Source organism: Clostridium omnivorum (assembly GCF_026012015.1).
GTDB lineage: Bacteria > Bacillota > Clostridia > Clostridiales > Clostridiaceae > Clostridium_AX > Clostridium_AX omnivorum.
On record NZ_BRXR01000001.1, the window covers coordinates 2,371,792 to 2,602,477 of the forward strand.

The following is a 230,686-nucleotide window of genomic DNA, read 5'->3' on the forward strand; positions in this document are numbered from 1 at the left end:
TAAAACAAACTTCTCATCAGTTCTTCTATTATGAAGGATGATATACTTTTGCTCTCTCTCTACATCATGGAGAGTTGCAAGAACTTTAAAGTTATCAACCTCACCTGTATTGTCATTATTTAGCCTTAGATTCCAATTGTCGTGAAGGGTAACATTGATTTTATCGTGATCACAATAAGCTATTCTTGAATTAGGTCTGCAGCCTAGGCAGCCATCAAACTTATCGTGATTATGAGCACAGTTTATATATACACAATTCTTACAGTGCTCTAATTGGTTAAAGGTTTCAATATTGTCCTTCTTGTAGGAATTTAAAAGGTCTACAGTATTATCATCCTTAAAGAGGCCTAAAAGGCCTCCCTTTTTAGATGTTTCTCTTTCTGCAGCTTCAAGAAGATCGATATACTTCTTGAGTACGGGTAATTTATTAACATACTTTCTTTGATCTAGCTTATCTTTTTCAATAAAAGGACCAATGTTGTCTATAGCATAAGTTAAATCTACATATATTTTACCGTATTTGTCCTTTTCACTTTTTAAAAACTCTTCTCTATTCATGCTAGGTCACCTTAGTTTTGTTTATACTTTTTAAGTTCTTCGTCTAAATCAAACTCACCAAGCTTTTCGAATTCTTTATCTAAGGAGTTATCCTCTCTTAGGTCTCCAAGACCTTCAGCATAGGATTCCTTCTTTTGAATCTTTCTTTCAATATCATCCATATTTATTCTATTATTTTTAGTATCTACATTAGCTAGAATTTCGTTTACTTTACCTGTAGCTTCAGCATTGTTATATCTAGCAGCAGCTTCATCTCTGTATCTTCTAGTTTGTTCAATTTCATCCTCTAAATCTCTCAGCTTGTTCTTTACTGCATCAGCCTTTTGTTTAGCATCCACGTAACTAGCACTTAAGCTATTATAGGATTTGTCAGCTTCAAGCTTTCTTTCAAGAGCCTTTTTAGCTAATTCTTCATTGCCCTTACTCATAGCAAGTTTAACTTTTTCATCATAATCCTTTGATTCAGCTTTAGCAGCGTCCATCTTCTTTTCAATTTCGTGTGCATTACCAAGTATTTGAGCTGAGGAAAGCTTAGCTGTGTTTAAGCTCTCTTCCATATCTCTTATCTTTTGATCTAACAGCTCAATTGGATTCTCCATTTCGTCTATTGCGTTATTTGCCTTTGCTCTCATAATGTTTGATAATCTGTTGAAAATACCCATTTAATATTTTCCTCCTTAAATTTTAGAATCTTCTTTTTGATTTTTTAATAATGTTGTAAATTACTATTATGATAATTATTAATAGTATTAATTTAAATATGCCTCCTATGAAGCTTGTAGCACCATAAGCTGCTGTACCATACCAGCCGCTGTGAGTTCTTGACCCCCAAGGAATAGGGATTGGTATAGGAACATAGCTGTTTTTCTTACCACTGTTGTAACTGCTGGATGGTGGAGTAGTACTTTGTGAATTTGAACCAGAGGAACTCTTAGGTGTACCAAATATTCCTGACTTAAAACCTCCAGAAGAGGATTTTGAAGAGGAACTACTTCCAGAAGAACTGGAACTAGAACTAGAGCTTCCTGGCATAGATTTTGGAGTACTATAGCTTCCAGACTTAAAGCCTCCAGAGGATGACTTTGAGCTTGAGGAAGACTTTGAACTAGAACTTGATGACTTAAATCCCCCAGAGGATTTAAAGCCACCACTGCTTCCTCCCTTTGGTGCAGCATATACTACACTGCCGGATGGCCTCCCCGTAAGTATATTAATTACATCTGGTGTAAAAATATCTACAGATATAAATAGGAAAGCAAGTATTAAAGTCAATAAAAAGCGTTTTTTACTAATTTCTTTCACCCCCAAAGTTTTAGTGCTTTTATGCACCAAGCAGTTCTTTTTCAAAGTTTTTTAATGTTTAATATCCTAGCCTTCGATAGTTAATATTCATATTTATTAACCAAATCATGTATTTATTATATAGTATGTTATACCATATTACAAATTAAAAATAAACATGTTTATAGTAAAAGTAAACTGTTTAAGTCAAGTAATTCAATCAAACTTCTATTATCTCATTATTTCTTCAAATATCTTTGAATTGAACCACATAAATTTATAAATGTTAACTTATAATATAGTTTATTATAACTTATAATGTGTGAATATATAGGTCTTTAAAATTTAAAAAAATATCATTGCAAAGTGTTTATCAAAAAGGAGCAGCAGTAGCTACCCCTTTCTTCTACCTTAAATAAATGAATACTACAAAGAGCAATTCTTTATCGTCTGAAATCCCATTGTAGCTGTTTATATTAAAATATTAAGTAACCTTAGTTTTGTTTATATTTTTTAAGTTCTTCGTCTAAATCAAATTCTCCAAGTTTTTCAAATTCTTTATCTAAGGAGTTATCCTCTCTTAGGTCTCCAAGACCTTCAGCATAGGACTCCTTCTTTTGAATCTTTCTTTCAATATCGTCCATATTAATTCTATTGTTTTTAGTATCTACATTAGCTAGAATTTCGTTTACTTTACCTGTAGCTTCAGCGTTGTTATATCTAGCAGCAGCTTCATCTCTGTATCTTCTAGTTTGCTCAATTTCCTGCTCTAGATCTCTTAGCTTATTCTTTACAGCATCAGCCTTTTGCTTAGCATCTACATAACTAGCACTTAAGGCGTTATAGGATTTGTCAGCTTCGAGCTTTCTTTCAAGAGCCTTTTTAGCTAATTCTTCATTGCCCTTACTCATAGCAAGTTTAACTTTTTCGTCATAATCCTTTGATTCAGCCTTTGCAGCTTCCATCTTCTTTTCAATTTCGTGTGCATTACCAAGTATTTGAGCTGAGGAAAGCTTAGCTGTGTTTAAGCTCTCTTCCATATCTCTAATTTTTTGATCCAAAAGCTCGATTGGATTCTCCATTTCATCTATTGCGTTATTTGCCTTTGCTCTCATAATGTTTGATAATCTGTTGAAAATACCCATTTAATATTTTCCTCCTTAAAATTGAATTATCTTTTTGGTTTTTTAAATATATTAAAGATTACTATTATTACAATTATAGTTAATATAAATCTCAAAACACCTCGGAAGAAGCCTCCTACAGCATTAGTAGCTGTTCCAGACAAGCTGTTTTGAGTGTGCGAACCCCAAGTAACAGGGGCAGGCACTGATTCATAGCTGTTTTGGTTTCCACTACTAGAATCACTGTAACTGCTAGAGGGATCCGTAGTGCTTTGCGAATCTGAATCCGTACTATAATCTTCCGAGCTGTAGTCTACCGAAGAATTGGAATTAGCGCTAACACTTCCTGGCATAGTTTTCGGTGTGCTATAGCTTCCAGACTTAAAGCCTCCAGAAGCGGCCTTAGATTTTGCAGAACTCCCTGAAGTATTTGAGCGTTCTGAAGAACTAGAGTCTTTAGAAGAACTGGAACTAGAGCTTCCTGAAGAACTAGATCCTTTAGAAGAACTAGAACTTCCTGAAGAACTAGTGTTTTTAGAAGAACTGGAACTAGAACTTCCTGGCATAGTTTTCGGAGTACTGTAGCTTCCAGATTTAAAGCCTCCAGAGGAGGATTTTGAAGCATCAGAACTTCCTGAAGAACTGGAGTTTTTAGAAGAACTGGAACTAGAACTTCCTGGCATAGATTTTGGAGTACTATAACTTCCTGATTTAAAGCCCCCAGATGATGATTTTGAGCTAGAAGAAGGCTTCGATGAGCTAGAAGAAGAACTTGATGAACTATAGCTTCCTGACTTAAAACCACCACTGCTGCTGCCGCCCTTTGGTGCAGCATAGACTACGCTAACGGATGGCCTTTCCGTAAGTATATTAATTACATCTGCCGTAAAAATATCTACAGATATAAATAGGAAAGCAAGTAGTAGTGTCAATAAAAAACGCTTTTTACTAATTTCTTTCACCCCCAAAAGATAAAGTGTTTTTATGCACTAAACAGCAGTTTTAAAGCCATAGAAGGTTTAATAGTTTAGCTTTCAAAAGTCATATTTACTATTAAAAAATAAATCATGTATTTATTATATGGTATCATATACTGTATTACAAGTTGAATTTAATCTCTTTTGGGATTGATATAAACTATGTATAGCTAGTAGAATTATAAATCTTCCATTATCTCACTATTTCTTTAAATATCTTCATAATTTATTGCGAAAATTTATAAAATTAAACTTGTAATGAGGTTAATCATACCTTATAATAATAAGTAAGAACAATGGTATAAAGTAATATAAAACTTAAAAAAATCTAACTTACTGCATATTAGGTACATATTTACAATTTCTTATACTACTATAATAATACAGTTTTTGGAGGTGACACAAGTGGAAAAAAATAATAAGTTTACTATGGATGATATTAAGGACTTGGCAGCCGAAATGTCTAAAAATAGTATTGTGCCTTTTGACGATTTACCCCATTATGATCTTTTTTTATCACAAGTAATAGATTTTTTAAACGATAAATTTGAAGATGAAAAATATACTAGCAATATAGTTCAAAACTATATTAAAGGTGAGGTAATTTCAAAGCCAGATGACGGGAAGAAGCGAGGATATAAAAAGGACCATTTAGCTCAGCTTGTACTGCTTAGTTATATGAGACCAATATTAACTACAGAAGAAATTAAAAAAGTGTTTCATTTAGTTTTCAATGACATTAATAATAGAAACGATGATATTATTTCTTGGGAGAAAGCTTATAAGATATTCTCACATATTCAGGAGGAAGTATTTAAAGACTTTTTATCTGAAGAGCACTTTGATAAAGGTGAATTAAATAGAATAATGAAGGAAAACAACTTGAGCGATGAGAATGAAGAACGTATAACCATGTTTTTAGTAGTTATGACCTTAATTGCTCAAGCAAGTGTTATTAAAAAGTTTGCTAAAAAGATAGTAGATGAATATAATCAAGAATAGCTTAAATTATAAGACAGGTTTAGTGCCTGCCTTTTAATTTTGACTATGATTTACTATGAAATAGAAAGTAAATGGAGATATTGTGTATTATTGGACAATATTTATTCTTCTTTTAGGCTGAAGAATAAATATCAGCTAATAAGTATATTTGAAGCTTTTGACATATACTTATTAGTAGGATAAGCTTATAGTTGTAGAATTATATACTACGGTTTATGTTGTTTGCGGCTTTTTAGCTGTGATATAATAATATTAAAAATGTTTTTAACATAAAGGGGGAAATATTAATGGCTGGTGAGCCGGACAGTATAACGCTTGAGATTATTTTGATTTTAGTTTTGATGGCTATTAACGCATTTTTTGCGGCTTCGGAGATGGCTATTGTATCTCTGAATAAGGCTAAAATCACTCATCTTGCCAATGAAGGAGATAAGAAGTCAATTACCTTATTAAAACTTTTAGAAGAACCAAGTAAGTTCTTAGCTACTATACAGGTTGGAATTACCTTGGCAGGGTTTTTAGCCAGTGCATCTGCTGCTACAAGTTTATCAAAGCCTTTAACTGAGGCTTTAAGCAGAGCAAACATACCTGGTAGTGAAGAAATATCCTTGGTACTTGTAACTATTATTCTTTCTTATATAACTTTAGTATTTGGAGAGTTATTTCCTAAGAGAGTAGCGCTGCATAATGCAGAGGCTGTGGCTAGGTTTGCAGTAAATCCAATTTTAGTTGTTTCCAAAATTGCACTGCCCTTTGTTAAAATTCTTACGTTATCTTCAAATATAATGCTCAGAATTTTTGGAATCAAAGATGATAGTATTGAAGAAAAGGTTTCAGAAGAGGAAATAAGAATGATGATTGACGTAGGCGAAGAAAATGGAGTTCTTAATCAGACTGAAAAAGAGATGATAGACGGTATTTTTGAATTCGATAATACACTAGCTAAAGAGGTCATGACTCCAAGAACCGATGTGTTTGCAATAGATATAGACACTCCAATCGATGAGATAATCAACCAAGTTATAGAAGAGCAGTATTCCAGAGTGCCTGTTTATGAAGAGGACATTGATAATGTAATTGGAATCTTATATATGAAAGATTTATTTATTGAAATGAGAAAAAAGGAATTGACCATAGATAGTATAAGGGCTATGCTAAGACCACCTTATTTTGTGCCTATGACAAAGAATATTGATTCCTTGTTTAGGGAACTTCAAAGTACTAAAAACCATATGGCTGTGCTTATTGATGAGTACGGTGGATTCTCTGGTATAGTAACTATAGAAGACTTAATTGAAGAAATAGTAGGAAATATTTTTGATGAATATGACGATATAAAATCTGAAGATATAAAGTCAATTGATGCCCATACTTTTATAGTTGACGGTATAGTACCAATAAATGATATAAATGAAACACTTCATGTGGAGCTGCCTTCAGAAAATTATGATACTATTGGTGGATTTGTTTTAGATCTTCTTGGAAGTATACCAAAAGAAGATGAGGAACACATAATAGAGTATGAAAATTTAATTTTTAAAATTGAAAAGGTAAATGAAAAGAGAATTGAAAAATTAAAAATATGTGTGAACTAGCAGCAGGGGAATAATCCTCTGCTTTTTTTATGCACTATAAACAGAGTTCTTGGCATCAGAGTGGGTAGTAATCGGATAAAAGTATCAAAAAAAGAAGTTAGGATGATATTACTAAATGGTCTAATCATCCTAACTTCCTTTATGATTTGGGGGAGTCTCTTCTTGCAACTTTTGGCAACACTCCTTTCAAATTAGTTAATAGTTGAAACTGTGAACTGAAATCCTCTGTGTGAAAATAAAGTGGTTTTGATCTATACATAAACCCTTTGCAAAGAGGATACAGATGGGGATTTAGCTTCTTTAACTAATCTTTTGGAATCACCTCTTTCTAAAAAAGTTCTTCTTTTTAAAGTGATTTATTTTATATATTAATAATACAATATTCTGAAAATTATGTCAACAAGTTTTTGCGTATTTTTTGAAATATTTTATCATTTCATGTCAAATATACAACAATTGCTAAAGGTAATTATATATATTTTGCTTTAATGCATATTTATTTATTGAAAGGAGTGATATTGATGGATGCTTTAATAAGTTTAATAGGGAATGTGGGATTTCCAATAGCTGTATCTATCTATTTACTTGTAAGAATAGAGGGAAAGCTGGAGAGTCTTACAAGCAGCATTAACAATTTATCTAGCACCATAAATACTATGGAAAAGTAATAGGGCTTGCTTTACTGAGCTTTTATTAGTAAAATAGCCAATTTATTGTTTAAGTTTTATTTTAAATAATATTCTTATGATAATATTCAAAAAAAGCTCTTTAAAATTATGCAAGTTTATGAATTGCTCGGGTTCACCAATATGTAACCATTGCTTAACAAATTATTAACAAAATTATGATAGTATTATATTAGCAAGCGAGATCCCCCTTAGAGAAAATCCCTTGCCAATGGTGGTGTTGGAAGTGTCTAACACCAATTTTTTTTGTTTATTTTTATTGAGTTTTAATTCAGTATGTATTAGAATAAGTATGTAAAATTAAAAAATCCTTGTGCAGGGGTGCCTTTGGCTGAGAGGACTGTAATCCAACCCTTATAACCTGATCTGGTTAATACCAGCGAAGGGAGCTATGTGCTAATATTACTAGAATAATTTAGTGTGCTGCCTTTAAGCACACTTTTTTTATTTTAAACAAACTTTAAGGTAAATTTTTAGCTAAGCTATTAAATTAAGATGCTAATATTTTTTATATTATAAGGAGTGAGAGTATGAAAAAGGTTTTAACTATTGCTGGTTCTGACAGTTGTGGTGGAGCAGGGATACAAGCAGATATAAAAACCATGAGTGCCCTTGGAGTTTATGGCATGAGTGTAATAACTGCTGTAACTGCACAAAATACTACAGGTGTATATGATGTAGCTGAATTAAGCAGAGAAATGGTGAAGGCTCAAATAGAGTGCATTTTTGAAGATATAGAAGTAGATGCGGTTAAGATAGGAATGGTTTCTAATGCAGAAATCATAAAAATAATAAGAGAAGAGCTTTTAAAATATAAAGCAAAAAATATAGTCGTAGATCCTGTAATGATATCAAAAAGTGGCTACTTTTTATTAAAGCCTGAAGCAGTATCTGAAATTAAAAATCTTATAGCAATTGCGGATGTTGTTACACCTAATATACCTGAGGCTGAAACTTTAGTAGATATGAAAATAGAAAATGAAGAACAAATGGAGAAAGCAGCACAAAAAATAGCTCTTATGGGTGCAAAGCATGTACTTGTTAAGGGAGGACATAGATGTAATGATGCCAAAGATATTTTGCTAAGTGATAATAATTTTGTGGTACTCGAAGGCAGCAGAATAAATACTATAAATACCCACGGAACAGGGTGTACACTATCTTCAGCTATAGCATCCTATTTGGCTCTGGGTTATCGCGTTGAAGAAGCTGCTAAACTATCCAAGGACTATATAACAAAAGCAATAGAAAATTCTTTTTCTATTGGAAAAGGAGTAGGACCTGTAGGTCATTTTGTAGAACTGTATAGAAGGGCAGGAATAGAGAATAGGTAAGAGGTAAGAAGTAAGAGAGAGAAAGGCGGAAATTTTGCGATGCAAAATTTCCGCCTTTTTTAAAAATAAATTAATTTTAACCTATACTTTTTTAGCAGCTGCCAGAACCTCTGCCTGTGGTTATATCAAAACGTGAACCAAAGACACCATTTCTGTGTAATAGTTTTGCATCTTCAAAAAGGAAAGAGATGTCCTTTTCAGCTACAAATTTAATATCTTCTATTACTTTTACCTCATCATCTTGTTTTTGCTCATCCAGAGCAACTCCAAAGGTTGGGCCGCCTCAGCCAAAGCCATCTATCATAAGCCTTACTGCACTTTTATTTCTGCTTTCAAGGGCCTTTTGAAGAGCTTCCTTTGTATTTTCATCAAATGAAATATTCATAAAATCCCTCCTTTACCCCACGGGGGTATGTTGTGATACTATTATTATATTCCCATAAGATTATTATGTCAAATAATTTAAAAAAGCCTCAGGAAAAAAATTTTTTTTGTATATACTTATTCATAAAATGCATATAGTTATGCAATTGTATTAAGAGATGGATTAAAAGTTTTACTTTGGTAAATATAAGATAGAGAAAATTAGCCATATTTAAAATTTTAGTAAAATGTAATATGCGGGAATACTTATGCATTAATGGCTAAAATCAAGTTGTTGACAAGCTTTTACAGCTAAGGTACTATGAAAGTACAAAATTATGAAAATTCGGACTTGTAAACACAAGGACAATATGATATCAGCTTGTTATTGAACCATTGTTGATTGTTAATTGTAGAAAAGGAATACAGGAGGGGTTTTATGAAAATAGTATTAGCATTAGGAGGAAATGCACTTCAAGCTGACCCAAAGGATGCAAGTGCAGAATCACAATTAAGAACTTGCAGGGAAACTGCAAAATCAATTGTAGATTTAATTGAGGAAGGACATACTATTTCTGTAGTTCATGGAAATGGACCACAGGTAGGACAAATTTTGAGTTCTGTTGAAGCTGGACATAAGTCAAACAGTGCTAATGTTTTATTCCCTTTTGACGTATGTGGTGCATTTTCACAAGGATATATAGGATACCATTTGCAAAATGCAATAGCTGAAGAATTAGGAAAAAGAAATATAAATAAAAATGTGGGTACCATAGTTACCCAAGTTATTGTTGATAAAAATGATTCAGGTTTTAAAAATCCTACAAAGCCTATAGGATCTTTCTACAGTAAGGAAGAAGCAGAAGTATTGACTGAAGAAAAAGGTTATGTAATGAAGGAAGATGCAGGAAGAGGCTATAGAAGAGTAGTTGCATCACCAAAGCCAATTGATGTAGTTGAAAAGGATATCATAAAAGGGCTTGTAGATGCTGGAACAGTAGTAATTTCCTGCGGAGGCGGAGGAATTCCAGTAATACTTGAAAATGGTGAGGTTAAAGGAGTTCCAGCAGTTATAGATAAAGATTTTGCTGCTGAAAAGTTAGCTGAAATACTAGATGCAGATGCTCTAGTTGTATTAACAGCAGTTGATAAAGTTTGTGTAAACTTTAATAAGCCAGATCAAAAGGCTATTGATGTGATGAGTCTTGAAGAAGTTGATAAATATATTAATGAAAAACAATTTGCTCCTGGAAGTATGCTCCCTAAAGTAGAGGCCTGCAAGAAGTTTGTTCAGTACAATAAAAATAAGATTGCTATAATAGCTTCACTTTCAGAGGCAAAGGAAGCATTACAAGGTACTTCCGGCACCAGGATTGTTTTTTAGATAGGAGCCTTAAATGGAAACTGATAGAAAAATAAGAGTCTATAATGAAATAGGTAATCTTAAAACTGTACTCCTTCACAGACCAGGAGGGGAAATAGAAAATTTAATTCCAGAGCATTTATCCAGATTATTGTTTGATGATATACCATTTTTGAAGGTTGCAAGAAGTGAACATGATAACTTTGCAAAGGTGCTTTCAGACAATGGAGTAGAAGTACTTTACGTTGAAAATTTAGCGGCTTTAGCTGTTAAGGACAAAGAGGTTAAAGCAAGCTTCTTAAATGAAGTAATAGCAGAATGCTTTGTAGAGGATAAGGAAACAGCAAAGCTATTAAAGGACTTTTTGCTTCAGCTGCCAGAAAAAGAGATGATAGATAAAGTAATAGCTGGTACAAGGAAAAAGGAAATTGGCTTAAGTGAAGATAATGATGATTATCCATTTATTATGGAACCAATGCCAAACCTTTACTTTACAAGAGATCCTTTTGCTTCAATAGGAAGCGGGATAACGTTAAATTCCATGAAGAACAATATTAGAAGAAGAGAAACTATTTTTGCAAAATATATTTTTAAATATCATCCTCAATTTAAAAATTCCAACATCCCACTCTGGTATAATAGAGATGAAGAATTCAGTATAGAGGGTGGAGATGAATTAGTTCTATCTAAGGATGTATTGGCTATTGGGCACAGTGAAAGAACAAGTGTAGAAGCTATTAAAAAAGTAGCTAAAAATCTATTTGAAGCTAATGAAAGCTTTAAGACAGTGCTTATGTTTGATATACCAAAGTCAAGAGCATTCATGCATCTTGATACAGTATTTACAATGATTGATTATGATAAATTTACTGTACATGAAGGTATAGAAGGTAATTTAAAGGTAAGTGCTATAAGCTATGATGCTAAAAATAAGGAATTATTAATAGAAGAACAAGAAGATAGCCTAGAAAGAATTCTTTCAAAATATTTAGAGAAGGATATTACCTTAATCAGATGCGGCGGTGGAGATAGAGTAATATCAAGAAGAGAACAATGGAATGACGGGTCCAACACTCTTGCAATAGCTCCTGGAAAAGTTATAACTTATGAGAGGAATTACATTACTAATGAAATTTTAGATAAACATAATGTAAATGTATTATCCATACCTTCAGGTGAACTTAGCAGAGGAAGAGGCGGCCCAAGATGTATGTCCATGCCACTGCATAGAGAAGAAATATAATATCAATATAATAAGTTAAATTAACAAAAAATAATTTTGTATTGTTTAAATAAGGAGGAACTAAAATGTACAATTTAAGAAACAGAAGCTTTTTAACTCTTTTAGACTACAGCCCAAAGGAAGTAGAATTTCTACTAGACTTATCATCAGAATTAAAAAAGGCAAAATATGCTGGAACTGAACAACAAAAATTAAAGGGAAAGAATATAGTTCTACTATTTGAAAAAGACTCAACTAGAACAAGATGTTCTTTTGAAGTAGCAGCATTAGATCAAGGTGCTCATGTTACATATCTTGGACCATCAGGAAGCCAAATGGGTAAAAAGGAATCTATAGCAGATACAGCTAGAGTACTTGGAAGAATGTATGATGGTATCGAATATAGAGGATTTTCTCAAAAGACAGTTGAAGATTTAGCTAAGTATTCAGGAGTACCAGTATGGAATGGTTTAACAGATGCTGACCATCCAACTCAAGTTCTTGCTGACTTTTTAACTGCTAAAGAACATTTAAATAAGCCATATAACAAAATGGTATTTGTATATTCAGGAGATGGAAGAAATAACGTTGCTAATGCATTAATGATAGGTGCAGCTAAGGTTGGTATGGACTTTAGAATAATTGCTCCAAAGTCATTATTCCCAACTGAAGAGCTGCTTCAAAAGTGCAGAGAAGCCGCTAAGGAAACAGGAGCAAAGATAACTGTAACTGACAATATAGCAGAAGGCGTTAAGGGAGCAGATGTAATTTACACAGACGTTTGGGTATCCATGGGAGAACCAGACGAAGTTTGGGCAGAAAGAATAAAACTATTAAAGCCATATCAAGTTAATATGGAAATGTTAAATATGACTGGAAACCCAAATGTTCTATTTGAGCACTGCTTACCAGCATTCCATGATTTAAAAACAAAAGTAGGTATGGATATCTACGAGAAGTTTGGATTAAAAGAAATGGAAGTTACTGATGAAGTATTTGAAAGCAAGCATTCTGTAGTATTTGATGAAGCTGAAAATAGAATGCATACTATAAAAGCTGTTATGGTAGCAACATTAGGAGCATAATTTAATTTTTTAAAATACCCTTGGATTTTAATCCAAGGGTATTTTTTGCATTTTTTTAGAGGTTTAAGAGAAACTAACTATTGCTAGAGAAAATTTGAGTTAAGAACTACCCCGGACACTTGCCGGTGAGAATTGGCGCCAATAAGTTATCCAGTGTGACCAGTGGAAGGAGAAAAATATGCAGTACCTACTATTGAAGAACTGTATTTTAACAGATACAGATAGCGGGAGAGAAGACAAAAAGGATATTCTAATTGAAGGTAATAAAATTAAGCAGATAAAAGCAAGTATAGATTTTGAAGGTGAAAATTTAAGAGTTGTTGATGTCAGAGAAAATAGAGTTATGCCTGGTCTTATAGATTGTCATACTCATATGGGAATTATTGAAGAAGGTACTGGAAAATTAGGTCTAGATAATAATGAGACCTCTGGGCCCGTGACTCCTCACATAAGAGCACTAGATGCAGTAAACCCCTTGGATATGGCTTTTCCGGATGCAGTAAGATCGGGGGTTACCTGCGTTATGTGTACTCCAGGCAGTAATAACGCTATTGGAGGGCAGAATCTTACTATGAAAACCTATGGAAATATTATTGATAAAATGGTAATTCAAAATCCCTTAGGGATTAAAATTGCCTTTGGAGAAGATCCTATGGGCACCTATGGAACTAAGGATAAATGTCCAGTAACTAGAATGGGAGTTGCAGCTCTTATAAGGGAAACCTTTATGAGAGCTCAAGATTATATGGTGAATAAAGAACAGGGAAAAATTTTGGAAAGGGATATGAAGCTTGAAGCAATTATTCCCGTTTTGAAAGGCCAACTCTATGTGCGAGCTCATGCACATAGAGCAGATGATATTGTGACTGCTATAAGGATAGCAGAGGAATTTAACATACAGAAGCTGGTTATTGAGCATGGTACGGAGGCAAATAAGGTAAGTGAATATCTTGTAGAGAAAAAAGTACCTGTAGCTTTTGGCCCTATGCTAACTCCAAGAATAAAAATGGAGCTCATATCCAGAGATTACAGTGCTGCACTGCATTTAGTTGAGGCTGGAGTAAAAATTGCCTTGATGACGGATCACCCTTATAACTCTATTGATCAGCTTAGGGCAGTAGCTATTCTGGCTGTATCTGAAGGACTTAAATGTACTGATGGTATTAAGGCAATAACAAGCTGGCCCTCAGAAATATTAGGTCTGCAGGATAGGCTGGGGAAAATTAAAGAAGGATATGATGCGGATATAGCTGTATATACTGGAAATCCAATGGATATAATGTCTAGGGTAATATTAACTATTATTGATGGAAATTTAGTTTATATTAATGACAGGCATAAGCATAAAGTGAATATAAGTGAAGAAAAATAATTAAAAAGACCTAACTAATAATATTAATGTTATTAGTTAGGTCTTATTTTGTCGAATAAAGTCATTTACATTGGTATAATATTGAACTTTGTGAATTTTAACTGGAATGTTTTTTCAAAAAATTAGCTGAAATAATAATTGCCATATATTTGTCCTTAAAAATGTCGACTAAAAATGACGAAATATTGCAAATTGCATATAAAGTATTTAAGAAAAATGACGAAATAAAGACAAAGAACTTTATTATGATGAAGGGAAGGATAATAGATGAATAAAAAGATGAAATTGGGAAGTCAGATTATTATAATAATGTTTATAGCTGTACTTATTCCAACATTGGCTATTTCGGGTATAAACTTTTATAGGGAAAAGGGAACCGTGGAGAATACCTTTTCTGTATCGACAGCAGATAATGTTAACAGAGTTTCAGAGGTAATAAAGGGTATAGCTAAAAGTAATATAGAATCTATTGATATGTTATCAAAGGATCCTAATGCTTTAGCAATATTAAATAATCCAGATAGTGAACAGTGGCTTAAAAAGTCCTTCCAATCATTTTTGGATACTCATAAGGATGTAGTTAGTGCATATTATGGTGTAAAAGACGGCAAGATGATGCTAATGCCAGAACAAAAGCTTCCAGATGGGTATGATCCTAGACAGAGGGATTGGTATAAAGAAGCAGTAGATAAAAAAGGACAAGCAATTATTACTGCGCCTTATGAAGATGCTGCAGAAAAAGGAAAGTATATTGTTACTTTTGCTAAGGCAGTGCCAGATGAAAAGAGCGGGGATATCATAGGTGTTGTAGCAATAGACGTAAAGCTTAGTACATTATCAGAGTCCATAGCATCCATGAAGATAGGACAAGACGGCTATGTAGCATTGCTTGATCCAAGTGGTAAGGTTATAGCACATAAGAATAAGGATTTATTAAATAAAGATTCTAAGAGTGAAACATGGATTGATAGTGTTATATCAAACAAAGAGGGCAAAGGAAAAGTTGCTATTGGAAACCAAAATATGATTTATAGTGTAATGCAGGACAAGGCTACTGAATGGAAGATAGTTGGACTTGTTCCAGAAAAAGAGCTTCTTGATCAGGTAGCTCACAGCAGAAATTTATCATTGATGATTGGGCTTATTTCATTAGCATTGGCTGCTCTAACAGGGTATATCTTTTCTAATAGCATTGTGAAGCCATTGAAGAAGATTGTAGTTGTACTTGATAGAATTAAACAGGGTGATTTTACAGTTAAGGTAGCAGAGGATAAGAAAATGAGCCATGAGCTTGCGGTTATTACTGAAGCTACAAATGGCATGATTAATGATATAGTTAACATGATGCAAAGTGTAACAGCCACTTCTTCAAAGATTAGGGAGTCATCACAATCACTAGCAGCTATAACTGAAGAATCTAATGCCATAGGTGATGAAGTATCAAGAGCCGTTCAGGAGATTGCAAATGGTGCTACAAACCAAGCTTCAAGTTTGGAAGATAGTGCTGAGGCTGTAGGCATGCTTGGAGAAGAAGTTAATAAAGCCATGGATGATTCAAAGGATATGGTTAAGGCTTCATTTGAGGTAAAAGAGCATACTGAAAATGGTATGAAGCTAGTTCAGAACTTAACTACTACTTTTGAACAGACTTCTCAGGCTAATTTGGAATTAGCTAAGGAAGTTGAAATACTTTCCCAAAATTCTAATAAGATTAGTTCCATAACAGATACAATAACTGAGATTACTGAACAGACAAACTTACTTGCTCTTAATGCCAGCATAGAAGCTGCAAGAGCAGGAGAGGCAGGCAGAGGCTTTGCTGTAGTTGCTGATGAGGTAAGAAAGCTTGCTGAACAATCTTCAGTTTCTGCTTCAGAAATCAATACAGTGATTATAGAAATTAAAAATAGCATAGCTGCAGTACTTCAAAGGATAGAAATGAATAAGTCCTTAAATGCTAAGACAGTAGAAAGCATGGATGTAACAAGCTCTAGCTTTGAAAGCATTGAAAATGCAATAAAAACACTTGAAGTAAATATAAACAAGGTTAATGGTGCATTAGAACAAATTAATTTAAATAAAAATACTGTTGTTGGAAAGATAGATGAAATTGCTACAGTATCCCAGGAAACAGCAGCATCAACTGAGGAAGTAAGTGCTTCATCTGAAGAGCAACTAGCAGGACTACATGAGGTTACAGCTTCTGCTGAAGCTCTAAGTAACTTGGCTGAAGAATTAGATACACTAGTAAGTAAATTTAAAATATAGTTTTTTACAAAAGATAACCCCTCTAGCAGACTTTTATAGTCTGCTTTTTTGTTTTAAAAAATATTAGACTTAAAAAATTGTACATAAAGCTGTAACTTTTTATTGATAAATTTTTTAAACGATTTGAATATTATAAAAGTAAAGAATATATAGCAATAAGCTATTTACATAATATGGATAATAGTGGCTAATGTGTTATAATAGAATATAAAAGTAATAAATAATAGGGGGGGTTAATAATGGAAAAAAAGAACAAGGAAATAGTTAAGCACGGGGTAACCTTTGGAACATGCCTTGCTATGGTTATATCCTATACTACTTGGAAATCTATAGGTTGGGCTATAATTCACGGATGCCTAAGCTGGATTTATGTAATTTATTTTTTTGCAAAATATTATCATTAAAATTAAAACAAAAGGGTCCATTTTTGTAGTTAATTATATATTGGGGGAATAAATATGAAAGAGAATGATAGAATACATAGAGAAAAAGCAACTATAGAGGAAATGATAACGCTATATTGTAAAGATAAACATTCAGAAGAGGAATTGTGTGAAGACTGCAAAGAGCTTTTGGATTATGCTGATAAGAGACTAAGCAGCTGTAAGTTCGGTATAGACAAACCAGTGTGTGGAAAGTGTACGGTACACTGTTATAAGCCAGCTATGAGAGTAAAAGTTCAAAATGTAATGAAGTATTCTGGGCCTAGAATGATATTCTATCATCCTAAATTAGCTGTAAGGCATTTTATGGATTCATTAGTTAAAAAAAAGGTGACAAATTTATAAAATATGGTATGTTTATATTATAATAACAAATGAAAGATGAGGATTGGTTTATGAAGAAGAAGGAGTTAGGTCTTGGAATTGCTGCTGCATATTGTTTAGCAGCTGCTGGAGTGTATGCATATAAAAAGTATAGTAAGAACAGGAAGAGAAGGTTCTACGTAGAACTAGGAAGAGGTGTAAAGATTAAAAGAGGCACTATTATACCTATTAAGAATAAATTCACCTGGAATGCAGAAACAGATGAAGTAATTTCAACGGAAGAAGTTTAGGCTCTTTTCTCAATATCATAATACCCTCTTAAGGAGTTGTATACTAGTGAATATTCAAATTTTTGGTGTGAGCAAGTGCTTTGATACAAAAAAGGCAGAAAGATATTTTAAAGAGAGAAGAATAAAATATCAATTAATTGATTTGCTGCAAAAGGGAATGAGCAAAGGAGAGCTTCAAAGTGTTAAAAGCGCTGTGGGACTTAAAGATTTAATAAATAGCTCTTCTAAAGAGTACGAAAAACTCAATATAGCACACATAATGAGTGATCAAATAAAAGAAGAGCTGCTTCTAAATAATCCAAAGCTTTTCAAAACTCCTGTAGTGAGGAATGGAAAGCAGGCAACCGTAGGCTATCAGCCGGAAGTTTGGAAGGCTTGGGAGTAAACTGTGCTAAAAATTAATTTAACTAACAAGTAAATTGAACCTTTTTATAAAATCCTCTGTCTTTATTTGAGTCAGAGGATTTATTTTATGGCTATGAATGCATATAAGGGGGCATTGAGTTTTGATTGAGGAAAGTATTATAGAAAAAGCTAAGGAAGGGGATAAACAAGCATTTAGAACTATCTTTCATTATTATGAGCAAAAGGTTTTTAGTACTGCCTATTTCATAATGAAGGATAGACAGCATGCTGAAGATGTAGTTCAAGAGGTTTTTCTAAAAGTATATTTAAAAATACATAAGCTGCAGAATAACAAGGTGTTTGAAATTTGGCTTTATAGAATTACGGTTAATTTATGTTCCTCTTTTTTTAGAAAGCTAAATAAGTTCAGCACTTCATCTATAGATGAAAAGATAATGGTAGAGGACTTTTTAATAAGTGAAAAGTTCAGCCTCCCAGATAATATACTGATTAGAAAAGAGTTTCAGGAAAAGGTAATGGAGGTGGTTTATTCATTGCCTGTTAAACATAGAACTGTAATAACTCTTTATTACTACAACAATATGAGTATAAAAGAAATAAGCAATATTATGGGATGTTCTGAGGGAACCGTAAAATCAAGACTCTTTTACGGTAAAAAAGAATTGAAGAAGGCATTTGATATGGAAGAAGAAGATAAGGAGGATGCCATATATGAATTTTGATGATATTATTAAAAATTCCTTTGAAGCTGAAGCTGCCAGCATGAAATTGCAAGATAGCAGAAGTATGGAAATTTTAAATGCTGTAGAAGCAAGAGCACAGGCAAAAAAAGCAGGAATAAAATATAAAATATCCAAATTGATTTCAAGAATAAGAGTTGTTGAAATGCTAGAAGTAGCAGCCTTTGCAGCCGTTCTTATAGTAGTGCCATCGGTTGTTTCACATTATAAAAACAGTGTTAAATTGGATGCCAAAATAGATAATAATGCTGCTGCTATAAAAAAGGATAATGGTCTTCACCTATCTAAAGATATAACAAATGGCTCTGGAGTTGAGATTACAATAACTCCACGAAAAAATGCCAGCAGCGATAGTATTAAGATAAATAATGAATACATAAAAAAGCTCACAGATGGAGCTATTAGAAGTGAAGTCAAAGCATTTTTCATAAATGATATTCTAGTAACAGAAAAGTCATCCTTTGAGGACTATAGAGCTAAAGGCTATATTTTAGTGGATGGAGCTAAGGTAGCTCTTGATAAGAAAATTACTGTAAAAATAATTGGAAATAAGGAAAAGATTTATAGTTTTTTTGATGATCCAGAAATATTTGGTGCTTTTTCTAAGTGGTGCGAATTTAAAATTTCTAAAGTTGATGCTATTAATATAGGCAGCTTAGATTCGCAAAAGATAGTAGAAAATTATTTTAAATATATGAATGAGAAAAATAAAGAAAAGCTACTGGAGAATTTAACTGAATGGCATAATAATACCATTTGGGGATTTGAAAATCTAGATTATATTAAAATTTTAAATATAGAGGAAGAGACAAACCCAGCTCAGAAAAAAGGTTATTTATATAATGGAAACGGAAAAATAAATGAAACTACAGAAGAGAATTTAAAAGTATATAGGGTGGAGTATGAAGTTAAATATAAAAAGGATGGAGTAGGACCTCAGGACAGTGGAAAATATACCTGGTGGTTTGATGTGATAAGAAAAAACAGCTCTTCACCATGGCTTATTGATGATTTTGGGGTTTAGGTAGAGGGCAAGAAAATTATAGCTATAAGCTTGGACAAGTTTTTTTAAAATAAGCATATAATAGTATTATTAAACTATGAGACTAAGGGTTGGGGATTAGAGAGTTATGAATAATAGAGAAGTAAAACCAATAAAGAGGTCAAAATTTAGATTGATGCTAGGCAAAAATTATTATGTAGGAAAAAGACATTTACAATGGCTATTTGGCAGAGAGAATTATGCAAATACTAAAGACCATAAAGTAATGCCTTATGTTGTTTTTGCTCATAAAACACTCCTTTTACGAAAGTTAAAAGACGTGGATATGCAATTGCAGTATAATAAAATTACCAACCTGAAAATTGCAGTAGGTAGACTTAATAGTGTGGTAATAAAGCCAGGGGAGACTTTTTCTTATTGGAAGCTTATAGGTAAACCAACATATAAAAAGGGTTATTTAGATGGACTTATTTTATGTGCAGATGGCAGTTTTAAGGCTGGAGTTGGAGGTGGGTTGTGTCAGCTTTCAAACCTAATATTTTGGATGACCATTCATAGTCCTCTAACTGTAGTTGAAAGGCATAGACATAGCCATGATGTATTCCCTGATGTGAATAGAACGCAGCCCTTTGGAACCGGCGCTACTTGTTCTTATAATTATTTAGACCTTCAGATATACAATGGAACAAGCAGTGAATTTCAATTGCTGCTTAACGTTGGAAAGGAATACTTAACAGGTGAACTAAGAAGCTCTGAGCCCTGCAGATATAAGTATGAGGTATATGAAAAGGAACATTCAATAACCCCAGGTTTATTTGGGGGATATATGAGAAATAATCTTATATTCAGAAATGTTTATAATAAATTTGATGAATTGATAAAGGATGAATATATAACAGAAAATCATGCATACATGGTTTATGAGCCGTTTTTGAGTGAAGGAAAGTAAAAGTTTTTTAAAGAGAGGTTTTTTATGGGATTACAAAAGATCAATCAATATTTGAGAAGTGTTGAGCTATGCAGAAGCAAAGTGCCTTCCTTTTCACAGTATCCATTTTGCCTTCAGGCAGTTTCAAGTCTCACAACCCTAGAATTTCATCCTAAGGTTACTTTTATTGTTGGTGAAAATGGTACTGGAAAATCTACGATTTTAGAGGCTATTGCTGCAGCCTATGGCTTTAATCCAGAGGGGGGTACAATAAACTTCAACTTTTCTACAAGATCTACTCATTCAGAGTTACATGATTATATAAAACTTGTAAAAGGTGTTTGGAGAGCAGAGGACGGATTTTTTTTAAGAGCAGAGAGTTTTTACAATTTAGCTAGTAATATTGATGATTTGGATGAAGGTGGACTTGGGGCAAGACTTGTTGACTCCTATGGAGGCACATCCCTCCATGAGCAATCCCACGGAGAGGCTTTTTTATCGGTGTTTATAAATAGATTTGGGGGAAGTGGCTTGTACATTCTAGATGAGCCTGAAGCAGCATTATCTCCAATGAGGCAACTGACAATGCTTTCAAGGCTTCATCAGCTAGTACAGGATAACTCTCAGTTTATAATTGCTACACATTCGCCAATTATAATGTCCTATCCCGATTCGGTAATATATGAACTCAAGAATGGGTATACAGAAGTAGCTTATAAGGATACAGAACATTATCAGATTATGAAAAGGTTTATAAATAATAGCGATAAAATGTTAGATTTACTTATGGAAGAATAGCAGCTCCTTTAAAAGCGGAACTTTTGATGAGTATAGTATCTGTAAAAAGGTATATATTATCATTAGGAAAAGTGAAGAAGTTCCTATGGCAAAGGAGGATTTATATGAAAAGATTTTTAAAGACTATAGTAAGTATTGCAATTGTAATAGTTTCAATTACAGCGCAGATAGCTTATGCAATTGAACCTGAAATTACAGATGCTGTTAGTAACAAACCAGCAGATGAGCAAATGAGTATTGATCAGGCAAAGGCTCAAATTGAGTTTTTTCATAAGGCTATTGATGAATTAGGGGCTCTTACTCCTGAACAGGCAGTTAGAATTTGGGCAAAAGCGGAAGTGACAAGAAATGGAGTTTATCATTATGCTGTAGCCTGTGATGACTTGAAAAATGACATTATAAAACAATGGGGAAAGCCTGAGGATAATTTTTGGATAATAGGTACTTCAAGCCCTTGGGTAGATAAATATGACATTGTTTGCAGCAAAAAAATAAATGACTCAACCTATGAAGTAACAATTAAGTACTATTGGGCTACTTCAGCAGGTCCATCAGAACCTACCACTTCTACTCTGCTTATAGTAAAGGATAAAAATAAATGGTGTGTAAAGGAAGTTAAATAACTTATAAAAAACCACTTAATCTATTGTAGATTAAGTGGTTTTTTATATTAGGCTTCTTTTACTATTTCAACCAGCATTTTAGCTGAGTTTATTAAATCTTCTATTCTTATGTATTCTTCAAGGGTGTGCGCCTTTTCCATTCCTACACTTAAAACTACAGCCTTTATACCGTTAGCATTTAAAATATTGGTATCACTGCCTCCGCCAGTAGAAATAACTGAAGGTTCAATATTCATGTTAGTGAAAGCTCTCTTTAATAAGTTTACTATTTCATCATTTTCATCCACAGAAAAAGCACCATACATTCTCTGAGTTTTTATTTCTACCTCAGCGCCAAAATCCTCAGCAGCTTTTTTAAAGGTATCTACCATATGTTTTGTCTGAGTATCCAGCTTTGAGTTACTTAAGCTTCTTGCTTCTGCAAATATTTCAAGTTCTGGCATAACTATATTTGTAGCTATACCGCCCTTTATAATTCCTATATTAGCGGTGGTTTCCTCATCTATACGAAGCAGCTTCATGTTTTCAATAGCTCTAGCAGCAACCATAGCAGCACTTATGCCTTTTTCAGGTTCTACTCCTGCGTGTGCTGGCTTTCCTTTTATTTTAACTTGAATACTGTCCTGTGCAGGAGCCTTAACTATTATTTTGCCTGGAGCACCGCCTCCATCTAATACAAAAGCATATTCAGCATTAATTTTAGAATAATCTAGGTACTTTGCACCAAACAAACCAGCTTCCTCCCATATGGAGAAAACAATCTGGATATCAGCATGAGCTATATTGTTTTCCTTAATTAATCTTATAGCTTCAAGAATAGCAGCAATGCCGCCCTTATCATCTGATCCTAATATGGTAGTTCCATCGCTTTTTATAATGCCATTTACTTCATCAATGATAGGAGTTATTCCCTTACCAGGGCTAACAGTATCCATATGAGAGCTGAATAATACAGCTTTTCCAGGTCTAGTTCCCTTTAAGGTTGCTATGATATTACCAGTTTCGCCACCGGCTTTAACTCCTGCATCATCAACGTAAACTTCTAGACCAAGCTCCTCTAATTTGTTTACTAAAACTTTAGCTACAGAACCTTCTTTAGAAGTTTCACTGTCTATTTTTATCAGCTCAATAAATTCGTCTAGTAATCTTTTTTCATTTACCATATTGCTTACCCCCTAAAAATAGTTATGGATTAAATAATATCTAAATTTAACGCGTTAAAAATTTATTAGTACTTTTGTAAAAAATTATGTTACCATCTATAGTATAAAGAATAATTGTCATAGTTAAAAGTGACAGATTTGCTAAAATAAGAAGGTACAGAGAAGGGGAGAAAGCAATATGGTTTCCTTTACGCCGCTTTTAGATAATACAATGGAAAAGCCCATTTATTATCAGCTATATGAGTATATAAAAAATGAAATAATTAGTGGGAAAATTAAAAGTGATACGAGACTGCCTTCCTTAAGGAAGCTATCTAAGTACCTCAGTTTAAGTAAAAATACCGTAGAAGCGGCCTATCAGCAGCTTTATGCAGAAGGCTATATTGAAAGTGTGCCTAAGATAGGCTACAAAGTTGTTGATATTAAATCTGATCTATATAAAATGCAAAATTCAAGTAGCAGAGGGATTATAAGCTATGAGAAAACTCCTGCTGTAAGGAGCTATAAGTATGATTTTACACCTAAGAACACAGATAAGACTTGCTTTGATATAGCTGTCTGGAAAAAGCTATTCAATTCTGCATTAAATGAAGAAGGTACTAATTTCTTTTCATACGGTGACCCTCAAGGGGATTATGAGCTGCGAGAGGAGATAGCAAAATATATCTATGAAAATAGAGGGGCCAATTGCCATCCAAGTCAAATAGTTTTAGGTGCAGGAACACAGTATTGTTTAAGCTTTCTTTGCCAAATGCTTAGACCTAATTATGATACTGTAGGTATGGAGGACCCAGGCAGTGATAAGTTTAGGTTTATATTTGAAAGACATCAGTTTGAAGTTAAGCCTATTGCTGTCCACGATCAGGGAATTGATATAAAGCAGCTGGAGGAGAGTAAGAGCAAAATAGTATTTGTAACTCCTTCAAATCAATATCCAAAGAGTATTGTGATGTCTGTAAGTAATAGACTTCAGCTTTTAAACTGGGCAGAGTGCAATGATGGAATCATAATAGAGGATGACTACGACAGCGAGATGAGGTTTGCTGGAAAGCCTGTACCATCCTTAAAAAGCCTGGATAGCGGCGATAAAGTTATTTACTTAGGCTCCTTTTCTAAGGTACTCCTTCCTGCTGTTAGAGTAAGCTATATGGTGCTGCCAAAATGGCTATTAGAATTATATTTAGAAAAGTTTAGCTTGTATGAGCAGACAACCTCAATCTTTAATCAAAAGGCCCTTGCTCGTTTTATGAAAGAAGGCCACTTACAGAGCCATGTTCGCAAAATTAGAAGACATTATCAAAACAAATATAATACCATAACAAAAGCAATTCAAACTCACATGGCGGATAATGTAAAGCTTATAAGCACCAGCGCGGGGCTTAGGGTTATTTTAGAGCTCAAAACTGATTTGTCTGAGGCTGAAGTTATTAAAATGGCTAGAGGTGCAGGTATAGATATATGGCCAATTTCAAAATACTATATGGGGCATAATAGCACAGAAGAGAGTGGAAAGGTTGTGGTTATTCTTTCATATAGAGGCATTCCAATAGAACACATAGAAGAGGCTATAATAGCCTTGAAGAAGGCATGGTTTGATAATTTTAATTGAGTTTTTTCAAGGGCAGCTCTTTGTGTAAGCTGCCCTTGAATACTTATAAGTAACTTAGATTTATTTCAAATTCTCAGTTCTTATTATATATTCATCGCTATTGTATAAGAATGTCTTTTCATAAGTGTCTATAGTAAATGTGTTGCAATTCTTGTCTTCTACTTCATATTTAATTTTTGTTAAACCTTCATCTAGGTGATTTTCTTTGTATAAATCTTTAATATTAGGTATTTTTGATGTTAAGTTATTATAAACTTCATCTCTTTTTTCTTGATCCTTAAATTGAATTCTTCCAAAGTTGCCTTCAGATTTGGAAGGAGTATTGAAGGACAAGAGCATGTTTTCAATTGTTCTGTTTTTAGAATCAAATTCAAAGGAATATTCTATTGAGCTCCCTTTATTCTTTGCTGAAACTAGAGTAAATTTATCCCCATTGAACTCATATTCTGCTGGCAGCTTATTTTTATCAATAGTATATTCTTTTTTGCTTCCATTTGAATAAGAGACCTGTGCACCAATAAGCTTTAGGCTTATTTCCTTTGGCTTTTTATAATAAATAGATTTTAATTCAATGCTATTTTCCATAGGAATAGAAGCAAACATATTTCTATTATAGTATTCATCATCCATTTTTATGGAGAATATAGGGTTAAACAATGTAATATTTTTATCTGAAGGAGTGAAAGCATAGTTAACATAGGAATTTAATATTCCTTCCTTAAAAGTTGTAAGCTTTAAAGTGCCTATATCAAGTGATATTTCTTTGTCTAGCTTAAAGGTTCTTATTTTCTGAAGTGGTATTTGAGCTTTTATTGTCCAGTCTACAGCCATATTTTTTTCTTTTATTATTAGGCCTTTAAGCTTTGTAAAAAAGGACTTTTCTTGATTTTGAAGATGGTCAATTTTATTTATGTTTATTATAATAGGGTTATCCTTCATGTATGCAATTACATCCTTAGAGCCAGATATATGAAAAAATCTTTCAGTTTCAGAATCTAGAGTTCCTGGGAGGGAATACCCATAGTCTCCAAGCCAAGAATTATCTTTATCCCTAACATTTATGCTGCTAATATAATAATCGGGATTAGAAACATCGTATATAACCATAATACCGGTCTCGTCTGCTAGAATTTCTTTAAATTTAAATTCCGTATTTTTATACTTAAAGCTTTTATCAATTTTATAAGTATCCTTGTGTTCTCTTGCTAAATCAATTTCTTGCTTGTAAGGTATGCTTTTAACATGGTTGTTATATGCAAGCACGGAGGTTGGCACTATTAATGCAAAGGTTATAGCAAAAGCTATAGAATATATTTTCCTTTTTTTATTCTTCTGCTGAAGGTGTTTTCTAAGCTTTCCTTCAACATTATTCATTAAATCTTCAGGAATCATAGAATCATTAATATTCATTTTCAATCCTCCTATTCTTAATTCTTAAAATGTTAAGGCTTCTATAAATCTTTGTTTTCACGGTGTTGATAGGAATATCCATTATGTATGCTATTTCTTTTAATGAATAATCCTTTAAATATCTAAGTACGATAATTTCCCTATCATCATCTTTAAGTTTGCTTAAAAGATTTTCAATTATAATTTTATCTTCTACTGAAGAATAAGAAAAACTATCCATAAGTTCTTGCATTTCTTCCTCACAGCAGGAGGTGCTTTTAAGCTTATAATTTTTTCTACATACATTCACAAGAATTGAGGTGAACCATGCAAAAAACTTATTTGGTGTATGCAGTTGCTTTATCTTTTCAAATCCTTTAATTGCAGCATCAGAAATGCAATCCTCTGCATCATAGGAATTTTTAGTATAGGCCATAGCTATCCTATAGAATAAATCCTGTTTTTGCTTTAAAAGCTCCATATAAGCAGAGATATCTCCAGCTTTACTTTTTTCAATTAGTGTTTCAATATCCATTAGCATACCTTCTTTCAAATGCTGCAGCATTTTATTTTCATAGGTTAGATAAATAAGCTTAATAAAAAGTTTCAACTATTTTCACTTGATGGAAAATATATTATAAGTATAATATATTTTGGAAGATATTGATATTTAATTGATGCTTACATTGAGAGCGTTATATAAAAATGAATATTTCTATATAATGGAACGTTTACATAAATTTTTAATTTGTAGTTTGTCTTTTATTTAACGTTCAAATGGTTTATAATATGTCTATTAACAATAGAATAGTGGAGGATGCCTTGGAAAAATTAAATAAGTCTAAAACTAAGCTGCCAGATGAAATTATTGAAGCTATTCTTTTAGCAAGGGATAAGACAGACTGGAAGAAGAGAAATGATGCTGTTAAATTACTTAAAAGCTATAAATGCAGTGAAGTAAGGGATTTACTATGGGAAATAGCTTTGAGGGATAAAATATTAGTAGTAAGAAGACAAGCCTATCTAATTCTTAAGGGTTGGGGAGATAGGATATATTTTATTGATACGGGAAAACCTTATACTTGTACGGAAATTAAAAAGACTTTGGAAAAAGTGAGAAAGAGGCTTAAAGATTGTAATATAGATATAGAAGAGTTTAAATGCGCTCTTAAAAAGGTTGACCCAGAAATGTATGACGTTATGCTTTATGAAAAAAAACTAGAGAATCTTTTAAAAAAAATGGAAATTAATAAACAATAAAGAGGTGCAGATTATGCGCCTCTTTTATCTTGAAATGAATACTATGTACATCGTGCACCACGAGTCGGCAATTAACCTACCAGCGCTTCTAATCCAGTTAGCTCAAACCAAGTTTATCCATGGCAAACAAAAGTGTTCACTTACCGCTGCTTCCTTCCGGACCTGACGGAATTCATGAGCTTTTGCTCCAGGGGACTAAGTTCTCAACACTTCTTTGATTAGGCCAACCTGACAAGATAAAGCCTATTCGAGGAATTCGATCCTGCTATAGCGGATTGCAGGTTACAGGGCACCGCTAGCTCCCCATCTAGCACGAAGATAATTTTATTTAGGAACACTGTTCCTTGGCGGAGAGAATGGGATTCGAACCCATGCTACGGGATACCCGTACTAACGGTTTAGCAAACCGTCCTCTTTAGCCACTTGAGTATCTCTCCATAAAAATAATTGAGTATATTAACTCATAGAGCAGGCAGTTAACCAGCTTAAGGTTGTTAGCTTTAAGTAACTGTTTCCCCTGCTGGAATTACATAATATCATACATAACTTAAGCATACAAGTGTAGTGTTTATGGCAATTCATAATGAATGTGGAAAGTATTTTGGAATATTATTAAAGTTTTTAGAAGTAAAAAAGTACACCTCAAAATGCTATAGCGTTAACATTTGGGGTGCACTAAAAAGTATTTTCTTATATTAATGTTTTATAGTCTTAGGATCTATTTGGGTATTGTTAACTGGAACATTCTTAGGTGCTTCCATTTTTCCCTGTACTATCAAATAGTTAAAGATTTCATCAAAGAGATCTTTTGCTGCTGGAGCTGCAGTTTGTCCAGCGTAATATTTTGATTCATCAGGTTCATCTACAGTAATAACCATAGATATTTTAGGGTTGTCCACTGGAGCCATACCTGCGAAGGAAGAGATATACTTACCAGCTGCATAGGTGCCGTTTTCTACATTAACCTTCTGAGCTGTACCAGTTTTACCGCCTATTCTATAGCCTGGTATATAAGCAGGCAGACCAACACCTTTAGTAACAACTTCTTCCAGGTTAAGTTTTAATTGATCTGTTAAGCTCTTATCAACTACAGTTTTCTTTCCGAAGTCTGTAAACTTTCTTTCTACTTTATTGTTGTTATTTTCATCTGTATAGGATATTTCTTTCATAATGTGAGGTCTAATCCAAGTACCACCATTAGCAATGGCATTAAAAGCCGCCATATATTGAACTTGAGTTACAGATATACTTTGTCCAAATGCAAAGGTAGCAAGTTCTACAGGACCTATTTTATCTGGTGATAATACTATACCAGAGGCTTCACCTGGCAAATCAATTCCAGTCTTTTGACCAAAGCCCATCTTTTTTGTAAAGTCTACAAGATTTTGTTTTCCAAGCTTAGCACCTAGTTCCATGAAACCAACATTACAGGAATTATCAAGAATTTGAGCAAAGGTTTCAGTGCCGTGACCGGCTGGTTCCCAGCATCTAATAGGGTTAGTGCCTTTAGCCACCTGCAGACTTCCATTACAAACATATTTATCATTTATACCAATCCCAGTTTCTATAGCAGTAGCAGCAGTTATAACTTTGAATATAGAACCAGGTTCAAAGGTGTTTTGCACTGAATTGTTTTTCCACAGGTTTAATATTTCAGCAGAACTCTTTCCAGCAGGAGAAGGGTCGTTTAAATTATAATCAGGCTTGCTAGTCATAGCTAAAATTTCTCCATTGTTTGGATCCATAACCATGATACTTACAGCTTTTGCTTTATTATCAGTAAGGGCTTTTTGAGCCACTTTTTCTGCATAGTTTTGGATTGTGGAATCAATAGTAAGGACAACATTCTTACCATCCACTGGCTTAGTATACATGGACTCTTCGTAAGGGAGCTGATTGCTCTTGCTATCAGTTTCATATATTTTTCTGCCAGCTATTCCGGTTAGGTCCTTATTGTAATACAGTTCAACTCCTGAAAGTCCTACTCCATCCACATTAGTATGTCCAATTACTTGAGACAAGAAATTATCATTTGGATAAAATCTTTTAGTGTCTGAGGAAATTATAATTCCTCTAAGTTTTAGGGCTTTTATTTTATCAATTTCAGGTTTTTCAACTCTTCGTTTTAATATAGCAGATCCAGCTGGAAGACCACTTTTTAGAGTAGAATTCAAGATTTTTGAAACATCTTCAGTTTTCATGTTAAGTATTTGAGCCAGCTGTGGAGCAAGCTCGTCCATAGTCATAGGACTCTTTTGCTTCTTTTCATTGCTTTTTAAGGTATCTCTCAGAGTATTTAAATCTAAGTCAATTCTATAAACGTCGGCACTTACTGCTAGTTCCATGCCGTTTGTATCTAATATTTTTCCCCTTCTTGCATTTATTTTAATTTCACTAGTTTGCTGTTCAGCAGCTATAGCTTTATATTCTGATGATTTGAATAACATAAGGTACCCTATTCGTAAAAATAAACCTATGAAAAAACAAGAAATAACTAAACATACCGATATAGCCTTAAATTTTTTTGCTGATTTTTTTGTAAGCTTTTTTTTACCCAAGATATTTCTCCTTTCACTGGTCACAAGTGGCAATCTATTCTTGTCGGTTCCCACCGACAGGTGCCCGTAAAAGTCCATTTAGGACTTTTTTCTCTTTTCACTCGAAACACTGGGTAACTTATTCGTGCCGGTTCCACCGGCAAGTTACCCGTAAAAGTCCATTTAGGACTTTTACCTCCTTGTATAGAACATACTGTTCATAAAGATATAAAGCCTTAGCATTATAAAATAATTCATTCTAAAATTTTACACTTAAGTTTTAGTATCATTAAAAAATAAATAATACTATGATTATATATAATACCATTTATTTATAATAATTTCGATAAGCAGATATTATATTTTTAAAATTTATTAGTTTTAATTGCAAATTAATCTATATTAATATATAAGCGAAAATATTTATTTTCTGCATCTCCATTTGACATTTATTGAATTCTCGTGTGGGGAGTATTGTAAAACGATTTTTCTTAACAGAAGCTGTTTTCTTGGTATAATTTATGTAAGATGTAAATAGGGGATGAGAAAATGGACTTACACAAGTTAGATGTTGTTTTAAAAATGGATGAAAAGAGTTATAAAATAGATATAGATTTGCAGAATAGTGTAAGGGATTATATATTAAATAATATTAAACTAATAATAGATGAAAGTTCTAATACTTTGAATATTTCACTATTGAATTGCAGTGAGAAAGAAGCGTGCTTAAATAGCCTTAGTATTCATTTAGCCACATTTAATTTTGACCATAATGCTGCTTGTGTTTTAAACAATGAAGACCCTTCAAAAAAAATAGAGTTTCAACCTTTGGAGGAAAGTAAATCCGCAAAAGAATTTATTTCATACCTGTTTGGAATGATATTGGAGGAAGAGTTCTCAAACAACTACCTCTTTGCTTTTTTATGCAGTCATACTTCCAAAGTATGTATAAAGTACATAATAAAGGGAAATCATGTTAAAGTATATGCTGAATACGTTTTTGGGGTTCATAAGCTGCTTCCAAATGAAAAGTTAAAACTAGATACTCTGTACATAACAGAAGGAAATGATCCGTTTCATTCCTTCAATAAATATATGGATGCTATTGCTGAAAATTATGAACTTAATAAATTGACAAGGCAAAATACTAAAAAAGTAATTGAAGAGGACAATAATGATAAATATAATTTTTTGTTTACAAAAAAACCTTGCAGTTATTCAATAAAAATAAATGGTAAACCCATAAGTATAAAGGTTGATAAGGAAAAGTTGTACCCAATAGATATATCTACTAAGGATGGAAAGCTCATAATCTTTGAAAGGGTGCAGCAGTTAAAGGAAAAGGACAGCAATAATGTTCATATTGAGCATGTTAGTAGTTATTTAGAGGGGCTTTTAGAGTTGAAAATATTAAATTCATATTTTCAGTTAAATAGCTTATTGTTAGAACTTAAAAGTGTGTTTGAAGGGATTACATTTTCCTTTGGCAAATGTCCATTAGGAATGGCTATAGGAAACAATGTAATTTTGCAGCAGGAGCTGGAGCTTAGCAGAAAGCAGGGAATATTTAAAAAGTTTTCAAAAAGAAAAGAAAAGTACTATTTAAATTATAATTTCATAATGAAAATGATGCTTAAAAGGTCCATATTAGATTACAAAACTAAATTTAATATAAAAAATACTAAGGTAAGAGCTTTGCTGGAAACCATAACTGGTGATTTAGCTACCAAAATTGACACAGATAGCCAACTGAGAAGTATAAGTAAGGATATTGATAGCAAGTTCGGGGTAATACCCTATTTTCAAAGCGAGGATATATTTGGATTTGTCACAAAAGGCAAAGAGGCAATATATATGGCTGTTTTTAACCTTTCAGAAAATCCTGTAAAATTTTACTGTGATTTATCCACCAAAATGGATCAAATTGATTTGGACGGAGTAGTTAATGAAGTATTTACGGATACGGACTATCTAGTTTCTAATGGGAAATTATATATTAGAAATTTTCCTGCTATGGACTGCTGCTTATTTAAAAAGTCAATTGTTTAGATAAATTTTAAGTTTGTGGAATTTATTGTATGCATATGATATAATTGTATTTCAAGATTTGTTGTAGGGGGCGAAAACATGATTAGAATTAATATCACCATCATCATTGGAGCATTATTAGCTATAGTTAGTGCTGTTCTGCTTGTAAAAAATGTTCTTATAAGCTATAAGCTAAGTGATAATGGCATAAAGAACTTCGTTTGGGCTGTACTCATTGTGGCCTGCATTTTGTGCAGCGTAACAGGTGTAGTTCAAGGACTAGGGGCGCAGTCCGTATATGAAGATGCTATGAATTCACAGGGCTACTTTAGAGATATGTATTATCGACATATAAATATAGGGACTAGGGCTACTATTTCAGCATGTGTCCTTTTTGTGCTTGAACGTATTTATTTTAATAGAATGAAAGAGTATATGAATATGAAAGTAAAAAATCGTAAGGATGCTTGGAATCTAGATGAGATAACTAATGATATGAAGTAGTATATTGCATGTTAGTATGCTTTGTATTATAATATTGTTAAATTTACAAATAAAGGAGCTTGTTTTATGAGTGAGGTTGTTCTTAACTAACCAATTTAATATTGGAGTCTTAAAATCTTAAAAAGCCTAATGTAATTAGGTCTATTTGTTATGGGGTTTTTAAGACGAAGCTAGGAACACGGATAAGCAAATTCCTTTTATAGTTAGTTAAACATTGCCGTGCTTGTGCACGGCTTTTTATGTCTAAAACTATATACTTTTTGTGGTATAGTTTTTTCATAAAGCTAAGGGGATTAATTAAAGCTGCAGGGAACTTGTGTTCACTGCGGCTTTTTATATTTATGAATGTTTCTAGGTTCTTGACTCCATCAAACTAAGAAATCATGGAGGAGAATAGAAAATGAATAAGGAAACTATTAAAATTCTTGAGTACAATAAAATATTAGAAGCCTTGAAAGGGTATGCATTGTCAGAAATGGCAAAGGAGAGAATTGAGGCATTAGAACCTATGGTAGATATAAATGCAATTGAAAAGCAGCTTAGGGAAACTACAGAGGCTAGGGCTATTATAGATAGAAGTTCAAGTGTACCACTCCATAGTCTTTCAGGAATTAAGAAAATTAAAGAAAAGCTAGGTAAGGGGTCAAATCTTCTTCCAGAGGAGCTTGAAGCAATAAGTACACTTTTAAGGGAAGGCAAAAGGCTTAAAATATTTATGGAAGATAAGGCTTTTGAAGCTCCCATGGTAAGTACCTATGCCCAATCAATATATGAACTTACAGATTTAACTGAGGAGATAGATAGGTGCATTTTTAGGGGAAGAGTAGAGGATAAAGCCAGCGGTGAACTGTGCAAGCTTAGAAAAAAGATTGCTGTACTGGAGGATAGAATAAAGACTAAGCTTGATAGTGTTCTAAGAAATCCAAAGTATAGAGACTACCTTCAAGACAATCTTGTAAGCATGAGAAATGGAAGATATGTAATACCAGTAAAAAGTCAATATAAGCACAATCTTCAAGGAAGTGTCCAGGATATGTCAACCAGCGGTTCTACAGTATTTATAGAGCCTGAACAGGTTAAAAAGGCTCAGGATGAACTTAATATTGCTAGAATTGAGGAGGAAAAAGAAGTATATAAAATTCTTTCTAGCTTAACTGTAATGGTAGAAAGCAGTGAACGAGAATTATCCATCAACATTGAAACTATGGCTAATTATGATTTTATATTTGCTAAAGCAAAGTACAGCAAGACTATAGATGGAAGAGCCGTAAAACTGAATACAAATAAATATATATGCATTAATAGCGGACGACATCCTCTTTTAGGAAGAAGTGCAGTTCCTCTAGATTTTAATATTGGAAATGGTTATAGAAGCTTAGTTATTACAGGCCCGAATACAGGCGGCAAAACCGTAGTGTTAAAAACAGTTGGATTATTAACTATGATGGTTCAATCCGGGCTTCATGTATCAGTAGGAGAAGGTTCTGAATTTGCTATATTTGCAGATATACTAGCAGATATAGGGGATGGTCAGAGTATTGAACAGAGTTTGAGTACCTTTTCCTCGCACATTAAAAATATTATAAGCATAATAAATTGTTCTGATCCTTACACTCTGGTAATTATAGATGAAGTAGGCTCAGGTACTGACCCTGCTGAAGGTATGGGTATTGCAACTGCAGTTTTAGAGGACATTTATAAGAGGGGAGCAACCTTGCTTGCTACTACTCACTATAGCGAGATAAAAGAATTCGCAGAAGCTAGTGAAGGCTTCAAGAATGGATGTATGGAATTTGATATAAATACCTTAAAACCTTTATATAGACTAAAGATAGGAGAGCCAGGGGAGAGTAATGCGCTATATATTGCACTAAGACTCGGCATGGATAAGAATCTAATAGAGAGAGCTCACCAGATTACCTACAAGGAATTTAAGGAATATGATGAGTATAAGCCGCTGGCAGAAGTAGTAGAAACTAAACCTGATTTGCAGCATGAGGAAATGATAAAAAAACTGGAGTCGGCAAGTAAATATGAAGCTTTAGCAAGGGAACAAAAGAAAAAAGGCAGCTTTAATATAGGTGACTGTGTGTATATAAGCACTATGGATAGAACAGGTATTGTATGTGAACTTCAAAATGGCAAAGGTGAAGTAGGGGTTATGGTAATGAAGAAAAAGTTTAAAATTAACCATAAGAGATTGTCCTTATATATAGAAGGAGAAGAACTTTATCCCGAGGACTATGATTTTGATATAGTTTTTGAAAGTGTGGAAAATAGAAAAAAGAACAAAATTATGAATAAAAGGCATGTGGAAGGAATGGAAATAAAAAAAGATTAAAAGAAAGGGTAAATTTTTAAAATACTGCATACCTACTTAGTGTAAGGGCTGAAGATAAAAGTTCAGCACAAAAAGGAGGTATTATTATGGCAGCAAAATCAACCAAAGTCCTAAGTTCCGTAGTGTTAAAAATTAAGACTGGTATCAACGCAAAAGGAGAGAATATCCTTAAGACTGTTAGATACTCAAAGGTAAAGGTAACTGCTTCAGACGAGGATGTTTTAGCAGTAGGAACTGCAATTGGCACACTTCTGGCATATCCGCTTCAAGAAGTTGTCAGAGAAGATCAAAATATTATCATAAATGAATAGGAGTGTGATTTAGATGGCAGATAAGAGTTTAATGATGAGCTTTATGAATGAGCAAGGGAAAAAGGTATCCATAAGAGTAGATGGGGTAAAGGACGGTGTGACTCAAGCTGAAATTTCAGCAGCTATGGATGCAATAATAGCAAAAAACATCTTTGAAACTGCTGGTGGAGATTTGAAAATAAAGGACTCAGCTCAAATAGTTGAGAAAACAGTAGAAAAAATAGCAGTTAAATAATAAAAAAGCAGCTTAATGAAAAGCCTTCAAAGGTTAAATATATTTAATCTTTGGGGGCTTTTCTAAAAAGGTGCTTTATTTATATTTAAATTAATGTGAAAGCAAATATTTTGCTGATATTCCTGGTTCAGTCATTCCTACTGGATCAAGTATTTCGTTAAGATCAGATTCTTTTAATAGACCTTCTTGTATTAATAGCTTTCTAACAGGTTCACCAGTTTTTATAGCAGCTTTAGCTATATTAGCAGCTTTTTTATATCCTACGTGAGGACAAATAGCAGTGATTATTCCAACGCTGTTATCTACTAGTTCTTTGCATCTTTCCTCGTTTGCTGTAATTCCTATGATACAGTTATCCACAAGGGTATTTACTCCGTTAGCTAAAGTCTCTATGGATTGGAATAATTTATAGAATATAACTGGTTCAAAAGCATTTAACTCAAGTTGTCCGGCTTCTGCAGCCATAGTTATTGTCATGTCATTTCCTATAATATTAAATGCAACCTGGCTCATTACTTCAGGTATAACAGGGTTTACTTTTCCTGGCATAATGGAAGAACCATTTTGTTTTGGAGGAAGATTGATTTCTTCAAAGCCTGTTCTTGGCCCTGAGGACATAAGTCTTAAATCGTTGGACATCTTAGATAAGCTTACTGCACAAGTTTTAAGTGCTGAGGATACAGCGACAAAACAATCTACGTTTTGTGTTGCATCAATTAAGTCCTCTGCTTGTCTCAAATCTAAAGCTGTCACACTGTTAAGTGCAGGTACTATTTTATTTAAGTACTCTTCGTCTGCATTAATACCAGTTCCTATAGCAGTACCGCCCATATTTACAACCATTAATTCCTCAGTTACTTTTGTAAGCCTTGCAATATCTCTTTTAACAACAGTGCTGTAAGCTTTGAATTCTTGTCCAAGTCTTATTGGAACTGCATCCTGCATTTGAGTTCTTCCCATTTTTATAACATTGTCATATTCCTTGGCTTTTGCTTCAAGAGCATCATTTAATCTTGAAAGCTGCATTAGTGCCTTTGGTAAAAGCTTCAATGCAGTAATCTTTCCAGCTGTTGGGATAACATCATTTGTAGATTGTCCCATATTTACATGGTCATTAGGATGAACTATATCATAGTTACCCTTTTCTCCTCCAAGGATTTCAATAGCTCTATTTGCAATTACTTCATTTGCATTCATATTGGCAGATGTACCTGCTCCCCCTTGAATAGGGTCTACTATAAATTGATCATGTAAGCTTCCGTCTAATATTTCATCACATGCCTTAACAATAGCAGTTTCTATGTTTCTATCTAAAAGTCCGACTTCTCTATTAGCTATAGCTGATGCTTTTTTTATTTGTGCAAGGCTGTTTACAAACTCCATATGAAGTTTTAAGCCTGTAATATTAAAGTTTTCAGCTGCTCTTAGAGTTTGAACTCCATAATATGCAGTCTTTGGAACTTCTTTAGTTCCTATAGAATCACTTTCTGTTCTAAATCCCATTTGTTTTTCTCCACTGGCTTCTTTTAACATTTTTATACCCCCACCTATTATTATCTTGTCCTCAACAGTTAGTAATTGTTGGGTTCCATGTATTCATTATTTTAACTAATAAATTTTAAATATTAAGCAGACAATTAGTATTGAAATATTTAATTAGTCATGCATAAATATTTCAATAATCTGTTATAAATGCGCATCAATAAACCTTTAATCTGATGATAACTCGCAAATTTATAATAGTAAATAGAACTTAAATAATTCAATATTATTTAAAGTAATAGTGTAATCTTAATTTATAATGTAAAGAAAAGTACTCAATTGACTTTATATTATAAGTATAATAAACTGTGAATTAAAGGTATGATGTAACCGGTTACTAAAATTTTGTGGAAGAGAATAAAAATACAGTAAAATTAATGAAAATATGTAATTAATATCATTGACGGTATGAGGTGGTAATGGGTATGGATAATATTGATTATGAAATTATTGAGCATCTCCAAATGAATGGAAGGGCTTCTGTAAAAAAATTAGCTGAAAAGATATCTTTAACTCCGCCAGCTGTTGCAGAGCGTATTAAGAAGCTGGAGGAAGCAGGGATTATTACAGGGTATAGAGCTATTATTGATCATAAAAAACTTGGATGGAATATTAGTGCTCTAATCAATATTACCTTGAATGCAAACTGCAGAAAAGATTTTCTTGATTTTATAAACGAAGACCAGCATATAGTAGAATGCCATCATGTTACTGGAGAGTTTTCTATGACAGTTAGGGCTATTTTTAAAGAAATGTCAGACCTTGAAGTAATGGTAGGTAAGATCCAGCAGTTTGGAAATACCCAAACTCTTATAATTTTATCAAGTCCTATTGATCATAAAAACATTATTTAGTGTAAAGAGGCTTGTATAACATTGAATTTAAAGGCTTAGTCATTCATCTATAATTAAGATGAGTAACTAAGCCTTTCGTTTTATATCTTATTGTTTATTTTGAAGTGCAAGCAGGGCGTTCAGATTGTCAAAGGAGAAAACTTCTTGGGTATCTTGATTTCCAAAAGCTCCTTTTAATTCTCCCTCTTCTTTAATTTGAAAACTCTTAACTTTGTTTATCATTTTGTTATATAGTTCTTCATCCTTAAGCTCCCTAGCAATAACTGCCCCAATGGAATAGATGGCAGTGGATTCAACATTTGATGCAACTTCTCCACTTTTGATAGTATAGGAAGAATATAATGCTCCATTCTTATTAAACTTTTCCTTTATCCAAGAGACGGAAGTAGAAACATCTTCGCCAGCCAGAAGCTTGTTTTGTATAGTAAGCATAGATAACAACATGTCTGCTGAATCTTCATTTGTATAGGTTCTTTTATCTACTGAATATGATTTTCTGTAGAGAGGCAGTTCGTTCGAGATATAGGCATTACTTAAAAGTTTATCACAATTTGAATAAACTTTTTTCCATCTAAAATCAAGCTCTGATAATAGCATCATGGTTTCTAAATCTAGATAACAAATAGTTGTATTTTTACTTTTTCCATACTGGTCTTTGAAATCAATTAAAAGATTTTCATCTATGGAGTTTTTTAACATGCTTTTGGATAGCTTTACAGCTTGCTTTTTATATTTAAAATCCTTCCATCTGTCATAAGCATAGAACATTGATTTTGTTATTCGTAAATCATCTATAGAAGAAGAGCATTGAGCAATATTTTTCTTATCCTTTTTCCAGCTTACAAGTCCATCTTTTAAGAGCATTTGATTTACAACTATGTTGTAATGCTCATCAAAAAGTGTTTTGTCTCCTTTTTCTACTGCGTAAAGCATAAGAAGTCCTTCTGATTCAGAAAGTACAGCATGCCCCTTTGCTGTATCACCTACTGATTGCACGTCTAAATAGTTAGTATAAATCCCATAATTTTTTTCACTCATGCTATTTGAAATAAAGCTAAATACCGCTGCTTCTTCTGGAGTTTTTGGAACCTGGCTCCACTGTTTATTAATTCTTAGTGGAAGGATATAGCTAATATTTACTACTATAATAATGGCCAAAATAAAAAATATGGTTAATGTAAATAAAATTCTTTTATGCAAAATATTCACCACCTCTCAGTTATTATAAATTAATTTTAAGAGTATTGCTATAAAATTAACCATAATAGGTAATAAATGTTATTCATAGTTTATTAACTTTTTTGAGACATTGCTGTCATATTTGTCAATTAACATTGAAAGTGAAAGAGAACCATAAATTGAATTTTATTCATTCAATTAATATTGAATGAGTAGAAGGGGGTAAAATGGACGTAAGAAGTGTTATTAATAATAAGTATAATAGATATTTAGTAGAACCATTTGATATAATAAAGCTGCAGATTATTCAGCACCTAGATGTGCTTTTATTTTTTGCTTTAGTTATGATGAAGGTTATGTATTATGGAAAGCAAATATCTCCGGATTATTTTAGTGCAGACAGCTTAAGACCTCCGGTGATAGCGTCAATGCTGCCATTTTTAGCAGTGGCATTTTTGTTTAAAGAGAAGAAGAGAACAAACTATTTATATATAATAAATATAATTATAAGTGTTATTTTATTTGCAGATACTGTGTATTTTAGATATTTTAAAGATATAATATCTGTTGCAGCGGTAAGAAACAGTCTTCAGCTTAAGGGGATGGGCTCTACTATAATGAGCTTAATTCAAGGCAAGGATTTTTATTATTTAGCAGATATAGCTGCTTTTGCTCCAATGATTAAAAGTTTCAATAAGCATAAGCAAAATATAATAAATGTTAAGACTCGATTGTTACTTTTTGCTGTAGTTTTATCTTTGGGAATAGGTTTAGATGGTAAATACATCTATGAGCTTTCAAAAGATCAGCCTATGCTTCTTACTACTATGAGCAACAAGGTGTATTTAACTAAGATATTAGGAAATATAAACTTTCATATAATAGATATAAATAATTTTGTAATGAAAGAAATAAACAGCCTTAAACCCTTGCCGAGTGAGAGAAAGAATGAGATAAATTCCTACCTTGACAATAAAAATAACAGTCAAGGAAATAACCTTACTGGTTATGGAAATGGCAAGAACCTAATAATGATTCAAGTAGAAGCGCTTCAGCAGTTTGTGATAAATGCAAAGGTTAATGGTAATGAGATTACGCCTAATTTGAACAGATGGATTAACAAGAGCTTATATTTTGATAATTTCTTTTATCAGGTTGCGGCTGGAAATACTTCTGATGCCGAGTTTATGACAAATAATTCACTATATCCAGCAGCTTCTGGGGCAGCCTACTACATGTATTCAGGTGACCAGCTAAACTCTCTAGCTAAAGTTATGGATCAAAAAGGTTATAATACTACGGCCTTTCATGGCTATGAAGATGGATTTTGGAATAGAAATGTAATGTACAAAACAGAGGGATTCGATAAGTTCAATGGTGAAACAAGCTTTAATTTAGATGAGAAAGTAGGACTTGGATTAAGTGATAAGTCTTTCTTTAACCAATCACTGGATAAGCTTAAGGATATGAAGCAGCCTTTTTATAGTTTTATGGTTACTTTAAGCAGTCACTATCCTTATGATGATGCAAAAGGCTATGGTAATTTTGATATAACAGGTTATGATGGAACACTTTTAGGAGATTATTTAAGAGGAATTCATTATGCTGATGAACAGCTTGGAATGTTCTTAGACAAGCTGGAAAAGGACGGGCTAATGGATAACTCAATTATAGTTCTCTATGGAGATCATAATGCAATACCAAGGGAATATATAGACCAATTATATAAGTTTGAAAATATTAGTAATGCCACAGACCTCCAGTGGTATCAGCTTCAAAAGGTGCCAATGCTTATACATTTTCCTAAGGATCAATACAAAGGAGTAAATCATATTTATACAGGGCAAATGGATGTATATCCTACTATTGCAAATATGTTTAATTTGGATAATAAATACATGCTTGGCAAGGACATAATGAATAGTTCGGAGCAATGGGTTGTTTTCAGAAATGGCTCCTTTACCGATGGAAAGGTATTTTATGTATCTTGGACAAATATTTATTATGATATATCAAGCGGCAGTACTATATTAGAAACTCCTCAGCTTAAGAAGGAAAAGGAAAGGGCTATGAATGAATTAAGCTATTCGGACGATATTTTGAACAGTAATTTGTTAAAAAGCTTTGTGAAATGATACAGCTGTATTATGGAATAAATGAGTTAAAAAATGTTCAAGTTAAATCAATATTTTAGTGAAAAATCCTTTAGATTATTTAATGATCTAAAGGATTTTTTTATGTCTAAATAAATGTAAACGTTTATAATTATGCATAAAGTGACTAGTGTATACGTTATACATTAGAAAAATAGCAATATGAAATTATGAAGCGTATTTAATATCATGTTTCACAAAATATAAACATATGAAATTTTGTATATAAAATCTTTCAAAAAATGTTTGACAACGCATTATTAAAGTGCTAATATCATAAACAAGTGATTTGTAGACATAAAAAACATTCTTATCTTGCATTTGAATATGAAAGAATTGCATATGGAAAATTTCATTATTTATTATAAATATATGGAAATTATAAAATTAAACAATGAATATTTATACATAATCATGTATTTTTAATCATTTTAATGTATTTTTAAACATTTATATTTAAGAATAGGGGGAACTAGGAGTGACAAAGTATATACTAAACAGAATAATTTCTAGTGTTGCCACCATATGGGTGGTAATCACATTAACCTTCTTTTTAATGCATGCAATACCAGGCGGCCCATTTGATGGTGAAAAGAAATTGCCTCCGCAGATTAAAGCTAATCTAGAAGCTAAATTTGGTATGAACAAGCCGTTAATGCAGCAGTATACTACCTACCTAAATAGCTTATTGAAGGGAGATTTAGGTCCTTCAATGACATCAGAAGGAAGAACAGTAAATGAAGTTATTGCATATTCTTTTCCTACTTCTGCAAAACTAGGCGCAGCAGCAATAATATTTGCACTTGTAATTGGAGTTAATATGGGAATCATAGCAGCACTTAAACAAGGTAAATGGCAGGATAACTTAGCTATGGTTATTTCAACCCTTGGTGTAACTGTTCCAAGCTTCGTTATGGCAACCTTCTTCATCTATTTATTTGCAGTTAAGCTTGGCTGGTTTCCGGCAATCGGTTTTGATGGGCCAGAATATTATGTACTTCCAGCTGTAGCACTTGGAGGATATTCAATGGCCTTTATTGCAAGACTTGCAAGGTCAAGCCTTTTAGAAGTAGTAAGACAGGATTACATAAAGGTTGCAAGAGCAAAAGGACTTAGCAGCAGCAAAGTTATATATAAGCATGCACTTAAGAATTCCTTAATACCAATTGTAACCTATATGGGACCTTTGATTGCGGGAGTATTAACAGGCAGCTTCGTTATAGAATCCATGTTTGGAATACCAGGGCTCGGCAGAGAATTTGTACTTAGTATTTCAAATAGAGACTATACTACTATTCTTGGAGTAACAATTTTCTACAGTTCGTTTTTAGTATTTTGTAATCTTGTAGTAGACATATTATACGTGGTAATAGATCCAAGAATAAAGCTGCAGGGATAGGGGTGAACAGAATGGAATTTTCACAGGATTTATTTGATAGAGTAAATGAAGAAGAAAAAAATTCTGAGAATATAGTAAGACCTAGCGAAACCTTCTTTAAAGATGCTTGGAGAAGACTTAAAGAAAATAAGCTGGCAATGTCAGGACTTGCTTTTGTAATATTCATTACGTTAGTTGCAGTATTTGGACCAATGTTTTCAAAATACAATTATTATTCACAGGATTTTAAAATAGCAAATTTAAGTCCAAGTTCAGAGCACTGGTTTGGTACTGATAAATTTGGACGTGATATTTTTATAAGAGTTTTATATGGAGCTAGAATTTCTCTTACAGTAGGATATGCAGCAAGTGTTCTTAATATTGTCATTGGTATTCTTTATGGAGGAATAGCTGGATACTTTGGAGGAAGAGTAGACAATATAATGATGAGAATAGTTGATATTCTCTATGCTATACCTATGATGATTTATGTAATACTGCTAATGGTAGTACTTGGAGCAGGACTTAAAAGTATTATTATAGCACTTGCTATAAGCTATTGGCTTACTATGGCAAGAATAGTAAGAGGGCAGATAATGTCCTTAAAGGAAAATGAATTTGTACTAGCTGCTAAAACCCTAGGAGCGAGGCCAATGAAGATAATTTTAAAACATCTTATTCCTAATAGTATGGGAGCTATAATTGTTACTCTTACTTTAACGGTGCCAGAAGCAATTTTTACAGAATCATTTTTAAGCTTTATTGGCCTTGGAGTAAGCGCACCAAAAGCTTCCTGGGGAACACTAGCTTCTGAAGCGCTAGGAGGAATGCAGCTTTATCCATATCAATTAATATTCCCGGCTTTAGCCATTTGTTTTACCATATTAGCCTTTAACTTTTTAGGCGATGGTTTAAGAGATGCACTAGATCCAAAGATGAGAAAGTAAGGAGGATGGCTATGGAAAAGATACTTGAAATTAAAAATTTACATACCTCCTTTAAAACCCGTGCGGGAGAGGTTAAGGCAGTAAGAGGCGTATCCTTTAATTTAGAAAAAGGACAAGCTCTTGGAATAGTTGGAGAATCCGGAAGCGGCAAGAGTATAACTATGATGTCAGTAATGAAGCTGCTTGCAGAAAACGGACTTATCAAAGATGGGGAGATTCTATTTGAAGGAAAAGATTTAGCAAAGTTTTCAGATAAAGAAATGGAAAAAATAAGAGGAAATGAAATAGGAATGATATTTCAAGATCCTATGACTTCTCTTAACCCTGTATTTACTATAGGAGAACAGCTTGTAGAGCATGTAATAAAACATAAAAAAGTTTCTAAAGCAGAAGCTGATAAAATTGCTTTAGATATGCTTAAACTAGTTGGTATACCTTCTCCAGAGAAGAGAATGAAGCAGTATCCTCATGAATTTTCAGGAGGAATGAGGCAGAGAGCAATGATTGCTATGTCACTAGTTTGCTCACCAAAGCTGCTGATTGCCGACGAACCAACTACTGCACTAGATGTTACTATTCAGGCTCAAATATTAGAGCTTATGAAGGATTTAAAAAATAAGCTTGGTATGGCAATTATACTTATAACTCATGATTTAGGAGTTGTTGCAGATTTATGTACCAGAATTAATGTTATGTACGGAGGAATATTAGTTGAGACAGGCAGTACAAGGGACATTTTCTATAATCCTAAGCACCCTTATACCTGGGGACTTTTAAGAAGTATTCCTAATCCAAAGCTTAAGACAAAAGAAAGGTTAAAGCCTATTGATGGTACACCTCCAGACTTATTAAAACCTCCTGCAGGATGTCCATTTGCACCAAGATGTGAGTATGCAATGAAGATTTGTATGACACAAATGCCTGAAAGCTTTGAAGTTGGACTTAATCATAATGCAGCTTGCTGGCTAAATCATCCAAAGGCGCCAAGGGTAAAGGCTGATACTGGAAGGGGTGACCTTAATGAGTAGTTCAGAAACACTGTTAGAAGTAAGTGATTTAAAAAAGTATTTTAAAGTTAAAAAAGGTCTACTTGGAGGAGCACCAAGCTATGTTAAGGCTGTTGATGGGGTTTCCTTCAGCATAAAAAAAGGTGAAACTTTGGGGCTGGTTGGGGAGAGCGGCTGTGGTAAGACAACTACAGGAAGAACCTTAATAAAACTCTATGAACCAACTTCAGGCTCCATATTATTTAATGGAGTTGACCTCTCAAAGCTTAGCCCAAACCAGATGATGCCCTATAGAAGAAAAATTCAAATGATATTCCAAGACCCTTATGCTTCCTTAGATCCACGTATGACAGTAGGAGATATAGTGGGAGAGGCTATTGATATTCATAAGCTTATGGGAAAAAAGGAAAAAAAGGAAAGAGTTCAATATCTTCTTAATAAGGTTGGACTTAACTCAGAACATGCTGGTAGATACCCTCATGAGTTTTCTGGTGGACAAAGACAGAGAATAGGTATAGCAAGAGCGCTTGCAGTACAGCCAGAATTCATAGTTTGCGATGAGCCTATATCTGCACTTGACGTTTCTATTCAAGCTCAAGTAGTAAATATGCTTGAGGATTTACAAAAGGATTTAGGGCTAACCTATTTATTTATAGCTCACGATCTTTCCATGGTAAAACATATTTCAAATAGAATTGGGGTTATGTATCTTGGGAAAATGGTGGAGATAGGAGAAAGCAATGAATTGTATGATAACCCTATTCACCCATATACAAAAGCTCTATTATCTGCAATTCCAATTCCAGACCCGGATATGTCGGAAGCAAATGAGAGAATCGTGCTTGAAGGAGAAATTCCTTCACCTATTGATACACCTGAAGGCTGCAGCTTTAGAGGACGCTGCAAATATGCAAAGGAGATATGCTCAAAGGTTACTCCAGAGCTGAAGGATATGGGCGGCGGGCACTGTGTAGCTTGCCATTTATACGGCTAATATATAGGTCTATTATACCTATACTGAAATAAAGCAATTTAATAATAAAGGGGGAAATAAAAATGTTAAAAGGAAAAAAAGCAAGATTTTTAACTGTAGCATTAGCAGTTGTGCTTGCAGGCTCTGTACTTGCAGGCTGCAGTAATAAAAGCTCAGCTGGAGGTAAAAAGGTGGAGCAAGTTATAAGATATAACTTGGGCGCAGATCCTAAGACCATTGACCCAGGATTAAACAGCTCAGTAGAAGGTGGTACAGTTATAGCCAATGCATTTGAAGGATTACTTGATACAGACTCAAAGGACCAGCCAGTAGCTGGAGTTGCTGAAAAGTGGGAAATATCCACAGATGGATTAAAATACACCTTCCATCTTAGAAAAGATGCTAAGTGGTCAGATGGTAAAGCTGTTACTGCGGGAGATTTTGAGTACGCTTGGAAGAGAGCTCTTGATCCAAACACTGCTTCAGAATACGCTTATCAACTTTACTATTTAAAGAATGGTGAAGCATTCAATATGAGTGCAGATCCAAAAGCTACAAAGAAAGCAACTGCTGACCAAGTAGGAGTTAAGGCTGTAGATGATGTAACTCTTGAAGTTACTCTAGAAAATCCAACTCCATACTTCTTATCCTTAATGTCTTTCCCAACATACATGCCTCTAAGAAAGGATGTAGTTGATAAGGATCCTAAGGGTTGGGCTACAAAGCCAGAAACTTATGTAAGTAATGGAGCATTCAAGATGAAGGAATGGAAACCAAAGGACAGCATTACTTTTGTTAAGAACGACAACTACTGGGATAAAGGAAAAGTTAAATTAGATACTCTAGTTTACAAGCTTATAGATCAAGAAACAAGCTATATGTCAGCATTTAAATCAGGTCAGCTTGACTTTATAGAAGCTCCACCATCACAAGAAATACCTAACTTAGTTAAAGAAGGTACAGCTACAATAAGCCCTTACCTTGGAACTTACTACTACAGCTTTAATGTTTCAGATAATGCTGAAAAAGTAAACAAGGATGTAGCTAAGGTTCTTAAGGATGTTAAAGTAAGAAAAGCATTAACACTTGCAATAGATAGAAAAGAAATAGTTGAAAGTGTTACCAAAGGTGGACAAAGACCTGCTACTAGCTTTGTTCCAAGAGGAATAGCAGAAGCTGCAGGAAAGGACTTCAAACAAAAGGATTACTATAAAGAAACTGCTGATGTAGAACAAGCTAAGAAGCTTTTAGCTGATGCTGGATATCCAGATGGAAAAGGCTTCCCAACTATTGAAATACTATATAACAATGGACAAGGACACCAAGATATAGCTCAAGCAGTTCAAGATATGCTAAAGAAAAATTTAGGCATAAGTGTTACTTTAAGAAGTGTTGAAAGAAAAGTTCAATTAACAGCAACCAACAGTCATGAATATCAAGTAGCAAGAAATGGATGGATTGCTGACTACGCTGATCCAATGACTTTCCTTGATATGTGGGTAACTGGCGGGGGAAACAATGTAGCTGGCTATAGCAACCCAGAGTATGATAAGCTTATAACTGCTGCAAAATCTGAAACAGATGCAGCAAAGAGAATGACTGAGCTTCACCAAGCAGAAGATCTTTTAATGAATGACATGCCTATAATGCCAATTTATGAATACACTAACGTTGTATGTATTAAAGATTATGTAAAGAATGCAAGAAAATCCTCCCTTGGTTTCGTGTTCTTCAAGGATGCATACATCGAGAAAAAGTAGTTCTCTTTGGGATTCCCCCCAAAATATAAATATTGCCGCAGACCTTATGGTCTGCGGCTTTTTTTGGTGCGGCGCGTGCCACGTGCCACGGGGACGTTTCGCATGGCACATTTGTTCCAAAGGTCACGTCCCCGTGGCATGTTCTAAGACTCACTTTTGTTTTTTATATATTGTGAAGGAGTCAAACCAGTAAGTTTTTTAAAAAGTTTGCTAAAATAGTACGGATCGTCAATACCTACTAAATAACCAACTTCCGAAATTTTTATATTTGTAGTATCGAATAGATCTTTAGCATGATTAATCCGCAAAATGTTTAAATAATTTAGGATAGTAAAACCTGTCATCTTCTGAAAAACCCTATTGAGATAATCATAATTCGATTCAAAGGTTTCCTCTATATCAGCACTTGTTATCTTATTTTGATAGTTAGAATTTAGATATTGTTGTATGTTTCTGCATTTAGTAAAAGCTTTTGAAAAGTGAGGCTGTGAATTTTCAATTTTAGTAGATGTATAGTCTCTACTAATTTTAATTAGTATCTCTAAAAGTTTTATAGAAACTATCTTTTTATAGCCTTCATACCGTTGATAGAAGTCACTATCAGCGTTTACCAGTAGAGATATTAACTCGTTTTCATTTTCATAATGATAATATTTAGGCAAGTAAAATTCAGAACTTGTATCGGAATTATAATTGAGATATTCACTATTAAGAGAAGATTTTCTTTTTACTATAAGTTCTTTTGATATTTCATCATAAGACTTATCAGTTACACGATTAATTTCAGGATGTTTAAAGTGAAAATAATAATAATGGCATACTGCTTCTTTAAAGCCATAATGTTCAATATTGGGCTCCAGGAGCAAAAGATCACCTTTTGCTAAATGATATTCTTTAGCGTTTTCTTTTATATAAAGGTCACCGCTTTTAACAATATATAAAATATATTCATTTATAGTTCGATTAAAGTGTTTCCAAGGCTTAGTATAATCCACATGACCCATAAATCTTACTGTTGGTACTATGCTTGTATCTATCGATAATAAATCCATATTGAACCCCCACTATTATTAAAAGTCGCTATTGTACAAAAAAAGTATGGATACTACATTTAATAATATTGTATTACATATTAAAATAAAATCAATGAAAAACAAACTTTATAAAAAAGGAGGGGACAGAAATAAATAACTTAAGACAGAGAAGCATTGAGATTATAATTACAAATCAGCACTCCTCAGGTTCCTATGTAGCTAGCCCTAATTTTAGTACCTATAATTATTGCTGGTTAAGAGATGGAAGCTTTACTGCATATTCAATGGATTTATATGGTGAATTTAATTCTTCTATTAAATTTTTTAATTGGGCAAACGTTTTAATAGAAAAGCAACAGGATAAATTAAAAAAGATATTGGACATGAAAAAAAGAGGAGATATTTTGCTTAATGATGATTATCTTCCAACCTGGTTTATGCTGGATGGAAACAACTGCGATGAAGAATGGCCAAATTTTCAGCTTGATGGATACGGTGAATGGCTTTGGGCATTATCACAGCATTTAAAGCTGGCAGAAAATGATAATGATATAGCGAAATATAAAAAGAGTATAGATGTAGCAACTGAATATCTATGTTGTTTTTGGAATTATCCTTGTTTTAATTGCTGGCAAGAGGATGGAGAAAAAATTCATACTTCTACCTTAGCAGCTATATATGGAGGGTTAAATTCCATTAATGAATATTTAAACGATTCCTATATAGAAAGCACCTTAAAGGATATTAAACAATATGTTTTAGATAACTGTATTGAAGATAATAGGCTTAAGAAATGCACTGATTTAAACAGTACTGACGCAAATCTTTTATGGGCAGCTACTCCTTTTAAACTTTTTAAAGTAAACGATTTGATAATAAAAAATACGGTTAACATAATTGAGAAGGAATTAGTACATGAAGGTGGTGTTCATCGATATCCAGAAGATACTTATTACGGAGGTGGTGAATGGACTATATTATCAGCTTGGCTTGGTTTATATTACTGTGAAATTAATGAAGTGGAGAAGGCTGGGAAAATGCTTCGGTGGATTGAAAGCAAAGCTAACATAAATGGAGAATTAGCAGAACAAGTTTTAGATAATGTTAACGATGATTACTACATAAATAAGTGGGAAAGTTTATGGGGAGAGGTTGCTTCTCCACTATTATGGTCACATGCAATGTACTTAATACTGCTGAATAGTATCAACAAATTAAGTTTGTTAAGTGTTAATAACACTATAAAATAAAAATATTTCAAGGGGGAACAGAGAATGAAAAATAAAAAAATCATGTCATTGATTTTAACAGGTTTGATGGCATCTGCAATATTTGTAGGCTGTGGCAAGCAGGCGGACCAAACTCAAGGCCAAAGCTCAACTGTTGCAGATGAAACAAAATTGAAGGGCGAAATTGAAATGTGGAGTACTTTCACTGATAACGAAAATAAAGTTCTAAAGGAAAAAATAGTTCCTGCATTTAATAAAAAGTACCCAGATATAACAGTTAAAATCACACCAATGCCTAGTGGAGACGACTATAAAAAGCAAATACTTCAAGCTGCAATGAGTGGAACAACACCTGATCTGGCTAGAACAGATATTACTGATGTTGCTCAATATGCTAAAGAAGATTATTTGGTAGCAGTAGACAGTTTACCTGGTTTTAATGATTTAAAGAAAGAAATATATGAAGGACCTATGAGTACAAATATGTACAATGGACACTATTATGGTATTCCACTTGATACAAATACAAAAGTTGCTATATATAATAAGGCAATGCTGGACAAAGCAGGATTAAAAGAAGCACCTAAGACTATGGCTGAGCTTGAACAATATGCGGATAAGGTAAAAGCTGATAAGGTAGCAGGAATAGGTATTGCTGGAGTAGAGTCTTGGGCTATATCCCCATACTTCTTATCATTAGGAGGTCAATTTACAGATAAAGAGAACACTAAAGCTACTGGGTATTTAAATAGTCCACAAAGTGTTAAAGCACTTGAAAAAATTGTAGAATGGAATGATAAGGGCTATGTAGCTAAGTGCTTACTAGGTGGAGAAGGTTCTTGGGAAGGTTATAATGCAGGGCATTACGGTATGATAGATGATGGTCCATGGTGGTTCCCATCAAACAAGGATCAAAAGTTAGTTAAGGATAATGTAGTATTTGCTCCAATTCCTAAGGGAGATGGCGGAAGTATCTCAGTAGTTGGTGGAGAAGATACAATAATATTTAAAGCATCTAAAAATCAACAACAAGCTTTTGCTTTTGCTAAGTTCTTAGCTTCAGATGAAGCACAAACAATATTTACAACTGAGCTTAATATGATGCCTGTTAATACAAAGACAGCTGAAAAATCAGTGGTTAAAGACAATGCTATGTTAAAAGTATATGTTGATCAATTAAGTTCAACTTGGGCAAGAACTCCAAGTCCTAAATGGGGAGATATTTCAAATGCAATGAAAGATGACTTTGAAGCAGCTATAAGAAAGAAAATGACTCCTCAGCAAGCATTAGATGATGCAGCTAAGAAAGTTGATGCATTACTTCAGCAAAAATAATAACAAAAAAATTTGTATAATTAAGGATTAAGAGTTTTTCTTAATCCTTAATTATAGAACAAGGAGAGTGAAGCAATTGGAAAAGAATATTATAACTGTTTCACAGATTAAACATAAAAATAAAAAACTAAATAGAGAACAAAGAGAAGCACTAGAAGGATGGGCGTTTATAGGTATTGGCTTTTTGCTATTTCTAATTTTTGTAGCATATCCTCTGCTAAAAAACGTAGCTATGGCATTTATGAATTATAGTGTTAATCCCAATAAACCTAGTACGTTTATTGGACTCGCAAACTTTAAAAAGGCATTCATACATAGTGGAACCTTAGATGAAAGTTCAAAGTTCTATCTGTCTTTAAGGAATACACTACTTGCAGTAGTAGTTACAGTTCCAGCTCAGTGGTTTTTGGGAATGATAATTGCAATAGCAATAGAATCTCTTTCAAAGGGAAAGATGCTCTATAGGTTTTTACTATATATTCCGGTTATTTCAGATTGGATAGTTGTTGCTATACTGTTCAAGTATATTTTTCAAGATACCCAAGGTTCTTTAGTAAATTCTATATTGCTTAATTTGCATCTAATAAGTCAGCCGATTTCCTGGCTGCAAAATGAATGGACTGGAAACATAGTAATTTGGGCTCTATGTATTTGGAAGGGAATTGGATGGGTAATGATTATGTATACTGCAGCTATTCAAGACCTGCCAAAGGATATATATGAAGCAGCGGACGTAGATGGAGCTACTAAAAGGCAGCAAATGTGGAAAATTACACTACCACTTCTTGCATCAAGAACTTATTTTATAGTAATTAACTTAATAATAGGTGCATTTAATATATTACTTCAAGTAATGCTCATTACAAATGGAGGACCAATGGGCAAGACAGATGTTCTTCAAAACTACATGTATAATAAAGCCTTCTCAAGTTTCGACTTTGGCTATGCAGCAGCAATTAGCTTGATTATGGCTGTTATTTTAATATTGATTTCTGTTGTACAAAGAAAAATAACTAAGAATACAGAGATAGAATTCTAAAGGAGGTAAAAATATGGTTAAAAGTAAGTTTGGGCAGATATTAATACATTTAGTATTAATAATAGTAGTAATATTTTCACTACTACCATTTTTAAACATGATAAGTACATCATTGATACCTAATACCTATGTTTTGCCTTCAAAGCCTCAGATAATTCCAAAGCAATTTTACTTTGGAAATTACGTCAATGTTTGGGCGGGTGAAAACTTTTCAAGGTATTTTGCAAATAGCCTATTTGTAACTGCTGCTAATACAATATTGACATTGTTTATAGCATCCTTATCAGGTTATGGCTTTGCTAGATTAAAATTTCCGGGTAAAAAAATAATCTTCAACATTTATATATTTTCTTTAATGATGCCTGCGGTGCTTGCTTTAGTTTCACAGTTCACTATTTTGCAAAGGCTGCATTTAGTTGATACTTATACAGGTCTGCTGCTTTTGTATATTAGTGGTGGAATTGCTGGTAATACTTTTTTCTTAAAAGGCTTTTTTGAGACTATTCCAAGAGAATTAGAAGAGTCTATTATTATGGATGGTGGCAACAAATGGACTATATATAGAAAAATTATATTGCCGCTTTCAAAACCTGCTTTGGCTACAATGGCTATAGGTACTTTCTCAGCAACTTGGATGGAGGTATTTACAGCACTTACAGTTTTAAAAACACAGTCCAAGAGAACATTACCAATTGCAGTTAAACTGCTTCAAAATGGAAAGGCAACTCAATGGGGAGTTGTATTCGCTGCTGCGATTATTGTTCTAATTCCTATAATCGCAATATTTATTGTGTTTAATAAGCAATTTATAAAATCAGGTGGAAGCGAAGGTGCGGTAAAAGGCTAGTATATAAGAGGTGTTTTATTTGAAAAAAAAGATTATTCTAGGTGCTGCTATTTTGTTCTGTATTGGTTCAGCCTATATAATTTATAAATTTAGAACTTTTAGTGCAGAAGCAAGCACTAGAGCTATAAATACTGGGAAGCTTATTAGTGATGTGTATACAGATAAGGCCAGATATATTCCCAAAGATAAAGTTAATGTAAAAGTACAATTAAATAATAACCTAAACAAAAATTACAAGGGTTCTTTAGAAATATACTTTAAGCATTTAAATAATGTTGTTCTAAAGAAAGAAGTTAAAGTTTCTTTAGAAAGTAAAGAGAAAAAAACTATTGATATTTCATGGAATGCACCTTTGGAGGACTATGAAGGATATCTTGTAGAAGTTTATGCGGTGCATGGAATTAATGTTGATGATAATAAAAATACTGCTGTAGATATATCATCGGACTGGACTAAGTTTCCAAGATACGGATATATAGCTGAATATCCAGAACAGTCCAAAGAGGAAACTGAAAGTAAGATAGATTGGATAAATAAGTTTCATATAGATGGATTGCAATTTTATGATTGGCAGAACAAGCATCAAAAACCTCTGCCAGGGGACTTGAACAATATAACAAAGTTTTGGAAGGACATAGCAAATAGAGATATATATTTTCAAACGGTGAAGGATTATATTGATTCCGCCCATAGTAAAAATATGAAGGCAGCAAACTATAATCTTATTTATGGAGCTTATACGGACTACGCTCAATATGGTATAAAGCCAGAATGGGCAATATACAAAGATACTAGCCATTCGGTTCAGGATGTGCATTCTCTTCCATCAGGCTGGGCATCTTCTTTAGCTGTATTTAACCCTGCAAATAAGGATTGGCAAAATTATATTTATAATGCTGAAGAGGAGGTAAATAAGGCATTGAAGTTTGATGTGTTTCATATGGATACATTAGGCAACAGAGGACAAACCTTTGATTATTATGGCCGGGATGTTAATTTACCTGATACTTACACAGAATTTATAAATAATGCTAAAAAGGCATTAGGAACTAGCGTTGTATTCAACACTGTAAATAGATACGGATTGGAGCAAGTAGCGAAATCAGATGTAGATTTCCTATATTCAGAGCTTTGGCCAAGTGATTATCCAAGCTATTCCTCTTTTAAAGAAACTATAGATAAGGGCTACGAGCTTACTAATGGAAAGAAAAACACAGTAATAGCAGCATATATGAACTATGGCAGAGCAGGTACACCAGGTGAATTTAACGAGCATAGCGTTAGATTAACAGATGCTGCTATATTTGCTGCAGGTGGTGCACATATAGAGCTTGGTGATACAGGAATGCTTGCAAGGGAGTACTTCCCTAATAAAAATTTAACTATGTCTAAGCCTTTAGTAGATGCAATGAGAAATTATTACGATTTTTTAGTTGCCTACGAGAATTTGTTGAGAGATGGACTCACTGATAATAAAAATAAAATTGAGATTAATGGAATTAATACAAGTAATAATGGTAAGCAGGATACAGTTTGGACTTACTCAAAGGAAAAAAAGGGCTTTGAAGTTATTCAAATGATAAATTTGTTAGGTATGAGGCGACCGGCATGGAGAGATGACGGAGCAAATTATGATGCTCCATCTGCACAAAAAGATTTAAAGCTTAACTATACTGTTAAGCAAGGAAAGATTAAAGATGTGTATTTAGCTTCACCAGACTTCAATGGAGGAAAATCTGTAAAGCTAAAGTATACTACTAAAAGCGGAGGGGATGGAACTCAGCTTCAAATAAATATACCAAAGCTTCAATATTGGGACATGGTATACATTGAAAAAGAATAGCAATGGGAGGTACTAGCATTGATAATTAAAGAAATATATCCAGCAAGAGCTCAGTTTAGAAAGGGCGAAAAAATAAAAGTAATTGTAGAGATTGAAGGTCACAACACATCAAGCAAACTTAGGTGTAATGTATATAGACTTCATGATAATATTCTCTCATTAGATAAGTATGTGTCTAGTTCAGAAAATCACGTTGTATTTGAATTTGATATAAATAGTGACGAATTTATGTCAGGTTATGGGGTGGAAGTTGAACTATACGAAAATAATAAAAAAGTACAGACTTTAAATACAGCTTTTGATATTTTAAGTTCTTGGAAGTATGCGCCAAGGTATGGGTTTTTATCAGATTTTTCACCAAATGATCTAGAAGATAAAGACGATTTAAAAGAAATGAATAAATATCATTTAAATGTAGTTCAGTACTATGATTGGATGTACAGACATCATGATTTAATACCGAAATCAGATATATTTATAGACCCTTTGCAGAGGAAACTTAGCTTGCATACTATAAAGAGCAAAATTGAATTAGCTCATAAATATGGTATGGAGGCTATAGCATATGGTGCTGTTTATGCTTCAGCGCCAGAATACTATAAGGAACATAAAGATTTAGCTATATATAAGAATAATGGAGAAGTATTTGGATTTGGTGACTTCCTTTATATGATGGACATATCAAGAGAAAGCAAGTGGCATGATCATATAATAGAGGAATTTTATAAAGCTATTAAACTTGGCTTTGACGGAATTCACATGGACCAGTATGGTTACCCTAAAGAAGCCATGAGTAATGCAAATGGTGTATGGGCTATTAGAAAGCTTAGGGAAGACTTTCCTAACTTAATTAATGATACTAGAAGCTATATAGAAGAAAAAGGTGAACAGGTTAGTCTAATATTTAATGCTGTAAATAACTGGCCAGTTGAGACTGTAGCAGCGGCGCAGCAGGATGCCGTTTATATTGAAGTATGGCCACCTAATGATACTTACCAGGACTTATATAATCTTATATCAAATGCAAAGAGATATGCTTCAGAAAAACAAGTTATTTTAGCTGCTTACATGAAACCATTTTTAGAAGAACTTAATATCCCAGTAGAGCAAGCTGAAAATGCTGCACTTTTTACTATGGCTACTATTTTTGCAAGTGGAGGCTTTCATCTGCTGCTAGGTGAAAATAAAGGGGTGCTTGATGACCCTTATTATCCTAAATATAGAACTATAGAAAGTGAGGAATTTAATGAGAAGCTAAGAAATTACTATGATTTCATAGTTAAATATGAAGAACTGCTCTATGACTTTAATATAATTGATACTACTATGGTTAACACTGGTGGAATAAATGAAGAGTACGCTTTCAAAGGGGTAAATACTTCACCAAAAGCAGAGGCAAATAGCATTTGGACCTTAATAAAAGAGAAGCCAGGATATAAAATTATAAGTCTAATTAACTTTAATGATATAGAAGATATGAACTGGAATGTTCCTAAAGAAAAATTATCTTCTGAGGTGAAAAATATAGAGGTTTCAGTACTTACTTGTAATGAAATAAAAGGTGTATATGCAGCTTCGCCTGATTTTAATGAAGGTAAAGCCTTAAAACTGGATTTTCAGTATGTAAAGGGAGAGCAGGGCAATAAAGTTAAATTTACAGTTCCAGAGCTTAAAGTTTGGAATTTAATTTATATAGTGTGTTGACAATGATTTTAGTATTTGGTTTAGCTTATTGAATTTATCTATCACAACAGGCTAATGCTGAAATTAAACTAGGAGCTGGAGGTAAAGCATGAATAAAAAATGGTGGAAAGAAGGAGTAGTATATCAAATATATCCTAGGAGTTTTAAGGATTCTAATGGAGATGGAATAGGCGATATAAGAGGAATAATAGAAAAGCTGGATTATATCAAAAAATTAGGAGCTAATATAATTTGGCTATGTCCAATTTACAAATCTCCTAATGACGATAATGGCTATGATATAAGCAACTATAGAAGCATTATGGATGAGTTTGGTACCTTGGATGACTTTAATGAACTCTTGGTAGAAATGCATAAAAGGGATATTAAGCTTGTTATGGATTTAGTAGTTAACCATACTTCAGATGAACATAAATGGTTTGTAGAAAGCAGAAAATCAAAGGACAATCCATATAGAGACTATTATATATGGAGAAAAGGAAAGGACGGAAATCCTCCAAACAATTGGGGGTCTTTCTTCAGCGGTTCTGCATGGCAATACGATGAAAATACAGACGAGTATTACCTTCATCTTTTCTCAAAAAAGCAGCCAGATTTAAATTGGGAGAATGAAAAGCTTAAAAGTGAAGTCTATAATATGATGAAGTTCTGGTTTGATAAAGGCATAGACGGTTTTAGAATGGATGTAATAAATCTTATATCAAAGGTTCAAGGGCTTCCAGATGGGCATAAAGGAGATAACGACCTTTATGGAAATGGATTTCCTCTATTTGCTAATGGACCTAGAGTACATGAATACCTTCAAGAGATGAATAAGAAAGTACTTAGTAAATATGACATAATGACTGTTGGGGAAACCCCCGGAGTTAATCCTGAAACCGCAAGGCTTTATGTAAATGAAGATAGAAAAGAATTGAATATGCTGTTCCAATTTGAACTTATGGATATAGATTCAGGTAGTGAAAAGTGGGACTTAAAGCCATGGAAGCTGACAACCTTTAAGAATATCATGTATAAATGGTATGAAGCCTTAAAAGAGCAAGGTTGGAATTCATTATTCCTAAATAACCACGATCAGCCTAGAATGGTATCTAGATTCGGAAATGATAAAAAATATAGATTAGAATCTGCTAAAATGTTAGCAACTCTCCTTCATACTTGGCAGGGAACTCCTTATATATATCAAGGTGAAGAAATAGGAATGACAAATGTGGAGTTTGATATAACAGAGTATAAAGATATAGAAATTATTAACATGTTTAATGAAAAAATAGCACAAGGCATGAAAAAAGAAGATTTAATGAAATCTATATATGCTAAGGGCAGGGACAATGCAAGAACTCCAGTGCAGTGGGATGAGTCGGAAAATGCAGGCTTTACTACAGGAGAGCCTTGGATTAAAGTAAATCCAAATTATAAAGAGATAAATATAAAAAGTGCCTTAGAAGATAAGAACTCCATATTTCATTACTATCAAAATTTAATCAAGTTAAGAAAAGAGTACGATGTAATAGTTTATGGCGACATAAATTTATTATATAAGAATGATGAAAATATATTTGCCTATACAAGAAATCTTAATGATGAAAGTATATTAGTAATACTGAATTTTTTTGAAAAAGAAGTTGAGTTCAAACTTCCAAAGGAAATTGAATTTAAACATTATGAACTGCTTTTATCAAACTATAAAGTTCAAGATTGTGGTATAAATAACATAAGTTTAAAGCCTTATGAAGCAAGAGTATATAAGCTGCAAAATAGTTAGAATAGAAAAAGCATTCTTCGGTTAAATATTAACTTAGAGGGATGCTTTTGTATTTAGAGAACAAACATTTGCATATGTTTTGTGAAAAATATATAATAAATTTATAAATATATATAGTAAAAAAGAGGGTAAATATGAATTTTGTACAGGGTTCTTTATTTGAAAATAAGTCTAGCGATTTGCCTCTAGCGCATAGAGTGAGACCGAGAAACTTAAATGAATATGTTGGTCAAGAGCATCTTCTTGGAAAGGGAAAGATGCTTAGGCATCTTATTGAATCAGACAGTATAGCATCTATGATACTCTGGGGTCCCCCTGGAGTTGGAAAGACTACCTTGGCTACCATTATTGCAGCTATGACTAATTCCAATTTTATAACCTTTAGTGCTGTGACTTCAGGTATAAAGGAGATTAAGGAGGTAATGACAAAGGCTGAGGAGAGTAGGCTTAAGGGCATAAGAACTATTCTTTTTGTAGATGAGATACACCGCTTTAATAAGGCTCAACAGGATGCTTTTTTACCGCACGTAGAAAAAGGGAATATAGTTCTAATAGGCGCAACCACAGAAAATCCTTCCTTTGAAATTAATTCAGCGCTGCTTTCAAGGTGTCAGGTGTTTGTTCTTAAATCACTAACCACTGGGGAGATAGTGACTCTATTAAAAAATGCCTTGAAGGATGAGAGAGGCTATGGAAGCATAAAAATTGAAATATCAGAAGACCTTCTTGAAAATATAGCTATATACTCAAATGGAGATGCTAGAAACGCACTAAATACTCTAGAAATTGCTGTTATGAATGCTTCAAGAGAAGGTGAGATTCTTAAAATTACTAAAAAGGTTCTTGCGGAATGTACCCAAAAGAAGCTTTTAATGTACGATAAAAAAGGTGAGGAGCACTATAATATAATCTCTGCTCTGCACAAATCCATGAGAAACAGTGATTGCGATGCAGCTGTTTATTGGCTAGCTAGGATGCTGGAGGCAGGTGAAGATCCGCTTTATGTAGCTAGAAGGCTTATAAGATTTGCCTCTGAGGATATAGGACTTGCTGATCCAAAAGCACTTCAGATAGCTTTAGCCAGCTATGATGCTACACATTATATCGGCATGCCGGAATGTACTGTGAATTTGACTCAAGCTGTAGTTTATCTTGCCGTAGCGCCAAAATCCAATTCTCTTTATAAGGCTTATGAAAGAGCAAAGGAAGATGCTATAAACACTATATCTGAAGGAGTGCCACTGCACCTTAGAAATGCTGTAACAAATCTTATGAGTAATGTTGGCTATGGCAAAGGCTATGAGTATGCCCATGATAATAAAAATAAGATTTCAGATATGGAATGTTTACCTGATAATCTTATTGGCAGAAAATATTATGAACCTACAAATAGCGGTATAGAAAAGAATATTCAGGAGAGATTGGAATATTTAAAAAAGCTTAAGAAGAAGTAAAAGAATATAGAATTACTTTTAATGGATAGGGGTGGAAGTTATGAAAAATCCAATTATAGGGCTTTCAGGTGGTCTTCTTATTATAGAGGGGGAAACCTTTCTTGGACGTGAAAGGGCATATGTAAATAATGACTACATAGAATCAGTTGTTAGAGCTGGTGGTTCCCCAGTTGTTTTGCCAGTTATTTTAAATGAAGAGTTAATCAAAAGGCAAGTAGAAGCTGTAGATGGAGTAATAATTACAGGTGGATACGATGTAAATCCATTGGTATATGGAGAAGAACCTTCACAGAGTCAAGGATTTACATATCCAGAGATGGATGAATATGATCTAATGCTTATTAAAATTGCCTGTGAGTTAAAGAAGCCCATACTAGGCATATGCAGAGGACTACAAATTTTAAATGTTGCTTTTGGGGGTACATTGTATCAGGATTTAGCACAGATTGAAGGGTGCTATATTAAGCATGTACAGAGTTCTAAGGGTGATTTTGCTGGACACAGTATAGAAGTTAAGAAGGATACACTTCTTTATAATATATTTGGAGAGGCGGCTTTAGTTAACAGCTTTCACCATCAGGCAATAAAAAAATTAGCACCAGGCTTCACTGTTAGTGCTAATTCTAAGGACGGTGTTATTGAAGCTATTGAAAAAAATGAGGATAACTTTATAGTTGGGGTTCAATGGCATCCTGAAATGATGACCGGCAACAATGTTAAGATGCTTGATATATTTAAAAAGTTAGTAGAAAAAGCAGGTAAGTAAGCATATTAATGAAATTTAGAAGAAAGTATTTCTTCAGCTACTATTTTGCTTGAGTTTAATACTAAGGATATTCCAGGGCCTGGATGAACTGAATTTCCTACAAAATATAAATTGTCTGCACTGCTTAATCTATAATGAGGTCTAAAGTAATTAGTTTGTGTTAAGGTAGGGCTGAGACCAAAAGCTGTACCGGCATAAGCGTTAAATTTACTTTCCATATCAAGTGGAGAAACATAATTTTTGTATAGGATATTTTCTTCAATATCTTCTAGGCATGGAATATTTTCTAATTCTTTTAGTATTTTATTTGTTAGTAATTCCATATCAGTATTGTTCCAACTTATTTCTTTAAATAGAAGATTTGGAACACGAAGCATGAGATTTAAACATTCGCCTCCGTTCTTAACCATGCTTCTATCAATTCTGCTGGGGCAATAGATATATAAAGAAGGATTTTCTGGCACAGCTCCTGTAAAGGCAGCCTCAATTCCTTCTTTGAATTTTTTGCCTAGATATATATTATGTACGGCTAGTTCCGGTATTTCTTTTTTTAGACCCAAATTCATAGTAAAAGTAGAGCAGGTATATTTCATTTTAGCTAACTTTTCATCAGTATACTCATCTTTATAATATTTATCTTTTATTAAGTTCTTAACTGCATATGGAAAATCAGCATTGCACACAACTAAATCTGATTTTTCAATACCAGTGGAGGTTTTTACTCCAATAGCTTTATTATTTAAAAAAAATGCTATTATTTTTAATTCAGTATCTTGCAATATACAGTACTGAGTGATATAGTATAATTATAGAGTGTAAAAGAAAGGAAGAAAGTACAATATATGAATACTCAGCTAAAAAAAGGTGTCTTGGAATTATGTGTTCTATCTATGCTTTCTGAAAAAGAACGTTATGGCTATGAGCTAGTAAGTGATATTTCTAAAAATATTGCCATTTCGGATGGAACAATTTATCCGGTTTTAAGAAGATTAAACAACGAGGGATACCTTGAGTCCTATTTACAGGAGTCCCAGGAGGGCCCGCCAAGAAAATATTATAGATTAACTGAGCTTGGTATAAATACAAAAGATGAATTGTTATCTGAATGGGTAAGCTTTGCAAATGGTGTTAATAATATCATAAAGGGGATTTAGAAAATGAATAAAGATGAATTCTTAAGAGAGATTGAAAAGTCATTGGACAAAATTTCGGAAAAAGAACGTACGGAAATACTATATGATTATGAAGAACATTTTATGATAGGAAAAGAAAACGGAAAATCTGAAGAAGAAATTTGCTTAGAACTAGGAAGTCCGAAGGAAATTGCTAATAACTATTTATTAAATCGTACAGAGGACAGCTTTGAAGGGGATAAAAAGGAAGAACCAAAAGAGAATTATGAACCAAAGTTGAATAATGATAGACGAAATTTATATATTGGTTCAGGTATAATTGTAGCAGTTATAGCATTTTTTCTTCTAGGTTATTCACCAGTAATAAGATATAACCATACTGGAAATCATATCAATGGAAATACAGTTGAAACTGGAGGCATTAGAATTGATGAGACAGGTATACATGGCAATGGAATAAGCATAGATAGTAATGGTGTTAAGGTGCCTGGCGTAAGGGTAGACAGCAATGGAATTAAAGTACCTGGAGTACGTGTTGACAGTAATGGAGTTAAAGTTCCAGGGGTCAATATCGATGATAATGGTGTAAATATTGATTTACAAGATGTAAAGATAGATATTAAGAACTAGTTTTATGACCAGCAAAACAAAAGGAATGGAACATCCTTAGGGATACTTCATTCCTTTTGTTATATGGTTATTTTATTTAGGGAAGGTAGTTATGAGTAATATATAAGGTTTTTGGGGTATCTTATAGTTAAACTGACTATGTTATATATCTAAAGCATTGCTATTATTCAAATTCTGTGTATTAGAATCACTAGAGCTATCATTTTGCAGCATAGACTCCATCATATAATTAAGCATTTGTGACATATTGTCACCATTGTTTGAAACATTAAAAATGCTTGAATCTGAATCACTAGAATCATCAACGCTTCCAATGCTAGCTGCTGACGAGGTCATGGTTTGCATAGACATGAGCTGCATCATTAGTGCTAGCTTATCAGGATGAATTGTAAGGCTGTCAAGGCCGCTAGCTGAAGCTGCAGTGTTATTTGCAGCTGAAGCAGCTCCAGTACCAAGGCTAGAAGAATTATCAGAGCTACTTTTAAGTATAGACTCTAGTATATTTGAAAAATTTAAATTAGTACTAGAGCTTGAAGCATTAGTATTATATGCACTAGACAGACCTTGTAGTTCATTAAGCTGCTGTAATCTGGCTGCATTATTAATATCCAATAAAATCCCTCCTTTTGCAACGTATATTATTACTAATTAGAAAATTATTAACAACTACATATAACTAGGTAGTTTTGTTGCCGCCATTTGAATTGTTCTGGTTGTTTTGGTTATTTTGCTTGTTTGTGTTATTTTGATTACGGGTGAAGTTTCCTCTAATCTTTTGCATTACAGCATCAGCCTGTGCTTGAGTTATTACTCCATCAGTTACCAATTTGTTTAAGGCATTGTTTCCTTGTCTGTTTTGCCCATTATTATTTTGGTTATCTTGTCCATTATTTTCACCGTTATTTTTCTGACCATTTTGTTTGTTTCTTTGTCCATTTCCTCCAAAGCCTTGTGGATTTGAAGTAAGAGCCTCAATAATTTTATCTGCTTGGCTTTGATTTATGGTTCCATCAGCCACAAGAGAATTTATGTTTTCTTCCATTCTCTTTTTCATATCCTCTGCATTGAATTGCCTGTTTTTATTCTGACCTTTATTAGTTCCTTGTTTTGCAGAGGCTGTATTTTTGTTCTGGCAGCCTGCCAGTATACCCATACTTATCACTGCTGATAGTGATAAAATAAATATTTTATTAAATAGCATGTGTTTTTTCATACTTTCCATCAGTCTCCTCTAAAAATTAATTCATATGTATTATAAAACAGCTTTATGTCAATTCTGTGACACCTTTGTTAAATATTTTTTTTCATAAATGAAAACCACAGGCATTATAATACCTGTGATCTTAATAATTTAAAATATTTATTAGTTTCTGTTATGAGATATTAAATAGGATATGGCATCTTCATCAGGCAGAGGCCTAGACAATAAATATCCTTGTAGAAAATCACATTGAGATGCTTTAAGGTATTCTAGCTGATCCTCTTTTTCTATGCCTTCTGCAACTATTTTCAAGCCTATTTTATGACCTAGCAGTATTATGGAGCTGACTACATACTCTGTGACGCTATCAATAAGAACATCGTCCATAAAGGACTTATCAATTTTTAGGGTAGAAATAGGCAGTGACTTTAAATAATTTAAGGAAGAATAACCTTTTCCGAAGTCATCAAGTGCCACTGTCACACCGATAGCTTTTAATCTCCTAAGTTTTTCAGTGTTTGATTCTATGTTTTCCATAAGTACGGTTTCTGTTATCTCCAGTTCTAAAAATTCAGGATGTAGTCCTGATTCCTTAAGTATTCTCAGAACTATATCTGGAAAGTTTGGCTGAATAAGCTGAATTATTGAGATATTAACAGATACAGTTAAATGATTAAAACCTAAATTATGCAGCTTAACAAGAAATTCACAGGCAGTTTTTAGTACCCATTCTCCTATAGGAATAATTAATCCCATTTCTTCGGCAGCTGGTATGAATTTATCTGGAGGAATTTTACCAAGCTTTGGATTATTCCACCTTAAGAGTGCCTCTAGACCTACAATTTTTGAACTCTGCACATCCAGCTGAGGCTGATAGTTTAATGTGAATTCATTATTTTCTAGTGCAGTTTTAAGATTATTTTCAAGATTTATTTTATCCATTAAATTTTCACTCATGGACTTATTGTAAAAAGTAAAGTTGTTTCTACCAGAGGTTTTTGTCTTATACATAGCAGTGTCTGCATTTTTAAGCAGAATTTCAAGATTTTCTCCATCTTGAGGAAACATGCAAATACCAATACTCAAGGTTGAGTTTACAACTAACTCTTCAATATTAAAAGGTTCGTTAAAAGCATCAAGTATATTCCTTACAAGCAGTTCAACACTATAGGCTGATTCTACCTTAGGCAGTATAATAATAAATTCATCTCCACCAAGTCTTATTATATTGTTTTTTCCAGGGCATATTAAGGTGAACCTTTCCGCAATTTCCTCAAGCAGCACATCGCCAGTACTATGACCAAAGTTGTCGTTTATAAGCTTGAAATTATCTACATCAATGAATATAAAGGCTCCATTATGCTTGGCATCCATTGTTCTTTTTATTATTGGGCTTACATACTCGTATAAATAGAGTCTATTTGGAAGACCTGTTAAGGTATCATAAAAAGCACTGTAGTGAAGTCTCTGCTGATACATCTTTAAGTCATCAATATCAGTAAGGGTGCCTAATTTTTTATATACCTTTCCATTCTTATCCTTTAGGGCTTTAGATTTTGTCAAAAACCATTTATATATCCCAGTATTTGTTTTCATTCTGCACTCATATTGAAGAGCCTCAGAGGAATCTATGGCATCAAGTTCTTTAATCTTTTGTAATGCATTAGCTCTATCTTCTGGGTGGAATATTTGATTCAATATATCCAGTAAGTTATTGTTATAGGATTGTTCTTCCAGGCAAAGCATATCAGCATATCTTTTTGAAATGAACAATCTATTAGTGTTAATATCAAATTCCCATATTCCATCATTGGTAGAATCTAAGATTGTTCTATATCTATTTTCACTCTCCTCCAGCAGCTGCTGGCTTGTAGAAAGCTCATCGTACTGAGCTCTTAATTCTTCTTCAGTTGCAGTAAGCTCCTCATAGGTAGCTTCCAGCTCAAAGTATTGCTGCTTAAGCTTGTCTTCATATTGCATTCTTTCAGTGTATATTTTTTTCTTAAGATAACTTATGTAAAATTGCAAAAGTATATGGACAATAATTAGGAGAGCTGCTACAATTCCAACTGCTACAATATATGTTTTCTTTTGCTGTTTATTGTAATAATCTGAATGGGAAAAAAAGTAGTTTTGATATAGCTCTTCGTATACTCCGGATTTTTGAAGCTGTGCAAGCCTTTTATTTATATATTGTACTAGCTCTGGATTGGATTTTTTTACTCCATAAGCAATTGTTTGAGGATATAAATTTGAGACTTGTGCAGCTATAGTTCCCTTAAGGCCTTTGGCTATAATATAGTGGTTAACCACTTCTTGATTTTCAAATAATACATCTATTTCCCCACTAGCAAGCGCATCTACTGCCTTTTCTACATCTATATATTCTTTGCAATTGGATATATTAAGATTATTTTTTAAAATATACTCTGGGTATTGCGCCTTTCCTACTCCAACTGAATATTTATCTAAATCATTCATGGTTATTTTTTTAAAATCGCTTCTAGTATAAAGGGCAATATGAGAATTAATGACGGGATTAGAGAAAAGAACGTCTTTTTTTCTTTCATCATTTACTACTATAAATCCACAGGTATCTATGTCTCCACTTTTTAGCCTTTCGTATATTTTATCCCAATTGCCTGTAGTAATTGATAGATTATAATCTTCATTTTTAAATATTAGATTTGTAAGTTCGATATCAAACCCAGAAAGATGACCATTATTCATGTATTTATAAGGTGGGTAATTAATTTCAGCCTGATAAGTTATATTTTTTACAGCTGCTTTAACAGGAATTGCGGGCATAAAGAAAAATAAAAGTAAAACAATAATTATGTATCTTTTTGAACCTTTCACCTAATGCTCACCCCAATCAAAATATGCATTATATATAAAAGTAAATTCTCAATTTTCAGATAATATAATGGTTTACTTTATTATATAACAATAGACATAAATTTACAATATATGAGTTATTAATTAAGCTTTGTTGAGTATAAAGGAAAAATGTCGTTTAATTTTTGAAAATAAAAAAGAGCACTAGGGCTCTTTGAAAAAGGATTTGCGTTTATTTACACTATTTATCATCTATGCTGACTACATTACTTAGGTATAAACATACCACGTCATTTTCTGGTATGTGATCTCTTGTGTTTACAGTATGGTGGTCATAAGTTCCTTTGATAGATCTAAAAAGACCATTGTCCATATACATTAGGTTTATTTCTTTGCCTATTTCTAAAGCATTGATTAGCTCTTTAGCATTTTCTTTTTCTTGTTCAATAATTAAGTTTCCATTATCATTATTAAAAAATTTAATTTTCATATAATCACACTCCCTTATTTTAGAATATTAAGGGACTGCTTATTTTATTCGAAAAAATAAAAAAATGCAGCTGGAAGGGGGAGCAACCAACTGCTTTGAAAGGGGTTATATATTATTTATATTTATTTATAACTATTACCATTTCTTTAATCTAATTATATAATCATATTGTTAAATAACAATATATAATTTAATAACAATTTGTGAATTATGTCACAATATAATTATTTAAATCGAAGCTATTGCTGATAAACAGGTATATCGAATATCAATACTGCATTTTTACATTTATCAGTGAGCCTTTTAATGTTATAAATTTGATTATATGCCCAAGAAATATCAGTTGCATATTGATGAGTTCCTGGGTTTGAAGGATTCCATCTCATTTTGTAAAGAGTATCTTGCTTGTAGAAGGAATTATTAATATATTGGTTTGATATCCACTTAGCCCCACCTAGAATAGCACTATCTACGCTGGTCCATCCTTGGATATAAGCATATTCAGAACCAAATCTGTTTGGATCTGAATCAAAGGCATAAATTCCAAACATATTGTAAACAACTTTAGGTTCAACGCTTTGGCCATTAACTTGAGTTACATTAATTCCTGTAGCAAGAGCAGATGTTCCATTTCCAGTTTCTAATAATGCATGTGATACAAGGTAAACTGGACTTATATTATTATCCTGAGCCGCTTTCAAAAATACACTGCCTTTACCTTGGAGAACCCCCTTACCAATAAGAATACTATCTAAATCCGCTGCAGTAATACCATAAGTATAATTCAGCTTAAGGAATTGATATTTACCGTAATCATCTGAAAAGTTTTGTGGATTCAAGTAATAAGCTATTTGATCCTTGCTTGCACTAACCCAGGGGTACTGCTTTGTGCTGTCATAGTATACTGAAGAATTAGTTCTATATTGTATATCGGAAACCTGGCTTATTGTTCCGGTATAATTTGTGTAAACCGTGTCGTTATTCATTACTTTAATACTTTTACTTTTTGAAACGCTGCTTCCGTCTACTCCATAACTAACTACTTTTAAAGTATGGCTTCCATTTTTAATCTTTGTAGAATCAAAAGTGAAATTGTAGCCACAGGTTATCCCATTTAAATAACCTGAATATACAGCATCAACATCTGGTCTGGATAATCCAGGAGTTGCATCGCCAACAAGAATATCATCCACATATACATGTATTTGTGATATACCTGAATCGTTAAGAGCCCAACCACTTAATGTTACAGTTTTGATGATTAATGAACCATCTGCACCAGGGTATTCTATGTCCATTTTTGGCTGAGGTTTTACTACAGTTATGCTTGATGATCTTTCTGTTACTGAGTTATCATTACCTATTGCTTTAATTGTAATTGTATGAGTTCCCGTTATAAGCTTTGTAATATCTAAATCATAATCATATCCGCAATTTGGACCACTACTATAGCCGGAATAGACAGCGGTAACGTCAGGTCTGCTTATTCCTAAAGAAGCATGTCCATTAAGGGTACCATCTACATATACATCAATTTGTTTAATTGATGAATCATTAAGTGCCCAGCCACTTATCTTATAACTTCTTGAGGATACTGTAGTATTTTGTAGAGGACTCTCAATATCTGCTCTTGGCTGAAGTTTATCAATATTTATGCTTACAGTTTTTTCTGATACTGCACCATCATTTCCAACAGCCGTTACTTTAAGAGCATGATTTCCTTTAGATATATTAGCTAAATCTAAATCATAGTTATATCCGCAGTTAGAACCTGTTCCATATGTTGAGTAAACGGCAGTAACGTCTGCCCTTGGTAATCCATAGTTAGCTTGACCGATACGGATATTATCTAAATACACATCTACTTGTTTTATGGACGAAGAATTCAATGCCCAGCCACTTATTTTGTAGCTTTTACCAGTTAATGTAAGGGAAGAGCTAGGTGATTCTATATCCATCCTCGGCATTGGAACGTTTGAATTAATGTATACATCTACAGATTTTTCTGAAACAGAGGTATCATTACCAATAGATTTTACTGTTAATGTGTGGTTTCCAGTTCCAACCTTAGATAGATCAAGGTCATAGTCATACCCTACGTTTGATCCACCGTTGTATCCAGAGTAAACAGCAGTAACATCAGCTCTTGGCTTTCCGTAGTTGGCTTGTCCTACAAGCTTATTGTCTAAAAATACATTCACTTGTTTAACTACAGAGTCATTAAGAGCCCAACCGCTTATTTTATAACTCTTTCCGGAAAATGTTAGACTATTCCGTGGATTTTCAATATCCATCCTAGGTATTGGTTTAACGATATTAATAGATACACTCTTTTCAATAGTAGAGTTATCATTTCCTACTGCTGTAACTTTAAGAGTATGGCTGCCAATACTTAATTTTGAAGTATCAATTGTATATTCATAGCCACAGTTTGAACCACCATTATAACCAGAGTAGACAGCAGTAACATCGGGTCTTGGAAGACCTATAGTAGCTTGTCCTACTAAAGTGTTGTCTATATATACATTAATTTGCTTTACAATAGAGTCATTAAGAGCCCAACCACTTACTTTATAACTTTTGCTTCTAATGTCAATGGTAGTTCTGGGATTCTCTATGTCCATTTTAGGTGACTTATAAGTGTTTACTGCATACAATTTGTTACTATCATAATTAAATGACTTAGCCTGATTTTCAATAGTATCTGCTAATACGATATCGGATTTATTATAAATAGGTTCTACACTAATTGCTAACGCAGAAGCTATTAGACAAGATATGAACTTTTTATGCAAAAAAATACACCTCCACTACACCAAAAGATACATACTCTTATTTTCGTTAAAAAATATCATATGTTTATACATCAATTTTATCATTAAATGTATTATTGTGACAACATTTTGTACCTAATTAGTGCTATTATTATCCTTTGAAAGTGATCTGTTTTATGGCATAATAATATGTATATGATTTTTAAAATACACAAAAGGAGAAGATGGGGATGAACAAAAAGGATATAAGTTCACTAAAGAAAGAGTTTAGTTTGGATAGCTATAAATTGAAGCTTAAAGAGATATATTCTGTTTATATCAAGAAGGATAATAGAGCAATAATACATAGTGAAGGCAAGTATTTTGATATGCTGGATGCAGAGACCCAAGAGCTGTATCTTGATAACTTTAAGAAGATACTTTCTGGAAGTTTAGATACTAAGCTTTTTCAGCTTGATTTTAATAACCTAGAAGCAGAGGACAGTACTCAAAAGATGCTTTATAGTGCTCTTTCAGAGGATGATATTGAAGGCTTTCAAATGCAGATGAACAAGGTTATTGATAAGGTTATAGCTTATTATAATTATGATATGGATATAGTAATGAGCTTTATAAGAGCTGATTATTACAAGGGTGTAAGTGAGAAAATAGACGATTATAATAGGGGAGAGGATGACAGCTCCGAAGGTTATCAGTTCATCATGGCAACTGTAAACAAGGTAGAAATACCTAAAAAGACCTTGATGTTTGATGTGGCAAATCTTCAGCTTAGGGCAAATTCCAGCTTGGATATAACCATCAATTTGGCAAATCCTATAGAGGGCTTTACTTTCCCTATAATTGATAATGGTTACTCAAATGTAAGTAAAGTACTGTATTATACTTCAAAGACTAAGGAAAGGGATACAACTTTCCTAGAAGGAGTATTAGGCTGTGAATTTACCCTTACTGCAGAAGAAGAAAAGGACTCCTTTAATGCAATTATTTCTACAGTTACAGCAGGAAAGCTGACTCCAACTATGATTCAGGATATTTATGAGGAAATATATGAAAGAGCTCAGGATGTAGAGGAAGGAGAAATTCCTACTATAGGAGCAAAGGACATTAAGAGCATATTAGAATGCAGGGATATAGAAGTAGCTGTGGATGTGGAACAAGCTTATGAAGAGGTTCTAGCTACTAAGGAAAAGGAACTTAAGGTAGAAAATGTGCTTCCTAAATTAAAAGGAAAATCCATTAAAATTTCTAATGAGGATACAAACATAACTATTTCACCTAAAAATTTAAGCACTGTTAAGCAAGTAAGGGATAAGAATGGAAATAAGTGCTTATTAATTCAATTAACTGAAGATGTTGTATTAGATGGGCTTCCAATTGATGTAGAGGAAGAATTTTAGTGCAGAACTTGCCATAAAAGTTGGTACTAACTTTAGCAAGTATACAGATAATTAAATATTAATGAATTTGAAAGGTATATGTGATGAGTTTATTCAGCTTTTATAATGTTCACATATACCTTTCCGTTACTTATGCCTGTTTTAATTTGTATTGCATAACTTTTTGTGTTTTTAAATTTAAAATCATAATATCCGTAGCTTACAGTAGCATCCTTACCTTTTCCTACATAGCATACAGCTTTACTATGATGATGCCTTTCTATGATTTTCATACCAGATTTTTCAGCAGCATTGTATAGGGTAGTGCTCAATTGGCATATACCTCCACCTATGTCTTCAGCAGGTTCGCCCTTTACTAGAATTTTTGCTTTTTTATAGCCTTTTTCTGGTGTTCTTTTTCCTACTGTGTTATTGAACGAAAAGGTTTCACCAGGTTTAAGGGTATAATTATTTATTTTCTTTGCAGCTAAGGTTATATTGTTTACTCTAGTGCTGCTGCTGTCCATCAATGGAGTTTCATAACTAGATAAAATTGTTGGTTTCTTAGTGCTTGCTTGTTTTTGAGGAGCTTCTGGAGCTTTTTCCTGAGGCTTTGGAGGCTCAGGTGGCTTTTGTTCTTCTATTCCGGTACTGTGACCTATGGATGGGCTTTGCTCTACAGGTTTTGAAGACTCAGGTACTACAGGAGTAGGCCTTTCTTTATTTGTACAGCCAATTAAATTAATGGAAAATAATAATAGAATAAGAGCAAGTCTTCTATTCTTATCCATTTCAGCACCTCCGTCAAGAATAGCATGAAATTTGAGGAATACTATTATCTTTATTAATATATTATTAGCTTTTTTATAGTAGTTATAAGTGGAATTTTATAGGTCAGGGGAGCTGAAAGCTTAGCTTTCTTGTGATAAGTTAAAGTAGGTTTAAATACCTACTTATTTTTTTCAAAAAAATAATATAGTGGAATACCTTTTAAAGGCTGTGAATATACAATAATTAAAGCTGATAAATATAAAAAAGGGGATGAATTTTATGCTTGAGGAACACAGGTTAAATCATTTTGACAGTGAGGGAAAGGCTATTATGGTTGACGTAAGCCATAAGGAGGACACCTTAAGGATTGCTGCTGCTAGGGGCAAGGTTAAAATGAAAATGGAAACTATAGAACTAATTGAGAGCGGGAAGATGGGAAAGGGGGATGTACTTGGGGTAGCTAGAGTAGCTGGAATTATGGCAGTAAAGAGAACCTCTGAGCTTATTCCTATGTGCCATCCACTTTTTATTACGGGAAGTGAAGTAAGCTTTAATATAGACAAAGAAAGGTCATGTATTCATATAAAGGCTGTGGTTAGAACTACAGGAAAGACTGGAGTTGAGATGGAAGCGCTAACGGCTGTGTCAATAGCTGCACTTACAATATACGATATGTGCAAAGCTGTAGATAAGGCCATGGTTATAGAAGATATTTATCTCTATAAAAAAGAGGGAGGAAAGAGTGGGATTTTTATAAATGAAAGATAAAGTAGGGAGAGAAATAGAGTATTTAAGAATATCAATTACAGATAGATGCAACTTAAGGTGTGCATATTGCATGCCTGAAAGTGGCATAAAGCTTATGGATAGTTCAGAACTTATGACCTTTGAGGAAATTGAAAAGGTAGTTAAAGCTTGTGCAGCACTAGGGGTATCTAAAATAAGAATTACCGGTGGAGAGCCTCTTGTACGAAAAAATGCATCAGCTTTAGTTTCTAAAATAAAGGCTGTAGAGGGCATTGAAGAGGTTAGCATGACTACTAATGGAATACTTCTTAATGAACAGCTTAGTGAATTAATAGCTGCTGGGCTTGACAGGGTAAATATAAGCCTAGATACTCTGCATAGTGATAGATACTATGAAATTACCAGAGGCGGGGAATTGAGTAAAGTACTAAGTGCTGTAGATCAAAGTATTAAGGCAGGATTAATTACTAAGCTAAATACAGTAATAATAAGAGATTTTAATTACGATGAGCTAATGGATTTTGTAAAGCTTGCAGAAGATTTGCCGGTTAGTGTGAGGTTTATAGAGTTAATGCCTATAGGACAAGGCAAGGATTATAAGTCCGTAACTACGGAGGAAATAAGGAAGACCATTTTAAAAGAGAGGCAATTAGAACCATTCAGCCAGGTAACAGGAAATGGTCCAGCTGTTTACTATAAAACCGAAAGCAGTAAGGGGAGTATTGGATTTATAAGTCCATTGAGTCATGAATTTTGTGATAGTTGTAACAGAATAAGGTTTACAGCAGAAGGATTTTTGAAGCTTTGTCTACACTGGAACTTAGGGATAAATTTAAAAGCAGCATTAAGGCGGGGATGTTCTCTGATGGAGCTTAGTAAGATAATTGAAAAGGCTGTGAGAGAGAAGCCAAACCATCATGAATTTATGATGAGTATGGATAACAAAGTAGATTATGATACAAGAAAAATGGTTCAAATAGGGGGGTAACTATATGGGAAAGGTACTAGCTGTGTGTGTAAGTGAAATAAGGGGAATACAAAAAAAGGATATAAGTAAGGTAGAACTAATTGAAAATTATGGGCTTAAGAATGATGCCCACGCAGGAACTTGGCACAGGCAGGTAAGTCTCTTAGCTATAGAAAAAATAGAGGAATTTGAAAAACGCGGTATAGAGCTTGAACACGGCGCCTTTGGAGAAAACTTTGTGGTTTCAGGCATTGATCTTGTTAAGCTTCCAATAGGTACAAGGCTAAAAATAGGAGAAGCTGAAATTGAAGTTACTCAAATAGGAAAGCGGTGTCATTCCAGATGCCATATTTATGATACTGTTGGTGACTGCATAATGCCTAGGGAGGGCATTTTTGCAAAGGTGATAAAGGGCGGAATGGTAAAAGTAGATGATGAGGTAGAAGTTATCTAAAAAACAAATACAATATTTGGTTCCTTAGTGTATTATTAAAATATGCTAAGGAATTTTTTTATTTTTTTGAACCAATTATTATACATTTACATCATTTAGTATGTGATTAGAATTTAACGGAGGTAAAAGCCCTAAATGAGCTTTTACGGGTAACTTGCCGATGGAAATCGGCATGAATAAGTTACCACGTGTTCCGGGTGAAAGGAGGATGATTACTTGATTGAGATTGATTATATTACCAAAGCTCAAAGGGGAGATAAACAGGCCTTTAAATTTATCTTCACAAGCTACAGACAAAAAGTGTACAGGACTGCCTTTTTGGTGCTTAAAGACTATCAGTACGCAGAGGATGTTGTGCAGGAAACATTTATGCAAGTATATTTAAAGCTTGATAAACTTTCAAATCCTGTGGCCTTTGATAAATGGCTTTACAGAATAACTATGAATTTATGTATAGAAGTCATTAGAAAGCATAAGAAAATTTCCTTAGAAGCTTCTAAGGAAGATTTAGATGTAGATAGAGAAAATTTAGTTATCGATATGAATGCGCCTGAGAGCAAATTAATTGAAAAGGAACAGCAGAAGAGTATATTGAAATGTATTTCGGAGCTTCCCGTTAAGCATAGGGCTGTTTTAATTTTATACTATTATAATGACTTTGATGTAAAAGAAATTGCTGAAATTTTAGGATCAATGGAGGGAACAGTTAAATCAAGATTATTTTATGGAAGAAGACTCCTCAAAGAAGCCTTAAAGGCAGAGGGACTGGATATGCCAGAAAACACTGATGGAGGTGTTATGTATGGGAATTGATAACATTATAAGAAAAAGTTTAGAGGATAGTGTGGACAATTTAGACTTGCCTGTGGAAAAGTATGAAGAAATGTTTGAACATATTACTAGTCAGGAGAGAGCTATAAAACGGAGTTTTATTAAAAGTTTATTACAGAGAGTAAATATATTATTTAGGAGAATTAATTATAAAGAAGCTATAGGAGTTGCAGCTTTTGTGATGGTGCTTATTTTAGTACCAACTGTTGTTAAGTATAGTAGAAGCAAGGATATTAATGCAGCTATAGATAAAGATAAGGCTATTAGCAGCGAAAAAAGTGTAAAAGGCTATGATTTTTCAAGGCAGTTAGAGCTGTTAGTGTCTGATATTATTCCTAGGAATAGAGAAATAATTAAAGATGAAAATCAAATAAAAGAGAAGGTGCCATTTCCTATAGAATATCCTAAGTTTATACCGGAAGGTTACAAGTTAGCTAACACAGATATGGAAATTAACGAGGATTATATAGGGAAAATATATAGTGTAGGGCTTGTGTACAAAACAGCATCAAATAATACCTTTATGATAATGCAGATTACTGAAACAGGTAAGCCTGGTGATATTGATAAGTACGAAAAAATAAGTATTAATGGAGTGGATGCATATCTGTATGATCCGAAAATAAAAAACGGAAATATGCAGCTAATGCTTTGGAAGAATGGAAAGTATTACAATGTGATCTCTGATAGTATAGGAAAGGATAATATTATAAATATAGCTAAGTCTTTAGATTTTAATCTTCAGGGAGACACTAGAAAAAGTTATCGAAATGGAACATTTGAGTACTTTGAATATAATGATAGTACGAAAAAGATGGTGCCCTTTACAGTTGATTATCCTAAATATACTCCAAATGGCTTTAAGATACATAATACACAGATAATGCAGCTGAAAAAAGAAGACAAAGTACTCACTATCGCAAGGGAAAATTACAACAATGGAACGGGGAGCATGATAACTATAAGCGAAACTGATGATAAGAGTAAGTTTCAAAATATTACTGGAAAATTCAAAAAGGAAACTATTGATGGAATAGATGGCTGGTACCGTGAAGATATAGAGGACAAGAATAAAATCATACAAATAATATTTTGGGAAAATGAAAAACTCTACTGTGTAAAAGGAAGTAATGTTACAAAGGAAGAGCTAATAAAAGTGGCTAAGTCATTGTAATAAACCCTTGAATATAGACAAATGGCAATAAGAGGATGCTTCAAAACTACATTAAAGTAGTTTTGAAGCATCTCCTTTTTTACACCTTTCAAATTCAGACTTAATCTCCATTAATTTATCTCCATCAGTTAATAGCTTAAGTCCTGTTAGAGCTAGAGCCTTTGCAGCAAGAATTAAGGCATCATCAGCTTCAGTGGATTTTGCTGCAGCACAGAACTCCTTAGTATGCCCTACTAAATTACTTGGACCAATCCTTATATATGGGTGAATTGTTGGAACTACCTGGCTTATGTTGCCTGCGTCTGTAGAGCCTAAGCCCTTAGAGGTTTTACTAGGTACTTCTATCCCAAGTGTTTTCATACTATCTACAAAAACTTCATCGAATTTAGTATTAATCAGCAAGTCATCTACCTTATTTTGAAAGGATATTATATTAACCTTTGCCCCGGTGGCTAAAGCAGCGCCGCTGGCAATATTTTTAACCTTTTCAGTTACTTCGTCACAACCTTTTCTTGTAGAAGCCCTTATGAAGAATCTTGCTTTAGAGTATTCAGGTACTATATTGGGTGCATCTCCCCCGTGGGTAATAATACCGTGAATTCGTACATCGCTAGGTAGGTGCTGTCTTAATGCATTTATTCCGTTAAATAGAGAAATCACTGCATCTAAGGCGTTAATACCTTCTTCAGGACAAGCAGCCGCATGAGCTGGCCTTCCAATAAACTCAAAGTCTAATGGATCTACAGCAAGGGAGGTTCCAGTTACTGAAGTTTGATTTGAAGGGTGAATCATCATACAGGCATCGATGCCTTGAAGCAGGTTATGCTTTACAAAGCTTCCTTTTGCGCTGCCGTTTTCTCCTCCTTCTTCAGCTGGTGTGCCTAAAACAACTATTTCTCCACCGATTTCATCAATAACTTTGGACAGAGCTATAGCAGAGGCTATACTGGTAGTGCCTATTATATTATGACCACAAGCATGACCCAGATTTGGAAGAGCATCATATTCTGCCAAATAACCTATAACAGGTCCAGTGATTTTTGAAGACTTTTTTCGAGCAATAAAAGCAGTAGCATGGCCAGCCACAGCTCTTTCAATGGCAAAGCCATAGCTTTCTAAGGTGTCTGAAAGCAGCTTAGAAGCAAAAAACTCCTGATTTCCTATTTCAGGTCTCTCATGTATTTGATGACTTATCGCTAGGTATTCTTCTTTTTCATCTTCTATGGATGATATAATTCTATCCTTCAGGTTTTCAAAATGATTCATGTTAATTCCTCCTCAATAAAAAAACCTCTTCACATAAAGAAGAGGTCCTTATCAACAAGGATAGTTCCTCTTCTTATCTCTCAAGAATAATCTTGTTGGACTTGGCACAGTATTCTTAAAAGAACCCGCTGCCGAGGTTTCAAAGGGCCATTCCCTCCACCTCTCTTGATAAGAAGGGTTTATTCAGTTATTTAAAAACTATAATAAAACCTGAAAGAGGTATTGTCAATAGATTTTTTTCATATAATTATATATAAAAATTTTTCCTTTTTTTATGTTGACAATAATAAAAATACCTCGTATAATGAATTTCAAGCAATCCGGAATTGCAAAAAAACGAAAATTTAATAAAAATCCTTATCAAGAGAAGCTGAGGGACTGGCCCGAAGAAGCTTCAGCAACCACATGTTTCATTCGCATGCAAGGTGCTAAATCCAGCAGAATTAAGTTCTGAAAGATGAGGGAAGGTGCAAGTTTTGAATCAAACCCTTCCATGGGTTTTTTTTATGCACTAAACCCCTTCTTTCTGAAGGGTTTTTTTATTTCAAGGATGGTATTTTTAGAATACTTGGTATACTGTTATGAACTAATAAGAAGGGGGTATGGTTATGATTTGGCTTAAGGACATCAGCAAGGTTTATTCAAGTAGAGAGCAGAGGGTAGAAGCACTTAAGAATGTTAATTTACATATTGAAAAAGGGAAAATATATGGGATTATTGGATTTAGCGGGGCTGGGAAAAGTACTCTTATTCGCTGTATAAACTTGCTAGAAAAGCCAACTAAGGGTCAGGTTACGGTAAATGGTAAAGAACTTACAAGCCTTACCCCGAGAGAGCTTAGGAAAACAAGGGAAAAGATAGGAATGATATTTCAGCACTTCAACCTAATGAAATCAAGGACTGTTTATCAAAACATTGCTTATCCGTTAAAGAGAAAAAAGCTTGAAAAGTCTGTAGAAAGAGAAAAGGTAATGAAGCTGCTTGAACTTGTTGGGCTTACCGATAAGGTTAATGCTTATCCGTCACAGCTCAGCGGGGGTCAAAAGCAGAGAGTGGCTATAGCGAGAGCATTGGCTAATGAGCCTGAGGTGCTTTTATGTGATGAAGCAACTTCAGCACTAGATCCTCAGACCACTCAATCTATTCTTAGACTTTTGAAGGAAATCAATAAAAAACTAAATTTAACCATAGTAATTATTACTCATCAAATGGAGGTAGTTAAAGAAATCTGCCACAAGATAGCTGTTATGGATTCAGGAAAAGTGGTAGAAGAAGGGGATATTATTCAGATCTTTTCTAGTCCAAAAGCTGAAATAACTAAAGAGTTTGTTTCTACAGTATTCCATTATGATAAAATTTATGAGTTTTTGGGGCAAAAAGAATTCGTTGATGTAATAACTGAAGGGGAGGCTATATTAAAGATTTCTTTTATAGGTGAAAAAACTGGTCAGGCATTTATATCGAAAATATCAAGAAAATATAATGTAGATGCCAGCATCTTGTTTGGAAATATTGAAATAGTACAGGATGTACCTATTGGAAATCTTATAGTTAAATTTAGCGGCAGCAAGGAAGGAATAGTAAAGTCAATTGCTTATCTAGAAGAAAATAATATTCATGCGGAGGTGATTAGAAATGCTACACCATCTTTATACCTTTATGCCCAATGTGGTAGAACTCTTTCCTGATATGATAAAAGCTACTTTAGAAACGCTGCTTATGGTATTTATAGCAGGTAGCATTTCTACCTTGATTGGTATTCCTATTGGAGTAACATTAGTAGTTACAAGGCCAGGACATATACTTGAAAATAAGATTATCTATAATTTAGTTGGTAAGATAATTAATGTATTCAGATCTATTCCTTTTGTGATTCTACTTGCAGCAATAATTCCTTTAACCAGATTAATTGTTGGAACTACTATCGGGATGAAGGGGGCATTAGTTCCACTTGTTTTTGGTTCAACACCTTTTGTAGCGAGACAAATTGAATCGGCATTATTAGATATTGATAGGGGAGTGATTGAAGCAGCACAGGCTATGGGCTCCAGTCCCTTTGAAATAATTTACAGAGTACTGCTAAGAGAAGGGCTTCCAGGGATAATATACGCTTTAACAATTACAACTGTAAGCCTTATAGGCTTTTCAGCTATGGCAGGAACTGTTGGAGGAGGAGGTCTTGGAGACTTTGCAATTAGGTACGGCTACCAGTATTTCAAGACTGATGTTATGGTAGCAACAATTATTATACTTCTAATTATAGTAACGGGAATTCAAAGCATTGGAGAATTTTTATTAAAAAAGTTAAGTCATTAGAAGTAAGGGCGATTAAAGGTATAAATGACCTTTAACGGGTAACTTGTCCATAAGAATCGGCACGAATAGATTACCCCGTGTTTTCGACTGAAAGGAGAAAAAAATTATGAAAATAAAAAGATTAACAACCTTAATTTTAGGAATTCTATTTACAGCTTCAGCTTTAGTTGGCTGTGGAAATACAAAAACAAGCACTATTTCAAGTAATGCTGGTTCAGCAAAAAAGCAAGAAATAAAATTGGGAATAACAGGTGATGACCATAAGATATGGGACAATGTAAAGGAAAGGCTGGCAAAGGAAAATATTGATTTAAAAATAGTAAGCTTTAGTGATTATGTAAGGCCGAATATGGCATTAAATGATGGAGAGATAGATGCAAATGCTTTTCAGACAGTGGCATATTTTGAAAAGTTTAAAGCAGATCATAAGCTGGACCTCACTTCACTAGGATATACTATATTGGCCCCTATGGGCATATATTCTAGCAGCTTAAAGAATATAAAGGACTTAAATGATGGAGCAAAGGTGGCTATACCTAATGATGCAACAAATGGTGGAAGAGCATTACTATTACTTCAGGATGCAGGTTTCATTAAATTAAAGGATGGAGCGGGTATCACACCAACGGTGAAGGATATAGCAGAAAATCCTAAAAATCTTAAGATTGTGGAGCTAGTAGCCACACAAATTCCTAGGTCAATAAAGGATGTGGATGCTGCAGCAATCAATAATGGAGTAGCTGTTGAGGCAGGTTATTCACCACTTAAGGATTCTATATATATAGAAGATGTAAAGAAGGACAGTGCAAAGAATTACTTTAATATAATTGCAGTAAAGACAAAAGATAAAGACAACGCTGCCTTAAAGAAGCTTATCCAGGTTTATCAAAGCGAAGAAACTAAAAAGCTTATTGAAGAAACCTATAAGGGTTCATCAATACCCGCATTTTAATTGAAATAGAGAGCAAAGGGTAACTGCAATATTTAATTGCAAGCTATCTTAGAAAATAAAAATTATTATATATTTTGCTAATAAAGGAATTGGAAAAGTTTTGTAGAAACTACATATAATTATAGTAGGAGTCTGGCAGCTTCTAAAGTATGATTACTTTGCTTAGCTGCTGCCTTCAATAATTATAAGGAGAAATGATATGAGCGGAATAGTAATAATTTTTATGGTGATTGTCTTTATAGCTTTGTTTTCTGGAGCTAAAGGAAATCAGTCCAAACCCAGTAGACCAATGAGAAATACTAGACCAACAAACTTTATCACTTATTATGATTCATTACCAGGTGAATCACAGACGGAATTTTTGAATCAGCTTGATGATCTTCAAAGAATGCAAATGCTGGAAATGCTTCAGCATAGAGAGGAAAATCTCGATATACCACAGGATTTAATTGATAACTTTAATGATTGGACTCAAAGTGAGGAAGATAGAAATATAAGTCCTTATGATTCAAATAGCTTTGAAAATTTTAATTCTAGTGATTCTTATATTGATAATACTTCAAGCTATTCTGACTCTTATAATAGCGATAGTACAAATTATAGCGACTCCTATAGTGAGGGTTCAAGCTGGAGTGACTCTTATAGTGGGGATTCTTCAAGCTTTAGTGACTCATCCAGCAGCTTCACTGATTCATCAAATAGCTTCAGTGATAGTGGAAATTCTAGCGGAAGTGACTTTTAAATAAGAAAAGGTTAGTACAGCATTGCTGATACTAATCTTTTTTTTTGTTTACAATTTGTTAATAAAGTTGATATTAGATTGTCATGTTGAGGTAATAATATTTATTATGTAGTAATTAATATAAATAAATGATAGAAAATATTGATATAAGAGGAGTATTTAAATTGATGAAAAACGGTGTAGAAGTAAAAAAACCATTAATTCAAAATGCTAAGGAAAGAAAAAGAGTTTCAGTAGCTCTAGTGATTTTAGCATTATCTGCAGCAATTATAATATTTTTTATGATTTCAGGAAGTACTATTAATTTTAGGACCATAAGGAAATTAGGAGGGGCTGCTGGCACCTTAGCTGAGATTGGTTTTATATTTGCCATAGCTATGTTTGTTATAAGAAGAATAATTAAAAAGGTTGATTTAAAGTCTTTTAAGCCAATGGTTGTAACTCTTGCAAAGCTTGCAAGAGAGTGGCATGTGCCAGTAGCAATTACAGCCTTTTCAGCTATAATAATCCATGTGTATATTATGCTTTCAAGAGGTTTTATATTTAGTTTAACTTACATTTCAGGAATTTCAGCACTTTTAGTTTTAGCGGTTCTAATGATATCAGGTATATTTAGATATAAGAGAAAAGGTGTTAAGCTTCACATGGTGCTGGGTATATCTTTTATAGTTATGATGATAATACATTTAATAAGCTAATAGTAAAGAGCTTTATCGAAATGAGTAAAAAGTCATTTTGGTATGGCTTTTTTTATTTGATCCGTGTTCACAAAATGTTAATTATATTGCTATAAATCTGTCATATTGTATTAGTAGTATAAAATAATAGTAACAATAATTAAATGTTAATGCTATAGGGGTGAGAAGGTTAAAATGCAAAATATAAATGCGGCAAAACAATCAGAGGAAGTAGCAGACAATATTGTTGATAATATGCGTTTGCAATGGATACAGCATTGGGATGCTCTTTCATTTTTAATTATAGCGGCAGCAAAGGTCTTATACTCTGGAAAGCAAATAGCTCCGAAGATGTTTAATTTAAAAGTGCTTCAGCCTCCTGTTATAGCATCAATTTTACCTATTGTAGCTTTGGCTTACTTCTTTAAAGAAAAACAGAGGATAAAGTATTTTTATATAATGAACCTGATTATTAGTATTATTTTAATAATAGATACCATGTACTATAGAGGTTTTAAAGATATTGTGTCTTTAGGTACTTTAAAATCAAGCTTTCTTATGGGAGGAAGTGTATCTAATTTATTGTCATTTTTAAAACCTAAAGATTTTATTTATATAATAGATCTTATTCTTCTTATACCACTAGTAAATATTATGAAAGGCGTAAGAAGAAAGCAGTACTCCCGCAAATTACGTATATTTATGGTAATAGCTATATTTACTTTTGGAGTGGCTATAGACGGAAATTTTATTTATAAGACCTATAAAAATCAGACAGTAGTAAGCTCTGTTTCAAATAGTAAATTATATTTGTCAAGGAATCTTGGAGGTCTAAATTTTCATGCTTTAGATTTTTATGAATATATTTCCGAAAAATTAAAATAGAAAATAAGGAGAAGGTGGACATGCCGAGAAGTAGAATATTCAAATTGTTTGTATTGACTATGGTTTCAGCAATTATTATTGTTTCTGCCATAGGCACAGGGGTGACTAGCACTATAACAAAAGCTGAAACTGAAGACAAAGAATTTACTTCTACACAAGCACAGGAGTATTATATGCATGAAGATGAAATACAGCAGTATAATGACCAAAAGCTATTAAAATCTAAACAGGATATGTTTTTAAAAACGCAGCAGCTTAAAACCAATGAGCAGAAAAAACAAAAATTAGAAGAGGAAATAAAAGCTTATTTAGCAAGCAATATGGATAATGTAGGATTAAGCTATTATGATATTAACTCTGGTAGTGAAATAACAATAAATGGAGATAAAACATTTTTGGCTGCTAGTACTGTAAAGGTTCAAATGAATATTGTGCTTGCAGATTTGATTAAAGGTGGACAAATTTCTAAAGATGAAGCACTAAAGTATACTGATGCTTTTTATGAAGAAGGAACAGGAATACTTCAAGGACAGGAATTAACTACTCCAATACCTCTAACGCTTTTAAGCAAGTATTCCATTGTATATTCAGATAATATTGCAACTAATATGATTATGGATAGAATAGGTTATGAAAAAATGAGGACTCTTATAGATAGCAAAATTGGACATGCTACAGATCATAGCGATAACTATATTACAGCTAAGGATGAAACAACTCTTTTAAAGCTCTTATATGAAAATAAAGATAATAATTCCCTTTATAATGAGCTAATAGAAAATATGAAAAACACAGAATTCCACGATAGAATGGATTTATATGTACCTCAAAACCTAGTGGCTCATAAGATAGGAAGCTATGATAATTATGTTAATGATGTTGGAATAGTATACGCAAAGAACCCTTATATTTTATCCGTTTATACCAATGAAGTAGAAAATGCGGATGAGGTTATTGCACATATATCACAGTTAATTTATAACTATCAAAACAGTATTTCAGAATAAATTTTATATTAAAGGGGCAATAAAAAATCCCCTTTTTATTTTTGCTCTTTTTTTGATGAACTAGGTTTCTTTTTCCTTTTCTTTTTAACTGCAATTAAAGCATAGAATAGAATAAATAATGGGAGTATTAATTCAAAGGGCAATGAATAATACCTCCAAAGTGTTCCTGTCCAATTAGTAAGTTCAATGATGTTTTTATTGAATATAAAGGAACAATCCATAAGGAGAAGGCACATAGGAACTACTAGGAATCTGTAGTCCTTAATATTAAGCAGCTTTGCTGTGCCTTTTACAGCAGTAAACATACAAATACAAAGCTTCATAAGTCCACCAATTGCAAAAGTAAGACCTGCAATAATCTCAATTCTTTGGATAAACTCTCCAACCCTCACCCTGCTGACAGATGCATAAGAAGGAAAATAGTACTGACTGAATCTTTCTACTCCAAGAGTAAGTATATCAGAGGTTTTAGCTATGAGAACTAGTGAACCTCCAATTAAAATTCCCCACAGGTAGCTTTTTTTTATGTCTTTTGTACTTTCTAAAGATGAAAAAAGTGCAGTAAAAACTATAGTTTCACCAAATGGAAACGAGAATAGGGAGAAGGCTCCTGATAGTATGGGAGTAACACCCTTTTCAAGTACAGGCATAAGGTTCCTACCATCCATTTGTGGAGTTAACAGCATAAAAGCCATTATTATTAAAACAATTAATGAACTAACTATAAGCTCAGCAAAACGCCCTATAACCTCTATGCCATTTTTTAGAGCATAGGCGCACAGTGCTGTTGGAAAAATTAATATTATAAAAATATTCATTTCAGGAAGGGTAACTGTAGTGATAAAGCTGAAGAAGTCTTCAATTATTAATACTGAAATATTAAAGGAAAACCAAATATAGATAATACAAAATATTCTTCCGAAAAAACCTCCAAATAGCGTAATAAGAATATCATATAAATCTTCACCTGGAAACAAGGTTAAAAGTTTGGAATACATTAAAGATACCAGCATTCCAAACAGTATTGAAACTATTATAGCTATCCATATGTCCTTTTGAGCTTCTACACCTGAAGGAAAGATCAAGGTTCCGTTAGTTATAAACAAAATTAACATAGCTACAGCTTGCTTTGAAGTTATTATTTCTTTTTCCATGGAATACTCCTTCTTGTTCTCTTATGATTTCAAGCCCAAAAGATGGGTAATAAAATCTGAAAATGGTCTCAGCGGAGAAGGTATATTAGCCTTCAAAAGCAAAAGTATGCTAAGAAAATAAGAGAACATAAAAAGTATGATATACCAGTTAATATCAACTTGTTTTGTATTTTTTAATGCTGGTCTAAGTTCAATAACTCCTATAAGAATATAGGCTAAGGTTGCAAATATAATTTTCATAAATTAATCACCTTTACGAAGAGGTTTTCCAACAAGAGCACTTCCATTTACAGTTACATGTACATTAGCTTTTACTTCAAGATTCGCAAAGTTCTTGTTCCAATCATTTTTCAGCTTTGACCATTCACTGGGCATATGAGCTTCAATTTCCCTTCCAAAGCCAAATATATCTGTTTCGTATTGTTTTTGTACTAGTGACACTAATGTTTGAATTTCTTCTACTAATTCAGCTTCAAGGCAGCGTTCAAGCTGTTTAACAGTGGCGTTGTTTGTAAAATCTAAATCCTCACTGGATTCTGCTACACCAACATTTGTATTTACATCTACAATTATTGCAACTGAACCATTGGAGTAGGTTGGGATTAACTTTGTTTTACTTTTAAATAATTCAAAGGTTATATTTGAGCCAACCTTTGTTTGGTCTTTTCTAATGTTAAAAAGGGCCCCTTGTATTTTATTCCTTATAAATAGAAGAATTTTACTTTGATCTGGACTTAATTCACCCTTCATTTTATTATCTTCAAAAATAGCAGTGCCACCTATTTTAAGAGTCCCCTTTTCATAAGGGTTCAAACTTATAAGAGCGCCTATAGGTTCAATACCAGGAGTAGACATATCGTATAAAAACTCCCATAGGTCAATTTTGGGAAAGGAGGACACAGCTTCCTGATTAATCATCATATCATGAATCATATTAGATACAATGGTGTTTTCATCCTTTCTAGTTTCTAAAATTTGCTGCGCAGTATTTTTAGTGGTGAACAAGAGCCTCATATCGTCTCTAACTTCCTGATCTCTATTTACCCAGTCTAATACTTCGAAAATGTTATTTTCAGCAAGGCTGCCGCTTATAATTAGAATTTTGGCATGAGACCAGTATAGCTTTTTGCCATAAGTTGTAACCATATTTCTAACTGCATCAAATACACTTTTGCCTCTTCCAGTTATAACCTTGGAGCCAGCACCGGCAGCTACACTTCCCTCACGTCCTTCTACTGTTTCAGCTGAAACAATAAATTGTTTAGATACCATGTCGTAATCCATGCCAACACCTAATATAAATGCTCTGGATTCAATCTCATTATAGTCTCTTGAACAGCTGCAAAAGAGTGTAGAAGTTGTTATAAGTAATATAGTTATTATATATTTGAAGTTTTTCATATAAATCAACTTTCCTTATAAAACATTTATTCTGATTTATTTCTATTTGTTGCAACTTTGCTCCTAAAGTTTACATACCAAATGGGTGGTCTAATATAGGTATCTTTTACAGCGTTTTTATCAATAGCTGTAGTCCTGTAGGTATAGGGAACACCAAAGGACCTTAAAGATACTAGATAAAATAGTACAGCACATACCCCAAATATGTATCCATAAAGCCCCATAATATAGGAGCATAATATAAAAAATAGCCTTAAAGCTATTGTAGAGCTTTTCATTTCTACTATAAGAAAGGTGGTAATTCCAGTAAAAGAAACAATAATAACCATAGGAGAGCTTATAAGTTTTGCTTGAACAGCGGCCTGACCTATAACAAGAGCTCCAGTAATACTTACAGTTTGACCTATTGGAGTAGGAAGCCTTGTACTTGCTTCTCGAATATTTTCAAATATGAATAAAAACACCAGCATTTCTATAATTGTGGGAAAGGGTACACCCTTTCTAGAAGAAGCTATACTAATTGCTAGGGTAGTAGGTATCATTTCCTGATGGTATACAACTATAGCTAGATAAATTGCAGGAGTACTGGTAGTTAAAAAAAATCCAATTATTCTTAGTAGCCTGTTTACAGTTCCAAAAAAATAGTTTAGATTATAGTCTTCAGTAATTCTAAAGTATTCCATAAAAACAAAGGGAACAGTAAGTACAAAGGGTGTACCATTACAGACCACGGCTATTCTTCCGTCTAGAAGCTTTGTTACTACATCATCAGGTCTTTCTGTGGAACCAACAGTTTGAAAAATAGAAAGCTTGTTATCTGTAATATTTTCTGCAATGTTGGCACTTTCTACTACTCCGTCCACTTTAATATCATCTATACGTTTAATAAGTTCTTTAAGAATTTTCTCTGAGGCTATTCCTTCGATATAGCATATACAAACCTGAGTTTTAGTTTTAGAACCTAATCTTTTAAAAATAAACTTCAAGGCTTTATCCGGCAGCCTTTTTCTTATAAGAGTAAGGTTTGTATCTAGAGATTCAGTGAAGGCATCTTTAGGACCTCTTACTGCTTTTTCCGTATCAGGAGTAGTTATGCTTCTATCTTGAAAGCCCTTTGAAGGGATTATTATAGCTTGATTCACACCTGCAATAAAAAGTACTACATTTCCTAAAAGTACTGATTCTGCAATTTGGTTTACGTCAGAGGCTATTTGATTAGTAGGTGAAATCAAAACTCTTCTTATTAAATAATCAATCACTGTATCTTCACTTAGTGAACTAGGCAGCTCATGATTTAAAATTGGTTCAATTATATCTCTGCTTATGAGCTTTAGGTCACTCATATTTTTTTCAAAAACAAGGCAAAATTCTATATTCAATTCCTCAAGGCTCTCAAATTTTCTAAAGATAATGGTATCGTCATTGGTAAAAATATTTTTTATTATAGATATATTATTTTCTAATGAATTTGTAAGTTTTAAGGTGTTCTTTTTATCTTCCATAATATATCACCATACTTTTTCTTAGAACTATAGTATATATATTTTGCATTTATTTTTATATTTAATACATAAATTATTTTTGGTCAAAAGTGCCATATTTATCTTATGCTGCATAAAATAATTGTAAGAATACATTTTGCATAGAGTCAAAATGGATTCTTGCATTTTAAAACTGGTATGAAAGTCATTATAAATATTTTGGAGGTGTCCCTATGAACTTTAAGGACTTAATTGAGAATGACAGAGAGCAGCAGAAAAAAAATAAATTTGAAGGGACCTTACTAGATTACCTTGAAATAGTTAAAACAAATCCCGATATAGCTAAGTTAGCTCATAAAAGAATGTACGATATAATCCTAGAAAGCGGCTACGAAATATTAAGGCCCGAGGAGAACCAAAGAATAAGAAAAATTTATGGCAATGAGGTTATAAAAAAGTATAACTTCTTTAAGGATGACTTTTTTGGAATTGACAAGATATTAATGAAAATTGTGAATTACTTCAATGCGGCTGCTATGAAGGGGGAAGAAGCTAGACAGGTACTGTACTTAGTAGGTCCTGTAGGTGCAGGAAAGTCCTCTTTAGTAGAAATACTTAAGAAGGCATTAGAATCAGCTCCGCCAATATATTCCTTAAAGGGATGTCCTATGGCTGAAGAGCCATTACACCTTATACCAAAACACCTAAGAAAAGATTTTGAGGAATATTTAGGAGTTCAAATCGAGGGTGATTTGTGTCCTATATGTAAGTATAAGTTAAAGAATGAGTATAATGGAGAATATGAAAAGTTTCCAGTAGTTACTTCAACCTTTTCTATTAGATCTAGAAAAGGGATAGGAGTTGTACCACCTGTTGATCCAAATAATCAAGATACCTCTATTCTTACAGGCTCGGTGGATATATCAAAGATGGACTTATATCCAGAGGATGATCCTCGCATTTTTTCTTTAAATGGAGCTTTTAATGTAGGAAATAGAGGAATGGTAGAATTCATAGAAGTGTTTAAAAATGATGTAGAGTATTTGCATACAATAATTACTGCAACTCAAGAAAAGTCTATCCCATCTCCAGGAAAGGGAGCAATGCTTTACTTTGATGGTATTATAGTAGCTCACTCAAATGAGGCAGAATGGAACAGATTTAAATCAGATCACACTAATGAAGCTATTTTAGATAGAATAGTTAAAGTTGAGGTGCCCTATTGTCTAGAATTAAACGAAGAAATGAAGATATATGAAAAGATACTAAAAAAGAGCAATTTTAGCGCACATATATCACCACATACTATTGAAACTGCAGCCATGTTTGCTGTGCTGTCCAGACTTTCACCTTCTGCAAAGGCAGATCCAATGACAAAGCTGAAGATTTATAATGGGGATGAAATAGTTGAAAAGGGTACTACTAAAAAGATTGATATATCTGAGCTAAGAGAAGAAGCAGGAATGCGAGAAGGTATGACTGGTATTTCTACAAGATTCATCATAAAGGCTATAGATAATGCACTTTCGAATTCAGAGCATAACTGTATCAATCCACTAAGTATTATGGAGAGCATAATTAAATCCTTAAAGGAATTAGATATTGCTGAAGAAGATAAAAAGAGGTATATAGCTTTTGTACAAGATAGTATTAGAAAAGAATATAATAAAGTACTTGAAAAGGAAATAACTAAGGCATTTATTCACAGCTTTAGAGAGCAGGCAGAAAGCTTGTTTAATAACTATATAGATAATGCAGAAGCCTTTGTAAATAAGTCTAGACTTAAAGATAAGTCAACGGGAGAGGAACTAAATCCAGATGAAAAGTTTATGCGCTCCATTGAAGAGCAAATAGGCGTTTCTGAAAGTTCATCAAAAGGCTTTAGAACAGACGTAACCTCCTATATGTTCTATGTAGTAAGGAATGGCGGCACCATTGACTATAGCTCCTATGAACCTCTTAGAGAAGCTATAGAAAAGAAACTTATGGCTTCTGTTAGGGACCTTTCTAGAATAATAACTAAGTCTAGAGTTAGAGATAAGGATCAGGAATCCAAATATAATACCATGGTAGAGGAAATGAAGGCTAATGGGTATTGTGAACACTGCTGTGATGTTATTCTAAAGTATGCTGCCAACAACCTGTGGAAGGATTGATAATATGGCAATATTTAAAGAATTTGATTCTGTTGACCACGATAGGTCTGTAGAGGACAGAAGAAGGCATCGACAGCTAGTGGAAAAATCTATTAGAGATAACCTGGGGGATATCCTGTCTGAGGAGAGCATTATAGGAGAAGGAAAGGATAAAAAGATTAAAATTCCAATAAGAGGACTTAAGGAGTACCAATTTATATACGGTAAAAACACTCCTGGAGTAGGAAGCGGTGACGGATCCGAAAAGAGAGGAGATAAAATCGGAAGCGATAAAAGTCAGCAAGGAAAGGGAAAGGGTTCAGGTCAGGCAGGTAGCGAAGAAGGAGAAGATATTTATGAAACTGAAATATCTATTGATGATGTACTGAGCTACTTGATGCAGGATTTGGAGCTTCCTGACCTTGATAAAAAGAAGTTTTCCGAGATACTTTCAGAAAATGCTACAAAAAAGTGCGGCTATCAAAAACATGGTATTAATCCAAGACTAGCTAAAAAGAGAACTGTCATTGAAAAGATAAAGAGGGAACAGGGAAAGAAAAGGGCGCTAAGAGAAGCAGAGCAGGAGGTTAAGATAGATAGATTTCCTTTTAAAGAAGATGATTTAAGGTACTATAGAGTAAAAAAGACCAAGAAAAGGGAGTTTAACGCAGCAATTATTTGTATAATGGATACCTCAGGTTCTATGGATAACACAAAAAAGTACTTGGCTCGTTCCTTTTTCTTTGTACTCTCTAGATTTATTAGAATGAAATATACCAATGTGGAGGTAGCTTTTATTAGCCATTCAACCACTGCCAAGGAAGTAAATGAAAATGAATTTTTTCATAAGGTAGAATCTGGGGGAACCTATATCTCCAGCGGATATGTAAAAGCATTAGAAATTATTGAAGAAAGATATAACCCATCCTTTTGGAATATATATGTGTTTAATGTTAGTGATGGAGATAATTGGGCAGAAGACAATGATAGAGCTGTAAAGGCTTGCCATGAGCTTACGGAAGTGAGCAATATGGTTGGGTATGCAGAGATTCTGCCAAGTTTTTATTCTTCAGGACTTAAGGATAAACTGACAAAGGAAGTTAAGAGTAATAAATTTACTGTTGTTACGGTAAAACAAAAGCAGGACTTATGGAATGCCCTCAAAGGAATATTGAAAAAAGAAGTAAAGGAGGGCTAAGATGGAATATACTGTTAGAGACTTGGAGAAGTGGAATGAAAGAATTGAAGCCTTAGCAGCAGAGTTAGGACTAAACTTTTATGAACAGGAATTTGAATTTATAGGGTACAAAGATATGCTGGCTTATGAGGCTTATGTAGGAATGCCTTCAAGATACCCTCACTGGAGCTTTGGTAAGGCTTATGAGAGAAATAAAACACTTTACAGGTATAACCTTACCGGACTGCCTTATGAGATGGTAATAAATTCAGACCCATGTCTTGCATACCTGATGAAGGAAAATACACTTTTACTTCAAATCTTAACTATTGCTCACGTTTATGGACACAATGACTTTTTTAAGAATAATAGGTTGTTTAAGGAAGGAACTAGAGCAGACTACACTGTTGAAATGTTCAAAAGTCACGCAGATAAAATAAGAAGCTATATCAATGACCCAAGCATTGGCTATGAAAGCGTGGAAAGAGTTCTTAATGCTGCTCATGCCATCAAGCTCCAGATTGATAGGGTAGTTGGAGAAAAGAGAATGGATGCGGATGTTTTAAAGAGGAGAATTCTTGAAGATTATATGAAAAAACTGGAGAATAGAAGTATACTTGAGCCCTATGTAAATACTAATCCTCCAGATGTAAGTAAAATACCGCTTCAGCCCGAAGAAGATATTATATACTTTATAATTAAATACGGAAATCTTGAAGAGTGGGAGAAGAATATATTAGAAATAGTAAGGGAGGAAACACTATATTTTATACCTCAGATTGAAACAAAAATAATGAATGAGGGCTGGGCTAGCTTTTGGCACTATACTATACTAAATGAACTGGATCTTCCTCACTCTCTTCACCTAGAGTTTATAAAGCGGCATAATGATGTAGTAGCACCAATGCTTGGCGGTTTGAATCCATATTATTTAGGGTTTAAAATGTTTCAAGATATAGAAAGACGCTATGGAAGAAAGAAGATCTTTGAAGTACGTGAATTAGAAAGAGATGCTTCCTTCCTTAGAAGATACTTGACTCAGGAAATTTGTGAGGAGATGAACCTTTTTGAGTATGCTAAAAAAGGCTATGACTACTTTATTGAGGAAGTGCCGGATGAGCTAGGCTGGAAGGAAATTAGGAATCTGCTTGCTGCTAGCTGCGGAATGGGAATGGTACCAGTGATAAGGGTACTAGAGATGAGTCCCAAGGATAGGCTTTTAACTTTGGAACAGGTTTTTGATGGAAGGGAGCTCAACTTAGATTATGCTGAGGCAACCTTGAAGCATATACAGGAACTTTGGGGGCACAGTGTGCTATTAATAACAAAAGCAAATGGAAAAGAAGTAAAAATTAGCTGTAATGAAAATAAAGTAATTATGAGAATATAGAGTAAAAGGCCAGTCTATTTGATTCTATCAGCTAAATCAAATAAGCTGGTCTTTTTATTGAAAGGGGTATTAAAGGGGTAGCGCAGTAACTATTAAGGCTATAATGCCTTTCAAAATTTAAACTAATATTTAAAACATATATTCCTTCATATACATTTCATATAAACCTTGAGCTTCTTGAAGTGAAATTTTTCCCTGCATAAGGTTTCTATATAAAAGGTAAAGATAGGTGCTAAGCTCAGGGTGTAAAGGTTTTGTTTCCTTAACTTTTAAATGTATCATTTCTGCAAATTCAGCCTTAGTATTTGAAGTTTCAAGGTCAATATAATCTAAAAGTTTATGTATTTTTTCTTTAATTCTGTAATCGGTACTGATTATTTCTATCTCTTTAAGCTGCAGCTGAACTTTTTCTAATATTTGAATTGCAAATACTTCAGAATTATTATTATTCACAAGGCTCACCTATCTTTCAATTAATTTTTATAAAAACGTATCGAAATCCCGAAACAAAAAATATAAGATGTTAATTATAATTACGAAAAATATGCATTTTTTTAGGGGGTGCTCCTAAGATATTTTTCCATTTATTTTGAGAATTGAAGTAATTACTTACTAATTATGACATGGTAAGTTTATGGTATATAGGAAAATTACCATAATAAATATTATGGTATAGAACATTATAGTGCCAAATTAGGAATAACCGACCCGTATTGCATATTATTGTTTGTTGTGCTCCTTCTATTTAGCCCATATAATTAAGGCAATCTTACATTTCAACTGAAAGGAAAAGATGAATGAATAATATAAAAAAATATAGTGTAGTATTATTGGGTACTGCAATAATAGGAGCAATAATTTCTATACAGGGTTTACATTCAGCTATAAATCCTAAAGTGGAGGAGACAAGCCATACAAAAGCTTTAATTTTAGCTTCAAGTTATCAAAAAAAGCCTGTGATGTTGGTGGAGTATGATGGTGAAGGAAGTGTTATTGTAGCGCCATCAGTTATACAAACAAAGGAAGAAATTGTACAAGCAGCTGAAGTTAAAACTGATAATACATATGCTGTAAAGGAAGAAGTGCCTAAGAATGAGGCAGCACTTTCAAGAGGAGGCAGCGTATCAGATTCTATATCTAAAAAGACTTCTGTAAGCAAAAACATTAGCCAGAGTTCAAAAAGTGGACAAACGGCTAAGGCTGCTAACAGTATTAATTATGACGAAAAAGAATTATTTTATAGATTGGTTAGTGCAGAGGCAGCAGGTGAGCCATTTGAAGGAATGGTGGCAGTGGCTACTGTAATAATGAACAGAGTAAAAAGCCCTAATTATCCTAATACCATCACTGGTGTTATTATGGATAAAAATTGGGGATATCAGTTTACTCCAGTGGCTGACGGTAGAATTAACGAACCTGCTACTGCAGAGGCTAAAAGAGCTGTAGACATGGTTCTTGGTGGCTATAGAAGCTTCGGAGCAGAGGTGCTTTACTACCTAAATCCAAAGAAATCTACAAACAGCTGGATACCAAAGAAGAAAACTTATTATAAGACTATTGGAACTCAAGATTTTTATTATTAAAAAAGGCAGAAAAGCTCTGCCTTAGAGCTGTTCATCCTAATAAAAGGTGAGCAGCTTTTTAATTTATACATTTATCATATTTCCCTATAATGTGGGTAGCGCAGGAAATACAAGGATCAAAGGAACGAACGATTCTGCCAAGCTCCACAGGGTTATCAATATCCTTAATAGCTGTTCCAATTAGAGCTTTTTCCGCAGCTCCATGAAACCCATTTTCATCTAGTGGGGAAAAGTTCCACATAGAGGGAGTTATTATATTATAGTTTTTAATTACTCTATTTTCAATTTGGAGCCAATGACCAAGTGCTCCTCGGATGGTGTCCACAAGACCCATTCCAAAGCCCTTTTCAGGTATATCAAGTATTTTTTGATTGTTTGGCTTCAGCTGAAGTTTATCTGCAATATTCATCATTATTCCAGCTATCTTTTTAGTCTCCATAACTCTAGCTGAATTTCTATCCATGCAGGAGTTCCCTCTGGTGTATTCGCCAGTAAGCATTAGCCTTGCCAGCGGACCAACCTCCATTGGAACACCATCATACCTGGGAGCTTTAATAAAGGTATAGGCTTCAGGTTTTTTTATATCAACTGCTTCATTTTTTTCTGTTCCTGGCTTATAGGTAATTGAATTCTTATCTTTTTCCAGTGCTGAAGGGTTATCATTATCTACAAACCAGGAATATTTTATATTTTCGGTGATGAGGCTGGAGTTTAAGGGCGATTTCTTGTCCTGAAGCAGTACTCCAGGATTTACATAGAATAAATCCTTATCATTATAATAATTGAATAAGCCGTAGCTCATAAAATTATTATATGAGCTTCCCTTCTCAAAATAATCAGGATAGTATTCAGTTAGTATCTTTATATCCTCTGTCATAGCTGAATTTATAAAATTGCTCAGTTCTGACAGAATAGATTTTATTTTTGACAGCTTATAAGAATCAATGTTTACTGTAACTCCACCAGCAAAGATCCCATGATTATGAGGGGCCTTACCACCAAGTACTGCAACGCCTTCATGGGCTAGTCGGCTGAAGTTAATGCTTTCTAAATAATGATTAATAATAATTTGGCTAAAGTTATCAGGTATTCTATAATCTGTGTACTTTTGAGGTGATACTGGGTTTATATCTGGCATTTTTACAAAGTCGGGTATTGTAAAAAGATAGAACTGCCTTAAATGATTGCTTAAAAATTCAAAGCCATGTATTAAGTCTCTAAGATAGGTATCATTTGTGTCCATGGATATATTCAAAGCGACTTGCAAAGCAAGTGAAGAAGCTACTGCATGGGAGGTTGAGCAAATACCGCATATTCTTTGGGTGAAATATATGGCATCTAGAGGGGATCTGCCCTTTAACATCTTTTCAAAGCCCCTAAATAAAAGACCACTTGTCTTAGCATTAGCTACAATATTATCTTCTACTTCAGTAGTTATTTCCATAAAACCACTAATTCTCGTGACAGGATCAATAGTTAAAGTCTTCTTCATAATTTTTCCTTTCACCGGAGCACTAGTGCTCAGCTTTTAATTTAATGAGCAGGTGTTCCTTTTACATATTAAAATCTAACAAAGGGTTCCATTCCATCCGGGAAGTATGGCTGAGCACAGCCTATGCATGGGGTGTTATCACCCACAGGCCAATTCACATAGCCATTCCATTTTCGCCTAGGACAATCTGTTTTTGTAACCGGACCTCTGCAGCCTAGCTTAAACATGCAGCCTTCTTCTCCTAGTTTTTTTGCAAAGATTTTTTTGTCAAAAAAGCCTCTTCTAGTGCAGTTATCGTGTATTGTAAACTCATAAAACATTAGTGGACGATTATCCTCATCTAATTCAGGCAAGCCAAAGGCAGCTAGATGTGCCAAAGTGCCCACAACCCAATCTGGATGACTAGGACAACCTGGAACTTTTATTACAGCTTTGTTTAAAACTTCAGCAACACTTTTACATTGAGAAGGATTTGGCCTTGCAGCAGATATGCCGCCATAGGAAGCACAGGTGCCAGCTGCCACAATATACTTTGCTTTTTCTCCAGCCATTTTTACTGCTTCTAGTGCTGTAATAGGCTTTCCTCTATAGTTTGCAACAATATTGTAAAGGCCATTTTCAGCTGTGGAAATTGCTCCATCCACTATTAAAATAAACTCTGTATTTAGAGTATTCATAAATTGTTCAAAGGCATAGTCTCCTTCAGCGCTCATCATTGTGTTATTATATTTTAAGTCTATTATTTGAGTAAGTGTATAAGATAGGTTAGGATTTTCTCCATTTAGAAAGGATATAATATTTCCTGAACAGCCTGTGGCTTCTAGCCAGATTGCATTGATTCTTTTTACTCTTCCTTCTTTTATGAGCCGCATTGCTTCTTCAGTGAGTATCTTGGCAGTGGTATTTTTTTCATTAATTAAAGGACAGCTATTATCTATCATAGAAAGGCCTCCTTATTTCAGTATTCCTACTTTTGGAAGCTTAGATAGTACGACTTCTTGTTTATGGCAGTTATTAAATTGTTCTGTTAAATCTTTGCCTGCAAGTAGGCCAAAGTGGCTTGCACCCCCCCAGGTTGCTTCGTTACTAACATCGTAGACGATTCCGTTAACTGCTGCATAGGCTGGCTTTCCTTGAGTTCCATCAAATTCAGACAACTCCTTAATAGTAAATGCCTTTGTTTCTCTATTCATTTCTGCTTTTATTGTATCTTCTACAATATCGTTTAGTTCATCAATACAATATAAAACACAATCAATTTCGTGAAGCAGTGCCCTTTCAAGAAGCTGTCTCTTTGCAGGGCAGGAGGTATAAAGTAATTCCATTTCATATCCATTTATTCTTTTGCGGCATTCTTTAAGAAATTTTGTTTTATTGTTTTTCATGCATATCTCCTTATAAATAGTTTTCTACTATTTATATGCATTAAATTGGAGATGCAGAATTGCCAAGTGATCCTAGATAAACTCAATCTGATTCCAAGAACTCTGTTTACAGGAAAGAAAAAGACAGATTGCTCTGTCTTTATAGAAAATATATTTTTTAAGACTACTTTATACTTGGCAGCTCCTCAGCAAATTTATAAAAATCCACATAGCTGCCAATATAATCTGCTGGTATTTCATCATCTGTTCTATGAAGAATGTAATCTTTAATAAGAAAGGTTTTAATGCCAAGCTTTCCAGCTATTAAGTCCTCCTGCACATCATTTCCAACCATCATGCACTCTTCAGGACTTTTGTTAATATCCTTCAGCACTTCTTCATAGTACTGGATTTGAGGTTTACAATAATGATTTTTTTCATAATGAGTTATATAAGAAAAGTCTTCAATATCAAAGCCTGCCCATCTAATTCTATGATGAATAGCTTTTAAAGGAAACAATGGATTTGTTGCTACCACAAGTTTGTAGCCTTTTTTTTGAAGCAGAGCAACACTTTTTTGTATATATGGATTTTCAAACACTGCGCTTTTAGCTTCTAAAAAACGAGTATCATAAAATTTATCAAATTTTTCCTTATATATGTTTAAATCCCCATGAATTCTCTTTGCAAAATCGCTCATAAAAACTTCTTCGTTAGTCTTGTGATCTAGATTTTTTACCATAGTCTCTGTTGATGCCCAGATAGATTTACCTAAAGTTTTAGGATCAATTAAATCCTTAAAATAAATTCCTAATTGTTCAAAGTATATCTTCGTGAAGTTATCCATATCCATTGGCAGTAGAGTACCATCAAGGTCAAATAGTATAGTATTTAAGTTTATCATTTAGTCTTCCTCCATATGTAAAATTCATAAAACAATTCTATCACATTAGTACGCATTTTTAGTTAATATGAAGAAAAATTTACAAGGTTTTAAAATAAATTTTTAAAATAATCACCAAAATTCATAAGTTTCATATTATGAATAAAAGGGGGGATAACCATGTTTATTATGCTGGATTTAAGTAGTGGGAGAAAAAGATTATTTGAGGAAATAGATTCAATATTGCTGCAGTCAAAATTAAGTGGCAAAAGCAGCATTAAAACCTGCGATATAGCTATTGTAGCTGCAGTAGTTTTCTTTAGTGCTGAGCCTGCTAATGCGGCAACTTTGGAGTTATACCGTAAAACCTTTGCTGAAGGATTTATAGAGTTTGGGGAAGCTTTAGTTCTTCCATTTGCAGAAGGTTTTATAAACAGGGATTCTTTGAAAAGAGGAATAAAATATTTAAAATGGAAGAGTACTTATAAATAGGTAAGAAGCAAGAGTGAATAGTGAAAAAGAAGGAATTTTTGCCTTTAAGGCAAAAATTCCTTCTTTACTTATTAGTACTCGTCCCTATTGTTGTTTTTTAGGAGCCAAAATCATAAACATGTTGTTACCTTCAAGTTTAGGAGCTCTTTCAATAGTTGCAATATCGCCTAATTTAGCTAAGAACACTTCAAACACTTTAGCACCCATATTGGTGTAGTTATTTTGTCTTCCTCTAAACCTTATAGAGACTTTAACTTTATCTTCATTCGCTAAAAACTTTTTAGCGTTGTTAGCCTTTATCTCTATATCATGTTCTTCAATAGTAGAACTTAACCTCACTTCTTTGATGTTAACAACCTTTTGATTTTTCTTACTTTCTTTTGCCTTCTTAGACTGTTCAAATAGGTGTTTATTGTAGTCCATTATTCGGCATACTGGAGGATTAGCATTTGGGGAAATCATAACCAAATCTAAATCCTGTTCCTCAGCCATTTTTAAGGCTTCCTTAGTACTGATAATTTTGCTTTCTTCTTCACTTACCAGTCTAATTTCTTTTTCTCTGATCTCTTCATTAATGTTAAAATCTTTACTAATAATATAGCACCTCCCAAGTTTTAAGAAGAAATTTATCTTCTATATTTATATTATACCAAAAAAACACTGTTTTATCTAATGCTAAGTTTTTTTGTTTAAATATCTATTTTATATTAGGTAAAAACTAAGAGTTTTTGAAAAAATTCAACAAAGCTGAATTTTAATAACAACTATTACCTCTTAGTTCTTACTTATTACCTATTTATATACCTTAAATATATGTAAAAATGGCAAGGTTATATTAGATGTATGTATATGAATTCAAAAATATGGCGCATTATGGAATTTTATGTACTAATCTGTATAATTATTTTTCTTTAAAATATTGGAAAATGTCATTAAAATGGAATAGGAGTATTTTTTCAGCCTTAAACGAAAGAGGGGAAGGACATAAATGCAATCAAGTTCAATTGTATTTTTAATTAAGGTATTTTTAACTATTATTATTTTTATCTCATTTTTATACATAGGGACAAACTATTGTTTTGATAGAAAGAAATTCTCAGGTTTATGGACAATAGGGTTAGGGCTTTTTAGTGTGAATTATATTTTATTAACTATTGGCTTCTATGGATACGAGTTTAAAGTACTTCATTTTTTGCAAATGGCTGCATATATGTATGGAAGCTTTTTCATTGTTTATGGAAGTATTCAGCTTTTGGATGTTGAACATAAAAAGACTATGAAGATATCGGCTGTAATTGGTACGGTTATTTTAGTATTATATGTAATTGGCATTGTTAATGTTAAAGTTATATTTTTAGGCTACTTTAGTATGCTATTTTATATTAACTCCTTTGCAGCCTTTAGCTTTTTTAAGGCTCAAAAATCTCCAGCCTATAGTAGAAAGTTCATTGCAGCAATTTTTTTTGCAATGGCTATTATTGATATTAGTAATTATGTGTCTTATATATTTAATAATGCGTTTTTGCTTGATCTTTATGCTAAAGCAATTATTTTAATTATTGCATATCAATATTCTACTTATATTTATATCAGAAGTAAAATAAATTTGGCATATGAAAAGGAAGTGTGCTTTGAGGAAAACTTCAATAATTCAAGTATGGGTATGTGTCTAGTTGATATCAATGGAAGGATAATACATACAAATAGTGCTTTACGTAAAATGTTGGGATATACAGAGAGTGAACTGTTAAGTAAAACATATGTAGATATTACATATCCTGATGATGCTAAAAATAAGTCAATAAGAGAATGTAACAAAATAGATACAATAGGAAGGTCTTTTCAGTTAGAAAGGAGGTATGTACATAAAAATGGAAATATAGTATGGGTTATACTTACTGTATCCATTATAAGAGACAAGCAAGGTAATAAGTTATACTATATTGCTCAGGCTCAAGATATAACCAATTATAAAACTGTTTATAATGAACTTGAAATAAGCAATGAAAAATATGAAACACTGCTTGACTGCTATGACAGCGCCATTGTAGTACTTGATAAGCAATTTAGGTATGTAGTAGCAAATCAATATTATGTAAATAAGATAAATGAATACACTGAAGAAAAATATACTACTGCTAGTATTCTGGGGAAGAGTCTTGAGGAAGTTTATAAAGATAAAGATGAAAACGAATGCTTCAAGGCTTATGAATATACAATGAAAACTAAGAAGCAAATAGAGACTACATTATGCTATAAGACGCCTAAAGGTGAGAGTAGATGGTATGAATTTAATATAAGTCCATATGAAGAAGGAATATTAATTATCATAAAAGATGTTACTGATAAGGTAAAAAATCAAAAAAACGTGGAAGAGAAGGAAGTAAAGTACAAAAGCCTTGTGGAGCAGTCTTTAGATGGAATAGTGCTAGCAAATAAGGATGGTTACATAATAGAATTCAATCGCGAAATGGAGAGAATTTCAGGGATAAGCAAGGAAGAGGCTGTTAATATGCATATAGTGGACATGCATATTAAATTAAGTAATGGAAAAGCTTATCAAGGAATGGATGTGGAAGGTGTTAAGAAAAGCTTTGAAAAAGAGCACATAGATAGTAAAACCTCAAATAAGAGTAGAACATACTATGCGCAAATAACAAATAAGGATGGAGATATTGTTAATGTTGAAGAGTTTTATTATCCTATAATAACTGAAAGTGCTAAAATGGTCTGCTTTACCTTTAGAGATATTACAGAGCTAAAAAAGCTTGAAAAGATAAAAGAAAAGTTAGAGGAAAATGAAAGGCTTACAAAAGAAACAATAGAACTGGATAGGCTTAGATCAGAGTTTTTTGCTAATTTATCTCATGAATTTAGAACTCCACTGAACATAATATTAAGCGCTAACAAAATGATCCAAAATTTAATGGAGAATTATTCGGCAGAAATGGATTATATGGAGGAACACCAGAAGGTGCGCAAATATCTAAATTCATCAAAGCAGAACTGTTATAGACTGCTTAGGCTTATAAATAATATTATTGATATTACTAAAATGGATGCAGGTTTCTTTCACTCAAATTTGAAGTGTTGGAATATAGTTAATGTAGTAGAAGAAATCACGCAATCCATCGCTGACTATGCAAAAAATAAAGGGATACATATTATTTTTGATACGGATATAGAAGAAAAAAATACAATTTGTGATGCAGATGCTATCGAAAGAATAATCTTAAATCTGCTTTCAAATGCAATAAAGTTTACTGGGGAAGGTGGAAATATTAATGTAGTCTTAAAGGACATGAATGATTATATAGAGATTTTAGTGGAAGACAGCGGCATAGGGATACCAGAGGAACAGCTTCCATTAATATTCAATAGATTCAAACAGGTGGATAAATCTCTTGCTAGAAGACATGAGGGAAGCGGTATAGGACTTTCCTTAGTTAAGTCCTTAGTGGAAATGCATGAAGGTAGTATAGATGTGTTTAGTAAAATAGGTGAAGGTACTAAATTTATAGTAAAGCTTCCAACAAAGAGCTGCTGCTATATCGATGAAGTTGCAGCAGCAAAAGAGCTCTATGATAGTAAAGTTGAAAAGGTAAATATTGAGTTTTCGGATATTTATTTTTAAGGCATTAAAGCTTTAAGTAATAATAAATAATTAATAAAAAGCTTCAGAAAATATATAGTTTTTAAATGAAAATCCTATGACAAATAAAATCATAGGACTTTTAATTTTATTAACTTTAGTTACATAGCTACTATATCAAGCTCTTTAAAGCCAGTTTCAGGGCTGAACTCTCTATTAAAGGCTATGCCTTCAATGTGGCCAATTACAATTTCAGCAGTGGTATATATTATACATTCATCAAGAAGATGACCGCCAAAGGCCCTTCCTTCAGAATCTCCTAAAGATATGTGAAGGTGAACAGCATCCAATCCTAGAGTGCCTACAAGAGATAAAATTTCAAACTTTTCATCATAGTCTCTAATTATATTCTCATTGGCAAGCCTTAATTTTGCGTGTCTTAAGCTTCCTACGCAAGTAATTAATACACCTGCACTAACATTATTTTCAATTACAAATTTAGAAATTTCTTTTTTTAGATCCATTCCGGGCAGTAGTCTAAAGGCGTAGTACTTCATACATATTCCTCCTTTAAATAATAATCTATTTTCATTATATAACATATTAATAAGCATATATTTAAAATTTTAATTTATCATGTAACATTTTATTTTTATAATTCATATAAGTGAACTAACATTAATTTTTGGAGTGAAAAGGTTGAACATAGATAATGATTATTTTCAACATCTAGAGAGTTTAGAGGATAAGGAAATAAGGAAGAAGTATAAATTTTTAGGAGAAGGAATCAGCAGAAGGGTTTATGACCTTAATAATGGACTTGTACTAAAACTAGCTAAGGATAGGGAAGGACACTATCAAAATAGGATTGAAAACTATGTATATACTACAGCTAGTGAAGAGCAGAAAAAATATCTATGTCCTATACTATATTACTCACCTAGAATAGTTATAATGAAAAAGGCAAAGCCACTAACCGATACAATTAATAGTAAAACTCTAGACTTAAAAACTGTGAGAAATGAAGATAGAGCTGAAGATGAAATAAATGCTTTAGCAGAGGAATTTTACTTATACTATGATGACGTGATAGCAGTAAACTCCTGGGGTAATTTAGATGGTGTTAATGTGCTTATAGACTATGGCTGTACCAGCGAGACAGGGGATCTTTACTATCACATGCTTTTTTGGCTTTATGAGGTAAATAAATCAGAAAGAAATTAAAAGATTAGGAGCATACTTGGATTTGTATTTACACAAAGCTAAGTATGCTCCCAACTTTATGGGATATATGAATGTAATGCTTTTAAAGCTTACAATATTCTAGCTCCTTCCATGCTGTCCAAATTATATTCGATATCGATATTTTTTCTTGTTAGTGGAATAATCTTAAAATTCCAAGGAAGTATTTCAACAGTGTGTATTGCATTAAGTATATCAGTTTGGATAGATTTAATCTTTTTCATACTACAGAATTTACTATATTTGATTCCAATTATGTACAGAGGAAAGTCTTTTGATAAATTTAATTTTTTTATAGAAATATATGCCTTCTTTATTTCCTTGTGCTTTTCTAGTTCAGCTTTTATCTTGTCTAATGTTCTGGAAGATAAATCATGAAGCATAAATTCATCACTTCTATATAGATTGCTTCTTTCATCCACTACTTCTTCGTTAGTTTTCATAAACTTTACTGCGTATTCATAATAGTTAATTGCTTCAGTTCTATTGTTATTGTATAAATAATAATTATATAGATGAAAGCAGCATTGAGGGATAATCTGTATATCTTCCTCCATAAGGGTTTTAAAGATAGCCACTCCTTCATCATCACCGGTTTGAAGTAGGATTCGAGCTATGTGGAATCTAGCTCCAATACTTTGCTTGTCCGCGTTTTCTGCTTCCTTGAATACTTTAAGCGCGGCATCTAAGCCTTCAAGTTCCTCAACTATAAAACCTTTATCAATCCACTGCTTACTATCTAATCCTGTTTCTTTTTCTGTGGCATCCAGTTTTTCTAGTGAACCATTCAATTCATTTATGTATTTATAATACCCTTCCCAACGTTCCTTGGAAAGCTCTGACCATTTGGCACTCATATTGTTTAATATATTATCTGCTTCATTTTTAAACAAAGTTCTTATTGCACTCTCATAAGTATCTTTAAAAATTGATATTAAATCTCCATTAAATCTTCCGTCAAGTGCAGGTAATGAAGCACCTAAGGCTTCTGCCCTTTCCAAAATAGAAGGGTGAGTACTTCCTGGTAAAGAGTGGCGATTTTTTATTTCTTCTAAAAAGCTTTTATAGACTTCTTCAGAAATTTCTAGATTTCCTTTCATGGCTCTTTCCATCATTATGAAGATATTATCAGGAACTTTTTCTTCCTTTTTATTTAATTCTGTTATGTAGTTCCAAAAGTATCTGCTAAAAATACCATCATAAAAGGACATTTTTATTAATGAATTTATAAGGTTTTGCTTGCTTACAACCTTAGAAGAGATAATATCAGCTTCTAGCTCGTGGTTTTTACTTAGCTGGAAATATAGATTGTTTAATATAATCAGATATCTTTTTGTTAATCTGCCCATAAGAGAAGTGTGTTTTCCCTTGTTTTTTAACTTATCTAAGTGCTTTTTCAATCCATCTATTTTCCATGCAATTCTCTCCGCACTTCTACTGTGGAGCTTACTTAGGTGTCCGCACTCATGAGCTATAACACCTTTGAGTTCTTTTTCGTTTAATAAAAGCAATAGGGGAACACCTATTACTAGATATCTCTTTCTCCATTTTGAAATATAAAATCGTGACCCTTCTTTTATATATGCATTATTACTGTAATCTAGAGCAATTATATGTATTTTAGGACATTTGCACATAGTTCTTATATCATTAATTGTTTCATAAAGCTGAGGGAAATCATTTTTGTTTATAACAAACATATCTGCTTTATCATCTTTTCTAAAGAATATGGAAAACAGTATTTTTGACAGCATATAAAATATAATTATTAAGGGAACTTCAAATAGCGATAGAGTTATTATTGTTACTGCGAGGCCATCTCCACCCTCAAAGCCTAGAGTTAGAAATGCGATTATAAAAATAAACACAAGTAAATACAGCAATAACATTCCTAACGTTAATAATGAATCTAATGTACCTATAACTTTTTCCTTGAATTTAATGCTTTTTTTCATACTACTCAACCCGCCTGTCAGTATAATTTATAATTTCATCAGCTTAAGAATAATGTTATATTTATATAAATTTTAGCATGAAATGACAACTTTGAAAATATTATTTAAATTAATTAAAAAATAAATTGAAAAGATAAAATGTAACAAATTCATAGAAAGAATAAAATAAAATGTAGAAAAAAAGTATTAGCTTTTTTTATAAGCATTATGTTATTACAAAATCTCTAAATTTTTTTGAATTATAAAGGAATTTATAGAAAGATATCGAATTATAAACTCAAATAAATATCAACCTACTATATTTGACAATAAGGAGAGATTATGATGAGAAATGCCGAACTTTTCAAAGGATATTTAGACAAAAATAATTTATATGCTGATACTTGGTCTGAAGGAGAGAAAACATTTTTTCAATTTCAGCAAAAATTAAAGTCAGGACCTGCAGGAAGACTACTTGTGATTTTTGGAGGAGACACTTTAGTTAGTGTTTATGCATTAGATTACGTTTCTCTATCTAATACTGCCCGCAAGGACTATATGTATAGAGTTTTAAATGATTTAAATATGAAATATACATATCATAAATTTTTACTAGATCAAGATAACAACATTATGACATCAAGCTTTATTCCATTTTCAAATAACTTTTCAGAGGAAGTTGTTATGGAATTATTATTTGGTTCTCTAAACGTTATGGAAGAGGAATATGCCACACTTATGAAAGCAATGTGGTCCTAATCGTAAATATAGATAAAACTTAATTTATTAGTAGAAATTATAAAGGCTAAGTTGAATGATATTTCAACTTAGCCTTTATTTGTTATATCTAAAATAGCGCAACCTTACGGATGAAAACCCATGCGCTAATTGATATTGACTAGAGCATGGGTTTTCACCATTGGAGAAAATTGTATAAAAATAGCTGCAAGGTTATTGATTAACTATTGCTTGCACTTTTGAGTTCTAATTCCTTATGCAAATCTTTTTGTAAAAACATCAAAAGGTAACAGGTTATACTTGATATAAAAAGAACTGCATAAGAAGGTTTAGCATCTATTAAAATCATTGCAAAAACGAGAATTATAATATTACCTATAGTTATAGGAAATTTATAAATACTTATAGTTAATGAAGCTTTTATTAGTTCTAAAAGACTAATATGAAATTTGGCTATTAGAGGATAGGCATATAAACCTAACACTGAGATAAGAGCAATAGATATATAGAAAAATGGCATCAACAGATATCCAAAGGCACTGAATTTGAAAAATTGTATATTTAAATGAAGAATTGTAAGCAGTAATAGCTGTAAAGTCCATAACAATAAAGATTGCTTGAAGTTAGTTTTATAGCTAGTAAAAAAGCATTTAGTAATAGATAGATCCTTTTCCTTTACTAGTTTTCCCATTGCATATAACAGTGCAGTAACTGCTGGGCCAAAGGGCAGAGACACTAATAAGAATAATGGCAAGGCAGCTTCTACATTTTTTATGCCTATAAATATGAAAAAAATGCATAGTGGTAAGTTACATATTAGAAAATAAAGATTTCCAATAAAGAACCACATTACATAATTACATATATTCATAAAAACATCTATTCCAGAATTATTTTTCATAATCATTCCTCACCTAAACACCTTAATTTAATACAATTCTAATCTATTATTATTTTTGTTACTACATAGGTTAAGAGATTTCTAGAAATAATACATGAAATATAGAAAAAGTCCACTACTATGAAAAACTACAATATTATAATTTAGAATAAGGAGGTACTTAAATTTGTCCGTTTATAACACTATGATATAATTAATTCACTTAACATGAAAAGGATGGGGGTAAGGATGAAGTTCTTTAGCAATAAAGTTTTTAGAAGAGTTTTTTTATTTTACTCAGCTGTAATCATAGTAGCTATGTCTATACTTTCAATTTTCATTTCTAATAATGTAAAAAAGACAATAACAAGCAATCAAATATATTTTAATAGGAAAATTATTGATGATACCGATGAATATTTCAAGGAGCAGTATGAGAGCTCTAAATTACTCATGAACAGTCTTTATTCAAAACCTCTGGAAATTAGAGATACTGTGAGATTTTTAAGCAGCGATTACCAAGACTATATAAAAAACAGATTGGATAATTATTATAACTATGAAGGATATGTTTATGGGGGTATAAATTCCTACGTTAAAAGCTGTTTCAATTTTAATAGCAATATTGAAAACGTTATTTTTTATAGCTTCTCAAATGATAGGCTGGCTATTTTTGATGAGAATGGCGGTGTAAAGTATATTTATGATATCAGTAAAAAGATTTCAGTGGATGAAAATCAGGAGAAAAACGAAAAGGCATTAGTAAGTTTATTAGAATCAAAGGATGATAAAAATCAAAAACATTTTTACTATACGTTTAGTCAAATAAAGAATCCTGATAAGCTGGATACAGTTGGTACAATGATTATACAGCATAAGCTAGATAGATTAAATTATATATTTAAAAGCTATGAAAAATCTAAAAGCAATGTAATTGTTATAAATAAAAATGGCCAGGTTATTTATGATTCATCTGGAAAATACAACAATACAGCCTATCCTTATAATGATATGCTTAAGACTACTGATAAGCCAGTAATGCTTGATAAATTGAGTTATTTAGATATGGCAACCAGTAGTTTGGATGTTATTGTGCTGGGCATATTGCCAGTGGATGATGTAATGGATGGAAATGCCTTTATTATCAATACAAGCTATATAGTAGCTTTGTTATTAATTATAATAGCGGAGATAATAGTTTTCCTCAAAATAGAGTCTCTCTCAAAAAGGGTTAATAATATAATAATTGCTATGAAGGAGGTTCAAAAAGGAAATTTTAAGGTAAAGATAAGTACGGGTAATGAAGATGATGAGTTTTCTATGATTTCAGAAAGCTTTAATGATATGTGTGAAAAGTTAGATAATTATGTAAACAGGGTATACCTTTCTGAAATTAAGCAAAAGAATGCGGAAATGATGGCTTTACAAAGTCAGATAAATCCTCATTTTTTATATAATTCTTTAGAGTCTATAAGAATGAAGGCAATAAGCAATGGGGATAAGGAAAGTGGGAAAATGCTCTATAATCTTGCTGTACTCTATCGTAACATGGTTAAAGGAAAGACATATATACCTATAAAGCAGGAACTATACCACTGCAAGCTCTATCTAGAACTATTTAAATTTAGGTATCTTGATAAGTTTGATTATTTTATAGAGGTCCCTGAAGAACTAGAGGATAAGGAAATAATTAAATTTTCTCTTCAACCTATAATTGAGAACTTTATTATTCATGGAATAGATATGGACAGGGAGGACAACTATATTTTAATTACTGTAGAGCAGCAGAATGAGGATATAATACTTCATATTGAAGACAACGGCACCGGAATCAGTGAGGAGAAGATTCAGGAACTTAATACTAGAATGGAGAACTTAGAACATAGTGATTCCATTGGCTTATTAAATGTCCATGAAAGAATAAGATATGCTTACGGAGATAAATATGGATTGTTAGTTGAAGGTCGTAATAAAGGGGGTACCATTATCAGCATAACAATTCCAATTAAAGAGATACAAGAGATATAAAAGGTGTCTAACCATTAGCAATTCTTGAGTTCATATGAGGGGAAAAGGATTAATAATCCTTTAGTGCATGGGATGATTATAAGGAGGGTTAAAATGTATAAGGTAATGCTTGTTGATGATGAAGCTTTAATATTAAATGGACTGAAAGCTTTGATAGAATGGGAAGAGTTAGGGCTTAGCATTGAATATACCGCCTTAAATGGAGAAGAAGCTTTACAAAAGTTTAAGGAAAATCCAGTTGAAATAATTGTAACGGATATAACTATGCCTAAAATGAATGGATTAGAGCTAATAAAGAAAATAAAAGAAATTAATAGCAGTACAAAATTTATTATACTTAGCGGTTATGATGAATTTAGTTACGCAAAACAAGCTATAGCTTTAGGAATTGAAAATTACATTTTAAAACCTATAAATGAGGAAGAGTTGGAGGCTACCTTAGAAAATATAATCAATAAGCTTAAGGTTAGCACGGAAGTACCAGTTTTAGAGGGGAAAAAGCTAGAGATACTTAGAGAAAATATATTGTATAGATGGGTGATAAATAGCATAAGTATAAACGAACTTGAGGAAAGAGATTTTATTTTGGGACTTTCACTTAATTTAAATTTCTACACTGCTGCTGTTTTAAAGCTTTATAATGAAATGCTTCAGCCAGGGGATATTTATAGTGTATATAGCTATATAAAATCTGAGACTGAAGAGTGGAAAAGTTGTACTGTTTTTAGAGATTTGCATAATAATATTATTTTTCTTAAAGGGGGCAGTTTGGAGGAGTGTAATTACCTTAAGGAACAAATGGAAGCGCTTGTTGATAAGCTAATGAGAGAAAAACAGATTAATTCATTTGTTACAGTTGGAAGTACTGAGAGAGGAAGCAAAAATGTAAGTATAAGCTATGATTCTGCAGCTATTCTTCAAGATTATGTATTAATTTATGGATATAACAAGGTAGTAACTTACAGTGAATACAATAAAAAGTATCAATCTGATAATGCAAAGGTAGATATAGAAGAATTCAACAAGCTGGTGTTAAGTAAGGACATTAATGCTATAGAAGTTTATATAGATAATATCTTTAATACCATCTGCAGCTATGAAAATGTTACTCCTGACTTTATTCAAAATACTGCAATAAGAATGCTTAATGTATTAAATAGAATAAATAGGGAATTGAAGCTTTCAGATGAAAATGGAGAAGAGGATTTGAAAAAACTTATATTATATATATTTAATTCAAGGTCTACTGATGAGATAAAAAATAAAATAATAGAAAAAAGTATAGAACTCATATCAAAAATGCAGATAACTTCTAATAAGCTCAGTCCTATAATTCAACAGGTGGTTTCTTACGTAAAAAATAATTATAGTGAGGAAATCTCTCTTAAAACTTTAGGCTTTAAATACAATATTAACCCGTCCTATTTAGGTCAGATATTTAATAAGGAAGTGGGCGAGCCTTTCTCTGAGTTTTTAAATAGAATAAGAAATGAAAAAGCTAAGGATCTACTATTGAACACCAATATGAAGATTAATGATATAGCTGATGAAATAGGGTATATTGATGCCAGCTATTTCTACAGGAAATTTAAGGAACACTTTGGAGTATCACCAAACACAATGAGGAGTAGTAAAAATTACCAACTATAATTTGTACATTAAAACTAAATTTTCTCAACTATAATCTAATATTCCACCATGCTATATTATTCTTAAAGGTAACGTTTTCGGAATGAGGAGGATGGGGAATGGCTAAGTTTATAAAGAAATTTAAAGCCAATAGAGAACTTTTATTATTGGCAGCACCAGGAGCTATATGGTTTTTAATTTTTGCCTATATACCTATGTTTGGCGTAATTATAGCTTTTAAAAATTTTAGAGTAACAGGAAGTGGTTTTATTAAAAGTCTTATTGACAGTGAATGGGTAGGACTTAGAAACTTTCAATTTTTGTTTAAATCCGCAGATGCATGGATAATTACAAGGAATACAGTGCTGTACAATCTGGTTTTTATAATACTAGGAATAGTAATACCAGTTTGTATGGCAATTATGCTCAATGAGCTTTTGAATAAAAAAATGGCTAAGTTTTATCAAAGTGCGATGTTCTTGCCTTACTTTTTATCTTGGGTTGTAGTAAGCTACTGTTTATTTGCATTTTTAAGTGTAGATAAGGGATATATAAACCACCTGCTTAGTTTATTTGGACACAAGGGAATAGATTGGTATACGGAAACTAAATATTGGCCTTGGATAATTATATTAATGAGCCAATGGAAGGGTATAGGATATGGAACGGTAGTTTATCTTGCGTCTATAGCAGGTATAGACAAGACCTATTATGAAGCAGCAATGATAGACGGAGCCACTAAGTGGCAGCAAATTAAATTTATAACAATTCCACTACTAAGACCAGTTATAACAATACTTTTCATATTATCAGTAGGAAAGATATTTAATGCAGACTTTGGACTTTTCTATCAGCTCCCAAAGAATTCAGGACCTCTATACCCTGTAACTAATGTTATAGATACTTATGTTTATAGAGGATTAATATCCCTTGGGGAAATAGGAATGAGTTCAGCAGCAGCTCTTTATCAATCTGTTGTAGGGTTTATATTAATTATGCTTTCAAACTATATAGTTAAGAAAATAGATAATGAAAATTCATTATTCTAGGCTGAGAGGTGAAAATAGTAATGTTTAAAAAGAAAGATAAAGTTGATTTTAGTGATAATAACAAATTTATAAGCATATCAAAAAATACCAATGTAGTAATGAATATAATACTAACTATTTTTGCACTGCTTAGTGTAATACCATTTATATTTGTTGCCATAATATCCTTTACCAGCGAAAAAGCTTTAAAGCTGAATGGCTATAGTTTTTTTCCTAAAGAGTTTAGCCTTGCAGCATATGATTATGTAATAAACTCTAGCTCACAGCTGTTAAAGTCCTATGGAGTAACTATAATGATAACAGTTCTTGGAACTATTATAGGACTATTCTTTATTTCTACATACGCTTTTGCAATATCTAGGAGAAGCTTTGCATATAGAGGATTCTTTACCATGGTAGCTTTTATACCAATGCTATTTAGTGGTGGTTTAGTTTCAACCTACCTTGTTATGACAAAGTTTTTACACCTTAAAAATACTATTTGGGCACTTATACTGCCTATGTGTATGAATTCCTGGTATATCATTGTACTGAGAACTTTCTTTAAAACCTCGGTACCGGATGCAGTTATTGAATCAGCAAAGATAGATGGAGCAAGTGAAATGAGACTATTTTTCCAAATAGTACTTCCAATCTCATTGCCAGGTATGGCAACTATAGCTCTATTCTTAACGCTAGGATATTGGAATGATTGGTTTAATGCCATGTTATATATAGATCAGGCATCTTTAACACCGCTTCAATACATGCTTATGAGAATAGAAAACAGTATGGAATTCTTATCACAAAACGCTACTAAGCTTGGAATGGCTCAGATTGAAGCCTCAGCGAAATTACCAAAGGAAACTGCAAAGATGGCTATGGTAGTTTTGTCCACAGCACCAATAATTTTTGCTTATCCATTTTTCCAAAAGTATTTTGTTCAGGGACTTACTATTGGAGCAGTAAAAGAATAAATTTATTTTAAAGGAGAATAACTTATGTATTACGCATTAGAAAGAGTTCAAAAGATATGCAGTGAGTTAAAAAATTATGTATACACAAATAGAATATCTATAAATGATTATAAAATGCTTGAAGGTAACTACCTTGGTATGGAAGGCATAAAAAAAGCTGAAGGACAGTGGAAGGAATTTCATACAGGAGACCTTTGGGGAGGAAGAGACTATCACTGCTGGTTAAAAAGCCAGGTAACTGTACCTGAAGAATTTGCAGGAAAGGTTATAGCATTAAGCTTTAAAACCTTTGATGAAGGCTGGGATGCAATAAACCCTCAGTTTATCCTCTATGTAAATGGAGAGCATATTCAAGGAATAGATATAAACCACAGAGAAGTTATAATTTCTGACTATGCAGAAGCAGGTAAAACCTACGAAATAGATCTGCATGCTTACAGTGGAATGGTAGCAGACAGAAAGTGTACACTCTATGGGGAACTTGTTACAATAGACAAACCTTTAAGAGAACTTTTCTTTAATCTTCAAGTGCCAGTATGGGTATGTGAAAAGCTAGATAAAGAAGACAAGAGAAGGATAGATATGCTTTCAGTTTTAAATGAGGCTATAAATCTTCTTGATTTAAGAAAGCCATTCTCAAAAGAGTTCCATGCAAGTATAGATGAAGCAAACAATTTTATGAGAACAGAATTCTATGAAAAATTATGCGGACATAATGACACTATAGCTACTTGTGTTGGACATACTCACATAGATGTTGCTTGGCACTGGACAGTAGCTCAAACACGAGAAAAGGTAGCAAGGAGCTTTTCCACAGTACTTAAGCTTATGGAGGAGTATCCTGAATATATATTTATGTCCAGTCAGCCTCAGCTATATAAATTCCTAAAGGAAGATCATCCTCATGTTTATGAAAAAGTTAAGGAAAAGGTTAAAGAGGGAGTTTGGGAACCAGAAGGAGCTATGTGGCTTGAAGCAGACTGTAATGTAACCTCTGGGGAATCCTTAATTCGGCAAATACTATTTGGAAAGAGATTTTTTAAGGACGAATTTGGAGTGGACAGTGAAATACTTTGGCTTCCAGACGTATTTGGATACAGTGCAGCACTTCCACAGATATTAAAAAAGTCAGATGTAAACTACTTTATGACTACAAAGATAGCTTGGAATCAATTTAATAAAGTGCCTTATGATACCTTTATGTGGAAGGGAATAGATGGTACGGAAGTATTAACTCATTTTATAACAACTAAAGGTCCATATCAGGAACCAGAATCACACTTTACAACCTATAATGGAGAAATACATCCAGGGGCTATTATAGGGGCTTGGGATAGATATCAGCAAAAGGAAATAAACAATGATGTACTAGTTTCCTATGGCTTTGGTGATGGCGGCGGTGGTGCTACCTATGAAATGCTTGAAGTAGCTAAGAGATTAAATAAAGGTATACTAGGATGTCCAAAGGTGGAAATGGGCACATCAAGGGATTACTTTAAAAAGCTTGAAAAGAAGGTAAAGGGAAATAAGAGACTTCCAAAGTGGTCAGGAGAATTATATCTTGAGTATCATAGAGGAACTTATACCTCCATGGCTAGAAATAAGAGAGACAATAGAATAAGTGAAAATTTATATACAACAGCTGAAAAGATGAACTCCTTTGCAATGCTTTTAGGCAAGAACTATCCACAAGAGAGTTTAAACAAGGGATGGGAAAACATACTTCTAAATCAGTTCCATGATATACTTCCAGGGTCTTCAATAAAGGAAGTTTATGAGGTTACTAAGGAAGAATATAAAGAAATAATAGGCAATGGAAATAAGGCTCTAAAGGAAGCAGTAGATGCAATAGCTTCAAAGGTAAATGTAAAATCAAAATCAGTGATGGTATTTAACTCATTATCCTTTAACAGAAATGACATTGCTGAATTTGAGATTCCAGAGGGAATAACGAACCCAGCTCTTATAGATGAAGTTGGAAGGAAAGTAATCTGCCAGAGAACAGAAGGAAAGAAGGCTATATTCTTTGCAGAAAATGTTCCTGCTAATGGTTACAAGTCTTATATGATTACTGATGCTTCAAAAGCAGCATCGGAAGTTTTAATTAGCAATGAAGCAGCAGAAAATAAATATATAAGACTAGAGTTTGATAATAAAGGACAAATTAAATCCTTCTATGATAAGGTAAACAATAGAGAATTATTAAAGAATGGTGAGCTAGGTAATGTGCTTCAAGCTTTTGAAGACAAGCCTATGAATTTTGATAACTGGGATATAGATATATACTATGATGAAAAGCTTTGGAAGGTAGATGATGTTCAAAGCGTTGAAGTTATAGAAAAGGGACCAGTAAGATCAACTCTTAAGCTTACAAGAAAGTTTTCTGATTCAACTATAATCCAAAGGGTTTGTATATATAATGATATGTCCAGAGTAGACTTTAAAACTTATGTAGATTGGAAAGAGCATCAAGTGCTTTTAAAGGCAGCCTTCCCAATAGACATAAATACAAATAAAGCTACCTATGAAATACAATATGGAAATGTAGAAAGACCTACTCACCAGAATACTTCTTGGGATACAGCAAGATTTGAAGTATGCGGTCAAAAGTGGGCAGACCTTTCTGAGGGAGACTTTGGTGTGAGCCTTCTAAATGACAGCAAATATGGACATGACATTAAAGAAGGAGTTATGAGATTAACTCTTATAAAGAGCGGCATAGAACCAAATCCTACTACAGATCAAGAGGAGCATAACTTCACCTATTCTCTATATCCTCACAGCGGAGACTGGAGACAAGGAAATACCGTACAAATGGCTTATAACCTAAATGTACCTCTATATACAAAGGTAGAAGAAGAACATGCTGGAGAACTTCCTGCTGAAGCTTCCTTTGCTAAGATTAATTCAGATAATGCAATAATTGAGGTTATAAAGAAGGCTGAAGACAGTGGGGATTTAGTAATAAGACTTTATGAATGCTACAACAAGAGAAGCAATGTAACTATAGAATTATTAAAGAATATAGAAGAGGCAGTAGAATGCAATCTTATGGAAAAGGACATGGAGCCTGTAAACTTTGAAGGCAATAAGCTTAGCTTCGAGCTTAAGCCATACGAGATAAAGAGCTTTAAGGTTAAGCTAAAGGCTTAATTTAACTGATATGATTAAAGCTTCAGAAAAATGTGAAGCTGATAAGGGGATGGAGATTATGAATAAAAAAACTATAATAGGTCCATCCCTCCCTAATATACCTTGGGAGGATAGACCGGCAGACTGTAAGGACGTAATATGGAGATACTCTAAAAACCCAATTATACCAAGGAACTTGTTACCTTTTTCAAATAGCATATTCAATAGTGCAGTAGTGCCTTTTGAAGGGAAGTATGCTGGAGTCTTTAGATGTGATGATAAAAGACGTGAAATGAGAATACATGCAGGCTTTAGTGAAGACGGAATAAACTGGAGTATAAACCCTGAACCAATAGTTTTTATTGGAGACAAAGAGGAAGTAGGAGAATTTGAGTATGCCTACGATCCAAGGGTTTGCTTTATAGAGGATAGATATTATGTTACCTGGTGCAATGGCTATCATGGACCAACAATAGGACTAGCCTATACCTTTGATTTTAAGGAATTTCACCAACTGGATAATATAACCCTGCCATACAATAGAAACGGTGTTATGTTCCCAAGAAAAATAAACGGAAAATATGCTATGCTAAGTAGGCCAAGTGATACAGGACATACCTCTTTCGGAGATATCTTTTACAGTGAAAGCCCAGACATGGTTTATTGGGGAAAACATAAACACGTAATGGGAACAAGAGGCTGGTGGCAGAGTACAAAAATAGGAGCAGGTCCAGTGCCAATAGAAACTACAGAAGGCTGGCTGCTGTTTTACCACGGAGTATTAACCTCCTGCAATGGCTATGTATATCATTTTGGTGCAGCGCTTCTAGACCTAGAGCAGCCATGGAAGGTGCTTTACAGAACAGAACCATATCTAATGTCACCACAAATGCTGTACGAATGTGTAGGAGACGTGCCAAACGTAGTATTCCCATGTGCAGCTTTAGCAGACAGTGATACTGGCAGAATTGCAGTATACTACGGAGCTGCTGATACAGTAACAGGTGTGGCATTTGCACAAGTAGATGAGTTAATTGAGTTTATTAAAAATAATTCAAAGCTATAAAAATTAGGATTGCTAAGGGATAGAGCACCTTACTAGCTAACTTTTAGAATAAAATATTGAATAGTGTTAAATGCAAAAGAGCTGCGAAATTTAAATATTTCATAGCTCTTTTATTTTTTGTTCCTAAAGTTGCTTAGCTTTAAGAATTAGCTGTAGAAAATACACTAAAACTATAATTTAGCAAGTAGTAAATTACTAGTATAGTTTGTAAAATTTAACTAAACACAGCAATTTAATTCATCTTGAAAACGTTTAATGATTAAGGGGGAATAACTATGAAACTGAAAAAACGGTTATCAGCATTGGCACTTGGTATTATGGTACTTTTCAATTCAATAAATTTAAATGTATCTGCCATAACAAAAGATGACCAAGCTATGCAGGAAAAGACAGGGCAGCCATTAGCTTCTTACTGGTTTCCTGAGGAACTTTTAAAGTGGAGTCCTAGCACTGATAAAGATGCAAAATTTAACAGAGGGACAGTACCTCTTCAAAAGAGGGTAAAGGGGAATAAATTAAACAGTACTCAAAGTGATAAGGCTAAGGTTGTATCACTGGCTATTGCCAATGAACATACTAGTTCCACTCCTTCTCAAGGTTCAAATAAGTTTGAAAACTACAATTTTACATATTGGCAATACGTGGATACACTAGTTGCCTGGGCAGGCTCTTCAGGAGAAGGAATTATTGTTCCGCCTAGCTCAGACCTTATAGATTCAGCTCATCGTAATGGAGTTGAAATATTAGGGACAGTATTCTTTCCTCCAGAAGCGTATGGTGGGAAAATTCAATGGGTAAAAGCATTTTTGAGTAAGGACTCTAATGGAAACTTCATTATGGCCGATAAGCTTTTAGAAGCTGCCAAATATTATGGCTTTGATGGATGGTTTATCAATCAGGAAACAAATGGCTTAACGGAAGAAGAAGCTGCTACCTTTAAAGAGTTTTTAGTTTATATTCAAAACAAAAAAGATAAAGACATGCAGATAATGTGGTATGATTCCATGATAAAGAATGGAAATGTTAAATGGCAACGACAGTTAAATGATAATAATAAGCAGTTTTTACAGGATGGAAATACTAGAGTTTCAGATGGTATGTTTTTAGATTTTTATTGGTATTACACCATACAGTGGAATAGTGATGGAACTTATACAGCATTGGAACCGAAAAAACTTGAAAATTCAAAGGCTGTTGCTGAACAATTAGGAAGAAGTCCTTATGATTTATATGCAGGCATAGATGTTCAGGCGAATGGTTATGATACTCTATACTCTATGGATGCAGATTTTAATGAACTATATCCAAACAAGGGAACTGGGGCTTTAAGTACACTATTTCCAGAAGGACAGGAGCCTACAACATCCCTTGGACTTTATTGTCCAAGCTGGACTTATTACTCATCTGCAAATTATGATGAGTTCTTGAAAAAAGAAAATAGATTCTGGGTAAGTGAAAGTGGAGATCCAAGAAACACAAATACTCCGCATCCATGGAAGGGGATATCAAATTACTTTGTGGAAAAGTCACCAGTAACAAGTATTCCATTTGTAACTAACTTCAATATGGGAAACGGAAAGTTCTACAATGTAAATGGAAACAAGGCGGGGAATCTGGAATGGAATAATAGAAGCCTTCAAGAGGTGATGCCAACCTATAGATGGGTTATAGATAATAATGGTGGGAATTTACTAAAAGCTTCAGAAGACTATACAGACTCATACTATGGGGGCTCATCAATTAAGCTTCAGGGAGCACTTAATAAAGGTGGAAATTCTTTAATTAAGCTATATAATTCAGATTTAAAAATACAAGAAGATACTATAATATCGCTTACTTATAAGCAAAATGCAAATACGAATCTAAAGCTAGCTTTAAGCTTTGATGGAAGCAATGAAACAAAGTACTTTGATTTAAAGAGTTCAGGGAATGTCTGGAAAAATTCAGAGGTATCTCTCGCAGATTTTTCTGGAAGGAAGCTAGATAATATCTCACTTTATGTATCAGGCAATGAAAGCAAGGATGACTATAAGCTCAACTTAGGAAGGCTTGAAATAAGGAATAATCTTGATAAACTTATTATAGGCAAGCCATCTAATTTAAAAATTGATGACTCAAAAATTAGAGATAGCTATTTTACAACTGCAAGGCTTAGCTGGGATAAGGTGCCTGGAGAAGTGCAGCAGTATGAAATTTATAGAATTAAAGCAGATGGCAGTAGAGAATTTTTAGGGGCAACTCCTAATAATGCTTATTTTGTGCAGGAGATTCAAAGGGATGGAAGGGAAAAGGACTATAAATTTGCAGTCAAGGCTGTAAATAAGTATTTTGAAGCTTCTGAAAGCAATGAAACCATTATTTCAGGGCAGTGGCCTGACTATCCAGCTCCTAAGGCTAGTTTTGAAATAAGTTCCAGTATAGCTGCCCCTGGTGAGGAGATAGTTTTTAAGAGCACATCCTCCGCAGCTACTGAGCAATTGGAATGGACAATAGAAGGTGCTGTTCCTGACAAAAGTACAGATAAAGAGGTAAAGGTTAAGTTTGATAAAGAAGGAATTTATACAGTATCACTAAAGGCTAAGAATGCTGCCGGGGAAGATGTTATGAGGAAAGATAATCTCATAACTATTTCTAAGGATGCAGTTGGCGGAATAAAGAATTTAGCTTTGAACAAGGCTGCTGAGGCAAGTGGATTTACTAATGACAGTGAGGGTCCTTCAAAGGCTGTAGATGGCAGTGTAAAAAATAAGTGGTGTACTACAAATTCAGGAGACAAGTGGCTTATAGTAGACCTAGGAAAGACATCAACTATTACTGATTTTGCTATAAAGCATGCAGCTGCTGGTGGTGAAGGTGGAGCCTTGAATACCAGTGATTTTAAGATACAGCTAAGTGATGACAAAACTAATTGGAATACTGTAGTTGATGTAAAGGATAATGTGGATGGTATAACAAGGCATCCTATTGATTATACAGCTGCAAGGTACGCAAGACTATATATAACCCAGGCTGAAAAAGGTTCTGGCTCAGGAGGAGCTGCAAGAATTTATGAATTTGAGATAAATGGGGTAGAAGCAGCACAACTCACAGTACCAAAGTACTCGGCTCTTAAGAGTGCACTAAGAGATAAGATATATGAAGGTAAAGATACTTTAAATCAATATAATAAACTTACTAAAGCAGTTTTGGCTTTTAAGGAAGAGCTTTCAAATGCTGAGCAGGTTTTAAATAATGATAGCGCAGAAGCGCAAGCTATAATGGATGAAACAGATAGATTGAACACAGCAATTCAAGAATTTATAAAGAGCAGGGATAAAGCTGATTTTTCCAAGCTTCAGGCTGCAGTAGATTATATGCAAAAGCAGTCTAAGAATTTTATTATAGGAAATAATGCTGGACAATATAAACAAGAGGACATGGAAGCATTCAGCAAGGTTTTTAATGAGGCAAACGCTCTACTATTAAATTTTGATGCAACACAGGAAGAAGTAAATTCCATGGTAGGTAAGCTGAGTAGAAGCTTTGAACTATTAAAGGCAAAGGTTATTAAAGAGGACAATAAAGAGCAAGAGCCTTCAAATAATGGAACTATTTCAGGTAATGGTTCAAATAGTGTAAATCAGGATAATTCAGGTACAGCTAGTGGCAATAAAAACACTACCTTAGTGAAAACAGGTTCCACTGTAGATGATTCATTACTAGTTCTCCTTGGCTTCTCGCTGATATTTGGAGGAATAATAATAGGAATTAGAAAGAAAAAGTCTAGCTAATAAAATTGGAGGATTTAATGAAAAATCCCATGAAATATTTATGTAATACAATGTGAAATTTTCACAGTAAATGTGAAAATTGTACACTATAAATAAGAGTTCAAGCTATTTATAATAAAACTGTAAACGTTAAATGCATTTAAAGTACAGGTGTGGAGGGATATTATATGTTAAAGTTTAAAAAACTCTTGGCATTAACTTTGGGGGCTGTAATAGCATCTTCAATGGTTTTAACTGGATGTACTAAGGATAAAGCTACATCAGGCCAAAAGGATTCAAATTCTAAACCAGTAGAACTAGTTTGGTATACTATTGGTACTCCTCAAAAGGATATGGAAAAGGTAAATGAGGAAATTAATAAGTATATTAAGGATAAAATAGGCGCAACCGTTAAGATTAAGCAGGTTGACTGGGGTGATTACAACCAAAAGATGCAGGTGGTTATTAACTCAGGAGAGGAATATGATATAGCGTTTACCTGCTCATGGGCTAATGATTATTTAGCAAATGCTAGAAAAGGTGCTTTTGTAGCACTAAATGATTCAAAAAACAATCTTTTAGAAAAGTATGGTAAGGATACTTACAATACAGTAGATAAAAACTTCTGGGAAGGCGCAAAGCTGGACGGAAAAATCTATGCTGTTCCAACTAATAAGGAACTTGGAGTATCACCAGAGTGGGTATTTACTAAAGAATACGTAGACAAATACAATATTGATATATCAAAGATAAAGACTCTAGAGGACCTAGAGCCATACCTTAAGCTTATAAAGGAAAAGGAACCAGATGTAGTTCCATTCTATATCATTAAGGATTTCACAGTTCCACAAGCTTTTGATAAGATAATAGATCCTGTTGGAGTATCCCTAACAGATAATAGCTTAAAAGTAGCTAATCTTTATGAAACAGATGGAATGAAGAAAACTCTAGAGACTATGAACAAGTACTATAAAGCAGGATATATAAACAAGGATGCTGCTACAGCTAAGGATGATAAGACTGTTAAGAGATTTGTAACAAAGGGTGACGGACAGCCTTATGCAGATGTATTATGGTCAAAAGATTTAGGATACAAAGTAGTAGCAACTCCAATAATGGATACTTATATCACTAATGCTTCAACTACAGGAGCTATGCAAGCTATATCTGTAACATCAAAGCATCCAGATAAAGCTATGCAGTTCTTAAATCTTTTAAATACTGATAAGACCTTAAGAAATCTAGTAAACTATGGTATAGAAGGAGTACACTATCAAAAGGTTGGAGACGGCCAAATAAAGATTACTCCAGAACAAAAGAACTACCAAATGCCTTATTTCGCACTTGGAAACCTATTTATTACTTACACTTTAGATAATGAACCAAAGACTAAGTGGGATGAATTCAAGAAGTTCAATTCTGATTCTAAGAAATCTCCTGCACTAGGTTTCAAATTTGATGCAACTCCAGTAAATACTGAAGTAGCCGCACTTAGAAATATCTTAGATGAATTTGGACCAGTTTTAAATAGCGGAACAGTAGATCCAAATGAATACCTTCCTAAGATGAATGCTAAGCTTAAGGCAGCTGGTATAGATAAAATAGTTGCTGAAATGCAAAAGCAAATGGATCAATGGAAGGCAAGCAGCAAATAGATAGCGATAATCTAAAAATCTCCTTTTAATCAGTATAAAATAAAGAGCCTGTGAAAGCAGGCTCTTTTGCATTACATAAATTCCATATCATTAAACAATCCAACACAGCCAAAGGAGAACAGAGCTGCTGCCACTATACTATAAATTAGGAAGGCAGGATAAATGGCGTAAGAACTTAATGCTGTAAAGGATACTGTAAAAATTACCACCATTATTACAGCTGGTACTGCAATTAATAGCTGGAAGAACATAAAAAACAAACCTTGTGAAAGGGCACCTGTGAAACCTAAAAACGAAGCAATTCTAAACCCGAATAGTCCGCTGTAGGACAGCATGCCTCCTAGGGTAACGTAGCATATTATTGATAGTATTACTTCAATTGGTGATGCTTTAGCAAGTATGCCAAAGGGTAAAAATAAAAGTAAAGAATCGGAGAAAACCTTCACTAAGGAGGAAGAAATACCATAAAAGAGCTTTTTATGCGGACTATCTGGAAGAAGAAAAATGAAGTAATGGGATATTTCTATATAGATTTTTCCTCCAAAGCCAGCGCTAAAGAATAGAAGTACACAGGCTAGTAAAAACACAAGTTTTATGTCCATTCCTTTAGCAAAAATACCCAAAAGTACTGATACACAAAGGAGTGCTAAAGAATAGGTATTAATTAAAAACAAAAAGCTTCTCTTTAAGTATTCATTCATGTGTTTGAAAAATAAAACCTTAGCGCCATAAACTCCATCAAGCTTTAAATTTATTTTTTTAAATGGTTTAGTGAGAAAGGTCTGCTTAGTTTTGCGCTGCGATGATACATCCTTACCTTCTTTTATATTTTTAAGTAAATCATTATTTTCTGCTGAAGCTAGCATGTCTTCATAAAAATCTAATTCCATAGTGTAGGTTATGTAGATTAAGAGGCCGCTTAATGCCAAAAGAAGAAGCAGATATATATAATAGGATAAGGTTATTCCAGTGAAGGTCTGCAGAGCCATTTCTCTCATCCATCCAAACACTGGTATGTATTTTATAAAGGCATCATAAGTAACATGGTTCATAAGAGAGTTTGCGAATTCAAGTGGGCTTCCTTTTAAGAAAAGCAGCACGATGCCGCCTACTGTGGAAACAACTAATACTCTTATAATTATTCTAATTGTATCTCCAAGGCTTTCATGCTTTGTACTCATTGCAAAGATAAAGAGTTTTATTATGTTGCATAGAACAAGCTGAAAAAGAATGTATGCAACAATCAGCAGCAGCTGATTTATACCAGGTATATTAGAATTCCTTAGTATATTGGGAATCTGATATATAAGGTAAAAGGAGGTTAAAAGCTCTAAAGCAATCTTTTTAACTATGCCATAAAGCAGTACAGTTTGAGGTCTAATTGGTGACACAAAAATTAAATTTACATCGCACATATTAAATTTTGAATCTACCTTTTTGGAACCACTATATAAGGAAAATAAAAATACAATTATTATAAAAAGCATAAATAAGCTTACAAAAATATCAGGCTGTATAGAACTTTTGCTATTTGGGTTCTTTGTCATTGGAAGAAACATTATTATAAGCCAAAGTACTACAAACACAGGACCTACTAGCTTTTGAGGCTTTTCTTTAAATCTTTTTATGTAGTTTATCAGTGATCTTTTAATTATATAGACTAGTGCTTTCATAAATTATTCCTCCGTGAATTCGAAGAATATGTCTTCTAGAGTTTTAAATTCGCCATCGAAGTCATGTCTGGACTTAGCTAGCACTGATTCACCATTTTTCATTATGAGTATCTTGTCCCAAAGTTCTTGTGCAGAATCAAGAAGGTGAGTACTTATAACAATAGCAGTACCTTGATTTTTTAATTCCATAAGTAATTCCTTCATATTTCTAATGGCTTTTGGATCAAGACCAATCATAGGCTCGTCCACTAAAAGAAGCTTTGGCTGTGTAATAAGAGCACAGCAGATGCTTACCTTTTGCTGCATTCCTTTGGATAAATCACTGCCATACTTGTCCTTTTTATCCCACAAGTCAAATAGCGTTAATAGTTCCTCAGCTCTGGCTTCATAATCCTTCACCCCAAATGCATGAGCCATCATTGTAATATGTTCGTTAATAGTTAATAGAGGAAATAAGGAAGGCATTTCAGGAATATAGCCTAGAAGGCTTTTTCCTTTTACACTTTTGTTGCTGTGACCACATATAGTTATATTGCCTTCATATTTTAATAAGCCTGCTATGGATTTAATTATTGTAGACTTTCCTGCGCCGTTTGGTCCTGCAAGTACTGCTATTTCCCCAGGTTCTACATTAAAGCTAATATTTTTAACAGCTTCAGTTTTACCATAGTTCTTGCTTAGGTTTGTAATTTGTAACATAATCATGCCCCCTTGTTAAATAATAATCAATTGATTTTATACCATATTATAACATAAAGGAATAGATATGCCAAAAAAGTAAATGGGTATATGCTCTTGACCGAAAATATAAATATTACGGCCATATTGCTAAATAAATGTAGACATAAATAATATATGATTTATATTGAGAACCTTTAATAAAAGAAGAAATGAAAACTATATAGCTTAATTGGAGATGGAGGATATTATGAAAAGTTATAATTGCAGAATAATAGACCACGATATAAACATTGATGGCTTGTTAGATAAAGAGGAATGGAAACAGGGTGAAGCTGTTAAGCTCACTGAAACAGTTACAGGGGAAAGGTCAAGACTAGATACGGAAGTAAAAGTATTATGCAGTAATAGTTATCTCTACTTTTCATTTAACTGCAGTGACGACTATGTAAAGGCATCAATGACAAATTACAATGACAAACTCTATGAAGAGGATGTAGTTGAAGTATTCATTGATGACAACAGTGATTTAAAGACTTATGTAGAAATAGAAGTTAACCCACTTAATGCAGTACTGCATTATTTTATAAATAATAATCTAGCAGGAAAAGTCTATGGCTTTGGAAGAATAGATCAAAAGGTAATAAGTGCAGTTACAATTGATGAAAAAACAAAAAAATGGTGTACAGAAATAGCTGTACCACTATCTGAATTTGTTACTGCAAAAAACAATCCTCCATTACCAGGGGATAGATGGCTTATTAACTTTTATAGAATTGACAGGGGTATGGATGGAAAGGATGAATACTCTTCCTGGGGAAACACGGGAAAAATCAATTTTCATATGCCAGAGAAGTTTGGTGAGTTAGTATTTTCTTAATTAATTAAATATGACACATAAAACATACGGGTAATTAATGTTTTGGATGGAGGGTAAAAAATGAAAAATGTAGTTTGTTTTGATGTAGGCGGAACTTTTATTAAGCATGCAGTAATTAATTCTGATGGAGAAATACTATGTAAGGGAAAGTTTCCGACCCCTGATCATGATTGTAAAGTAACAATACCAGAAAATATGATTAATATTGTAGAGGAGCTTAAGCAAAAGTATGAGCTTCACAGTATTGGAATTAGTACAGCAGGTCTTATTGATAGTAAAAATGGAGTGGTAATTGCAGCTAATAATTTTCCTGGATACAATGGTGCAAGGCTAGCTGAAACTGTAAAGAAGGGAACTGGACTTGACACTTATGTTGAAAATGATGTTAATGCCGCAGCGCTAGGTGAGATGTGGATGGGTGCTGCAAAGGGCAGTGATACTTTTGTATGTATTGCACTAGGAACAGGAGTTGGAGGCGCTATTATAATAGATGGAAAGGTCGTAAAAGGAGTAAGTGGTGCTGCTGGAGAAATTGGCCACATGGTTGTGAATGAGCAGGGTGAACAATGCGGCTGTGGAACTGTTGGCTGTTATGAGCGCTATGCCTCTACTTCAGCTTTCATTAGAAGCTACATAAATAGAGCCAGAGAGCAAGGTATAAAAATTCATGAGAATGCTGTAAATGGTGAAGTGATAATGGAGCTGGTTGATAATGGAGATAAGCTAGCTGCTGAAGTTTATAATGATTTTTTGGAGCATGTAGTAACCGGAATTGTCAGCGTGACACATCTTTTAGATCCAGGGTTAATAGTACTTGGGGGAGGCATTTCAGCTCAGGGACAAAAATTCTTTCATGAGCTTAACAGAAGATTTAGGAAAAGAGCTATGGCAGATTATGCTGAGCATACAAATATTGTACAAGCACAACTTCAAAATGATGCAGGGATATATGGAGCATGTTATATAGCACTTTAAAAAAATACTGAAAATGCTTAGACAGCGAGGATATCTATATTAGATATCCTCGCTATTTTTAACTTTATAGGACAATTTTTTGTATTAGTTTTATTTAGGATTTTGGCAGTTTATTTTAGATATTGACACTACAAATTTAATAGGTGTGGTCTTAAACTTAAGCATATAAAGGATGATAAATTGCAATAATGAAGACGCTGCAATTGATAATTGTTATGCACACAGGAGGGATAATATGCAAAGAATAGAGACTATTAAAAACATAGCTGAAAGCGGAGTAGTTGCAGTTATTAGAGCTGAATCAAAGGAACAGGGAATAAAGATAATAGAAGCAGTGAAAAAAGGCGGAATTAAAGCGCTGGAGATTACTATGACTGTTCCTGGTGCTGTAGATATAATAAAGGAACTATGTGAAAAGTATAAGGACGAGGATGTAATAATAGGAGCTGGAACTGTGCTTGATCCAGAGACTGCAAGAGCATGTATACTTGCTGGAGCTAAGTACATTGTTAGTCCAAGCCTTAATATAGAAACAGTAAAGCTTTGCAATAGATACAGAGTACCAGTGATGCCAGGAGTAATGACTGTAAAGGAAGCTGTTGAAGCACTGGAACTAGGAGCTGAAGTTATTAAAGTATTCCCAGGTAATGCTTTTGGACCATCAATAATAAGTGCCTTTAGAGGCCCTCTTCCACAAGGAAACTTTATGCCTACAGGAGGAGTAAATCTTAATAATGTTAAGGACTGGATAAAAGCTGGAGCAGTTGCAGTAGGCACAGGAGGAGACTTAACTAAGGGAGCTAAAACTGGCGATTACGATTTAATAACAGAAACAGCTGCAAAGTTTATAGAAGAAGTGAAAATGGCTAGAGCAAAATAATTTAACTATATGTATGATTTGGAGGACAATATGGGTAAGATAGTTACTTTTGGTGAAATAATGTTAAGACTCGCACCAGTGGGATTTGAAAGATTTGCACAGGCTAGGGAGTTTGGAGTGGTTTATGGCGGTGGAGAAGCAAATGTTGCTGTTTCACTAGCAAACTACAATAAAGAAGCTTATTTTGTAACAAAGCTTCCAAAGAATGAAATAGGACAATGTGCTGTTAATGAACTTAGAAAGTATGGTGTTAATACAAATTTAATCGTTAGAGGCGGAGACAGAGTCGGCATTTATTACTGTGAAAAGGGAGCTTCACAAAGACCTTCAAAGGTAATATATGATAGATCTCATTCCTCAATAGCTGAGGCTAAAAGAGAGGATTTTAACTGGAAGGAAATATTTAATGGAGCTGAATGGTTCCACTTTACTGGAATTACCCCAGCACTTTCAGATGAGTGTGCAGCTATAACCTTGGAGGCTGTAAAGGCTGCTAAAGAAGCTGGTGTAACTATAAGCGTAGACTTAAATTATAGAAAGAAGCTTTGGAGTACTGAGAAGGCTGGAAAAGTAATGGGCGAAATAGTTAAGTACTGCGATGTAGTTATAGCTAATGAGGAAGATGCCGAAAAGGTATTTGGAATTAAGGCTGATGAAACGGATATTACAGGTGGACATTTAAGCGATGAAGGCTATAAGAATGTAGCAAAACAGCTAGTAGAAAGATTTGATTTAAAATATACAGCTATAACTTTAAGGGAGAGTATATCAGCATCAGACAATGGGTGGTCTGCTATGCTTTATGATGGAAAGGATTTCTTTAAGTCAAGAAGATATGATATGCACATAGTTGATAGAGTAGGAGGAGGAGATTCTTTCGGAGCTGGACTAATATATGGTTTAACTTCAGGCTATAGTAATCAAGCTGCATTAGAATTTGCAGTAGCAGCTTCCTGTCTAAAGCATACAATTGAAGGTGACTTTAACCTTGTATCTATAGAAGAAGTTGAAACATTGGCTAAAGGAGACGCTTCTGGGAGAGTACAAAGATAATTATGGATGTTGTTACTTTTGGAGAATCAATGGTGCTTTTTAATCCAGATTCAAATGGACCAATTAGATATGTTCAAAATTTTAATAAGTCCATAGCAGGAGCAGAATCAAATGTGGCAATAGCTTTAGCAAGACTTGGACATGAAGTTGGTTGGTTTTCAAGACTGGGAAATGATGAGTTTGGAAGATATATCAAGGCTGTCATCCGAGGCGAAGGTGTAGAAGTATCAAGGGCAATAACTGATGAGGAAAAAAGTACAGGGATTTTGTTTAAGGAGAGATTTATTCACTCAAATCCTAATGTGTATTACTATAGAAAAGATTCTGCTGCAAGCAATTTAAAGCCAGAGGATATTGATATAGAGTACATTAAAAAGGCTAAAATACTTCATATTACAGGAATTACTCCTGCACTTTCAAAGAGCTGCAGAGATACAGTGCTTAAAGCTATTGATATTGCTAGGGAAAATGGAGTTAAAGTTTCATTTGATCCTAATATTAGATTAAAGCTTTGGGACATAGATGAAGCTACTTCAGTGTTATTAGAAATTGCTCAAAAGGCAGACATAATATTCCCAGGAATAGATGAAGGTGAAATATTACTTAAGATGAGACACCCTAAGGATATAGCAGATAAGTTTTTAAGCTTAGGCTGCAGTATAGTGGCAGTAAAGCTTGGAAAAGATGGCTGCTACGCTGCAAGCTCTAAAGAAGCTCACTATATTCCAGGGTATTTGGTAGAAAGACCAGAAGATACCGTAGGAGCAGGAGATGGCTTTGCAGCAGGTTTCTTATCTGGATATATAAAGAATTGTGAATTGTTCCAGTGTGCAGAGTACGCTAATGCTATTGGTGCCATGGCAACTATGGTTAAAGGAGATATGGAAGGGTACCCAATATATGATCAGCTAATGCAGTTCATGGGAAAAAATAAGGTTATTGATAGGTAACATTATATAATGTTATGAAAAGAATAAATTAAAGCTGGTGATTAAAATGAATGAAGTTAAAAGGTGGAAGCTTCAATGCGAGGGTAAGGAAATAGTAAGTATACTCAATGCAAAGAAGTACAATGCACTTTATGTTGATAATTTAGAACAGGCAAAAGAAAAAGTACTTGAGCTAATACCTAAGGGTTCTAGCATTGCATTAGGTGGTTCAGTTACCCTTAATGAAATGGATTTAGTAAATACCTTTAGGGAGGGTGACTATAACTTCTACGATAGATATCAGGACTTACCTTTTCCAGAGATAGTTGAAATTATGAGGCAGTCAATGGTTGCAGATTATTTAGTAACAAGCACCAATGCCATTACTAGAAAAGGTGAACTAGTAAATATGGACTGCTCGGGCAACAGGGCAGCAGGTATGATTTTTGGACCTAAAAAGGTTATTGTAATTGCAGGAGCTAACAAGATAGTTGAAAATCTTGAAGAGGCTGAAAAGAGAATTAAAAGAGTGGCAATTATGAATGCAAAGAGAATAAACCACAAGACACCTTGCGTCGAAACAGGCTTTTGCCAAGACTGCAGTGTACCTGGAAGAGTATGCAACTACCTGTCAGTAGTGAATAATGGTGGGAAATTTGAAGGTAGATTTACTGTAATAGTTGTTGGTGATGAAGTTGGCTATTAAAAGCCCGTAGAAATAAATTAATGAAATTTGGAGGGATTAATATGACATATTTTGAAAACGTTGAACAAAAAACTGGATTAAATAAAGTAAAAGAGAATCCATGTAACCTGCTTGATTTTGGTAAGGTAGTACTTAAAAAGGGCGAAAGCTATAAGGGACAATCAGGAGAAAATGAAATACTTATGGTTATCCTTGGAGGTAAAGCTGTAATCAAGGTTGATGGAGTAGATTTTGGAGTAGTTGGAGGAAGACCAAATGTATTTTCAGGAAAACCTCACTCAGTTTATATTCCATGCAACAGTGAGTATGAAATAGTTGCTGAAAGCTTTAATTTTGAAGCAGCAATGGCTATGGCAAAATGTGATGAAAAATATGAGCCATATGTTATAAATCCTGAAGAAGTAGAAACTGGAAAGTGGGGAATATCAAATTTCTCAAGAAACTTCCACGGAATAAATGTTAATCACAAAGGCGCTGTAAAGAGACTTATAGCAGGAGAAACTTATACTCCATCAGGAAACTGGTCCACATATCCAGCACATAAGCATGAAGTGGACAATCTTCCTAATGAAGTATTCATGGAAGAGATGTATTACTTCAAGGTTAACAGCCCAGAAGGCTTTGGACTTGCAAAATATTATACAGATGATTTATCAATAGACGAAGTTTATACAGTTAAAAATGAAACTATACTTATGATGCCAAAGGGATATCATACAGTGGTATCAGCACCAGGCTTTACAACTTACTATCTATGGTTCCTAGCTGGAAACTGTAGAATTCAATGCCCAGTAACAGATCCAAATCAAGCATGGGTAAACAAAGCAGTACCAATGATAAAGAACATAGAAGACAATCTATAAGAGAGAGGGGAATAAATTATGGATTTTTCATTAGATAAATTTTCAATGGACTTTTTCTCACTAAAAGGAAAGGTTGCTATTGTTACAGGTGGAAATACAGGTCTTGGACAAGGATATGTTGTAGCACTTGCTAAAGCAGGAGCAGATATATTTGTTCCAACCTATGATAAAAATTGGGATGAAACTAGAGCGCTAGTTGAAAAAGAAGGCAGAAGAATAGAATTTGTTCAAGTTGACTTGTCAAAAAGAGAAGATGTAACAAAGGTAGTAGAGGAGTGTATGAAGCATTTTGGAAGAATAGATATTCTTGTTAATAATGCAGGTACAATAAGAAGAGCTCCACTGCTTCAGTACAAGGATGAAGACTGGCAAGCAGTTATGGATATAAACCTAAATGCAGTTTACTATTTAAGCAAAGAAGTTGCGAATATTATGGTTAAGCAAAACAGTGGAAAGATAATAAATATAGCTTCTATGCTTGCATTCCAAGGTGGAAAATTTGTACCTCCATACACAGCTTCAAAGCATGGTGTAGCAGGAATAACAAAGGCTTTTGCTAATGAACTTGCAGAATATAATATACAAATAAATGCTATGGCTCCAGGTTATATAGCTACAGCAAATACTGCACCAATAAGAGAAGATGAAAATAGAAACAACGAAATACTTGGAAGAATTCCAGCAGCTAGATGGGGTCATCCATTTGATTTAATGGGAGCAGTAGTGTTCTTATCAAGTAGAGCTTCCGATTATATGAATGGTCATATAATGGCGATAGATGGCGGATGGTTAGTCAGATAATTATTAAATAGTAAAAATAAGAAAAAGTAAGAAAAAATAAGCATACTACAGGAATTTCATAAATTATGTAGCATTGCTTATTTTTTCGCACTGTTTATATTGTCAGATTATTGAATAAATAAGTTTAATTACATTTTAAAAATATTAATATTGTGTTAATATAGTTTTGATGTATTATGTCAAAATTTGCGCGGGGTAAAATAATAGTATTCTAGGGGGAAATATGATCAAATCATTTATAAAATCTAAAATAATCAAAAGAAATAGTATCATGTTTACCTGGGCAGTATCATACATAGTAATACTTTTGCTTCCAATTTTTATTAGTATTATTATGTATGCTAAAGTGGATAGTCTGGTAAAGGATGAGATAAACAGAGCTAATGACTTTTACTTAAGTCAGGTTCAGCAATATATGGATAGTATAGCTGATAATATAAAATTAATGAGTGTGCAACTAGCATATAATGATCGCATTCAAGAGCTAATACCTGTTAAAGCTCCATTTGATGATAATCAATACTATAGTTTTTATGAAGGAGTAAAAGAATTAAGCAATTACAAAATTGCTAATTCAAGCATTAATAACTTTTTTATTTATTTAAATAATAGTGATTTTATTATGAATGATAAAGGAAGCTTTGAAAATAAAGATTATTATGATATATATTCTGGAATGAATAATTATGGCTATGATAAATGGTTAAAGCTAATTAAAGGAGACTACAGGGGCGGAAAGTTTGTTTCCATTCCTAAGGAGGGGAAAAGTAATGAAAAAAGTATATACTATATCATAACGTTTCCATCACTTAGACAAACAGATGTTACAGCTAATTTTATTACGGCCATAGATGAATCACAATTCATTAAGATGACTGATAATGGAGAGTCTTTGAATAAGGGTCAGCTAATGATTATCAATGAAGATAATGATGTTATTGCTGGAGAAGCTAAAAAGGGACAATTACCAGATTGGTTAGATTATAAAAAGCTTGATAAGAGCAGAGGTGTGCTGCTTGGTGACTACAATGGCGAAAAGGTTGTAGTTTCATATGTATCTTCACAAGTTGAAAAGTGTAAATACATTCATATAATGCATGAAAGAGTTTTTTGGGAAAAGCTTGAGTATGCTCGTAGAATCATTTATTTAAGCGTTTTATTTTGCATAATTTTAGGTGGAGGAATGACTTATATTCTACTCAAGCGAAATTATGCACCAATGGAAATATTAATGAGTGAGCTAAAGGGTATGCCTGAGCAATGTCAGGATAATGAAGCTGATGAATATCAGTTTATCAAGAAGACTATAACAAAAGCTGTAAGTGAAAAAGAGGAGTTCAATAAGAAACTTATAAGTCAAAATTCAATATTAAAGCTTAGGTTTATTGAGAGATTACTGAAGGGGAATTTTGGAGACATAACTGTTAACGATTCCTTAGTAACCTATGATATTAATTTTGATTCTAATTATTTTTCTGCAATGCTTTTCTATATTGAGGATTTTAGTGAAGTATTTCTGGAACAAACTAATTACAATAGCCTAGAGGCCTTTAGGATAGCTCAATTTGTTATTATTAATATCCTTGAGGAATTAGCCTATGACAAATGTGGAGTGCTTGTGACAGAAACTGATGGAATGCTTGCTGCTGTAGTTAATCTAAAAAGTGATAAGCTCCAGGGGGCAGAAGAACTAATAAAAGAAATAACAAGAGAATTACAGAATTTCATTAAGAAGTATTATAAAATTGATTTTACAATTGCAGTAAGTTCAATACACGAAGGCATTGAAGGAATAAATGCAGCCTATAATGAAACCTTAGAGGCAATGGAATATAAAGTAGTTATGGGTGTTGGTGGGGTAATTTTTTATGATGATACAAAGGTTAAAATAAATAATGACTATTATTATCCTATTGAAAAGGAACAGCAGATAATAAACTGTGTAAAAACTGGTGATTTTGAAAATGTTAGATTAGTTATAGAAGATGTTTATAAAAGGAACTTTGATGGTAAAGAACTTTCTCCTCAAAATGCAAAATGCCTATTTTTTAATTTAGTAAGCACAATTTTAAAGACCATTAATGATTTAAATACAATATCCTCAGATGAATTTTCAGATGAGCTAAGTAAAATTCAAGAACTAATTAATAATAAAACTGTTAGTAAAGTTAAGGATGAATTTGAGGATATACTTAAGGTAATCTGTGATAAAATAAACTGTAATAAGAAGAATAAAAATTGTGCTATAAAAAATAAAGTGGATGACTATATAATAAGTAACTACAAGGATGAAAACTTAAGTATTTCTGCAATAGCTGATTATTTTGATATGCATCCGTCATATATATCCAAGCTTTATAAGGCACAGTCTGGAGAGGGAATTTTAGATCAAATAAACAAGGTAAGAATTGAAAAGTCAAAACAAATAATGAAGGAGCAAAAGATTAACTTGGATGATGTAGCAAAAGCTACTGGATATTCTAATGTTCGTACTTTTACAAGAGCCTTTATGAAAATAGAAGGAATTACACCAGGTAAATATAAAGAAACAAATCAAATAATGTAATGTGAAAAGGTGCAACTAAAAAATATACTAGCTGCACCTTTTTTAGCTGCAAATTTTAGTTATTGTCAGTACTTTTGATTTTTTTACCCTAGAATTCAGACAGTACAAAATTTAGAATTGAACTATATAAATTGTATATGCAGCACAAAACAATATAAGAAAAGCGGAGGATGTTATGGGAAGATTTGAAGTACTTAATAATTCATTTGTATATGACGGTAAACCAGTAAGAATACTATCAGGTGGAATGCACTACTTTAGAATTATGCCTGAGTATTGGAAGGATAGGCTCTTAAAGCTAAAGGCTTTAGGGTTAAATACTGTAGAAACATATGTACCTTGGAATCTGCACGAGCCTAAAAAAGGACAATTTTACTTTGAAGGGCTTGCAGATATAAGTAAATATATAGAGTTAGCTGGAGAATTAGGCCTTAATGTAATAGTGAGACCAGGTCCATTCATGTGTGGTGAGTGGGAGTTTGGAGGACTACCAGCATGGCTTTTAAATGAAGAAGGGATAAAGCTTAGATGTTATAACAAACCTTATTTAGATAGAGTGGATGCATTTTTTGATGTACTAATAGATAAATTGAAGCCTCTTCTATGTACAAATGGAGGACCTATAATAGCTATGCAGGTAGAAAATGAGTATGGAAGCTATGGCAATGATAAGGAATACCTTGAGTATTTGAAGCTGGGAATGCTTAAAAGAGGTATAGATGTATTGCTATTTACTTCTGATGGCCCTACAGATTTAATGCTTCAAGGTGGTACTCTAGACGGAGTATTGAAGACTTTAAATTTTGGCTCCAAACCTGAGGAGGCATTAAAAAAATTAAGGGAATATCAAAGTACAGGTCCAGCTATGTGTATGGAATTTTGGAATGGATGGTTTGACCACTGGGGAGATTCAGAGCATCATACAAGGGATGCAAAAGATGCAGCAGAGGTTTTAGATGAAATGCTGGAGCTTGGATATTCAGTAAATCTATACATGTTCCATGGGGGCACTAATTTTGGGTTCTACAATGGAGCAAATTATCAAGAGGTGTATGAGCCAACTATTACAAGCTATGACTACGATTCGGTACTTACTGAGGATGGAGAAATTACACCGAAGTACAATGCTTTCAAAAAGGTTATAGCAAAATATAAAAAGCTTGAGCAAGTGGAGCTTTTACCACAGGTAGGTAAAAAGTCTTATGGAAAGGTTGTATTAACACAGCAGCAAGGACTATTTGAGAGTTTGGATAAGTTATCTAAGCCTATAAAATCAGCTTGTCCTCTTACTATGGAAAAGCTTAATCAGAACTTTGGGTTTACTCTTTACAGAACAACTGTAAAGGGAGTCATATCAAGCTGCGAACTTGATATAAGAGGTGTTCACGATAGAGCATTAATTTTTATAAATGGGAAGTTTATAGATATCCTTTATAGACAAGAGGGTAATAAAAAATTAACTGTAGGCTTTGAACAAGATGAAAATCAATTGGATATTTTAGTGGAGAATATGGGCAGGGTAAATTATGGACAGCACATATTTGACCCTAAGGGTATAACTGAAAGTGTAAAAATTGATTATCAATACCAACATAATTGGACTATGTATCCTTTAGAGCTTAACAACATTGAAAATATAGTTTATGAAGGAAAAGTTAATAAAGATCTGCCTGCATTTTATAGGGGAGAATTTGAAATTCATGAATTAAAGGACACTTTTTTATCATTAGAAGGCTGGAACAAGGGAGTTGTATACATTAATGGCTTTAACCTAGGGAGATACTGGAAGGTTGGACCTCAGAAAACTCTCTATGTGCCTTATCCAATTTTAAAGTATGGTAAAAATGAAATCGTAGTTTTTGAACTCCATGGAACTGAAAAACCAGTAGTAGAATTTGTGGATAAGAGTAATTTAGGTTAAGTAATTAATATTAGAAAAAAGTAAGTATAAGTATTTATGAATACAAATACTTACTTTTTTATGGAGAAAAAGCTTTTTAAAATAAGTTTTTACCCTCAATTTTAGAAAATGTCCTATCTATAAAAATAAATTGGTGAGGCTGAAGTCCTAGTTTACATCACAAAAAGCTGATTTTAAAGCATAAATACATTTTTGACTTTCGATTTCAACTATTGGCACTAGGATTTGGTATGAAAATGTTTTAAATTGAAATCAAGCTTCTACAGCAAGAATAAATAAAAATGCTCATGTAATATAGCCGAGCATAGAAAGGGGTCAAAATGCTGAATGTAAGTAAAAAAAATAGCAAGATTAAAAGCAAAGAAACATTAGCAGCAAGATTTTCAAATTTTATAGTTCTGGTTCGCAAAGACTTTAAACTAAATAAAGGTCTTTATTTAATGTTCTTACCAGTATTAGCATTCTATCTAGTATTTCATTACGGGCCAATGTATGGATTGATAATGGCCTTTAAAGATTTCCAACCCACTAAAGGAATATCGGGAAGTGATTGGGTAGGATTTAAAAACTTTATTGATTTCTTTCAGAGCTTTTACTTTTGGAGAGTTCTAAAAAATACATTAGTAATAAGTATAACTAATTTAATATTTGGCTTTCCAGCGCCAATAATATTGGCTTTATTGATAAATGAAATAAGAAATAAGTACTTTAAAAGCGCAGTACAATCTATTTCCTACATGCCTCACTTTATATCTCTTGTAGTTGTATGTGGTATGATAAAGGACTTTACATCAGATACAGGAGTAATAAGCTATATAATAACTCTATTTGGAGGACAAGCAACTACGCTTTTAAATGAAGCTAGAAACTTTGTACCTGTATATGTAATATCAGATATATGGCAGACAGTAGGTTGGGGAACTATTATTTACTTAGCAGCCCTAACAGGAATAGATCAGGAATTATATGAGGCTGCACAAGTGGACGGAGCAGGAAAGTGGAAACAAACACTTCATATAACAATACCAGGAATCATGCCTACAATAATAATCATGCTGGTATTAAGAATGGGAAGCATGCTTAGTGTTGGATTTGAAAAAATAATTTTACTATACAACCCTGCTATATATTCAACTGCAGACGTTATATCTACATTTGTATATCGTAAAGGTTTGCAGGAGTTTGCGTTTAGTTATAGTGCTGCAGTAGGCTTGTTTAACTCAGTAATTAACTTCATCCTGTTGGTAACAGCTAATAAATTAAGCAAGAAATTCAGTGATTCAAGTCTGTGGTAAAGGAGTGTGAATAGGATTATGCTTATTAAAAGAAGCAAGGGCGAAAAGGTTTTTAATGTTTTTAATATAATTTTCATGATAGCGATGATGATAGTCACTGTATATCCATTACTACACGTAGTATTTGCTTCCGTTAGTGATTCTAATGAATTATTAGCGCATAGAGGCTTATTATTAAAACCAATAGGCTTTAACTTTGCAGCCTATAAGATGGTGTTTAAAAATCCAATGATAGTTAGAGGATATATAAATACATTGATAGTTGTTGTGTTTGGAGTAGCATTGAATATTTTGATGACCTCTCTAGCAGCTTATGTACTATCAAGAAAAGATTTTTTATGGAAAAGTACTTTAATGTTTTTCGTAGTGTTTACAATGTTCTTTAGTGGAGGGCTTATTCCATTCTACTTTACTGTAAAAAGCCTCCATATAGATGATAGCTATTTGGCATTAATATTGCCTGTAGCAATTAATACCTTTAATTTAATAATAATGAGAACTTCCTTTGAAGCTATACCAGACAGCTTAGAGGAATCAGCAAAGCTAGATGGAGCAAATCACTTTACAATTCTTTTTAAAATAATACTTCCATTGTCATTGCCAATAGTAGCAGTTATGGTACTTTACTATGCTGTATTCCACTGGAATGCTTGGTTTAATGCAATGATATTTATAAATGATAGAAGTCTATATCCATTACAATTAGTACTTAGAGAAATATTAATACAAAATGATACTTCAGTAATGGCTGCAGGTATTGGAGCGGGAGATCAGGAAGCTATAGGAGAATCAATTAAATATGCAGTTATAGTTGTAGCAACGTTACCAATTTTATGTGTATATCCATTCTTACAAAAGTACTTTGTAAAAGGTGCACTTGTTGGAGCTGTAAAAGGTTAATCTATAAGGAAAATAGGAGGACATATGAAAACTATAGTTGATGAAGGAATAAAGAATAAGCAGAGATATGAGAAGAGGCCAAATGTGGACAAGGCTTTTATAGAAAAAGCTATTAAGCAGGTTTTAGCTAAAATGGATCAAAACCTAGAGACTTTCACTTATAAGTTTCCAAGACCTGCAAGTATAGATGGAGTTTATCCTGCCATAGATAATATTGATTGGACAGCAAGTTTTTGGACAGGAATGTTATGGCTAGCTTATGAAGTAACAGAAGATGAAAAGTACCGAAAAGTAGCTGAAATTCAAGTAGAGAGCTTTAAGCAAAGATTAGATAACAGAATTGAAGTTGACCATCATGACCTTGGATTCTTATATACATTATCCTGTGTAAGTGCATATAAGCTTACTGGCAGTGAAGTTGCTAAGGAAACAGCATTAAAGGCAGCAGATTTATTAATAACTAGATATTATGACAAGGCTGGAATAATACAAGCTTGGGGAGATTTAAATGATCCTGCTCAAAGGGGAAGGATGATAATTGACTGCAATATGAATCTTCCATTATTATATTGGGCTTCAGAAGTAACTGGCGATAAAAAGTACAAGGAAATAGCATACAGCCATGTAAAGCAGGCTGCAAAGTATATAGTAAGAGAGGATTCCTCTACTTACCATACCTTTTACATGGATACAGAAACTGGTGCACCATTAAGAGGTGCCACTCATCAGGGCTATGCAGATAATTCCTGCTGGGCTAGAGGTCAGGCATGGGGAATATATGGTTTTCCTTTAAGCTATAAGTATACTAAGGATTGGGAGCTTATAGAGCTTGCAAAAAAGGTAACTAATTACTTCTTAAATAGACTTCCTAATGATGAAATATGCTATTGGGATTTAATTTTTACAGAAGGTACCAAGGATCAAGAAAGGGATAGTTCTTCCGCAGCTATAGCTGTCTGTGGTATAATGGAGATGCTGAAAGACATGCCGCTTGCAGATGAGTATAGAATGTTTTATGAAAATTCAGCTCTTAGCATGCTGAAATCACTAGCTTTAAACTATACCGTTGAAATAGACAGCAACGAAAATGGCATATTGAAACATGGGGTATATGCAAAACCTCAAGGAAATGGTATAGATGAAAGTTGTATATGGGGAGATTACTATTACTTTGAAGCTCTAGTAAGAGCTCTAAAAGATTGGAATTTATACTGGTAATTAATATGGGTTGTTGGCATAGGTCAGCAACCTATTTGTTTATATAATAAGTGTGAGGATGGTGAGAATATGCCGCCTATCAGTGTTTTAATTAAACCTGCTTCTAGTGGATGTAATCTAAAGTGTAAGTATTGTTTTTATAATGATGTTGCAGAAAATAGACAAGTTAAATCTTATGGGAACATGAGTGAGGATACTCTAGAACAGATTGTAAAAAAAACTCTGGAATTTGCTGATATACAATGCAATTTTGCATTCCAGGGGGGAGAGCCAACTCTTGTAGGGCTTGATTTTTATAAAAAGGTTATAGAGTTTGAAAAAAGATACAATAAAAAGAATGTAAGAATAGTAAACACAATTCAAACTAATGGCATTTCCATTGATGAGAGCTTTGGAAGATTTTTATCTGAAAATAACTTTTTAGTGGGACTTTCAATAGATGGCTATAAAGATTTACATGATAAAAACAGAGTTGACTATGAAAATAGGGGTACTTTCAGCAGAGTTATGAAAGCTGTGGAAATATTTAATCGTTATGGTGTAGAATACAACATATTATATGTGGTAACTTCTGAGTCAGCTAGGCATGCTAATAAAATATATGGGTTTTTTAAGAAAAATAATTTTAGATATATTCAGTTCATTCCTTGTCTAGATCCACTTGAAGAAAAAGGGGGTTATGGGTACTCGCTAAAACCTGAAATCTATGGACAATTTCTAAAAAACACTTTTGATTTATGGTATAAGGACATTTTAAATAATGAAGCAGTGAGTATAAGATATTTTGACAATCTACTAAGAAGAATAATGGGCTACAATACAGAGAGCTGTGGAATGAATGGAATATGCAGCTGTCAGTTTGTAATCGAGGCTAACGGAGGTGTCTATCCTTGTGATTTTTATGTAACTGATCAGTGGTATATGGGAAATATCATAGAGGTTGATATTGAGACACTTTCTAAATCTTCAAAGGCTCTGGAGTTCATTAAGAGTTCTAATTACATATGTGAGGATTGTAGAAAATGTCAGTGGCTTAACTTGTGTAGAGGTGGCTGCAGGAGAGAAAGAGAGCCCTTTTATGACGGAAAACCAGGTCTAAATAAACATTGTAAAGCCTATGATGAGTTTTTCAATTACTCAGTTGAGAGGTTTTATAATGCAGCAAGGTATATAACAAATAGAAGATAATAGTATGATTTTTAGTTTTTGTCCCCGGCAGTAATAATAAGGCGTATATATTACTGGTATATCTACATTATTGTCAACGCATTTTAGAAATTGTCTCTGTTATTATGGCGAAAATTTTATTAAATTAGAAGCATGAAACAAACATAAAAGCAAAATTGTAAACGTTAAAATTTTATAAGGGGGAAAAAGCATGAACAAAAAATTAAAAGGCATGGTTACAGCTGCAGTTGCGTTAACGTTATCTGCTGGACTATTAACTGGCTGTGCCCAAAAAGGAAAATCTGATGCTAGTAAACAAACAAGTGGAAAAACTGGTGAGGTAAGCTACCCTATTAAAACAGATGTATCTTTGAAATATTGGCTTCCTCTTAATGCAAATTTATCTACTTCTAAGAAAAACTTAGGGGAAACAGAATTTGCAAAGGAACTACAAAAAGAAACTGGTATTAAGGTAGAATACATTCATCCAGCTCAAGGACAGGAAAAGGAAAAGTTCAACTTACTATTAGCTTCTGGGGATCTTCCTGATTTAATTGAAAATGACTGGAGTTCCTTCCCAGGTGGACCAGAAAAGGCTATAAAAGATGGAAGTATTCTTAAATTAAACGACTATATTGATAAATATGCTCCAAACTTAAAGAAATTCTTACAGGAGCATCCAGATATAGATAAGGCATGTAAAACAGATTCAGGTTCATATTACATGTTCCCATTCATAAGAAGTGATGATAGTTTAACAGTTTATTACGGACCAACAATGAGAGCAGACTGGCTAAAGGAATTAAACCTACCAGTTCCAACTACAATGGACGAGTGGGAAACAACTCTTAAAGCATTTAAGGAAAAGAAGGGTGCTACTGCTCCGTTAACTTTTGACTTAAAAGAAATATTTGGTGCTTTTGCAGGCGCTTATGGTATTACTTATGGTGCTGGAGTAGGTAATGGATACTATGTAGACAATGGAAAAGTTAAATTTGGACCTATGCAGCCAGGCTTTAAAGACTTCGTAACTACATTTAATAAATGGTATAACGAAGGGCTTCTAGATAAAAATTTTGCTACAGTTGATAAGAAGATAAAAGCTTCCGATATGTTATCTGGTAAATCCGGTGCTACATTAGCTTACTGTGGTGGAGAAATTGGAGTTTGGATGAATGCAATGAAGGATAAGGACCCTAACTATAATCTTGTAGGTGTTCCATATCCATCAGCAGTAAAAGGACAAAAGGCTGCATCTGGACAACTACAAATGAAAGCTACAGGACAAGGTATTGCAGTTAGTGCTAAGACTAAGAATATAGAGCAAGCTATAAGATTCCTAGACTATGGATACAGCAAGGCTGGTATGGATCTTTATAACTTTGGAATAAAAGATGTAAGCTATAAAATAGTTAATGGAAAGCCAGTTTATACTGATTTAATTCTTAAGAACCCAGATAAACTTAGTCAAGCTCAAGCAATGGCGTTATATATGAGAACTTACAGTGGACCATTTATACAACTTAAAGAGTATATAGACAATTATTATCAACTACAAAATCAAAAAGATGCTATAAAAGCATGGGTTAATACTGATGCTCCTAAGACTTTAATTCCTGCTGTAACAGCATTACCAGAGGAATCATCAGAATTATCAAAGATGGAAAATGAAATCACCACATACGTTGATGAAATGTTCTTAAAGTTCGTAATGGGACAAGAGCCAATTTCAAACTATGATAAGTTTACAAGCCAAATTCAAAAGATGAACATAGACAAAGTTCTAAAGATTAAACAAAGTGCTTTAGAAAGATACAACAAGAGATAACAATAAAAGGGAGGACTTAGTTCCTCCTTTTTTAATAGCCATATAGATGAATAAAAGGGGGCAAAATTCACAATGAAATTCAAAAAAAGCATTTCAATGGCTTTAATATTAAGTATGGTTACTACACTTGTACCATTAACATTTAGAGGTACAAGTGCAAAAGCTGCTTCTCAACTTATTGTAAATGGTGGATTTGAAACAACTGGAGGTGGCGGAAACTCCAAGTATTGGTCTAATCCTTCAATAATTGCTCCATCATGGACTGCAAGTACATCGCCTAGCACACCAGCTGCAAATAGTCCAATGATATCTGTTGTAAACGATATCGTACATTCTGGAAATAATGCACTGAAGATAGCACCGCCTAGTGCTTACCCTAGCAATACTACTAGATTGTTTTTAGGACAAGTGGTGAACCTACCTGCAGGAAGTGCTGGGAAAAAGTTTAGGGCCAGTGTATGGATGAAGACAGAAGGTGTAACTGGAAATACAATAGGTTTTAGATTTCAAAAGTATACTGGAAAAGATGCTTCTGGTACACAAATTAAATCATCAGATGTATCAAAATCTGGCACAATGGATTGGACACTAGTAAATAATGATCAGATTATAGATGATACTTGTCAAAGTGTTAAGATATCTGTAATTCATGGTACTTCTGCAGCAGCGCAAGGAACGGCCTGGGTTGATGATATCAATCTTCAAGAAATAATTGATAACATTACTTTACCGGAAGGCTCTATATCTCTAGCAGCAGGAAGTAGTTATACTCTTGCTCCGTCCTATACTCCAGCAGCTGCTACAAAAGATATGATATGGACCTCCTCAGACAGCAGTGTTGCTGAAGTTGATAACAATGGAGTAATTTCAGCATTAAAGGTTGGTACTAGCAGAATTACAGGGACTTCCTCTGTAGACCCTACTAAAACAGTATTTTGTGATGTCAATGTGGTAGGTGTGCCTGTTGAAGGTATTACTCTAGATAAAGATAATGTAAATATTGATATGGGAAGTACAAGTACTATTACTGCCACAATTGCACCAAGTAATGCCAGTGATAAAACTGTGCTATGGAGTTCAGATAATACTTCTGTAGCTTCAGTAGATAACAACGGAGTAATTACTGGACTTAAACCAGGTACAGCAACAGTTACAGCCACATCAAGTTCGGATAGTTCTAAAAAAGCAGCTTGTACAGTTAATGTAAATGGGCTTGTACTAGATAAGAGCTCTGCAGCAGTATCAAATGGTAAAGATGTTTTACTTACAGCTGCAGTAATGCCTAAAACTAATTTAGTATGGGAATCCAGTAATAAAGATATAGCTACAGTTCAAGATGGTTTAGTTAAAACAATAGAACCTGGTAGTGCTGTAATCACAGTAAAAACTGAAGATAATAAATACACTGCAAGCTTTAATCTAACTGTAGAACCTTATACTAGTGATGAATTTGACAGCTTGAGAGTTAAGTATGCAGCATCCTTATTAGGTGGAAGTAATTATGATATAAATGATCCAGCAACGAAAGCTTTAGTAGATAGTATTGCTGCCTCAGCTCAAAGCTTTTGGAGCAGTATGGATCCTACAGGGACCTATTTATGGAGTGATATTCCTGGTATTGTACAAGGTGGAGCTAAAAGAAAGACTTCTGAAGTAACTACAAATTATAATAGACTTTTGACTATGGCAAAAGCTTATTTAATGGAGGGTTCCAGCCTTAAAGGAAATACACAATTACTTAGAGATACCCTTAGAGGTCTTGAATGGATGAATAAAAATCTATATAACAGCAATATAACATTACCTATGTTTGTTGGGGATAATGGTACTGGAGATGGAAATTGGTATGCCTTTGTAATAGGAAGCCCTAAGGTTTTAAACAACCTTGTTTCTATGCTTTACGATTATCTAAGTGATGATCAGGTAAATAGATATGAAATGGCAGTTAGAAATTTTGTATCCGATCCTACTTGGTATATGGATTCTTATGGCAGGCGTGTAACCTCAACAGGAGGAAATCTATCAGATACCTGTAAGGTTGCAGTTGTTAATGGAATAAATACAAAAGATGCGGACTTTATAGCTGCTGGAAGAGATGCTTTAAGCGGTAATTTTAAATTAGTTACTTCTGGAGAAGGAATTTATAGCGATGGTTCTTTTATACAGCATGTATTTGTTCCTTATAATAATACATACGGACAAGTTTTGCTTCAAGGTATAGGAGATATATTATCCATACTTAGTGGAAGTAGTTGGCAGATAAAAGACCCTAGTATAAATAATATATATAATTGGCTTGAGACTGGTATAGCACCATTGATGTATAAGGGCTCTGCTATGGATATGGCCAGTGGAAGAGCTATATCTAGAGGTGGTTATCAGGATCATGATATAGGAGCTTCACTTATAAATGTATTTATTCAATTCTCTCAGTTTACTCCAGAACCATATGCTAGTAAATTTAAGAGCTTGGTGAAATACTGGATTCAGCAGGATACCTACAGAGACTATGTAAGCAACTGTACTGATATTATTCTTAAGTCACAAGTGCTTGATATACTCAATGACCCTTCTATTACACCTGCAAAGGAACTTACAGGACAGTTTAATTATCCGAATATGGATAGGGTTGTTCATAGGGATCCACTATATTCAATAGCTATAAGCATGTACTCTAAACGAGTATCAAATTATGAAACTATGAATGGTGAAAATTTAAAGGGCTGGCATACTAGTGATGGAATGACTTATCTATATAATGGAGACCTAGGTAACTTTGCAAATGACTATTGGGCTACTGTGGACCCATATCGTTTACCTGGAACAACTGTGGATAAATTACCACAGCCTACTGCTGCAAATGATCAAACAGCTAGTAAGATAACTTCACCTCAAAGCTGGGTTGGAGGAACTTCCTTAGGCAGCTATGGAACAGCAGGTATGTTCTTAGATAAATTATATATGAATTCAACAGGTACTATTACTAATAAATTAAATATGAATTTGCAGGCAAAAAAATCTTGGTTTATGTTTGGAAAAGAAGTTGTAGCTCTTGGAGCAGGTATTAATAGTACAGATAATAGAACTATTGAAACTATTGTAGATAATCGTAAAATATCAGATACAGGGGATAATAAGCTTACTGTTGATGGTACTGTAAAGCTTAATAATCTAGGTGATAGTGAAGTTATGTCCAATGTAAAATGGATGCACTTAGCAGGAAGTATGCCTAACTCAGATGTAGGATACTATTTTCCAAGGGGAGAAAATATCAATGCTCTGAGAGAAGCAAGAACAGGAGCTTGGTCTGATATCAATATAAATGGAAGTAAAACACCTATTACAAGAAATTATGTGACCACCTGGCTTGACCATGGAGCTAATCCAAACAATGCAGAGTATTCCTATGTATTGCTTCCAGGTATGTCCCCAAATGAGGTTGAACAATATTCTAAAAATGCTGACGTAACAATACTTTCTAATACTCCAGATGTGCAAGCAGCAAAGAAAAATTCGTTGAATTTACTTGCAGCTAACTTTTGGAATGATGCTGTTCAAACTGTAGATTATATTACAGTAAATAAAAAGGCATCTATTTTATCACAAAAAACTGATGGCTATTTAGACATATCTGTATCAGACCCAACTATGATGAATACCGGAACTATCGAGGTTGATATAAATGAACCAAATTTAGTTCCAGAAAAGATTGATAGCAGAATTGTGGTTACAGCTTCTGGAGATAAAACACATATTTCTGTTGATGTTAATAATGCAGCAGGAAAGGCGATTATCGGAAAGTTTAGAAAGAGCGTTATTGGATTAACTCTAGATAAAACATCTGCAGATATGAATATAGGAGATACTATTTCTCTAAAAGCTTCAATAGTTCCAGCAGATGCTGCAAACCAGTCCGTAGTTTGGACTAGCAGCGATAATAGCGTAGCTGCAGTAGATGCTAACGGGATTGTTAAGGCATTAAAGCAAGGAACTGCAGATATAACTGCTACTTCACAAGATGGAGGTTTTACTGCAGTATGCAGAGTAAATGTTATAAAACCTTATGAATATCAAGGAGAATTGATAGATAATACATTAAATAAGATAGTGGAAGCTATAAAAAATACTTCATTAAAGACGGTATTTGTAGATGCTGCTAAGAATAAAAAGGCTGAAAAAGCATTATTTAATGCAATAAAAAATATTGATAAGTCAATAACCTTTATTCAGGATAAAATTCAATGGACCTTTAATGGTAAGGACATAAATGGTGATATTAAGGATATTGATTTGTCAGTTAACATAGCACCATTAAAAAGTACTAATTCACATAATAAAGCTGCGATTGGAAATAAAGTAAATGGAAGCGAGGCTTTTGTAATTTCCTTTGCTGAAAATGGGAAACTTCCAGGTATAGCAAAAGTTAAAGTAAAGCTTGATAGTAATTGGCTTTCTGGAAAAGATAAGAATAGTTTGTTTGTTTACTACTACAATGAAGCTGAAAACAAGATAGAATTAATAGATAAGAACTTAAAAGTTGATGAAAATGGCTATATTGAATTTTCAATAACTCATAATAGTGATTACTTTGTAGTAGATAAAGAAATACAGACAGTTATAAGCAATACGCCAAATACAGCAACGGATAAAAAATCTGAAACAATAGTAGACAAAAAGTCTGATACTAGCAGTACTCTTCCAAAGGCTGGCTCATTAGTTGATTTTAAACTAACTCAGGCTATTGGAGTAATTTCAATATTAATTGGTTCCCTCTTTATAATTATTGAAAATACAAGAAAGAAGAGCTGCTAAATCTAAACCCTGGAGTAGATTACTCCAGGGCTATTTATTTGTCCTAATTATTTAAGAAATTGTCCTATATAAGCTTAATCTGACACTTCAATTTGATAATGCAGGGGTATTATCATGAAATTATAAACTTATATTATTGCTTAGCTAAAAGAGAGGTAATTGTATGAAAGAAAAAAATATGATAAAGGCAGAGGTAAACTTAAAATTATTACTTCAATTACTTACTACCTTTTTTAAAATAGGACTTTTCTCCTTTGGTGGTGGTTATGCTATGATTCCACTAATTGAAAAGGAAATAGTGGATAAAAGGTCTTGGGTGGATAAAGCTGAAATTGTTGATGTTTTAGCAGTAGCTCAATCTACTCCAGGGGCAGTGGCTGTTAATTCTGCCACAGCTATTGGATATAAAATAGCAGGGAAAAAGGGAGCACTATTTTCAACTATAGGGGTTGCAGTACCATCTTTTCTAATAATCATAACTATAGCATCATTTTTTTCAAAGATAAAGGATTATAAAGTAGTGCAAGATGCTTTTGCAGGAATAGGAGCTGCAGTTGTAGCGCTTATTATAACAGCAGCTGTTAGTGTTTCCAAAAACTCTATAAAGGATAGAATTGATATTTTATTAGCATTAATTACATTTGTATTAGTGGCATTTTTTAAAGTAAATCCTATATTTCTTATAATTGGGGGAGCAATGTATGGAGCAATTATATACTATTCAAGAATTATCAGTATAGATAGCAAACTCAAAGTAAAGAAGGGATTTAAAAATGATATTGATTAAGTTATTTATTACTTTTTTTAAAATTGGAGCCTTCAGTTTTGGTGGAGGTTATGCAATGATTCCCATAATTCAACGGGAAATTGAAAGAAATAATTGGATAAGTACAAAAGAATTTGTAGACATAATAGGAATTGCAGGTATGACTCCTGGACCAATTGCTGTAAATTCAGCCACTTTTGTAGGTTTTAAGGTAAACGATTTATTAGGTGCACTTTCTGCTATGCTAGGAATCATGCTGCCATCTTTTTTATGTGTAATAATTATCTTTAAATCTTTAAACAAGTTTAAAGATCATGAGTTAAATATACTTATTTTTAAGGGAATAAAAGCAGTGGTAGTTGGACTTATAGCTTCTGCTGCTATATCAGTGTCCAAAACTTCTTTACTAATAGGTTATAATGCTAGGGATTTTTGGGTAAGGCTTATGGAGGCACCACTTGAGGCTGTAAATTTAAGTGCTGTTATTATTTTAATTTTATCTTTAGCAGCACTTATAAAATATAAAATTCACCCTATACTTGTAATTTTATCTTCTGCTGTAGTGGGGATTACAGTAGGCAGCTTTTATTAGCCTATACAAGATTGCAAAGTATGTAAAGTGTGCTTGGATAAACTAGCATTTTGGGAGGAATTTATGATAAGTAGTGAATTAGAAATAAAATATAATGCTTTAAGAATAAGATGGAAACAAAATCTGCTTGGAGTAGATGAAAGCAATTTAGAGGACCAAGATATAAAAAACATAGTAGAAGAAACAGCAAAAAAAGCTGAAGTTAATTGGAACACCATGGATAAGTCAAAACATAGAAGTTTTTTGTGGCAGGAGTCTGGCAGTGAAAGTATTTCTGGCCATATTACTGAGTGCTATATTAGGCTAAAGCAGATGGCTGCTGCTTATTGCATGAAAGGCTCATCACTTGAAGGCAATAGAGAATTATTAAAAGATATTATTGATGCACTAGATTGGCTTTATGCAAATAGGTACAATGAAAACTCAAATTATTATGATAACTGGTGGCCCTGGGATATTGGAATACCACTTAGACTTAATGATATAGTTGTTCTTCTCTATGAAGAGTTAAGTGAAAAGCAAATAAACAATTATATGAGAGCAATTGAAAAGTTTGCTTTTGACCCAACGGTGTGCAGACCAGATAAAATCAAAACCACTGGAGCAAATAGGGTGGATATGTGCAAGGTAGCTGCTGTTAGTGGGATTATTTTAAAACGAGGAGACCTAATAAAAGTTGCTAATGAATCCTTGAGAGAAGTGTTTCAGTATGTCACAGAGGATGACGGCTTTTACAGGGATGGATCTTTTGTACAGCATGGAGCAATACCCTACACTTGCAGCTACGGCGCAGTGCTTATTGAAGGTCTATCTGTAATGCTTCAGTTGCTTTCAAATTCACCTTGGGAGCTTAAATATCCGGAAGTAAATAATATTTACAATTGGATATATGATTCTTATGAACCTCTTATTTATAAGGGTGCAGCAATGGATATGACCAGGGGGAGGGCTGTATCTAGATATTTCCTTCAAGACCACGTGATAGGACATGAAATTGTTAGTTCAATCTTAAGGCTTTCTACCTTTGCTCCAGAACCGCATGGTTCTACACTTAAGAGCATGGTTAAGTATTGGATTTTATCAGATACAAGCAACAGCTTTTATAAGGATATGGATGCTGTATCAATAGTTTCAGCAAAAATGTTAATAGAGGATAGCAAGGTATTGCCAAAGGAAGAACTAATAGGTCATTTTCATTTTGCAAATATGGATAGAGTTGTGCACAGAGCGCCAGGTTATGCCTTTGCCATAAGTATGTATTCAAAGCGAATACAAAACTATGAGGACATGAATGATGAAAATAAAAAGGCTTGGTATACTTCAGATGGTATGACTTATCTCTACAATAATGATTTAAATCACTACAGTGAGGATTTTTGGCCTACAGTAAATCCATACAGAATTGCGGGCACAACTGTGGATACCACAGAAAGACAAGTAGTTCTGCAAAAATATGGTTTGGGAGGACAGAGAAAATCAAGTAAGAGCTGGGTAGGAGGGGTAACCCTTGCTGGTTTATATGGTGCAGCAGGAATGGAACTAGAGTCAGGCTTCAGTACTCTTACAGCTAAAAAATCCTGGTTTATGTTTCAAAAGGAAATAGTAGCTTTAGGGGCTGGAATCAGCAGTAGTGATAATAGAAATATAGAAACCATAATAGAAAACAGAAGATTAGAGCATAAGGGTGAAAATAATTTAGTTGTAGATGGTAAATACATGCCCTGCGATTTAAGCTGGACTGAACATTTAGATAATGTAAAGTGGATGCATCTAGAAGGAAGCAATGTTGGAGCTGATATAGGATATTATTTCCCAGGCTCAGTTAATATTGAGGGGCTAAGAGAAAAAAGGTATTGCTGTTGGAAGGATATAAATGCGGATGGAACAAGCAATAGAATAGGTAGAAATTATATAACTCTTTGGGTTAACCATGGCTTAAAGCCTGTGGATGAAGGCTATACTTATGTAGTTCTTCCCAATAAGTCTGCAGAACAGATAAAGTGCTATGCAGAAAAACCAGAAATAATAGTTTTAGAAAATTCAAAGGAGCTTCAGGCTGTAAAGAACACAAGACTAAATATTATTGCTGCTAACCTGTGGGAAGACAAAGAAAGATGCGTAGATTATATAAGCTGTAATAAAAAGGCCTCCTTTATGGCTTTGGAAAAAGACAATAAGCTGGAATTTTCGATTTCAGATCCTACTATGGAGAATCAAGGAACAATTCAGGTTGTCATAAATAGAGCAGTGAAAGGTGTAGAAAGCAAGGATGAGGGGATTGACTTTCAAAGGAAAGGAAACTATTTAAGGCTTATTATAAATGTAAAAGAGGCAAGAGGAAAAACATTTAATATAAAGCTTCTATTATAATATTTAGAGTTTATAAAATTTTTGCGGGACAGTGTCAAAGAAGGTTTTCAATTAGACTTGCGTAGTTAGGAGAATATATTATGAAAAATAAAATTAGACAATTTAACTGTTTGTTTGGCTTTCTTGGCATAACTACCTGCATATACAGCACTTTCATAATGCCATACCTAAAAATGAAAGGTTTTAGTATTACTGAATTAGGTATACTTAGTTCTATAAATATAAGTATGTCTATATTAGGGCAATTTGTTTTTGGGTATTTGTGCGATGCTATGAAAACAATTAAAAAGATATTCATTTTTAATTTATGCTTATTGTTTTTAGTAGCAGTAACTATGATGATAAACACAAAAGCAGCGCTGGTTATAGCATTTGTTGCGGCTTTTGGACTCTTTCAAGGGCCGCTATCAGTGCTTTCTGATAGCTGGGTTTTGAGCAATGAAAAATACGTTAGGGAAGGCTTTGGAAGCATAAGAGCTTGGTCCTCAATAGGGTGGGCTGTATGCTCAGTATTAATGGGGACCATAATTGAAAAGTTTGGATGGGGAGCTTTTTTTATAGGGTATTTGATGATGCTTTTATTAACTTCAGCAATCACTATAAAAATTGATGATATCCATAGAGAAAAAAAGCATAATGACAAAAGTAAAAAAGTTAATCCACTCATATTATTTAAGGACTATAGATATGTATTTATTGTGTTAATCATGCTTCTTTTAACTACAACCCATCAAACTATGGCCTTCCTGTATGTGAAGATTACTAATTTAGGAGGAACCTCAAAGCATATAGGTATTTCTGCCTTTGTTATGGCAGCTTGTGAGCTTCCTGTATTCTTTGGAGCTAAATATATAATAAAAAGATTCAAACTAACCAATCTGCTTATGTTTTCCTCCATTATTTATGTTATAAGAATGCTGCTCCTAGAAAATTCAAGTTCTTACATACAGGTTATTCTACTAGGAAGCTTGCAAATGTTAACTTTTGCAGTTTATGTTTTAGCCTATAAATATTTTATCACTGAGATAGCACCAAATAATCTACAAGTTACTGCTCAATCAGTAGCAGGTTCAATTTGTGCCATTGGCAGTATAGTTTTCTCAAGTGCAGCGGGATATCTTATAGATAGCCGAGGGATAAATACATTGTTTCAAGTAGGGGCCGTAACTAGTGTCACTGCAACAATACTCATTATAATATACAAGGTATTTATTGAAAGGACACAATTAAGAATGGAGTGATATAGACATGAAAAAGCCAAATATATTACTTATAACTAGCGACCAGCAGCATTGGAATACCATAGGTGCATTCAATAGTGAAATATCAACACCTAATCTTGACAGGCTAGTAAAAGAGGGTACAACCTTTTCTAGAGCTTATTGCCCTAATCCTACTTGTACTCCAACTAGGGCGTCTCTAATAACTGGGCAATATCCAAGTCAGCACGGAGCTTGGACATTGGGTACTAAACTTCCGGAGAGTACTGTAACTATAGGTGATGTGCTGCTTGATAATAATTATAGAACAGCCTTGATTGGAAAGGCACACTTTCAGCCTCTAAGAGGGAATGAGGAGTTTCCATCCTTAGAAGCATACCCACTATGTAATGATTTGGAATTTTGGAGAAACTTTGATGAAAAGTTTTATGGCTTTGAGCACAGTGAGCTTGCGAGAAATCATACAACAGAATTCTTAGTAGGTCAGCATTATGCACTTTGGATGGAAGAAAAGGGTTGTAGGGACTGGAAGGATTACTTTATGGCCCCACTAGGAAATTTAGCTCCAGAGGCAAAGAGAAGATGGCCAATACCAGAGGAATACCACTATGATACATGGATAGCTGAAAGAACTAATGCCATGCTTGAGCAATATAAAAATAATGATGAAAGCTTCTTCTTATGGTCAAGCTTCTTAGACCCACATCCACCATACTTTGTACCAGAACCATGGAATACTATGTATGATCCAGATAAGCTTACTATACCAAGCCTCGTTGAAGGTGAGCATCACAATAATCCACCACATTTTAAAATGACCCAGGAAGAAAATCCAGACTTTTCATCTTATATGGATTCAGGCTTTGCTCTTCATGGCTGCCATTCTCATTTGCAGGATAAAAATGAGCTTAAAAAAGATATAGCTGTCTATTATGGGATGATAAGCTTAATGGATAAATATATTGGAAAGATTTTAGATAAGCTTGAAGAATTAGGCCTTGCAGAGAATACTATTGTTGTATTTACTACGGATCATGGTCATTTTTATGGCCATCATGGGTTAATAGCAAAGGGACCTTTCCACTATGAGGATATGATAAAGGTTCCATTAATAGTTTGTTATCCAAACAAGGTACCAGCTGGAAAAATATCAACTTCAATGCAGTCTTTAGTGGATATAGCACCTACCTTCCTTGATATGCTTAATATTACCGTACCAAATTGCATGACAGGAATTGCTCAAAGTGAAGTATGGTATGGGGATAAGGAAAGTGTAAGAGATCACATAATATGTGAAAACCATCATGATCCATACTCAGTACATTTAAAAACCTATGTTAATGAAAGATATAAGCTTACAGTCTACTACAACAGAAGCTATGGAGAACTTTATGATTTAAAAGCAGATCCAATGGAGGTAAACAATCTATGGGATAATGCAAAGTATGCTGCTTTAAAATCAGAGCTTTTACTAAAGTATGTTTGGGCTGAAATGGGAAAAGAACCTATGTGGATGCCTAGGCTGTGGCAGGCTTAAGTTAATTTATCAATATGAATTATATGAAAATGATAAATAGAGGTGATAGAAGTGAGTAATACAAGACCAAATTTAGTTTATATATTTGCTGACCAATGGAGAAGACAAGCTGTAGGTTTTATGAAGGAAGACCCAGTAATAACACCTAATATGGATAAATTTGCTGAAGAGAGCTTAGTTTTTGATAATTGCATAAGCTGTTTTCCACTATGTTCTCCTCATAGAGCATCCCTTCTTACAGGAAAGTATCCTCTTTCCACAGGATTTTTTACAAACTGTAAAATTGGATGTGATGTAAGGCTTAAGGAAGAGGAAATTTGTATTGGGGATGTTACAAAGGCAGCGGGATATGATACTGCTTATATAGGAAAGTGGCATCTTGACTTGCCAGAGATGAATTTAACAGATAATCCTGTTTCTGGTGCAAGAAATTGGGATGCATACACTGAACCAGGACCTAAGAGACATGGTTTTGACTACTGGTATTCCTATGGAACCTTTGATGAGCACTTAACTCCTCATTATTGGATGGATACTCCTGAAATGATAAAGGTTAATCAGTGGTCAGTAGAGCATGAAACAGATATGGCAATAGATTATATGAAAAATCATGATAAGGATAAGCCCTTCACATTGTTTTTATCTTGGAATCCGCCACATTCGCCTTATGATCAAGTGCCTGAAAAGTATAAAAGGCTCTATGAGGGAAGGGATATTCCTCTAAGAGAAAACTTTTCACTTGAAAAGTCAGTTGTTGGAGTTGGAGATCCTTTTGAAGGGGATTATGTTAAGGCATTAGAAAATACTCTGAATTACTATGCAGCGGTAAGCGGAATAGATGAAAACTTTGGAAGAATTTTAGAGGAACTAAAGAGACTTGGACTTGAAGAGAATACTATTGTAATACTTTCTTCAGATCATGGGGATATGATGGTTTCTCATGGACTTACCTCAAAAAATATATGGTATGAGGAGTCTATTGGAGTACCATTTATGGTTCGTATGCCAAATAAAATAAAAGTTGGAAGAACGGATGCGCTTTTTGCTAGTCCTGATATAATGCCTACACTTTTAGGCTTCATGGGATTAGATATTCCAAATACTGTGGAAGGAATGGATCTGTCAGGAATTTTAACTGGGATAAAAGCTGAAGAACAGAACTCCGTATATATATGTTCTTGCCCAGGCAGTAAACCCCTTCTTGAGAAATATAAAAAATTAGGTTACAGCCCAGAACAATATGGTTGGAGAGGTGTAAGAACCAAGAGATTTACTTATGTTGTAAACAAAGGATACATTCCTGAAGAGAATAAACTTGAAAGATATATATATGACAACGAAAAAGACCCTTATCAAAAGAGTCCAATAATGATTAGCAATATAGAAGATAATATTGTTGCTAAAGAATTGGAAGGAGAGTTAAAAGGTTGGCTAGAAAAGTTGAAAGATCCATTTACGATTTAATTGATTTATCTATAGAGGGACTTGAACAAGTAGAAAAGGCTGTCCAAAGTAATATGCTTGATAAGGCAGCAAAGCTTCTTAAAGAGTACTATATCTTTAGAAGAAGCCCAAAGCTTTTCTTAGATGACAGTGAAAAACAGCGTCTAGTAAATTATTCAAAAGAGAATTTTATTGAAGATATAAAGGAAGTTATAAGAGTTTCAGAGGAAGTTTCAAAGAATACTTTTGTTTTTAGATTTCCTTGGGATATGGAAAAAACTAATAAGCCTTTTACCTTTAAAAATAAAATCCTGTGGCATCATATTCCTTTTGAGGATGAAGAATGGGCTTTTATGCTCAATAGACACAGGTATTGGATTTCACTCGGTCAAGCTTATGCTGTAACCGGCAATGAGGAATATGCAAAAACCTTTTGCAAGCAACTGGAAGGTTTTATAGACAGTAATCCTGTAGATGGAAAATGGTCAGCAATAACTTGGAGAAGCATAGAGGCTGGAATTAGGTGCGAAAATTGGATGAAGGCATTTCAATATTTTAAGTATAGTCCGTATTTTACTGAACAGCTTTTAATAAAGATGCTTTTATGTCTTTATGATCACTGTGAATATCTAATGAGTAGATATGATAACTTTAGACATATAAGCAACTGGGGGGTTCTAGAAAATCATGGTTTATTTGAAGCATCCGTATTTCTATCAGAATTTAAAGAGTCTAGGGCATGGAGAGAAGAAAGTTTAAGAAGATTAAAAACTTGTGCTGAACTTCAAGTATTAAATGATGGAGTGCATTGGGAACAATCACCTATGTATCATAATGAGGTACTGCACTGCTTCATGGACGTAATAATTTTGGGTGAAAAGAACAATGTTATTATAGATAAAGCTATAAAGGATGCTGCAAGAAATATGGCTTATGCAGATTTATACATGGCAAAGCCTAATCATCACCAGCCAATGCTAAGTGACAGCGATGATACTGATATAAGGGATATGCTTACTGAGGCAGCTATTATATTCAAAGACGGCACCTTGAAGTTTGGAGCATATAAGAATATAGATTTCAACAGTTTATGGTTATTTGGAACTGAAGGCATAAATAAATTTGAGGAAATACCCATCTCAGTGCCAGAGGTACTTTCCGTCCCTTTGGAAAGCTCAGGTAATTACGTAATGAGAAGCACCTTTGACGAAGATGCAAAATATCTACTATTTGATTGTGGCTCAATAGGTGGAGGACATGGGCATTGCGACATGCTTCATTTTGACATTCATGCCTATGGAAGGGATTTAATAAGCGATATAGGAAGATACACCTACGTCGAGGGTGAGCCACTAAGAGAGTATTTTAAAAGCTGTAAGGCACATAACACAACTATAGTTGATGATATAGATTTTATTAAATGCAAAGGAAGCTGGGGGTATGAAAAGGTAGCTAATGCTATAGAAAAGCTATGGATTAGCAAGGAAAACCTTGATTATGTAGAGGGAAGTCATGATGGATATATAGATTTAGAAGACCCAGTGTATCCATTAAGGAGAATTTTATTTGTAAAACCGTATTATTGGCTTATAATTGACAGCTTTCAGTGTAAAAAGGAGCATAGCTTTTCGCAGTACTTTCATTTTACTCCTGGGGAAGTATACCTAGATAGTAATAAGCAGTGTTATACAAACTTTAGAGCAGGCGGTAATGTGAAAATTGTACCACTAAAAAAGGATGATGTAGAAGCAAGGCTTCAAAATGGTTATTATTCTAAAGAATATAATCATATTGAAGACAATAAAGTACTATGCTATAAAACTGTGCAGAGTGGATTTACTTCATTAATTAATGTTGTATATCCATATAAGGCAGGAGAAGACAATAATATTATTATGGGAAGTATTCAGGTATATGACAATTTGAATAATGCTGTCGAAAAAAATATTGCCGAGGCAATAAAAATAGAACTTCCTTGTAATACTGAAGAACATGTAATATTTATTCGCCACAGCTGTGGAATAGCTGATAATAATGGCACTTACCAAACTATTTATACATTGGACAATACAAAGGTCAGTGGAGAGATAGTGCTTATAAAGAAAAGCAATAGTTCAAAAGAAGTTATTGTGATTAAATAAATGAAAAAAGACTCCAGAAGCAGATTATTCTGCAGTCTGAAGCCTTTTTTCTATGTCATCTAATATGGATCGACTATTATAAACTATGCAGTAGCAAAATATGCTGCTTAAAAATAAAACGCTGTAGGATGTGAAGGAATAAAATATATAGAAGGTTACTAGTAGTGTGAGTAGATTAAACAATGTAACCTTAAAATGAGTAAAGGAATAAGAAAAGGCAATTGCCGTAATTTGTGAGGTCTTAAGGTAAAACCTAGAGATAATTGAAAGAGAAACTAATCCAAGAAGCAGCACAAATACGATTAATATGTAGATTAAATAAGCTAATGGATTTTTAGTTGAAATAAAAAAAGCTGCATCTATGTACAATAATGTAAGAATAGCTGAAATTATGGTCCAAATAATTAATGATTGTTTGAAGCTGTTTTTATAGGACTTAAACAATTCCTTGGTAAGACTTACATCTTTATTTGTTATAAGCTTTCCCATAGCTCCCATTAAAGCTGTTAGAGAAGGCCCAAGAGGTATGCAGCAAAGAGCTATAAACCATACAGCAGGAGATTGTAATATTCCCGTGCCTAATCCTAATATCAAAACTACTAATGGAATATTAAGCAGTAAAAAATAAAGGTTTCCTAAAAAAAACCACCATATATAATATGAAATATTAATTATTAAATTATCTCTTATATCTTTATTATCATCCATAAAAATTCTCCTTTTAGTGAAAACTTAGTCAACATGCAAATTAAAATGATCTACGACTATTTACCATTTTAATTTTAAACTAAGTGGTCTTAAGTAACAACAATTTTAACTACTATGCATTGAAAAGATATTTACTTATTAATTATTCATTGAGGAGAAAAAATAATACTCAATAAAAATATATTGTTATTCGGCAAGGAAATAGGGGTTACTTTAAAAGTATGTGTGGATGGCGATATAAGCATACATAAAACCTTGCCGAATTAACTTATAATAATCAAGTATGGCAAATTATAAGTTAATTTTATAAATTTTTTAAAAAACTTTATGCCTACTTTAGTACTATTGTACTCCTGATGAAGAAGTGTAGCTTTATCCTAATGGCCATATTATTTGCACTTTTGGTCAGCACAGCTTTATACATTACCAGTAAAGGTTAAAAAGAGAAGAATTGCATTTAGTAAAACTATTATTGAGGTTATTAATATTCCAATAACTTTAACCCAAGGTTTATTCACAAACTCTCCCATTAAATCTTTTCTACTAGTAATTATCAGCATAGGAATTATTGCTACTGGTAGGGCAAAGCTGAGGCATACCTGACTTAGTACTAATGCCTTCATTGGATTTATACCAATACAGATGATAATAAGTGCTGGTGCCATAGTTAACAATCTTCTAATTATTACAGGTATTTTAATGTCTACAAACCCATCCATAACTGTTTCTCCAGCCATGGCACCTACTGTAGAAGAAGAGAATCCGGAAGCTAGTAAGGCTATTCCAAAAGCTCCGCTGGATAATGCGCCTAAAAGAGGCTCTAAGGATCGATGTGCCTCTTCAATGGAATTCACAATTAAGCCTTGACTATGGAAAACAGAGGCAGACACTATAACCATTGCTGCATTTACTATAAAGGCTATATTCATAGCAATTGCAACATCTATTTTTTCCATCTTCAAATGTCTTTTTTTATCTTCAAGGCTTGCAGCTTTAAGGTTTCTACTTTGAACTAATTCTGAGTGCAAATAAATAACATGAGGCATTACTGTTGCACCAAGCATTCCAACTGCTATTAGTACGGCTCCCCCATTAGGTAGTGATGGAATTATAGTATGAAGTGCAACAGAGGGCCAGGATGGCTTTGCTAAGAATAATTCGATTCCATAAGATATACTAATTATTGCAACTAAAATAGTAATAATAACCTCTATAACCCTTTGACCGTACTTTTGCATATAGGTTATTAAGAAGGTTATGACTGCAGTAAAAACCCCAGCTATTGGAAGAGGGATTCCAAATAATAAATAAAAGCCTAGTGCTCCACCTAAAAATTCTGCCATAGTAGTAGCCATAGCTGCAAGCTCAGCGATAATCCAAAAGGCCCAATTAAGCTTTTTTGAAAAAACTCTTTTGCACATCTGAGTTAGGTTTGCACCGGTAGCTATGCCTAGTTTAGCAGACATTATCTGTAAAAAAATTGCCATAAGGTTACTCCAAAGTACTACCCATACCAAATTATAATTAAAAGTTGAACCTCCACTAATATTAGTTGCAAAATTGCCGGGATCTATGTAGGCAACGCTAACTATAAAAGCGGGGCCTAAAAACTTTAATAAATTTCTAAATCTAATTCCTAATTTATTAGCTCCAAGGGTTAGCGGTCTCACTGGATATAGTTCGTTAGATTCTATTGCGATTTCATTTTTATTCACTTGTAACACACCTTTCCTTCCATTTGTATTAGCTGAATTTAAATAAGTTACTCAAAGTTAAATATTTTAGTTAAGGCTAAATTGTTGAGTCTAATATAAAATATGAATTTATAGATAAATGTGTTACAAAGTGTAATTATTTTGATTTATTAGGAATATAATTATTACTTCTATATTTATTCTTTGTATTAATAAAATCTCAATATTTACGATATATATAGTAGGATTTTAACTAAGATATCAATAATTTGTATAATAAATTGAAGAAATGTATATTTGATGAAGCACTGTAATTTAAATTATAAACACTTACGGAAGGATTTGGAGAATGTGGAGGCTAATGAGAAGGATAAGTTAGGAAAAGAATTTAAAAGTCTGATGGGAGAAGAAGAATTTGCTAGAATCATAGTAGACAATTCTAATATATTTATCAATGTTTGGACTGTTAATGGAATTCTTATTAAATTTAATAAATACTGTCAAAGAATAACTGGCTTTTCTGAAGAAGAGGTTTTAGGCACCAATTGGAAGGGTAGAATTGTTAGTAATGAAGTATGCCAGGATATAGATGAACTTTTTGATATGTACAAGGAAGGGAGGGTTCCTCCTACTATTGAGGGTGAAATTTTATGTAAGGATGGAAAGCATGTTAAGGTATTGTGGAATAACAGTTTAATTTTTGATAAAAATAATAACCCAAGGTACGGAATATCCCTAGGAATAGACATAACACAAACTAAAGACTTTGAACAAAGGCTGGGAGAGAGCTACAAAGAACTTGAAAAAATCTATAGTGAAAATAAAAAAGCAGAGGAAACCATCTATAAGCTGGCATATTATGATGTGCTAACTAAGCTTCCTAATAAGACCTTAGCTATGAAAGAGCTGGACTACAATATTAATGAAGCTAAAAAGAAAAATACGAAAGTGGGGCTATTGTCAATAGATTTAGATAATTTTAAAGACATAAATGATACCTTAGGGCATAATTTTGGAGACATAATACTAAAGCAGGTAGCAGATTTTATTATAAATTTAATTCCTAAAGATTACACTGTTGCTAGGCTTGGTGGTGATGAATTCCTGATAATAGCACCTAATATAAAAGATGCTTTTGAGTTAGAGCAATGTGCTTTAAGACTTAAGGCTGAATTTGAAAAGTCTTTTAATTTAAATTCAAGAGAAGTCTATATAACCTTTAGTATGGGGATATCCATATTTCCCAAAGATGCAGATGATAGACAAAGCCTTTATAAAATTGCAGATATAGCTATGTATCATGCAAAGAGACTGGGTAAGAATAACTATCAGTTTTATATAAAAGAGTTAAGTGATAATATTAAATATAAACTAGATTTGGAGAGAGATTTAAGGGAGGCTATAAAACGAGAGGAATTTGCAGTGTATTATCAGCCTCAATTTGATATAAAACAGGGAAAAATAACGGGAGTAGAAGCCTTAATTAGATGGAATCATCCTAAGAATGGATTTTTAGCACCTTCAGAGTTTATTCCTATAGCAGAGGCTACTGGACTTATAGTTCCAATTGGAGAATGGGTACTTTACATGGCTTGCCTTCAGCATAAAGAGTGGACTGAAAAGGGATATAAGGATATAAGAATGTCAGTAAATATATCTGCAAGACAGTTTGAACAAAAGAATTTTATAGAAAACCTGAAGGAAATACTAGAGGACACTGAAATGAACCCTTGTTTTTTAGAGGTAGAAATAACTGAGAGCATAGCATTAATGGATGTAGAATATACTATAACGATTTTAAACCAGCTTCAGGATATGGGAATAAAGGTTTCCCTTGATGATTTCGGTACAGGATATTCATCGCTTAATTACCTAAAAAGGCTTCCTATTGATACTATAAAGATAGATAAATCCTTTTTAGAGAATATAGCAATTGAAAAAAATGATACAATTTTGACTAAGACAGTAATAGAACTAGCAAGAAATCTTAAATTATATACTATTGCTGAGGGAGTTGAAACTGTTGATCAGTATAAATTTTTGAGAGATAATAGCTGTGATATGGTCCAAGGATATCTATTCAGCAAGCCTATGCCAAAGGATGAAATAGAAAAACTATTTTTCAGCGATTTCAATATTTAAAAAAGGTCAGTTGACCTTTTTTTATTTTTTTGATAACTATTGTAAAAAGAAATCGTATATAAGGTTAAGAATATATTAACTTAATTGTAAATAAATTTAAGTAATGCATATTAACTAATAAGTAAGAAGTAAGAAGTAAAAGGTAAGGGGGATTTATATGAAAGGTAAGGTAGTTTTAGGTATTGCATTAATGCTTACACTAGCATTTACGGGGTGCGCAAAAAAATCTGATATGGGTGCAACTCAAAGTGCAAATAAGTCGGCAATCACAAGCGAAACGAAAATGAGCAATAGTGGAGCCACAGGTAATGGCAATGCTAATTCTGATGCTGCTAAAAGTCAGTATTCAGTTGTGGAGCAAAAGAAAATAATTCAGCATTGCAATCTATATATTGTTGCAGATGATCTAAAGAAGCTTTCTTCAGAGCTTCATAGTAAATCTCAGCAGCTAGGAGGATATATAGAGAGTGAGGAGCTAATGGAGGAGAGAAGTTCTGCAAAAATTAGGATACCTGCAATTAAATTCGATGAGTTTATTAATTTTACAGAAAGTAGTTATGAGGTGAAAAATAAAAACATAACTACCGAAAATGTTACAGATGCTTATGTGGATAATGATGCAAGGCTTAAGAATTTAAGAGTACAGGAAGAACAGGTTTTAAATATAATGAAAAAGGCTAATACAGTAGATGAGGTATTAAAAATTCAGTCTGAACTTTATAAAATTAGAGGAGAGGCCGAAGCACTAGAAGCAAAAAAGAAGAACTGGGATAAAGAAGTTGATTATGCTACAATAACTATAAATATTGATAAAAAGAACATTGTTGTAGACAATAAAAAGAGTATTATTGGAGGAAAGGACTTTTTTAAAGCCTCTTCAAAGGGATTTAACAATACTTTAATTTCTTTGGTACTATTTATTCAAAAGCTTTTAATCTTTGTAATATCTAATATTATACCGATAGCAATATTAGCAGTTTTAGGTTTCTTTGGATTTAAACAATATAAAAAGTATAATAAGAGTAAATAAGTAATAATTGCGCAGACTTAAAGCTGCGCTTTTTATTTTATTAAATATAGATACTTGAGCTCTAAGACCTAGTGATAGAGTGGTATAAATATAGATAAAACTGGCAAATATACAGATGAGTGTAATTGTATAGTAAAGGAGAGAACTTTATGAAGGACAATAAGGAATATTCGGATTATGAATACAATAGTAGCGGAGATATGGAAATTGGCGAAGAACTTAGTAATCTAAAAGACCAATTGAGTGATATGCAGCAGATGCTTAGCGATCTTCAATCTGGTTCTGAGAGCCGAGGAAGTCAAGGAGGACAGAGAAGTCAAGGTGGCCAAGGTGGTCAAAAAAGTCAAAGCAGCCAGAATTCCTTCGGAGGTTATCAACAGCAAAGTAAGCAAGGCGGGCAGAATGGTCAAAATGGACAAAATGGACAGAGCATGCAGGATGCAGCTAAGCTTTTGCAGCAAATGCAGCAATTTAGAACTCAAGCCCAAGAGCAGCAGCAGCAAGCTGAGAAACAACTTGAGCAATCTATAGAACAGGCTATTGAAATGCTATCACAAGCAAGTCATCAAATTAAATCTAACCAGGCATTAACCCAGATGAATCAGCTTATGGATAGAGCACAGATGCAGTTAAGCCAAATGGCAGAAGGCAGTGAACAAAAGCAAAATTCTCAGAAGAAATCAAATGAAAAAAGTTAAATTAATAAAAAGGTAGTAACAAAACACTACCTTTTTTGTTATAATATACGAGAATTCAAGGATGCTAAAGGTGATAAAATGAGAAAGCTTAAAAGAGATTTTTATGTTAGAGATAGTGTTACTGTGGCAAGGGAACTTTTAGGAAAGTATTTAGTTCATGAAATAGATAACACAAGAATTATATCCAAATTTGTAGAAGTTGAAGCTTATATGGGACCAATGGATAAGGCTGCTCATTCCTATAATAATAGGCGTACAGAAAGAACTGAAGTTATGTTTGGGCCTGGAGGATTTGCTTATGTGTTTATTATCTATGGGATGTATAATTGTATGAATATAGTAACTGCCCACATAGGCCAGCCGCAAGCAGTACTTATCCGGGCGGTTGAACCAATAGAGCAATGTGAAATTATGTCACAATTTAGATATAAAAAACCTTTTAGTGAACTTAATAAAACAGCCGTTAAAGGTCTTACCAATGGCCCTGGCAAGCTATGTGATGCAATGGGCATTACAAGAGCACATAATGGACTGGATCTTTGCGGAAATGAACTTTATATTCTAGAGGACGAAAAGCCAGAAAGGATTGAAATAGTTACTTCTAAAAGGATAAATATAGATTATGCTGAAGAGGCAATAGATTATCCATGGAGATTTTATATTAAAGACAATAAATATGTGTCGAAAAAATAACGTGGAAAACTAAATTGTCATACCTGGAGTCAATTTATTGACAAAATTTTCATTGTGTGTGACAATTAATATGTATTTAGTTTAATGTTTTTTATTTGTAAATGTGTAAGTTTGTCAATATATAAGGAGGGCGGTTAGAGTATGGGATTTATTAAGGAAGTGCTCGATAAGGAAATAACTAAAAAGATACTTGTATTAGTAGCTTTAGGCATAATACTATATGCAACAAAAGGATTGATTAATTTATTCCTTCTAACCTTCTTATTTACATATATTATGTATAGTTTTAATAAATTTATCATTTCAAAGACAGAAAAGTATTTTCACATTAACAATGTAGTTTTAACTATAATAATGTATCTAATCTTTGGTGTGCTTATAACCTTCTTTATATATAAATATATACCTGTGGTAATAAATCAAACTATAGTTATAATAAATCAAATTTCAACCTTTGATTTGAATACAAATTTGCCTATTCAGCAATATTTAATGCCTATATTTGATCAAGTTGATGTTTCTGGATATACAAAAAATGCTGTGAACTATCTTTTTCAGCTAGCAGCTAATATAGGAAAGGGTAGTATAAGTGTATTCATGGCTTTTATGCTTAGCCTATTTTTTATGCTAGAGAAGGATAAAATTGCAGAGTTCTCAAGGAGATTTAGAAAAAGCAGAATTGCAGGCTTCTATTATTATCTAGAAGGCTTTGGTAAAAGCTTCGTAAATTCCTTTGGAAAGGTACTTCAAGCACAAATTTTAATAGCGTTGACTAATACCGTACTTTCTATCATAGCTCTTTCCATTATGCACTTTAGACAGCTTTTAGGGCTCGGACTGATGGTTTTTATTTTAAGTTTGATACCAGTTGCTGGGGTTATAATTTCCCTTATACCACTCTGCATAATTGCTTTTAACATGGGAGGAATACCTAAAGTAGTATATGTTGTTATAATGGTTGTTGTATTACATGGACTTGAAAGCTATGTATTGAATCCTAAATTTATGGCTGATAAAACAGAGCTGCCCGTATTTTTAATTTTCCTTATATTGATAATTTCTGAGTACTTAATGGGAACCTGGGGGTTATTAATAGGAATACCAATGTTTATTTTCATACTAGATTTACTAAATGTAAAAGTAGCTGATAAGTGATGATGAAATAATTGAATTATAAATTTTTGTTATAGCTAAAGGTGTTCAAAATAATTTGAACACCTTTATTTTATTAATATTTACTATTTTAAAAGGCATATACTTTGTGAAGATATTCCTTCGCCCCTGCCTGTAAAACCAAGACCTTCTTCAGTAGTGGCTTTTACATTAATCCTATCTTCTTCAACATTTAAAGCCTCTGCTATGTTTTTAATCATGTTACTAATGTGAGGAGCCATTTTTGGCTTTTGAGCTATTATAGTAGAGTCAATGTTCTCTATTTCATAGCCTTTTTCCTTTATAAGCTTTCCTACCTCTTTTAGAAGCAAAATGCTAGAAATTCCTTTAAATCTTTCATCAGTATCTGGGAAGTGTTTGCCTATATCTCCAAGAGCTGCTGCACCTAAAATGCTATCCATAATTGCGTGCAATAGAACATCTGCGTCAGAGTGTCCAAGTAGTCCTTTTTCATAAGAAATTTCCACACCGCCAATAATAAGTTTTCTTCCTTCAACTAGTTTATGTACATCATATCCCATGCCTATTCTCATATAATTTTTTCCTCCTTATCCCTGGTCACGCTGGGTAAAATATTTAGATAATTTTAACATAAAATAAAAATTAAATAAATACAAGGAATGGAAAATTAAAGGCCTTAGAAGGATTTTACATTTGATTATAGAAGTATTATGTAGATATGAGCATTATTACCGATACTGGTAGGTATATCTGTATTAAATGTTTATAAAGGAGGCAGATTGCCTTATGAATATTAAATTCAAAGCTTTTATTGATGATGAACAAGTTATTGAAGTATTCAGTATAGGGGGACTATTACTTTTAATATTATTGTTATATTTTATGAGTCTTAAAAACTTTAATTTATTTTGTAATGCATCAGAGCTTATAAATATTACTTGTGGAGTTAGTATTTATGCAGTGTCAAAAAATACCTATAAGTTTTCCAAAAGCGGTTATTTTTTGTTCTTAGGAATTAGTTTTCTTTTCATTAGTTCTTTCAATTTGTTTCATATAAGTTATTATGGAGTTTCCATGGGTGGAAATTTTAGAGTTAGCAACCTATTAGAACAAAAAGATACAGTAAGCTCATTTTTACAGGCTGCTGCAGTGATATATTCATTTAGGTATGTTAAAAAACCTTTGAATCCTATGACTACTTTTTTGGCCTATTTATTAATGGCAATATTAATATTTTTTGGTGTCTTTTATTTTAATGCAGTTCCAACATGTTATGGAAGCTATGGACCTACCATATTTAAGAAGGTGGTGGAGGCAATTAACATTGTACTTTTAGCTTCCTCAGGGATCTTTTTAAAATTTAATAAAAGAGAATTTAATAGAGAAACTATGCTATTTTTAATTTTGAGTATTATAAGCATGGTTATATCTCAGGCTTTTTTAATATCTAGTATTAAAAAACCAGGATTTATGTATACTATAGGACATTTAATGAAAGTAGTATCAATTATGTTAATTTATAAGGCAGTAATACAAAGCAACCTAACTAATCCGTATAAGTCCATGTTTTCCAAGCTTAAAGAGGCTAAGGAAAAGCTTGAATATAAGACAAATGAGCTAGTAGAGATTAATGAAAAACTAAACAAAGAGAATGAAGAATTTAAAATAATGCAGCAGGATCTAAAGGAAAGTAAAAAAAATTATCTTCAGCTCATTGACTTTCTACCTTATGCTATAATTACTCATCGAAATGGAAAGATATTATTCTTAAATAATGCGGCATTAACTATGTTTAAGGCTAATGATTATAAGGATATGATAGGCAGAGAAATACTTGATTTTGTACATTCTGAAGAAAGAAAAGTATCAAAAACCAGAATTACAAAGACTTATAATGGTATGGATACTGAGCTTTTAGAGAGAAGAATGATTGATATTAATGGTGAGGTTTTATATGTAGAAACAAAAGCTGTTCCATATGTGCATAAAGGTCTTCCAGCTGCTTTAGTTGTTATTGGTGATGTTTCTGAGCGTAGGAGGGCTGAAGAAAAGGATAAAATGCTGAAAGAAGCAATTGAATACGATAGGATAAAAACAGAGTTCTTCGCTAATATATCTCATGAACTTAGGACACCTTTAAATGTTATTTTTGGAGCAGTACAGCTCGTGGAATTATATGCTGAAAATGATGCAATGGTGGACAATATAGATAAAGTTAAGGGATATATAACAAATATGAAGCAGAATTCTTATAGAATGCTCAGGTTAATAAACAATCTAATAGATATGACTAAAATAGATTCAGGGTATCTAAAAATAAATAAGCAAAACCATAATATTATAAGTATTATAGAGGATATTACACTGTCTGTAGCTCAGTACATTGAAAGTAAGGGGTTAAATATTATTTTTGATACAGATGTGGAAGAAAAGATTGTAGCTTGTGATGCAGATGTAATTGAAAGAGTTATGCTAAATTTATTATCCAATGCTATTAAATTCACTAGTGAGGGTGGACAGATTTTTGTGAATATAGAAGATAGGGGAGGTTATATTGATATATTTGTTAAGGACACTGGAATAGGAATAACTGAGGATAAACTAGCTATTATTTTTGAGAGATTTAGACAAGTAGATAAATCGCTGGCAAGAAATAATGAAGGCAGTGGTATTGGATTAAGTCTTGTAAAATCATTAGTAGAAATACATGGTGGCCAGATTAATGTCTCAAGTGAATATGGCAAAGGTACGGAATTTGTTATAAGCTTGCCTGCATATAATTTAGCAGAGGATGAAGTGGCAGCAGATTATGATTTGCCTCAAGGAAATGTTGAAAGAATAAATATTGAGTTCTCGGATATTTATTCATAATAGGAGGGAAAAACTTGATTGAAATAATGAATTTAAGTAAGAACTTTAAAAACATAAAAGCTGTGGACAATATAAGCTTTAAGGTTAATAATGGTGAAATTGTAGGCCTGCTTGGAGAAAATGGTGCGGGAAAAACTACAACTCTTAGGATGCTTGCTACAATGTTGAAGCCTACTGATGGTACAGCAGTACTAAACGGTCACGATATAATTAAAGATCAAGCAAAGGTAAGAGGAGAAGTAGGAATACTATTTGGAGGAGAAGTTGGGCTATACGATAGGCTTACAGCTAGAGAAAATATAAAGTATTTTGCTCAGCTTAATGGCATGTCCTTGGAACAAACAAATAACAGCATTAGCTATTTAGTTAAAATGCTTAATATGGAAGAATACATAGATAGAAGAGTTGGAAAGTTTTCTAGAGGCATGAAGCAGAAGGTAGCTATTGCTAGGTCTATTGTGCATGAGCCGTCAATTATGCTATTTGATGAGCCTACTATTGGACTGGATGTAACTGCTGCTAAAATTGTGCAGGATTTTATTTTAAACTGCAAGAGTCAAAATAAGGCTATAGTTTTTTCAAGCCATACCATGCAAGAGGTAGAAAAGCTCTGTGACAGGATTGTTATAATTAATAAAGGAAAGATAATAGAAGAAGGTACAATAGAACAGCTTAAGGGTAAATATAACAATAATGACATGGAAGAAATTTTTATGAAGCTGGTAGGGGGTGAAAGTGTTGTCAAGTAATATAGTATTATTAGTATTAAAAAAAGAACTTAAAGATATGTTTAGAGATAAGAAGACGTTAATTGTAGGAATTTTAATACCTCTTATTATATTTCCAATAATGTTTGGAGTAATGGGAAAAGTAATGGATAAGAGTACAAAACAAGTAGAGGAGAGTGTAAAGGTAGCTATAACAGATGCTGACAATAGCTCTTTAGGCGAGTTTATAAAAAGTCAGAAGAATATTAAGCTTATTAAATCTGATAATTTTGATAAGGACATAAAGGATGGAAAGATACAAGTAGCTATAGAAATACCTAATGGATTTCAGGAGAATATAGGAAAAGAAGCGCTATCAACTATAAAGTTGACCTATGACAATGTTAGTCAGCAGTCTTCAATGGCATTAAGCATAGTAAAATCATATGTAGATGCCTATTCTAATGGTGTGGTGGCTAAGAGATTAGAGCAGAGGAATATTGATCCTATGCTTCTAAAGCCAATAGAGATAAAAGAAGTTACTTCTGTAAAAGAGGAAAGCTCTATTAGTACCTTTATGCTTTCACTTATGCTTCCATTACTTCTTGTGCTCTATAGTGCATTAGGACCCATAGCTTCAGCAACGGATCTTGGAGCAGGTGAAAAGGAAAGAGGTACCTTGGAACCTTTATTAACCACACAGGCTGGGAGAATGTCCATACTTTGGGGTAAGCTTCTTGCTATTACTGTTATGGGCTTTTTAACTGTAGCTGCTTCGCTTATGGGATTATTTTTATCCATGCAGCAAAAGGATGGTATGTTTAAGGGGGTAAGCACTGCAGGGTTAAATTTAGGTGTTTCTTCACTACTATTAATGGGTATTGTATCAGTACTAACTACAATGGCTTTTGCAGCTTTATCCTTAGCTATAAGCATATATGCTAGATCTTTTAAAGAGGCACAAACCTATATGACTCCTTTAACTATAATTGTAATGATTCCAGCCTATGCTGCATATATGGTTGATCCTAAAAATATTGGAGGACTATATTTTCATATACCTGTGACTAACGTAACTTGTTTAATAAAGGAACTGCTGGTGGGGGTTTATAACTATAATCATATCTTTATAACCTTTGGCTGGATTGCTTTATATATATTGATTTCCATACTATTTGCAAGATTTATGTTTAGCAGAGAATCAGTAATTTTTAGAACATAATAATAAAAATAAATACAATTAACATATCAATACTAAATATAAATTAAGCTCTCAATAAGTATATATAATACTATTTGAGAGCTTAATTTATTAAATAATATTTATGCATTTATTCTACGTACTCCTATCATATAGTTTTATGTGCTTTAGTAAGTACTTTTTTTGAAGCTTGTTTTGATGAATTATAAATAGGACTTTTGAAGAAAGAAATTATAGATGAGAAAAGCCCTTGAGATGGCCCTTTTCTTCTTTTTTTAGCTGAAAAATCTACCCATATAACATTATCTTTCATAATATCGCCTCCCGATTAAAATACCCAAAGACAGTATATAGTAATATTTAGTAATTTATCTTCTTAACATAATAATATCACAATTTTGTAAAAATGTTAAGAATATTCCGAATTAAGAAGGAAATAACTGTATATTATTTTAATACAGCTATCTTCAATTTTTAACATATTGTTACAAAGTTAATCATATAGTACAATTACAAAAATTAGTATATTTATGGTATAATAAATATCAGGGTAAAACTAGGGGGGATATATATGAAAAAGAAAATAATTGGTATTGCTATGATTGTTGTAGGAATTACAATAATAGGCACTGCATTCTTTATGCGATATAGCGCCGAAAGAAAGCAAAAATCAATGATTGATGCATTTGAAAAAACCTTGGAAAATGTTGATAAAGGAGCAGATTCAAATAATAAAAATGAAAATAGTCCTTCTCAAAAACCGCCCGAGGATGTTAAAGGCGCAATTGGCATTATGAGGATTCCGAAGATAGACTTAAAGGTGGCAATTGGAGAAGGTGTTGATAATGAAACTTTAAAATTTACAGTAGGCCATTTTGAAGGAACTGCTATGCCTGGAGAAAAGGGTAATTTTTGCGTAGCAGGACATAGAAGCTATACTTACAGTGAATATTTTAATAGATTAGATGAAGTTAAAAATGGCGATGAAATAATAGTTCAAACTAAAAAAGGTGAATTTAAGTATAAAGTATATGATACTAAGGTAGTAGAGCCTTCCGAGGTTTCTGTGCTAGACCCTACAAAGGATTCAACACTAACGCTAGTAACTTGTACTCCAGTTAGGGTTGCTACTCATAGGCTTATAGTAAAAGCAAGGTTAGTTACATAAATAGGTAATAGGTAATAGGTAATAGGTAATAGGTAATAGGTAATAGGTAATAGTGAAAAAAGACGGAATTTTGCCCAAGGGCAAAATTCCGTCTTTACTTCTTACTTTATATGCATCTATGAATTAAGTTCGCTGAGGAAATTAAAGTATATCCACATGTTGTCCACAACTTTGTGGATAATGTGTACAAAAATCAAGACTTTTTTTCTTTTTCAATAAAAAATACATCGATTTTTAGATGTTACATTTTAAAGGTTATTGTAATATATTGAATTATTATAGAAATTAACAAAAATATCACAAGTTATGCACAAGGAAAATGTGGACAATGTTTATAACTTTTATAGTTGTCCACAACTATGCAAAAGTTTTTTTGTATAAAGCAATAAATAATGGGTATTATATGGCAGAGTTGGTGTATAAAATATTAAATAAATTCATGATAAATATACATAGAACTTTATAATAGCATTATAACATCAAGAACAAGCTTAATAGTGAAATTTAGTATTCATGCTATGAAATAGAGAATTCATAAACAATAGCGGATATTTAGGCTTTTATTACATTATTATGGAAACTTATAACTACTAATAGATAGTTATCCACAGGAAGTAATGACTGATTAATACAAAATGATTTAAAAGTTTCAAATTAGAAAAAATAAGAATAAAAAATGTTATAAATATTTGCAATTTTTAAATAATATGATATAATAAATTCAGCACAAAATAATATTGCATTGGGGGTTGTTTTTTTATGAAAAAGATTTTAACTGCTATTTTAGCACTAACATTAGCACTATCATTAGCTGCTTGTTCTCAAAAGGATCAAAAAGAAGCTTCAGCTAATAATACTCAAAAGCAAGAATCAAAGGCTGATGAATTCAAGCCAAAGGATGTAGCTGCATTTACTGATATATTGGACAACTTAGGAAATAAGGATTATTACTATCTGGAAACAACAGGAAATACTCTTAAGATATTAGACAAAGCTAAATTTAAGGCATATCAGGATAAAGCAAAAGCAATTACTGAAAAGGCTATGGCAGATCAAAAGGTTGATATGAAGAATGCCAAAGTTTATACATATCATAGAAATGTAAATGGTGATAAAGCTGAAAAAGATTTTGTTGTAGTTTATGATGCAAATAAGGTACCAACAGATTTATATGAAGTAAATATGACAGTTAATGATAAGGATGAGCCAACTTTCAAAGATGCAAAGAAAGTTGACAAGGCTGTAGATGATAACTTCAAAAAGTTTTTTAAAGGTGAAGTAAAATAATTAAATAAAGGGTTTTGTGCTAGCTCAGAGTCTTGCAAGTTGCAAGACTCTTTTTAATAATCATTATTAGCTAAAAATAACAAGTTGTCCACATGCATATTGTTGATAATGTGCATAACTTATAGGATTTACTAATAAACATTGATATTTTGCTGATTAAAAGTTGAATTTTATTCACATACTAGCTGTGAATAAAATTTTTTGTTTGTGGAAAAGTTTCATTTTTTTTATATACTTTAATAAATTTTATATTATAATTGTAGTTGAGTGATTATTGAAAGGCAGAAGGGAAGAAATGAATATGAGGAAAACTAAAAAGAGTATAGCAATCATATTAGGAATATTAATACTAGTGGCTGCATCTGTTACAACAGGTTATATGATTCAAGTGAGAACCTCAGAAAAGCAAAGCAAGTCAGTTTCAGCATATAAGGGAATGAAAAATGCTAGCTCACAGAGTAAAGTAGAACAAAGGCCGGAATCAGCTGTGAATAATGAAACCATAGAACAGGAACAGCCTGCCAAAACCCTAGTGAGAGAGTTTAAAGATGGACCATTAAAGTATAATGACAAAGGTGTGCCAATACTTTATTATCATTCTATAGATTATGAAAAGGGAAATGAATTAAGGCTTCCCAAAGAAAAGTTTAGGGAGCAAATGCAATATTTAAAAGCTAACAATTATACAACTTTAACTTTGGGTGAACTTTATGAGTTTATTCAAAATAATAAACCTATACCAGAAAAGTCAGTGGTAATTACTTTTGATGATGGATATGAAGACAATTATACTAATGCATTCCCAATACTAAAGGATTTTGGCTTCAAGGCTGCTGTTTTTATGATTTCCAGTAATGTGGATAACACTCAATTCAAGGTGCTTAAATCAACAGAATTGAAAGAGATGGAGGAAAATGGCGTTGAAATAGAGAGTCATACCGTCAATCATGATAAGCTTAGCGAGTTAAGTTATAATGACCAGCTAAAGACGCTAAAGGATTCTAAGGAGTTTTTAGGAAAAGTCTTAAATAAAAAAATCGATTATATTTGTTATCCATACGGCATGTTTAATAAGGATACAATAAAGGCATCAAAAGAGGCTGGATATATTATGGGATTTACTACTGTTGGAGGCTGGGCAGATAAAAATGATGGTATATATACCTTAAATAGAGTTTATGTAAGTGCTTTTGATAGTATGGAGAAGTTTAAGCGTTCGCTGACAAACCCTAATTATGATAGAAAATAAAGTTAGAAGCTTCTAGAGATTTCTAGAAGCTTCTTTTGTTTTTATTGAATCAGATATTAAATTATCTATTGTCTTTAGTTCTTCTACTGTAAGGTATCTCCATTTGCCTATAGCCAAATCCTCTAACTTTACATTCATTATTCTAATCCTTTGAAGTTTTAAAACATTGTAACCAAAATATTCACTCATGCGCCTAATTTGCCTATTAAGTCCTTGAGTTAGAATAATTCTAAAAACATATTTGCCCTCTTTTTTTACATAGCAGGGCTTTGTAACTGTATCAAGAATAGGAACTCCATTTGACATTCCATTTATAAACTCTGAAGTAATTGGCTTATCCACGGTTACTATGTATTCTTTATCATGGTTGTTGCCAGCTCTTAGAATCTTATTAACTATATCGCCATCGTTTGTTAGAAAAATAAGGCCCTCTGAGTTTTTATCAAGTCTTCCAATTGGAAAAATTCTTTTAGGATAATTTATAAAATCTACAATGTTGCCTTTAATCCTCTTGTCAGTGGTACAGGTTATGCCTACGGGCTTATTTAATGCTATATATACAAGCTCTTCTTTTTTGCTAAGGAGCTTACCATCAAGTCTTATTTCATCTCCAGGCTTTATTTTAGTACCTTGCTCAGCTTTAACGCCATTTATAGTTACTCTGCCTTGCTCTATAAGTTTATCGGCTTCTCTTCTTGAACAAATACCCTTTTCACTTATAAATTTATTTATCCTAGTTTCTTCACCTTTCTCTAAATGTTTAATAATATTTTGAGCTGGTTTTTTTTCTTTCGGTTTTCGTTTGTTCTCCATACTATATTCTCCATTCCCTAATTAATTTCCAGTAAGTATTGAAAGTATACGTAATTTGTAGATATTCATAAATAAACGCTATAATAATATTATTGTATAAAATTATCGGGATTAATCCAAGATATATTTAAGTTGACATTTCTAAGCTAAAAAGCATAAAATATAATCAAAGGATACCACATACGGGTATAAGGAGGTAATATAATGAAAAATGTTATAGTATATACATCAAATACATGCACATATTGTTCAGCTGCAAAGGAATACCTAAATGAAAAGGGAGTAAACTTTGAAGAGAGAAATGTAAAGGAACCACAATATAGAAAAGAACTTATGGCGATGGGCTATATGAGTGTACCAGTAATTAAAATTGAAGACGAAGTAATATTAGGCTTTGATAGAGACAAAATAAATACTTCTTTAGGATTATAATATGCATCAGGTTGCTAGAGAAATTCTAGCAACCTTTTTTTATGGAAAAAGATAGTCTGAACAAAAGTTCAGACTAATTTTTATCCTTAACCTTATTATTTTTGTTTTTTCCATTATTTGAATGGTCACTACTTTTATTTGAAGCATTACTATTATTATTTCCATTTGAGATTGAAGTACTATCTATTTTTTTTTCAGTATCAGCGTTTTTTTTATCCTCTGATTTTTCACCACCATTATTTCCATTGGATTTACCATTAGAAACTGAGGAGGAGTTTTTACTTGATGAATTTTGATTGTCTGTAGAATCTTTTTTATTATTAGCATTATTATTTATGGAATTACCAACGGATGAATTATTTTTGTTTTGTTTGTCATCGCTATTTTGCTTATTTTCACTATTTTGCTTTGATGAGGAGTTATTGTTTTTTGAGTTTTCTGTAGAAGCATTTTTAACAGTGGACTTTAATTCTTTTCCATTGGAATTGATCATAAGCTTAACTCCACTTTCACCCATAAACTTTTCAAAGCTATCTAAATTAAGATCTTTATCATTTTTGCTATCTATATATAGCGTAACGGCCTTGTCTGATTTAACATAATTCTCATTTATAAAATTCTCTTTTTTTGCTTCATCTACAATGGTTTCAAGACCTTCATTAACAGATTTGTTTTTTAATTTAATTTCTTTTAGTACTGTTTCTCCATCATCATTTAATGGTGAACTATCTATAATTCTATTGAACATATTAAGCTTTAACATTATTGAAGGATTTATTTCTACTATAACAGATGAGGTGGGAGTATAATATGCGAAGGCTGTACCGCTAAATAGTAACATAAAAGCTAATGAGGCAGCCACAATTGGGAGCTTAGGAATAGTAAAGTCCTTTGCAAGTTCCCCAGAAAAGGTTTCTCCAACCTTAGGTATAGTATCTTTTATCCTTACTTTTACAAATTCTCCACTAGGTGTAACCATATTCGCTTTTTTCTTATTAATACTTAATACTAAACCTGTCTTAAGCATTTTTTTCACCTACTTTTATATTTAGATAAGATTTAATATATGGATAATCTTCACTTGATAAAATAATTATTAGTGTGAGAATATATCTTCTCCACTTTTCTACAAATTTTCTATTAGTACCAGTAAGCAAGCATATCTCTTTAACAGGCAGCAGTTTTTTTTCCTTTATCTGCCTCAGGATAGTTTCTTCTCTAATACAGCTCATGGCTAGATTTAATAGTGAATCTCTTGTATCCTTGTGCGATGGTGATGAATTAGCTAGGACATCAAAATCCAATTTATATATTGCAAGTTCGATTGATAATAATGATATTTCTTCGATTCTATTCTTATTTTCAGATTCAATCTGATATTGAGTTAAGGAGTTTTTTATGTCTATATACTGCAGTTCCTCATCTTCATCACTTTCGAAAGCTAAATAGGGGTTATTTTTTGCTTTTCTAAAATGGTCCACTAAAGAATTTCTTATTATAACTTTAGCGAAACTATAAAACTCACCCTTCTCTTCATTATAGCTATCACAAGCCTTATTAAAGGCTACAAGCGCGACACTTAGTTCGTCATCATTCTTCCAATCTAATTTTCTTTTGCATATCTTATAGGCTGTATTATATATAAAAAGCTTACTATCTTCTATAAATCTATTCCTGTTTACTGGAGAAAGTAGTTCTAGTTTCAACATTACCACCCCATATCTCTTTATACGTTGATTATCGCCAATTTTAGAGGGGTTGTAAATAGTAATTTTAGGATTTGTTGTATTTTTATTGAGGAAAGCATATAAAGTTATTGTATAATTTATGCTAGATAAGTCTTATAATCTAAATATAAGTTACATGCTAGGAGGATAAGAAATGCAGATTGATGGCAGGGAATACGAAGATGTAAAAGGTATTGTAATAAATAACACAATAGAATATGTAAAAGCTAAGCTTGAGGGAGAAGGTTCTGGCCATGATTGGTGGCATGTTTATAGAGTATGGAAGAATTCCATTTTAATTTCTGAAAATGAAAAGGTAGACATGTACATAGTGGAGCTGGCTGCTTTACTGCATGATATAGGCGATTGGAAGTTTTATAATGGAGATGAAACAGTTGGACCTAGGCTAGCAAGGGAATGGCTTAACAAAAATGGAGTGGATGAAAGCATAGTGCAGCAGGTATCAAATATAATAGGAAAAATGTCCTATAAAGGAAAAGGCGTGAAATCTGAAATGGACACCATTGAAGGTATGGTTGTACAAGATGCCGATAGACTGGATGCAATAGGGGCTATCGGTATAGCAAGAGCTTTTGCCTATGGTGGAAGTAAAGGCAGAGAAATGTATAATCCCAATAGAAAGCCAGAGTACCATGAAACCTTTGAACAATATAAAAGCAGTACTGGCACAACTATTAATCACTTTTATGAAAAACTTCTTTTACTAAAGGATTTAATGAACACTAATACTGCTAAAAAAATTGCAGCAGAAAGACATGAATTCATGGAAAACTTTTTAGAACAGTTTTATGGGGAATGGAGTGGTAGATAGATATGGCAAAAGTATATTTTAAAGCAATTGACTCATATTTAAAAACAGAAGAAATAAATGCCTCAGCAGTAGATATGTTAAGACTAATAGAGGAAAAGGAAAACTATAAGCTTAATAAATATGTGCCTTTAAAGGTACATCTAGGTGAAAAGGGAAATACAACCTTTATTCATCCAAGAAACTTTGAGGGAATTATTGAATATTTAAAACAAAAGGGCATTGATACAGCTTTTATAGAAACCAATGTGCTCTATAAAGGACAAAGAAACACAGTAACCAATCACCTTAAGGTAGCTGAGGAGCATGGTTTTACAAGAATTCCGGTAATTATAGCCGATGGCGAGGCAGGTGAAGACTACGAGCTTGTAGAAATAAACAAGAAAAACTTTGATAAGTGTAAGATTGCTAGAACTATTGCTGCTGAAGAACAGCTTATTGTACTAAGTCACTTTAAAGGGCATGCATTAGCGGGCTATGGTGGAGCTATAAAGCAGCTGGGAATGGGCTTTGCCTCAAAGGGTGGAAAGCTGGCTCAGCATGCAAATTCAATACCTAAAATAAATAGTTTGAAATGCAAGGCTTGTAAGGCTTGTGCTATGAAGTGTCCGGAAAATGCTATTATTGTGGATAAAAAAGCAAAGATAGATAAAAACAAATGCGTTGGTTGTGCTTCTTGTATGGCATCTTGTCCACACAATGCTATAACTAACAGCTGGTTAGCATCTTTAAGTAGGTCCTTTAATGAGAGATTAGCAGAATATGCTTATGCTGCAGCAAAAGATAAAAGACACATTTATATAAGTTTTGCTTTTAATATTACAAAAAACTGTGACTGTGAGGGTCATCCAATGAAAATAATAGCGAAGGATTTAGGAATATTTGCTTCAACTGATCCTGTGGCAATTGATAAGGCTTGCCTTGATGTCCTTGATAAAAATGAAGGCAGGACAGTATTTAAGAGAGGACGTTATACTCTTGAGTATGCTGAAAAAATTGGTCTTGGCAGCAAGTCTTATGAATTAATAGAAATATAGTATAAATTAAAGCAGAGAAATTAATTTCTCTGCTTTAATTTATACTATTCAAGTATTCCTTCATCCTTTAATATGGATTCAAGCTTTTGCAACTTATCAGATAGAAAAACAAACTTTTCTTTTATCTCTTCTTTAGATAAATCCTTGTTTTCTATTTCTTTTTCCATTTCTTCGATAGCAGTTATTGCTTCTTCAATGTCTTGCTGAGCTGCTTTTAAATTGCTTTCTTTCATCCTAAGTACTCCTTTAATTTAAGTTTCTTTTTATCTTTTTTAAATTTTTATCTTCTATAAAAGGTGCGCAGAATTCAAAGACTTTTTCATGCCCACAATTGCAACAAGAACATTGACAGATATCATAGGGAACATCATCAATAAGAACTATTTCTAAATCTTCAGCCTGGTAGTCCCCGCCACATACTTCGCAAGGAGTAAGATTGATAACTTCATACTCGCTTTCGATGTACTTCATTATATCCCTTAAGGTCATATTTTTCCTCCATTTTATTAGAAATATACATTTTATAAATATGGTATCACTATAAAAATTTAATTGCAATACAAAAGGAGAATTTATCATATATATAAAATGGATAAGACAAGCTGTTTGAGATCTATAGAATTTTAGACAAAATTATTTTACTGAGTTTGAAAATAAGGTTTAAGGAGAGTATGAGATGATTAATGTAATTTGGTTTTTTATTCTTGTAATTGGTATAGGATTTGGACTAGCTACTGGCAGAGGAGAAATTGTATCCAAAGCTGTAATAAGCTCCACTGGATCTACAGTTCAGCTAGCTATAAGTCTGGCTGGACTTATGAGTCTTTGGTGCGGAGTTATGAAAATCGCTGAAAAAAGCGGTCTTACTGATAAATTAGCAAAGCTTCTAAAGCCTATTTTAAAAAAGATATTTAAAGGAGCAGCTAAGGATGAAAAGGCTTTAGGTGCTATTGTGATGAATCTTACAGCTAACATGATGGGGCTGTCCAATGCTGCTACTCCTTTTGGCTTAAAAGCAATGGAAGAACTCCAAAGATTAAATCCTAATAAGGATACAGCTAGTAATGACATGTCTTTGTTTCTAGTTCTAAATGCAGCTTGTATTCAATTACTTCCAACAACAATAATATCTATAAGAGCTGCTAACGGTTCTAGTAATCCAGGAGAAATAATAATTCCTGCGATACTAGCGAGTACTATAGCAGCAGTAATGGGTGTAGTTTACTGCAAAATTCTTGAAAAGTATTTTTAGAGGTGGGGGAACAGGTATGAAATATGTTATAGCTTCAATAATTTCAATTATAATTTTGTTAATCGTTATGTATGGATATATTAAGGGTGTAAAGGTATATGAATGCTTTGTTGAAGGGGCAAAGGATGGGTTAACCATATGCCTTAGAATTTTCCCCTATCTTCTTGCCATGATAATGGCTGTTACTGTATTTAGAGAAGCAAGGGCAATGGATTATTTTACTGCTATAGTAAAGCCTGTAGCTTCGCTTATAGGGCTTCCAGCTGAGGTTGTGCCTCTTGCGCTTATTAAACCTCTTTCGGGCAGTGGAGCATTAGGAGTGTTTACAGATATACTTACAAGGTATGGTGCAGATAGTCAGATAGGAAGAATTTCCTCAGTGCTAATGGGAACTACAGAAACCATTTTCTATACACTAACAGTATATTTTGGTGCAGTAAATATTAAAAAAATAAGGCATACCTTATGGGCAGCTGTAATGGCAGATATAACAGCTTTAATTGCAGCAGTCACCTTGGTTAGATTGATGTTTTAACTTATAAATTAAAAACTAGAGAGAAAACAAGAAAAAAGAAGATAGTTACAGATAGTATTATAAGTAATGAAGAAATACGTTAAAAGTAATAACAAATAACTCTTTATAGGGAAAATATAAACTTGATAATGGGGGTATCGAATTATATAATAAGTATGTGCTTACAAGATATGCCAGATTAGGAATTATAGAAATAAAGGGATGGAGGAAAAAAGTATATGAGACCCCATAATCATGAGGAAGTAACAATTGACTCTAAAGCTATAAAGCCGGAGGAAGGAAATAAGGGCCTAGGAATGGGATTGTGTTTTGGTGCTGGTATAGGAATTGTACTAGGGGCAATAATTAGTAATGTTATGTTAGGAATGACTATAGGAGCTATTATTGGAGTAGTAGCAGGATGCTTTTATGATTCTACAAAAAATAAAAAGGGAAAAGATAAAGTTTTATAAAGTTATTTACATTATTAGTATATTTTGATAAATTAAATATAAATAAAATATAAAAATTATAATTAATGGGGGATAAAAATGATAGAAATAACAGGCGTCAATAAAAGCTATAATGGAACTGTAAAAGCTGTAGATCAGTTAAATCTAGAAATACCTGATGGAATGGTATTCGGCTTTCTAGGACCAAATGGTGCTGGAAAAAGTACCACAATAAAGATGATTACAGGAGTATTGGATTCTGATAGTGGTGATATTACTATAAATGGAACCAGCATAAAAAAGAACCCACTAGAGGCAAAAAAGCAATTTGGATATGTACCAGATAATCCAGATATGTTTTTGAGATTAAAGGGACTTGAATACTTGAATTTTATGGCTGATATATATGATGTTCCAAAGAGCGTTAGAAAAGAGAAAATTGAAAATCTTGCAAAGAGATTTGAGATGTCCACTGCTCTTGGAGATAAGATTCAAAGCTATTCTCATGGTATGAGACAAAAGATAGTTTTGATGGGAGCATTAATTCATGATCCATCAGTTTGGATTTTAGATGAGCCTATGACTGGACTAGACCCAAAGGCATCCTTTACACTTAAGGAAATGATGAGAGAGCATGCCAGCAGCGGAAAAACCGTATTCTTCTCAACACACGTTTTAGAGGTGGCTGAAAAGATTTGCGATATGGTTGCAATTATAAATAAAGGTAAAATTTCATTCTGTGGGACTTTCGAAGAAATGAGGGAGCATTTCAAGTCCCATGAGTCCTTAGAACAGATATTCTTGGAGATTACAGAAAATGAGTAAATTTATAACCTTAGTAAGGGTTTTATTTAAAAATAATGGCAGCTCAATGGTGCAGGATGGAAAAAAGAAACTCCCAAAAACTATTGCAATGATAGTATTGCTTATAGTTTCCTTTCTGCCACTAGTTGGAATGTTTGTGGCTGGATCAGCAGGTGCATATGATTTACTAGCAAAGGTTAATCAGCAAGGAGTAATTTTAAGCTTTGGTATATCAGCAGCTTGTGTACTTATCTTAGTATTTGGTATTTTTTATGTTATGTCTACTTTTTACTTCTCAATGGATATTGAAAAGCTTCTTCCACTTCCATTAAAACCATCAACAATAATGGGAGCGAAGTTTACAGTAGTTATGATCTATGAATACCTAACTGAACTTATTTTAGTTCTTCCTATTCTAATAACCTATGGAGTAAAGAGTTCAGCAGGTATAGTTTACTATATATATGGAATAATTATTTTTCTAACAATACCTATTATTCCACTAGTAATAGCTGCATTTATTAATATGATAATCATGAGATTTACCAATATAGGAAAAAATAAAGATAGGTTTAGAACTATAGCAGGAATTTTTGGATTATTATTTGCTGTAGGATTCAATGTTATTATACAAAAGGTTTCTTCTCAGGCAAATGACCCTGAGAAAATGGCAAATATGCTTATGCAGGGAAATAATTCCTTAGTAAATGGGACTACAAAGTTTTTCCCAAGTACAAAACCTGCTTTAAACAGCTTGCTATATAGTGGAGATTTAAGGGGATTAGTCAATTTGTTATTATTCCTCCTTATATCCTTTGCTCTGCTTGCAATACTTCTAATTCTAGGAGAGGCATTATATCTAAAGAGCGTTATTGGAATCTCTGAAACTATGTCAAAACGAAAGAAGCTAAGTGCAAAGGAATTTGAAGAGGGAACTACTCAAAAATCTGCTGTATGGTCATATACTGTAAAAGAGTTAAGATCCCTATTCAGGACACCGGCGTATTTCATGAATTGTGTAATAATGAACTTACTATGGCCAATATTTTTATTCATACCTGTGTTAGCACAACCTGATATTCTGAAGGATCTATCAAAATTAAAACTGTTTATGAAGGATAGCTCTAACATGGGTATGATTATAGGTATAGCTTTTGGGTTTATGATGTTCATATCGCTAGCAAATCCAACTGCAGCTACAGCTATATCTAGAGAAGGTGAAAATATGTTCATAAATAAGTATTTGCCTATAAACTATAGTAAGCAAATATTAGCTAAAGTACTTTCAGCTGTTATTCTTAATTCTATAGGAATATTAGTGATGATAATTGTTGCAATTGCTATAGTGCAGCCACCAGTGTACTTAATACTTATGGTGATGATTTTAGGTATTGTAGTTACATTTTTTACAGCTTTTGTAGGAATATTAATTGATATTAATTTTCCAAAACTCCAATGGGAGAATGAGCAAAAGGCTGTAAAGCAAAATGTGAATGTTGTAATTATGATGTTCGGAGGTATGATTATTGGGGGGCTTACAGTATTTGCTGTTATAGCACTGGGCTTTAAGCTATGGGCTGCATTTGGAGTATTATTTGCAGTTTATGGAGTAGCTACCTTGATTTTATACCTTGTTGCAACTACTGTAGGAGCTGAGGTGTACGAAAAAATAGTAGCTTAATATTTATAAGGTGAGCAAACCTGTAATTAGGTTTTGCTCACCTTATCTGTTTTTTTGTAACTTAATGAAATGTGAATTGTTAAATATTTAATTTTTCGAATTGTTTAAAATAATTTTTCTATTGTGCTATAATAAAAATAACATTATTCGACAAGAATTATAATAATCAATACCAAATTGTCTTAACTGATGTTCGTAATAAATCAATAAATAGGTAATTGGAGTATGACAATAGTTTCGAGGTGCTCTGTAGCAAAAGGAGAGGAGGAAATTATTATGGAGGGCTGGAAGGAACTCTATAACCAATGCTATAGCTGTAACAAGTGCGGTTTGGCACAAATGAGAAAAAATATGGTGTTTGGTGAAGGAAATCTTAAAGCTGATATTATGTTCATAGGAGAGGCACCAGGAGCCGACGAGGATGAGCAGGGAAAGCCTTTTGTTGGAAAAGCAGGGCAGTTATTAACGAAAGCACTAACAGCATTAGACTTATACAGGGATAAAGATTATTACATATGCAATATATGCAAGTGCAGGCCTGAAAATAACAGAACTCCTTTAGAGGAAGAAGCGCTAAGCTGTCTTCCCTATCTTAGAAATCAAGTTGCACTTGTGAGACCTAAAATCATTGTATGTTTGGGAGCTACTGCTCTAAAGTATGTTATGGGTGAAAATTTGAAGATAACTAAGGACAGAGGCAGATGGATTGAAAGAAAAGGGTATTATTTAATAGCAACATTTCATCCTGCAGCTCTTTTTAGGGATGAGAGTAAGAAGCAATTATTTTGGCAGGATTTAAAGAGTATAAAGGAAAAGTATGATGAGATAAGAGGGGAAAAATAAACTTTATAGTTTTGGTGATGTTATATAATGATAATATATTAATAAGGAGTAAAACAAATGAAAGCAGAATATATCAATCCTTTTTTAAAGGCCTTTGACAATGTAGTAGGGCAGCTTATATTTGTAAAATCTGAAGTGGGAAATATTTTTGTAAAAGAAGGCACTAAAAAGTCTGGTCATGTTGTAATAACTATAGGGGTTACTGGGGACCTTGTTGGAAGCGTTGTATTAAGTATGAATGAAGATACAGCAAAATGGTTAGCATCAAAAATGATGTTTGGTATGGAAGTAACCGAGTTTAATGATATGGCTAAGAGTGCTATTGCAGAGTTAGGCAATATGATAGCTGGTAATTCTTCAACTTATTTTCACGACATGGGACAAAAAATAGATATTACACCGCCAACTCTCTATACTGGGGATAATATTGAAGTTTTTGCCTATAAGTCAAAGACGCTGTGTGTGCCCATGAAGGTAGAGAATCATACAATAGAGATAGATGTGTCACTAGGATAATTTTTTAATCCAAATGCTATAGCTTTTAATTATGCTTTATAAGGAATTATAATATATTATTTAACTTCGTTATAATTAGTAGTTCTAAGTATATTTTAGGAATCCAAAATGGATTCCTTTGTTTTTGTTGTTTTTAGATGCTAAATATGAAACTATCAGGAATATTTAAAGTGCTAGAATGAGAAACTAAGTATGTTAAATACATATTTAGAAGGAGGATTCTAGGCATGTCTGATAAAGATATTAAAGATTCTTATGATAGGAGCGCCCAAAGAATGAGCGGTTCCACTCAAACTATTGCTGGAAAAATTCATGATTCCAATGATCCAAGTATGCATACTGATTTACACGACAAGGTAACAGTTAACTATGAGAACATTGAAAAGTCTCCTGATATGGAGGAAGTTCATAAGTGGCAGAGAGAACATATTTCAAAGGGTGACCAAACAAAAGAAGGATTTCCTATGAATGTTATTATTGACCCAGCCATGAGAGAAATGTACCAGGTAGTACATAGTGCAGGTATGACAAATGTTTTTGACAGGTTTTCTCAGCAGCAGCCTATTCAATGTAAATTCTGTATGGAGGGGCTATCCTGCCAGTTATGTGCTAATGGACCCTGCCGTATAAGTGACAAAGTACCTAGAGGAACCTGCGGAGTTGATGCCCATACTATGGTAGCTAGAAATTTTATGTATAGACACGTTACCATAGGAACTTCAGCAAATATTTTTCATTGCCACCAAGCAGCTAGAACACTTAAAGCAGCGGGAGAGCATCCTGAAAGTGGACTAAAGATTAGAGATGCTGAAAAGCTAAAAAAATATGCTGATATGGCTGGACTTGATGCCAATAAGCCAATCAATGAATTAGCAGTAGAGTTTGCAAACTGGGTTATGGCAGATATTCACTCTCCATTTCACATACCTTCAAAGGCAGTGGAAGCTTTTGCACCTACAAGAAGAAAGGAATTGTGGAATAAGCTAGGTTTATTCCCTGGTGGAGGATATAGTGAGATAGCCTTTGCTCAAACTCAATGTATGACTAATTTTAATTCTGATCCAGTAGAATTTTTATTAAGATCGGTAAGATTAGGTATTGCCAATGAATATCAAGGTTTATTCCTCTTAGACATAATACAAGAAATACTAATGGGAACTCAAAAGATAGAAATGAAAAAGCAGAATATGGGGCTTTTAAAAGAAAACATGGTAAATATCATTACCAATGGTCACATGCCGCTGCTAGCTCATGTTGCTCTGGAAATGGCTTCAACTGATGAATGGCAGCAAAAGGCTAAAGAGGCTGGTGCAGAGGGCATTCAAATGCTTGGCCACGTATGTGAAGGTCAGCAGCTTATTAATTATGATGGAACTCATAATCAAAAGGCCTATGCAGGGCAAGAAGGAGAATGGCTATCAGAAGAATATCTATTTGCAACTGGTGTAATAGACCTGTTTATGTTTGATTACAACTGTACTATACCTACCTTGCCAGTATATGCAAAGAGATTTGGTACTAAAATGTTAGGAACTCATCCAGTAATTAAGCTTCAAGGCACTGAGACTTTAGATTTTGTGCCTGAAAAAATGAAGGAACAGGCTGCAAAGGCATTGAATGAGGCAATTGATGGATTTAAAGCAAGAAAAGCAGAAAACAGAAAGGTTTATATACCTAAGCATGTATCTGATTGTATGGTTGGATTTAGTACCGAATCTGTAAGAGAAGCTCTTGGTGGAAGCTTTAAACCTCTTATAGACCAGATTGTTAATGGAAACATAAGAGGTATAGCAACTATAGTTGGATGTACTACCGCAAGATATGGTCAAGGTGGAAGTAATATATTTAAAATAACTCAAGGCTTGATAAAGAACAATATATTAGTACTTTCAGGAGGCTGTACTTCAAGTGTTATGGAATATACAGGATTAACAAATCCAAAGGCTGCAGATGAATGTGGAGAAGGCCTTAAAGCAGTATGTAAGCAGCTTGGAATACCACCTGTACTTACTTATGGAGCATGTGTGGATATTGGAAAGATGACACATACAGCAAAGGAAATTGCAGATGCTCTTGATGTTGACACTAATATGCTTCCAATAGTAATAGGAGCACCAGAGTATCTAGAGCAGAAGGCAGTAGCAGATGCATGTACTGCTGTGGCTCTTGGATGGCTTGTGCATGTTGCACCAGTTCCATCAATTACAGGCAGCAGTGTAGTTGTAGAAACATTAACTCATACTACTGAAACTCTAGGACTAGGAAAAGTAGTAGTAGAAATGGATGCAGAAAAAACAATACAAATATATGTTGATCATATTGAAAAGAAGAGAAAAGAGCTTGGTTTAACAACATAGCATGGTGCCGTGCCACGGGGACGTTTCGCATAGCACATCTGTGCCAAAGGTCACGTCCCCGTGGCTCCGAAACATCCCTGTGGTACACCACAACCTACTAAAAGTGAGCAGGTTGTGGTTCTTTTATTATTACGGCAGTGGAATACAATATAATTAAGAAATATTTGTAGGGGGAAGAAAATAAAATGAAAATCGGAGTTATTATGGGCGGTACTTCATCAGAAAGAGAAATTTCACTGCTTACAGGAAACGAAATGATAAAAAATTTAGATAGTGATAAATATGAGATTATTAAAATAGAAATTAACTCAAGAAAAGATTTAATCGAAAAGGTTCAAGAAAATAATATTGATTTTGCACTGCTTGCTCTTCATGGAAAGTTTGGTGAAGATGGTGGTGCACAAGCTATACTTGAAAGTTTAGGGATACCTTATTCAGGCTGTGGAGTAGCTTCTAGTGTGCTGTGCATGGATAAGGACATCTCTAAGAAGTTAATGGAGTCAGCAGGAGTAATTACTCCCAAATGGATACATCTAAAAAAACATCAGCAGGTAGATTATAATCTATTAAATAAAATGGGCTATCCAATAATAGTTAAGCCTGTTAATGGAGGGTCTAGTCTTGGTACAGTGCTAGTTAATAATGAAGACGAAGTAATGGATGGAGTTTTAAGAGCATTTGATTATGATGATGAAATCATTATTGAAGAGTATATTAGTGGGATAGAAATAACTTGTGGTATACTTAATAAAAAGCTGCTTCCAATTCTATGCATTAAGCCTAAATCAAATTTCTTTGATTATAAATCAAAATATCAATGGAATGAAGCAGATGAATCTGTAATAGAATTAGATAATGAATTAAAATCTAAAGTAGAAGCAATGTGCGTGCAGTGCTGGGACTTATTTAAATGTGAAGTTTACGCTAGGATTGATATAATAGTAAGTAAAAATGTACCTTATGTATTAGAAATAAATACTCTGCCAGGAATGACAGAAAACAGCCTTTTACCTAAGAGTGCAAAGGCTGTAGGTATGGAATTTGAAGAACTTTTAGATACTATTATTACTTCTTCATTAAAAATAAAACGTTAGTAAAAGAGGTAAAAATGTTTTTATTAGATATTGATTTAGAAAGCAAGGAACCCATATACAAGCAAATAGTAGATCAGATTATAACAATGATTGAGGAAGGCACGCTTACTAGCGGCAGTAAGCTGCCTTCTACTAGAGAACTGTCACTTATACTTAAATTAAGCAGGAATTCCTGTATCCATGCTTATGAAGAGCTGGAGGCTAGGGAATATATAAGCATAATTAAGGGCAAAGGTGCCTTTGTTTCTAATGTGCAAAAGCATTTAAATAGAGGCTGGAACATAGCTTGGAAAAAGCAATGCAGTGATTATGCCAAGAGAGCAGTTGAACTGGATATTATAAAAAGTGAGCCAGTAACTAAGAAGGGCATGATCTCCTTTAAGAGCATTGCGCCAGACGAAAAATTGTTTGATCTAGAACAGGTAAGGCGTAATTTTCTTAACGGTATAGCTTTAGAGGGTGAAAAGCTTTTAAATTATGGTTATGCAAAAGGCTATAGACCATTAATAGAGTATCTTGAAATATACCTTAAGGATAAAGGAATTTGTCTGGAAGGCAAGGATATCCTAATTACTAATGGGTTTACTGAGGCTTTTGACATAATTTTGGCATCCATAACTAAACCTTTAGATAGTATTATCTGTGAAAATCCTACTCATAACACTGCCATTAAGATTATTAAGCTACATGAATTAAACATAGCTTCGGTTAGCATGGAAAATGGCGAGATAAATGTTGAAGAGTTGGAGAAGGCGCTAAGTAGTGGTAATAACAAGCTTGTATATCTAATTCCTTCCTATCACAATCCCATGGGCACAGTGATGTCCGCCTCAAAGAGAAAAGAAGTATACGAATTATGCAAAAAGTACAATACTCCTATTGTAGAGGATGGCTTTAATGAAGAACTTCTATATTCTTCTTCTCATGTATCTTCAATTGCCGCAGTTGCTGGAATGGATAATGGGGTAATATATCTTGGAAGCTTTTCTAAAGTGCTTTTTCCAGGCATAAGAGTTGGATGGATAGTAGCAGACAAGGGACTCATTGAGGTTTTGGAGAGTGTTAAAAGAAGCAGAAATATTCATACCTCCGTACTGGACCAAATGCTCTTGTATCAGTTTTTAAAAAGCGGTGATTTTGAGCTATACATGAAAAAAACAAGAAAGTTTTATCGGGAAAAGTATGAGTTCTCCATAGAATGCAGTAAGAGGTATCTTCCTCACAGCAGGATATATGGTGAAGGCGGGCTTTACATATTTATAGAACTTGTGGACATAGACTCTAGAGTGCTTTTAAAGAGAGCAATGGAAAAGGGTGTTATCTTTATGCCGGGGGATATATTCTTTGTTAATGAAAAGGGCAGGAATACCTTTAGGCTGGGCTTTTCAAGACTTAGTCTTAAAGATATAGAAAAAGGCTTTAGGATTATAGGAAAATGTATTGAAGATATTAAAGCTAATAAATGATATAAAGGTATAATTAAAAAACCAGCTGAAAACAGCTGGTTTTTTAATTATGTTTTATTCAAAGATATTTTTTATACTGCCAAAGATGTCCTTATTGGCTTTAAGCTTATCTTCATTACCTAGTGCACATAGGCAGTTTTGCTCCATGGACTTTGAAACTAAATCAGCAAAGCCCTTAATGTCAGATACCTTTGTATTAATTATTTGATCTCTTTCCTTTTGCACATCCTCCTGTGATATTCCTCTTATATAATATTCATCAGCAGTTTCGCCCTTCATATAAGGTGTAAGAGGATAGTCTAACTCACTTACAGTTCCAATGACATACTTTGTAAGTTCTCTTTCATCAGCTTCAAAGCTTCTAAGATAGTCTGGAAGCTCATCGTATACCTTTAGAGTTTCTGCTAAGTTAGGGTCACGATAGGAGGAAAGTACTAGGTTTCCACTCCATTCAAAGCGGGCAAAGGAGCCATAGGCACCTCCAAGAACTCTTACCTTGTTCCACAAATAATCTAAGCCTGCAATAGTCTTTAATACCTGCATGCTTCCATTGTATTCATAGCCAAGTTTTTTAAAGTTATAACCTTTAGCTACATATTGAACCTTAGCTGAAGTCATTAAACCTTCATTTAGCTTATTTAACTCAAGGTCGTATTCATAGCTCTTTACTTCATCGCTATTTAAGCAGCCAGTAAGTATATTTAAATTATCACTAAAGGCAGCATATTCTTTATCATCAAGAGTTATTCCAACCATTAAGTTGTTTTTATTAAATACAAGCTCAGAGATATTTTCAAGATTATCTATTATCTCCTCAGCCTTTGCATCAAAATTATTTTCAAGGTCTAATATAAATTCATAGAAGGATAATCCATTAAGCAGTTCATCATACTTTGCCTTTTGAGAGAAGTAGGAGCAAACACGCTTTGCTGCTACTAAATGGCCTCTGTCAAACATTCTAGCCTCAAGTCTAGATCTGAACTCCTGGATTATTTCTTTTAGACGTTTTTTATCATTATAAACAGTGCTACCAAGAATCTCGCATATAAGCTCAGACAGCTTAGGGAGCTTATCTACTAAGGATTTAGCTCTTACTGTAAATTTAGGATAAAATATGTCAGCACTTCCAGCCTTTGAATAAGTATCGCTGCCGCTATATCTAATTCCGCCAGTATGAATATTAATTAAATTTGAAAGCTCCTCATAGTTGTGACTGTTGGTGTTAAGTTTTCCTAGAACCTTTGCTAGAATTGTTAAATAAGGCAGCTTTTCCTTAGGAATTACTGTGGTATCAAAGTACAAGTTCAAATAAGCTATACCACCAGTAAATATAGGATGATGAAGCACCTTAACTCCCTTTTCAGCTTTTTCTACTAAAGGTAGCTGTTCAGCCTTTTTATTTAAGTCATCTAGAGAAAGTAGTGGGATTTTTGCCAAATCCTCAGGAGAATCCACAGAGGTCTGTCTTTCTCTAAGCTTTTTCGTATTTTCAATTATTTTTTGAAGTTCAGAATCAGAAAGGCTGTCTTTATATTTATTGAGCTTAGTCTTAAGCTCTTCAGCCATTTTTTCAGCCAGTCCCTTCTTAGGCTTTACTATAAGTACAGAACGATGATTATTGTCTAATACATACTTTTTAAGTAAAGCTTCGAAGTAGTTTGTAGTTAAAGCAGTTTTAACTGCTGCAAGCTTATCACTGTATTCAAGGTGAAGAGTTGGGTTTGCATCATAAAGCCAGCTGTTCATTGCTTGGATATTATAGATTAAGCCTTTTGGATATCCATCAAACTCTGATTCTCTAAGCTGGAATTCTTTTATATTAATAGAGGATTCAATTAAGTCCTTTTTGATTCCATCCTTAACCAGCTTTTCTATGGTGTCAAGTACAACCTTCTTAAACTGCTCTTCTTTATCCTCATTAGAGTTTTTCACAACAACACTGAAGGTTGGCTGAAGTGCACTATCATCATAATATCCAAATACATCTTTACCAAGGTCAGCCTCCACAAGGGCCTTTTTTAATGGTGCTGCAGGAGTCTCTAGAAGCAGATGTTCAAGAATTTCAAATGCGAGTGCTGTTTCAGCATCTGTAGCACTACCTACTGCAAAGTTCAGGCTTAGGAAGGTCTTATCCTGCTCCTTTTCGCTTGGGGAAATAGGATATTCCACAACCAATCTTTTTTCTTCCTTAAAGGCAGGCTGCTCTGCTATTTTAGAGTCAACGGAAATTCTATCAAATTCACTTAAATAATTTTTGTCTATGAATTCCAAGTGCTTTAGTAAATCCATATTTCCATAAAGATATATATAGCTGTTTGAAGGATGATAGTATTTTTTATGGAACTCAACAAACTTTTCTTGAGTCAAATCAGGAATAAAATCTGGGTCTCCACCGGACTCAAAGTAGTAAGGAGTGTCAGGAAAAAGCGATTCCTGAACCTTTCTCATCATTAATGAATCAGGTGAGGAAAGTGCTCCCTTCATTTCATTGTATACTACACCCTTGTAGGTAAGTTCACTATTTTTATCCTCTAATTCATAATGCCAGCCTTCCTGCATCATGATTTCAGGATATTTATATATATTAGGATGAAGCACAGCATCAAGATAAACATCCATTAAGTTAAGAAAATCCTTATCATTTCTGCTTGCTACTGGATACATTGTTTTATCAGGATAAGTCATTGCATTTAAAAAGGTATTCATAGAACCTTTAATAAGCTCTACAAAGGGTTCTTTAACTGGAAATTTTTTAGAGCCGCAAAGTACAGAGTGTTCAAGTATATGAGGTACTCCTGTACTGTCATTAGGCGGTGTTCTAAAGCTTATAGAAAATACTTTATTATCATCCTGATTTTCTAGATGAAATAATCTAGCCCCACTTTTTTCATGTTCAAATATTCTCCCTATGGAATTAAGCTCTTTAAGAGGTCTTTCTTCTAAAAGCTTAAAGCCATGATATACCTTGTTTATGTCCATAGTTAATCTCCTTTCAGTATGTAGTTATACATAATATTATATATTCTTTGTATACCATAAAATTCCTTAATTGTACACTAGTATCTTAGCATAATGCTGGACTTATATACTTCAATATCTCTAAAGCCTTGTGAATAGAGGAAGGATTTTAGGCCCTGCTCAGCTATATCCAAATTATTTTTTGGACCTATAGTTATATTTTTTAGTGGGAATTTTCCACGGTTTTCACCATTAAGGCACTTAAGGGGTATTTTTAAATAAGGTATAAAGCATCCATTGCAGATTTTATGGCCAATAAGTTCATTATTAGAATAATCAAAGTTATCTTTTTCTACGGTGAAAACTATTCTATACTCTCTTTCATCCTTAAAGCCGTATCTTTTAAAGAACATTGCTCTTGTGTATATATTTATAAGCAGTTTTTTTTCTGTATGAGTAAAGTATTCCTCACCTTTTAAAGCTTCATACTTTTTATACAGTGTATAAAGGTCATAAATTATTTCTTTAATCATCTCCTTTTGAGCATCTTTATCATATATCACCTTTCCACTGAGACAATAAAGCTCTTTACTATAGGATAGATTGTTAATATCAATACCAATATTATAGCCTTCAAAGTTTGAGTAGCTGGACCAAAGCACAAGGGAATCCTGTTCCTCAGTTAAAGATAAAATGTACAGTGGAAACAATTGCTCTAATTCATCCATTGATTTTATCAGTGAATTATAAAAATCCATTTTATTAATTTCTGCTTCATCCATAAATTCTATACCTATCTCCCTTATAATATCCTTAACAAAGGATATTTCTGAAGGATCCTTTAAAAAATTGCTTTTAGATATCATAAAGCTGCCGGAAGATAGAATTCCATTTAAGGCTTCGATATTTGTATAGTGATAAAGAATATTTTTTTCAGACTGCTGTATCTCGCCATAGTTTTTTCTTGTTATAGTATCATGATATTTGCGTAGTCCATCCATTAATTCTATGCTCAAAGCTGCACCTCATTTATAAAAGTATTATCTATAACCTTTATTATTGCCAAAGTAAATTAGAATAGTTAATGTTTTTCTAATGAAATTCTAATGTTTCATTAAAGGTGTTCTAATTATTGCTGCCTATAATAAAAGTATCAAATAAATAATAAATTTATGGAGGAATGAAAAATGTCAATTAATTTAGAGCAAATTGAAGCTTTAAGGGAAAGAGCAAATGTAAGCTATGGAGAAGCAAAGGAAGCACTTGAAACTTGTAATGGAGATTTAGTAGAAGCACTAATTTATTTAGAGAAGAATAACAAGATTAAAAATGGAAGATGTAATGTAAATAGCATGGGGGTTTGGGAAACCATTAAGAAGATTATAAGTAAAGGTAATAGTACAAGATTTGTAATCAAGAAACACGAGCGAGAAGTTTTAAGCATGCCTGTTACAATAGCAGTAATAGCAGCTATAATAGCAACACCACTTGTAGCAGTAGGACTTATCTTAGCACTTGCAACAAGCCATAGATTTAGATTTGAAAGCAAAGATGGCGAGGATATGGAGATAAATAAGACCTTTGATAGAGTATCTGAAGTTGTAGACAATGCAAAGCAAAAAATAGTAGAAAATGAACCAGTAAATCAATAATACCAAAATAACCTACATTATGCAGGTTATTTTCATATCACTTTCAATAGGTATTTACTCTTAGTTATTGTATAATAATAGAAAGTGAAGAATAAATAGGGGGAAATACCTTATGGCAAAGGAAAAGATACTTATAATTGAAGATGAACTGAAAATTGCAAGGTTTGTAGAACTAGAGCTTAAATATGAAGGCTATCAGGTAGAACAGTGCCACGATGGCAGAGAAGGCTTACAAAGAGCATTAGAGGGTAATATAGATTTGATTATTCTTGATATTATGCTGCCTTCAATGAATGGAATGGAAGTTTTAAGAAGATTAAGGCAGCATTCAGAGGTACCAGTGATAATGCTAACTGCAAAGGATCAAATAATGGATAAGGTTATGGGCCTTGATATGGGCGCAGATGATTACCTTACAAAGCCTTTTGCTATTGAAGAATTATTGGCAAGGATAAGAACTGCACTAAAAAGAAAAAAGGCTTCAGCTAAGGAAACTAAGGTTATCCAGATTAATGATTTAAAATTGGATTTAGATAAATATACTGTATCCTTTAAAGATGAAATTATTGAACTAACTAAAAGGGAGTTTGAACTCTTAAAGTATCTTATGGAAAACCAGAATATTGTTTTAACTAGAGAGAAGATACTGGAGATAGTATGGGGCTATGAGTATTTAGGAGATACCAATGTAGTTGATGTTTATGTAAGATATTTAAGAAGTAAAATTGATGATAGATTTGATAGAAAGCTTATTCATACTGTTCGTGGAGTGGGGTATCTGTTAAAAGATGAATAATAAAAGGGAAATAAAAATATTAATTAAATATTTTGTAAAACAAGTCCTTTTGATACCTAAATTAGTTATTGTTGAAGTTAAAAGGCTTATTAAAAGTGTATATAACAGCTTTGTTGAAAGACTGAGGTTTTCTATAGCCTTTAAAATCAATATAGCCTTTGTATCTATGATTATAGGCTTTCTCTTTTTTCTTAGCTTAATAGTAGCAGCGGGCTTTGGATTTTATCTAGGGTACAGTGCTAAGGTTGATATGGAGAAGGACATTTCTCTTATTACTTCATACTCAAATGGAAATATTGAAGCTATTTATGAGCCAATTGATAAAATTGCAAGGCTAAAAAACAGACAGATTTCAATATTTGATGATAGTGAAAAGCTTGTGTATACTTCTGAAGAAGAGAAGAATAAGGTGCATTATTATGTAAAAAATGATTCTGCACAAGGTATTCAAGATAATTATATATTTATTACTGGAAGTGATATATCCCTTCACTTTCCAGCCAATAACTCCAATCCAGCAGCTAGTTTTTTTATGGTGCTTAATGAAAATATTACTGTAGGAAATGTGGATTACAAAATACAAGTAGTTAATAAATTAGGCAATGAATTTATGTACATGGGCATCCTTTTTAGTGCTCTTGCTATTATTTGTGTAATCACAATTCTAAATACATTAATAACAGGCTGGAAGGCAAGCAAAAAGATACTAAAACCAGTGGGAAAGATGACTGAAACTGTACAAAACATTACTATTAACGCACTTGATACCCGCCTTGATGTTGGCGGCTCCCAGGATGAGCTTAAGGATTTGGCACATACCTTTAATGATATGCTGGATAGGCTTCAGGAGTCCTATGAAAAGCAAAATCAGTTTGTTTCAGATGCTTCTCACGAACTTAGAACACCTATAGCTGTTATCCAAGGCTATGCAAATCTTTTAGATAGATGGGGTAAAAATGATAAGGAAGTGCTGGAAGAATCAATTACAGCAATAAAGTCTGAATCAGAAAATATGAAAGCACTAGTAGAGCAGCTGTTGTTTTTAGCTAGAAGCGATAAAAATACTCAAAAGGTTGAAAAAACTGATTTTTATATAGATGAACTAATAGAGGAAATAGTAAAAGAAACAAAGCTAATTGATACGAAACACCAAATAATGTGTGAAAGAAATGAAAGGGCTATGCTTAATGCAGACAAAAGCCTTATCAAAGAAGTCTTGAGGATATTTATAGACAACAGTATAAAATACACTCCTGAGGATGGCTTTATAAAGGTAAACTCTTACGTAACTCCAGAAGGTGTAAGTATATCCGTGCAGGACAGCGGCAATGGAATATCGAAGGAAGATTTGCCTCATATCTTTGATAGATTTTATAGAGCTGATAAGTCAAGGACAAAGCAAAGCGGCGGAACTGGCCTAGGTCTTGCCATAGCTAAATGGATTGTTATGAAGCATAGAGGAACTATAGAAGTGGAAAGTCAACTAGGAGTGGGAACTAAGATAAATATAAAATTGCCTATAAAATAAGAAAGAATTGATAAAGGAAGTATCCTATATCAATTCTTTTATTTTAATAGATATCTATACCCTCAAATATTCAATTAAAATATACCCACCACTAACCTTCTTAATTTTAGCTTTCATTTTCATAAATACCTTAGGCATCTCGCCTAGCTGTTTCCACTCTTTTGGGGAACCATTTGGATCTCCGGAAAAGCCTTCTGTCGGTGCATATAGAGTTAAGTCAGCAGAATAAATGCCGTTTCCCTCATCTACTAGTTTATCAACTTGAGCAAAGGTATTTGCTATTTTTAAATTATAGGGAAGTAGGTAATAACCATTTGCATAAGAAAAATCTTCAGTTGATATGCTGTGGCTTTTGAGTTTTAATCCAAAGTATTTTTCTACTGCTGTATCTACATACTTTTCAGGAAGCTTAGCCATAGATTTATCTATTTCGTATTTTTCTAGAGCTTGACGGTTGTATATAAAGTTGCAGCGTATACCAAACATAATAAGGTCATTGCTGCTTAGTTTATCCTTTTCAAAAGCTGGTACTCTGGCCTTAGCAATGGCTGTAAAGAAATTATTAAGTTCTTTTTTAGATTCACTGCTTAAATTAACCTCAGTACCTTTAGCTGCTGGAGCTTGAGTGTTAGTTGAATTGTTAGTTTGATTGCTAGTTGGTGCTGTATCCTTAGGATGTTCCTTTGCTGGTACTGAAGTAGAGGTTTGAGTATTGCCAGTATTTACAGTATTTTGTGCTTCTGAGGCATTATTTTTATCTATTTCTTTATTTGAAAGTGACTTATTTGCTGAACAGCCAGTACATATGCAAAGGGTGGCAGCAAGTATACCGCAAAATAGCTTTTTAATCATATAAAACACTTCCTTTTAGAATATTCAATATAACTAGTATACCATAAATTTGAAGTAGTTATAATTAATTGTAAATGACCTGGATCTTTAATTAAAATATATTGTTTACTATTTATACGTTTATAATTAGGTAAAGTACTGTTTTATATAAAAATATTTTTAAATAATTTTCTTTTTATTTATGAAAATATTGGACAATCAATTATAAAATAGCGGGTTTTCCATGAATTTTATAGGGTATTATCTATGAAACTGTACAAACTTATAGTACAAACAAAAATTACTACAAAAAAATAAAATAAAATTAAGGGAGGTAATATATATGTCAAGAAACAATAGAGTTTTAGTACCACAAGCTAAAGCAGGTTTAGATAGATTTAAGATGGAAGCAGCTTCAGAAGTAGGAGTTAACTTAAAGGAAGGCTATAATGGAGACTTAACTTCAAGAGAAGCTGGAAGCGTAGGCGGACAAATGGTTAAGAGAATGGTTGAATCCTACGAAAAGAAACTATAATAAAAAACAAAGGTTAGGCAGCAATGCCTAACCTTTTTAAATAAATATAATTAAATTTAGAGAATTTAAACATAGCCATTTTTTCCTCTTATAGAAACTTCACCTGATATTAGCCATTCAGTATTACCATCTAAATATTCTACAAGCAGTCTTCCTTCAGCATCAAGGTCTTTTGCTACAGCAGGTGTAACTTGCTGATTTTTTATTACGTTAATTTCTTTGTTAAGTAGAGCTGAAAAGTTTCTGCAAATATCTATAGATTCTTTGATATTTCCCTTATTTACAAATTCGAAATATAAGGTTTCAAAGTTATTTAGAATTTTTGCAGTTAGTTCTTGCCTATTAATTAATTTTCCATGTTCTATGTATAAGGAAGAAGCAATATCTCTAAGTTCCACAGGAAAGTCATTTTCTTCAATATTTACATTTATTCCTATGCCCATAATTACATAGTTTATTTTAGTAAGTTCTGCATTCATTTCAGTCAAAATTCCACAAACCTTTTTTGAATTTAGTACCACATCATTGGGCCATTTTATTAGGGCATTAATATTAAGTTCCTTTAAGGATTTTGCTACTGCTGCAGCTCCTATTTGTGTAAGCTTTGCAGCTTCCATAGGATTAAGTTCTGGTTTTAAGATAACTGACATCCATAGTCCTTTGTATTTGGGTGAAACCCACGTTCTTCCTAGTCTGCCTCTACCATTAGTTTGTTCTTCACTTATAATTACAGCACCATTATTTTCACTGAAATCTGCAATTTCTTTAGCCTTGCTGTTTGTTGAAGTTATTGTATCAAAGTGAAGGATTTTCCTTCCAATTAGTTTAGTACATAAATAAGGTTTGATTTCCTCATAGGTAAGTAAATCAGGTGATTCAACTAGTTTATATCCTTTTTTTGATATAGAATTTATTTCATATCCCATTTCCTTAAGCTTTGTAATGTGTTTCCATATAGCTGTACGAGAAACTCCAAGCTCATTGCTTATATCCTGTCCGGAAATATAGCTATCTTTATTATCTTTTAAAAGTTTTAAAATCTTATTTTCCAAAAATATTACCTGCCTTGTATATTATTTTAAAACGTATATTTAGATTCTACATTATTAAAACTATATTAACAAGATATGCTTAAACTTAGTTTAAAGGAGAGATATTTATGAAGTATCGTACTGCTAAAATTATTGAAATAGTTTTGTTTTTAATTTTTTTTAGTATACTAAATTTATTCTGCACGAAAATAGCACAAGCTAAGGCAACACCTCAGGAAGGAGAATTGCAGAAGGTTATTTTAATTGATCCAGGTCATGGAGATTTTGATAGTGGAGCAATATCTAGAAGCGGTCTGCTTGAAAAGGATGTTAATTTAAGTATTAGTCTAAAGCTGAGAGATGAATTAAATAAAAAGGGATACTTAGTTTTGATGACAAGGGAAACAGACAAAGGACTTTATAGAAATGAAGGAAGTATAAGGGGTAAAAAGTATGATGATTTAAATGCAAGATGTAAAATGAAGAATGAATCAAATTGTGATATGTTTATAAGCATTCATCAGAATTTTTTCAAGGACGGCAGCTGCAGAGGGGCACAGGTTTGGTATTCTAGGTGCGAAGATAGTAAAGCTCTTGCACAAATTATAATGAAAAACTTTAAAACTGACCTGGACGAAAAGAATCATAGAGAAGAAAAGCCTGCAAGGAATGATTATAAGATATTGAGGTGTTATTATAATATACCTTCTGTAATTGTAGAATGTGGCTTTTTAACAAACTATAATGATGAGAAAAAGCTAAAGGATGAAAAGTACCAGCAGAAAATCGCAGAATCCCTAGCAAAGTCTGTAAGCGAATACTTTAGTACGGAAGCCTCAATGTGAGGTTGAATAGTTAAAGGTAAGAAGTAAGAGTGAATGGTGAAGGAAGCTTTTCAGCGGAGCTGAAAAGCTTAAATTTAACTCTTAACTCTTAGTTCTTACCTCTTACCTATATTGTACTTTCATAGTTTTTTATTGTAAGGTATTTAGAATATTCTAGTATAGATAAATACCTTAGTTTGCAGTAATTCTCATACATATGAGAGTAATCCTTCAAATTTGATGGAGGAATGTTTATATCTACAATCCAGGGCTTTTCATAGGAGTCCAGTATAACTGATATCTCTATCTCACCAAAATGTCCAAAGCATTTTTCTATGCAAATTCCTAGCTTTAAAAACAGTGATTCAAGGGAACTCTTTTGAAGGCACTCAGGAGAATCCACTACAATCCATTTTCCTTTGGAGTTTTTTCCAAGGAGTATATGCATACTCTCCGGTACTGTTTTTATACTAAAAAAGCTCTGCTGAATAATAAACAGTTCCTCTTTTGTATAGTCAGCTATAAAACTCTCCAATTCCTCAGTACTGCTTATAGTAAGCAATTTATCTTGTAGTTTAGAATACAGGTAATATATGTTTGAACGCTTTTCTATATATAGTGTACCCAATTTACTGCTTTTGTAGGAGGGCTTTAAAATCACCTTTCCAAAATAATCTATAAATAATTTTACATCTTCAAAATCATCAAAGGGTATGGTTTTAGGAAGGTATGGATTTAATTCTGTCTGAGAGAGCAGACACTTATATATCTCCCACTTACCTAAGTACATATGATTATTAATATACTGTATGTCAAAATAGTGAGTTAATATTTTTCTCATGTATTGAAAAATCATATATTCAATTTGGGAGGCAGAGTTTAATTGCTCATATATGGTATCTGCAATTGGCAAGGCTAACTTTAATAGCTCACCTGAACTACTAATTTTGGTATACCCATAAACCTTTTTATAATTTATATAAAAGTTTTCATTAGAAAAATAATAAAGTAAACAATGGCTTTTTTCGTTAGCTTTAAACAGTTCTGTTAAAGTATTTGGAATTACTCCTGTCTTAATAAGCGATAGATCTTCCTTTGTTACAAGGACACCTACCACAGGACCAAGATAAATGTGATTGTTTTCCTTCCAAATATTAAGCTGCATATTTTCGTAAAGGTAGAGTTCTTTCATTAGAAGGTCATTTAGATATATAGCTTTTTTGTTTGACTCATAGGGAATCGGGTAAATATCTGCAGCTAATTTACCAGCGTGCAGAGTATAGCAAAGGGCTTCAGATAAGCCTAAACTATTAAAAATATCTACAGGTATAAAACAGCTTAAGCCTTTTGCATTAATGGAACTTTTTAATATCTCAACGTACAAATGCCTCACCCCCCTATAATTATATATATTCCATAGAAATTTAAATGGAACTATTTATAAGTAAAAAGAAAAAGCTGCTTAATAAAAAGCAGCTTAAATAATTAGTTAATTTCATTTATTGTTTTAAATTTATAACCCTTTTCTTTTATAGCTTTTACAATTCTATGAAGAGTGGAATCAGGTGAATAGCTATAAAAGGGATAGCCTGTGATATCTTTGCTTAGCTTTATATCTTCAAACTCAATGTTTGGATGATAGAAAAAGCTGGCCAGTAAATCTGGTCTTAGAGTATTTATTTTTCTTATCATTTTATCAGTATCCCCTTTGCCATCTACATAGTCAAGAGGAGTTGGAATATATTTGACTGTCCTGCCATCTATCTTTTTTACTACTAAATTTTTGCTCTCATTAAATCCATCTGGTGAGTATGGTTGATATAAATAATCGAAGTTTTTTTCCATAATTCTAAGCACGTTAGGAGCTGCAGCATAGTGAGGCGCTTCAAAGAAACCATAAGGTATATCCAAAGCTTTTGCAGAGGCTATAGCTAAGTTGATTCTTTCTTGAGTATACCCATCTGCTGCAGGAATTCTATCCCTTGGGCCTCTATGAAATTCAAATCCATCAATACTGACATCATTGCCATATTGATGAGTATAGCCATGCAGTCCAATAATAGCATTTCTATCTTCAAAGTAATCTAATGTAAATATAAAGTCAGAATTGAACATACTATTCTGCATTGCAGGGTCATTGTCTACCTTAGGATTTTGATGTGGATCAATATACCTTGGCACCCATGCCACATGAAAGGGAACATTTTCAGAATATAAATAATCAGAAATAATTCTAAGCTTTTCAAGTGTTTCGCTGTTTGAGTATCTTTGCCCGGCAGTAATATCTTCAAGCCTTAATAAGGCAGCCTTTTCTGAGTGAGGCCCAGTTACAACTTCAAGTTTTTCTCTATTAAAGAATAAGGATATTGTTTTATTATCTATATTCCAATCAGTTTTAAGGTTGAATATTCTACATAAATCTATTAAAGAAATATAAGAAATTCCGTCTGAAGATATAATAGGACGTTTAAGCTTTCGTGTTTCATCTCCTAGTGAAAAGGTGTTAGCATTTACATTAACTGTTACCAAGTTATTATTAAGCTCTAAAGTTAAAGTGCCATTTTCTGTTTTAGATTTTCCTCCTATCTTTTCTATAATCTCTGTTATAGGAAGGTAGTACCTGTTCTTTTCTATATACACAGGTAAGGCTAGATTTAATGCTTTGCCTTCAAAGCTAACCGTGATATTATCCTTTTCAAAATTAAGTTCTTTAAAATTGCTAAAGTCCCTGTCTTTTGGTATAGGTGGCTGCTTTCCTTTTGTCTCCACCTTTTCACCAGCCAAGGAATTGTGAAGTTTTGGAGGATGTTTCTTATTGCTGCAGCCCACAGCAGCTATAAGAAGTATTACCACCAAAAGCATTAGAAGGATATTTTTTAGTAATATTCTCATTGTAGTATGCCCCTTTATATATTTATGTTTAAGCTTATTGCTAGTTTTTACAAAAATTCTCACATCATATATAATACTAAATTATGCTGAAAGTATGCAATAAAAAAATACTATATTTTTTTGCTTTAAGAATTAAATTGTTTAACTTATATTCCATTTAGGGTAAAATATAAGTTATGGCTATTATTTTGAAAGGCGTTAATTTGAGGTGGAGTAATGTTTGAAATAGATGAACATCGACTTAAAAGTAGCTGTGGCAGTGTTATATATTCTAGAGGACTTGATATGTACCTTAGAAATAAAGTAAGACAAATAGATGTTGAAATTGCACATAGGGAAAATAGAGGTGACAATTTACTGAGGTTAACGGCGGTAGTAGAGTCAGCTTTTAGTAATCATACCTATGATATAGATATTTTATATAGCGATAAAACCTTTACTATGCAGCACGAATGCAACTGTGAGTATGGCCAAAAAGGAAACTTATGTAAGCATGTAGTTGCAGCACTTTTGAAATGGTCAAGAGAAAAAAATAGTATTATGAGAAGAAATGATGAATTAAATAAGTCCAAAACCGAAGAATTGGTGGAATCCATAAAAAATGGAATGGTAAAGACTATCAGAGGTACTATACCACTAAACCTGGATATAAAATATGAGTTTGAAAATAGAGGGGAGAGGCTTTCCTCAATAGAACTGAAAATTGGAGAGAACAAAACTTATATTGTAAAGAATATGAAGGAGTTTCTTGGAGTTCTGAGAAATAGACTAGAGGAATTAGAGTTTGGCAAGAATTTTATCCTTTATCCAGAGCTTCATAGGTTTAATAGTGAGGATGAAAAAATAATTGAACTGCTTCTAGAAATATATGAAATGGACTGTAGAATTCCAAATATAAATATTCCTACACCGAGATATTTGAGTTCTCCTAATAGATTTATAATAGGTAAAAAAGCATATTTAACAGACAGACAATTAATGAGGTTTTTTAACATTGTTGAAGGGAGAACAATTGAGGCGGTAATTAATGGTCAAAGCTTTCCAGCAGTAAAAATTCTGAAAGAGGATATGCCTTTAGAGTTTGATTTAAATATTAAGGAAGATAACATAATTCTTAGAGCTAGTGACAGTATTCCAATTCCAATAACAGATAGTGAAGAATACTTTTTTTATAACGGAAACATATATAAACCAAGTGAAGTACAGAAGAATATATATGCACCCTTTTATAGAGAGTTTATAAGAACAAGAGAGGGCAAGATAACTTTTAGCAGCACCGATAAGGAAAGTCTCGCTTCATACATAATACCTAGCTTAAAAAATATTGGCAAGGTAGTAGATATAGATGAAAGGCTGGAGCAGCAATTCTATGAGGAACCTTTAGAAGTCAACATTTATTTTGACAAGGAAAAAGAGGATATTACAGCGGACATAATTTTTAAATATGGAAGCCTGGAATTTAATCCGTTATTTCAAAAGGAAATTGGATTGCAGCAAGAAAGAATCCTTATAAGGGATATATCTAAAGAAACAAATACTATTGGCATTTTAAACAGTTATGGTTTTAAGATTATAAATCGAAGCTATGTGCTGTCGGATGAAGAAAGTTTAGTAGAGTTTTTAACTGAGGGAATGCAGAGACTGCAGGAGTACGCTGAGGTTTATTATTCAGAAGCTTTTAAGAATATAAAGGTGTACAGTTCTTCAAATATAAAGTCAAGTATTAGGCTAAATGATGAGGACCTACTAGAATTTAGCTTTAGTATTGAAGGCATTGAGAGAAGTGAGCTTAAGGATGTTTTGGAAGCTTTAAGGCAAAAGAAAAAGTATTATAGGCTTAAAAAGGGTGATTTTGTATCACTAGAAAGTAAGGAATTAAAAGATGCTGCAAATATGATTGAGTATTTGGATATTCAAGAATCCTCCTTAGAAGAGGATAAAATCCTGCTGTCAAAGTATAATGCCTTATATATTGATCAAAATCTGAAAATGAACAACATGAATTATATTGAAAGAAATAGAAGGTTTAGAGAATTAGTTAATAATATAAGAGATGTTCAAGAAATTGATTATAAGGTGCCTGATTCCTTAGAGGGTGTAATGAGGGGCTACCAAAAGTATGGATTTAAATGGCTAAAAACATTAACCAGCTGTGGGTTTGGAGGTATCCTTGCTGATGAGATGGGCCTTGGAAAAACTCTTCAGACCATTGCTTTTATACAATCAGAAGTAATAGAGAATAGTGAATGTGAGCCATCTTTGGTGGTGGCGCCTACTTCTTTAATTTACAATTGGAAAAGCGAAATAGAAAAATTTGCACCAGTTTTAAAATCTGTAGTTATTGCAGGAACTAGGGAAGAAAGAGAAGCTCAAATGAGTAATTTAGAAGGTGCTAATATCGTTATAACTTCTTACCCTCTTATAAGAAGAGATGTGGAAGAGTATAAGAAATATAAGTTCAAATACTGTATATTGGATGAGGCACAGCAAATAAAAAATCCAATGTCACAAAATGCTCAAAGTGTAAAAGAAATTAAAGCAGATGGATTTTTTGCGCTGACAGGTACGCCAATAGAAAATTCTCTTACGGAATTATGGTCAATCTTTGATTTTTTAATGCCAGGCTATCTTATGACTCATGGAAAGTTTTTAAAAAAGTACGAAATGCCTGTAGTGAGGAATAATGATACTGTTGCTTTAGAGGAGCTTAATAAGCATGTAAAACCATTTATATTAAGGAGACTTAAAAAAGATGTTATAAAGGAATTACCTCCAAAGATTGAGCACCAGCTTGTGGTTGAAATGACAGAAGAGCAGAAGAAATTATATGCTGCATATATTGCCTCAGCTAAAAATGAAATTGACAACGAGATTAAAGAAAAGGGTCTAGGAAGAAGCAAGATTAAAATACTATCTGTTCTTACAAGATTAAGGCAAATATGCTGTGAGCCCTCTGTATTTGTAGATAATTACTTTGGAGAGAGCGGAAAGATGCTTGCCCTTGATGAACTATTAGAAGAAAGCATAAATGAAGGACATAGAATACTGTTATTTTCTCAGTTCACCTCTGTTTTAAAGAATATCAGCAAGAGACTTGAAAACAATAATATTGAATATATGTACTTGGATGGTCAAACAAGGGCTCAGCAGAGGGGAGAGATGGTTAAGGAATTCAATGAAGGTAAAGGAAGTGTATTCTTAATCTCTCTAAAAGCTGGTGGCACAGGCTTAAACCTTACAGGGGCTGATGTGGTTATACACTTTGACCCATGGTGGAATCCTGCTGTTGAAGACCAAGCAACAGATAGAGCTCATAGAATTGGCCAGGAAAAGACTGTAGAAGTAATAAAGCTTATTGCAAGAGGAACAATAGAAGAAAAGATATTTAAAATACAGGAAAAGAAAAAAGAGATAATAAAAAGCGTTATCAGTGATGAAAGTGGAGAAGAAATTCTGCTTTCTCAAATGAGCGAAGAAGAATTAGAGGAATTATTTAAATTTTAGTGTGCCGCAGGGCGGGCGTGCCACGGGGACGTGACCTTTGGCATAAATCACATACATTATAATGAGAGAGGTTGATGAATATAATACTTTCATCAACCTCTCAATTTATTATTAAAGTGCATTTTATAAGTAAATATTTATATATTTTCATATTTATATATTTAAATTTTCACCAATATGTCACGGTGATGATTGCTTTAAGCATATTAGTTATCCGCTCTAACACTAACTGTTAAGGTCCTGCGTTTATAAACGCTGGATATTAATCCTATCGCTATCATGTTCATGATAAATTGACTGCCACCGTAGCTTATGAAAGGTAGAGACATTCCTACTAGTGGTGCAAAACCAAGCACCATTAGGATATTCCAAGAAAATTCTACAGCAAATATTGCAGCTATTCCTTTTATAAGGAGCTTTCCATAGGTGTCTTTTACAGAAGTAGCTAAGGATATAATTCTAACTATAAAGGCTGAAGCTAAAGCTACTATGGAAAGTCCGGCAAACCAACCAAAGGTATATATTATATAAGCAAATATAAGATCAGTATGTGGCTCTGGTAAGGCCTGCCTAGTAAGAGTAAGTCCTTTTCCAAAGAATCCTGCACCGATTAGAAGTTTTTTTACTTGAATAATCAAATAACCCGCTCCTTGAGGATCCTTTTGTGGATTTACAAATGTAAGCATCCGTGAAATCCTATAGGGCTCTGATAGTACAAAGAAAAATGATAAACCAAATAGGGCGCAAACAATTAGTAAAATATACTTATAATTAGCCTTAGAACCAAATAAAAGAACGATAAAGGATATAACATAGATTGCACAGGCTGATACTGAAGGTGCTGATGCGATTAAAAGTAGGGGCAGTGCAAGTAATCCTATTCCTTTTAGTTTATTTTCAAGTTTACTAAAGTCCCAATCGGAGAATATTCCGCAGGAGGATATTATAAGAATAAATACCGACAAGTCAAGGAAATTCCAAACTGTAAAAAATAAACTAAGGTGAATTCTACCGTTGGATTGAGGCCCAGTAAAAGCTGCAAGCATTGCAAAAAATAAAGTAACAATATAAATATACTTTGAGTATTTACGAAGCTTTCTATAATCAAAAAAGTAAATTCCTGTAACTATTGCAATTCCTATTACAAAATAGCCTAGATTTTTGTAGAAAACCTCTTCTGAAGCAAGTCCTGAAATTTTTATAAAGTACATGGATAATAGTCCAAAGCCCGAAAGCAATAAAGTTATTATAAGTAGTGTCCAGTCTGGATTTCCCTTATGAGCCTTATTTAACTGGCTTCCTACTACAGTAGCATCACCCATTTGAGCAATAGCCTTTTCAGTGGCTTCACTTTCCTTTGTGCCTTCTGATATCAGTTCATCACTAAGCTCTAAAATATGATTTTCAAGCTCCAATTTTATTTCTTCATGTGCATCTTTGTTTTTTACTAAAGAGCACACATTTTTTATGTATTCCCCAATGATTTCATTGCTATTTAGCCCCATGCTATACCCTCCCACAAAACTTTATCTACTGCAGTCTTAAAAGTGCCCCATTCTTCTTTTTTTTCTTTTGTGTGAAGTATTCCTTTATCCGTTATTTTGTAGTATTTTCGCTTTCTACCCCCTTCGCTTTCATCCCAGTAGGATTCTACCATGCCTTCAGCTTCTAAAGTATGCAGAATTGGGTACAGTGTACCTTCCTTAAAGGCAAAAATGCCGCTGGATTTGGTTTCGATTTCTTTAATCATCTCATAGCCATACATGGGTTTTTTTTCAAGAAGACTCAGAATCAAAATAACCGTACTGCCTTTAATGAGTTCTTTACTTATTCTCATAACTCTCCTCCTTAAATAGCTTAAATATTCCAAAACCGATTATTGAACCTAATGTATTTAAAATAATGTCATCTATATCAACAGATCTGTAATTTCCGCAAAACATAGACAAATATTGAAGAAGCTCTATTGATATAGAAACTAATAAACATAATAAAACTGTTGCTTTAATACTTTTAAACTTTTTAAAAGTTATGGGTACAATTGCTGCTAAAGGTGCTAAAAGAAACAAATTACCAAATATATTGATTATCCAAAACTTGATCATAAAACTCTTCATATTTGATGGTATTGTTGAAATGTCTTTTACTGTATTAAATACAGGAACTAAATTTGCTGTGGGTTTAATGCTGCCATATCTATGAAATGGCAATAAGGTAACCGCAATTAATCCCATTATATAAATAGAAAAAATAATTAAGAGTACTTCCTTAGAATTTAAAAATTTAGCATTAATTTTTTTAGCTTTTTTGTACCTGATTATTTCCATAATTATTAATATAGGAACCCCTAGTATAAAAACAAATTGCCTATCAAACCCCATACTTCATCCTCCAGACTAATTTGATACATATTATTACTATGCATAGTATATCTAGGCATAATTATAAACAAATATTTCCAAGGAGTCAACAAGGAAGTTTATGAATTATTATATTTTTTAATATATTAAAAATAAGGTGCTTTTATTTAAAAAATATTGACATAATAATCTATATGGCATATTATAATAATTAATAAAATGCATTGATGGGAAGAGTAGTAAAGGGATGTGCTTAAAAGAGAGCTAGAGTAGGTGAAAGCTAGCAGCATGGAAGCTTACGAACATGGCCCCTGAGCAGATTATCTGAATTTAAGTAAGGTAATACGGCAGCAACCGTTATATTGCAAGGTGATAAAAGCTAAGCTTTAGCAAGGTGGAGTCACTTATGGAGGTACTTGTGGCGACATAAGTACAAATTAGAGTGGTAACGCGTATATACGCCTCTATGTGGATTTTTCTACATAGAGGTTTTTTATTTTGCAAAACTAAGCTTTTATGGAAAAGACTTATGCATATTGCCTAGAAAAATGGAAAACATTTTAATAATAAAGAGGAGGAGAAAATATGTGTAACAAGAAACCTTATTATATTACGACCCCTATTTACTACCCATCTGCTAACCTGCATATAGGAAATACTTATACAACAGTAGCAGCAGATGCACTAGCTAGATTTAAAAGACTAACTGGATATGATGTATTCTTTCTAACAGGAAGTGACGAGCACGGCGAAAAAATACAGAGAATAGCTGAAGGAAAAGGCGTAACTCCAAAGGCTTATGTAGATGAAATAGTAGCAGGAATTAAAGAGCTATGGAAGCTAATGGACATAAGCTATGATAAGTTTATAAGAACAACAGATGATTATCATGAAAAGGCAGTACAAAAGATATTTACTCAGCTTTATGAGCAAGGCGATATATATAAGAGCTCCTATGAAGGACACTACTGCATACCTTGTGAATCCTTCTGGACAGAAACTCAATTAGTTAATGGAAACTGCCCAGACTGCGGGAGACCAGTTGAAAGAAAGACAGAAGAAGCTTACTTTTTTAAGATGTCAAAATATGCTGATAGACTTATAGAGTATATAGAAACTCATCCAGAGTTTATTCAGCCTGAATCCAGAAAGAATGAAATGCTTAATAACTTCCTAAGACCAGGTCTTCAGGATCTTTGCGTTTCAAGAACTTCTTTCAATTGGGGAGTTCCAGTAGAATTTGACCCAGGACATGTAGTATATGTTTGGATAGACGCACTTTCAAACTATATAACAGCTCTTGGCTACAACACAGAAAATAATGAGCTTTACAACAAATTTTGGCCAGCAGATGTTCACCTAATAGGTAAGGACATACTAAGATTCCACACTATTTACTGGCCTATTATGCTTATGGCTTTAAATATTCCACTGCCAAAGCAAGTATTTGGTCATGGCTGGCTTTTGGTAGACGGCGGAAAGATGTCCAAATCAAAGGGTAACGTAGTAGACCCAGTAGTTCTTGTTAATAATTTTGGTGTAGATGCTGTAAGATATTATCTGCTTAGAGAAATACCTTTTGGTTCAGATGGACTATTTAATAATGAGATATTTATGAAGAAAATAAATTCAGACCTTGCTAATGACCTTGGAAACTTACTATCTAGAACTGTAGCAATGGTTGAAAAGTACTTTGATGGAGTAATTCCTGCACCAACTGCTAAGGAACCTATAGATGATGAGCTAATTAAACTTGCGTTAGAAACTCCAGTAAAGGTTGAACAGCATATAGATAAGCTTAGAATTCCAGAGGCTCTAGGTGAAATTTGGGCACTAATCGGAAGAGCAAATAAATATATAGATGAAACTACACCATGGATACTTGCTAAGGATCCAGAAAAGAAGGAGAGACTAGGTACTGTACTATACAACCTTGCTGAATCTCTAAGATTTGTATCTGTGCTTGTATCAGCATTCCTGCCAACTACTGCACAGAAAATAAATGAGCAGTTATCAGTAAACTTAACAGCATGGGATACAGTTTCAGCCTTTGATGGTACAGAAGCAGGAACAAGAGTAAAAAGAGGGGAAGTTATATTCCCAAGAATTGATGTAGAAGCTAAACTAAAAGAGTTTGAAGCTGCTGCAGAAGTTAAAGAAGAAGTTAAACCATCAATGCAGCCGCTAAAAGAAGAAATAACTATAGATGACTTTGATAAAGTAGACTTAAGAGTAGTTAAAGTACTATCCTGTGAACCAGTTAAGGGAGCTAAAAAGCTGCTTAAATTAAAGGTGGATTTAGCAGGAGAGGAAAGACAAGTAATTTCAGGTATTGCACAGTACTACAAGCCAGAGGAGCTAGTAGGAAAATATGTAATACTTGTTGCCAACTTAAAGCCTGTTACACTAAGAGGAGAGCTTTCACAAGGAATGATACTAGCAGCTGCCACAGATGATGACAGCAAGCTGTTTACAGTAAGCATACCAGGAGAACTTCCAACAGGAAGCACAGTTAGCTAATTTTGTAAAAACTTAATTTAATAATAATATCGGCACAAATAAAATAGGACTTAGCAGTTTGCAGAGTCCTATTTTTATTTGTGCTAAATTCTTAAAGTATATAAAGATAAAGGGTGATTTATTGAAGATCATTAAAGGGCTTATTAGGAGATTATTGTAATAAATATGTAGTATATTAACAAATTATTATCAAAAAATTAATAAAATACTATAAATTTGGAAAAAGGTGTGGTAAAATGTTAACTGAAGTTCTAAAATATGACATAATATACAATTATGCCATAAAATAATCATAGATAAAGGCAAATTTATCGAAAGATAAAGACGCAAAGCTACGGGCCTAAGGAAAGTTTCTATGGCAGCCGGGTTGCCTAAATACATATTTTAGTTATTTTTCATTTGCAATAATTTTATTATCAAAAATAACTTGTCTTATATCTATGGTTCTATTTGGGGGTGAATTAATGAAAAGAAGAATTCCAATTAGGGCTATTAGTATCTTTTTAATTTTTACTTTTCTATTCAATTCTGCAGATAAGACAATATCATATGCAGCGGATACTATAGCAAATGCACCTGAAAAGGGGACATACTACGGTAAGGACATCAATGGAAAAGTAGAAAAGGCAAAGGAAGTTTCTCAAGAAGAAAAGAAATCTGAAAAGGCTATAAGAAAGCCGCAGGTTTTAAAGCAAGAAAAGCAGGAAAAGTACAGCAAGGATAAGGAAAAAACTGAAAAGAGAACAGAAAACAGTAAGACATATAAGTTAGACAGCAAGCATGATGTAACAGAAATATACCTTGATAAGATTAACTACAAAGATAAAAGTGGTAATTTACAAGAGATTGATAACACTCTTGTAGGAAATGGAAAAAATAATACTGAGTTCTATGAAAACAAGGCAAATGATTTTATAGCTACTTTGCCTGCAGTGATGGATAAGGATAAAGGCTTAGCCATAACTAAGGAGGGGTCTTCTGTAAACCTTTACCCATTTGAGGGGGACTTTAGTAGGAGTGCAGTTAGTGAGAATGCTATACTTTATAATGATGTGTTTGAGGGTATAGATTATCAGTATACAGTACAAAATTCCAATGTAAAGGAAGACATTATACTTAATCATTATGTTGATAAAAATATTTTTAAGTATTATATATCAGCGAAAGGCTTAACATTAAAAGAAGAGTACAATACAATAAGAGCCTATAAGGCTGGGAAAAAAGAACCTGTATTTATAATAAGTGCACCTGTTATGACAGATGCAGCGGGAAAAATGAATTTTAATCTCAAAATTCACCTTGAAAAGAAGCTGCTTGGCAGAGATGTTATATCAGTAACAGCAGATAAGGAATGGCTTCAGGATAAGGAAAGGGCATATCCTGTAAAGGTTGATCCTACTGTAAGTATTTATAATAAGCAATGGACATATATTCAGGAGACAAACAAAGGATATAACTATTTGAATGACGGATACCTTTATGCAGGTCTGGAAAATTCTAATGCATCTCATGTTTATGCACTAGGTCATACTATGACATTTATCAAGTTTAGCTTTGATATAAAGAGTGATGAAAAAATTTCATCAGCAGAGCTTATTTTAAGTAGATACACTACTGGAAGTACAGAACCAAGAGTGTTTGAACTTGACAGTTTAGATGAAGAACTTAATTTTGGTGAGGTAACTTATGAGTCCTGGGGGAAAAGTCCTGCTAAGACTTCATATGCAACTGAAACTACAATATCTGGGAGTTCAACTCCTAAAGAGCCTACCCAAGTTACATGGGATATAAAAGAGCTTGCTCAGAAATGGGCCTTAGGTAAACCCAATTATGGAATAGCAATTAAAACTGCAAATCCAAATGATATTGCAGAAGCTTTTTCTGGTGGACAGGAAAATGGATATTGTAAAATTGCACCTGAAGTTAAGATAATAACAGAAGTGGACAACCCTGTTGATCCAGGAACTTCATTGGATTCTCCTACAGTAAAGCTAAGACCTATGAGTAGGCATTCAAATGATGGACTTTTAAGCTTAGATGGAGTTTTTGCTGATGGAGTAGCAAAACCAGATTCAAAGATAACCTATTCACTGGAATCTGATACAGGAGTAACTTACAGTAATACTGTAGATGCTGGACTTTCTTATAAGTATCCAAATAGTGATTTGCTTACGGATATACCATCAGGTAGTAGTATTTATAAGGGTAAGGAAAGTAATTGGCAGGCAACAGATACCTTTAAAAATTATTCTTATAATACTTTATATAGAATTAAAGCTGTGGCAGAGCTGGATGGAAATACTGGAACACCTGGTTATAGTGATTATTTTCAAATTTATCAGGTACAAGCTAAAGATACTATACCTTATGTGGCTAATTTCTATGGTGTAGATTCTGCTACAATTAAAAAAGACAATAGTGTACAAGATGGTCTGCTTATAGAAGGAAATACGCTTTTTATAAGGAATCCTAAGAAGAATGCAGGTAAACCCTATACACCAGCACCTCTTTCAGATGCAAAGAAACGAGAAATCGATAGCGGCTTAATGGCAAGAAACAAACATTGTGTTTATGGCTTTGAACCTATAAATCTTCTTACTGGTAACTTCTACTACGAGGCTAAGGATGCATCATCCAGCGATTATAATGGTGATTTTTCTATAATGAGAACCTATAATGCAAAGGGAGAGGCCCACGATGGCTACTTTGGAGTAAAGTGGGATTTCAATTATAATAAGTCACTGTCAAGGCTTAAGGATGGAACAATTATCTTTAATAAAGGTGATGGAAATGCTATTTATTATAGACCTAATGGTGATGGAAGTTATAGCGCTCCTGTAGGAGAAAATCTTCAGCTTAGCATAGTAAATGATGATAGTATGAAGAATATTGGCTTTAAGATAACAGATGGTGTAAATACTTATTTATTTAACAAAATGGGACTTTTAGATTCAGTAACAGACGGAAAGGGTAATATAACTAAGCTTTCATATGATGAAGCTTATAAATTAACTAGCATAACAACTCCTTCAGGAAAGGTTTTTGGAATTAGTCTAACTGATGAGGGAAGAATAGGGGCTATAACTCTGCCAGACTCAAATACTCTTCACTATAGTTATGATGATAAGGGAAACTTAGTTTCTTTTGTAGATGCAAAGGGGGCTGAGACTAAGTACTACTATGATGAAAAATCAAGAATGGCTTATTTTACGGATCCTAAGGGAAACAAAGTAACTTCCAATGTTTATGACAGTGAAGATAGAGTAGTTAAGCAGACTGATGCTCAAGACAAGACTATAACCATCAATTACTATGATGGTTATAATGAAGCAGTAGATGCTAATGGAAATAATACAAAATACTATTATGATTCTAAATTTAGAATTACAAAGATTGTTAAAGCTGATGGCAGTGCAGAGAGCAGAACCTATGATGATAATAATAATCTTAAAACTGTAACTGATGCTCTAGGGCATATAACTACCTTTGAATATGATAGTAGAGGAAACAAAACTAAAGAAATACGTTTTGACAAAAAGGCTAGAGAATTTGGTTATGATGATAAAGATAATTTAACCTATGTAACTGACTTTAATGGAAATACAGTGTCTATGATCTATGATAGCAGGAAAAATCTATTAAAGCTTCAAAGACCGGATAAGAGTACCTTTGAGTATACCTATAATGATAAAAACCAGATTATGACCTCAAAGGATCCTCAAGGAAAAACGGCAAGCTATGAGTATAATGGAGCTGATATATCTAAAGTTACGGATGCAAAAGGAAATGTATATAAATATTTTTATAATCCTATGGGCAAGGTAATAAGCATCGAAGATCCGCTAGGTAAGATAACAAGAATGACATACAATCAAAGTGGACAAGAGCTAACTACAACCATGCCAAATGGAGCTGTTATACAATATGGCTATGATGTTAATGGAAATAATACCACAATTACCGATGGAAATAAGAATGTTACAACTCTAGATTACAACAATCTAGACAAGCTTATAAGGATTACAGATGCACTAGGGAATACTACCCAATATTCCTATGATGCCAATGGAAATAAAACAGAAGAGCTTAATGCAAAAGACAGCAAAAAGCAATATGTATATGACAACCTAAACAGACTTATAAAGGTAATTGATGAGGAGCAGGGAGAAACAACCTACGAAAGAGATGCCCTTGGAAATATAATTGCTGTAACAGATCCAAAGGGAAATAAATCAACCTATAGCTATAATTATGCTGTTAATAAAATTGAAAAGGCTGAAGGAATTTTAGGACAAACACTTCTTCATGAATATGATGAAGAGGGTAATCTATTAAAGCTTACAATGCCAGATGGCACTGTTAAAAAATATAAGTATGACAGTCTTTATAACCCAATAGAGTTTACAGATACAAATGGAGTTGTAACAACTACTTCCTATAATTCAATGGGGAATATAACCAAGATTAAAGATAGTGTAGGCAAAGAATATGACTATGAATATGATGAAAATAGTAATTTAATTAAAACAGTTGATCCATTAGGTTATGAAACATATTACACCTACGATGGTAGAAATGCTTTAACTTCAGTTAAAGATGCTGCAGGTAATGTAACTGAATACAAGTATACAGATGCAGGGAATTTAAAGGAAACTATAGATGCTTTAGGAAACAAGAAATCCTTTGAGTATGACCCCAATGGCAACTTAATATCAGAAACTTCACCTAATGGCTACAAAAAGTTATATAACTATGATGCTCTAAACAGAATAAAAAGTATACAGGACCCATTTAAGAATTTAACTCAGTATACCTATGATAAAGTTGGAAGTGTAGAGAAGGTAACAGATGCACTAGGCAATGAAACAAGTTATGAGTATACCTCTAAAGCTCTTCCTTCAAAGGTCAAGGATGCAACAGGTAATATTCTTCAAATGAACTATGACAAAAATGGAAATATGATTCAACTTGTATACCCAAATGGAGATTCTATATCCATGGAATATGATGGAGAAAATAGACTCCTTTCCTCTACCGATGCTGCGGGTGTTAAGAAAAGCTATGAATACAATATCATGGGCAAGCTTACTAAGCAGGAGGATAATGCAGGCAATAAAATTACCAATACCTATGATAGCGCAGGCAGGCTAATTGAACAGAAGGACATACTTGGCAGGACAATTAAATACAGCTATGATTTAACAGGAAACATCGTAAGTAAGGTAGGTCTTGATGGAAATATTACTACCTATGAATATGATAAGAAAGATAGAGTGGTGAAGATTACCGACCCTGAAGGCAAGATAACTACATTAACCTATGACGGTTTGGATAGATTAAAAGAGAAGCTTGATCCAGGCAGCAGAAAGTACTCTTATGAGTATGATGCCATAGGAAACTTAATAAAAACAATTGATCCTTTAAATAATGCTACAGCTTATGGTTATGATAGAGATGGAAATCTTACTCAAGTTACAAATGCCAAGAACAGTAGCAAAAAATATGAATATGATGCTTTAGACAGACTTGTTAGTTTTATAGATGAAAGAGGAAATAAAAGCAGCTTTACCTATGATGCAAGGGGTAGTGTTATCAAGACCCAGGATGCGATGGGAGGCATCACACAGTTTAAATATGACGCTTTAAACAGGCTTCAGATGAAGGTGGATGCATTGGGCTTTGATACAAAATATGAGTACGATAGCCTCAATAATCTAATAGCAGTAACTGATGCAAAGGGTAATAAGACAGACTATGAATACAACAAACACGGACTTACCACTAAAATAACTGATCCACTTAAGGGTGAAACACAGTACCAGTATGATTTAAGTGATATGCTCATAAAGCAAATTAACCCTATGGGAGAAACTTATAGTTATAGCTATGATAAGCTCCATAGAATAAGTTCTATACAAGACCCTGAGGGCTATGTTAAGAATTTTGTGTACAGCAGTTTAGGAAATCTGGAAAAGGAATATGATTCTTCTGGCAACAGCAAAACCTATATGTATGACAAGATGCACAGGCTTTTATCAGAGCAAAACACAGCAGGACATACAACTACTTATGACTATAATGCTTTAGGAAATCTTAATTCTGTCAAGCAGCCAAATGGCAATATAAGCTTTTATGAATACGATGCTCTAGACAGGGTTAATAAGACAGTAGATCCAGAAGGAAAGGCTACTAGCTTTGAATATGATTCCCTGGGGAATATAACAAAGGTTGTTACACCTGGAAGCAAGGAATATAAATTCAGCTATGATGAAGCTAATAATCTTGTTAGTGAGATTAACCCTCTAGGGGAAACTACAAGCTACAGCTATAACAAGAACAATATGGTAGAAGCAGTAACTAACCCTCTAGGAAACAAGACAAATTACAAATATAATGCCTTAAATTTGGTTGCTGAGATCAGCAATCCACTAGGTTTTGCAACAAAATATACTTATGACAAGAACAGAAATTTAGCTTCTGTATCAGATGGCAATAACAACAAAACAAGCTATGACTATGATGAGCTAAACAGACTTATCAAGGTAACCAACCCAATGGGGCAGGATACTAAGTACAGCTATGATAAATCAAGTAATCTAATCTCTGTAATTAATGGTAATGGCAATGAAACTAAATTTACTTATGATAAGGTAGGGAGAATTACTTCTGTAACAAATCCACTTGGTGAAAAAGAAAGCTATACTTATAATTCAATAGGCACAGTATCAAGCTATATGAAGCCCGATGGTAGTAAAGTTAGCTATGATTATGACATACTTAACAGACTTGTAGACAAAGAATATAGAAACAGCGACGGAGAAAAGCTCGGAGATAAAACAGTAAGCTATAAGTATGATGTAAGTGGCAATCGTACACAAATGACTGGAGAAGAAGGGGTAACAGATTATCAATATGATAAAATGGGCAGGCTTTTAAGCGTTAACGCCCCTACTGGCGAAGAGGTAAAATATGAATACGATGAGCTCGGAAGAAAGTCAAAGGTTATATATCCTGATGGAAAATATGTAAAGTATAACTATATTGGTGTGGACATATTAAGCTATGTAGAGAACTGGAAGGGCGAAAAAACCTATTACAGCTATGATGGAGCAGGAAGAAGATCTGAAGCTAAGCTTCCAAATGGTACAAAGGTAACTTACCTATATGATGCTGCAGATAGACTTGTAAAGCTAGTTAACTCAGATAAAGATGGGAAGGCATTATCTACCTACGAATATGGCTATGATGGTGCTGGAAATATAACAAGTGAAAAGCTTACTACTGAAGATGAAAGCTATACAAGAACTTACAGCTATGATGGAGCTAATGAAATTATTGGCTTTATTGAGGAAGAACACGAAGAAGATGGAAAAGTTGAAACAAAGAGTTACAATTACAGTTATGACAAGGCTGGAAATAGAATAGCTGTAGGTACTAAAGAAGGTGACTCGCTAGATACAACAACTTATAAATATAATGAGGCCGATGAATTAATTAGTGAAACAAAGGATGACGATGGAACAATAAAGTATGAGTATGATAAAAACGGAAATAGACTCAGAAAAATTATACCTGGTCATAAGATTGAATACTATGAATATGATCTTGAAAACAGACTTCTTCAAGTAACAAATCCAAAAGGAGAGATACTAACCTTTGGATATGACAGTGATGGAAACAGGTTATTCTCAACATATGGTATATATTTTAAACCTCAAAAGGGAGTAGATGAAGGTACTCCGGGCAGTGGAGGTACTGACAATGACAATGGCAATGGAAGCGGAAGTGGAAGTGGCAATGACTCTGGAGCTACAGGTTCAACTCCAACTGAATCAAAGCCAACACCAGTACCATCAGCACCAACACCTCCTGCAAAAGATAATACAGCCCAAACACCTGTAGATACATCAAAAAAGGATGAAGCATCAGGAGTTAAAGCGGCATCTAAGAGCAATGCTGAAACAGTATCAAAAACTAATACAGCATCAACGGATGAAGCAAAAGATAAGGCAGAGTCTTCTAAAAACACAGTGATTGGAAGCATAATTGCAGCAGCAGATGAAAAAGATAAGGTGCAGGAGAAAACTTACAATAAAGAAACATCAAAAACTGAAGATAAAAAGGCTTCCACGGAAACTAAAGCAAGTAAGAAATCCTTTGTTGGAAAAGCTATAGAGAAGCTAAAAGAAGGCTTAGCTAAATTTGCTTCAACGCTTTCAAAAGGCATAAAAAAAGCAGCCCAAGGTATTGCTAAATTCTTTAAAGAGTTATTTGGCGGAACAAAGGTACAAGCAAAGGAATTATCCTTTATTCAAGCTGAAAAGCTGGATAAATCTAAAGACAAAGATAAGGGTAATGGTAATGGCGGCAATGGTGGTGGCAAGGATAATGGTGACGGTAAAGGTAATAATGGTGGTGGTAACGGCAACGGTAATGGAAATGGCAATGGTGGAGGAAAAGGAAATGGAAAGGGCCATGGCAATGGCAACAATAACGGCAACAATGGCTTACACCTAGGCTGGTACAAGAGAGCAGACCATCCAAAGAATCCAGGAAACCAAGATCCAGTAGACAATGTAAGCAGTTATGAGATAATAAATTATGTAAATGATGTGTCCTTAAATAATGCAGAGGTACTAATGACATCTGATAAGGATGGAAATTATACTCAGGCATACACATATGGACTGGACAGAATATCTGCAGATAATCTTGCATCGGACGAAACAACAAAGAGAGATCCGCTGTACTACATGTATGATGGACGTGGAAGTGTAGCTCAGTTAACTAACAGTTTAGGACAGGTAAAAGATAAGTACAGCTACGATCCATTTGGAAATACAAACCATGGAGGACCACTAGGAAACAGTGAGGCTCATTTCCAAAGCTTCTTTGGCTTTAATGGAGAAGAGTATAATAACATCAGCGGACTTCAATATCTAAGAGCGAGATATTATGAAGCAGACACAGGGAGATTCCTAACTAGGGATAGCTACTTAGGAAGCTTAACTGAACCATTAAGCTTAAATAGATATGCATACACAAACAACAACCCAGTAATGAACATAGACCCAAGTGGACACAGAAGGTTATCTGTGACAGGTGAGGAAGAGTATGACTTAGCTGCAAACCCAAGTAGTTATGGAACGCTAAGGAATGGTTCCAGATATGGAGATGTATCAACACTTCAGCAGCTTCTAAAGAATGCTGGATTTAATCCAGGAACAATAGACGGTATATTCGGAAATAACACCGAGAAAGCAGTACGAGCATATCAGGCAAGCAAAGGCTTAGCAGTAGATGGTATTGTAGGAAATCAAACCTGGGGATCATTATTATCTGGCGGAACATCAAGTTCCTCAAGTTCAAGCAGCAGCTCACTACCAAGTGAAATATTAAGAAAAGGCTCCAGTGGTTCAGCAGTTGAAAAGCTACAGCAAAGACTTATAGCACTACATTATGATTTAGGTTCATCAGGTGCAGATGGTATATTTGGAAACAAGACAGAGCAAGCAGTAATAAACTACCAAAGAGACCATGGGTTACTTGTAGATGGAGTAGTAGGAAAGCAGACCTGGGCTGAGCTTGGAAGTAAGAGTAGATCACAGAGTTCGAGTATGTGCGATGGCTTACCAGAAATAGGTAGTCAAGAGACGGGTGACACTAATTATGGTGGAGCATTGAAAGACTTTGGGCTTGGAGTACTTGCAGCATTTTTGGATAATGGCATAGATAATTTTAATGTCATAAATACAATTCTTTATGGTTTTTTCGGTCAAAATGCAGCAACAAGATCATATTTGCAGACCGCACAAGCAAAAGGAAATTTAGAATCCAGTATAATGGGACTTGTAAATTCAAAAACTGCTTATTATGCAGGTAAAGTAGTAACAGACGCAGTGTTTATGCTTGGTGGAATTGCGAGCGCAATTCGTGGAGTAAGTGATTTCATGAGCGGTGCGGGTATCGGCCTAGGATCAATATTGGGTGCAGGTCCATCAGGTGGTACTTCATTGCTAGCCTTTGGAGTGGGAATAGCAACAGCAGCTGTAGGTGTTGGCGAGATAGGTATAGGGCTATCGTTGATTGCAAGCGGCTGGAGCAATGGACGAGAAGATATGGCTAACCTTAAGAAGGCTATAAGTGAGGGAGATGGTAAACCTAAAACAGGGGTGAACAAAAATGGTGAGATGCTTGGAAAAAACGGTACTAGAGTCGATAGTGATACAAAATGGCAGCATGGAAAAACAGAAAGAGTAGATGTCGAAAATCCTAACCCTGGCAAAAGACCAGGTGATGTTCATTATCATGATGCGAATAATACTAAATATCGATTTGACCCAGTCACAGGAAAGTTATATGATGAAGCGGGTAATTTAGCACCAAACAAGGTACAAAAGATACTAGGAAATGAAGATATTCAAAAGGCGATAAATAAAGCCCTTCAAGTGTTAGGTGAGGAAAAATATTTCTAATAATGATTTTCAGGAGGATATAATGTTGAAGTACAATAAAAATATGATGAATTGCCTAAATAGCATAGAAATATCACATCAAGATTTTTTAGGTAAAATAATTAGGATATGGCCAGAGTTTTATGAGATAAAGGGGTTTGTGTTATTAAAAAAACATAAGGACACTGTTGAGGAACTAGATGAAGATAAAATAATATCAGTTTATTATGATAGAACTGGTTTTGAAGCAAGCTACAATGAATTTCGGATAGAAGATTATTTTGATTGGTGTATAGGAAAACCTATGGAGGGTCTCGCACTGGCTGTTAAGTTATCTGAAATTTGGGAATGTAAGTTGAAAAGAGATTTTCCTAATTACAAGTTTCATATAATTATGGGGTTTGATGGTAATTATACAACTATTAGATTTCATAAGTTTAGAGATGAGGAAGGTAGTTGGATAGCATTAGACGATTTAGATGATTACAAAGAAAAATCTATTGCTGTTAGAATTGTCGAGTAGAATATAGCTACATAACAAAGAATTATTTAATACAGAAGTGTTTAGAGGGTTGCTTGGGCTCGTGCATATAGTAACCTTCGTGATTTTCTGCTTAAGAAGTAAACACAAAGCTTACTGCATAATGATAATTCTATAGCGAGTTAATGTAAGAAATCACCAATGATGCTAGGATGGTAGTAATAGTTAAAACTGTTGCTACCATTTACTTTTATAACAACAGATTCAGCCCCGAAGGGTCGAGAAAAGGTCTTTTAGGAAGCAATTAGGAATTAACATCGAGAAAGCAGTACGAGTATACCAGTCAAGTAAAGGATTAGCTGTAGATGGTATTGTAGGAAGTCAAACCTGGGGTGCACTGTTATGAACATCATCTCTCGCAGATAGGAGTAGAAGGGATAGATGCTCAGGTACTGATTATATTGATAGTCAAGAGACAGGTACAACTGTGACTCCAACAACTATTATGTATAACTTTTTTAAAGGTATAGTAGAAGCTGGTAAAGAAAATATAGATGGGATATGGAATTTTATTAAAAATCCAATAAAATCAGCTATAGAAATGGCACAAGGCATTGCATTTTTAAAAAGGGCTGCTACTGCTGGAACAGAAGAAAATATAGCTTTTATGTCTGGAATTGCAAGGGGAATTGCTAATTTTGCAATTGGAGATGGTAATGAGAAAGCAAGAATAATAGGAAAAATTGCTGGTGAAATATTAATAACAGTCCTTGCTACCAAGGGAATGAGCGCATTAAAAAATATAATACAGGATTCAGCAAAAGCAGGAAAGTTAGCAGAACTGATAGAAATAGGAAAGAATCGGAAGATAGGTTCTGCAGAGGTTGGCTCTATATTTGAGGGGGCGGCTGAAGCTGATGTTTGGGCATTGAAAGCAACAGAGAGAGGAAATGCAATTGAAGAAGCTTTATCAAAGACTGATTATAAAGATTGGTATAATATAGGTCAGGCGGATAATGGATATTTTAAAGCAATAGATTTTCAGAAGGGAAATAATGTAGTTAGCCTGAAATCAATAGACCCTACTTTACCTTCATATAGAGGAAATGGTGCTACTAATAAAGTTTTAGAATATCTTGATAAATTAGATTTGCCTATAACAGTAGATGGAAAGCTGGCAAATAAGGTACTAGATGTGAGAATACCGCAAGGAACAATGAACAATTTTAACATGAGTCAGCTACTTGATGAAGCAAGCCAAAGAGGAATAAAATTAATTATAAAGGAGTTTAAATAATGGAAGATAGCATTAATATAAGAATATATTTAAAAAGCCTCAATCTTACTGCTGAAAATGCAAGCAGATGGATTAATTCTATGTGCTACTTTGAGCCAACAGAGATGATTTCTAAAAAAATGACTAGTGGAAAAGTAAAAAAGTTCAACCATAAAAAGTTTTATGAAGCAATAAAAGAAGAAATAGAGAACAGTGATAGAGCAAGCATGATGATAAAAGACAAAATAAATACCATTTCAATTAATAAAGGCTCGATTAGGAATGATATAGCAACAATTTCATGTAATCTGAGCTATGATATCTATGAAATCAATAAATGCAATATCATGGAGTTAGTTGATGAATATATAAAAGAGTATGAAGGAATAGTCGCTTATGCATGTTCTCTAGAGGATATGTTTTGGCAGAATAATGAGAATATTGTCATGTATGACATTAAGGGTAAATCAAAGGAAGAATTACATACAAAGAAAAGTGATATATTTCCAGATGATGTTATAGTTGATACAGAATTTAATCCAGGACATTCACATATAGTTGATGGAATTTGGTTCGGAGCATGTTGGAGGATGTGGTATGGTAAGGAATATTCCAAGTATATTCCTATGGATATATTTTCAAACTTTAAAAACTGCTACGAAAATAGGCTTTACTCAAATGATTTTATAAGAATTACACTATATGAAAATCTATGGGAATATGATAAGAAAGAAAACAGAGATAGGCAATGGGAGTTTAGAAAAAGTGTTGGAGTAGATGAGTTAGTCAGCATTTTAGAAAATAATGATACTATTAGCTTTGATATAGATGCTGCAATTGAAATCACAGCAGGGGTTTTTGAACATGGAGGCATTAGATTAATAAAGCATTACTACAATGATAAAGGTGAATTAATAGTAAAATCACAAGCAATTGAAGTAAAAACTTATGAATTAGGAGTAGAAGGTCAATTACTATGGTCAGAGACAAAAAAAATAGTCAATAGTAGATAGTAATTTGACTTCAGAAATAACTACAATCTTACTTCAATAAGATTATCACTAAAACGTTATATAAAAATCAATAAAAGGTATATATTAACTTACTTCATAATAATAATTCTGAAGTAAGTTTGCAGTCTACCACATGGAAAACACAGTCTAAAAACAACAAATAGCCATCAAATGATGAAATATGGAAAATTGATCAAAAGTTTTTGGATATTGAAACAAGTTCTGGAAGAGAGATATACTTATCACACAATCCTGAAAATTATATAGGTGATGGTTCTTTTTATTCAAAAGAGATTCAATATCTAATGGATAATGGTTATAAGTTTGATGATGAAGGAGGAATATGGCATGCAATCAGAAGATAGCTTCTACGATGATATAATAGCATTTGTTCAAGAAATGTTTCAAAATGTTTTCAAAGATAAATTAGCTTTTGAGAAGAAGAAAGTAAATGTCGAGCACATGGGATGTTTTCAAATTAGATATAAATTTTTGCCACGTAATTATGAACTGGTATTTGAAAATGATAGAAACATATTTGTAATTGATATTTTTGATGGTGAAGGTGCTAAAAATACGCTATATCGGATAATAAATTTTAAAAATGGATTATCAAAAGAAAATATTAAAGAAGCAATTCTTAAGTTACAGAAGGTCTTAGAACAGGATGATATCTGTTTTTATATTCATAAAAATAATAAATTATACAAGAAAATTGGTGGAGAATATAAAAGAGTAATGGATTTAAATGAGTTGAGGCAATAATATGAATGATGTATATTTAGATTTAAGGGAACAAGCATTTTTAATAACACAACAAGATATAGGGGTTTACCTTGAAAATAATGAACAAGTATTTGCAGCAATTGTAGATATTCCTATTAAAGGGAAAGTCGCAACGATGTTCTGTACATTTGATGGAACTGTTAGCTTATACAATTCTAATAGAAGATGTGATATTGGACTGGGAAATAATGAAGGTATTCGAAAGGCTTCCCTCTCTTTTTTGGTTAGTTCTGGTCAATGTCTAAAATTTATGGATTCGTATGAGAGTAAAGACATTATCGAACAATGCATGCAAGTCTTTTTATTCTATAAGAATGGCATTAAAACACAAAAAATATGTATTGATGGATTAAAAACTAAAGAAGAGAAGTTTTTGAATTTTCTGATTCAAAATATTTTATCTGAAATACGTAAAAATCAATAGAGGATTATTATTTGTATAACTTTTGGAAATAAAATACAGTACCTGTTTAATACTTAAAATCTTAATTAATATGTTGCAAAATACCTAATGTATTTTAAATGGTAGTTTCTAACTTCATTATTTGGTGGTAACTAACTTCATAATTACAAATTGGTGTAATATTAATGAAAAATTTGACGTTTACTTGGTAGTTAGATGAAGATTGTATTCAGAAACTCACTGCATAATTTCAATAATGTAGTGAGCTGTAACAAAAGTAAAAATCAAATATATATCATAGTAATAATTAAGGCTAATGTTGATGAAAGGCATTAGCTCTTTTTTTAATGCCTAAAAATTGAAAGGAGTAAAGAACAATGATAAATGAACTGGTACAAAGCTTCAAGATAAACCTAGAGGAAGATGGAAAGAGTGTAAAAACAGTTGAAAGTTATGTTAGAGATACTTCTGCTTTTGTAACATTCCTTGAACGAAAGGGAGTTGATTTCAATGGAGAAATGAAGAGATTCTACATTACTAGCTATAGGAACTATCTCATTGAACAGCAATACGAACTATCAACAATCAATAAAAAGGTCAACAGTATTAATTCTTTCAAAAGGTACTTAGTGGACAATGGCCGTACAAAAGATATTGTTGTAGATATTGCTAAAGATAGAGTAAAGCTGGCATATGATTCTGAAAGGCAGGTTGAGGTACTAGCAGATAGGCAAGTAGAGGAAGTCCTGTTCTACATTGAGAATGAGATTGAATAGAAGGTAAGTAAAAAGGAATAGGATTATAGTCCTATTGTCAAGACCCACTGGACAACGTAAGTAGTTATGAGATAATAAATTATGTAAATGATGTGTCCTTAAATAATGCAGAGGTACTAATGACATCAGATAAGGATGGAAATTACACTCAGGCATATACTTATGGACTAGACAGAATATCTACTGATTATCTTGCGTCAGATGAAACAACAAAGAGAGATCCGCTGTACTACATGTATGATGGACGTGGAAGTGTAGCTCAGCTTACTAATAGTTTAGGGCAAGTAAAAGATAAGTATAGCTACGATCCATTTGGAAATACAAATCATGGAGGACCACTTGGAAACAGTGAGGCTCATTTCCAAAGCTTCTTTGGCTTCAATGGAGAAGAGTATAATAACATCAGCGGACTTCAATATCTAAGAGCGAGATATTATGAAACGAGGCAGATAAACGAGGTGAATTTAATAAAGCAATCAAAGAAATTACACACAAATATTAGGAAAATTAGGGGGATATTATGTTAATAGCTACAGCTAAAATAATATTTTTAAAGATAAATGAAAATTCTTCTAATGATGATGGTTTAGAGGCAAGAAATACTTTAAGACCTGCATTTGACTTTGGGGAAGACTTATTGTTTTCAGGAACAATAAAAAATGATAGTTCATTGCAGAAATACCTTTATGAAAAAGAGTATGTTGTTAAAGTAGAATTTCCCACAATAGAGGATGAAGCATATGAGGCTATTAAACCATTAATTAAGATAGATATGGATTTAAACATACAAACTGGTTCAAAAATAATTGGTAAAGCAAAGTTATTGGATTATGCTTACGAAAATTAGTATATGGTGGCATTAAAAGAAAATGAAGTTTAGATTACATGAATTCTACTTAATTAAGAATAACTGATTACTTAAGAGCAGCTATCTTAATAAAAGATAATGGTATTGTAAAAGTTAATTCATCAGGGAGTGATAGACCACTTACAGGCATAGCTAATAGCTACTATAAAACTGCTAACGGTGAACATGTATTTGTCTATGATGGAGATGGCAAGTTGATTTATGATTTGAGTACAGAAAGAGTTAAATCATTTAAGATTAATGTTAATCCAAAAGGAGAAGAGTTTTACCAAGCTTATAAGCTAAAGGGTGATGTACCTGATTTCATAAAAATATGTTTGGATGGTGATACTATGAAAGAATATAAATTAAGTAAAGGAATTGTTGCTAGTCAGATTTTTGATGAGTTTGAGGAACAAAGAGGAACAAGCCTTTTTCATCATTCAGCTAATAGTTGCAATATAGATTGTTTTTTATCTGTTGCATATACTTTATGTCCGGATATAGTTGAAGTAAATGGGTATATTTTTATTTCAGACTTATTTGATGCAGAAGGAGATGAAGCATTTGAGGAGATTAGGCGACTAGAGAAACAGTTTAACTGTGATAAAACTAAAATTGAGCAATGGGTAAATAGCAGAAGTCTAGGTGAGTTCTTTATTGGATGTTATAGCAAATCTATGGATAATGATAAAATAATTGATGAGTTTGCTAAAGTATTGGTTTATTTCTGGAGTAGGAGGGCAATGGAATTGTTTCCTAATAGAAATATTATTGTAAAAACAGGCAATGAGATTATGGGTGAATTAGGACTTACTATTACAATGTACGAACAACTGTAAATCTAGGCGTTAAAATTCAAAAATGAGGTTTTAAATTTTAATCTAGATGCAAAACATCAATAAGATTGGTTGCAAAATAACGGTAGTTATAAGATTGCAACTAATAATATTGGGTTACATGATTTTACATTTATATAGTTGGTTGTGAACATGCTACATAATTTCAATTCTGCAGTGAGCAGATGAACTAACCTTAAAACAATGCTAAAATGGTAGTAATAGTAAAAAACTGTTACTACCATTAACTTTAGTGATTGCAGTTTTAGTCCCAAGGGTGTAAGTAATGCTCCTCAAAAAGGCATAGGCGGTAAAGGCTGGAGAGGAGATAAAACCTGGAAAAATAACATTAATACTGTAAAAAGTGGAGGGACAATAGAAGAACTTAACGTACAAGCTCCTACTCAACAAGAAGCAATTGATTTGATAAAAGAATCTGGGGGTAGAGTTGATAGAATAGAAGGACCGCATGAATCGCCAAATCCTCATAACTTTGATCATATTACTATACAACTCCAGATGGTAAGAAAGGTACAATAAGGATACAAGGTAATTAAGGAGTGATATATTGAGTTTAGATAATTTTAAACATAAGTTAACAATTCTTACTAAAGATGAAGCTCAGAATATTAGAAATAAATATATAGAATTATTTGTAGACATACACAAGGAATATTATAAGAAGTATATCGGTGCGTTAAAAAAGTACTCTGATGGATTATGCTATACTGGATACTTGTGGGATTGTATAAAGGATGTAGTAGTCATAGATTTGCAGTATGTTGGAGCTGTATCAAATAAACTAAATACGGTATACGCGCTTTGGGATATTCATACAGCAGAAAGGATATTTATAGAAGACTATTGGAAGTTTGGTAAAGATAGTATACTTAAATTAGATTTTGATGAACTAATGAAAAACTTGGAGTATTTACCGGAAGATATATACATCTTTGATGAAAATTTTAATTGGACTATTGTACTTACACACGAATATATAGATGATAAAAGATGGTGATTAAAATCAGGTGATATTTAATGAGGCTAGGACGGTTATTCACTGTTATCTAAAATGAATTACTATTAAAAAAAGATAGATGTATGCTCGTTTGAAACTGAACTTAAAAAGATGAAGGAAGCTATGGATAGTATGAGAACTGAAACAAATTCAAAGGATGGGAAAGGTATTTATGGAAATGTAAAAAGATATTATCAGGGATTAGAGTTCCTATTGTATGCTAATAAAAACTTCGATAAGCTTTCCGATGAAGAAAAAGGGAAAGTTTATATTGAGGTAACTTTTATATCTGTTAATAGGGAAAGTATAAAGAAGGGTGAAGAGTAATTGTAGTTTTTACCTTTTATGTTTTTCACTATTGGGTATAATTTTGAAGTTTATGAAGGCGGGTATTTTGTGATGACTGTCTTTTTGCTTTGTTGCCAGGGAACTAAGATCCACTGTACTACATGTATGATGGACGTGGAAGTGTAGCTCAGTTAACTAACAGTTTAGGACAGGTAAAAGATAAGTACAGCTACGATCCATTTGGAAATATAAACCATGGAGGACCACTAGGAAACAGTGAGGCTCATTTCCAAAGCTTCTTTGGCTTTAATGGAGAAGAGTATAATAACATCAGCGGACTTCAATATCTAAGAGCGAGATATTATGAAGCAGACACAGGGAGATTCCTAACTAGGGACAGCTACTTAGGAAGCTTAACTGAACCATTAAGCTTAAATAGATATGCATACACAAACAACAACCCAGTAATGAACATAGACCCAAGCGGACACAGAAGGTTATCTGTGACAGGTGAGGAAGAGTATGACTTAGCTGCAAACCCAAGTAGTTATGGAACGCTAAGGAATGGTTCCAGATATGGAGATGTATCAACACTTCAGCAGCTTCTAAAGAATGCTGGATTTAATCCAGGAACAATAGACGGTATATTCGGAAATAACACCGAGAAAGCAGTACGAGCATATCAGGCAAGCAAAGGCTTAGCAGTAGATGGTATTGTAGGAAATCAAACCTGGGGATCACTATTATCTGGTGGTACATCTAGCTCCTCAAGCTCAAGCAGCAGCTCACTGCCAAGCGAAATATTAAGAAAAGGCTCCAGTGACCCGCTAGTTAAAAAGCTACAGCAAGGCCTTATAAATTTAGGCTATGACTTAGGAAGCTATGGAGCAGATGGGGCATTCGGAAACAAGACAGAGCAAGCAGTAATAAGCTTCCAAAGAGACCATGGTTTGCTGGTGGATGGAGTAGTAGGAAGTCAAACCTGGGGTGCACTGCTAGGAGTAGCATCTCCTGCAGATATGGGTAGAAGGGACAGATGTTCAAGTGCTGATTATATAGATAGTGAGGGGACTAGTAAGCAAGGAACTACACTTTCGCCAGAGACAATTAAAGCTTGGGATGATATGAATGAAGCGCTTAATGAGGAAGGAACTATATCTAACAGAATTCTCAATGGTACATTTTTTCATATAGCTTTGAGATATCATGAGTTTTTCAAAAATATGGTACTTATTGGTATGGGAGACAATTCTCATGAAGGAGTTGTATATGTAACCGAAGACCAAGTTAAACTTGCCGAAGCAGGTGCTGATATAAGCACAGGAGAACTAGAAGGTATGTTTATTGGTGCTGGGATTAATGGTGTCATTGGACTAAAGAGGTTAATGGAAGGTGAGATTTACTTCGGAAGCCAGCCTGTAGCAGCCAGTGGTATGAGAGTCATTTCTGAGGGTGGAAGTAAAGCTACATTTAAAAATGGTGATTTATTTGAAACAGCTATTATAGGTAAATCTGGTGTAGAAATAGGTACACTTGCAGATACAATAGTAGAAGGAGATACCTTAATACTAAAGGACATAAGTATATATTCAAATGTTGGCGATATTAAAAATGCAGTAGGGGCAAAAGATTTTGTGCAAATGAAAAATCAAATCGCTCAATTAGCAAAGGAGCAAGGATTTAAGACATTAAAAATTCTGGGTGAGAGAGTAATGAACTCAACATCTGCAAATCCTGGACATGGAATTGATATAACAATAGATTTGACTAAACTGAAGTGAGGTGTGAAATAAAGATGATTAACTTATCTATATTTTCAGACGAGGAGATTGAGGAAATAGATACTTTCAAGGAATTGACGGAAGCAATGAGCGTAGATGGAGAGGAAATAATCTGTTTTGCAATACTTTCAGATATCGTTCATAAGAATATATCGGTAAATGATATATCGAAGGAACAGTTAAAGATAGTTAGTAGCCAGCTAAGCAAGACAAATGAGATATGCTCGGATTTAGTTTGGTTTGATAGCACTATGTTAGAAGAAATCGAACCGAAAGCTCAAAAATTGGTATGTGATATTGTGGAAAATAAGAATAA

General features: G+C 33.3%; 195 protein-coding genes, 1 tRNA gene, 1 other RNA gene, 4 riboswitches and 1 other annotated feature (2 of these 202 running past the window's edge). Of the genes, 142 read left to right on the plus strand and 55 right to left on the minus strand.

Going from position 1 to position 230,686, the window contains the following annotated elements:
* The 5 genes from bsdE14_RS11370 to bsdE14_RS11390 form a co-directional block, all read right to left on the minus strand.
* A protein-coding gene (locus bsdE14_RS11370; RefSeq protein WP_264850053.1) for a DUF1292 domain-containing protein crosses the window boundary here: on the minus strand, positions 1-558 show its 5' portion. It extends 99 nt beyond the left edge of the window; the window shows 558 of its 657 coding nt (coding positions 1-558); the start codon lies at positions 556-558; the stop codon falls past the left edge of the window.
* 11 nt (positions 559-569) lie between these two features.
* Positions 570-1,220 carry a PspA/IM30 family protein gene (locus bsdE14_RS11375; protein WP_264850054.1) on the minus strand — a complete coding sequence of 217 codons (651 nt, stop codon included), beginning with the start codon at positions 1,218-1,220 and terminating at the stop codon, positions 570-572.
* Between the two features lie 22 nt (positions 1,221-1,242).
* Entirely contained in the window at positions 1,243-1,860 is a 618-nt protein-coding gene (locus bsdE14_RS11380; protein WP_264850055.1) for a hypothetical protein, read from the minus strand.
* Positions 1,861-2,333: 473 nt separating this feature from the next.
* On the minus strand, positions 2,334-2,984 hold the full coding sequence (locus bsdE14_RS11385; protein WP_264850056.1) for a PspA/IM30 family protein: 651 nt from the start codon (positions 2,982-2,984) through the stop codon (positions 2,334-2,336).
* A 26-nt stretch (positions 2,985-3,010) separates the two neighbouring features.
* Positions 3,011-3,925: a hypothetical protein gene (locus tag bsdE14_RS11390; RefSeq protein WP_264850057.1), complete on the minus strand. Its 915-nt coding sequence runs from the start codon at positions 3,923-3,925 to the stop codon at positions 3,011-3,013.
* A 420-nt stretch (positions 3,926-4,345) separates the two neighbouring features.
* On the opposite strand from bsdE14_RS11390, the gene bsdE14_RS11395 reads away from it, so the two are divergent.
* The 18 genes from bsdE14_RS11395 (at position 4,346) to bsdE14_RS11480 (ending at position 21,745) form a co-directional block, all read left to right on the plus strand.
* Positions 4,346-4,942: a DUF1836 domain-containing protein gene (locus bsdE14_RS11395; RefSeq protein ID WP_264850058.1), complete on the plus strand. Its 597-nt coding sequence runs from the start codon at positions 4,346-4,348 to the stop codon at positions 4,940-4,942.
* A 287-nt stretch (positions 4,943-5,229) separates the two neighbouring features.
* Entirely contained in the window at positions 5,230-6,537 is a 1,308-nt protein-coding gene (locus tag bsdE14_RS11400; RefSeq protein ID WP_264850059.1) for a hemolysin family protein, read from the plus strand.
* 521 nt (positions 6,538-7,058) lie between these two features.
* A complete protein-coding gene (locus bsdE14_RS11405) occupies positions 7,059-7,205 on the plus strand; it encodes a YvrJ family protein (protein WP_264850060.1) in 147 nt (48 codons plus the stop codon).
* A 325-nt stretch (positions 7,206-7,530) separates the two neighbouring features.
* A riboswitch (TPP riboswitch) is annotated at positions 7,531-7,628 on the plus strand.
* A gap of 125 nt (positions 7,629-7,753) precedes the next feature.
* Positions 7,754-8,557 (plus strand): bifunctional hydroxymethylpyrimidine kinase/phosphomethylpyrimidine kinase, encoded by an 804-nt coding sequence (gene thiD / locus bsdE14_RS11410; RefSeq protein ID WP_264850061.1) that lies wholly within the window; start codon positions 7,754-7,756, stop codon positions 8,555-8,557.
* Between the two features lie 802 nt (positions 8,558-9,359).
* Entirely contained in the window at positions 9,360-10,304 is a 945-nt protein-coding gene (gene arcC / locus bsdE14_RS11415; RefSeq protein WP_264850062.1) for a carbamate kinase, read from the plus strand.
* 13 nt (positions 10,305-10,317) lie between these two features.
* Complete coding sequence (arcA, locus tag bsdE14_RS11420; protein ID WP_264850063.1) at positions 10,318-11,526, plus strand: arginine deiminase; 1,209 nt, start codon at positions 10,318-10,320, stop codon at positions 11,524-11,526.
* A gap of 65 nt (positions 11,527-11,591) precedes the next feature.
* Positions 11,592-12,590 (plus strand): ornithine carbamoyltransferase, encoded by a 999-nt coding sequence (gene argF, locus bsdE14_RS11425; protein ID WP_264850064.1) that lies wholly within the window; start codon positions 11,592-11,594, stop codon positions 12,588-12,590.
* Positions 12,591-12,768: 178 nt separating this feature from the next.
* Positions 12,769-13,962 (plus strand): amidohydrolase, encoded by a 1,194-nt coding sequence (locus bsdE14_RS11430; protein ID WP_264850065.1) that lies wholly within the window; start codon positions 12,769-12,771, stop codon positions 13,960-13,962.
* A gap of 267 nt (positions 13,963-14,229) precedes the next feature.
* Positions 14,230-16,230 (plus strand): methyl-accepting chemotaxis protein, encoded by a 2,001-nt coding sequence (locus bsdE14_RS11435; protein WP_264850066.1) that lies wholly within the window; start codon positions 14,230-14,232, stop codon positions 16,228-16,230.
* Positions 16,231-16,469: 239 nt separating this feature from the next.
* Positions 16,470-16,634, plus strand: a complete 165-nt coding sequence (locus bsdE14_RS11440) for a hypothetical protein (RefSeq protein ID WP_264850067.1) — start codon at positions 16,470-16,472, stop codon at positions 16,632-16,634.
* Positions 16,635-16,688: 54 nt separating this feature from the next.
* Positions 16,689-17,018: a nitrous oxide-stimulated promoter family protein gene (locus bsdE14_RS11445; RefSeq protein ID WP_264850068.1), complete on the plus strand. Its 330-nt coding sequence runs from the start codon at positions 16,689-16,691 to the stop codon at positions 17,016-17,018.
* A gap of 29 nt (positions 17,019-17,047) precedes the next feature.
* On the plus strand, positions 17,048-17,287 hold the full coding sequence (locus bsdE14_RS11450) for a hypothetical protein (RefSeq protein WP_264850069.1): 240 nt from the start codon (positions 17,048-17,050) through the stop codon (positions 17,285-17,287).
* Between the two features lie 46 nt (positions 17,288-17,333).
* A complete protein-coding gene (locus bsdE14_RS11455; protein WP_264850070.1) occupies positions 17,334-17,672 on the plus strand; it encodes an arsenate reductase family protein in 339 nt (112 codons plus the stop codon).
* A gap of 121 nt (positions 17,673-17,793) precedes the next feature.
* Positions 17,794-18,375, plus strand: a complete 582-nt coding sequence (locus tag bsdE14_RS11460) for an RNA polymerase sigma factor (RefSeq protein ID WP_264850071.1) — start codon at positions 17,794-17,796, stop codon at positions 18,373-18,375.
* Positions 18,365-19,417: a DUF4829 domain-containing protein gene (locus tag bsdE14_RS11465; RefSeq protein ID WP_264850072.1), complete on the plus strand. Its 1,053-nt coding sequence runs from the start codon at positions 18,365-18,367 to the stop codon at positions 19,415-19,417. The genes bsdE14_RS11460 and bsdE14_RS11465 overlap by 11 nt, the downstream gene beginning before the upstream one ends.
* Before the next feature lie 106 nt (positions 19,418-19,523).
* The gene (locus tag bsdE14_RS11470) at positions 19,524-20,345 is read left to right on the plus strand and encodes a VanW family protein (RefSeq protein WP_264850073.1); all 822 of its coding nucleotides are present in this window, start codon (positions 19,524-19,526) and stop codon (positions 20,343-20,345) included.
* Between the two features lie 24 nt (positions 20,346-20,369).
* On the plus strand, positions 20,370-21,122 hold the full coding sequence (locus bsdE14_RS11475) for an AAA family ATPase (RefSeq protein WP_264850074.1): 753 nt from the start codon (positions 20,370-20,372) through the stop codon (positions 21,120-21,122).
* A 104-nt stretch (positions 21,123-21,226) separates the two neighbouring features.
* Positions 21,227-21,745, plus strand: coding sequence for a hypothetical protein (locus bsdE14_RS11480; protein WP_264850075.1), 519 nt, complete (start codon positions 21,227-21,229; stop codon positions 21,743-21,745).
* 47 nt (positions 21,746-21,792) lie between these two features.
* Here bsdE14_RS11480 and bsdE14_RS11485 read toward each other — a convergent pair whose 3' ends face one another.
* On the minus strand, positions 21,793-22,908 hold the full coding sequence (locus tag bsdE14_RS11485) for a M20/M25/M40 family metallo-hydrolase (protein WP_264850076.1): 1,116 nt from the start codon (positions 22,906-22,908) through the stop codon (positions 21,793-21,795).
* 178 nt (positions 22,909-23,086) lie between these two features.
* Between bsdE14_RS11485 and pdxR the strand changes: the two genes are divergently transcribed.
* Positions 23,087-24,517, plus strand: coding sequence for a MocR-like pyridoxine biosynthesis transcription factor PdxR (pdxR, locus tag bsdE14_RS11490; protein ID WP_264850077.1), 1,431 nt, complete (start codon positions 23,087-23,089; stop codon positions 24,515-24,517).
* Positions 24,518-24,577: 60 nt separating this feature from the next.
* On the opposite strand, the gene bsdE14_RS11495 is transcribed toward pdxR, so the two are convergent.
* Positions 24,578-25,927, minus strand: a complete 1,350-nt coding sequence (locus bsdE14_RS11495) for a DUF4179 domain-containing protein (protein ID WP_264850078.1) — start codon at positions 25,925-25,927, stop codon at positions 24,578-24,580.
* Positions 25,917-26,516, minus strand: coding sequence for an RNA polymerase sigma factor (locus tag bsdE14_RS11500; protein ID WP_264850079.1), 600 nt, complete (start codon positions 26,514-26,516; stop codon positions 25,917-25,919). The genes bsdE14_RS11495 and bsdE14_RS11500 overlap by 11 nt, the downstream gene beginning before the upstream one ends.
* A 212-nt stretch (positions 26,517-26,728) precedes the next feature.
* On the opposite strand from bsdE14_RS11500, the gene bsdE14_RS11505 reads away from it, so the two are divergent.
* Complete coding sequence (locus bsdE14_RS11505) at positions 26,729-27,166, plus strand: hypothetical protein (RefSeq protein ID WP_264850080.1); 438 nt, start codon at positions 26,729-26,731, stop codon at positions 27,164-27,166.
* Between the two features lie 50 nt (positions 27,167-27,216).
* On the opposite strand, the gene ffs is transcribed toward bsdE14_RS11505, so the two are convergent.
* The 3 genes from ffs to bsdE14_RS11520 form a co-directional block, all read right to left on the minus strand.
* An RNA gene (gene ffs, locus bsdE14_RS11510) (signal recognition particle sRNA large type) lies at positions 27,217-27,482 on the minus strand.
* A 29-nt stretch (positions 27,483-27,511) separates the two neighbouring features.
* Positions 27,512-27,603: transfer RNA gene (locus bsdE14_RS11515), tRNA-Ser, on the minus strand.
* A 258-nt stretch (positions 27,604-27,861) separates the two neighbouring features.
* Positions 27,862-29,724 carry a stage V sporulation protein D gene (locus bsdE14_RS11520; RefSeq protein WP_264850081.1) on the minus strand — a complete coding sequence of 621 codons (1,863 nt, stop codon included), beginning with the start codon at positions 29,722-29,724 and terminating at the stop codon, positions 27,862-27,864.
* Positions 29,725-30,252: 528 nt separating this feature from the next.
* Here bsdE14_RS11520 and bsdE14_RS11525 point away from each other — a divergent pair.
* The 5 genes from bsdE14_RS11525 to bsdE14_RS11545 all read left to right on the plus strand — a co-directional run bounded on the left by bsdE14_RS11525 (position 30,253) and on the right by bsdE14_RS11545 (position 35,122).
* Positions 30,253-31,752: a hypothetical protein gene (locus bsdE14_RS11525; protein WP_264850082.1), complete on the plus strand. Its 1,500-nt coding sequence runs from the start codon at positions 30,253-30,255 to the stop codon at positions 31,750-31,752.
* Positions 31,753-31,830: 78 nt separating this feature from the next.
* Positions 31,831-32,235: a hypothetical protein gene (locus tag bsdE14_RS11530; protein ID WP_264850083.1), complete on the plus strand. Its 405-nt coding sequence runs from the start codon at positions 31,831-31,833 to the stop codon at positions 32,233-32,235.
* Positions 32,236-32,635: 400 nt separating this feature from the next.
* Positions 32,636-34,576, plus strand: a complete 1,941-nt coding sequence (locus bsdE14_RS11535) for an endonuclease MutS2 (protein ID WP_264850084.1) — start codon at positions 32,636-32,638, stop codon at positions 34,574-34,576.
* A gap of 86 nt (positions 34,577-34,662) precedes the next feature.
* Positions 34,663-34,887, plus strand: a complete 225-nt coding sequence (locus bsdE14_RS11540) for a DUF1659 domain-containing protein (RefSeq protein ID WP_264850085.1) — start codon at positions 34,663-34,665, stop codon at positions 34,885-34,887.
* A 13-nt stretch (positions 34,888-34,900) separates the two neighbouring features.
* A complete protein-coding gene (locus bsdE14_RS11545; RefSeq protein ID WP_264850086.1) occupies positions 34,901-35,122 on the plus strand; it encodes a DUF2922 domain-containing protein in 222 nt (73 codons plus the stop codon).
* 90 nt (positions 35,123-35,212) lie between these two features.
* On the opposite strand, the gene bsdE14_RS11550 is transcribed toward bsdE14_RS11545, so the two are convergent.
* Positions 35,213-36,625, minus strand: coding sequence for an aspartate ammonia-lyase (locus bsdE14_RS11550; RefSeq protein ID WP_350339566.1), 1,413 nt, complete (start codon positions 36,623-36,625; stop codon positions 35,213-35,215).
* A 464-nt stretch (positions 36,626-37,089) separates the two neighbouring features.
* Here bsdE14_RS11550 and bsdE14_RS11555 point away from each other — a divergent pair, with 464 nt between their 5' ends.
* The gene (locus tag bsdE14_RS11555; RefSeq protein ID WP_264850088.1) at positions 37,090-37,518 is read left to right on the plus strand and encodes an Lrp/AsnC family transcriptional regulator; all 429 of its coding nucleotides are present in this window, start codon (positions 37,090-37,092) and stop codon (positions 37,516-37,518) included.
* 87 nt (positions 37,519-37,605) lie between these two features.
* Here bsdE14_RS11555 and bsdE14_RS11560 read toward each other — a convergent pair whose 3' ends face one another.
* Positions 37,606-38,718, minus strand: coding sequence for a glycosyl hydrolase family 8 (locus bsdE14_RS11560; protein WP_264850089.1), 1,113 nt, complete (start codon positions 38,716-38,718; stop codon positions 37,606-37,608).
* 206 nt (positions 38,719-38,924) lie between these two features.
* Between bsdE14_RS11560 and bsdE14_RS11565 the strand changes: the two genes are divergently transcribed.
* The 6 genes from bsdE14_RS11565 (at position 38,925) to bsdE14_RS11590 (ending at position 46,915) form a co-directional block, all read left to right on the plus strand.
* Entirely contained in the window at positions 38,925-40,832 is a 1,908-nt protein-coding gene (locus tag bsdE14_RS11565; protein ID WP_264850090.1) for an LTA synthase family protein, read from the plus strand.
* Between the two features lie 496 nt (positions 40,833-41,328).
* Positions 41,329-42,249, plus strand: a complete 921-nt coding sequence (locus bsdE14_RS11570) for an ABC transporter permease (RefSeq protein ID WP_264850091.1) — start codon at positions 41,329-41,331, stop codon at positions 42,247-42,249.
* Positions 42,250-42,260: 11 nt separating this feature from the next.
* On the plus strand, positions 42,261-43,175 hold the full coding sequence (locus tag bsdE14_RS11575; protein WP_264850092.1) for an ABC transporter permease: 915 nt from the start codon (positions 42,261-42,263) through the stop codon (positions 43,173-43,175).
* An 11-nt stretch (positions 43,176-43,186) separates the two neighbouring features.
* Positions 43,187-44,203 (plus strand): ABC transporter ATP-binding protein, encoded by a 1,017-nt coding sequence (locus tag bsdE14_RS11580; RefSeq protein ID WP_264850093.1) that lies wholly within the window; start codon positions 43,187-43,189, stop codon positions 44,201-44,203.
* Positions 44,196-45,176, plus strand: coding sequence for an ABC transporter ATP-binding protein (locus bsdE14_RS11585; protein WP_264850094.1), 981 nt, complete (start codon positions 44,196-44,198; stop codon positions 45,174-45,176). Before bsdE14_RS11580 ends, bsdE14_RS11585 begins: the two co-directional genes overlap by 8 nt.
* Before the next feature lie 62 nt (positions 45,177-45,238).
* On the plus strand, positions 45,239-46,915 hold the full coding sequence (locus bsdE14_RS11590) for a peptide ABC transporter substrate-binding protein (protein WP_264850095.1): 1,677 nt from the start codon (positions 45,239-45,241) through the stop codon (positions 46,913-46,915).
* A gap of 143 nt (positions 46,916-47,058) precedes the next feature.
* Here bsdE14_RS11590 and bsdE14_RS11595 read toward each other — a convergent pair whose 3' ends face one another.
* Positions 47,059-47,967 carry an AraC family transcriptional regulator gene (locus bsdE14_RS11595; RefSeq protein WP_264850096.1) on the minus strand — a complete coding sequence of 303 codons (909 nt, stop codon included), beginning with the start codon at positions 47,965-47,967 and terminating at the stop codon, positions 47,059-47,061.
* A gap of 167 nt (positions 47,968-48,134) precedes the next feature.
* Between bsdE14_RS11595 and bsdE14_RS11600 the strand changes: the two genes are divergently transcribed.
* The 9 genes from bsdE14_RS11600 (at position 48,135) to bsdE14_RS11640 (ending at position 59,931) form a co-directional block, all read left to right on the plus strand.
* Complete coding sequence (locus bsdE14_RS11600; RefSeq protein WP_264852259.1) at positions 48,135-49,199, plus strand: glycoside hydrolase family 15 protein; 1,065 nt, start codon at positions 48,135-48,137, stop codon at positions 49,197-49,199.
* Between the two features lie 24 nt (positions 49,200-49,223).
* Complete coding sequence (locus bsdE14_RS11605) at positions 49,224-50,513, plus strand: extracellular solute-binding protein (protein ID WP_264850097.1); 1,290 nt, start codon at positions 49,224-49,226, stop codon at positions 50,511-50,513.
* Positions 50,514-50,580: 67 nt separating this feature from the next.
* Positions 50,581-51,552 carry a carbohydrate ABC transporter permease gene (locus bsdE14_RS11610; RefSeq protein ID WP_435382488.1) on the plus strand — a complete coding sequence of 324 codons (972 nt, stop codon included), beginning with the start codon at positions 50,581-50,583 and terminating at the stop codon, positions 51,550-51,552.
* Between the two features lie 13 nt (positions 51,553-51,565).
* Positions 51,566-52,399 carry a carbohydrate ABC transporter permease gene (locus bsdE14_RS11615; protein WP_264850099.1) on the plus strand — a complete coding sequence of 278 codons (834 nt, stop codon included), beginning with the start codon at positions 51,566-51,568 and terminating at the stop codon, positions 52,397-52,399.
* Positions 52,400-52,409: 10 nt separating this feature from the next.
* Positions 52,410-54,242: a glycoside hydrolase family 66 protein gene (locus bsdE14_RS11620; protein ID WP_264850100.1), complete on the plus strand. Its 1,833-nt coding sequence runs from the start codon at positions 52,410-52,412 to the stop codon at positions 54,240-54,242.
* An 18-nt stretch (positions 54,243-54,260) separates the two neighbouring features.
* The gene (locus bsdE14_RS11625) at positions 54,261-55,946 is read left to right on the plus strand and encodes a glycoside hydrolase family 66 protein (RefSeq protein ID WP_264850101.1); all 1,686 of its coding nucleotides are present in this window, start codon (positions 54,261-54,263) and stop codon (positions 55,944-55,946) included.
* Positions 55,947-56,034: 88 nt separating this feature from the next.
* Positions 56,035-57,711, plus strand: a complete 1,677-nt coding sequence (locus bsdE14_RS11630; RefSeq protein ID WP_264850102.1) for a glycoside hydrolase family 13 protein — start codon at positions 56,035-56,037, stop codon at positions 57,709-57,711.
* 134 nt (positions 57,712-57,845) lie between these two features.
* Positions 57,846-59,165, plus strand: coding sequence for a replication-associated recombination protein A (locus tag bsdE14_RS11635; protein ID WP_264850103.1), 1,320 nt, complete (start codon positions 57,846-57,848; stop codon positions 59,163-59,165).
* 40 nt (positions 59,166-59,205) lie between these two features.
* Entirely contained in the window at positions 59,206-59,931 is a 726-nt protein-coding gene (locus bsdE14_RS11640) for a gamma-glutamyl-gamma-aminobutyrate hydrolase family protein (RefSeq protein WP_264850104.1), read from the plus strand.
* Positions 59,932-59,936: 5 nt separating this feature from the next.
* Here bsdE14_RS11640 and bsdE14_RS11645 read toward each other — a convergent pair whose 3' ends face one another.
* Positions 59,937-60,710, minus strand: coding sequence for a phytoene desaturase family protein (locus bsdE14_RS11645; RefSeq protein ID WP_264850105.1), 774 nt, complete (start codon positions 60,708-60,710; stop codon positions 59,937-59,939).
* Between the two features lie 63 nt (positions 60,711-60,773).
* Between bsdE14_RS11645 and bsdE14_RS11650 the strand changes: the two genes are divergently transcribed.
* Complete coding sequence (locus bsdE14_RS11650; protein WP_264850106.1) at positions 60,774-61,085, plus strand: PadR family transcriptional regulator; 312 nt, start codon at positions 60,774-60,776, stop codon at positions 61,083-61,085.
* A gap of 3 nt (positions 61,086-61,088) precedes the next feature.
* On the plus strand, positions 61,089-61,694 hold the full coding sequence (locus tag bsdE14_RS11655) for a DUF1700 domain-containing protein (RefSeq protein WP_264850107.1): 606 nt from the start codon (positions 61,089-61,091) through the stop codon (positions 61,692-61,694).
* A gap of 141 nt (positions 61,695-61,835) precedes the next feature.
* On the opposite strand, the gene bsdE14_RS11660 is transcribed toward bsdE14_RS11655, so the two are convergent.
* The 5 genes from bsdE14_RS11660 to bsdE14_RS11680 all read right to left on the minus strand — a co-directional run bounded on the left by bsdE14_RS11660 (position 61,836) and on the right by bsdE14_RS11680 (position 69,018).
* A complete protein-coding gene (locus tag bsdE14_RS11660) occupies positions 61,836-62,306 on the minus strand; it encodes a hypothetical protein (protein WP_264850108.1) in 471 nt (156 codons plus the stop codon).
* 64 nt (positions 62,307-62,370) lie between these two features.
* On the minus strand, positions 62,371-62,916 hold the full coding sequence (locus bsdE14_RS11665; RefSeq protein WP_264850109.1) for a hypothetical protein: 546 nt from the start codon (positions 62,914-62,916) through the stop codon (positions 62,371-62,373).
* Positions 62,917-63,057: 141 nt separating this feature from the next.
* A complete protein-coding gene (locus bsdE14_RS11670; RefSeq protein ID WP_264850110.1) occupies positions 63,058-65,754 on the minus strand; it encodes an EAL domain-containing protein in 2,697 nt (898 codons plus the stop codon).
* Positions 65,755-65,974: 220 nt separating this feature from the next.
* Entirely contained in the window at positions 65,975-66,223 is a 249-nt protein-coding gene (locus bsdE14_RS11675) for a hypothetical protein (protein WP_264850111.1), read from the minus strand.
* 239 nt (positions 66,224-66,462) lie between these two features.
* Positions 66,463-69,018: an Ig-like domain-containing protein gene (locus bsdE14_RS11680; RefSeq protein ID WP_264850112.1), complete on the minus strand. Its 2,556-nt coding sequence runs from the start codon at positions 69,016-69,018 to the stop codon at positions 66,463-66,465.
* 209 nt (positions 69,019-69,227) lie between these two features.
* On the opposite strand from bsdE14_RS11680, the gene bsdE14_RS11685 reads away from it, so the two are divergent.
* Complete coding sequence (locus bsdE14_RS11685) at positions 69,228-70,394, plus strand: DUF4317 family protein (protein WP_264850113.1); 1,167 nt, start codon at positions 69,228-69,230, stop codon at positions 70,392-70,394.
* Positions 70,395-70,483: 89 nt separating this feature from the next.
* Here the strand turns inward: bsdE14_RS11685 and bsdE14_RS11690 are convergent, their stop codons facing one another.
* On the minus strand, positions 70,484-71,164 hold the full coding sequence (locus bsdE14_RS11690) for a VanW family protein (RefSeq protein WP_264850114.1): 681 nt from the start codon (positions 71,162-71,164) through the stop codon (positions 70,484-70,486).
* 259 nt (positions 71,165-71,423) lie between these two features.
* On the opposite strand from bsdE14_RS11690, the gene moaC reads away from it, so the two are divergent.
* The 5 genes from moaC to bsdE14_RS11715 all read left to right on the plus strand — a co-directional run bounded on the left by moaC (position 71,424) and on the right by bsdE14_RS11715 (position 75,317).
* Complete coding sequence (moaC, locus tag bsdE14_RS11695) at positions 71,424-71,912, plus strand: cyclic pyranopterin monophosphate synthase MoaC (protein WP_264850115.1); 489 nt, start codon at positions 71,424-71,426, stop codon at positions 71,910-71,912.
* Positions 71,902-72,879: a GTP 3',8-cyclase MoaA gene (moaA, locus tag bsdE14_RS11700; protein WP_264850116.1), complete on the plus strand. Its 978-nt coding sequence runs from the start codon at positions 71,902-71,904 to the stop codon at positions 72,877-72,879. The genes moaC and moaA overlap by 11 nt, the downstream gene beginning before the upstream one ends.
* Positions 72,880-72,883: 4 nt before the next feature.
* On the plus strand, positions 72,884-73,312 hold the full coding sequence (locus bsdE14_RS11705; protein ID WP_264850117.1) for an MOSC domain-containing protein: 429 nt from the start codon (positions 72,884-72,886) through the stop codon (positions 73,310-73,312).
* A 216-nt stretch (positions 73,313-73,528) separates the two neighbouring features.
* The gene (locus bsdE14_RS11710) at positions 73,529-74,125 is read left to right on the plus strand and encodes an RNA polymerase sigma factor (protein ID WP_264850118.1); all 597 of its coding nucleotides are present in this window, start codon (positions 73,529-73,531) and stop codon (positions 74,123-74,125) included.
* The gene (locus bsdE14_RS11715) at positions 74,115-75,317 is read left to right on the plus strand and encodes a DUF4367 domain-containing protein (RefSeq protein ID WP_264850119.1); all 1,203 of its coding nucleotides are present in this window, start codon (positions 74,115-74,117) and stop codon (positions 75,315-75,317) included. Before bsdE14_RS11710 ends, bsdE14_RS11715 begins: the two co-directional genes overlap by 11 nt.
* A 51-nt stretch (positions 75,318-75,368) precedes the next feature.
* Here the strand turns inward: bsdE14_RS11715 and bsdE14_RS11720 are convergent, their stop codons facing one another.
* The gene (locus bsdE14_RS11720) at positions 75,369-76,583 is read right to left on the minus strand and encodes a M20 family metallopeptidase (RefSeq protein WP_264850120.1); all 1,215 of its coding nucleotides are present in this window, start codon (positions 76,581-76,583) and stop codon (positions 75,369-75,371) included.
* A gap of 70 nt (positions 76,584-76,653) precedes the next feature.
* A riboswitch (SAM riboswitch) is annotated at positions 76,654-76,758 on the minus strand.
* A 179-nt stretch (positions 76,759-76,937) separates the two neighbouring features.
* Positions 76,938-77,047, plus strand: a riboswitch (SAM riboswitch).
* Between the two features lie 144 nt (positions 77,048-77,191).
* Between bsdE14_RS11720 and bsdE14_RS11725 the strand changes: the two genes are divergently transcribed.
* The 7 genes from bsdE14_RS11725 (at position 77,192) to bsdE14_RS11755 (ending at position 83,162) form a co-directional block, all read left to right on the plus strand.
* Positions 77,192-78,271, plus strand: a complete 1,080-nt coding sequence (locus tag bsdE14_RS11725; protein WP_264850121.1) for a methionine ABC transporter ATP-binding protein — start codon at positions 77,192-77,194, stop codon at positions 78,269-78,271.
* Positions 78,219-78,899, plus strand: coding sequence for a methionine ABC transporter permease (locus tag bsdE14_RS11730; protein ID WP_264850122.1), 681 nt, complete (start codon positions 78,219-78,221; stop codon positions 78,897-78,899). The genes bsdE14_RS11725 and bsdE14_RS11730 overlap by 53 nt, the downstream gene beginning before the upstream one ends.
* A gap of 106 nt (positions 78,900-79,005) precedes the next feature.
* Positions 79,006-79,851: a MetQ/NlpA family ABC transporter substrate-binding protein gene (locus bsdE14_RS11735; RefSeq protein ID WP_264850123.1), complete on the plus strand. Its 846-nt coding sequence runs from the start codon at positions 79,006-79,008 to the stop codon at positions 79,849-79,851.
* A 199-nt stretch (positions 79,852-80,050) separates the two neighbouring features.
* The gene (locus tag bsdE14_RS11740) at positions 80,051-80,593 is read left to right on the plus strand and encodes a hypothetical protein (RefSeq protein WP_264850124.1); all 543 of its coding nucleotides are present in this window, start codon (positions 80,051-80,053) and stop codon (positions 80,591-80,593) included.
* A 128-nt stretch (positions 80,594-80,721) separates the two neighbouring features.
* Positions 80,722-81,291, plus strand: a complete 570-nt coding sequence (locus tag bsdE14_RS11745; protein ID WP_264850125.1) for a hypothetical protein — start codon at positions 80,722-80,724, stop codon at positions 81,289-81,291.
* A gap of 174 nt (positions 81,292-81,465) precedes the next feature.
* Entirely contained in the window at positions 81,466-82,155 is a 690-nt protein-coding gene (locus tag bsdE14_RS11750; RefSeq protein WP_264850126.1) for a hypothetical protein, read from the plus strand.
* A 20-nt stretch (positions 82,156-82,175) separates the two neighbouring features.
* Positions 82,176-83,162, plus strand: a complete 987-nt coding sequence (locus bsdE14_RS11755; protein WP_264850127.1) for a serine hydrolase — start codon at positions 82,176-82,178, stop codon at positions 83,160-83,162.
* A 35-nt stretch (positions 83,163-83,197) separates the two neighbouring features.
* On the opposite strand, the gene bsdE14_RS11760 is transcribed toward bsdE14_RS11755, so the two are convergent.
* The 4 genes from bsdE14_RS11760 to bsdE14_RS11775 are packed head-to-tail and all read right to left on the minus strand — an operon-like array spanning position 83,198 to position 87,219.
* On the minus strand, positions 83,198-84,316 hold the full coding sequence (locus bsdE14_RS11760; RefSeq protein WP_264850128.1) for a GerAB/ArcD/ProY family transporter: 1,119 nt from the start codon (positions 84,314-84,316) through the stop codon (positions 83,198-83,200).
* Between the two features lie 21 nt (positions 84,317-84,337).
* Positions 84,338-84,556 (minus strand): hypothetical protein, encoded by a 219-nt coding sequence (locus bsdE14_RS11765; protein ID WP_264850129.1) that lies wholly within the window; start codon positions 84,554-84,556, stop codon positions 84,338-84,340.
* A gap of 3 nt (positions 84,557-84,559) precedes the next feature.
* On the minus strand, positions 84,560-85,717 hold the full coding sequence (locus bsdE14_RS11770; RefSeq protein WP_264850130.1) for a Ger(x)C family spore germination protein: 1,158 nt from the start codon (positions 85,715-85,717) through the stop codon (positions 84,560-84,562).
* A 26-nt stretch (positions 85,718-85,743) separates the two neighbouring features.
* The gene (locus tag bsdE14_RS11775; protein WP_264850131.1) at positions 85,744-87,219 is read right to left on the minus strand and encodes a spore germination protein; all 1,476 of its coding nucleotides are present in this window, start codon (positions 87,217-87,219) and stop codon (positions 85,744-85,746) included.
* Positions 87,220-87,431: 212 nt separating this feature from the next.
* Here bsdE14_RS11775 and bsdE14_RS11780 point away from each other — a divergent pair, with 212 nt between their 5' ends.
* From bsdE14_RS11780 to bsdE14_RS11790, 3 genes are read left to right on the plus strand one after another with little or no spacing between them, the layout of a single operon-like run.
* The gene (locus bsdE14_RS11780) at positions 87,432-89,354 is read left to right on the plus strand and encodes a PrkA family serine protein kinase (RefSeq protein WP_264850132.1); all 1,923 of its coding nucleotides are present in this window, start codon (positions 87,432-87,434) and stop codon (positions 89,352-89,354) included.
* Positions 89,355-89,358: 4 nt separating this feature from the next.
* Complete coding sequence (yhbH, locus tag bsdE14_RS11785) at positions 89,359-90,531, plus strand: sporulation protein YhbH (RefSeq protein WP_264850133.1); 1,173 nt, start codon at positions 89,359-89,361, stop codon at positions 90,529-90,531.
* Position 90,532: 1 nt separating this feature from the next.
* A complete protein-coding gene (locus bsdE14_RS11790) occupies positions 90,533-91,900 on the plus strand; it encodes a SpoVR family protein (protein ID WP_264850134.1) in 1,368 nt (455 codons plus the stop codon).
* A 129-nt stretch (positions 91,901-92,029) separates the two neighbouring features.
* On the opposite strand, the gene bsdE14_RS11795 is transcribed toward bsdE14_RS11790, so the two are convergent.
* Positions 92,030-92,353: a hypothetical protein gene (locus bsdE14_RS11795; protein WP_264850135.1), complete on the minus strand. Its 324-nt coding sequence runs from the start codon at positions 92,351-92,353 to the stop codon at positions 92,030-92,032.
* Between the two features lie 344 nt (positions 92,354-92,697).
* Here bsdE14_RS11795 and bsdE14_RS11800 point away from each other — a divergent pair, with 344 nt between their 5' ends.
* Positions 92,698-93,483 carry a cell wall hydrolase gene (locus tag bsdE14_RS11800; protein WP_264850136.1) on the plus strand — a complete coding sequence of 262 codons (786 nt, stop codon included), beginning with the start codon at positions 92,698-92,700 and terminating at the stop codon, positions 93,481-93,483.
* Positions 93,484-93,541: 58 nt separating this feature from the next.
* Here bsdE14_RS11800 and bsdE14_RS11805 read toward each other — a convergent pair whose 3' ends face one another.
* The 4 genes from bsdE14_RS11805 to bsdE14_RS11820 form a co-directional block, all read right to left on the minus strand.
* Positions 93,542-94,975 carry a nickel-dependent hydrogenase large subunit gene (locus bsdE14_RS11805; protein ID WP_264850137.1) on the minus strand — a complete coding sequence of 478 codons (1,434 nt, stop codon included), beginning with the start codon at positions 94,973-94,975 and terminating at the stop codon, positions 93,542-93,544.
* A gap of 68 nt (positions 94,976-95,043) precedes the next feature.
* A complete protein-coding gene (locus bsdE14_RS11810; protein WP_264850138.1) occupies positions 95,044-95,916 on the minus strand; it encodes a hydrogenase small subunit in 873 nt (290 codons plus the stop codon).
* 12 nt (positions 95,917-95,928) lie between these two features.
* A complete protein-coding gene (locus bsdE14_RS11815; protein WP_264850139.1) occupies positions 95,929-96,360 on the minus strand; it encodes a cytochrome b5 domain-containing protein in 432 nt (143 codons plus the stop codon).
* Between the two features lie 163 nt (positions 96,361-96,523).
* The gene (locus bsdE14_RS11820) at positions 96,524-97,243 is read right to left on the minus strand and encodes an HAD family hydrolase (protein WP_264850140.1); all 720 of its coding nucleotides are present in this window, start codon (positions 97,241-97,243) and stop codon (positions 96,524-96,526) included.
* 159 nt (positions 97,244-97,402) lie between these two features.
* On the opposite strand from bsdE14_RS11820, the gene bsdE14_RS11825 reads away from it, so the two are divergent.
* Positions 97,403-97,714, plus strand: a complete 312-nt coding sequence (locus bsdE14_RS11825; RefSeq protein ID WP_264850141.1) for a hypothetical protein — start codon at positions 97,403-97,405, stop codon at positions 97,712-97,714.
* Positions 97,715-97,798: 84 nt separating this feature from the next.
* Here bsdE14_RS11825 and infC read toward each other — a convergent pair whose 3' ends face one another.
* A complete protein-coding gene (gene infC, locus bsdE14_RS11830; RefSeq protein WP_264852260.1) occupies positions 97,799-98,311 on the minus strand; it encodes a translation initiation factor IF-3 in 513 nt (170 codons plus the stop codon).
* Between the two features lie 391 nt (positions 98,312-98,702).
* On the opposite strand from infC, the gene bsdE14_RS11835 reads away from it, so the two are divergent.
* Complete coding sequence (locus bsdE14_RS11835) at positions 98,703-101,348, plus strand: sensor histidine kinase (RefSeq protein WP_264850142.1); 2,646 nt, start codon at positions 98,703-98,705, stop codon at positions 101,346-101,348.
* Positions 101,349-101,467: 119 nt separating this feature from the next.
* Here the strand turns inward: bsdE14_RS11835 and bsdE14_RS11840 are convergent, their stop codons facing one another.
* Positions 101,468-101,863, minus strand: a complete 396-nt coding sequence (locus bsdE14_RS11840) for a PPC domain-containing DNA-binding protein (RefSeq protein ID WP_264850143.1) — start codon at positions 101,861-101,863, stop codon at positions 101,468-101,470.
* Positions 101,864-102,005: 142 nt separating this feature from the next.
* Here bsdE14_RS11840 and bsdE14_RS11845 point away from each other — a divergent pair, with 142 nt between their 5' ends.
* Entirely contained in the window at positions 102,006-102,530 is a 525-nt protein-coding gene (locus tag bsdE14_RS11845) for a hypothetical protein (protein ID WP_264850144.1), read from the plus strand.
* Positions 102,531-102,619: 89 nt separating this feature from the next.
* On the opposite strand, the gene bsdE14_RS11850 is transcribed toward bsdE14_RS11845, so the two are convergent.
* Positions 102,620-104,503, minus strand: coding sequence for a M48 family metalloprotease (locus tag bsdE14_RS11850; RefSeq protein WP_264850145.1), 1,884 nt, complete (start codon positions 104,501-104,503; stop codon positions 102,620-102,622).
* Between the two features lie 321 nt (positions 104,504-104,824).
* Between bsdE14_RS11850 and bsdE14_RS11855 the strand changes: the two genes are divergently transcribed.
* On the plus strand, positions 104,825-105,241 hold the full coding sequence (locus bsdE14_RS11855; protein ID WP_264850146.1) for a YbjN domain-containing protein: 417 nt from the start codon (positions 104,825-104,827) through the stop codon (positions 105,239-105,241).
* 199 nt (positions 105,242-105,440) lie between these two features.
* Here the strand turns inward: bsdE14_RS11855 and bsdE14_RS11860 are convergent, their stop codons facing one another.
* Positions 105,441-106,121 (minus strand): YesL family protein, encoded by a 681-nt coding sequence (locus bsdE14_RS11860; RefSeq protein ID WP_264850147.1) that lies wholly within the window; start codon positions 106,119-106,121, stop codon positions 105,441-105,443.
* Between the two features lie 228 nt (positions 106,122-106,349).
* Between bsdE14_RS11860 and bsdE14_RS11865 the strand changes: the two genes are divergently transcribed.
* From bsdE14_RS11865 to bsdE14_RS11900, 8 genes are all read left to right on the plus strand, one after another.
* A complete protein-coding gene (locus tag bsdE14_RS11865; protein ID WP_264850148.1) occupies positions 106,350-108,128 on the plus strand; it encodes a sensor histidine kinase in 1,779 nt (592 codons plus the stop codon).
* 93 nt (positions 108,129-108,221) lie between these two features.
* Positions 108,222-109,778 carry a response regulator transcription factor gene (locus tag bsdE14_RS11870; protein ID WP_264850149.1) on the plus strand — a complete coding sequence of 519 codons (1,557 nt, stop codon included), beginning with the start codon at positions 108,222-108,224 and terminating at the stop codon, positions 109,776-109,778.
* A 98-nt stretch (positions 109,779-109,876) separates the two neighbouring features.
* Positions 109,877-110,806 (plus strand): ABC transporter permease, encoded by a 930-nt coding sequence (locus tag bsdE14_RS11875; RefSeq protein ID WP_264850150.1) that lies wholly within the window; start codon positions 109,877-109,879, stop codon positions 110,804-110,806.
* Between the two features lie 20 nt (positions 110,807-110,826).
* Entirely contained in the window at positions 110,827-111,762 is a 936-nt protein-coding gene (locus bsdE14_RS11880; RefSeq protein ID WP_264850152.1) for a carbohydrate ABC transporter permease, read from the plus strand.
* Between the two features lie 24 nt (positions 111,763-111,786).
* A complete protein-coding gene (locus tag bsdE14_RS11885) occupies positions 111,787-114,915 on the plus strand; it encodes an alpha-mannosidase (protein WP_264850153.1) in 3,129 nt (1,042 codons plus the stop codon).
* 58 nt (positions 114,916-114,973) lie between these two features.
* A complete protein-coding gene (locus tag bsdE14_RS11890) occupies positions 114,974-115,960 on the plus strand; it encodes a glycoside hydrolase family 130 protein (protein WP_264850154.1) in 987 nt (328 codons plus the stop codon).
* A 275-nt stretch (positions 115,961-116,235) separates the two neighbouring features.
* A complete protein-coding gene (locus bsdE14_RS11895; RefSeq protein WP_264850155.1) occupies positions 116,236-119,730 on the plus strand; it encodes an endo-beta-N-acetylglucosaminidase in 3,495 nt (1,164 codons plus the stop codon).
* A gap of 167 nt (positions 119,731-119,897) precedes the next feature.
* Positions 119,898-121,364: an ABC transporter substrate-binding protein gene (locus bsdE14_RS11900; protein ID WP_264850156.1), complete on the plus strand. Its 1,467-nt coding sequence runs from the start codon at positions 119,898-119,900 to the stop codon at positions 121,362-121,364.
* A gap of 71 nt (positions 121,365-121,435) precedes the next feature.
* Here bsdE14_RS11900 and bsdE14_RS11905 read toward each other — a convergent pair whose 3' ends face one another.
* Together bsdE14_RS11905 and bsdE14_RS11910 are read right to left on the minus strand one after the other, a co-directional pair.
* Complete coding sequence (locus bsdE14_RS11905; RefSeq protein WP_264850157.1) at positions 121,436-123,037, minus strand: putative ABC exporter domain-containing protein; 1,602 nt, start codon at positions 123,035-123,037, stop codon at positions 121,436-121,438.
* A 3-nt stretch (positions 123,038-123,040) separates the two neighbouring features.
* Positions 123,041-123,736 (minus strand): ABC transporter ATP-binding protein, encoded by a 696-nt coding sequence (locus bsdE14_RS11910; RefSeq protein ID WP_264850158.1) that lies wholly within the window; start codon positions 123,734-123,736, stop codon positions 123,041-123,043.
* Between the two features lie 229 nt (positions 123,737-123,965).
* Between bsdE14_RS11910 and bsdE14_RS11915 the strand changes: the two genes are divergently transcribed.
* The 23 genes from bsdE14_RS11915 (at position 123,966) to bsdE14_RS12025 (ending at position 156,578) form a co-directional block, all read left to right on the plus strand.
* Positions 123,966-124,595, plus strand: a complete 630-nt coding sequence (locus bsdE14_RS11915) for a carbohydrate-binding family 9-like protein (RefSeq protein ID WP_264850159.1) — start codon at positions 123,966-123,968, stop codon at positions 124,593-124,595.
* Between the two features lie 60 nt (positions 124,596-124,655).
* On the plus strand, positions 124,656-125,570 hold the full coding sequence (locus bsdE14_RS11920) for an ROK family protein (protein WP_264850160.1): 915 nt from the start codon (positions 124,656-124,658) through the stop codon (positions 125,568-125,570).
* A gap of 235 nt (positions 125,571-125,805) precedes the next feature.
* A complete protein-coding gene (locus tag bsdE14_RS11925; protein ID WP_264850161.1) occupies positions 125,806-126,450 on the plus strand; it encodes a bifunctional 4-hydroxy-2-oxoglutarate aldolase/2-dehydro-3-deoxy-phosphogluconate aldolase in 645 nt (214 codons plus the stop codon).
* Positions 126,451-126,480: 30 nt separating this feature from the next.
* Entirely contained in the window at positions 126,481-127,503 is a 1,023-nt protein-coding gene (locus bsdE14_RS11930; RefSeq protein WP_264850162.1) for a sugar kinase, read from the plus strand.
* A gap of 2 nt (positions 127,504-127,505) precedes the next feature.
* Complete coding sequence (locus tag bsdE14_RS11935) at positions 127,506-128,453, plus strand: sugar kinase (protein ID WP_264850163.1); 948 nt, start codon at positions 127,506-127,508, stop codon at positions 128,451-128,453.
* A gap of 46 nt (positions 128,454-128,499) precedes the next feature.
* Positions 128,500-129,138, plus strand: coding sequence for a lactate utilization protein (locus tag bsdE14_RS11940; protein ID WP_264850164.1), 639 nt, complete (start codon positions 128,500-128,502; stop codon positions 129,136-129,138).
* Positions 129,139-129,179: 41 nt separating this feature from the next.
* Positions 129,180-130,001, plus strand: a complete 822-nt coding sequence (iolB, locus tag bsdE14_RS11945) for a 5-deoxy-glucuronate isomerase (RefSeq protein ID WP_264850165.1) — start codon at positions 129,180-129,182, stop codon at positions 129,999-130,001.
* 18 nt (positions 130,002-130,019) lie between these two features.
* Positions 130,020-130,802 (plus strand): 2-dehydro-3-deoxy-D-gluconate 5-dehydrogenase KduD, encoded by a 783-nt coding sequence (gene kduD / locus bsdE14_RS11950; RefSeq protein ID WP_264850166.1) that lies wholly within the window; start codon positions 130,020-130,022, stop codon positions 130,800-130,802.
* 223 nt (positions 130,803-131,025) lie between these two features.
* Positions 131,026-133,368 (plus strand): helix-turn-helix domain-containing protein, encoded by a 2,343-nt coding sequence (locus bsdE14_RS11955; protein ID WP_264850167.1) that lies wholly within the window; start codon positions 131,026-131,028, stop codon positions 133,366-133,368.
* 175 nt (positions 133,369-133,543) lie between these two features.
* The gene (locus bsdE14_RS11960) at positions 133,544-135,289 is read left to right on the plus strand and encodes a glycoside hydrolase family 35 protein (RefSeq protein WP_264850168.1); all 1,746 of its coding nucleotides are present in this window, start codon (positions 133,544-133,546) and stop codon (positions 135,287-135,289) included.
* Positions 135,290-135,609: 320 nt separating this feature from the next.
* Positions 135,610-136,584, plus strand: coding sequence for an ABC transporter permease (locus tag bsdE14_RS11965; protein WP_350339559.1), 975 nt, complete (start codon positions 135,610-135,612; stop codon positions 136,582-136,584).
* Between the two features lie 18 nt (positions 136,585-136,602).
* Positions 136,603-137,484, plus strand: coding sequence for a carbohydrate ABC transporter permease (locus bsdE14_RS11970; RefSeq protein WP_264850169.1), 882 nt, complete (start codon positions 136,603-136,605; stop codon positions 137,482-137,484).
* Positions 137,485-137,508: 24 nt separating this feature from the next.
* Positions 137,509-138,702, plus strand: coding sequence for a glycoside hydrolase family 88 protein (locus bsdE14_RS11975; RefSeq protein WP_264850170.1), 1,194 nt, complete (start codon positions 137,509-137,511; stop codon positions 138,700-138,702).
* Positions 138,703-138,771: 69 nt separating this feature from the next.
* The gene (locus tag bsdE14_RS11980) at positions 138,772-139,890 is read left to right on the plus strand and encodes an anaerobic sulfatase maturase (RefSeq protein WP_264850171.1); all 1,119 of its coding nucleotides are present in this window, start codon (positions 138,772-138,774) and stop codon (positions 139,888-139,890) included.
* Positions 139,891-140,080: 190 nt separating this feature from the next.
* A complete protein-coding gene (locus bsdE14_RS11985; protein ID WP_264850172.1) occupies positions 140,081-141,697 on the plus strand; it encodes an extracellular solute-binding protein in 1,617 nt (538 codons plus the stop codon).
* Positions 141,698-141,769: 72 nt separating this feature from the next.
* Complete coding sequence (locus bsdE14_RS11990; RefSeq protein ID WP_264850173.1) at positions 141,770-146,509, plus strand: polysaccharide lyase family 8 super-sandwich domain-containing protein; 4,740 nt, start codon at positions 141,770-141,772, stop codon at positions 146,507-146,509.
* 163 nt (positions 146,510-146,672) lie between these two features.
* Positions 146,673-147,296 carry a chromate transporter gene (locus bsdE14_RS11995; RefSeq protein WP_264850174.1) on the plus strand — a complete coding sequence of 208 codons (624 nt, stop codon included), beginning with the start codon at positions 146,673-146,675 and terminating at the stop codon, positions 147,294-147,296.
* Between the two features lie 55 nt (positions 147,297-147,351).
* Positions 147,352-147,867: a chromate transporter gene (locus bsdE14_RS12000; RefSeq protein WP_350339560.1), complete on the plus strand. Its 516-nt coding sequence runs from the start codon at positions 147,352-147,354 to the stop codon at positions 147,865-147,867.
* A gap of 63 nt (positions 147,868-147,930) precedes the next feature.
* Positions 147,931-150,237 carry a polysaccharide lyase 8 family protein gene (locus tag bsdE14_RS12005; RefSeq protein ID WP_264850176.1) on the plus strand — a complete coding sequence of 769 codons (2,307 nt, stop codon included), beginning with the start codon at positions 147,931-147,933 and terminating at the stop codon, positions 150,235-150,237.
* Between the two features lie 80 nt (positions 150,238-150,317).
* Entirely contained in the window at positions 150,318-151,478 is a 1,161-nt protein-coding gene (locus bsdE14_RS12010; RefSeq protein WP_264850177.1) for an MFS transporter, read from the plus strand.
* A gap of 7 nt (positions 151,479-151,485) precedes the next feature.
* Positions 151,486-152,994, plus strand: coding sequence for a sulfatase family protein (locus tag bsdE14_RS12015; RefSeq protein ID WP_264850178.1), 1,509 nt, complete (start codon positions 151,486-151,488; stop codon positions 152,992-152,994).
* A gap of 51 nt (positions 152,995-153,045) precedes the next feature.
* A complete protein-coding gene (locus bsdE14_RS12020) occupies positions 153,046-154,458 on the plus strand; it encodes a sulfatase family protein (RefSeq protein WP_264850179.1) in 1,413 nt (470 codons plus the stop codon).
* On the plus strand, positions 154,422-156,578 hold the full coding sequence (locus bsdE14_RS12025; RefSeq protein ID WP_264850180.1) for an alginate lyase family protein: 2,157 nt from the start codon (positions 154,422-154,424) through the stop codon (positions 156,576-156,578). Before bsdE14_RS12020 ends, bsdE14_RS12025 begins: the two co-directional genes overlap by 37 nt.
* 24 nt (positions 156,579-156,602) lie before the next feature.
* Here the strand turns inward: bsdE14_RS12025 and bsdE14_RS12030 are convergent, their stop codons facing one another.
* Entirely contained in the window at positions 156,603-157,286 is a 684-nt protein-coding gene (locus tag bsdE14_RS12030) for a DUF624 domain-containing protein (protein ID WP_264850181.1), read from the minus strand.
* Positions 157,287-157,702: 416 nt separating this feature from the next.
* Positions 157,703-158,956, minus strand: a complete 1,254-nt coding sequence (locus bsdE14_RS12035) for an Nramp family divalent metal transporter (protein WP_264852262.1) — start codon at positions 158,954-158,956, stop codon at positions 157,703-157,705.
* 375 nt (positions 158,957-159,331) lie between these two features.
* On the opposite strand from bsdE14_RS12035, the gene bsdE14_RS12040 reads away from it, so the two are divergent.
* From bsdE14_RS12040 to bsdE14_RS12060, 5 genes are all read left to right on the plus strand, one after another.
* Positions 159,332-161,122 carry a sensor domain-containing protein gene (locus bsdE14_RS12040; protein ID WP_264850182.1) on the plus strand — a complete coding sequence of 597 codons (1,791 nt, stop codon included), beginning with the start codon at positions 159,332-159,334 and terminating at the stop codon, positions 161,120-161,122.
* A gap of 157 nt (positions 161,123-161,279) precedes the next feature.
* Positions 161,280-162,152 carry a DUF4349 domain-containing protein gene (locus bsdE14_RS12045; RefSeq protein ID WP_264850183.1) on the plus strand — a complete coding sequence of 291 codons (873 nt, stop codon included), beginning with the start codon at positions 161,280-161,282 and terminating at the stop codon, positions 162,150-162,152.
* Positions 162,153-162,301: 149 nt separating this feature from the next.
* Positions 162,302-162,850, plus strand: a complete 549-nt coding sequence (locus bsdE14_RS12050) for a hypothetical protein (protein WP_264850184.1) — start codon at positions 162,302-162,304, stop codon at positions 162,848-162,850.
* 78 nt (positions 162,851-162,928) lie between these two features.
* Positions 162,929-163,543: a DNA-3-methyladenine glycosylase gene (locus bsdE14_RS12055; protein WP_264850185.1), complete on the plus strand. Its 615-nt coding sequence runs from the start codon at positions 162,929-162,931 to the stop codon at positions 163,541-163,543.
* A gap of 141 nt (positions 163,544-163,684) precedes the next feature.
* A complete protein-coding gene (locus tag bsdE14_RS12060) occupies positions 163,685-164,698 on the plus strand; it encodes an AI-2E family transporter (protein WP_264850186.1) in 1,014 nt (337 codons plus the stop codon).
* Positions 164,699-164,781: 83 nt separating this feature from the next.
* On the opposite strand, the gene ispF is transcribed toward bsdE14_RS12060, so the two are convergent.
* Complete coding sequence (gene ispF, locus bsdE14_RS12065; RefSeq protein ID WP_264850187.1) at positions 164,782-165,249, minus strand: 2-C-methyl-D-erythritol 2,4-cyclodiphosphate synthase; 468 nt, start codon at positions 165,247-165,249, stop codon at positions 164,782-164,784.
* A gap of 214 nt (positions 165,250-165,463) precedes the next feature.
* On the opposite strand from ispF, the gene bsdE14_RS12070 reads away from it, so the two are divergent.
* The 3 genes from bsdE14_RS12070 to bsdE14_RS12080 are packed head-to-tail and all read left to right on the plus strand — an operon-like array spanning position 165,464 to position 169,477.
* On the plus strand, positions 165,464-167,548 hold the full coding sequence (locus bsdE14_RS12070) for an MASE3 domain-containing sensor histidine kinase (protein WP_264850188.1): 2,085 nt from the start codon (positions 165,464-165,466) through the stop codon (positions 167,546-167,548).
* Positions 167,549-167,562: 14 nt separating this feature from the next.
* Entirely contained in the window at positions 167,563-168,297 is a 735-nt protein-coding gene (locus bsdE14_RS12075) for an ABC transporter ATP-binding protein (protein WP_264850189.1), read from the plus strand.
* A complete protein-coding gene (locus bsdE14_RS12080; protein ID WP_264850190.1) occupies positions 168,287-169,477 on the plus strand; it encodes an ABC transporter permease in 1,191 nt (396 codons plus the stop codon). Before bsdE14_RS12075 ends, bsdE14_RS12080 begins: the two co-directional genes overlap by 11 nt.
* A 127-nt stretch (positions 169,478-169,604) precedes the next feature.
* Here bsdE14_RS12080 and bsdE14_RS12085 read toward each other — a convergent pair whose 3' ends face one another.
* Positions 169,605-169,769 (minus strand): hypothetical protein, encoded by a 165-nt coding sequence (locus tag bsdE14_RS12085; protein WP_264850191.1) that lies wholly within the window; start codon positions 169,767-169,769, stop codon positions 169,605-169,607.
* 258 nt (positions 169,770-170,027) lie between these two features.
* On the opposite strand from bsdE14_RS12085, the gene bsdE14_RS12090 reads away from it, so the two are divergent.
* The 3 genes from bsdE14_RS12090 to bsdE14_RS12100 all read left to right on the plus strand — a co-directional run bounded on the left by bsdE14_RS12090 (position 170,028) and on the right by bsdE14_RS12100 (position 173,160).
* Positions 170,028-170,624, plus strand: a complete 597-nt coding sequence (locus bsdE14_RS12090) for a class D sortase (RefSeq protein ID WP_264850192.1) — start codon at positions 170,028-170,030, stop codon at positions 170,622-170,624.
* 759 nt (positions 170,625-171,383) lie between these two features.
* A complete protein-coding gene (locus bsdE14_RS12095; RefSeq protein WP_264850193.1) occupies positions 171,384-171,911 on the plus strand; it encodes a hypothetical protein in 528 nt (175 codons plus the stop codon).
* A 436-nt stretch (positions 171,912-172,347) separates the two neighbouring features.
* Positions 172,348-173,160 (plus strand): polysaccharide deacetylase family protein, encoded by an 813-nt coding sequence (locus tag bsdE14_RS12100; RefSeq protein ID WP_264852263.1) that lies wholly within the window; start codon positions 172,348-172,350, stop codon positions 173,158-173,160.
* A 12-nt stretch (positions 173,161-173,172) separates the two neighbouring features.
* Here bsdE14_RS12100 and rluF read toward each other — a convergent pair whose 3' ends face one another.
* The gene (gene rluF / locus bsdE14_RS12105) at positions 173,173-173,973 is read right to left on the minus strand and encodes a 23S rRNA pseudouridine(2604) synthase RluF (protein ID WP_264850194.1); all 801 of its coding nucleotides are present in this window, start codon (positions 173,971-173,973) and stop codon (positions 173,173-173,175) included.
* 204 nt (positions 173,974-174,177) lie between these two features.
* Between rluF and bsdE14_RS12110 the strand changes: the two genes are divergently transcribed.
* Positions 174,178-174,405 (plus strand): glutaredoxin family protein, encoded by a 228-nt coding sequence (locus bsdE14_RS12110; protein WP_264850195.1) that lies wholly within the window; start codon positions 174,178-174,180, stop codon positions 174,403-174,405.
* 73 nt (positions 174,406-174,478) lie between these two features.
* Here bsdE14_RS12110 and bsdE14_RS12115 read toward each other — a convergent pair whose 3' ends face one another.
* On the minus strand, positions 174,479-175,432 hold the full coding sequence (locus bsdE14_RS12115; RefSeq protein WP_264850196.1) for an anti-sigma factor domain-containing protein: 954 nt from the start codon (positions 175,430-175,432) through the stop codon (positions 174,479-174,481).
* Entirely contained in the window at positions 175,425-176,111 is a 687-nt protein-coding gene (locus bsdE14_RS12120; RefSeq protein WP_264850197.1) for a sigma factor, read from the minus strand. The genes bsdE14_RS12115 and bsdE14_RS12120 overlap by 8 nt, the downstream gene beginning before the upstream one ends.
* Before the next feature lie 175 nt (positions 176,112-176,286).
* Between bsdE14_RS12120 and bsdE14_RS12125 the strand changes: the two genes are divergently transcribed.
* Both bsdE14_RS12125 and bsdE14_RS12130 read left to right on the plus strand, forming a co-directional pair.
* Positions 176,287-176,964: an HD domain-containing protein gene (locus bsdE14_RS12125; RefSeq protein WP_264850198.1), complete on the plus strand. Its 678-nt coding sequence runs from the start codon at positions 176,287-176,289 to the stop codon at positions 176,962-176,964.
* A gap of 2 nt (positions 176,965-176,966) precedes the next feature.
* Positions 176,967-177,998 (plus strand): DUF362 domain-containing protein, encoded by a 1,032-nt coding sequence (locus bsdE14_RS12130; protein WP_264850199.1) that lies wholly within the window; start codon positions 176,967-176,969, stop codon positions 177,996-177,998.
* Positions 177,999-178,042: 44 nt separating this feature from the next.
* Here the strand turns inward: bsdE14_RS12130 and bsdE14_RS12135 are convergent, their stop codons facing one another.
* Positions 178,043-178,231 (minus strand): hypothetical protein, encoded by a 189-nt coding sequence (locus bsdE14_RS12135; protein ID WP_264850200.1) that lies wholly within the window; start codon positions 178,229-178,231, stop codon positions 178,043-178,045.
* A gap of 13 nt (positions 178,232-178,244) precedes the next feature.
* Positions 178,245-178,487, minus strand: a complete 243-nt coding sequence (locus bsdE14_RS12140) for a metal-binding protein (RefSeq protein WP_264850201.1) — start codon at positions 178,485-178,487, stop codon at positions 178,245-178,247.
* A gap of 187 nt (positions 178,488-178,674) precedes the next feature.
* Between bsdE14_RS12140 and bsdE14_RS12145 the strand changes: the two genes are divergently transcribed.
* From bsdE14_RS12145 to bsdE14_RS12190, 10 genes are all read left to right on the plus strand, one after another.
* Positions 178,675-179,250, plus strand: a complete 576-nt coding sequence (locus bsdE14_RS12145) for a nucleoside recognition domain-containing protein (RefSeq protein ID WP_264850202.1) — start codon at positions 178,675-178,677, stop codon at positions 179,248-179,250.
* A gap of 16 nt (positions 179,251-179,266) precedes the next feature.
* Positions 179,267-179,785, plus strand: a complete 519-nt coding sequence (locus bsdE14_RS12150) for a spore maturation protein (RefSeq protein ID WP_264850203.1) — start codon at positions 179,267-179,269, stop codon at positions 179,783-179,785.
* Positions 179,786-180,003: 218 nt separating this feature from the next.
* Positions 180,004-180,237, plus strand: coding sequence for a hypothetical protein (locus bsdE14_RS12155; protein ID WP_264850204.1), 234 nt, complete (start codon positions 180,004-180,006; stop codon positions 180,235-180,237).
* 78 nt (positions 180,238-180,315) lie between these two features.
* Positions 180,316-181,041 (plus strand): ABC transporter ATP-binding protein, encoded by a 726-nt coding sequence (locus bsdE14_RS12160; RefSeq protein WP_264850205.1) that lies wholly within the window; start codon positions 180,316-180,318, stop codon positions 181,039-181,041.
* Entirely contained in the window at positions 181,034-182,701 is a 1,668-nt protein-coding gene (locus bsdE14_RS12165; protein WP_264850206.1) for a putative ABC transporter permease subunit, read from the plus strand. The genes bsdE14_RS12160 and bsdE14_RS12165 overlap by 8 nt, the downstream gene beginning before the upstream one ends.
* A 276-nt stretch (positions 182,702-182,977) precedes the next feature.
* Entirely contained in the window at positions 182,978-183,544 is a 567-nt protein-coding gene (locus bsdE14_RS12170; protein WP_264850207.1) for a uracil-DNA glycosylase, read from the plus strand.
* A gap of 57 nt (positions 183,545-183,601) precedes the next feature.
* Positions 183,602-184,060 (plus strand): chemotaxis protein CheX, encoded by a 459-nt coding sequence (locus bsdE14_RS12175; RefSeq protein ID WP_264850208.1) that lies wholly within the window; start codon positions 183,602-183,604, stop codon positions 184,058-184,060.
* A 227-nt stretch (positions 184,061-184,287) separates the two neighbouring features.
* Positions 184,288-186,417 (plus strand): anaerobic carbon-monoxide dehydrogenase catalytic subunit, encoded by a 2,130-nt coding sequence (cooS, locus tag bsdE14_RS12180; RefSeq protein WP_264850209.1) that lies wholly within the window; start codon positions 184,288-184,290, stop codon positions 186,415-186,417.
* 185 nt (positions 186,418-186,602) lie between these two features.
* The gene (locus bsdE14_RS12185) at positions 186,603-187,511 is read left to right on the plus strand and encodes a D-alanine--D-alanine ligase (protein ID WP_264850210.1); all 909 of its coding nucleotides are present in this window, start codon (positions 186,603-186,605) and stop codon (positions 187,509-187,511) included.
* 14 nt (positions 187,512-187,525) lie between these two features.
* On the plus strand, positions 187,526-188,977 hold the full coding sequence (locus bsdE14_RS12190) for an aminotransferase-like domain-containing protein (protein WP_264850211.1): 1,452 nt from the start codon (positions 187,526-187,528) through the stop codon (positions 188,975-188,977).
* Between the two features lie 54 nt (positions 188,978-189,031).
* On the opposite strand, the gene bsdE14_RS12195 is transcribed toward bsdE14_RS12190, so the two are convergent.
* Together bsdE14_RS12195 and bsdE14_RS12200 are read right to left on the minus strand one after the other, a co-directional pair.
* The gene (locus bsdE14_RS12195; RefSeq protein WP_264850212.1) at positions 189,032-191,956 is read right to left on the minus strand and encodes an insulinase family protein; all 2,925 of its coding nucleotides are present in this window, start codon (positions 191,954-191,956) and stop codon (positions 189,032-189,034) included.
* Between the two features lie 77 nt (positions 191,957-192,033).
* Entirely contained in the window at positions 192,034-192,951 is a 918-nt protein-coding gene (locus bsdE14_RS12200; protein ID WP_264850213.1) for a DUF2971 domain-containing protein, read from the minus strand.
* 171 nt (positions 192,952-193,122) lie between these two features.
* On the opposite strand from bsdE14_RS12200, the gene bsdE14_RS12205 reads away from it, so the two are divergent.
* The 3 genes from bsdE14_RS12205 (at position 193,123) to bsdE14_RS12215 (ending at position 195,911) form a co-directional block, all read left to right on the plus strand.
* Complete coding sequence (locus tag bsdE14_RS12205) at positions 193,123-193,587, plus strand: DUF4342 domain-containing protein (RefSeq protein ID WP_264850214.1); 465 nt, start codon at positions 193,123-193,125, stop codon at positions 193,585-193,587.
* A 112-nt stretch (positions 193,588-193,699) separates the two neighbouring features.
* The gene (locus bsdE14_RS12210; RefSeq protein ID WP_264850215.1) at positions 193,700-194,383 is read left to right on the plus strand and encodes a response regulator transcription factor; all 684 of its coding nucleotides are present in this window, start codon (positions 193,700-193,702) and stop codon (positions 194,381-194,383) included.
* The gene (locus bsdE14_RS12215; RefSeq protein WP_264850216.1) at positions 194,376-195,911 is read left to right on the plus strand and encodes a sensor histidine kinase; all 1,536 of its coding nucleotides are present in this window, start codon (positions 194,376-194,378) and stop codon (positions 195,909-195,911) included. The genes bsdE14_RS12210 and bsdE14_RS12215 overlap by 8 nt, the downstream gene beginning before the upstream one ends.
* 54 nt (positions 195,912-195,965) lie before the next feature.
* Here bsdE14_RS12215 and bsdE14_RS12220 read toward each other — a convergent pair whose 3' ends face one another.
* On the minus strand, positions 195,966-196,763 hold the full coding sequence (locus tag bsdE14_RS12220; protein WP_264850217.1) for a hypothetical protein: 798 nt from the start codon (positions 196,761-196,763) through the stop codon (positions 195,966-195,968).
* 322 nt (positions 196,764-197,085) lie between these two features.
* Between bsdE14_RS12220 and bsdE14_RS12225 the strand changes: the two genes are divergently transcribed.
* Positions 197,086-197,277, plus strand: coding sequence for an alpha/beta-type small acid-soluble spore protein (locus tag bsdE14_RS12225; protein ID WP_264850218.1), 192 nt, complete (start codon positions 197,086-197,088; stop codon positions 197,275-197,277).
* Between the two features lie 65 nt (positions 197,278-197,342).
* On the opposite strand, the gene bsdE14_RS12230 is transcribed toward bsdE14_RS12225, so the two are convergent.
* Complete coding sequence (locus bsdE14_RS12230) at positions 197,343-198,329, minus strand: biotin--[acetyl-CoA-carboxylase] ligase (RefSeq protein ID WP_264850219.1); 987 nt, start codon at positions 198,327-198,329, stop codon at positions 197,343-197,345.
* A 107-nt stretch (positions 198,330-198,436) separates the two neighbouring features.
* Here bsdE14_RS12230 and cwlD point away from each other — a divergent pair, with 107 nt between their 5' ends.
* On the plus strand, positions 198,437-199,153 hold the full coding sequence (cwlD, locus tag bsdE14_RS12235; RefSeq protein ID WP_264850220.1) for an N-acetylmuramoyl-L-alanine amidase CwlD: 717 nt from the start codon (positions 198,437-198,439) through the stop codon (positions 199,151-199,153).
* Between the two features lie 106 nt (positions 199,154-199,259).
* Here the strand turns inward: cwlD and bsdE14_RS12240 are convergent, their stop codons facing one another.
* Both bsdE14_RS12240 and bsdE14_RS12245 read right to left on the minus strand, forming a co-directional pair.
* Positions 199,260-200,516: a YheC/YheD family protein gene (locus bsdE14_RS12240; protein WP_264850221.1), complete on the minus strand. Its 1,257-nt coding sequence runs from the start codon at positions 200,514-200,516 to the stop codon at positions 199,260-199,262.
* 101 nt (positions 200,517-200,617) lie between these two features.
* The gene (locus bsdE14_RS12245; RefSeq protein ID WP_264850222.1) at positions 200,618-202,024 is read right to left on the minus strand and encodes a polysaccharide deacetylase family protein; all 1,407 of its coding nucleotides are present in this window, start codon (positions 202,022-202,024) and stop codon (positions 200,618-200,620) included.
* Between the two features lie 216 nt (positions 202,025-202,240).
* Here bsdE14_RS12245 and bsdE14_RS12250 point away from each other — a divergent pair, with 216 nt between their 5' ends.
* Complete coding sequence (locus bsdE14_RS12250; protein ID WP_264850223.1) at positions 202,241-205,528, plus strand: SNF2 helicase associated domain-containing protein; 3,288 nt, start codon at positions 202,241-202,243, stop codon at positions 205,526-205,528.
* A 206-nt stretch (positions 205,529-205,734) separates the two neighbouring features.
* Here the strand turns inward: bsdE14_RS12250 and bsdE14_RS12255 are convergent, their stop codons facing one another.
* Genes bsdE14_RS12255 through bsdE14_RS12265 form a run of 3 tightly spaced genes read right to left on the minus strand, consistent with a single transcriptional unit; the run spans position 205,735 to position 207,909 of the window.
* Entirely contained in the window at positions 205,735-207,033 is a 1,299-nt protein-coding gene (locus bsdE14_RS12255; RefSeq protein WP_264850224.1) for an FtsW/RodA/SpoVE family cell cycle protein, read from the minus strand.
* A complete protein-coding gene (locus bsdE14_RS12260) occupies positions 207,024-207,365 on the minus strand; it encodes a PadR family transcriptional regulator (protein ID WP_264850225.1) in 342 nt (113 codons plus the stop codon). The genes bsdE14_RS12255 and bsdE14_RS12260 overlap by 10 nt, the downstream gene beginning before the upstream one ends.
* A complete protein-coding gene (locus tag bsdE14_RS12265; RefSeq protein WP_264850227.1) occupies positions 207,352-207,909 on the minus strand; it encodes a VanZ family protein in 558 nt (185 codons plus the stop codon). Before bsdE14_RS12265 ends, bsdE14_RS12260 begins: the two co-directional genes overlap by 14 nt.
* Positions 207,910-208,103: 194 nt before the next feature.
* Positions 208,104-208,357: a binding site (T-box leader), on the plus strand.
* A 116-nt stretch (positions 208,358-208,473) separates the two neighbouring features.
* Here bsdE14_RS12265 and metG point away from each other — a divergent pair.
* From metG to bsdE14_RS12345, 17 genes are all read left to right on the plus strand, one after another.
* Entirely contained in the window at positions 208,474-210,408 is a 1,935-nt protein-coding gene (gene metG / locus bsdE14_RS12270) for a methionine--tRNA ligase (RefSeq protein WP_264850228.1), read from the plus strand.
* A gap of 291 nt (positions 210,409-210,699) precedes the next feature.
* Positions 210,700-210,783, plus strand: a riboswitch (cyclic di-GMP riboswitch).
* 89 nt (positions 210,784-210,872) lie between these two features.
* On the plus strand, positions 210,873-220,883 hold the full coding sequence (locus bsdE14_RS12275) for a peptidoglycan-binding protein (RefSeq protein ID WP_264850229.1): 10,011 nt from the start codon (positions 210,873-210,875) through the stop codon (positions 220,881-220,883).
* Positions 220,884-220,905: 22 nt separating this feature from the next.
* Positions 220,906-221,385 (plus strand): PM0498 family protein, encoded by a 480-nt coding sequence (locus bsdE14_RS12280; protein WP_264850230.1) that lies wholly within the window; start codon positions 220,906-220,908, stop codon positions 221,383-221,385.
* A gap of 274 nt (positions 221,386-221,659) precedes the next feature.
* Positions 221,660-221,749: a peptidoglycan-binding domain-containing protein gene (locus tag bsdE14_RS22395; RefSeq protein ID WP_350339567.1), complete on the plus strand. Its 90-nt coding sequence runs from the start codon at positions 221,660-221,662 to the stop codon at positions 221,747-221,749.
* A gap of 99 nt (positions 221,750-221,848) precedes the next feature.
* Entirely contained in the window at positions 221,849-222,640 is a 792-nt protein-coding gene (locus bsdE14_RS12285; RefSeq protein ID WP_264850231.1) for a hypothetical protein, read from the plus strand.
* Positions 222,640-223,632 carry a hypothetical protein gene (locus bsdE14_RS12290; protein WP_264850232.1) on the plus strand — a complete coding sequence of 331 codons (993 nt, stop codon included), beginning with the start codon at positions 222,640-222,642 and terminating at the stop codon, positions 223,630-223,632. Before bsdE14_RS12285 ends, bsdE14_RS12290 begins: the two co-directional genes overlap by 1 nt.
* Before the next feature lie 203 nt (positions 223,633-223,835).
* Entirely contained in the window at positions 223,836-223,997 is a 162-nt protein-coding gene (locus bsdE14_RS12295; protein ID WP_264850233.1) for a hypothetical protein, read from the plus strand.
* On the plus strand, positions 223,981-224,397 hold the full coding sequence (locus bsdE14_RS12300; protein WP_264850234.1) for a hypothetical protein: 417 nt from the start codon (positions 223,981-223,983) through the stop codon (positions 224,395-224,397). The genes bsdE14_RS12295 and bsdE14_RS12300 overlap by 17 nt, the downstream gene beginning before the upstream one ends.
* Before the next feature lies 1 nt (position 224,398).
* On the plus strand, positions 224,399-224,842 hold the full coding sequence (locus bsdE14_RS12305; protein WP_264850235.1) for a hypothetical protein: 444 nt from the start codon (positions 224,399-224,401) through the stop codon (positions 224,840-224,842).
* A gap of 356 nt (positions 224,843-225,198) precedes the next feature.
* A complete protein-coding gene (locus tag bsdE14_RS12310; protein ID WP_264850236.1) occupies positions 225,199-225,597 on the plus strand; it encodes a phage integrase N-terminal SAM-like domain-containing protein in 399 nt (132 codons plus the stop codon).
* 92 nt (positions 225,598-225,689) lie between these two features.
* The gene (locus bsdE14_RS12315; RefSeq protein WP_264850237.1) at positions 225,690-226,124 is read left to right on the plus strand and encodes a hypothetical protein; all 435 of its coding nucleotides are present in this window, start codon (positions 225,690-225,692) and stop codon (positions 226,122-226,124) included.
* The gene (locus bsdE14_RS12320) at positions 226,118-226,444 is read left to right on the plus strand and encodes a hypothetical protein (RefSeq protein ID WP_264850238.1); all 327 of its coding nucleotides are present in this window, start codon (positions 226,118-226,120) and stop codon (positions 226,442-226,444) included. The genes bsdE14_RS12315 and bsdE14_RS12320 overlap by 7 nt, the downstream gene beginning before the upstream one ends.
* Before the next feature lie 215 nt (positions 226,445-226,659).
* Positions 226,660-227,286, plus strand: coding sequence for a hypothetical protein (locus bsdE14_RS12325; protein ID WP_264850239.1), 627 nt, complete (start codon positions 226,660-226,662; stop codon positions 227,284-227,286).
* A gap of 565 nt (positions 227,287-227,851) precedes the next feature.
* A complete protein-coding gene (locus bsdE14_RS12330; protein WP_264850240.1) occupies positions 227,852-228,301 on the plus strand; it encodes a hypothetical protein in 450 nt (149 codons plus the stop codon).
* A gap of 123 nt (positions 228,302-228,424) precedes the next feature.
* Positions 228,425-228,628, plus strand: coding sequence for a hypothetical protein (locus bsdE14_RS12335; RefSeq protein WP_264850241.1), 204 nt, complete (start codon positions 228,425-228,427; stop codon positions 228,626-228,628).
* A 122-nt stretch (positions 228,629-228,750) separates the two neighbouring features.
* Complete coding sequence (locus bsdE14_RS12340; RefSeq protein WP_264850242.1) at positions 228,751-230,370, plus strand: peptidoglycan-binding protein; 1,620 nt, start codon at positions 228,751-228,753, stop codon at positions 230,368-230,370.
* Positions 230,371-230,384: 14 nt separating this feature from the next.
* A protein-coding gene (locus bsdE14_RS12345) for a hypothetical protein (protein WP_264850243.1) crosses the window boundary here: on the plus strand, positions 230,385-230,686 show its 5' portion. Its footprint extends 4 nt past the window's final position; the window shows 302 of its 306 coding nt (coding positions 1-302); it begins with the start codon at positions 230,385-230,387; its stop codon lies off the right edge, out of view.

What these genes read in the sequence shown, in the direction of transcription:
- bsdE14_RS11375 (WP_264850054.1), bottom strand. Translation starts at nt 1,220, where the DNA reads ATGGGTATTTTCAACAGATTATCAAACATTATGAGAGCAAAGGCAAAT.
- bsdE14_RS11385 (WP_264850056.1), bottom strand. Translation starts at nt 2,984, where the DNA reads ATGGGTATTTTCAACAGATTATCAAACATTATGAGAGCAAAGGCAAAT.
- bsdE14_RS11400 (WP_264850059.1), top strand. Translation starts at nt 5,230, where the DNA reads ATGGCTGGTGAGCCGGACAGTATAACGCTTGAGATTATTTTGATTTTA.
- bsdE14_RS11405 (WP_264850060.1), top strand. Translation starts at nt 7,059, where the DNA reads ATGGATGCTTTAATAAGTTTAATAGGGAATGTGGGATTTCCAATAGCT.
- thiD (WP_264850061.1), top strand. Translation starts at nt 7,754, where the DNA reads ATGAAAAAGGTTTTAACTATTGCTGGTTCTGACAGTTGTGGTGGAGCA.
- arcC (WP_264850062.1), top strand. Translation starts at nt 9,360, where the DNA reads ATGAAAATAGTATTAGCATTAGGAGGAAATGCACTTCAAGCTGACCCA.
- arcA (WP_264850063.1), top strand. Translation starts at nt 10,318, where the DNA reads ATGGAAACTGATAGAAAAATAAGAGTCTATAATGAAATAGGTAATCTT.
- argF (WP_264850064.1), top strand. Translation starts at nt 11,592, where the DNA reads ATGTACAATTTAAGAAACAGAAGCTTTTTAACTCTTTTAGACTACAGC.
- bsdE14_RS11430 (WP_264850065.1), top strand. Translation starts at nt 12,769, where the DNA reads ATGCAGTACCTACTATTGAAGAACTGTATTTTAACAGATACAGATAGC.
- bsdE14_RS11435 (WP_264850066.1), top strand. Translation starts at nt 14,230, where the DNA reads ATGAATAAAAAGATGAAATTGGGAAGTCAGATTATTATAATAATGTTT.
- bsdE14_RS11440 (WP_264850067.1), top strand. Translation starts at nt 16,470, where the DNA reads ATGGAAAAAAAGAACAAGGAAATAGTTAAGCACGGGGTAACCTTTGGA.
- bsdE14_RS11445 (WP_264850068.1), top strand. Translation starts at nt 16,689, where the DNA reads ATGAAAGAGAATGATAGAATACATAGAGAAAAAGCAACTATAGAGGAA.
- bsdE14_RS11450 (WP_264850069.1), top strand. Translation starts at nt 17,048, where the DNA reads ATGAAAGATGAGGATTGGTTTATGAAGAAGAAGGAGTTAGGTCTTGGA.
- bsdE14_RS11465 (WP_264850072.1), top strand. Translation starts at nt 18,365, where the DNA reads ATGAATTTTGATGATATTATTAAAAATTCCTTTGAAGCTGAAGCTGCC.
- bsdE14_RS11470 (WP_264850073.1), top strand. Translation starts at nt 19,524, where the DNA reads ATGAATAATAGAGAAGTAAAACCAATAAAGAGGTCAAAATTTAGATTG.
- bsdE14_RS11475 (WP_264850074.1), top strand. Translation starts at nt 20,370, where the DNA reads ATGGGATTACAAAAGATCAATCAATATTTGAGAAGTGTTGAGCTATGC.
- bsdE14_RS11480 (WP_264850075.1), top strand. Translation starts at nt 21,227, where the DNA reads ATGAAAAGATTTTTAAAGACTATAGTAAGTATTGCAATTGTAATAGTT.
- bsdE14_RS11485 (WP_264850076.1), bottom strand. Translation starts at nt 22,908, where the DNA reads ATGGTAAATGAAAAAAGATTACTAGACGAATTTATTGAGCTGATAAAA.
- pdxR (WP_264850077.1), top strand. Translation starts at nt 23,087, where the DNA reads ATGGTTTCCTTTACGCCGCTTTTAGATAATACAATGGAAAAGCCCATT.
- bsdE14_RS11495 (WP_264850078.1), bottom strand. Translation starts at nt 25,927, where the DNA reads ATGAATATTAATGATTCTATGATTCCTGAAGATTTAATGAATAATGTT.
- bsdE14_RS11525 (WP_264850082.1), top strand. Translation starts at nt 30,253, where the DNA reads ATGGACTTACACAAGTTAGATGTTGTTTTAAAAATGGATGAAAAGAGT.
- bsdE14_RS11530 (WP_264850083.1), top strand. Translation starts at nt 31,831, where the DNA reads ATGATTAGAATTAATATCACCATCATCATTGGAGCATTATTAGCTATA.
- bsdE14_RS11535 (WP_264850084.1), top strand. Translation starts at nt 32,636, where the DNA reads ATGAATAAGGAAACTATTAAAATTCTTGAGTACAATAAAATATTAGAA.
- bsdE14_RS11540 (WP_264850085.1), top strand. Translation starts at nt 34,663, where the DNA reads ATGGCAGCAAAATCAACCAAAGTCCTAAGTTCCGTAGTGTTAAAAATT.
- bsdE14_RS11545 (WP_264850086.1), top strand. Translation starts at nt 34,901, where the DNA reads ATGGCAGATAAGAGTTTAATGATGAGCTTTATGAATGAGCAAGGGAAA.
- bsdE14_RS11550 (WP_350339566.1), bottom strand. Translation starts at nt 36,625, where the DNA reads ATGGGATTTAGAACAGAAAGTGATTCTATAGGAACTAAAGAAGTTCCA.
- bsdE14_RS11555 (WP_264850088.1), top strand. Translation starts at nt 37,090, where the DNA reads ATGGATAATATTGATTATGAAATTATTGAGCATCTCCAAATGAATGGA.
- bsdE14_RS11565 (WP_264850090.1), top strand. Translation starts at nt 38,925, where the DNA reads ATGGACGTAAGAAGTGTTATTAATAATAAGTATAATAGATATTTAGTA.
- bsdE14_RS11575 (WP_264850092.1), top strand. Translation starts at nt 42,261, where the DNA reads ATGGAATTTTCACAGGATTTATTTGATAGAGTAAATGAAGAAGAAAAA.
- bsdE14_RS11580 (WP_264850093.1), top strand. Translation starts at nt 43,187, where the DNA reads ATGGAAAAGATACTTGAAATTAAAAATTTACATACCTCCTTTAAAACC.
- bsdE14_RS11585 (WP_264850094.1), top strand. Translation starts at nt 44,196, where the DNA reads ATGAGTAGTTCAGAAACACTGTTAGAAGTAAGTGATTTAAAAAAGTAT.
- bsdE14_RS11590 (WP_264850095.1), top strand. Translation starts at nt 45,239, where the DNA reads ATGTTAAAAGGAAAAAAAGCAAGATTTTTAACTGTAGCATTAGCAGTT.
- bsdE14_RS11595 (WP_264850096.1), bottom strand. Translation starts at nt 47,967, where the DNA reads ATGGATTTATTATCGATAGATACAAGCATAGTACCAACAGTAAGATTT.
- bsdE14_RS11605 (WP_264850097.1), top strand. Translation starts at nt 49,224, where the DNA reads ATGAAAAATAAAAAAATCATGTCATTGATTTTAACAGGTTTGATGGCA.
- bsdE14_RS11615 (WP_264850099.1), top strand. Translation starts at nt 51,566, where the DNA reads ATGGTTAAAAGTAAGTTTGGGCAGATATTAATACATTTAGTATTAATA.
- bsdE14_RS11630 (WP_264850102.1), top strand. Translation starts at nt 56,035, where the DNA reads ATGAATAAAAAATGGTGGAAAGAAGGAGTAGTATATCAAATATATCCT.
- bsdE14_RS11635 (WP_264850103.1), top strand. Translation starts at nt 57,846, where the DNA reads ATGAATTTTGTACAGGGTTCTTTATTTGAAAATAAGTCTAGCGATTTG.
- bsdE14_RS11640 (WP_264850104.1), top strand. Translation starts at nt 59,206, where the DNA reads ATGAAAAATCCAATTATAGGGCTTTCAGGTGGTCTTCTTATTATAGAG.
- bsdE14_RS11650 (WP_264850106.1), top strand. Translation starts at nt 60,774, where the DNA reads ATGAATACTCAGCTAAAAAAAGGTGTCTTGGAATTATGTGTTCTATCT.
- bsdE14_RS11655 (WP_264850107.1), top strand. Translation starts at nt 61,089, where the DNA reads ATGAATAAAGATGAATTCTTAAGAGAGATTGAAAAGTCATTGGACAAA.
- bsdE14_RS11665 (WP_264850109.1), bottom strand. Translation starts at nt 62,916, where the DNA reads ATGGAAAGTATGAAAAAACACATGCTATTTAATAAAATATTTATTTTA.
- bsdE14_RS11675 (WP_264850111.1), bottom strand. Translation starts at nt 66,223, where the DNA reads ATGAAAATTAAATTTTTTAATAATGATAATGGAAACTTAATTATTGAA.
- bsdE14_RS11685 (WP_264850113.1), top strand. Translation starts at nt 69,228, where the DNA reads ATGAACAAAAAGGATATAAGTTCACTAAAGAAAGAGTTTAGTTTGGAT.
- bsdE14_RS11690 (WP_264850114.1), bottom strand. Translation starts at nt 71,164, where the DNA reads ATGGATAAGAATAGAAGACTTGCTCTTATTCTATTATTATTTTCCATT.
- moaC (WP_264850115.1), top strand. Translation starts at nt 71,424, where the DNA reads ATGCTTGAGGAACACAGGTTAAATCATTTTGACAGTGAGGGAAAGGCT.
- moaA (WP_264850116.1), top strand. Translation starts at nt 71,902, where the DNA reads ATGAAAGATAAAGTAGGGAGAGAAATAGAGTATTTAAGAATATCAATT.
- bsdE14_RS11705 (WP_264850117.1), top strand. Translation starts at nt 72,884, where the DNA reads ATGGGAAAGGTACTAGCTGTGTGTGTAAGTGAAATAAGGGGAATACAA.
- bsdE14_RS11715 (WP_264850119.1), top strand. Translation starts at nt 74,115, where the DNA reads ATGGGAATTGATAACATTATAAGAAAAAGTTTAGAGGATAGTGTGGAC.
- bsdE14_RS11720 (WP_264850120.1), bottom strand. Translation starts at nt 76,583, where the DNA reads ATGAATCATTTTGAAAACCTGAAGGATAGAATTATATCATCCATAGAA.
- bsdE14_RS11725 (WP_264850121.1), top strand. Translation starts at nt 77,192, where the DNA reads ATGATTTGGCTTAAGGACATCAGCAAGGTTTATTCAAGTAGAGAGCAG.
- bsdE14_RS11730 (WP_264850122.1), top strand. Translation starts at nt 78,219, where the DNA reads ATGCTACACCATCTTTATACCTTTATGCCCAATGTGGTAGAACTCTTT.
- bsdE14_RS11735 (WP_264850123.1), top strand. Translation starts at nt 79,006, where the DNA reads ATGAAAATAAAAAGATTAACAACCTTAATTTTAGGAATTCTATTTACA.
- bsdE14_RS11740 (WP_264850124.1), top strand. Translation starts at nt 80,051, where the DNA reads ATGAGCGGAATAGTAATAATTTTTATGGTGATTGTCTTTATAGCTTTG.
- bsdE14_RS11745 (WP_264850125.1), top strand. Translation starts at nt 80,722, where the DNA reads ATGATAGAAAATATTGATATAAGAGGAGTATTTAAATTGATGAAAAAC.
- bsdE14_RS11750 (WP_264850126.1), top strand. Translation starts at nt 81,466, where the DNA reads ATGCAAAATATAAATGCGGCAAAACAATCAGAGGAAGTAGCAGACAAT.
- bsdE14_RS11755 (WP_264850127.1), top strand. Translation starts at nt 82,176, where the DNA reads ATGCCGAGAAGTAGAATATTCAAATTGTTTGTATTGACTATGGTTTCA.
- bsdE14_RS11760 (WP_264850128.1), bottom strand. Translation starts at nt 84,316, where the DNA reads ATGGAAAAAGAAATAATAACTTCAAAGCAAGCTGTAGCTATGTTAATT.
- bsdE14_RS11765 (WP_264850129.1), bottom strand. Translation starts at nt 84,556, where the DNA reads ATGAAAATTATATTTGCAACCTTAGCCTATATTCTTATAGGAGTTATT.
- bsdE14_RS11770 (WP_264850130.1), bottom strand. Translation starts at nt 85,717, where the DNA reads ATGAAAAACTTCAAATATATAATAACTATATTACTTATAACAACTTCT.
- bsdE14_RS11775 (WP_264850131.1), bottom strand. Translation starts at nt 87,219, where the DNA reads ATGGAAGATAAAAAGAACACCTTAAAACTTACAAATTCATTAGAAAAT.
- bsdE14_RS11780 (WP_264850132.1), top strand. Translation starts at nt 87,432, where the DNA reads ATGAACTTTAAGGACTTAATTGAGAATGACAGAGAGCAGCAGAAAAAA.
- yhbH (WP_264850133.1), top strand. Translation starts at nt 89,359, where the DNA reads ATGGCAATATTTAAAGAATTTGATTCTGTTGACCACGATAGGTCTGTA.
- bsdE14_RS11790 (WP_264850134.1), top strand. Translation starts at nt 90,533, where the DNA reads ATGGAATATACTGTTAGAGACTTGGAGAAGTGGAATGAAAGAATTGAA.
- bsdE14_RS11800 (WP_264850136.1), top strand. Translation starts at nt 92,698, where the DNA reads ATGAATAATATAAAAAAATATAGTGTAGTATTATTGGGTACTGCAATA.
- bsdE14_RS11805 (WP_264850137.1), bottom strand. Translation starts at nt 94,975, where the DNA reads ATGAAGAAGACTTTAACTATTGATCCTGTCACGAGAATTAGTGGTTTT.
- bsdE14_RS11810 (WP_264850138.1), bottom strand. Translation starts at nt 95,916, where the DNA reads ATGATAGATAATAGCTGTCCTTTAATTAATGAAAAAAATACCACTGCC.
- bsdE14_RS11815 (WP_264850139.1), bottom strand. Translation starts at nt 96,360, where the DNA reads ATGAAAAACAATAAAACAAAATTTCTTAAAGAATGCCGCAAAAGAATA.
- bsdE14_RS11820 (WP_264850140.1), bottom strand. Translation starts at nt 97,243, where the DNA reads ATGATAAACTTAAATACTATACTATTTGACCTTGATGGTACTCTACTG.
- bsdE14_RS11825 (WP_264850141.1), top strand. Translation starts at nt 97,403, where the DNA reads ATGTTTATTATGCTGGATTTAAGTAGTGGGAGAAAAAGATTATTTGAG.
- bsdE14_RS11835 (WP_264850142.1), top strand. Translation starts at nt 98,703, where the DNA reads ATGCAATCAAGTTCAATTGTATTTTTAATTAAGGTATTTTTAACTATT.
- bsdE14_RS11840 (WP_264850143.1), bottom strand. Translation starts at nt 101,863, where the DNA reads ATGAAGTACTACGCCTTTAGACTACTGCCCGGAATGGATCTAAAAAAA.
- bsdE14_RS11850 (WP_264850145.1), bottom strand. Translation starts at nt 104,503, where the DNA reads ATGAAAAAAAGCATTAAATTCAAGGAAAAAGTTATAGGTACATTAGAT.
- bsdE14_RS11855 (WP_264850146.1), top strand. Translation starts at nt 104,825, where the DNA reads ATGATGAGAAATGCCGAACTTTTCAAAGGATATTTAGACAAAAATAAT.
- bsdE14_RS11860 (WP_264850147.1), bottom strand. Translation starts at nt 106,121, where the DNA reads ATGAAAAATAATTCTGGAATAGATGTTTTTATGAATATATGTAATTAT.
- bsdE14_RS11865 (WP_264850148.1), top strand. Translation starts at nt 106,350, where the DNA reads ATGAAGTTCTTTAGCAATAAAGTTTTTAGAAGAGTTTTTTTATTTTAC.
- bsdE14_RS11870 (WP_264850149.1), top strand. Translation starts at nt 108,222, where the DNA reads ATGTATAAGGTAATGCTTGTTGATGATGAAGCTTTAATATTAAATGGA.
- bsdE14_RS11875 (WP_264850150.1), top strand. Translation starts at nt 109,877, where the DNA reads ATGGCTAAGTTTATAAAGAAATTTAAAGCCAATAGAGAACTTTTATTA.
- bsdE14_RS11880 (WP_264850152.1), top strand. Translation starts at nt 110,827, where the DNA reads ATGTTTAAAAAGAAAGATAAAGTTGATTTTAGTGATAATAACAAATTT.
- bsdE14_RS11885 (WP_264850153.1), top strand. Translation starts at nt 111,787, where the DNA reads ATGTATTACGCATTAGAAAGAGTTCAAAAGATATGCAGTGAGTTAAAA.
- bsdE14_RS11890 (WP_264850154.1), top strand. Translation starts at nt 114,974, where the DNA reads ATGAATAAAAAAACTATAATAGGTCCATCCCTCCCTAATATACCTTGG.
- bsdE14_RS11895 (WP_264850155.1), top strand. Translation starts at nt 116,236, where the DNA reads ATGAAACTGAAAAAACGGTTATCAGCATTGGCACTTGGTATTATGGTA.
- bsdE14_RS11900 (WP_264850156.1), top strand. Translation starts at nt 119,898, where the DNA reads ATGTTAAAGTTTAAAAAACTCTTGGCATTAACTTTGGGGGCTGTAATA.
- bsdE14_RS11905 (WP_264850157.1), bottom strand. Translation starts at nt 123,037, where the DNA reads ATGAAAGCACTAGTCTATATAATTAAAAGATCACTGATAAACTACATA.
- bsdE14_RS11910 (WP_264850158.1), bottom strand. Translation starts at nt 123,736, where the DNA reads ATGTTACAAATTACAAACCTAAGCAAGAACTATGGTAAAACTGAAGCT.
- bsdE14_RS11915 (WP_264850159.1), top strand. Translation starts at nt 123,966, where the DNA reads ATGAAAAGTTATAATTGCAGAATAATAGACCACGATATAAACATTGAT.
- bsdE14_RS11920 (WP_264850160.1), top strand. Translation starts at nt 124,656, where the DNA reads ATGAAAAATGTAGTTTGTTTTGATGTAGGCGGAACTTTTATTAAGCAT.
- bsdE14_RS11925 (WP_264850161.1), top strand. Translation starts at nt 125,806, where the DNA reads ATGCAAAGAATAGAGACTATTAAAAACATAGCTGAAAGCGGAGTAGTT.
- bsdE14_RS11930 (WP_264850162.1), top strand. Translation starts at nt 126,481, where the DNA reads ATGGGTAAGATAGTTACTTTTGGTGAAATAATGTTAAGACTCGCACCA.
- bsdE14_RS11935 (WP_264850163.1), top strand. Translation starts at nt 127,506, where the DNA reads ATGGATGTTGTTACTTTTGGAGAATCAATGGTGCTTTTTAATCCAGAT.
- bsdE14_RS11940 (WP_264850164.1), top strand. Translation starts at nt 128,500, where the DNA reads ATGAATGAAGTTAAAAGGTGGAAGCTTCAATGCGAGGGTAAGGAAATA.
- iolB (WP_264850165.1), top strand. Translation starts at nt 129,180, where the DNA reads ATGACATATTTTGAAAACGTTGAACAAAAAACTGGATTAAATAAAGTA.
- kduD (WP_264850166.1), top strand. Translation starts at nt 130,020, where the DNA reads ATGGATTTTTCATTAGATAAATTTTCAATGGACTTTTTCTCACTAAAA.
- bsdE14_RS11955 (WP_264850167.1), top strand. Translation starts at nt 131,026, where the DNA reads ATGATCAAATCATTTATAAAATCTAAAATAATCAAAAGAAATAGTATC.
- bsdE14_RS11960 (WP_264850168.1), top strand. Translation starts at nt 133,544, where the DNA reads ATGGGAAGATTTGAAGTACTTAATAATTCATTTGTATATGACGGTAAA.
- bsdE14_RS11965 (WP_350339559.1), top strand. Translation starts at nt 135,610, where the DNA reads ATGCTGAATGTAAGTAAAAAAAATAGCAAGATTAAAAGCAAAGAAACA.
- bsdE14_RS11970 (WP_264850169.1), top strand. Translation starts at nt 136,603, where the DNA reads ATGCTTATTAAAAGAAGCAAGGGCGAAAAGGTTTTTAATGTTTTTAAT.
- bsdE14_RS11975 (WP_264850170.1), top strand. Translation starts at nt 137,509, where the DNA reads ATGAAAACTATAGTTGATGAAGGAATAAAGAATAAGCAGAGATATGAG.
- bsdE14_RS11980 (WP_264850171.1), top strand. Translation starts at nt 138,772, where the DNA reads ATGCCGCCTATCAGTGTTTTAATTAAACCTGCTTCTAGTGGATGTAAT.
- bsdE14_RS11985 (WP_264850172.1), top strand. Translation starts at nt 140,081, where the DNA reads ATGAACAAAAAATTAAAAGGCATGGTTACAGCTGCAGTTGCGTTAACG.
- bsdE14_RS11990 (WP_264850173.1), top strand. Translation starts at nt 141,770, where the DNA reads ATGAAATTCAAAAAAAGCATTTCAATGGCTTTAATATTAAGTATGGTT.
- bsdE14_RS11995 (WP_264850174.1), top strand. Translation starts at nt 146,673, where the DNA reads ATGAAAGAAAAAAATATGATAAAGGCAGAGGTAAACTTAAAATTATTA.
- bsdE14_RS12000 (WP_350339560.1), top strand. Translation starts at nt 147,352, where the DNA reads ATGATTCCCATAATTCAACGGGAAATTGAAAGAAATAATTGGATAAGT.
- bsdE14_RS12005 (WP_264850176.1), top strand. Translation starts at nt 147,931, where the DNA reads ATGATAAGTAGTGAATTAGAAATAAAATATAATGCTTTAAGAATAAGA.
- bsdE14_RS12010 (WP_264850177.1), top strand. Translation starts at nt 150,318, where the DNA reads ATGAAAAATAAAATTAGACAATTTAACTGTTTGTTTGGCTTTCTTGGC.
- bsdE14_RS12015 (WP_264850178.1), top strand. Translation starts at nt 151,486, where the DNA reads ATGAAAAAGCCAAATATATTACTTATAACTAGCGACCAGCAGCATTGG.
- bsdE14_RS12030 (WP_264850181.1), bottom strand. Translation starts at nt 157,286, where the DNA reads ATGGATGATAATAAAGATATAAGAGATAATTTAATAATTAATATTTCA.
- bsdE14_RS12045 (WP_264850183.1), top strand. Translation starts at nt 161,280, where the DNA reads ATGAAAGGTAAGGTAGTTTTAGGTATTGCATTAATGCTTACACTAGCA.
- bsdE14_RS12050 (WP_264850184.1), top strand. Translation starts at nt 162,302, where the DNA reads ATGAAGGACAATAAGGAATATTCGGATTATGAATACAATAGTAGCGGA.
- bsdE14_RS12055 (WP_264850185.1), top strand. Translation starts at nt 162,929, where the DNA reads ATGAGAAAGCTTAAAAGAGATTTTTATGTTAGAGATAGTGTTACTGTG.
- bsdE14_RS12060 (WP_264850186.1), top strand. Translation starts at nt 163,685, where the DNA reads ATGGGATTTATTAAGGAAGTGCTCGATAAGGAAATAACTAAAAAGATA.
- ispF (WP_264850187.1), bottom strand. Translation starts at nt 165,249, where the DNA reads ATGAGAATAGGCATGGGATATGATGTACATAAACTAGTTGAAGGAAGA.
- bsdE14_RS12070 (WP_264850188.1), top strand. Translation starts at nt 165,464, where the DNA reads ATGAATATTAAATTCAAAGCTTTTATTGATGATGAACAAGTTATTGAA.
- bsdE14_RS12085 (WP_264850191.1), bottom strand. Translation starts at nt 169,769, where the DNA reads ATGAAAGATAATGTTATATGGGTAGATTTTTCAGCTAAAAAAAGAAGA.
- bsdE14_RS12090 (WP_264850192.1), top strand. Translation starts at nt 170,028, where the DNA reads ATGAAAAAGAAAATAATTGGTATTGCTATGATTGTTGTAGGAATTACA.
- bsdE14_RS12095 (WP_264850193.1), top strand. Translation starts at nt 171,384, where the DNA reads ATGAAAAAGATTTTAACTGCTATTTTAGCACTAACATTAGCACTATCA.
- bsdE14_RS12100 (WP_264852263.1), top strand. Translation starts at nt 172,348, where the DNA reads ATGAAAAATGCTAGCTCACAGAGTAAAGTAGAACAAAGGCCGGAATCA.
- rluF (WP_264850194.1), bottom strand. Translation starts at nt 173,973, where the DNA reads ATGGAGAACAAACGAAAACCGAAAGAAAAAAAACCAGCTCAAAATATT.
- bsdE14_RS12110 (WP_264850195.1), top strand. Translation starts at nt 174,178, where the DNA reads ATGAAAAATGTTATAGTATATACATCAAATACATGCACATATTGTTCA.
- bsdE14_RS12115 (WP_264850196.1), bottom strand. Translation starts at nt 175,432, where the DNA reads ATGCTTAAGACAGGTTTAGTATTAAGTATTAATAAGAAAAAAGCGAAT.
- bsdE14_RS12125 (WP_264850198.1), top strand. Translation starts at nt 176,287, where the DNA reads ATGCAGATTGATGGCAGGGAATACGAAGATGTAAAAGGTATTGTAATA.
- bsdE14_RS12130 (WP_264850199.1), top strand. Translation starts at nt 176,967, where the DNA reads ATGGCAAAAGTATATTTTAAAGCAATTGACTCATATTTAAAAACAGAA.
- bsdE14_RS12135 (WP_264850200.1), bottom strand. Translation starts at nt 178,231, where the DNA reads ATGAAAGAAAGCAATTTAAAAGCAGCTCAGCAAGACATTGAAGAAGCA.
- bsdE14_RS12140 (WP_264850201.1), bottom strand. Translation starts at nt 178,487, where the DNA reads ATGACCTTAAGGGATATAATGAAGTACATCGAAAGCGAGTATGAAGTT.
- bsdE14_RS12145 (WP_264850202.1), top strand. Translation starts at nt 178,675, where the DNA reads ATGATTAATGTAATTTGGTTTTTTATTCTTGTAATTGGTATAGGATTT.
- bsdE14_RS12150 (WP_264850203.1), top strand. Translation starts at nt 179,267, where the DNA reads ATGAAATATGTTATAGCTTCAATAATTTCAATTATAATTTTGTTAATC.
- bsdE14_RS12155 (WP_264850204.1), top strand. Translation starts at nt 180,004, where the DNA reads ATGAGACCCCATAATCATGAGGAAGTAACAATTGACTCTAAAGCTATA.
- bsdE14_RS12160 (WP_264850205.1), top strand. Translation starts at nt 180,316, where the DNA reads ATGATAGAAATAACAGGCGTCAATAAAAGCTATAATGGAACTGTAAAA.
- bsdE14_RS12165 (WP_264850206.1), top strand. Translation starts at nt 181,034, where the DNA reads ATGAGTAAATTTATAACCTTAGTAAGGGTTTTATTTAAAAATAATGGC.
- bsdE14_RS12170 (WP_264850207.1), top strand. Translation starts at nt 182,978, where the DNA reads ATGGAGGGCTGGAAGGAACTCTATAACCAATGCTATAGCTGTAACAAG.
- bsdE14_RS12175 (WP_264850208.1), top strand. Translation starts at nt 183,602, where the DNA reads ATGAAAGCAGAATATATCAATCCTTTTTTAAAGGCCTTTGACAATGTA.
- cooS (WP_264850209.1), top strand. Translation starts at nt 184,288, where the DNA reads ATGTCTGATAAAGATATTAAAGATTCTTATGATAGGAGCGCCCAAAGA.
- bsdE14_RS12185 (WP_264850210.1), top strand. Translation starts at nt 186,603, where the DNA reads ATGAAAATCGGAGTTATTATGGGCGGTACTTCATCAGAAAGAGAAATT.
- bsdE14_RS12190 (WP_264850211.1), top strand. Translation starts at nt 187,526, where the DNA reads ATGTTTTTATTAGATATTGATTTAGAAAGCAAGGAACCCATATACAAG.
- bsdE14_RS12195 (WP_264850212.1), bottom strand. Translation starts at nt 191,956, where the DNA reads ATGGACATAAACAAGGTATATCATGGCTTTAAGCTTTTAGAAGAAAGA.
- bsdE14_RS12205 (WP_264850214.1), top strand. Translation starts at nt 193,123, where the DNA reads ATGTCAATTAATTTAGAGCAAATTGAAGCTTTAAGGGAAAGAGCAAAT.
- bsdE14_RS12210 (WP_264850215.1), top strand. Translation starts at nt 193,700, where the DNA reads ATGGCAAAGGAAAAGATACTTATAATTGAAGATGAACTGAAAATTGCA.
- bsdE14_RS12215 (WP_264850216.1), top strand. Translation starts at nt 194,376, where the DNA reads ATGAATAATAAAAGGGAAATAAAAATATTAATTAAATATTTTGTAAAA.
- bsdE14_RS12220 (WP_264850217.1), bottom strand. Translation starts at nt 196,763, where the DNA reads ATGATTAAAAAGCTATTTTGCGGTATACTTGCTGCCACCCTTTGCATA.
- bsdE14_RS12225 (WP_264850218.1), top strand. Translation starts at nt 197,086, where the DNA reads ATGTCAAGAAACAATAGAGTTTTAGTACCACAAGCTAAAGCAGGTTTA.
- cwlD (WP_264850220.1), top strand. Translation starts at nt 198,437, where the DNA reads ATGAAGTATCGTACTGCTAAAATTATTGAAATAGTTTTGTTTTTAATT.
- bsdE14_RS12245 (WP_264850222.1), bottom strand. Translation starts at nt 202,024, where the DNA reads ATGAGAATATTACTAAAAAATATCCTTCTAATGCTTTTGGTGGTAATA.
- bsdE14_RS12250 (WP_264850223.1), top strand. Translation starts at nt 202,241, where the DNA reads ATGTTTGAAATAGATGAACATCGACTTAAAAGTAGCTGTGGCAGTGTT.
- bsdE14_RS12255 (WP_264850224.1), bottom strand. Translation starts at nt 207,033, where the DNA reads ATGGGGCTAAATAGCAATGAAATCATTGGGGAATACATAAAAAATGTG.
- bsdE14_RS12260 (WP_264850225.1), bottom strand. Translation starts at nt 207,365, where the DNA reads ATGAGAATAAGTAAAGAACTCATTAAAGGCAGTACGGTTATTTTGATT.
- bsdE14_RS12265 (WP_264850227.1), bottom strand. Translation starts at nt 207,909, where the DNA reads ATGGGGTTTGATAGGCAATTTGTTTTTATACTAGGGGTTCCTATATTA.
- metG (WP_264850228.1), top strand. Translation starts at nt 208,474, where the DNA reads ATGTGTAACAAGAAACCTTATTATATTACGACCCCTATTTACTACCCA.
- bsdE14_RS12275 (WP_264850229.1), top strand. Translation starts at nt 210,873, where the DNA reads ATGAAAAGAAGAATTCCAATTAGGGCTATTAGTATCTTTTTAATTTTT.
- bsdE14_RS12280 (WP_264850230.1), top strand. Translation starts at nt 220,906, where the DNA reads ATGTTGAAGTACAATAAAAATATGATGAATTGCCTAAATAGCATAGAA.
- bsdE14_RS12285 (WP_264850231.1), top strand. Translation starts at nt 221,849, where the DNA reads ATGTATAACTTTTTTAAAGGTATAGTAGAAGCTGGTAAAGAAAATATA.
- bsdE14_RS12290 (WP_264850232.1), top strand. Translation starts at nt 222,640, where the DNA reads ATGGAAGATAGCATTAATATAAGAATATATTTAAAAAGCCTCAATCTT.
- bsdE14_RS12300 (WP_264850234.1), top strand. Translation starts at nt 223,981, where the DNA reads ATGCAATCAGAAGATAGCTTCTACGATGATATAATAGCATTTGTTCAA.
- bsdE14_RS12305 (WP_264850235.1), top strand. Translation starts at nt 224,399, where the DNA reads ATGAATGATGTATATTTAGATTTAAGGGAACAAGCATTTTTAATAACA.
- bsdE14_RS12310 (WP_264850236.1), top strand. Translation starts at nt 225,199, where the DNA reads ATGATAAATGAACTGGTACAAAGCTTCAAGATAAACCTAGAGGAAGAT.
- bsdE14_RS12320 (WP_264850238.1), top strand. Translation starts at nt 226,118, where the DNA reads ATGTTAATAGCTACAGCTAAAATAATATTTTTAAAGATAAATGAAAAT.
- bsdE14_RS12335 (WP_264850241.1), top strand. Translation starts at nt 228,425, where the DNA reads ATGGATAGTATGAGAACTGAAACAAATTCAAAGGATGGGAAAGGTATT.
- bsdE14_RS12340 (WP_264850242.1), top strand. Translation starts at nt 228,751, where the DNA reads ATGTATGATGGACGTGGAAGTGTAGCTCAGTTAACTAACAGTTTAGGA.